Origin of the sequence: Bacteroides xylanisolvens (assembly GCF_018289135.1) — a bacterium.
Lineage (GTDB): Bacteria > Bacteroidota > Bacteroidia > Bacteroidales > Bacteroidaceae > Bacteroides > Bacteroides xylanisolvens.
This window is the reverse complement of sequence record NZ_CP072216.1, coordinates 4,671,387-4,902,072: the sequence shown is the minus strand read 5'-3', so window position 1 is coordinate 4,902,072 and position 230,686 is coordinate 4,671,387. Positions and strand designations below refer to the sequence as shown.

Below are 230,686 nucleotides of genomic sequence, written 5' to 3'. Positions count from 1 at the left end.
ATTTTTTAATGGAATAGAGATTATAACAGAAACAATTAATGTGGTACAAGATACAGAAGGAAAATACATTAGATGTTCAAATGAGAAACTAACAGAAAATAACAAAATGAAAGCTATTAAAGTTGGTATTATTCCATATGATTGGGTTATAGATATTAACTTAAAAGGAGATGATACAAATGGTTCTGCTCTAATATATTGCTATTTCAGGAAGAAATCCAACTGGAAATTTGAAAGAAGAGTGAAATTAAATAAAGAAGGGAATATGTATCGTACTAAATTATGCCTCTTATCACGAGAATGGCTACCTTTTAAAACTTATGAATATTATTTACTAAATCCTAACTTTCAAGAAAATATCAATTATCCCTGGGAAATATATTTATATCCAATAAAAGTCTATGATAAAAATAGGTAGGTTTATAAGATATTAGATAACAATTTCAGACATTAATAGGGCGTATCTAATATTCGCACATACCCTCACCATGACATTTAAAACATATCCCACCCATAAAATAACGATATTGAGGTAAATAACCAGTTCCATCACAACGGTCACATACAGGTAAGGCGGAACAAATCAGTTGTCTGTCTGATGTATATAATGGAATCTTTGTTTGTTGATGTCTTTTTTGATGGCAACGTGAACATAAGGTTACTAAAGCTCCATTATCATAATCCCAAGGTTTTCTACCAAATATATAGTAATTATGGTGGGTATTTAATGGAGTAAAATGAAATAACATTGATTCATTAAGAGATGGGAAATGAGCAAAATAAAAATAATAATATTTGTTTTTAAAAAGAATCTTTAATTCCAGCTTCTCTCTATTTTCACCAGAAGAATAGCTTATTGCAGCATAATTTGTCTGTCCTATATCTTCTTTAAACATGAAAGCTGCTAAATATCCATTTCCATAAATTGCTTTTCCTTTGCATTGCAAACATAAATTTCTATCATTTCGTTGAAAATTCAATTTGGGAAGTAGAGAATCTGCTGCAAATTCAAACTGGAATTCAGCATTCCAAATACCTTCCTTTATTGCTATCATTTGGTAAATATAAAAATGTTCTTTTAAAGCTCTAGCTGTTAAAGAATTGGGGCACATGAGTTGACCGTTCCATTTTATATGGTTACAAAAAGAACGCAAATCCTCACCATCAAACAGACAGTCAGGTAAAAGTATATCTAAATCACTTATACTAGAAATAGGGAAAAATATATCATTGTTAATACCTCTGCATCCACAATCCTGACAGGTGTAATTATCTCTAGCCAATATCTCATAGCGTTTAACTTCCCATTCGTCTTTTTCTAATAAATCTTCATATTTCATTTTAGTGTGCAGATATATTAATTAAAAATTCCAAAAACGTTCATCTTGTTGGTCCATATCCAAACCATCATTATAATATTCCCAATTATACGAGTCCGTCGAATCATTGGACATACTTTCTTTTATTTCTTCATAATGTTCATCCTCATAAAGCCATCTAAAATCCTGACAATCTGAATACCAAAAAGTGCCATTGTCATTATGAGGTATACCTCTCCAATACTGTGCTATCAATGCTAAATGTTCTTCACTTAACTCAAAAGTTCTCCAATTTGAAAATTCACAATATAGCAACTCATATAGCTGTGAACCTGTCATTTTCACAATATCCTCTTGATGAATAGAATCTTCGTTGAACTTTAATAAAGAACATTGGCATTGATATATTTCCTCTTCTTTTATATATGTTATTTTAAATCCTATAGCTATATTATTATGTGGATTAGTAATTAAGTTAAATTGTGGTTTTAGCAATTCTTTTGAAATATTCCTTATACCAACTAAACCATTTTTATTTAAAATGAAAAGCAACTCACTATTTTTTATTGATTTCACATCTATATATGTTGGAGCAATGACTTTTAGCTTATTACAAAAAATAATTCCTTTCAGTTTCACTGTTGAACCATCATACATTGTAATTTCCTTACTTGACTTATATATTACAATGGTGTCATTTATAGAAGAAGCTGAATAAACACTAATTCTTTTTATTATCCAATCATTTTCACTATATTTTTTCCCAAACTGCAACCTAGGACATTCATCTATAAGCAAACCTTCTCCTTGAGGTAAATTATTACATAAAAAATCATACTCATTTTCAATTTCTTCACGAGTTTCTTCTACTAAATGTCTAGGGATATATGAGACAAGTTCCTTATTGACAACAATAGAACACATTTTATCACACTTCAATTCTTTTACTAATTCGTCACCATATTCAATTTCAGTATTTCCCCAATAAGTTGTTTTCCAATAAGATTCAACAACTATTCCAAAATTAAGAATAAAATAATTAGTTCCAATTTGACAATTATTAAACCCGCCTATAATCATACTACCTTGCAAATCATACAAATCATATATCCCATAATATTTATCTTCCCAATCATTACCTAGGTGCTTATATTCATCATCTCCTGCAATAAAATAACCATTAATATAATGAATGGCATGATACTTTACGGGAATAACCTCCTTTCCCTGCCAATTATAACATCCCCAAATACCATTCCATGTGCAATTAGGTTCAGGTTCTTCTATAGCTCCCCAATTAACAAAAACATAGTCCCAATTTCCACTTCGTTCTATTTTAGAATATATTGTAGGAATGACTTCTTGACCATTAAAATTAACTAATCCTTGACGGTGAGTATCTGCATCCTCAACAAGTATAGTCCCTCTGCATATCATATCATTCGAAACTATTTTGGGAAACTTTAATATTGGAATAGGATTACTATATTTTATTCGAAAGAGCTCCCTTCCTGATGCGTCTATCACTCCCCATCTATTGTCTAATAAAACACTATATCTATCATTTTCAAATTCTTCTCTGTTATCAAATCTGTCATAAACAAAAGGTATAACAGTCCAACCTTCTGCATTTACTACACCATATTTTTCATCACGTTTACAAAGTAATCTGTCATTCTCTAAGAGAATAATTGGTATTTCAGACCATACGTCATAAATTCCACAGTCATAATCATCCACCATTATGTAATCATTATCACCTTCCTTTGCTGAATAAAAATTCATATCATCATGACTTTTAAATAAATGTTTGTATTCTAGTGCATGACAGTATTCTGAAAATAGAGGCTTATCCATAATTATTCTTTAATTCAATACGATGCACAAATATATAAAAAGATAAAAACAAAAACAATAAATAGAATTTATACAGAATAAAGAACAAGGTTATTATAAATCAATGTATTGTAACTCTATTTGATGTAATATTACTATTTTCCATACCGCCTTCCTGATTTAATATCCTCTCAAGTATTAAAATTAGTTTCTTATTAAAAAAAGCCCCAAACCTTATTAATGGTCTGGAGCTTTATTCTTGTCCTGTTCTGTCATATTGGTAGATTCTTATTCAAAGGTAAATACCATCTTGCCAAGTTCATACCCACTAACAGTTTTTCCATCTATCTTCCTGCTTGCCTTCTCCACATTGTAAAGAGTACAATTCTCTATCAGGGTAGCTTTGGGGGATAACTTGATTCCCAATCTGCCAAACTCATCCTTCAATTTGCTTTTCAAATCCTTATTGCTGATAAAGCCAGGCTGATATATAGCCAAGAAAACTTTATCAACTTGTTTCTTGTCCTCTACAGCTTTTAGCATCTTCTCCCTGTTCCATCTAAGAGTATTCATTTCAGATTCCTTCAAATATCTTTTGATTAGTGGAAATTCTGGATATTCCTGTTCATAAGATTCAGAAGGGGAATCCAGATAATCTTTTAGTAATTGCTCATAACTGACAGTCATAGCCTTTGCCAGTTTTATGTTGAAATCTTTCCATTTATTCTGGTTGGTAAGCTCAAATTTCTCTGATTGCATAAAACTGTCCCTGATGCTGATTCCATCCTTGTATGTCTTCCTTAGTTCCTGCTTATAAATGAAGGATTGCTTTTTCAGATTGTTATACACCATCTTGCCATTAATGATGGAGACTAGTTCAGTGTCTAGGTTCATCCTCTTAATATAGGTCTGTCTCTCTTCCTTATCCAACTTACTCCATCCGCTTAACAACTTGTCAGCTTCCTTCTCCTTATCCTGCATCATCATTTCAAACTCTTCATCGCTCATAACATTCTTATTGGTGGAGAACAGATGGACTATCACATTCCTAAAGATGTTCTGGTATTCATCATTGATTCTGATTCTGCCTGCTATCTGTTCCATAGTAGTACTTATATCCACCAAAGTCTGTGTTCTGTATGCGTCACTGGCTACTATTATCAGCCCGTTATTGGTGAAAAGGTTGCATCCCTGAAAGCATTTCTTTGTAAAGAAATTAATCTTCTTATTGGGACTACTGACTGATTCAATCTGGTATTCGCCCAACAGTTTGTTATTTCTAATCCTGTCAGCACAACATATCTTCACATCATCTGGATTCAGTTTCAACGTATCTGCTATCTGCTTGATACTGGTCACAGAATTGATAAAAATATATAGTTCTTCCACTTTGCTGACATTGCCGTTTATGTCTGGGAGTGATATGCCTTCATCCAAAAATATCTGTATGAATCTAGCCAGTCCTTTGGTTAATTGCGTGACCTTGTATCTGATAGGGGTTATTTTCGTCACTCCATTCCATTGGACTTTGTAATGTGGAAGCTGTTTCAGGAAATCTATCTCAAAGTCAAGGTCAATTGGAGTGGCAGACAGAAAAGAATAATGCCTGAACTTCTGTATTTCTTCCATCAAGCCGTTAATTGCATCATATCTGAAATCCATGTCTTCCAAGATTAAATGGTATTCATCTACCAAGACTTTCCACCCTTCTGTACTGCTCAACCATCCAATTAATTTGGGCAGGCTGTCATAGGTCACGGCTATCTTATATGTGGTATTGTTTTTGATATATTTCCTGAACTGGTATTCTCTTACACCACCATAACATTTGAATACCTCATACCTGTTATTCTTATCTGCTGCTATGCTATCCACCAAATCCTTGAATGGGCATACGATAATATAGTTACTACTGCAATTTGCAGCCACATAAGTGCCACCTACATCTGTCTTTGTCTTGTTTACGATGCCAAAAGGAATACCATCTTTAAATCTTTCTAATTCGCCCAAATATCGGGCATTGCCACCATTAATGATTTCTTGTTTCATTGTGTTTAGATTAACTTAGATTTATAAAATTGTAATCTGTGTATTTGAAATATCTGACTTTAGATTAAGTTTAAGTAGGGTTATTTTTTTCTTCCTATATAGGGACGATTTGAAGAAAAACTCGTCCATAAGAATTATGGCATAAGCGTATCATTATGTCTGTAATTTTAGTGTCTGACTGGCACATTCATTGATTTAGGAGATGGCAGCGTTGGAGTGAATGTATATCAGGGAGAGTTGGAGTAGAACAGGTAAATCCATGACTTGGTTTGTATCTGTATTAGTAAATGACAAAAATGAGCCATACCCCCTATTTGAACGTTGGAATATTACCGCTTCAAATGCCAATAAGTTTTCAATTCCCATTACAGGCTTACATGGCAATAGGTAATTGGACTTGGTTGCATATCCATTTGGGAATATATGCCAGTCTGATATGTATGAACACGAAAAGGGAGAACCGTTTGCACAGTCCTCCCTTCATTAGAAGTTATTCATATATCATCTTCATAAACTATACCATATCCATGCTCATATTCAATCTTCCAATAAAGTTAAGCTTGTGCACTATTGTATGAAAGTTGAACTAATCCTCTTCCCATTCTATACATTGCTCCATGATAAGTCGCTCTGCATCTTTCGTCATTTCACAGTGTTTATTATTATAAATAAATAAACTGCCATACGCCTTCTGAATCTCTGGCAGAATCTTAAGAAATTCTATTTGCCTCTTCATAGTCCGGTCTATTTCACCTAAGTAATCGATATAACAAGAGAGGATGGTTGTATCACATTCAAAATCTATTGAATATGGATACTGCAAATCATTTGCCATATATATAGGGTTTAGGTGCTTTCTGATTTCAGCAAAAGGAAGGTTTAGTAAACTTTCAAACCATTCTTTCGACATCTTTGTCTCATCTCCCCACGCTACAAAAAGATAGGTGAAATCATCAACCGTCTTTATTATCATATTCAATTTATTTATCTCGTCATTGTATTTCTCTACATTAAAGCCCTTCATAATTTTAGTTGTTCTCATAATCATTGTTCGTATTAAATTTGTCATTGCTCATCTTGATGTAAACGGTGTAAACCTTGTTATCTCTTTGCTTGCGTTTCTTGGAATATCCATTGAGCTTAGCCCATATTCCAATCACAGTTTTGCTGTCCTTTACTTGGTGAGCCAATGCAAGCCTGCGTAGTTCTTCAAAACTAAATTCTTGTTTGGTGTTCATAATTGGAAATTCATAAAATTGTTGATTCAATCATGCTCAAAGCATAAAACGATATGCACTATGCCATTCACGTTATTGGCGACAAGTCTTGGGTTGTAGATTGTCGTATTGGCGATGGATAGTATGAGATGCGGGAACAGCAAGTGCGATGCAAGTGCGTCCAGTTGCTCTGATACATATTCATCTGTCATGTAGTCTGGTAGTATAAAACTGTAGAGGTAAACCTTTACGTCCTTGTACCGCTGCATTTTGAGTTTGATAATCTCTCTCTTGTTTAAAATTGCTACTGGAATGTTTCTTAGGAAGTAGCTTGAACTTACAAATAGCATGTTCATTGCCATAAATTCATAAAATTAGATACATAAAGAATGAATCTGTGTGCGGTGAGTGGCGTAAATTCAAATAGTGGTTTTCAGATATACTTCAAGTGGGGTAATTCAGTAGTTTCAGTGATACCACCCTTATCTCATGTTGGTAGTGCAAAGATACTGCACTTCGGTGAGGTGTCCAAACGCTTCGTAAACATTCTTTAAACTTAGTGTTGAGAGCTTTATGAAGTGAAGATATACCCTCTTCCGCTAGCTTGGTGGCAGGTTTGTAACTCGAAAATTATTCCTGTTCCTGTTTATGATGCGGTAGGTAGACTGTATACGTCTTGCCTTGTATCATTTTGCGTCTTTTGATGTATCGGTCAGTAGCCCAAAGCCCGATGTGAAGCCTTGTGTCCTTAATACCGTGCTCCAGTGCCATTTTACGAATGTCTGCGTAGGTCAGTTCTTTCATTTGAAGTAGATTTAGGTTTGTAGTGGTGAATCTGGGTGATGAGAAACTCGGTCATTTCTGACTTTCAATCACATTGCAAAGGTATAAAGTCCCGACCGCATCACCAAACAACAAGTCGAAATTGTGGAATATTCGAGTAGAGGATGCGATAAAGCAAAAATTCTCCCCATAGTCGTAACTGTTCGGGGAGAATATGATGTTCAGGCTTACCAGAAGCCTTGATTTCCTCGAAAACTTGTCAGCCCTGATTCCTTTTATCCAATAAGGCTGTAGTGATTTCTTTTATATGAGTGAATCTTTCATTATCCAACAAGCCTATTTCCAAAGCCTTATTGATAAACTGCATAATTGCATCCTTACTGATACCAATCTTAACGCACTTGATAATCATTTCTCTAAAACTGTCATACAAATCTGACTGCTTCCCAACAGATAACTGTTTCACATATTGTTTTGCCACATCAGAATCAGAAGTGGAAGATTGGGAGAATTTTTCTATCTCGCTTATAAGGGACGTGATTTCATTGTCATAACTACACAGTTTCCCATTTTTCAAATGCCCTACCTGTGATTGTAGTTCAACAGCCTTATTGATTTTAGATGCAAAAAATTGAGTATCTAACAGAGTATCGAAGGTGATATTATTAGTTGCATCGTTCGTAGGCTTTGCTTCATTGAGAGAATTTGTCTCCATCTTGCCCATATTAAAAATGCCATTATTTAAACTTTTGAAAGCATTAGAGACTTTCTTTGCTTTATCTTTACTGTTTAAATGAGAATAAACTTTGTCTATCATTTTTGTATCTTCATGTCCTGTCGCTATAATAACAGTTTCCTTGGGGATGCCTTTTCTACACAATATTGTGATAAAAGTATGCCTTGCTGTATGTGTATGCAGTAATTTATAAAGAGGTTGGGTTTGTTTAATCCCGTTTTCTTCATAAGTGATAGGCTCGTCTAATCCTGCTTGTTCTGCTACTTCTTTTAAGGCTTCATTGACAATGGACTTTCTTTCTTTATAATATAATAATTCTTTATTCTCATATTTAGATATAATTTCTTTGGCTAATGGCAATAGTGGAATTATAGCTCTGGCTTTTGTCTTTTGTTGTATAATAGAGATGGTTCCTGCTTCTTCATCCATTTCATTATCTCCATTAAAGAATTTTTGCATATCTCCAATTCGTTGCCCAACTAAACATTGTAGTATGAATAAGTCTCTGATTTCTGTATATTTCTTTATTTGTCTTTCTGTTCCCGTGATGATATGCTTGTAGAATTTATTCAGTTGCTCTTCTGTTAATGAAACTTTTTTGTTATCTGCTAATTCTTTGTTGGATTTATCTTTCACGAACTCAAAACTGTTTAAATTGCTGTCAGACCATTTGAAAGGAATATCCAGTCTTTTATCTGCTATCCCTAGTAAATTAAATATAGTTCCTTTAATTATGTTACGCAAAGTGTTATGAGGATGCAATGGGTTTTCTTTTATGATTTGCTTTTGGTAGCGATTGATAGTATCTAAATTCATGCTCTCCCATGTATTGGGGATTTCATTCTCTTTGAGAAAACGCTCGAATTTGTCTATGTTAGAACGATATTGTTTCTTACTGCTTTCTGCACAAGTCTTTGCTTCTATAATTTGTTTCATTATAAAAGTTGCGGGTTTCTGTAATTCTTTCTTCATCCTATCTTTATATATGTGTTGTTTTAATAGTTTCATACTTTCTCCAATCTCGTCTGGATGCATACAAAGATAATGCTTAAATTCGATGAAATATTCTTTTAGTTTTGTGATTTTCTTGTTCACTATAGTGTTATTTATATTATCTAACTCTGATAGGCGTACGCTGATATATGCTTCTTGTCTTTTTTCATTCCAGTGGTCTGGATATATCTTTACCCCTGTAGATAGTTTAACTTGTTTGTTGTTTATTCTGCATACTAAATAGAGATTGGTTGGCTTCTCGCTACGTGGTTTTCTTAAATTGAAACGAGCTTGCATCTCATTAATAAAAATCTGCCTTTCCATAATCTTGTTCTTTAAAGTTGTTCTTTAATTCGGTTCTTTGAATGTGTTCTTTTAAGGCAATTCTTTCTGATAAGTATTAATTAGCCCCCTCATTAAATATTCTGGCGTGCAGGTATGTGGTTTCGAATAAAAACAATATATTTGCATAGATGTAAACACCTTAAAAAATAAATTAGTGAGAAAAGTAATTCTTTTATTTCTGCTATTTTTAAGCGTAGCTGGAGTCCGCACACAAGGTCAAAACATCACTTTTAGCCACTTGACCACGGACGACGGACTCTCCCAATTTTCTGTCAATAGCCTTTATATTGATGAACGGGGGATTATATGGATTGGCACGCGTGAAGGACTGAACCGGTATAACGGTAACGATATCAAAAGTTTCAAACTTAATAAAAACGATCCGAACAGTTTGTTCAGCAATACAGTGCTGCGTATCACCGGAAACAAAAACGGGAAGGTATACCTGCTCTGTACGGACGGGGTAGCAGAGTTCGATCTGACCACACAAAGATTCAAAACGTTGCTGCAAGGCAATGTGGATGCTATTTATTTCAACGAGAAATTATATATCGGGAAAAGAGAAGAAGTGTTTGTATATAATGAAAGTACCGGAAACTTCGATCTCTACTATCATCTTGCCGGAAAAGATATCACCCTCTCCTGCCTCCACCTGGACGAAAAGAAAAATCTGTGGATGGGAACTACCAGTAACGGACTTTACTGTTTATCGGGAGACAAAAAGATTTCCCAACCTGTCACAAGAGGTAATATTGCGAGTATTTACGAAGATTCGTCTAAAGAATTATGGATCTGTACTTGGGAAGAAGGACTCTACCGGATAAAAACAGACGGTACCATCGAGAACTTCCGTCATGATCCCAAAAATCCAAACAGTATTTGCGCCGACTTCGTAAGGAGTTGCTGTGAAGATAATGCAGGAAATCTGTGGATAGGAACCTTTCACGGGTTAAATCGCTATGAAAAGAGCACAGGTAAATTCCAACTTTACACTGCCAACGCGAACAAACCAGACGGACTTACCCACTCCTCCATCTGGTGCATCGTCAAAGATGAACAAGGAACAATTTGGCTGGGTACTTATTTCGGAGGTGTCAACTATTTCAATCCGGAATATGAAATCTATACCCGCTACAAGACGGGAGATACAGAAAAAGAAGGTTTAAGTAGCCCGATTGTCGGCAGAATGACTGAAGATAAAGACGGAAACTTATGGATCTGTACTGAAGGCGGTGGCGTGAATGTGTACGACCGGAAAAACAACACCTATCGGTGGTATCGCCACGAAGAGGGCAAAAATAGCATTTCCCATAACAATGTCAAAGCAATCTACTACGACCGGACTAATGAAATCATGTGGATAGGTACACACTTGGGAGGATTGAACAAACTCGACCTGCGTACCAACCGTTTCACTGTCTACCGGATGAAAGCCGGAGATCCAACCTCGCTACCTTCGGATATCGTCCGAGACATTGTACCTTATAAAGACAAGCTGGTTGTCGCCACACAAAACGGTGTTTGTCTTTTCAATCCGGCAACAGGTGCTTGCCAACAACTCTTCAAAGAGACGAAAGAAGGAAGAGGTATTGGCATGGTAGCCAGTCTTTGCATTGATAAAGACGGTACATTGTGGATTGCGGCTACCGGCGAGGGTGTTTATTCTTACCGGTTCGACAGTGGTAAACTTACTAATTATCCACACAATCCCGCTAATCCGAACAGTCTTAGCAACAATAACATCAACAGTATCATGCAGGACAGTAACGGTAATCTGTGGTTCTGCACCTCCGGAAGCGGTCTCGACCGTTACCGTAAGGCAAGTGATGACTTTGAAAACTTCGATGTACAGACAGATGGTTTATCCAGCGACTGTATCTACGAAGTATGCGAATCGTCCATACAGAAAGGAGACTTATTGCTGATTACCAATCAGGGATTCTCACAGTTCAACTATCCAAGCAAGAAATTCTATAATTACGGTACGGAGAATGGATTCCCGTTGACTGCCGTCAATGAAAACGCACTATTTGTGACACATGACGGAGAAGTATTCCTTGGCGGTATTCAGGGAATGATTTCTTTCTGGGAGAAAAAATTACATTTCACTCCCAAATCATATAATATCATTCTTTCCCGCCTGTTTGTCAACGGAAAAGAAGTAGTTCCGGGAGATGAAAGCGGCATCCTGGAACAGTCGATCTGTCATACTCCGGAAATCAGTCTGAAAGCGAATCAATCGATGTTTAGTATCGAATATGCCACTTCCAACTTCATCCCTGCCAACAGAGATGAAATTCTCTATCGCCTGGAGGGTTTCTCAGACGAATGGAACCATACTTACCGGAAGCAAACGCTGATTACTTATACAAACCTGAATCCGGGTAAATATACCCTTGTCATCAAATCACAGAGGGAAGGAATAAAAGAGGCCAGACTGCTGATTATCGTACTCCCTTCATGGTATGAGACATGGTGGGCTTACCTGATTTATACCATTGTCACTATCAGCCTGTTATGGTATCTTATTCAGAACTATAATTCGCGCATCAAACTCCGTGAGTCTTTGAAGTACGAAAAGAAGCATATTGAAGACCTCGAAGCATTGAACCAGTCGAAACTCCGTTTCTTCACTAACATCTCGCACGAATTCCGCACACCGTTAACGCTGATCGTGGGACAAGTGGAAACTTTGTTGCAGGTGCAGACATTTACGCCTAACATATATAATAAGGTATTGGGAATCTACAAGAACAGTCTCCAATTACGGGAACTGATTACGGAACTACTTGATTTCCGTAAACAGGAACAGGGTCACATGAAGATCAAAGTTAGCCAGCACAATCTGGTTAACTTCCTGTATGAGAATTATCTGCTCTTCCTCGAATATGCGAGCAGTAAACAAATCAACTTCAAGTTCAACAAACAGAAGGATGACATTGAAGTATGGTATGACCAAAAGCAGATGCAGAAAGTAATAAACAACCTGCTGTCTAATGCAGTGAAGCATACCAAGGCCGAAGATACAATTTCGATTAATGTATCGCAGGAGAAAGACCATGTCATCATTGAAATAAAAGATACCGGGACAGGTATCGCCGCTGCCGAAATTGATAAGATATTCGACCGTTTCTATCAGACCGAACATCTCAACTCGCTGAATACCGGAGCCGGTACAGGCATCGGACTGGCACTGACAAAAGGTATTGTGGAACTTCATCACGGCACAATCCGGGTAGAAAGCGAACCGGGCAAAGGAAGCAGTTTCATTATCACCCTCAAACTAGGCAAGGAACACTTCACAGAAGAGCAAATAGCGAAAGATGATACGGAAACCATCCAGCAAACAGAGACTATTGTTCCTTCAGTAGAAATAATCCCTGATTCGGAATGGAAAGAAGAAGATAACAAGCGCATCGAAGACGCCAAAATGCTGATAGTGGAAGACAATGAATCTATCAAACAGATGTTAGTCGGTATTTTCGAAACATTCTATCAAGTCAGTACGGCTTCCGACGGAGTAGAAGCATTAGAGATGATACAGAAGGATATGCCGAGCATCATTTTAAGTGATGTCGTAATGCCACGCATGTCGGGTACGGAACTTTGCAAACAGATCAAGACGGACTTTAACACTTGCCATATTCCGGTGGTATTATTAACCGCACGTACTGCTATAGAGCACAATATCGAAGGTTTGAAGATTGGTGCGGATGATTATATCACGAAACCGTTTAATACCAATCTTCTGATTTCCCGCTGCAATAACCTGGTTAATTCCCGCCGGCTATTGCAAGAGAAGTTCAGCAAACAACCACAGGCTTTTGCCCAAATGTTGGCTACCAACCCGATGGATAAGGAGATGCTCGACCGCGCGATGGCCATTATCGAACGTCATCTGGACAATACGGATTTCAACGTTAATATCTTCGCCCGCGAAATGGGTATGGCACGTACGAACCTATTCACTAAACTGAAAGCAGTTACAGGCCAGACCCCGAATGATTTCATCCTAAGCATACGTCTCAAAAAAGGCGCTGTCATGTTAAGGAATAACCCGGAGCTGAATATCACGGAGATCTCTGACCGGATTGGGTTCTCCTCCTCCCGCTATTTCAGTAAATGTTTCAAGGAGATTTATCACGTCAGTCCGCTGGCTTATCGTAAAGGAGAAGAGAGCGAAGAAGAAGGGGACGGAGAAGAAACAGATTAGCAGGCAACTATACAAGCACTCTTGCAAAATAATCTTATATTATTAGGCACGGATCACACGGATTTCACGGATTAAAAAACGATGAGTATGAAAACAACAGCGTTAATCCGTGTAATCCGTGCCTAAATTTATGATATAAACGGTTTCTTAGTCCGGACATCTTCGCCCGAATAAAGAAGGTAACCTCTTAAGTGTACTATTTTGTACTTCACTTGTACATTCCTACTCATTCTTTTTCTTCCATTCGCTTATCTTTGTGTTCATTACATTATTTCCTAAAACATTCAGCATTATGAAAAACGTTTCGCGTCTACTTCCCCTATTGTCCGGCATCGTCACGCTGTCAGGATGCAATCATGCACCCCAAAAGAGCAATGGGCAGAATAGCCAAAAGCCTAACATTATTTATATATTTGCAGATGATCTCGGCATTGGTGATTTAAGTTGTTATGGAGCAACAAAAGTGAGCACTCCCAACATCGACCGGTTGGCAGGACAAGGAGTACAATTCACCAATGCTTATGCAACTTCTGCCACCAGCACCCCTTCCCGTTTCGGACTCCTGACAGGTATGTATCCTTGGAGACAGGAAAACACAGGAATCGCTCCCGGCAACTCTGAACTCATTATCGACACTACCTGCATCACCATGGCAGATATGCTGAAAGATGCAGGATACGCAACCGGTGCAGTAGGCAAATGGCATCTGGGACTCGGTCCGAAAGGTGGAACCGACTTTAACAACCGGATTACCCCTAACGCACAAAGCATCGGGTTCGACTACGAATTTATTATTCCGGCTACCGTAGACCGTGTACCTTGTGTATTTGTAGAAAACGGACATGTCGTAGGACTTGACCCCAATGATCCTATCACCGTAAACTACGACCACAAAGTAGGCGACTGGCCTACGGGAGAAGAGAACCCAGAGCTCGTCACTTTAAAACCCAGCCAGGGACACAACAATACAATTATCAACGGCATTCCCCGTATCGGCTGGATGACCGGAGGAAAATCCGCCCTTTGGAAAGATGAAGACATAGCCGATATCATCACCAACAAGGCCAAGAATTTCATTGCATCCCATCAGGAAGAACCCTTCTTTTTATATATGGGTACGCAAGACGTACATGTACCGCGCATCCCCCACCCACGTTTCGCAGGCAAAAGCGGACTCGGCACTCGTGGCGACGTCATCCTGCAACTGGACTGGACCATCGGTGAAATCATGCACACACTGGACAGCCTCCACATCGCAGACAACACCATCCTGATCTTTACCAGCGATAACGGTCCTGTTATCGACGACGGCTATCAAGACCAAGCTTACGAACTTCTCAACGGGCATACTCCGATGGGGATCTACCGTGGTGGGAAATACAGTGCTTACGAAGCGGGGACACGCGTTCCATTTATCGTCCGCTGGCCTGCCCGAGTAAAGCCGAACAAGCAACAAGCTCTTTTCTCTCAAATAGATGTGTATGCATCGCTCGCCTCCCTTTTGGACCAACCTTTACGTAAAGGAGCTGCTCCCGATAGTCAAGAACATCTGAACGTACTCCTCGGCAAAAATAATACAAACCGTGAGTATGTCGTTCAACAGAATCTCAATAACACACTTGCCATCATAAAAGGTCAATGGAAATACATCGAACCGAGCGACGGCCCCGCTATCGAGTATTGGACGAAAATGGAGTTAGGCAACGACAAACAGCCTCAACTTTACGATTTATCCTCCGATCCATCGGAGAAAACGAATGTATCAAAACAATACCCCGACATAGTGAAAGAATTATCTGAATTACTAGAATCCGTAAAAGAAAAATAGTTTATGAGAACAGGAAAATTGTATGATTTTGCACCAATCTTGAATAATTCTATCCATATTAGAATATTCAATCCATCTATCTTTGCAAGCGTAGATTCAATAAAATCACTTAATTTTTAATATATGAAAAAACATTTATCCACTCAAACTAGAAAAAGGATGCTCTCCTCCATCGGACTGATCCTGTTTTCTGTTTCTTTTGTACTTGCACAGGTACTTGTTAAAGGTACAGTGAAGGATAACTTAGGAGAAGGAGTGCCGGGAGCCAGTGTCCAGGTAAAAGGTACTTCGCAAGGAACAATCACTGACCTTGACGGTAAATTTGCTTTTAACGTGCCCAATAAAAATTCGATATTGGTTATTTCTTTCATTGGTTATGTCACAGTAGAAATGAAGGTGGACACTCAAAAGCCAATGGTTATCACATTAAAGGAAGACACAAAGACATTGGACGAAGTGGTAGTAGTCGGCTATCAGGAGATACGCAAGAAGGATCTGACTGGCTCTGTTGCCAAAGCCAGTATGGCGGAACTACTTAGCACTCCGACTGCTTCTTTCGGCGAGACATTGGGCGGACGTATTGCCGGTGTCAACGTAAGTTCGGGCGAAGGTATGCCGGGCGGACAGATGAACATCGTCATCCGTGGTAACAACTCTTTGACACAGGACAACTCTCCTCTTTATGTCATTGACGGTTTCCCGGTGGAAGACCCCTCCATAGCCGCAGCCATTAATCAGAACGATATCGAGTCACTCGACTTCCTGAAGGATGCCTCTGCTACCGCTATCTACGGTGCCCGTGGTGCCAACGGTGTCGTGATGATTACAACCAAGAAAGGAACAATCGGCCAACCTAAAATTAAATACGACGGAAGTTTCGGTATTCAGCATATCACCAAAACGATCCCGATGATGGATGCCTATGAATTCGTCAAACTACAGGCAGAACGTAGTCCCAAAGATATGGAAACTACCTACTTCATGAATTATGACGGTAAGAAATGGGGACTGGAAGATTATAGAAATATCCCGCAATATAACTGGCAGGATGAAATCTTCCGCAGCGCATGGATGCAAAGCCACAATGTCAGCCTGACCGGTGGTTCGGAAGGAGTTCGCTACAATGCTTCTTTATCTTATTATGACCAGGACGGTATCTTGTTGGAATCAAACTACAAACGTGTACAAGGCCGTATGGGTACTACCATCCAAAAGAAGAAACTGAAAATCTATCTGACGACCAACTATTCCAGTACTACAACTACCGGTGGTTCTCCTTCCCAGAACTCATACAGTGGTATGAATAACCTGTTCTATAGTGTATGGGGATATCGCCCTGTGACCGAACCGGACAGACCATTAAACTCGTTGATGGATAACATCATGGACGACGCGATAAACAATACCAACGACTATCGTTTCAACCCTATCATGTCTTTGAAAAATGAATATCGCAAGACGTACGCGAACTATATCCAGTTCAACGGATTTGCAGAATATGAATTTATCAAAGGATTGAAGTTGAAAGTTTCCGGCGGTTACACATTCGATACCCGCAAAGGGGAAACATTCAACAACTCGAAAACTCGTTATGGTAATCCGAAATCATCCGATAAGGTGAATGCAGAAATCTACCATTCTCAACGTGCAACGTGGTTGAACGAAAATATTCTAACCTATCAGACCAATATCAAACGGAAGCATTTCTTTAATAGTATGGTAGGTGTAACTCTGCAAAATTCTGACTATGAATACTATTCATACAAGACAGTGCAAATTCCAAACGAAGCACTCGGGATGGCAGGAATGAGTGAAGGAACTCCCAGTACGACCAAATCATTAAAGAGTTCCTGGTCTATGCTCTCTTTCCTGGGACGTTTGAACTATAACTACAAATCATTGTATTATGCAACGGTTTCTTTCCGTTCCGACGGTTCTTCCAAATTCCGTGGTGATAACCGTTTCGGCTATTTCCCTTCCGGTTCATTGGCATGGGGATTCATGGAGGAAGATTTTATGAAACCATTGAAGTCCGTTGTTTCTTCCGGTAAATTAAGAGCAAGCTGGGGATTGACCGGTAACAACCGTGTAGGCGAGTATGATACGTATGCTTTATATCAGATATTAAAAGATAAAGTTGGAGATTTTATTTCGATCGGTAGCCTACCGAGTGGTGTATATCCGTTCGAAAACAGCCTGACAAGTGTAGGTACAGTGCCCACTTCCTTAAGAAACAGAAAACTGAAATGGGAGACTACCGAACAGTGGAACCTAGGCCTGGACTTAGGCTTCCTGGACGAACGCATCGGATTAACCGTAGACTGGTATCGTAAAACGACTCGTGATTTGTTGCTGAATACTGCACTTCCCACCTCTTCCGGTTATTTCAGTGCCATGAAGAATGTAGGAAAGGTACGCAACCAAGGTATCGAGCTCACATTGAACACAACCAATATCAAGAACCGTCATTTCTCATGGACTACTAACTTTAATATCGCATTCAACAAGAACAAAGTATTAGAATTGGCCGAAAACCAATCTTCTCTGTTGAGTGCAGCCAAATTTGACCAGAACTATAACTCTCAATACAGCTACATTGCCAAAGTGGGTTATCCGATGGGAATGATGTACGGATTCATCTACGAAGGTACATACAAATACGAAGATTTCGACAAAGTAGGTGATACATATACACTGAAACGCAATGTTCCGTATTTCTCTTCCGAAAGTAATACACAACCGGGTATGCCGAAATACGCAGACCTGAATGGTGACGGTATCATCGACGATAACGACCGCACTATGATCGGTAACGGTATGCCGAAACATACGGGCGGATTTACCAACAATTTCGAATACAAAGGATTTGACTTGAGCATCTTCTTCCAATGGTCGTATGGAAACGATGTATTGAATGCCAACCGCCTGTTCTTCGAGAACAGCAATAAAACACGTGACTTGAACCAATACGCAAGTTACGCAGACCGCTGGACACCGGAAAATCCGGAAAGTAATATTCCGAGAGCTACCGACTCCGGTTCTAACAAAGTGTTCTCTACACGTATTATCGAAGATGGTTCGTTCCTTCGTCTGAAGACCGTGTCTTTAGGATATACACTGCCGAAACAACTGACCAAGAAATGGAAGATAGACAATGCACGCGTATTCGTTGCCGGTCAGAATCTATGGACATGTACAGGGTATTCCGGTTACGACCCGGAAGTATCTATCCGTGAAGGCGCACTGACTCCGGGACTGGACTTCTCCGCTTATCCGAGAGCCTACTCTATCAGTTTTGGTATAAACTTAGGTTTCTAATCAATCATCCTTCAAACAATTACGTATATGAAAACAATAAAAATAATCATCATATCACTTCTTGTCGGACTTAACCTGACTTCCTGCGATTTCTTGGAAAAAGACCCGACATACACCACTCCTGAAAACTTCTTCAAAAATGAAGCGGACGCTACCTCTTGGCTGACAGGAACCTATGCCATTCTGGGACAAAGTTCCTTCTACGGAAATGAGTTCTTATACCTTGTAGGAGGTGACGATCTGGGACACTATGGTGGTGCCAACCGCGGACCTAACAAAAGTGGGTTGATCTGTAACAATGCCAACACAAGTGATCCGGCCGTTGCAGCATTGTGGTACACATTATACTCCGGCATCAACAGAGCCAATATTTTCCTGGAAAATATTGATGCAGTGCCCGATATGAACGACGATACCCGCAAGCAGTACAAAGCCGAAGCCCGTTTCTTACGCGCATTCTATTATTTTACTTTGGTAGAATGTTGGGGAGATGTACCTTTCAAGACTACTTCTACAGAAGATGCCTATAACCTCTCCATTCCACGTACGGACAAACAGACGATTTATGATTTTATCATCAAAGAGATGTATGGTTCTGCCGAGGATCTCAAATCTGCTCAAGATTTGAACTATTTACCGGGACGTGTTTCCAAATCGGCTGCTTGGGGAATGTTGGCGCGTGTATATATGTTCCGGGCCGGTGAACCTAAACGTGACAAGGAAGTGGGTTTGGCTAACAACACGACTAGTGCCGAGATTACAGAATATTTCAAAAAAGCAAGTTACTATGCACAGTTAGTCAAGAATGAGGGTCATTCACTAACTGCCAAATATTGGGACTTCTTTATCGACATTTGTTCTGATAAGTATAACACTGCTCTCAATAAGGATGGTGCCAAGGCTAATGAAAGTATTTGGGAAGTAGAATTTGCAGGTAACCGTTCGACGGATGTACGTGCAGAAGGTAGAATCGGTAATATTATCGGCATTCAGGGTAAGGACCTTTCTTCCAAAGCATCCATTACTGGTAAAGGTGATCCGGGCTATGCATACGCTTTTATCTGGAATACTCCTAAACTGCTGGAATTGTATGAAGCAAACGATGACATTGACCGTTGCAACTGGAATATTGCTCCATTCACTTACACCCAGTCAGCAGGAGAAGGTACTCCGGTGGACGGTCGTGAATTTGTAAAGGGAAAAAGAGATGAAGTGGAACAACAATACTGGGATAAATCCTTCAGCTATGGTAAAACAGAGCCGGGGTCTACTTACGGTGATCGTGAATCGAAGAACGATGCCAATAAGAACCGCAACAGGGCTGCCGCCAAATATCGTAGAGAATATGAAGCAGACAAGAAGAGTAAAAACGATACTTCCATCAACTTCCCTCTTCTCCGTTACTCTGACATTCTGCTAATGATTGCAGAGGCAGAAAATGAAGTCAACCATGGCCCTAATGATTTGGCGTATGAATGTATCAATGCAGTAAGAGAACGTGCAGGAATCAAAAAACTTGCAGCAAATCTGGATGAAGAGAGCTTCCGCAAAGCTATCAAAGACGAACGTGCAATGGAACTCTGTTTCGAGTACACACGCCGTTTCGACCTGATCCGTTGGGGAGACTATTACAAACTGATGCAGGAACAAGTGGACAAGGCACAGGCTGACGAATCCTGGAAGTTCGGAATCAATGTATATACTTACTTCAATATTCCGAAGTCTTACAACTATTTCCCGATTCCTGCCAATGAAATTGGCTCGAACGGTGCTATCAAAACAAATAATCCGGGTTGGTAAATCACTTATTAACTTTAAAAAGAAAAGGATATGAAGACAATATATATGAAGACAATATATAAAAGTTTGATGACTATCGCTTTTGCCGGACTGTGTCTCGCTTCATGCGACAAGGAATTAAAAGAAGAAACAGCAATGGAAGTGGGTGTGGTGACAGACAACAATGTCAGCTTTAACGGTAACACTGTAACTGTCAAAAAAGGCAGTCCGGTAACGTTCAGCTTTAATGGAGACCCTGACTTTATCACTTTCTTCAGTGGAGAAATAGGTCATGAATACAAACATCGAAACCGTACAGAAATGAAAGTAGAGGATATTGAAAAGTGTGAACTTAGTTTCCGCATTTGGTATAGATATGGAAACGCAAGCACAATTAAAGGCTCTACTCATGTACTCGTTTCCGACCAATTTAATGGCATAAACGGCAGTAATGTAGATCAAGATAAACAAACTGTAGAAAACTGTGAATGGACAGAGGTATTTGCACAGGAAGAACTTCCAACCAAACCGAACAGCACTAGCGAGACAGCAGAATCCAGCAAAACTTTTACATTCGAATTATCTTCTTATCTTGCTAAAGAAATAACAATAGCGGTTCACTATAACCCCATTGATAACTCAAATACAATGCCACAGCTCAACATCATGGATATGAATATTGACTTGATGTTCACAAACGGCAAAGGGAATACGGTTAATGCAAAAGATTTCGGTTTCTCACCGCTAAATCTCGTATATGATTTAACGAAGCTAAATGACAGTCACAAAAAAGTTCTTAAGAAGGCATTGGGAAATGAGAAAATGCCGGATGAGGACCTAAACAGTGAAGAGAACATAAAAAAATATCCATATTTGCTTGTTGACGGACAAATCCCTGACTTCTGGAGTACCACCACACCTACCAGAATACAAATCGCAGGAGGAAGTAAAGGAACAACAAAAGCAGACACTTGGCTTATCTCGGCTCCCGTCTTGCTGGGTACTTGCTATCCGGATGCAGGACAAAGCATCAAGAATATCTCGCAATCATTAGAGATATACTCACATACCTACGAGGAGGCCGGAACATACACCGCTACCTTCGTAGCCAACAATGCAAACTACGTCCATCAAGGTGGTCAAGTAGTACGTGAACTGACTATAAACGTTGTAGAATAATAGTATATCCCCCAATTTTTCTAACCTTCAATCATAGAAAACGTTTATAAAAATCAGACTTTAATCAATTTAACATTAAAAAGAGAGGGTCCGCGAGGTTCCTCTCTTTTACTTTTACCATATCTTTTCACCCTCTTCCCTTTCTTCTCTTCCGAAAAAACATTTTTCTTTACTCAACTAGCGTATAAATCAACATTTATATATAAGTTTGCACAAAAATAAAAACAATGCAAAAGACTCTTCCTATTCATTTTGCCCCATTACAAGGTTATACCGACGTGTTTTACCGTAATGCTCATGCTGCCTGCTTCGGAGGTATAGATACTTATTATACCCCATTTGTACGACTCGAAAAAGGCGGATTTCGTCATAGAGATGTCCGAGGAATCGAGCCCGGAAATAATCAAGTACCCCATCTGATTCCGCAACTGATAGCTCCCTCTTTTGACAAAGCAGACAAAATCTTATCCCTATTCATTGAAAAGGGATATAAGGAAGTCGATATCAATATGGGATGCCCTTTTCCCATGCTGGCTAAACGCCACAATGGTTCCGGTATTCTTCCTTATCCCGAAGAAGTGCAAGCGTTACTTAGCCTGCTGATTACGGAATATCCGCAAATAAGTTTTTCTATCAAAATGAGGTTGGGTTGGGAAGATCCGAAAGAATGTCTGAAACTGGCTCCGATTATCAATGAGCTCCCCCTACGACAAGTGGTTATGCATCCCCGCTTAGGAAAACAGCAATATAAAGGAGAAGTCGACCTTAAAGCGTTTGAAGCCTTTCAGGGAGTCTGCAAACATCCGCTCATCTATAATGGGGATATCAATAGTGTGGAAGATATTCACCACATTCAGGAACAGTTTCCCGGATTAGCCGGAATGATGATAGGACGAGGATTACTTGCCAACCCGGCATTGGCATTGGAATATAGACAAAACCGTACACTTGAGCTTGATGAAATAAGAGAAAAATTGCAATCGATGCATAGATGTGTATACAATCAATATGCAGAACAGTTAGAAGGAGGAGACGAACAGCTTCTGAACAAAATGAAAACTTTCTGGGAATATTTAATGCCGCAAGCGGACAGAAAATTACTGAAAGCAATTCATAAAAGCACAAGCCTCAACAAATACAATCAGGCAATCCTTGCCTTTTTTAATCAACGATAAACTAATAACCAGTAATTTTACGTAATTTTGCACCCGTTTACAAATATGCACATTATGAAAAAGTACATTCTCTTATTTCTTTGCCTGATAATCGTATCGGGCAGTTTCGCACAAATGCAGGATTTCAAGTTCAAATTCTACGGACAGATTCGTACTGACTTATATTATAATAGTCGTGCTAATGAAGAAACCGTAGACGGATTGTTCTATATGTATCCGAAAGATAAGGTACGTGATCCGGATGGGAATGATTTGAACTCAACGCCCAACAGCAATTTCTATACCTTGTATTCACGTCTCGGAGTAGACGTTGCCGGTCCGAAGCTGGGGACGGCCAAGACATCTGCCAAAGTAGAGGTTGACTTCCGTGGTACAGGTACCTCTTATTCGGTCATTCGACTTCGCCATGCTTATTTGAATCTGGATTGGGGAAAATCGGCTGTATTGCTCGGGCAGACTTGGCATCCGTTATTTGGAGATGTGTCTCCACAGATTCTTAATCTCTCCGTAGGAGCACCGTTCCAACCATTTAGTCGTGCACCTCAAATTCGTTATCGCTATACAAACAAGAATTTCCAACTTACCGGAGCAGCAGTATGGCAATCACAATACACTTCACAAGGTATCAATCCTGACAAACCGAAAGAGAGTAAAAAAAGTCATGAATACTTAAAGAATGGTTGCATCCCGGAGATATATGTAGGAGCTGACTACAAGAAAGACGGCTTATTGGCAGGTGTCGGCATTGAATTATTATCATTAAAGCCACGCATACATGCTTGGGGAGCGAACGGAGATCAATATAAAATAGACGAACGCATAACTACCCTTTCTTACGAGGCCCATGCGAAATATACCCATAAAGCCTGGTTCATTGCTGCAAAAAGTGTATTGGGTTCCAATCTCACGCAGGCCTCCGGGTTAGGCGGATTCGGCATAAAGTCAGTTGACGGGCACACCGGAAAACAAAAATATACTCCGATACGTTTCTCCAGCTCTTGGTTGAATGTTGTCTACGGACAGAAATGGAAACCTGGTATTTTTGTAGGTTATGCCAAAAATTTGGGAACAAGCGATGCACTATATGCTCCAGATGGAACTGACGCTCAAGTGTATGGAACGGGAACAAACCTCGATCAGTTAGTAACAGCAGGGGCAGAACTGACCTACAATGTTCCCCACTGGAAATTCGGTTTGGAATATACCTTAAGCTCTGCATGGTATGGTTCACTCAATGCCTCCAATGGAAAAATCAGAGATACTCATGCCGTATGCAACAACCGCATTGTTGCTGTTGCCATGTTCATGTTCTAATCTCTCTCTACACAATTCTTTTGATTATATATCTGTCACCTGTCACCGATTACTACCTAATGATTTGATTATAAACGATTAGCATTGTGACAGCAATCGGTGACAGCATTGTGATGACAATATTGCTGTCACCGAAAACAGCAAACTACATTTCATTAATCGGAGACATTCATTACGGGAGCCCCAACAGTCATATTTACTTCACTTATATACAACCTTTGTTTCATTACGGGAAACGATTAGTTTCACACCGAGAAACCAATCGTTTCGCTATTTGAAACTTTTGGTTTCCTTACTTGAAACTAGAGTTTCATACGCTTGAAACCAAAGTTTCTGCAGCTAGATGTACTGTACTGGATTTAGTTGACAACTTCGTTTGTTATACCTAAGTTAGTTAACTCAATATATTTTAAAACCTAAATAAGTTTACTTGTCCCTTTGTAATTCCTTAATAAGTTGTCATATTAAAGATGTTGCAAACATATGTATCTTTTCTTATAAATGCAAGACTTCGGGCTGTAAACTTCATTAAACAACAAAAACTCTTCGCTCGGGGATCGCCCTCGCGGCAAGGGGCGGGAGCACCCGTCCCGACGAGCGGGACTTCAACTACCTTTTTCCGCGTACTTACGAATATGTTCCATCGGTGTTTTCATTTGTATACCTTGATGGGGTCGAACATAATTGTATGCATATATGGCGTCGCTTATACGTTTATCCAACTGTTCAAAGCTGTCATCTTCGCAGTCAAACAACCACCCATTCTTGATCGTGTTATTCATCCGTTCAGCCAGGGCATTATGTAGCGGATCTCCACACTGCGTCATACTAATATTGATATGATGTTTCTTGAGCATATCCACATACAGGTTTGAGCAGTATTGCACTCCCCGGTCAGAATGGTGTATGAGACTACTCAAATCAACATTGTATCTGTTGTAAAAGTCTATAGCCATCCTCAGTGCCTTTAAGGGACCTTCCGCTTCAAGTGTTTTGCACAGGGCATATCCAACTATCGCCCGACTGCCCGCATCGGTAAGAAGAGACAGGTAAGCCCATCCCTGGTACGTGGCAACATAGGTTATGTCCGCTACAACCATTGAACCGAATGTGTCAGCTACAAATTTAGGAGTAACATTTAGCAAGTCCGGATAAATGTAATAATTATGATTAGAATTTGTTGTCTTTGGTCTCACATGTCTGACACGTTGACACAGGCCATTAGCACGAAAAATATTATAGCATTGATCACGCCCAATGACCATCCTGACACCAAACTTGCGGAGACAGCATGCATAGAGTTCACGTATACCAGCCTTAGGCATAAGTTTACGTAACTCATTACAATACAACACAATGCTTGATGTGAGGATGTCTATTTCCTTTTTTCTGTTGACATGCTTATAATAACCTTGTCTGGTTATGCCGAAGTAATCACAGAGGAACTGTAGCCTACCGCGCATATGACGGGCAGAGTTCCCCTGTGACAAGGTATCGATTACTTGGCATCGGAGTTTTTTCGAACCTTGATGTGATAGGTTGACTCAGCAAGATTTATTAATTCCTCACAAGCTTCATGACGAAGACTTTCCTCCTGAAGAGCACGCTGAAGTTTGCGATTTTCGGCACGCAATGCAGCGAGTTCTTTCTCCAGTTCATTGAGAGACTCAGCAGAGTATTTGTTGAAAGAGGGGTGGTCTGTACTCATAACTTTATCATTTATATGATACTTATCAAGCCAAAGAATCAGCAGACGACGGCAAATACCGGTACGTTTGGCAAACTGATACTTCGTTTCCGAAGTAGATAAATACTCACGAATATAAGACATTCGTTCGGATTCTGTGTAAGGAGTGTACTTCTTTTTTAATTCTTTCATGGGAATTTCGCATTTAAGAAGTGTCAACTTATTTAGTACACTACAAGAAACAATAGTTTCAAAGCTTTGGAAACCACGCTTGTACAAAGGGAAACAAAACATTTTCTGGTTGCCAGACTTCTTACCTCTTCAGTTCCGCTTCAAAGCTAGCGCCATCTTTGCAACTGAACCGCAAGATTGTTTGCTTTTCATTGGAAGAGACTACCGTACAATAGGGAGTTTCTTCCACATTCCATCGGCCTTTTATGGTCACAGTCACTGGTATTTCACTACTTCCATTATTAATCCACGGACGAGAGTAGATACTACGTTCAATCCGCTTCCCGTCTTTATCAAACGCTTCGTCACTTGGACCGCGATACAAAGCCAAATCAGGTTGTGCTACCGTCAGTTTAATCTTATCAGCAGATTCTTTATGAGTCATAACCAGGCAGGAAGTATCCACACGTTGCAACAGACCACCCGGCAACGTTGTTTCAGGAGTTTCAAACAATACATAAGAAACAATCTGCTCGGAAGCGGACTCTACAATATGCGCCTTCCGATCTTGCTGCAAAACTTTATAAGTTGGCTTTTTCGCAAACTTCTTCATCGCGATTTCATTCGTTTGAGGCAAAACAGCGTATTCATACCTTCCGTTTTTCGGTGCCTTTCCATGATCTACTACCAAAGAAACCCAATCACCCTTTGTTTCCTTTCCCGTATTCTGCATTCGCGAATATTGAGGGAAGTTTTTCTCAAATCGAATGGCTGTCGGAACATAATAACCTGTTCCCAAATGATCTACCCATACTTTCTTATCTTCCTGATAATTTTTCCAATAGTCATGTCCCGCCTTATCTGTGACTGCCAATTGGAAGATAGTCGTTTCAGTGGAGAATTCCGTATTTGTATTTTCAATATCCGATCCAAGGCAGACAATCATTCCATCGATGAAATGGTAAGATTTACGTGCCCGGTGCGATCCGTTATACTTGTCGTGCTCGTGCAACTTCATTCCGAAGTTACCATTCATCTTCTGTTGAGACAATCCGCCTGCAAAAGCTTCATCAGAATAAAGCATCTCTTCCATTCCTGAATAACGATCTACATTGAGTACTTTAGCCTGCAATTGTTCCAACGGCAAATGAATAGATGTGACTCCCGGGATACGGTTCCAGTCAAAACCTTCCTGCTGCCAACCACTAGTGGCCGGAGTCACTGTCTGCCCCGGTGCAGCAGTCAATATCTGCAAACTGCCGTGTGCCAGATAGCGACCATATAAATTCGCTCCCAAATAATGTTCAGCCGCCCATAAATAACGGGAATGTCCACGGGCCACGGCAGACCAGTTACTGCGACGTTGAACAGAGACACAACCATAGCCCATTGCTATATTCCCCTGTGGATCCGGTTCCGGACGGAAACCTTTCTCTATCAGAAGCTTTGCCGCTTTGCGTTCTTCAGCATTTGAAACTTTGGGCATATATTCGGGAGCATCATTCTCAACGCCCGAATTTGAAATCAAACGAAGATAAGAAGAAGCCATTTCACTATCATATTCCGCCTTTCCATCGGGAGAACCGGCTAAAGCCATCATGGCAAAATGCATAGGAACCAGTTTACCTTTTCCATCCGGATGACGACCGGACATAGAAAGAGGGAAATTCAGTTTATTGCAATAAAAGCGCATGGTCAGCAATACATTCTTCACCGTTTCATGAGCCAACTTGGAAACTGCAAATTCCGTCTGGCTAAGAAGATAAATCATGTTTGTTGCCCCATCCAGTCCGCCTACGGCATAAGCCGGATAGTTATTGTGATGATGGAAAGCACCTCCGTCCACTTTAAATGAACCGGACAGCCCCAGTGCAGGACGGCAACCATAATCAATCCAACGAGAGAAAGACCGTAAGTATTGCAGTTTCTCCGGTGTATCTTCCATCATTAGAATACTGGCAATACGCCCTGTGGTCTGTGTATTGAAAGAGTCCATATCAATTCCGTCAACTTCCGGTTTGGGATACACTTCGTTAGTAATCGCATACCAGCGTAATGTCCGTTCGGCTTCTTGGAGTTTGCCTGCTTCCCTAAGCACATCTTTCATCAAGAAATATGCCAGGTACAGGCCGCGAACACTATACCCGTAATGATGGATATTTCCCCAACAACTACCATAAGCCACGCCCTGATCGGTTATGTGATCGTACATTGCCAAGAACTTCTTCTTCATTTCTTCCCGAATCACCGGTTTCGCCGTACTATTATTATATGCAACAGCTATTTTTTTCATCAGATCGAAATAAGCACGCATTTCCACACCCATCTTAGTGAGCATATCCTTGTTCCAATCCGGAATGATTCGTTCATAAGCTTCGGCGGCACGTACCATATAGATAGGTACTCCCGAAACCTGACCGTTTTTGTAAGTGATCTGATAGAAATCATATTTCTTGCGAATATTCTCAACCTCTTTATCTGTGATCTTGCCTTTCGTGTAGATCATATCACGAAAACGCTTCTCTAACAGTTGCATCTCTTCCCGTTGCTTGTTGCCTACAGGAGTTAGTTCAATATCCGGCTTTAAAAGAGAATGTTTATAAATCACCAGCCAATGACTGGTCGTTCCTTTATTCACAAAAGGCACCTGCAAATCGGCTGTTTGTTGACGTGCGTCTACTTTAGTGGATGTAATTAAATGGTCGATGAAAAGACGACCTTTTGAATTTGGAGCTACAATACGAAGTTCATTCATCCCTTCCTCCGGTATGCCTTGCATATCCCTCTCATAGCAGACCCATGCGGCACGCCAGCCAGTGAAATTGATACCAAAAGGAAAAGAAGTACATTTTTTACCGTCTTTCAGAAACTCAAATTCGATGGTTGCATCTTGGGGTTCTTCATTGTAAACCCACACAATAAAAGCCGAAAGATATAAATCCTTGCCAGTCGGATCTTTCTTTTCAAACTTCAAGTCTTTTTTAAGCTCCAATACACCACCTGGTTCAAATGTCCATTCCAACGAATGTTTTCCGTCTTTATAATGCACATCGGATACTGACAGTTGAGAACGAGTGCCGGATATACAATCCGGGATTTGTGGTTCTTCAAAAGAAAACATCCGCTCATCTGTTACGACTTGCGCATGAAGGAATGTTGAACACAAAAGAGAAAATAGAGTTGTCACTCCAAATTTAATAAAAGGTTGTTTCATCATGGATATATCGTCTTATTAGGTTTTTCAGTATATAAGTCAGAGAGTAGTCACTTTAAAATCTGTAAACAGTACATGATTCTGCAAGAGACGAAGACCGAAGTGTCCGTCACCTTCGCCGCCTGTAAGAACATAGCGGAACAGTTCTTCACCATTCACAGAATAAGTCGTGATTCCTTTTTCCACTTTAATGCGAATCTGATACCACTGATTGGGAACAAGCAAGTGAGAGGCATCAGTATATTCTTTCAATAAGGGTTTCACCTTGTCATCTGCTACTCCATAATATTCTCCTCTGTAACGACGGAAACGAGTCGTCGAGTTATCATTTCCCCCGTATCCAACGTAGAAAAGGTTTAATGTGTTGTAGTTTTTAAAGATGCCGTCGCGCCACTGACTACGAGTGAAAAGATCATCTGGGTATTTAGGGTCATTGGCAGCCCAAAAACAATTCAAGTCACTCAAGCGATCGTACTTCCCTCCTTGCATCACCATACAAGTGCGGTAACTAACCTCATAATTCCCCGCCAATCGCTGCTGATACCACATAGTCAATCCATCCGGCACGATCAATTCTAATGTATCTGTACGTTCTATCACCTGCAAGGCATGGGATGCATCTTCTATCTTCCATTGTTGTGCAAACGCATTTTCGCATTGTGCAAACAGCACTACACTATCCAAGAGAAATAAAGTAATCAAACTGTAGCTAATAAAAAATCGCTTCGTCATTACGGTATTAGTTTAAAGATAATTCTTCCGGATACAAAGAAACCCCTCTTTTCGAAAAAAGAGGGGCTCAAATTGTACAAAATATCTCAAATAATGTATTGACCGGGATTTTGTATTACCAAGCTTCTACCACTTTTTCAGCAGCCGGATGCAAATACCAATCCTTGTTATCAGCTCCATTGCTAGTCACCCAAGCACGGAATTCAGGATAAGCGTTATCAAAAAGCACCTTTTCATAAGCATGTTTTACGCCAACAGGAACTTTAATTCCCCAAACAAAACCATTCTTATTACAATATGGAACACCTTCCATCATTTCACCGGCTGAATCAGCTTCGTAATTAGTATAAAGATAAGAAGGTCTATAGCCTTTCATGTGAATCTCTTTATTCGTATTTGTCACAATAAAGAAATTCTGATTATGAGTATCAGTAATAAGAGCACGATAAGCTTTCAATTGATCCAAATCTTCAGTAAGACTAGTACGAACCTTAGCTCCCAAAATAATTTCTGCACGCAACATGCCTTGTCCCGGATTTATAAAACCTTTTGTAGTCTGGAAGAAATTAGTATTATCACCCAAAGCACTCAAACCATCCATTATGATAACCGGACTACCGTGTTCCGTGTCTACCGTAACTTTACAAAATTGCGATTTTCCAAAGAGTTGCTGTTGAGGCATTTCTGCTTTCATTTCCCCAGTAGCAAGTTCGGTTTCTTTTCCTTGTCCTTCTTTCAAAAGAATACGGGTTGCAACAGTCTCTATATACTTTTTATCCAAGCCACCTAATACTACACCTAATTTAATAGGATATCTACCGCCTTTAGCACGAATATCCAAAGTCAACTTCAATCCTTCTTTATATCCCTGACCAGCTTCGAACCATTTTTCAGCCTGACATTCGGTTACTTTCAAATCGTACTCAAAAACAACATCGTTCAAATCATTGTCTTGACCTGGTTCAATCGGCCAATTGTCTTCAAACATAGCAACGCCTGTATTATGATAGAAAAACCATCCATCATCTTCCTCACTAGTTACCGCCACCGCATCTTCAGGTACAGTTATTGCTACAGTCTCGCCACTCCGAGTCACGCTATTTATCGGAAATGATGCTGTTTTATCTGTTCCATCAGAATACTTCAAATAAATATTGGCACAGTGAATAGGCACATTCAATTCCAAGTCTTTCTCTCCATCAACAAGCAGGCCACTCACCAACAAACTTCTTTCCTGATTTTCTGAATCCCAATACAAATCAACCGCTACAGGCTTACTTGAATAAACTTTAGCAGAGACAGTACGACTAGTTGCAAAATCAAACCCTGCCGGAATAACATACTGCGGGGAATCATCTCCTCCTCCATTATCCACTATTCCTTCTTCATTGTTACTGTCTGTACAAGCAACAACCAACATCGTCCCCATAAGGACATACATCAAACTTTTAATCTTCATTTTAATCTAATTTTTAAATTTATTGTTTGTTTCAGTTTCCTATGAAAGCTCTACCTTATCGCACCCATATCCGAGCCCTATATGTTAACTTATCAAAAATATAATTAACGCTTAATGGCATTTTACCTGCCTTTATTTGTAATTTCAATCCTTTCCATCGAAAATAATCACAAGAGCTCAAATATGGCTCAAAAGCCCTGTTCATAAACAATGGATAATATATACAAGTTATTTAGTATATTTGCATTAGACAGAACATTCAATACAACAAATATAGAACTTTTGTTTTGAATATACAAGTTTTATAGATTAAATATCAAGGGAAATGGATCAAGTACTGTATGGTATAGATTACATAGAATATTATTTCTATTGGATATATTACAAGTTTATTGGCTATCCTTTAATCATAAGAATATGCTCAATTGCAGTAATGTTTTGTATTATTGCGTACTTGTTTCTCCTATTCCATATTATATATGGTATATTCAAAAGGCGGAAAGAGAAGCGAAGATACAACAAAGCTTTCGACAAATATTACGAGGAAATGAAATCTATCTCGCTAGATTCTAACACATTAAGTGAAGAGGAAATCGCAGACAGATTACAGTATGATACGAAAAAACGTCCCAAGCCTAATGAATTACGTATTATCACTCAACTATTAACAGAAATCAAGAGTGTACATGAAGATGACATCCATGAACTAAACTATCAAACGATTCAAACCGTATTCCAGATCACGCGTTTCCTTGAACGCGAACTTCAATTCGGCTCCAAAAGAGCAAAGATACAAGCGCTGAAACTTATTCAATCCATCAACGGATATGCCTCTGAAGCGGTATTGGTACGCTTCCTCTATCATCGTGAAATAGAATTGAGGAACTCTGCACGCTACACTTATATGTGGCTAAGCCAGGGAGATCCGTTCCGTTTCTTCGACGAAGACATCGGCATGAAGTTGAGACAATGGGATATGATGGAATTGCATGCCATCTTGGAACACCGCAAGAAGGTGGGATATAACACACCGAGCTTTATAAAATGGGTGAATACTTCGGCCGAAGAGAATGTTAAGATATTCTTTATCAACGAAATCCGGTTATATAATGAAACCGATAGTGCTCCCATCCTGGCTAAACAAATCAACGCACGCTCTACCGAAATCCGGGGCGAAGCGATCAGAACTTTAGGAAAACTAAAATATAAAGAGATCGAGCCCAAGCTGATTGAAATGTATCATGTGCAACCGGAAGAAGTCAAGCGACAAATCATTTCGGCTGTTGCAGACCTGAAAACAGATAAAGCATTAGGATTTCTTTACAATGCTTATGATGAAGCAGACAACTGGGGGACAAAACGTATCATCCTGAAAGCCCTCTATGAATACAGTGCAATGGGAAGAAAAACATTCGATCAATTGGAGAGAAAAGCAGATTCCCACACAGCTATATTGTTTGCCCATACCAAGCATCCGTTAATCAACCAGTTAATTTAGAGAATATGAGAGATATAATATTTACATTCTTCAATTATTTCGTATTCTTTTATACGAGTATGCTGGCGATATTCTTCGTCACATTCGCCTTCCTCTCTTTCATTTCTCTGAAACGGAGAAAAGATTACTATGTGGAAAGCTATATGCGGAAAACAATTAAGGAATCCCCCTATACACCGGGTATTTCGGTAATTGCCCCTGCTTTCAATGAAGAAAAGACAATCATTGATAACGTGAACTCTATGCTCGCATTGGAATACCCGCTTTTCGAGGTGGTGATCGTTAATGACGGAAGCACGGACAGTACGTTGAAGAAGATGATTGAACATTACGAACTGATAGAAGTGCCCTATGCCTATATTGAGCGAATCAAAACCAAACCGTTCAGAAGACTCTTCAAATCTACCAGTCCGAAATACAGTCGACTTATCGTTGTAGACAAAGAGAATGGAGGAACCAAGGCGGATGCATCCAATGCAGGTATCAATGTTTCTTCATATCCTTATTTCATCTGTACGGACGTAGACTGTATCTTAGAGAAATATGCTCTTTACCGCTGTATATCGCCCATCATATCCTCCGATAAACAGGTAATCGCAGTCAGCGGAACGATGTTGATGGCAAACGGATGCGTAGTGAAAGACGGGCAGATAGTAGACGTGAGAACTCCGCGTACTCCGATTCCGCTTTTCCAGAACCTCGAATACATGCGTTCCTACCTGATTGGTAAGATGGGATGGTCTGCAATCAATGGTATGCCGAATGTTTCCGGTGGATTCGGTCTTTTCGACCGTTCCGTAGCCATTGCAGCCGGAGGATACGACGGTACTTCCTTTGCAGAAGATATGGACCTCATTACCCGCATGGTAGGATATATGTGCGACTTCTCCCGTCCTTATAAGATTATTCAGATTCCTGATACTTGCTGTTGGACAGAAGGACCTCCCAACTTGGCGATGCTTTACCGTCAACGTACCCGTTGGGCACGAGGATTGTTCCAGACACTTAGTATCCACCATAAGATGATCTTCAAGAAAACATATAAACAGATGGGATTGCTGACTCTGCCTTATATGTTCGTATTTGAGTTTCTGGCACCCATCATCGAGCTTACCGGTTTGATCGTATTTATCTATCTGGCCTTTACAGGAGCGGTCAACTGGAATACGGCGTGGATGATTTACCTGACGATCTATACGTTCTGCCAGTTCCTTTCCATCGTCGTTATTACCTACGACTATTACGTCGGGATGCTTTATAAAAGAGGATACGAATATCTGTGGATTATCATAGCGTCCATATTGGAGCCCATCTTCTATCATCCCATCATCACTTTCTGTTCATTGAGAGGATACCTTAGCTATCTGACCAATAGAGACTTCAAGTGGAAGAATATGGAACGTAAAGGATTCAAGCAGAAAGAAGAAAATACGGATGATGCTGAAACAGCGGCTATGAAGCCTGAACCGGCTACGATTTAAACAAGAAAGAAAGATTAAAGACAAGATAGAATGAACAGAGAATTTCTCCATAAGATCACCTTATTAGGTTGTCTGTTTTTGCTGATAACCTCTTCCTCCGGAACCGATAATGGATTCCAGACGCCGGAGCAATATGCCCAAATTGTGCAGGAGCATTTTGCAAACGAGGAATGGGAAGCAGGAAAAGAGCTGTTGGAGGAGGGCCTTCAGAAATACCCGAATGTTTCTGACCTTGAATGGCTCATGGGCAAATACTGGTTTCACGAAAAGAATTATGACCAGTCGCGTTATCATCTTGTTAAAGCAATAGACGACAATTATAACAACGTCAATGCCAAACACCTGCTGGTAGACGTGGAAGATATTACCGAAAACTACTCCAGTGCCATTTGCTACGTTAATGAGTTGCTGGAAGTGAATCCGTATTGGAGAGGCTTATGGCGAAGGAAGATTGAACTATACCGCAAGCAGAACAACGATGTGGAAGCGGATCGCCTGTTGAAACGAATCAATCAGATTTACCCGAACGATACCATTCTAAGGAAAGACTACATCTACAGCATGGAAGTAGGCTACCAGCAAATGAAAAAAGGCGGTAACCGGAAAGAAGCGATCGAGAAACTGACGGAGCTAATCAAAGTATCTCCGCAAAACGAAGAATATTACCTGGACATCATCAACCTGCATTTACAGGAAGGAAACCGGGAAGCAGCTCTAGGCTGGTCATCCAACGGTTTGGCTGCCATACCGGGAAGTGGTGCGCTTATCGTCAAAAGGGCAAGTATCCTCAGTGAATTGGCGCGTTATCCGGAAGCACTGGCATTTATACGCGAGCAAATGAAGAGAAACAATAGTCCTGCCATACGGCGTATGTACAACGACTTATTGATGGAAGCTGCCCGTGCAGAGAAACAGCGGGACCCGTATGTATTATATGGCATGGCCTACGAAGGAGGCAACAAGAACAAGGAAGCATTAGACTACTTATTGAATACTTCCGTCACCCGCGGATATACCAACGACGCCCTCTTCTATATCAGAGAAGCTAAAAAACAATATGGCAACAATGATAAAGGAATTCTCTATAAAGAATATATGCTTTATCGCCAGATGAATGAGGATGATCTTGCCTATTCAACGCTGAAAAAGATGTACGAGATGTATCCTGATGATTATGACATTACGCTTGCCATGAGCGCGCAGCACATGAAGAAAGCTGAAAAACTGATGGAACTCGGTCTGTATGCGGAAGCATTGCCGCACGTATTGTTTGTATCTCAAAAACATATAGACAACGACGTGAACGGTGCCGCATGGGAAAAAGCCTTGAGTTGCTATATCAATATGAAACGTTACAATGAAGCACTTGCCACATTGGATACCATCACCCTTCACTTCCCGGATTACGAGAATGGTACGTTGAAAAGGGCCTTTATTCTCGATAAAATGGACAAAACCGAGGAGGCTTTGCAACTATATTTGTCTGCCATCGAGCAGAGCGACGAGGATATGCGTATCTTCTACGTCATCGGATACGAGGAACTGGCAGTGCCCTACATCAAAAAGTGCATGGAAGCCGGAGCTACGAAGAAAGCATACGAAGAAGCCATCAAACTGGTCAGCCTGAATCCATCGAGCGATCTTGGATTACGGTATGCCATTAACTCGTCCGGTTTACTCGGAAAATACGATGAATTCGAGAAATATACAGCGCAAGGAATCAATTACTATCCTGAAGAACCGTTCTATCAGGCAAAGAGGGCTACTGTTCTTGAACGCGACAAGAGATACGAAGCTTCTTTGGAATTCCTGAAACCGATACTCAATAAATATCCGAGCAACAAAGAGATTATAGGTGCATTCTCACAAAGCAGCGAATATCGTGCCCTGCAACTGACAAAGGCGAAAGAACCCGAAAAAGCTCTCGCTGTTCTTGATACAGCTTTGCTTTACGACAGCCAGAACAAGTCGTTGAAATACACCAAAGGCGTGGTATATGAAGCCAACAGACAAGCGGATTCAGCCTATTATTATCAAAAGTATTACGAGCCTTCCATCATGGAATACCGTTCTTTCCAACGGCACTTATCGGGCCTTAGAAGCATGATGCTCAAGAATGAGATCGCTTTGACCTACCTACGTGCACGCTACGGAGAAGAAGACATCATTACCTCCGTTGCCACCGCCGAATACACCCGAAAAGGCCAGAAGAACAGCTACACGGGACGTCTCAACTATGCAGGACGAAGCGGCTCGGCAAGCGACAGCATGGAGGCTGAAGAACAGACACCGGGAGGGGTCGGCATCCAGGTACAGGGAGAATGGACGCACCACTTCTCACCGAAGTGGAGCACTACGGTCAATGCCGCCTTTGCTACCAAATACTTCCCGGATATTACCGTCGATGTTGCCGTACGGCATTATCTCAAGAATGACTGGGAAATAGGAGCACATGTGGGATACAGACGTGTAGCTGCCTATACGAAACGTTATGAATGGAACGACGAATTCTTTGCAGGAGGCACCGGAGATAACGGTTATCTATTTACCGGCTGGAATGAGTCAAAGACCAACCTGCTCACCGTAGGCGGAGAATTAGCCAAAACTATCGAAGTCGTTCGCCTCAACACGAAGATAGATATGCATTTCTTCAATTCCAACTTCTACTACAATGCACAGATTGGTGCCAAATACTTCCCGGCTAATGACGGAAAGACGAATATCAACGCCATGGCAAGTATCGGATCGGCCCCGGAAACGGCTGTATTGGATTACGCGCTGCCCGGCTCTTTCTCACACACCAATACAATGGTAGGACTGGGAGGCCAATACATGGTCAGTCCTAATATTACCATAGGTCTGATGGGTACCTGGAATACCTATTATAACCAGACCAATACCGTGCGAGGGAGCAGTCCGCTCAACCCGATAGAATCCATATCGACACGCTATAAAAACTTATATAACATCTATGCACAAGTCTATATTTCATTCTGACACGCTTTGCCCCATATTGGCAGGAATGATATGTATTTGCTGCCTTTTATCCGGCTGCCGCATGCAGGCACGCACGGAGATGTTCCCATCTAAAGAAGGATACCTCATCACAATCGGCGAAGATCCGACGGACAGAGATACCCGATGGGCCAAATACCTGTACGAGCACCTCAAGAAACGTGCAAACGACGATGAAATGGTCGCTTTCGGTGTCTCCGAGATGGATATGTGGCGTATCATCATACAGATAGACCCGACATTGCAAAGAGGATTCAAAGTAGCCTGCAAAGGTTCGGATATCAGACTGACCGCAAGTGACGGCAAACAAATGTTATGGCTGCAATACCAACTGATAAAGAAGATCAGCAAAGAAGACCCGCGCATAGACGGTTCGGATCTTCCTCCCGCCCTTATCAATCTTAATGATACTTGCGGAGCTTTTGCATTTGACTATCAAAGTATTTATTCTCCATACGGCCTGAACGCCGATCATACAGGCGTTATCGGCCTGAACAACTTTGACGACAGCTGGGGAATATGGGGACACAACCTGCGAAAAGTACTGGGAAAAGATGCAGAGAAAGTATATGCCACCATTCACGGGAAGACAGATGACTCACAACTGTGTTTCTCTTCCGAGGACATGTATCGCCAAATAGAAAATTACATCGTAGATAACTTCGGTGAAAAGGGGAATTTCCGTTTTGTAATCTCACCGGATGATACTCCGTACGCCTGTACGTGTGCCACCTGCACCGCATTGGGAAATACAGAGAAGAACGCAACTCCCGCCGTTACGGAACTAATCCTCCGCCTGTCGCAGCGTTTTCCCAAACACACGTTCTTTACGACTTCCTACCTGACCACGCAACAAGTCACAGACAAGCAGCTCCCGTCCAACGTCGGGGTAATTGTCAGCGCTATCGACTACCCGCTCCGCCGGACAGACGGCAAGGACGAGCAAGACAAGAAATTTGCGGAACAACTCGACAACTGGAAGAAAGTAACGAACAACATCTATATATGGGACTATATCAACAACTTCGACGACTACCTCACTCCTTTCCCCATATTAAAGATAGCCCAGCAAAGACTCCAACTTTTCAAACAACACGGAGCCAGCGGCATATTCTTCAACGGAAGCGGTTACAGCTATTCTTCTTTCGATGAAATGAGGACTTTTGTATTATCAGCCCTTCTTATCAATCCGGAACTTCCGGTTGATGAGTTAACTAAAAGCTATTTCAATCAGGAATACCCGGTATCCAAAAAATGGCTGTACGATTACTACACAGAGCTAGAAAACAACGCCCAATCCGGAAAGCGGCTCGGACTTTACGCCGGTATCAGAGAATCGGAAAAAGGATTCCTCTATCCGGAGAAGTTTATCAAATTCTATGATGAAATGGGAGATTTTGTATCCGAAGCAAAAGGGAAAGAGCGCAAAAAGCTGTACGAGCTTCAAACCGCTTTATCTTTCACGCGCATGGAATTAGCACGTGACCACGGTTTCGACGCTTACGGATATGCCAAGCGGAATGGAAAGGATATTCAACCGCTTCCCCAAGCTCGTAAATGGATCACCCAGCTCAAAGAGCATCAAGCATTTGCCGGAATGGAATATTATAACGAGTCAGCCTATGAGATTGACTATTATATAAAGGAATGGGAACAATATATACTTGCTTCCGACATAAAGAAAAGTTTGTTTCTGGGAATGAATCCTTCCGCAACCCCTAAACTAAATAAAAATGATTCAAAGAAACTGACCGACGGCACTCACGGTTTACCCGGAGACTATCATTGCGGTTGGGTTATCATTCCGGGAGAAGAATGTACCATCGACCTGCCGGTTAAAGGACTCAATGCATCAGGAACATTCTATATCAGTTTTCTGAATCTTCCCCGCCACCGTATCTATGCTCCACAGCAAGTTCAACTGTTGAAAGACGGAGTAGCCTATAAAACAATAGACTTGAAACCGGAAGACTCCCCAGAAAAAGGAGAAATGATGAAAGCCACTATTCCGGCAGACCTGAACGGAACAGAACAATTAAGCATAAAAATCAGTTGTTTAAAGAAACCGGGAACGCAAATGGGTATCGATGAAATTGCATTCATCCCTTAGATGCTGAAAAAGTGATATAACAAAAATAAATGGCAACAATGAATAAATCTATATTCTATATTTTACTACTGACGGCACTTCCGCTCTGCTTTACAGGGTGCAGGAAGGAAGTACGTCCCACCAGCATGACGATAAAAGATTCCGTCAGGCACTATTACCCTATCAAGCAAGGTCAGCAACTCGATATCATGTTTACCATCACCAACACGGGAGACGCTCCGTTAATCATTTCAGAAATGCAACCTTCCTGTGGCTGTATCATTCTGGATAAAAGTTCGCATATCATCATTCCCGAAGACGGTATCAGGCAATTCAAGGCAACCTACAACAGCATCAAGAATGTAGGCGAAGTGGTTCACCGCATCCGGATTTTCGGCAATATGCTCCCAAATGGAAAAGCAGAACTGAAATTTGATGTTAACGTAGTCCCCGACGCAGATTATACACGTGATTATGAAGAACTCTATCAGGATTTCAACACTAAAAACGGCATTGTCAGGGAGATGGTGGACGGAAAAGAATCGGAGTTAGGATATTATGTAGGAGAACCCTAATAATAAGTATCAAGTATTAAGTATTAGCCAGTCATTTAATACTGAATACTTGATACTTAATACTTATCTCTACGGATGTATTTCTTTGAATGTGGTATTTTCTTCTTTCACATTCTGGATGGTTTGTTTTAACTCTCCAATCGGCAAGTCATATCCATACCAGCCTGTATAGCAATCCACCACATACCATTTCCCGTCAGCCTGCAATTCGAACTCGACACGCAAATCCACTTCGGACTCTTCATAGCCCGCTTCAAAGATTTTGTGTTTCGGTTCATTCAGCGTAAACTTGGAGACATAAATTCCCCCTTCTTCCTGGGTGATACGTTCTTCCTTCATAGTTTCGCTATCCAGCAACGGCCATTTTTCCTTGGTGAAAGGGAACGTTTTTTCGGTTTCGCCGTCATCTGCCAACAAAGTAATCGGGGTCTTTAATGGGAACTTGATACGAGTATACTGGAAGGCTGCACTAGAAGTAAATTTATCCAGAAACGATTTGAAATCTTCACCGTCTTGCGTAGTCAGTTCACTATCGGCTTTTGCCTTGGAACTATTACCGCAGGAGATAAACGAAACACCGGCGAGCAGCAGCATAGCCAGCAAGCAGCATACAAACTTTTTAGCTCTCATAACACTATACAAATTAAGAGTTTAATTGACGGCGCAAAGATAATGACAAGTTTGGCATCTTGGTTATTTTAAGAACTAAATATTTGCGCCTATATAATCAATTTCCCGAATCTATGTATGTTTCAGATATTCATAACCGAAGCGACAGTACAGACACTTTCGCTTATCACAATACTCTTTTTGCAACTGTATCAACGCCTGACTATCCGCCGCACTGACAACCGGAAGCCCAGCATCGCTCCACGAACGGATAATATGATTGCTCTCCGCCTTCAATTCTTCCAGAAAACGTCCGGCACGTTCACACATTCGTTCATCTGCCTTATGCAAGCCGTATGTATAAAGAAAAGGAACCACTGTATTTATGATTATCAAATCCTTGGAACGCTCTCCCATCGCCTTCTCCTTTTGTGAAGAAAGTCGTCCGAATAAATAATGATTTTCCCAATAGGGAGACGTACGGGCATCCAGCAAGGTTCTCACATCTGCCAGAGTTTCCGCTTCCAGCAAACGTGAAAACAACTTATCCCCTTTCTGATAGAGATAAGCCAACTGCGCCAGGCGAATATGCGGAAAATTTTCCGGACGAAGCCGTAGAAAACGCCATAACGTAGCATCCATCCCCTGCCCGATTTCAAACTTCCGCTGCAAATAACGAAACTCCTTGCAAAGACGGAGACTATACTCGTCTTCCTGTTCCTTTTTCAGAAACGTTTCTTCCAACAATCCCGCCAAGCCATAGAAAAAAGCCTCTATCTGAAACAAATCATTCCGGTGCTTATCCATCGCACGAAACGGTAATAATCCCGCCCACGTTTCAAAAGCATCTCCATTCAAGCCAAAACCGAAATTACGGGCAAGGGTGATAAAGAAAGCATCTTCCCAATTACTGTTACAATGTTTGAGACGCTGTGTGATTAATTGCGCTTTCTGCTCCAAACGTTCCGTTTGCAAAGCGGTCAGCCAGGAATGAATCGTCAGTTTGGGAAGAGAGACAAGGATGGGATAACAAGCCGGATAATGATCCGCGACACAAAGTTCGTGGTAATGTAATTGCACATTTTCCGGACAGGTAAGTAACAGTTGCGGTATCTGTTCACCGTTAGAACGGGTTATTTCCGTATCTGCTTCGCTCACTACATGAAGAATCACAGAGTCGTATGTTTTGTCAGAATGATGTCCGTGGCGGAACCAGTCGGAAGAATGTGTATGTATTTCGATGTTTCCCACCCATAAGGCGCCGTCAATCTTTAGTTTCGCGTTGAAAAAGTCGGGACCGGCGTTGGGGTTTTGCAGACCGGGGTCAATCACTTCTACCGGTAAGCCGTTGGTGGTTTGCAGTACTTTCAGGGGAAATAATTTATGCTTCCACACGTAGTGGAGAAGATGTTCCATGTTAACAAGACGTTAATGTGCGCTGCAAATGTAATAAAAATCTTATCTTTGCGACTATTATTTTGAATATAAGTCAGAAAACAATGAAAATAGCACTGATCGGTTACGGAAAGATGGGCAAAGAGATAGAAAAGGTTGCCCGTAGTCGCGGACATGAAATCGTCTGCATCATTGACATCAATAATCAGGATGACTTCGAATCGGAAGCATTCAAATCGGCCGATGTGGCCATTGAGTTTACCAATCCGATGGTAGCTTACAGCAATTATATGAAAGCGTTCAAAGCCGGTGTGAAACTGGTATCGGGCAGTACCGGATGGATGACCGAGCACGGCGAAGAAATCAAGAAGCTCTGTACGGAAGGAGGCCAAACACTCTTCTGGTCGTCCAACTTCAGCCTGGGAGTCAGCATCTTCTCCGCTCTCAACAAGTATCTGGCTAAAATCATGAATCAGTTCCCTGCATACGATGTCACCATGAGCGAGACACATCATATCCACAAGCTGGATGCCCCCAGCGGAACAGCTATTACACTGGCGGAAGGTATTCTGGAAAAGATAGACCGTAAGGACAAATGGGTGAAAGGGACTTTCCTTGCGCCGGACGGAGCCATTAGCGGAACCAACGATTGTGCTCCTAACGAACTTCCTATCAGCTCGATCCGTGAGGGCGAAGTTTTCGGACTTCATACCATCCGTTATGAGTCCGATGTAGACACCATTTCTATCACCCACGATGCCAAGAGCCGCGGCGGGTTTGTATTGGGAGCCGTATTGGCAGCCGAATATACTGCCACACACGAAGGTTTTTTGGGTATGAGTGATTTATTCCCGTTCTTAAATGACTAAAATATCAGAAGCTAGTTCTAAACAAATATAACATTATGAGACAAGCCACACGCGCACAATGGATCAAATGTGCCACTGCTATTCTACTTTACCTCATCTTCCTAATCTGGGTACGGAGTTGGTGGGGATTAATTGTTGTTCCTTTCATTTTCGATATTTATATCACAAAGAAAATTCCCTGGTCTTTTTGGAAGAAGTCGAAGAATCCGGCTGTCCGCAGTATCATGAGCTGGGTAGACGCCATCGTGTTTGCGTTGGTTGCTGTCTACTTCGTCAATATCTACATCTTCCAGAATTATCAGATTCCTTCTTCTTCATTGGAAAAATCATTGCTGGTGGGCGACTTCCTGTATGTGAGCAAGATGAGTTACGGTCCCCGCGTACCGAACACTCCCCTTTCCATGCCGTTGGCGCAGCATACATTACCTGTCTTCAATACTAAATCATATATCGAGTGGCCACAATGGAAGTACAAACGGGTACCGGGCTTCGGCAAAGTGAAACTGAATGACATTGTTGTCTTCAATTTCCCCGCAGGAGATACGGTAGCAGTGAACTACCAACAGACAACGGACTTCTATACGCTGGCTTACGGCGAGGGACAACGTATCTATTCCAAACAGATTGAAATGGATAGTCTGACACGCGCCCAGCAACGTGCCATCTATGATTTGTACTATGCTGCCGGACGTAAACAGATAATGAACAACCCGCGCACTTACGGTGAAGTCCTCTGGCGTCCGGTAGACCGTCGCGAGAATTATGTGAAGCGTTGTGTCGGCCTGCCCGGTGACACCCTTCAAATTGTAGACGGACAGGTGATGATTGACGGTAAAGCAATTGAGAACCCCGAAAACCTGCAATTCAACTATTTCGTACAGACCACCGGTCCGTACATTCCCGAAGATATGCTTCGTGAACTGGGTATCAGCAAGGACGACACCATGCTGATAGAAGACTCCGGCTGGGAAAGCGGACTGCTGGAAATGGGACTGGACAGCCGGAATGCACAGGGCAAACTGAATCCGGTATATCATTTCCCGCTAACCAAGAAGATGTATGAAACGCTTTTGGGCAACAAAAAGCTAATCAGCAAAATAGTAATGGAACCCGAAGATTATGCCGGACAGATGTATCCGCTCAATCTTTATACCAAATGGAACCGCAACAATTACGGTCCGATCTGGATTCCTGCCAAAGGAGCTACCATTACCCTCACAGAAGACAACCTGCCTATCTATGAGCGTTGCATCGTAGCCTACGAAGGCAATAAGCTGGAAGTGAAACCGGACGGTATCTACATCAACGGTGAAAAGACCAACGAGTATACCTTCAAAATGGATTATTACTGGATGATGGGTGACAACCGTCACAACTCCGCCGACTCCCGTTATTGGGGTTTTGTACCCGAAGATCACGTAGTGGGCAAACCGATTGTTGTATGGCTATCGCTTGACAAAGACCGTGGATGGTTCGACGGCAAGATTCGCTGGAACCGCCTCTTCAAGTGGGTAGACTGATAAGTGTACGGATAGAATAGAGTGATAAGGTGATAAAAGTTGATGAACATTCGTAAATTCAAATGGATACTAGCATTTGCCGGAGCAGTAGTCGTAGTGCTTCTGCTCCGGGGATTTGCTTTCACGTCCTGCCTTATCCCTTCCACCGGCATGGAGAATTCCATTTTTCAGGGTGAACGTATCCTGGTCAACAAATGGAGTTACGGGCTGCGGGTTCCTTTCATGTCGCTTTTTTCTTATCACCGCTGGTGCGAGAGTCCCGTGCGTCGGCAAGACATCGTAGTATTCAATAACCCTGCCGGAATCCGGCAACCTGTCATCGACCGTCGGGAAATCTATATCAGCCGTTGTCTCGGAGTTCCGGGAGATACGTTGTTGGTCGATTCTCTTTTCTCCGTTATTTCTCCGGAGGCACAGTTTAATCCGGATAAGAAAAGACTTTATTCATATCCCGCTTCAAAAGAAAATCTGATTACGTCACTCATGCATACTCTTTCCATCACCAACGACGGATTGATGGGAAGTAATGACAGCACCCATGTGCGCAGTTTCAGCCGTTACGAATATTATCTGCTGGAACAGGCCATGAATGGGAAAGAGAGTTTCGTTCAACCTTTGTCAAACAAAGAAGATGCCGAACCAAATCCGCTGATTGTCCCCGGAAAAGGGAAATTTATCCGGGTCTATCCCTGGAACATGACCTTGCTGCGGAATACCCTCGTGATGCACGAAGGCAAACAGGCAGAAATAAAGAACGACACTCTCTACGTGGACGGAAAACCCACACAACACTGTTATTTCACCAAAGATTACTATTGGATGGGGTCTAACAATACCGTCAACTTCTCCGACTCACGGCTCTTCGGATTTGTCCCGCAAGACCATATCATCGGAAAAGCCTCCATCATTTGGTTCTCTAAAGAAAAAGAAACAGGTTTGTTTGACGGATATCGATGGAGGCGTTTCTTCAGAACAGTAAAATAATCTTCCGGATCATCAAAGAAACAACCCCTTCATAATATCTCATAATATCCTTAATAACAGAGCCTCCTAAACGAATTAAAATGAAAGAAATGAACATCGCTTATTTATCTTCAGCCTATCTCGCTCCCGTTGAATATTATACCAAACTACTGGCTTATGACAAGGTATTTGTAGAACAATACGACCACTATATAAAACAAACCTACCGCAACCGGTGCACCATTGCCGGTCCATCGGGTGAGTTAGCTCTTTCCATCCCAACCGTAAAGCCCGATACATTGAAGTGCCCAATGAAGGATATCCGCATCTCCGACCACGGCAACTGGAGACATCTACATTGGAACGCCATCGAATCAGCCTACAACAGTACTCCTTTCTTTGAATATTACAAGGACGACTTCCGTCCTTTCTACGAAAAGAAATACGAATTTTTAATCGATTTCAACGAAGAACTATGCCGGATGGTCTGTGAATTGATAGATATTCACCCCACTATGGAGCGTACTAGCGAATATAAGATGGAGTTTGCTCCCGGAGAATTCGATTTTCGGGAAGTCATCCATCCCAAAAAGAATTTCCGGGAAGTAGATACAGAGTTTGTTCCACAACCTTACTATCAGGTTTTCGAGTCTAAACTGGGTTTTCTACCTAATTTGAGTATCATAGACCTGTTGTTCAATATGGGACCGGAAAGCCTGTTGGTACTGGGTAAACAATGACCGCTTCAATCTATCATTATCCATACATCAACTTTCTGATACAAGGAATGTATATGTTCTACGGAAATAGGTACATGCATTAAATGTCAAATTCTCTACAACTAATAAATAAATGCTCGAATGTAATTGATTATCAGTGAGAATTTGTTATTTTTGCAGAAAGCAAAGAAAGTATATGATGAAAGCAAAGAAAACAAGAGAAGAAGTCCTCACCAAATTTCAGACTGCAAAGGAGAAGAAAAAGGAATGTCTTGTCCAATTGGAAAAGTCGATGAAAGAGGAATACAAGAAACGTACAGGCAAGGAGGTTGAAAACTTTTTTGCACTATAATGCAATCTCTTTCACTCGAACATATTAACGAGAAATCGTCTTATCAGGTAGAACCGACCGACAAAGATGGATTCTACCAGTTCTTTACCGATGGAGGTGTACATTATTTCATTGGTTTCATGGAAGATGATGTTCTGTTCGTGAAAAATTCATATCAATTAATTATTGCCAATCTTAATAATCACAAATCCCCCCGTGATAGCAAAGTACGTGATACCATTGTTTCCATCGTTGACGAATTCTTCAATCGCAACAATTCTACATTGCTTTATATCTGTGAAACAGGTGATGACAAACAACGTATGCGTAGTCGCCTATTTGAATATTGGTTCTCGACTTACAACCGTAAAGCCCTTTTCACAATGATGTCATCTTCTATTGTGGATGCAGATGGCATTGTGAACTTCGCAACAATCATTCTTCGTAATGACAATCCGCATCTGTCTGAAGTCATCACGGAATTTACAGAATCGATTCAGTTGCTTAGTCAAAAGCCCCAATAGAGCAGATGACTAAGTGATCAAGGTTTAGCGATAGCATCATACATCATAGTGCTATAATCCCGTATCATACTCTCAACTAAACCATAATCACTAAATGAGCTCTATAAAACTGTTTATATCACTACTTCTTCACGATTCTTCTCTTCATTAGATTCTGCCGCATCCAACCGATTCAATAAGTATCGTACATTCTGAAGATGTATATTGTTATTCCGATCCATTTTTTTAAATTGCCAACTGTTTTTAGTGGTATTCAGTATACAATTCATTAACGTTCCCACTGCATCGGCACTCTGGAAACGATTGGTATTGGAGATTTGCGTATTCATCATGTGCGTGCCGAATCCTCTAATCACCTCTTTCACACTTATCGACTTATAAGTACGGATGGCTTCAAAGGCCGCCACATTACTATAAAGCGTATTAGCTAAATCCTCCAGTCTCTTTCGATCTGTTCGTTCCACTAGATAGCTTTCAGGATTCATAAAACAATTGAGGGTCAGATAAAAAGACATCATTTCATCATCGGATGAAAAGATAGCGTGCATGAGTTGCGTCGCGTCCCCCGGACGGGCCTCCTGGTTGCTTAAAACTTCTTCCATAAGAATTTTAATTAAATGGTGAATAAATTAAGTTTAATGGGGCGATACAGAAAGGTAGTTTTAAGGAATAAAAGAAGCGGTTCCGCCTGTCCCATTGCATTCCACTATCCACGACAGCAGTAGGTGCACTAACATCCTACATGGGGGTGCGAAACCGCCATATAGGATTAATGAGACGGACATAAAAAAGCCCGCCACACTGATACGGCAGGTTCTCTGCCGTGGTTTAAAATGGAATGCACTACAAAGATAGAATATAAAATCAGAAAAGAGAAAAGAAAATCAGTATTAATTGAAGTTTACAGCAATAAGCTTAAGACAGAACCTTCTAAAGACTACTTGCAACTATAAGATTCATTTTGAAGGTTCACCGGTTTCACCGTTAGCTGAATGACTATAAATCAAAACCTTATGGTGAAAGAGGATGCAAAATACAGAAAGAACCATCCTTCACCTCCTTCACAATGGCAAATAAAACAATACGGCATCGCGGAGATGCTTACAAAGATAAAAAGCCGAGGGATAAATGACAAGATAGCACTGTGGAGATGCTTACATCATATAAATTAATGAGTGTATACATCCAATTTGTTGGGTATATATCTCCAATGTATTGGGCATATATATCCTGCACGTTGGATATATATATCCTGCGTCTTGGGTATATATGTCCAACAACTCAAGTATTAATAGCCTAAATACAAAGTATTAATAGCCTATAACTCAAGTGTTAATACTTAAAACAACACAATATACAACGGGCGGAAGTCTTATCAAAAGAAGCCCTACAAGATTAAAACATAAAGCTAAATCCTTTATCGTGAAAGTCTTTATATTTTTGAATCTCCAGAGACAGTGATTTTTTCAATTGCACCGCCATGAAATCCAAAAAAGGCTGGCTGGTTTCATCATCTTGTGCTTGTTGTAAAGAAAGGATATAATCTGCCCTATCCTCCTTAAAAATCTTAGCGGGAAAAAGATGATAGCAGAATTGAATGTAGTTCATCAATAAACGAGCTGCTCTCCCGTTGCCATCCACCCAAGGATGAATAGTCACTAAATTGAGGTGAGCATTAAAACTTAGTTCGTATTGTTCACGGAACGTTTCCACATTCTTTTGCCGTTCCTGCAACAGGAGGCAAAGTTCCTCTACTTTAGCAGATACTTTTTGATAACCCATATAAGAACGCCCACCTACACCAGCCGTAACACCACACAAACGAAACTCTCCTCTGGAAGAATCAAAAGAGCCGCCTATTGTATTATGTATCCCCCCTGTTGTCCGCATCAAAGTAGCATTTAACTTCTGCAAGAAAGCAGGAGTTATAGCAGTATTACATTGCGCTTCCTCTTTGGCAAGCTCGTATGCTTTCTTCAGGTCCTCATTCATCAGATGATATACCAACGGCTTTCCTTTAGCTGTTACACCTTCATCAAAAAGAAGCTGTGCATCCATTTCGGTTAGTGTAGAACCTTCAATGGCTGTAGAATGGGTAATAAGAGAATAGAGGTAGTACTTCTCATAGTCCACCGACTGACTGATACCGAGTTGCTGAAACTCCATATACAGTTCCTCTATTTCCTGCCAAATACCCTTTTCCATCATAAGTTACCTTGATTGTTATTTTTCCCAAAATTACTTATGATACAACACTTTACCAAGCGAAACGACTATTTTCTTACTATTTTTTGCAAACACAGAGAAAATGTTGGTAATAAAAAAACGCTAAGTCGATTTGTTACAACCACTTAGCATTTTGCGAATACCCAAACTCGCCGCCATCTCCTTAAAAGAATCTCTAACCAAACATTAACCTATTTCAATTCAAACGGCACAGTACCTTTCACATCTCTGGATGAACTACCGATGATTGTCTCAAACTGGTACACCATTGAGCAATATTAATAAAGCTATTTCGCAATTAGTTTCAACCCTATTTGAAACTAAAAGTTTCAAGCCTTGAAACAAAGTGTTTCAAGCAGGGAAACAAAGTGTTTCACACCGAGAAACGGATTGTTTCAAGCCTTGAAACAATTCTTGAAACTAATCGCTACTGGTGAAGAGATGGTGAAATTGTTGCCCTTCACCCATAAACTCCTTATTCATCGAGGAAACAGAGAAAAGGTGAAAGGGGAGTTGAAAAGGTGGGAAATAAATATCCAGTGGGAAAAATTATTCGATTCTATACGAAACTGGCAAATCGTCCACAGTTTGTGGACAAATTCGATTTTATCCTTTTCTCATCGAACTTAAAGCTACTTGTAAGCGTCTCCGCGATTCTATATAGTGTATTAAAATAAAAAGGCTAATGATCCCTTTTTAGTCATTAGCCTTTTCCCATCTGTCAGGAAGCAGTTCCCTGTATTTTTCAATTGGTGTGTTCGGTTGCCATTCGGCTGTTCTGTTTATCACATCCGTGAGATACTCAAATAGATTCACTTTATGCATCCTACAAGTGAGTGCTATCGTATAGAGTATGGCGCCTCGTTCGGCCCCCTTATGGCTGCCGAAGAACAATGAGTTTTTTCTTGATAAGGATATGTACCGGTTCATCCGTTCAACCATATTGTTGTCCAGATAAGTGTCACCATAATTAAAGATGTCCACCACTGCATTCCACTCATTGCGAAGATAGGTAATGGCTTCCTGCAGTTCGCTCTTAGGTAATAAATCCCCCCGTTCTTCTATTTCATCAAACACATCTTTTATTTCTCCGAGTATGTCCGGCGCATATTTTTTTCGATGCATAAGATTCTGTTCTACCGTCCATCCCTCAACCCCAACTTTATGCTTATGCTCGTTTTGATAAAGTGCGTTTATCAGCTCCACGATCCTTTTTGCATCCGGGTCCTTCTCACCGCAATCTATAAATTTCCGTTTTATATGTTGCAAGCACGGGATGCGTGTGATATTGGGATAAGCATCGCTTTCGAGCTTCCGGTAAGGTGAGTAACCATCACTTTGTATGATACCTTTGCAACTGCCTAATTCGTTAAGAATAACTCTTTCAGACCGGGAGCCGTCATCATAGAGCAAGTATATCATCCTGGTGTTTATGCCGACAACCACCCAAAGGTATCCCTTCCTGACTCCTTTTCCCTTGCTGTTCTTTTCCGGGACGAGTATTTTGTAATAGGTTTCATCGGCTGCCTTATAAGGATCACTCAAAGCTGTCTGCCGGATGCACTTATAAAGATTTTCGAAGAGGTTTGAGGCTTTCTCTATCAACTTATGAGCCGTAGGTTTCTTCAGCGTAAAGCCATGACTCTCGAAGTAGTTGATGATTCTTTCAACAGGTAGCGATTGTATATAACGTAATTCCATCAATCCGGCAATAAATGAACCGTCATAGCTGGAATTCAAGAAGGCCGAGGCCGGTGTTTTTCCCTCAAACAGGCGACCTTCTTGTGTATAGGTGTGTATCTTGTAGACATGCTTGATGAAGCGCATGGGTACACATTCATAGCGGACGCATATTCTGGGAACAGTGGTAAACAACCGGGCCTTATTGATGTCAAAATCGGGATCATCGGGATAAACGACATGTTCTTCTTCCTCCATCTCATAATGCATGTCACGTTTGGCCCCATTGTTCTTTCTTGCTTTACGCTTATCTGCTTTTTCCGCTTCTATCTTCTGCCGCTCTTCTTCGGATATGGCAGATTGGGGAGCCTGTTGCTGTTCGGATGTGTTGGATACAAGTTTGGCGAGTCCCTTAGTAAGGCGCTGTTGCTTGCTAAGAGATTCGCCTTTTTGAAGGAGTGCCTCTTTAAGGGAAGAAACCTCCTTTATCAAAGCATCTATTTGGTCCAAGAGTCTGTTGTTGTCATCTCGTAATCCCTTGATTTGTTCCTTCAATAACTCTATGATCTCATCCTTTTTCATGGCATAAAGATATAAAAAATCAACGAATTAGCCAAATAAACCGGATGATGTCTTTAGTGCAAATGTCTAATAATCAGAATGTTGAATTAGATCCTAAAACGTTTTCTCAACCGTACAGACTTTAATGACACTCCATTTAAGATAAAAGACAAAACCTGATAAGAAATCTCGTAATTGCCTGTATTGGGGTTAAATGTCGGTAACTCAAAACTTCCACCTTCGAGGCGCTTGTAGTACAGAAGAAAGCCATCGCCATCCCAACGCAGTATTTTTACACTTTGTCGGTTTTTACCAAAGAATAAAAAGATATCTCCGGAAACGGGAGACAAGTCCTTCATTTCCGATCGTATAATTTTGAATAAACCGTCAATGCCAAGGTTCATACGAACAAAGCCCTGGTACAGATAGTATCGATTGGCTGATGTTAGAGAATACATGGATCTCCCTCCTTTCTTTCGTAATCGCGCAACATTTTAATAACACCACCGGGTGTGGCCCGTTTGACTGAAATGGTGGTTCCACTGTTAAAGGTGATTGTGATCCCGGCAAGACTAAACTCTTCTTCCGACAACATGGCGGGTGCTATTTGAGTGAATGAAGGAGAGGAAGTTGTCGGTTGGGAGGGTTCAACGCCGCCATAATAATCACGGACCACATCTGCCTTGGCTTGTTTAACGCTATAGCCCCGTCTGGACATCCAGGAACTCATACCACCAAAAGTGGTATGCTGATCGCGGCAAACATCGGCTAAAGAACAATTGTAGTCTACTTTCAATACTTCAAGGAAATGTTTCCAAGTTTTTCCAAATCGATTTTCTGCTAAATCCATAATGCTTCATTTTTATACATCGCAAAAATATAAGAATGAAAAAAGGGCGACAAGATAGAATCGCGGAGACGCTTACAGCTACTTTTTCCTATATGGGAAGATAATACAAATTAAGGGTGAATGGTAGTAAGTTCTATCCTGACTATAAACAAAGAAGGCGGCTCCTGTACCCGGAACCGCCTTCATCTCCTAAAAAAAGATCTCTAACCAAACATCTACCTATTTCAACTCAAATGGTACAATACCTTTAATATCTCTGGATGAACTACCGATGATCGCCTCAAACTTGCCCGGTTCGGCCACCCATTCGTGTTTGGCATCATCAAAGAAGCTCAATGCTTTCTTATCAATCGTCAGCGTTACTGCTTTCTCTTCGCCCGGAGCCAGTTTCACTTTTTGGAAACCTTTCAACTCTTTTACCGGACGAGGGAGCGAGGATTTCTTATCACTGATATAAAGCTGAACAACCTCCTGACCTTCACGAGTGCCTGTATTCTTCACATTGACTGTGAAAGAAATGGTATCATCTGCTGTCATTGTTTTCTTGTCGGCCGAGGGTTTTCCATAGGCGAAAGTAGTGTAGCTCAATCCGTGTCCGAACGGGAACAACGGTTTGATTTTCTCTTTATCCGCCCAGCGATAACCTACGAAAATATCTTCCCGATAGATTTCATTAATGGTGTCCCCTCTATGTTTAGACTGTGCCAGTTCTTCTTTATTACCCGGATATTCGCCCAGTTTATGAGCACCTACATCTTCCAGTTTTGCAGGGAAAGTGAAAGGAAGTTTTCCTGAAGGATTGGCGTCTCCCACCAATACGGAAGCAAGAGCTGTTCCGGCTTCCGAACCCAGGAACCAACCTTGAACAATAGCAGGCACTTCATTCACCCAAGGCATAGCCACTGCATTGCCGGAGATATTGACAACAATCAGGTTTTTATTCACCTTTGCCAGTTCGCTTATCACTCTATCCTGCGCGTATGGCAAACCCAAAGAGGCACGGTCCGAATCTTCACAGTCCTGATGATTACTCTTGTTCAAGCCACCGAAGAAGATAACATAGTCGGCATCTTTAGCCACTTGCAAAGCCTCAGCGAGCAGTTCATCTTCCGAACGGTTGTCCTTCAAATCCTGACCGGTTTTCACACCGTTATACTCTCCTGTCGGATCGCCTACATACCCACGGGCATATACCACTTCCGCTTTTGAGCCCACACGGCTTTTCAGTCCATCCAACGGAGAAATCTCATATTTCACTTTCAAAGAAGAACTACCACCGCCCACAGTCATCATCTTTATCGCATTTTCACCGATCACTGCGATTTTCTTCGTTTTATTCAAATCGATAGGCAATACGTTACCGTTGTTCTGCAACAATACAATGCCTTCTTCTCCAATCTGACGTCCGGCTTGTCCGTGCTCGGGAGAACCTAAAGAGCCGAACGGTTTGTGCGGATCCATTGAAGTACGGAATATCAGACGAAGGACATTGCTAACCTTTTCGTCCAGTTCCTTTGTTCCTACTTTACCCTCTTTTATCAGTTTCAGGTAAGGGAAAGCAAGGTAATAATTATCATACGCATTTCTCGTTCCGGCAGACAGTCCGTTCGTCCAGGAACCAAATTCCAAGTCCATACCATTGTGAATAGCCTGTTCGGTGTTGTGCACACCTCCCCAGTCGGACACTACAACGCCATCAAAACCCCATTCATCACGAAGAATATCTTTAAGCAGACGTTTGTTGTGACAAGCGTGCTGTCCCTGATAAAGATTATAAGAGCCCATAATCGACCATGTTCCACCTTCCTGAACAGCCGCTTTAAAAGCAGGCAGGTATATTTCATAAAGAGCACGATCACTCAATTGCACATTAGTGGTATGACGGTTGAACTCCTGATTGTTCAATGCATAATGCTTCACACAGGCAGCTACCCCGTTCTCTTGTACACCTTTGATGTAAGGAACCACCATAGTGGCGGATAGATACGGGTCTTCTCCCATATACTCGAAGTTACGTCCGTTCAAGGGAGTACGGTAGATATTCACACCGGGACCCAACAAGATGTCTTTCTTGCGATAACGCGCCTCTTCACCGATACTTTTCCCATAAAGATGCGACATTTCGGGGTTCCATGTAGCAGAAAGACACGTCAGTGCCGGATAGGCAATACAGGAGTCGTTTGTCCATCCTGCCTGATCCCATTCATCCCACAACACTTCCGGACGGATACCGTGAGGACCGTCGGTAGCCCATACTTCGGGGATTCCGAGGCGGGGAACGCCTGCCGAACTAAATTTAGACTGTGCATGAATCATCTTCACCTTTTCTTCAAGGGTCATCCGGTTCAATGCATCTTTCACTCGCTCTTCGATAGGCTTACCAGTATCCAGATACACGGGCTTCTGCGCAAAGGCAGACAACGCAGTCATCACAGACAAGCCAAGTAACATTGCTTTGAGTTTCATGTTTATTGATGATATAAGAAATGAGTTAATACTTTATTTATATAGACTCCCAAACAGGGGATATTTCCTAGTTGCGGACGGGTTTATTAATGTTTTTTACATTATTCCGACCAAAGATGAATCCTGAAAGGGTACAATTCATCATACCCTTTCAGGATAGGTTCAATAAAAATCCGGCATCAATCTTCAGATCAATTTATTTTCTCAACCTTCAGATCAGCATTTGCATTGCCATTCGTTACATCAATGGTAAATCGATAGACAGCTCCTTCTTCAAATGCTTTATTATCCTGCATTTCCAAATTTCCGGAATCTGCAAGTTTAAGCTGTTCCACTAAAATAGAGCTTGCATAATTGCCGAATTCTCCTCCCCAATCATTTTGATGGAAGAACTTAAAACTAATCACTTCCGGGTCACCACTAGTCTTCAACGTTTCCCCGGCTTTCAAGGTTAGCTGATACTTTTTAGAAGCAACTTGCGCCAGACAGAGCGCTTTACTTGGCTCCCAACCTACTTCGGAAGACGTAACAGAAGGCTTACCGATTCCTTTTCCGATAGCCCAGATTGCACCCGTTCCGTCATCTTGCAATTTGGCCGGTTTACCATCTTTCAAAGCCATTACAGAAAAATACTTCAAAACAGCATTAGCTGTCACCCGATAATCTCCGTTAATCGGCAGGAACTTCAATGCACCATCACTTTGTTTCTCAAAGAAATCAGGATCGATCCACCATTCATTCAAATTATCAATGCCTGTAACAGTTATCATTTGTCCTTGTGTAAACGCCTGATCCGACTTATATATATCAGTATCTGTCACCTCCATCTTATCATTACCAAAGAAAATATCCGGTGCAGGTAAATCTACCTTCCCTACTTTCTCCACTGTCAACACAGCCTTGGTATTGCCTTTCGTCACATCAACTGTAAACCTGTAAATACCTCCTCTTTCGAACTTCTGACCTTCTTCCAGTCCCAAGTTTCCGTCCGATGAGATTTTAACCAATTCACTCGTTGTAGAAATAGCATCACCCTTAAACTCGCCGTTGTCCCATTTATTGATATGGAAGAACTTAAAGTTAATATCATCCACTTTCATGGTAACGCCAGCTATAAATGTCAGTTGATACTTCTTCGCAGTAAGCTGTGGCATACACAGACCGTTTTCCGGAGTCCACCCTACTTCAGAAAGTGCCACCGACGGTTTACCGATTCCTGTTCCAATAGCCCAGATAGCACCTGTTCCATCATCCTGCAACTTGGCAGCCTCACCATTCTTCAAAGCAATGACAGAGAAATACTTCATTTTACCATTGGCTGTTATTTGGTAACTTCCGTCAATCGGCAGGAATTTCAATGTTCCATCTTCCTGCTTTTCAAAATAATCCTGGTCTATCCACCAATTATCATAATCAGGCACCCCTTCAAACGCTAGAATGTCATTCTTCTTCAAAGTCAACTTGATTGCATAGATATCATTCTCTACCAATTCCATATCTTCACCGTTCACCTTTAACTTGGCAAATGGTTCTGCCTCGTAAGTCAACGTATTAAACTTGATAGCATAATTTCCCGGTTCCGTATTAGAAAATGAGATAGCATTAGTAGAACCGGCTTCAATCGTTCCATTCTCCCAGCCGAAGGTCAATTCGTTCCCATTCTCTCCCACTTTCGGAGTCTTGATATACGCTTTCATCTTTTGCGAGAAGTCTCCTGTCACACTATACTTGTACATGGCTTGCCGTTCCATCCGGTACTCTTTTCCTTCCTCATCCACTAATGTCAGATAGGGGAAGTCCGGTCGTGCCAGAGCGAGTTCTTTCGTCATTTCTGTGGTAGTAAAATGAATGTTCTGAAGAATATATTTCAAAGTTGCCTTTCCATTAGGAATATTAGCATAATAAGGAACAAAGATTTTACCAGTATAGTCATTTCCGCTTGTCTTTGTACGGATGACCGTTTCAGACACTTGTTCTTCTCCATAAAAAAGCTGTGCTTTCAACGTAGAAAGAGGCACATCCACATCCGAGGCTTTAATCGTAAACGGAAGACTGTCACCAAAAAGAGCATCTGCATTCTCTGCTTTGATTTCCATACTCGGATTACCGGGCAAGAATTCGTCATCATTACAGGAATTCATGGATAACATTCCTGCCAAAGCCAATATAATATAACTGTTTTTTTTCATTGTCTTGATCGTTTTAAAGTTCTTATTCCGACTTTGCCCAACGATAGGAAGTCACAGATTTGCCCGGAACATCATAAGCAAAATGACGCTTACCATCACTTAAGGTTATCTTTTTAGTCTTTTCATTATTATTCATCAGTACAAAAGCGTATGTTCCATCCGGATTCTCGAAAGCAGAATACATGATATTGCTATCAGCATAGCCGGATGCACCGATACGTACCGCTCCCGGTTTCACCACACTTGAGAGATGGGCGATGATATAATAATGTGAGTTGCGGATAATTGTCTTATAGTCGCTATTACTGATATCCACCGCTCCGTAGCAAGTCTGGCAACCGCCTTCACGGTTAGGAGCACGGTCATTATCAAGCATCAGGTTCCACACTATAACTCCCCTACACCAGTTGTTGATCGTACCCAATGCTACTTCTTTCATATCTTCCAGCAATCGTTTCGACAAATCACGTCCGCTATTCCATGTTCCGATAGAAGTCTCCGTGAAAAGAAGTTCCTTTTCAGGATAGGCTTTATGTATATTTAAAAGCTCTTCGCGATTCCCGCCATAGTTGTGATAAGCAGCTCCGGCCAGGTATTGGGAAGCAGCTGCGTCCTCATACATCTTACCGGGGTAGTTCTTTTCCGTTGCAATATCACTATAATCATAGTTATGATCGTATGCATAAATTTTCGTAGCCAGTCCGGCTGTTTTGAATTTAGGTCCGAGTGCTGTTTTCACAAAGTCCCTCTGTTCTTCCCAACTCATATAAAGTGAAGCGGAATTACCACGGTTCAACGGTTCGTTCTGGGGAGTTACAGCATAAATATCAATGCCTTCGGCGTTGAAGGCTTGTACCCATTTCACAAAATAAGTGGCATAGTCCTGATAATAGGCTGGATTCAGCTGACCGTTTGTCCATGAATCCAGCGGAGTAAGATCTGTGAGACTCTTTACTTTCATCCATTTTGGACAAGTCCAAGGGGCGGCAATGACTTTAATAGAAGGATTGATGCTCAAAATCTCTTTCAGAATCGGAAGGATATAGTCTTTCTCTTCACTTTGCAAAGCAAAATGCTCAATACCTTTCGTATCACAGCAGGTATATTCGCTCAATGAAAAGTCCGAGCAGCCGATAGAGATACGGATATAGCTAAATCCGAAGCCTTTGTCGTCAGAGAATGTTTCCGTAAGGAAGGCGTGACGATCTTCCGGTTTCATTTGCAGAAGATTAAAACAAGTGGCGCCTGTGATAGCAGCTCCGAAGCCATCCATTGTCTGATATTGTTCAGTCGGATTCAATGTGATTGAAGTAGGTGCCAAATTATCTTTCGAGCTGAAATTAACGGCATCACGGGTCAAATCGCGAGTCAGGCTGCTAGTGGTCGCATAAATAGTCACATCTCCGGTCGGAACAGGTGTAACCGGTTTCTCCGCATCGTCACTGTTGCTGCATGCAGCTAATATGGTGAAGCATCCTAAAAAGGTCAATGCTATATTTCTCATGTCTATCATAATCTTAAGTTTTCTATGTTTTTAGTTGAATTAATAACCCGGATTCTGGTGAATCTTATCATTCGCGTCGATTACCGACTGCGGAATTGGCAAACGATAAGAGTTCTTATCAAAAGTGTAAATCTGCGCTTTGCGACCTGAATCCTTGGAATACACTGCATTCATCACCTCTTCTACCTTGTCCAGACGGACCAGATCAAACCATCGTTGTCCCTCAAAAGCCAGTTCTAACCGACGTTCTTTAAGTAAGGCATTCAGCAGGACGTTTTTGTTTGAACGGACAGAGGTGGGAAGTGCTCCCAATTTGGCACGGTCGCGCACTTCATCTATTATATCGGCGGCTCCTTCCAAATCCGGCGTATCCTGCATAATCAGTGCTTCTGCTTTCAGCAACAGGACATCGGCATAACGGTACTTGATAATACTGCTGTTGGCAGAGCGGCATTTATACATGAACGGATAATTATCAGACGGATAATAGTTGCTCCAATTACAATCGTAATAGACTATTGATTCTTTGAAACGGACTTCATCCCCTTCCTGTTTGAAAGCACTAATCAGGTCACGGGACGGAGTCACCCATTTCGCCCACGTGAAATTGTTATTCCAGTTCACGAGATCACGCCCGAACATCCATGTACACCAGTTACCTGCTCCGGATGTAAATTGTGCTTCAAGAATCGATTCTTTTGTATTACGCATCTTTGCATCTGTTCCCGCAGCATTCATTCCAAACAAATCACTGAAATCATCTACCAGATCAAAACCGTCTGCTTTCACCTCATCACAATATTGGATAACTTTCGTATAATCACGCAAAGGTTTCTCGGCATATATTTTAGCCAATAAGGTACGAGCTACAGATTTGGAAAACAACGTCTTATTCCCCGGCGTATTGTCCGGAGCATACAATACTGCATCCAATAAATCCTTTTCAATCTGCTGATAAGCTTCAAGTTCCGTATTTTGTTTGGGGAAATATTGTGGATATACCTCATCAATGTTTTCAGAAGTAATATCATCAGCCACCGTTGTAATCACAGGGAAATCACCCCACAGACGTACCATGTCGAACATTACCATGGCACGGAATATCTTCGCTTCTGCTTTGTATTGCGCCCGTTCGGCAGTAGTCAACGAATTATCTGTCACCAGGTCAATGTTACAAATGAGTTTATTGGCACGGGCCACATCCTCCAAATAACGGTTCCAGTCACGTTCCAACACAGAATTGGAACCTTCAATCGAGTTATTCTCAAACGGGACAACTTCCGCTCCGGTAGTACCGGCATAAGCGTTATCCGCATGAGAGTCTGAAATCAAAAGTAAATCCACATACCAATGTTCCTGACGGTCGCGCATTTGATTATAAAGCGTTATCAGATGACTTTCAACTGCAGCTTTATCCTTGAATACGATTTTTGTACCATCACTTGTCACTCCTTCCGTCACATCCGAATAGGTGTCTAATGGCTCATAATTCAGCGAGCAGGAAGAAAGTCCCAATAGCAAGCCGGAGGTTAATCCGTAAAATATAGTTCTTAGTTTCATAATCTTTCCTTTCATTAGAATTCAACATTAATACCAAACACGTATGATCTGCAATGAGGGTAAGTACCCCAATCGATACCTTGTACCGTACCGCTGTTACCCCATTGGTTTACTTCCGGGTCCATTCCCGAATAGCTGGTCCATGTCAGCAGGTTAGTAGCCGTGAAGTAAGGCTGCAAACGGGTAATTCCCCATTTCTTCAATAGTTTACCTTTAACGTTGTAGGACAAGGAAACATCCTTCAATCTTAGATAACTGCCATCTTCTACAAAATAGGTAGAATTGAGTAATTTGAAATTAGCCTTAGGCACGTCTGTTATCTGTCCGGGTATTTTCCAACGACTCAGTACACGGGCCGACTGATTCTTACCATCATACATACCTTCCGTTTCAATACGTGAAGCATTATAAATATCGTTTCCATAAGAACCTTGGATAAAGATACTCAAATTAAAGCCTTTCCATGAAAAGGTATTAGTCATACCATAGGTGAAATCCGGATTCGGATCACCGATATAGGTACGGTCGGAAGATGATATTTTACCGTCATTGTTCAAATCACGATACATCAATTCACCGGTTTCAGGATCTACCCCATCACTTATATAACCGTAGAAACCTCCCAAAGCACGGCCCGGCTCATTACGTACCACATAGTCATTCACCACATCCGCAGTTTTAGCATCGTAATAAACTTTCTGTAATTCCAGTTTTGTCAATTTATTCCGGTTAAAAGAGATATTGAAGTCTGTATCCCATGTAAATGCTCCTCCACGAAGATTTTTCGAACTAATAGAAAGCTCAAAACCCTTATTTACCATTTCACCCTCGTTACGGGCAATAGACGTAGCGGCTGCGGCACCGGCAGGTAATGATACATTCATCAACATGTTTTTGGTCTTCTTATAATAATAGTCGGCATTAAACGTCAACCGTCCATTCAATATGGTCAGATCCAGACCTATATTGGTCTGTGTCGTGGTTTCCCATGTTAAATCAGATGTACGCAAGTTGGCCTGGCTAATGGTAGGAACAGCATTTGCATAATCAGTAGAATCACCTTCGCCGCCTTTCTTAAACCATTCGATACGACCGATATTGTAACGCTGCAAATATGCATAGTCACCAATACCCGACTGGTTACCGGTTTGTCCCCAGCCACCGCGCAATTTTAAATCGTCAATCCATGTAAGGTTCTCCATGAACTTTTCCGAAGAAATACGCCAGGCTGCAGAGAATGAAGGAAATACGCCCCAACGATGATCGGGATGCAATTTAGAAGAACCATCGGCACGAAGATTAGCTGTTATCAGGTATTTACTGTCGAAGTTATAAGCTACACGTCCGAAGAATGACATAATTCCCCATTGAGATGCACCCGTACCTGTATTATCCCAAGATATTTTATTGGCAGCATTCAATGTTTGAATCTGATCGCTACGATAGTGGGAGCCATTGATCCAGCTATTTGAATAGTCTGAATCCGTCCATGACGAACCGGCCATTACTTCCAAGCCATGTTTCTTGAAGTTTTTATTATAAGTCAATACATTATCAAATGTCAGCACTGTGTTCATATTCCGATTGTCCGAAGCCTCACCATACTGATTGCGGCCCCAAGCAGTAGAAATCGGATCAAGAAAAGTGGTATTAACGGCGTTGCGACGGTCAAGAGTAAGAGTAGACTTAAACTTCAGTTCCGGAAATGGAGTCAGCAATATATTACCCGATGCCAACAAGCGGTTTTCTTTGTCTTTGTTATTTTTCGCACGGGCCATATTTTCTAATGGATTGGTGATATTACCCACTCCATAGAAGTTATTGTAATACTGATTAGGGTTCAAAGCGTCCCACACCGGCGCATAAGTCGGTGTATTGATAACAGCCAGAATAACACCACCCCGATTCGAGCCTGTTCCCATTGCTCCGCCTCCATTGCTTGTATAATCTGAATAAGAGATATTAGCACTTACTGTCAGCCATTTACGAACCTGATTTTCCAGATTTACCCGGAAATTGTAACGCTTGTAATAAGAGATGTCCAACACTCCCTGTTCTTTGAGGTAACCCGCAGAAAGGTAATATTTCATTTTCTCATTACCATTGGATACAGCTACCTGATAATTTTGAGTCTTTCCGGTCGTATACGTTTCATCAAACCAGTCGGTGCGATCGGGTAATCCGTCCGGCAAAGACACTAGTCCGATTTCATCCTGCAATTCTTTATATTGTGCTGCATTCAGGGATTCTACTTTATCGGCTACTTTGTTCAAACCGAACTGGGCTGTCAAAGAAACTTTGGCATTACCGGCTGCACCGGCCTTCGTAGTAATCCTCAAATCCGCAACTAAGCCCTTGAACGTCCTTATTGCGTTTACACGTCCTCTCATTACTGAATTTGCAGATAATTTGAACTTGAAGCACCCACTTCTGCCTACAATATCCCCTTACCCCACAATGTGACTTGAGGCAATACACAATATCATTCCCATAAGTTGTAGGCATTATCCAAAATCAGTCTGGAAAACATCTGCGTAAGCATTATTACAGGTATAGATGTTCAGCACATACCGCCTTGATGTCCTGATCCACTTGGCTGGTACAGAGATAAACCTGAAGACAAACGCTTTTATGCGACTTGTTGCATTGAGCCCGAACTTCTTTACGTCAAGTCTTTGAATAATGGCCTTGTAAAAGTTACGGATAAGTGCTGTAAGAAGAAGGAACACTGTGTTCTCTGCCATGAAGGATTTGGGCAATCTGTCCCACCCGAAACCATTGTTCATATCATCGAAGATACGTTCCTTTCCTCCACGAAGGTTATAGAACTCGACAATTTCTCTTACGGAAGAATCATAGTCGTTAGTCAGGATACAACGGTATGTGTATTCTCCTTCCCAAAAATCCTGCACACCATCCATCCGTTTCTGTCTTTGAATCACAAGTCGATATGCCTTACCTTTCCACTTCTCAACAAGGATAGAGTTCAATTCAAACTCAATGCCATTGATTTCCTCAGTTTTCCAGCCTTTGAGAGCAAAGGTGTCATTGTAGATCGAACTGCAGCGGTTAGCACGGATATAGAAGGACTTGCAGTGTTTTTCTATTTCCTCCACGATTTCCTCGGAACATGATCCACAATCAGCTCTGAAGCGATTGATAGTGAGCCCATTCTGTTCAAATCTCGCAAAGAACCTCTTCAGCGTGTCCTTCTGATGGAAACGAACATTTGTGTTACCATCGCTATTCTCTATACCGACTATCAAATCGCCAATAACCGCCACGCCAGGGCGATAACCAAGGAACTTCTTGTATGTAGGCTTTGCATCATACTTCTCTGTCTCTATGAACTGATGGTCGAAATCAACATCATACATCTCACCCTCTTTCAGTTGGCCAGATGCAAATATACAATTGAGCAATAAAGTATTGAGAGTGTCAGCCGTATTGAAATCGTAGGTCTTGCCCATATCTGATGTGTATGAAATGTTTTCTTGCGTCAACTCCTTTATCGCCCTGAGGATAGTATCAGAGCTACAAGTGCGAAGTGTCGGATGAAGCGAGAGGTGGTTCATCAAATGAGTAGTGACATCCTCAATACATGAACCGCTACAGAAGTAGATACTCATGAGAGAACGGATGATTTCGCTGTACTGATAACCGAACGATCTACACCTTAGACCGAGGGTTGAGTCGATTACAGATGATAATGTGGAGTCAAATTGCTCCATGATTGAAAATAATCCCCCAAAAGGAGTGAGTCTCTCAGATTTAATTTGTATCTTCGCCATGTCTATCGTCGGATTCTCTTGTTTTTTTTGCAACACTAAGATAAGTGAAAATTCTGACATGGCAAAATCCTGAGCAACTTTTTGTTGCTCAGGTACTTAAAAAGTTTAATTTATAATAGTGTTGCGGAATTAAGGGTAATTAGAATGACTCCGTTAGCGGCACGCGAACCGTAGATAGATGCCGATGAAGCATCTTTCAATATCTGCATACTCTCAATATCATTCGGAGAAAGGAACTTGATATTGTCTACAGGCACTCCATCTACTACATACAGCGGATCATTACTACCATTCATTGAAGTAGTACCACGAACACGGATAGACATTTCACCGCCCGGCGTACCGTTAGGCTGAATCACCGAGACACCGGCTGCCTTACCTTGAATGGCCTGTCCTGCCGAAACGATAGGCCGCATATCCAAATCCTTGGTAGATACGGAAGAGATAGCGGTAGTCACATCTTTCCGTTTCACCGAACCATAACCGATGACCACCACTTCATCAAGCACTTCATTATCTTCCTGAAGTGTGATCTTCATCTGTTGGGCTGCCTTTACCTCCTGCGACTTATAACCCACATAAGAGAATATCAAAATGGCGTTTTGCTTAACGTTTAATGTGAAGTTGCCATCTAAATCGGTAATTGCTCCGTTAGACGTACCTTTCTCTTGTACACTAACACCGATTAGCGGTTCTTTTTGAGCATCCAGGACCTGACCGGATGCAGTAATTTGCTGTGCGGATGCACTCAAAGATAAAAACATTGCCAAGATAGCAAAGAAAATCTTGCGACTCCCCGAAAGGATTTTTCGCCTGTTTTTTTTCATGCGTACTAAGTTTTAAAGTTAATAATAAGACGCTCGTCAGCAATGGGCTATTCTCATTACTTTCGAAGCACAGGTCAAAAGTATAAAGAAATTAAAGTGAGCTAACAAGGAGGGGGCAATAAGTGGATCACACAAAACGACAATCCACTCATTTTCACCTATTTACATTCAGAACATATACCTAAAAAAGTGGTTGATTTACAGTCCGAATTAGCGAATTTTTCGCACTAAATCGTCAAAATCCTCTCTCGATCCACGGGCTTTATTCCTTACTTTCGCCCGATAATTATAAATTGTATTCACTGAATAACGAAGAAACTCCGCAATTTGTGAACTATCTTCAATACCCAGACGTATCAAAGCAAAGATGCGCAGTTCAGTATTCAATAACTCGCCTTTCTTCGGTAAAATCTGTTCATTTTCCTGTAATAAGTCATTGAATTTTCCCACAAAGTTAGGGAAGAGATGCAAAAAAGCTGTATCAAAGTTAGCATACAATTCTTCCAGTTCTTCGTCAAGAGCATCTTGGGAACGCGTTATCTTTAATAACTCCGCAATTTGTCCGGCAGACACTTTCTTATTCACCATCCGCCGGTAAGCGTCTAAACGGTTGATATAAGTAGAACACAACTTGATGAAACGGGCAATATACTCTTCCTTGATCTGATTGGACTCCGAGAGTTCGATATTGGTAGAAGACAAGCAACTATTCATTTGCCTCAACTCCTCATTCAATCCGTTTAACTGCTTATTAGCTACCTGAAGATGATTTCTTGCATCTGCCAGCTTTTTCATCTGACGGTAGATATATCCCAAAGCTACAATCAACAACACCAATAGTGCAGTGATAAGCAGCAGGTTCTGTTGAAGACGGTCGTTCTGCTTTTCAATCATTGCCTGATAGGTTTTATCAATCAATGAAAGCACGTCAGCACTCTGCCAACTACGCAGACGGGCATTGTAGAACTTGGTCGCATTCCACGAAAAGCGCATATATTGGTACGCACGTTCCATATCACCATCTTCGTAAAGTAGCTGGGCAAGCATCCACAACGAAGCATGGTCCTTAATGGCAGAACGAATATCCGATATAGCAGAAAGACAAAGATTCCGTTTCTCTCCCAGACTATCATTACTGTACTTGTAAATCAAAGAACGATGATAAGTAGCCATCGCATATTGGGGAGTATATGGTTCTATTTTCGTCAACCGAAGATCATTCACTTTCAGGGCTTCCTCATACTGGCGTTGATCGCGAAATGATGCTTCACGCATCAGCAGGTATTCTTCCGATTCCGGAGGCAATATAGCATATAATGAATCTCTATATGCCTGCGAGATACTCCAATAACGTCCCGAAAGGGTTTTATCCTGTGTATAAACGCCCAACTCGCCATACACATGGTCAAAGCAGGTATAATAATCGGCTATTAAACGAGGAATGATTTTCCGACGGTCTACCGATTCCAGCACATCAAGAGACTCTTTATACATTCCAGTTGATGATAATAATAGCGAAAGCTGCAACTGACTTTCTATCTGCCGGTCTGCATCACGCAAGCGCTCTGCAATCCGGATATTTTCATTCAAATAGTGGATGGCAGAGTCGCAAATAAAGGCTTTATATTCTTTGTATATCTGACTGTTCAGATTGTACTGTTCCGCGGAATTAGGTTCTATTCCGTGTGTCAGTTCTTTAAGGTGCTTGATACGTGATTCTCGTTGAACCACATAAATTTCATGTTCCTGAATCGTCAAATCAAGCACATTCAACAGTGAGTCCAAGGTCTTATCGGCCCGGGTATATAGTGGAAAAGAGAGAAGTAAAAGAAATATCAGGTACTTTTTTTTCATCGGAGTATTAAACTTTAATAGAAGATTACAAGACTAATAAAGACAAATGTAGAGAAAATCTTCGTAATCTGATTACAAATGGCTCATAAATTAAAGGAACAAACAGCCTATCTTAAAAGCTATATAAAGTATATGTTATATTATCATCAATAAAAACCAGCTTTACTCTATCAGACAAATCCATTCCCAGATACAGACCTGATGAAAATAAATACCATATTACCAATCCAAGCTCTTACCAATAAAAGTATTATCTTTGTTGCATGAAAAAATTAGTCATTGTAGGATGTGGACGACTTGCAGGAATCGTTGCGGATGCAGTTGTCAAAGGCTTATTACCAGATTATGACTTGGTAGGTGTCTATTCGCGTACGGCTTCAAAAGCAGCGCACATCGTTCATAAAATGCAGCAACATGGCAAGCCTTGCATTGCTTGCGCCACATTGGAAGAGTTATTAGCATTAAAACCAGATTATCTGGTGGAATCGGCCTCTCCTGCCGCTATGCGGGAATTGGCTTTGCCAGCATTGAGAAACGGAACCTCTGTCATTACCTTGTCTATCGGTGCTTTGGCAGACGAGACATTCTATCGGGAAGTGGCAGAAACCGCCAAGGCAAATGGCACACGAATCTATATCGCATCCGGAGCTACCGGTGGATTCGATGTTTTAAGAACTGCCTCTCTGATGGGAAATACGACGGCCCGCTTCTTCAATGAAAAAGGTCCTAACGGACTCAAAGGAACTCCCGTTTATGATGATTCCTTGCAAACGGAGCAACGTACTGTTTTCTCCGGAAGTGCTGCGGAAGCTATTCGCCTCTTTCCAACCAAAGTGAATGTTACAGTTGCCGCCTCACGAGCTTCTGTCGGTCCGGAGAACATGCAGGTATCCATACAATCTACCCCCGGATTTGTGGGAGATACGCAAAGGGTAGAAATCAAAAATGACCAGGTGCATGCCGTAGTAGACATTTATAGTGCTACATCGGATATTGCAGGGTGGTCAGTAGTGAGCACCCTGATTAATATCACATCACCCATTGTATTCTGACAGATTGGCCAATACTTTTGCGCTCAGGCGGTCAAACGCCTGACGCGTGCGGCCAGTAGACACCTGCATACAACGTACATGCGGATGATTGAGCAGTTGCTCACTCCCCAACGCGCCTATCGTGTCACAAAAACAAAGGTTGTCACCTTCCAGCCATTCAGCGAAAGCTGCCTCATCCCATGCCGGCGACAAACCGGTATTGAATAAGATTTTCCGATTACCCATCTGCCTGAATTCCTCTTCATGCAGCAGAACCGTATTTTTATTAAGGCAACAGCAAATGACTTCACTCTCTGCAAGGAGTTTCTCCAACGGCAAAAAGCAATATCCTTTGGCAGTAGCCGCTTCTTTCTCACTGCGGGCATAATATGAAATATCAGCACCAAAGAACTTCAAAGCGTCCGCTATCATGCCGCCCGACTTACCCAATCCGACTATTCCGACTTTTAAGCCGGTGATCTCACGAGGTAACTCCTCCCACGATTCCTGCCCGAAGCCATGCAAACAGCGCACCAACTCACTGACGACATATTCTACCACTCCCTCATCACCATAATCCCGGATACCTGTTACCGTGATACCCCGTTCATTGGCATAGCGAATATCGACATTCGCACTTTCGGGAGAATAGAGCGAGCAACACATTCCAATGTATTTCACATTCAGACAACATTCAAGTACATACCGGTTGATACGGGAGGTATAACTCAAAAGCACCGCATCGGCATCTCCGATACGGGCAATGATTTCATCATCACTCGCGGGTACATCAGGATACATCACCACCTGACCGGCAAATGAATACAACGCTTTTTCGGCCGACGGAACCAGACTGACCGGCTCTATAGCTACAAGTTTCTGAAACATCGTTTTTTTATTTTAGAAGTATTATAAAAACAAACATACACGGTTACCGGATTAGCAACCCAACATGGGCGCTAAGATACAAATTTCTAGCCATAATATCATTTAATGATGGACGATAACAGTATGTTTTAGACACACGAACGCAAGTTAAACATATCCAATCAGAGTTCACTACTCGCCATCCGGTTCCTTTCGTGGCAGTGCTATAAAATGCATCTGATTACCCCGTCCCTCCCGCTTGATAATGCCTTCGGCCGCAAAAGATTTAAGATCGTCCAATGCAGTATTCTTCAAACGCCCGGTAAGTTCTGTATAAGTGGTTCTTGTGATGAAGCCATGCTCCCCGATATATTGCAGGACGAGTTTCTTCAGGTTCTCCCTGTCCCACTTACATGAAGTATTGAAATCGACACACTTTCTGCGCTCCAAATCTCCGCGAATACCTACACGCATACTCTTGGAAGCACGGAAATTCACCCCGTTGAAAGCTACGGATTCAGAACGAATATCATTCTTATTTGCTACCAATCGGGAAGCTTTCACTTTGGCTGAAAAGAAACCGAACTCTCCCAATTCGACGCGGTATCCTTCACCCAGATATATGATTGTAATATGATTGCAAAATAAAATTCATCTGCCAACTACCGGACATCGGTTTCTCTTTATTTATTCACATAGATTTGTTTATTTCTAAATTATTTCAGTACATTTGCCTGACCTACTTCTATTACAGAAAGGATGAAAATAGACGAAATACAGTGCATAAAAGAACTACGCAACGGCTCTTACCAGGCTTTTACCCAGATTTATGAAGCCTACGCCGACCGACTTTACAGCTTTGTTCTTAAACAACTAAAAAATCGTTCCCTGGCACAAGATATTGTTCAGGATACCTTTTTACGCCTATGGGACAACCGTAGCCAACTGAATAGCTTTGGCAACCTGCAAGCCTTTATTTTCACTATTGCCAAACATCAGGTAATCGATTATTTCCGCAAACAAGTCAACGAACTACAATTCGAAGACTTTATGGAGTATTGCGAGAACCAAGAGAGCGATGTATCTCCAGAAGACCTATTATTGTATGATGAATTCCTGCAACAACTGAAGAAATCAAAGAATATTCTGTCACAACGGGAACGAGAGATTTATGAACTAAGCAGAGAAAAACATATTCCAGTCAAACAGATTGCCGAGCAACTGGAGCTTTCCGAGCAAACAGTAAAGAACTATCTGACTTCCGCTCTGAAGATCCTTCGCAGCGAAATAATGAAATATAATATTCTCTTTATTTTCTTCTTATAATATCGTCACTGCAACACATCACAAGGGGAAGGCAATAATATCTTCTCCCACAAAAAAGATCTCTATCTGATTTTTATGTTATAAAACACAAAGAAATCATAGTACTCTCTTATTCCATTCACGTATAACCAATAGAAACACCTATAATATGGCTACACATTTTAAAGATTTATACCGCCGATATATGGAGAAGGGACTACCTTCTTCTGACTTGAGAGAGTTCAAAAAAGAACTTGACCACATACCGGATGAAGAACTTTGGAATACCATGATAAACATGGAAAAAGATTCTGCACCGGAAATCGGGATGCCCCCCATGATGAAAAAGCAGATACGTAAGGAACTTCATCAAATCATCTGGAGAAGACGCTGGTATCAATTTGCGAAATATGCCGCTGTCATCGCTCTACTCGTCACCTCTTCCTTCGGCATATATTCCTTATTCGATACTCCAAGTTCGCAACAAATGATAACTGCCAATGTAAAACCCGGCAGCAAATCAGAGATCATATTGCCGGACGGAACAAAAGTGCAACTGAATGGTGCCACTACCATCAGATATGACGTCAATGATACAGAACAACGACTCGTACATCTATCAGGAGAAGCTTTCTTCGATGTAGCCAAAAGCCCGGACTGTCCTTTCAGAGTCATGGTAAATGACTTCCAGATCGAAGTATTGGGAACTTCTTTCAATGTGAATACATATAAGAAAGATGTTATCGAAACCTCTCTGCTTACCGGAAAAATTAAAATATCCGGCGGCTCTCTCCCGCACGAATATACGCTTACTCCCGGTGAAAAAGCAACCTACTCCAGTGTAGACAAAGCCCTCAAAATTACAAAAGCTGATGTGCATGTAGAAACAGGCTGGTGTAATGATTATCTAATTTTCGACTCCGAGCCTTTAATTGATGTTATAGAGCAAATAGAACGGTGGTATGGAGTAGAAATAGAACTAAAATATCCACAGATTGCACAAGATTTACTGTCCGGTTCTTTCCGCCATGAAAATATACAGAATGTTATCCATTCATTGAGCCTTCAGTATAAATTCAAATATGAGATACATAAAGATAAAATCATTATTTATTAACCTCAAAAGAAAGGAGCCTATGAAAGATATAATATAAGCTATTTAAAGAAAAACAACCAAAGAATCGCCCAATCCTTTGGTTGTATGAAAGTCGATAAAATTAATCCATTAAAACATGAAAAAATAGTATCAACTATGAATTACACAAAGTTAATTTTTTCCTTTAAAAAGAGGAGACATAATCTCCTTATTTTTAGAAACTTTACCATTTTGCTCACTGGAATGATTTTACTATCCACAACAGAAGCATTGGCACAAAAAGGAAATGTGTCGGTAAACATCAATAATGGTACGGTGAAAACATTCATAAAGGAGATCGAGAAACAAACCCGGTATACATTCGTTTATCGGAACAATGTCCTCAACGACCAATCGAAAGTGACCGTCAACTGTAAAAATAAGCCTCTTGATCAAGTACTGTCACAAGTATTCACTCCATTAAATGTTTCTTATTCGCTTAATAACAATACCATAGTATTAGTGAAGCAAGAAGTGCAACAACAGAAAAAAAACGAAAAGAAAACCATCAAAGGTACTGTGACAGATGGAAAAGGCGAACCGATTATCGGAGCCAATGTAATACAGGAAGGTGGCATCGGAACAATTACAGATGTTGAAGGAAATTTCACCGTCACAGCAGACCTATCCAAGCCGTTGGAAATATCCTACATCGGATACAAAAAGAAATCTATCCGCATCGGTGCTTCACCAACAATCAACATAGCGCTGGAAGAAGATGCACACGTCATGGATGAAGTTATCGTCATCGGATATGGCTCCAAAACCAAGCGGGATGTTACCTCTTCCATTGGAACTTATAAACCGGGAGAAGTCAATGTCCGCCAGGTATTAGGTGTTGACGAACTGTTGCAGGGACGCGTATCCGGAGTGAATATAACGTCAGCATCCGGTGTACCGGGAAGTAAAAATCGGGTCAGTATCCGTGGAATCGGTTCAATTACCGCAGGTAACGAACCACTATATGTAATTGACGGAGTACCTATCAACAATACGTCAGGAGATACTGGTGCTTGGGGAGCACAATCAATGAACGGTCTGAATGATTTCAATCCCTCCGACGTAGAATCTATACAGATTTTGAAGGATGCAGCTTCCGCTGCTATTTATGGCTCACGTGCAACAAATGGTGTTATCCTGATAACAACTAAAAAAGGAAGCAAGGGACAGGCCAAAGTAAACATTGACACGAATGTTAGTTTCTCCAACCTGACCAGAACAGACAAACTGGATATGACCGACACTGATCTGTTTCTGGAAGTTCTGAACGAAGCTATCGACAACTATAATCTGCAAACCAACAGTACGCAGGCACGTATTGATAACCCTGCACCGGGAAAAGCACAGACAAACTGGCTCGATCTGGTACTTCGTACGGCTGTTACCTACACGACTACCGCGTCTGTGTCAGGCGGAACAGATAAAACGAATTATTACTTGTCCGCCAATTACAAACACAACGAAGGTGTAATTATCAACAATCAGCTCAAACGTTACAATTTGAAGGTTAATCTGGACACGGAAATCAAAAAGTGGCTCAAGGTAGGAACCGCCCTGAATTTAAGTTACTCGCGTAATAACCGCGTTCCCACCGGCTATAATATAGGAACCAGTGTCATTACCCGCGCCATCGAACAACGTCCATGGGATTCCCCTTATCGTCCCGACGGAGAATATGCTGTCGGAGGACAGGAGTTGGCCAACCATAACCCGATACAGGCTCTTAACGAAGAAGATGTATATATCGATAATTACCGTGCCCTCGGTTCACTCTATATGCTGTTTAACATAACGAAAGACTTGAACTTCAAAACTACACTCGGAGAGGATTTCAACTATACGGAAGAACACATTTATTACACAGCCGATCACCCCTATGGCAATAAAGTAGGAAAGCTTATTGACGGACGAAAATCTTATGCGAGTACTTTATGGGAAAACGTGCTCACTTATAAACACTCCTTTGAAGAAGATTTCTCTCTGGACGTCATGCTGGGGCATTCTATACAAAAGGATGTAACTTCCTCAGCCGCACAAACGGGTATCGGATTCCCCTCTCCTTCTTTTGACGTCAACTCTGTTGCTGCCGAATACTCGGATATAAGTACAGGACTTTCTTCATTCCTGCTCCAATCATTCTTCGGCCGTTTAAGTCTGAACTACAAGAACCGCTATTTACTAACGGGAACCATGCGTGCTGACGGTTCTTCCAAATTCATATCCAGCAATCGCTACGGATATTTCCCGTCTGTCAGCGCCGGTTGGAATTTGGGAGAAGAATCTTGGTGGAAATATCCACAAACCGATGTAAAGTTCCGCGCAAGCTGGGGTTGCACCGGTAATCAGGGAGGTATCGGCTCTTATGCTTATCAAGCATTAGCCGGTGGAGGGTACAACTATAACGGTGAGAACGGTTTAGGACTGACTACTGCAGGCAACCGCGATCTTAAATGGGAAAAAGCCCAACAAGCTGACGTCGGAGTAGACCTTTCTTTTTTCAGAGGTGCGATCACATTCACAGCAGATGCATTTATCAAAGATACCAAGGACTTGCTTTACCAAAAGCCAACTCCTGCTACATCGGGTTATACCAGCCAGGTATGTAATATCGGATCAATGCGTAATAAAGGACTCGAATTTACCTTAGGAGCCAACCTTAGCAAAGGTTCATTCTCATGGCATTCAGATTTCAATATCTCCTTTATCAGAAATAAACTGACTGCGCTTCTCGACAATAATGAGATATTGACAACCAGCTCGATGCACGCCCTTAAAGTCGGCGAACCGATAGGGTCCTTCTATATGATTAAGTGGAAAGGTATTTACCAGTCGGATGATGAAATTCCTGCCAAGATTTACGATCAGGGCGTAAGAGCAGGAGACTGTATTTACGAAGATGTGGATGGTAACGATGTCATAGACGAAAACGACAAACAGTTTGTCGGCTCGGCTAATCCAAAGTTCACCGGTGGTTTCAATAACACATTCAAGTACAAAGGCGTTGACTTGAGCCTGTTCTTTACATTTTCGTCAGGCAACAAGCTCTATGAACTGTGGACCGGAGGTTTACGAATGGGTAACGGTACATGGCCGATACTGAAATCATCTGCAGAATCCCGTTGGACGGGACCAGGCAGTACTAACGAAAATCCGCGTGCCATTTATGGTTATACGTGGAACTCAACCAAGTTTGTCAATACCCGAATGTTACACGATGCATCTTATATCCGTTGCCGTACAGCTTCTATTGGATATACCCTCCCAAAAAGTTGGATTAACCGGATACATATCGATAATCTACGCATATATTTCCAGGCAGATAACCTCTTCATATTAACGAAGTGGCCGTATCTGGATCCGGAAGTAAATGTAAGCCTCTCTGCAACCAATATGGGATATGATTATCTCTACCCATCCCAACCGCGTACGTTTACAATAGGTGTCAATCTTAAATTCTAACAGATATGAAGAATTTTATTATATCGTTATTAACAGTATTATTGGTGTTTGCCACTAGTTGCAACGAAATGGACCAATATCCGCATAATGCCGTATCCAGTGATAACCTCACCGAGGAGGATGCTCAATTACTGCTTACCGGACTCTACTTTTATATACAAAACAAACCAACAGTCAATGGTTATCTTACACAAGACATTGTCGGCGGAGATCTTGTCCGCGGCGGAGCGACAGGACTGAAAGATCCGGTATTATTGGTAAAAGACCTGGTTACCCCTGAAAGCGGTTTCGTCAGCGGACCGTGGGATGGATTTTATACTGCTCTCTACCAAGTAAATTCACTGATTGTCGCAGTTGACAAATTAGCAGCCAGCCAGTCACGAAACGAGATACTGGGAGTAGCCAGTTTCTTCCGTGGTCTGATTTATTATCACCTGGTTACCCGCTATGGAGAAGTTCCCATTCTCGAAGCTCCTTTCTCGGGAGACATCGCAGCATCTACCGAAACAGAAGGATGGAGTTTTGTAGAAAAGAATTTTCAGGTAGCAATAGATTATGCTCCTACTTTTTCCGACAAGTATTACGTCTCAAAACAAGCGGCAAAGGCTTTAATGGCAAGAACCAAACTTGCACAAGGCAAAATGACTGAAGCTGCCAAACTTGCTGAAGAAGTGATAGGTGATGCCAATTTCTCACTTGCCGACTTCGACCAGATCTTCCGTGGAAAAGCAAACCGAGAAGAAATATTCTCATTTGTCAATCTGCTCAATGAATCAAGCGTAAACTTGAGTGCTTCCCTCTATTCACGTGCTTCTGCCAATGGAGGTAGCTATACATATGCGCCGACGACAAAAGTGATGAATATGTTCGAACCGGATGATAAACGAACCGCCATATCAATTGATATGCAGGAAACAAATGAAGTCATTAATAAATATCCCGGTGGAGAGGTGACTACCGATCCGATCATTATTACCCGTTTGGGGGAAATGTACCTGATCAGTGCTGAAGCACAAGGACTTTCCAAAGGGCTTACCCGTTTGAATGAGCTTCGGAACTTTCGTGGTCTTCCTTCTGTACACCCTGCCACTGAAGAAGACTTCATAGATGCAATTCTCAATGAGAGACATACGGAACTACTGGCAGAAGGTTTCCGTTGGTTCGACCTTGTCCGCCTCAACCGCCTGGAAAGTGATCTCGGCTTTGAGCGCAAGTATAACAAATTACCTATTCCTGCCAAAGAAAGGTCTCTCAATAAACTTTTAAATCAAAATTCATATTGGGCTAACTAAAACAATGAAAATGATGAACTTATTAAAATACATGCAGATTCTGTCATTTGTATTACCAGTGGCTTTCTTAAGTTGCTCAAACGATACAATTGAAGACGTACATTATACCCCGCAAACAAAAATCGGTCAAAAACTATTAGCGGGTAGTGAAACAGTGGCACGTGTATATACCGATACCAGCTTTGTTGTTGCATTGGGAGTTACGGAAACAGATGTCCATTTTCAAAAGGCAGACAGCCGCTCTACTCATATATTTATAATCGACATTGATTTGAATGAACCAGGGGTTTCATTAGAAGTAGGTATGCCGTATGATGCGGATGTACGCAACAACTTCCAGCGGCAGACACTAACAGAAATGGCAGATTACGCCGACCGTCCGTGGCACCGGGTAGCTGCCATGATTAATGCTGATTTTTGGGATGTCAGTACAATGGATATCAGGGGGCCCATTCATCGCAATGGAGTGATCTTAAAAAACTCATTCATCTTTAAAGAAACACTTCCCCAACAAGCTTTGAGTTTTATCGCGCTGACGAAAGACAACAAAATGGTAATTGCCGACTCTGTGGAGTATCGTGGTATGCAGTACAACCTCAAAGAAGTGACCGGGAGCGGAGTTATCGTGCTACGGGATGGAGAAATATCCGGCGCGACTTATCCAGGTATCGATCCGCGTACTTGTCTTGGATATTCAGATGATGGTCATGTCTACTTCATGGTGGCTGACGGACGTGTAGAGTTCTACTCATACGGACTTACTTATCCGGAAATGGGTTCAATAATGAAAGCATTAGGATGCTCATGGGCTGTGAACCTGGATGGTGGCGGTTCTACCCAAATGCTTATACGACATCCGATAGCGGATATATTCCAAATACGGAACCGGCCTTCTGATGGACAGGAGCGACCTGTCGTAAATACGTGGATGGTAACAGTCAATGAACCTTAAAAAGCAGAAAGTATGAAGAACTCAATATTTATTTTATCTATCCTATTTTGTTGCAACTTGTTCTGTGGATGTTCGGAATCGGACGAATCCGATTCCCGACAATTTCCTCCGAAACTCATTTCCATTATTCCGAAAGCTGGATCGACAGGAGGTACCGCAATTATTTCAGGAGTTCATTTTTCTGAAACAGCAATTGATAATGAGGTATTTATTAACGGAGTACAAGCGGAAATTATCGATGCAACCCAGAATCGTTTAGTGATTGCTCTTCCCAATAATCCGGAAGGTACTTATTCAATCAAAGTTAGTGTGAAAGGGGAAGTTGTAGAAGGACTCAAATTTACTTATGCAACACCTCAAGCTCCACCTGAACTTGCTGTATTACAGGTTATGCCCTCCTCTGCCTATGCAGGAGATTTAGTGACACTGATCGGTCAGTGTTTCAGCACAGTGGTATCAGAAAATCAGGTGACAATCAACGGAGTGACTGCTGAAGTTAAAGAGGCGACTTCCAGCCAACTCAAAATTATCATTCCCGACACCGAGGAAGGCAGTTACCCTATCCGTGTGAGAATTGGTACTAAAGAAGCTGAAAGCCCCCTGTTTACTTACCTTCACACAGTGACATTAACGACCTCTTCTCTAACCCCCGCACGTGGAAAAGCCGGAGAGGAAGTGGTGATTTCAGGAGAAGGATTTGGAACAACGGTCGAAGAGAACATGGTTTCCATAAACGGAAAGCAGGCAACCGTAAAAGTTGTAACCGCAACAACGCTAACCATTATTGCTCCGGAGAATCCTTCCGGTACCTATCCAGTCAAAGTTACTGTCGCAGATAAAACGGTAGAGAATCTAAGTTTCACCTACGAAGATTTATCTTACACAGTTGCAACAGTAGCAGGTAACTCCGCAACTACCTCTACTGACGGTAAGGGAACGGCTGCCTCTTTCAAATTCCCGCAGGGACTAGCTCTCGCACCCAATGGTGACATATGGATTGCCGAAAGAGGAAATAACGTCATCAGAAAAATGGATCAGGAATATAATGTTTCAACTGTTGCCAAAAGTGGCACCGTTACATTTAATGCTCCCTGGCAAGGTGGTTTCGATCTCTCGGGCATATATTATGTAGCCAATAAAGCTTTAAATAATATTATTAAGATTACACAGGAAGGCACTTGCTCTGTGTTCTCCACCGAAACAACCTTTAAAAGTCCGATGAGCGTCACTTTTGATAGTAATGGTAATATGTATATCGCGGACCGCGATAATAAGGCAGTAAAGAAAATAACATCCGGCGGTACTGTAACTAACTACGATATGTCTTCACTCAAAGCCGGTCCCAATTGTATGGCGGTAGATAAGAAGGGAAGAATTTTTGTAGGTACCGGCGGTACTTATCAGCTGCATATGTTCGATACGGACGGTACACTAAAAACTGTATTCGGAACTGGCGTAGTACCCACTGCCGCGACTTATTCTGATGGTGAACAGAACGACCTGTCAAAAGCAACCATGGGGGCAACATTCGGCATTGCATTCGGCCCGGATGAGGTACTTTATATCACCGATTATACAATGCATACCATACGTACGCTAACACCGGATGCAGAAGGCGACTATACGAAAGGAACATTAAAAACAATAGCCGGTATTCCGGGAACGAAAGGTAAAATTGATGGTTCTGCCCTGACAGCTACATTCAATTGCCCTGCAAGCGTACTGGTTTCGGATAAAGTATATATCGCTGATGAGCAAAACCATTTGATTCGTACCATAACAGTAAATAAATAAAAGACTATGAGAAAGATATACATACTACTGCTCGCCTGCCCACTCTTATCATTGTTTGTAGCCTGCAATGATAATGACTACAAAGCGTCAGTGACAGAGCTTAGGCTGGTCCTCGTGAAACCCACCAATGTTTATTCCGGTGAAATAGCTACAATACTGGGACGTAATTTCAGCACGGTGCCGGAAGAAAATGCTGTTTTCATCAACGACCAACAAGCAACCGTTATAGAAGCATTCAAGGACGAACTGAAAATAATATTACCTGAAATGGCTCCGGGAAAATATTCCATCCGCGTCAAATCCCCCTCGGGTGAATTGACAGGCCTCGAGCTCAATTATCTGAAAACACCCGATCAGGAATATATCGTTCAAACAATCGTTGGACAGAAGGGAGTATTCGAAATGACAGACGGAGTCGGTACGGAAGCCACAACCAAGCTTCCCACTGGTATCGCTTTTGCTCCGGATGGCAGTTTATGGTTTACAGAACGAGGATACAACTATATACGACGTATCTCTCCGGACTTCCTGGTCACTTCACTCCTCGATGTGGCAGTAGACGGTAGCAGTGCTATCTGGCAAGGTGGATTCGATTCGAAAGGAAACTATTATTTCATCGACAAAGGAAAAGGAATGTTACGGAAAATAGAAACCGGCAGTATGTCTGTTTCAACCTTAGCATCCGAAATGAAGAGTCCAATGAATGTTACATTCGATGATGAAGATAACATATATGTATCGGCACGCGACAATAAGGCGATTTATAAATTCACACCTTCAGGTACAAAAACAACTTTCGCCACTCTTAACGTATCTCCCAACTATATTGTGTTCGACAAAAACAAGAATATGATTGTTGGTACTTCTAATGGGTATGTGTTGATTCAAATCAGTCCGGATGGCACGCAAAAGACAATTGCAGGAGACGGAGTAAAAGGACAAGAGTATTATGACGGAGAACCCGGTAATCCGCTTAGTGCAAAAGTGGGTGCTACTTTCGGGGTAGCTGCCGGTTCAGATGGATGCCTGTATCTTTCGGATAACACGTACAACTGCATCCGCAAACTAACTCCTGACGCAAATGGAGACTACTCGAAAGGAACGCTAGAAACCATCGCTGGTTCTGGGAAAGCAGGTTTCTCCGACGGAAAAGGACTGAAGGCTACCTTCAACCAACCGTATGAAATCATAATTACGGAGGACTGCAAAACAATGTATGTGGCAGGCGCCGTCAATTACCTGATTCGCCGCATTACTGTCAAATAATAGCGAGCACCCGGGGCGATGCCCCGGGTGACTTTTATCATCATTAATGAATTCTATTAAGTTATGACGAAAAAACTTTTTTTCTTACTACCTATTCTGCTAACCGCATTTTCCATCAGCGCACAAACAAGGACTGATAAACTTTTGAAAAATCTACATGATAATGAATCGAAGTATATCTTTGTTATCGCTCATAGAGGAGACTGGCGCAATGCGCCGGAAAACTCCCTGCAAAGTATCGAAAAAGCAATTGCAATGAAAGTTGATATGATAGAACTTGACATACAACCGACTAAAGATGGCAACTTTATTTGTATGCACGACGAAACTCTCGACCGTACTTCTACGGGAAAGGGACCGATAAAAGATTATACGACCGAGGAACTGAAAAAGTTCGTCCTACGCAGCGGCAACGGAATCAAAACCCGCCAACCAATCCCCACACTGAAAGAAGCATTAAATGTCTGTAAAGGCCGTATTCTTGTCAATATAGACAAAGGAGGTACTTACATAAAAGAAATTATGCCTATCATCCAGGAATGTGGAATGGAGAAACAGGTCATCATCAAAGGATACTATCCTGTAGAGAAAGTGAAAAAAGAGTATGGCTCCAATGAAAGCATGCTTTATATGCCTATCGTTAATTTATGGGATAAAGAAGCAGTTGCCACTATACAAACTTTTATCAAAAACTTTACCCCAATTGCTTACGAACTATGCTTCAAAGATGATGCAAATCCGAATCTAAAAATAATAGATGAAATCGCTAAATCAGGTAGTCGGGTATGGATGAATACTTTATGGGATAGTCTATGTGGCGGACATGATGATGAGAATGCTCTATTGGAAAGTAAAGATAAACATTGGGGTTGGATGTTAAAGCATAAAGCAACAATGATACAAACAGACCGTCCACAAGAACTTATTCATTATTTGGAGGAAAAAGGATTGAGAGATTTGGAATGATCTTCTCTATAAGTCATTCGAAACATCTTATTAAAGAAGTAGTGGGCTTCTTGTTTTCAGGAACAACTTAACACATTTGCAAAAGAAAAAAGGTCAGTTCACCCCCATGAATTGACCTTTATTTCTTCTTATTTCTTTCCGTTATTCGTCTCTAAACTTAATTTTCAGAATCTTGCTGATAGCAGGTTTATACTTCTTTAGCATCCGGTCGAATCCCAAATCGTTCGGATGAGTTCCGTCGATGGTTCCCTCGTGATCTGTTCCCAAGAAACGGTCTTCTTTAATGAAATACAGGTTCTTTACGCCTTTTTTACGCAGTACTTCTACTTGCTCGGCGATAGCCTCATTCTGTTGCTTTACATTCTCACGGGCTTTCTGATTAAAGTTTCCCGTTTCGCGTATCAATGTCTGTATGATAATAATAGGTGTATCCGGATGTTTCTCCCGCAAGGTCATTACAAAGCCTACAGCCCGTTCGGTAATCTCTTTTGGAGAAGGATTGGGAATACAATCCAAGATAAAAGCGTCTGCATCAATATTCGCTAACATCCCGGCAACTTCTTTCTCCATTTTTCCATTACCACTCAATCCCAAATTAATGAAATTATATCCACTGCTACGGGATAAGCGGGCCGGATAGGCCATGCCCGGACGGCTGGCAGAAGCTCCCTGCAAAATACTGGATCCGTAGACTACTATTTTCTCTTTGAACGGATTTTCTCCTTTATGTATGTGAGCATCAGAAGAAACGCCTATCTCCAGACTCTTCAACTCATCGTATAAGGGCAGATATAACAAACATTCTTTCTCTTCGGTTCCCATATTATCGACAATCACTCTTTCTGTAGTCACGCCACCCGGCATCCCTACTCCGGCAAATTGCCATTTCCCATCCCGTTTGATATACAAATCCAAGCCTTTCTGGGCTAGTCTGGTCAAGTTTGGCAATTGGTAATTGTCAGGAACAGTCCATTTAGCTTTTATCACCGGGCTGTTCGTTGTGAAGGAAATAGCCAAACCCGCAGAGTTGGTGAATAGCTTCTTTACTGCAGGAGGCATCGTACAATACTTTGCTGTATCTACCCGATGGAAATATTCACCTTCGGTAGTCGCTTTTCCTACCAATAAAAGCTCCTGGGCCGGCACATAGGTAAAATTGCTCTTCTGCTGTCCGAATGTTGTAAGGGGAAACATTATCAGCCCCAGGCAAATCCAAACATTTCGTGTTAAGTTTCTCATGGTTAGTTTAATATTAACAGTTTATTAATTGTCAGTATATCGTAGCAGTATCAAAAAGCTACTTATAAATCAGCGTTGATAAATACTCTTCTGCAAACATTTCATTGGCAACCTCCAGTAGTTGCTCTGCTGTTAACTCTTCAATACGCTTAAAAACAAGCTCGGATGATTCATATTTATGATAATGAAGGTATGTTTTCGCCATTCCCAGTGCATTATTCTCAAAGTTATCAGATGCCACTCCGATTTGTCCGATCAACTGCTTTTTCGCTGCTGCCAATTGGGAGGAAGTCATTTTTACATCACGCATCCGCTTCAGTTCCTTATAGGTCAGTTTCAAACAGGTGTCCATATCATCTACATCCGTCCCGAAATAAATACAGAAAGCCCCTGTATCCGTGTAAGAGGTCAGATTGGATTCGACGTTATAAACCAGCCCTCTACGCTCACGAAGGGACACATTGAGTTTGCTATTCATCCCGGGACCTCCGAGGACATTGTTCAATAAATAGAGAGCCGTACGTTTGTCGTCATACGCATTATAGCCACGGCTACCAATCATTACATGTGCCTGATGTGTGTCTCTGGGAACCGTCAAATGTTCCGGCACATAAAGAGGCGGAGGTGTACGACGATTCTCTACTCTTACATCAGGAATATCCAGGAGGTATTTCTCTACCAGGCGGATGATTCTTCTGAAATCATATTGTCCCTGAACAAAAAACACCATATTTCCCGGTTGGTAAAACCGGCGGGTAAACGATAGAACATCCTCCGTGCGAAAACTCCGCAGAAGTTCCGGTTTACCAAGAATGTTTCTTCCCAATGGATGATTGCGGAAGATCATATCTTCAAAATCATCGAAGATCAGTTCCGACGGAGTATCCTCATACGACTGGATTTCATCAATAATGACCTCCGTTTCTTTTTCTATCTCATGCTGCGGAAAGGTTGAATGAAATACAATATCCCCCAACAGTTCAAGCGCCCGTTCCAGATGTTCTTTCAGGAAAGCGGCATAGACCACCGTTTCTTCCTTATTAGTGTAAGCATTCAGGTCGCCCCCCACATTCTCCATCCGGTTGAGGATATGCCAGGCTTTACGCTTCTCCGTTCCTTTAAAAATCAGGTGTTCTACAAAATGGGCCATTCCCTGCTCATTCTCTGCCTCATCGCGCGTTCCGGCATCGATCGCAAAACCACAATAAGCTACTTTTGAGAGGGTCGGTTCATGGATAATACGTAAGCCATTTGGCAATGTATATTCGTTACCTTGCATTGTTTTATACTTCCTTATTGAATTAATGCCACAAAAATACAATAAAACTTATTGCTGTTTATAGAAAATTGCAGATATTTGTGGACTATAACAGCAACAACGTATATGGAAAAGATAGGAATATTCTGTTCCGCCTCCGAAAACATTGACAAAATGTACTTCGAAAGTGCCCGCCAAATAGGAGAATGGATGGGGCAGAAAGGCAAAACCTTGATATATGGAGGGGCCAGCCTCGGACTGATGGAATGTGTAGCCCGCGCCGTGAAAGAAAACGGAGGCAAGGTCATCGGAGTTGTTCCCGCCAAACTGGAGGAGAACGGCAAAGTAAGCATTCTGTTAGACGAAGAAATTCATACCCGCAATTTGAGTGACCGCAAAGACATCATAACGGAGAAGTCGGAGGTGTTAGTCGCACTACCCGGAGGCGTCGGTACACTCGATGAGATTTTCCATGTAATAGCTGCTGCCTCTATCGGTTATCACCGGAAAAAGGTCATCTTCTACAATGAATATGGTTTCTATGACGAACTATTGAAAGCACTCCACACCTTGGAGGATAAAGGTTTTGCACGGCAACCATTCTCAACCTACTACGAAGTAGCAAACACATTGAACGAATTAAAAGAAAAAATAAACTGATTATATGATAGACTCCATCAAACAACTTTTGCAACAGGAAGCACAAGCTGTGCTCAACATCCCTGTAACAGACGCTTATGAAAAAGCAGTGAAACTGATTGTAGAACAAATACATCAGAAAAAGGGAAAACTGGTAACTTCCGGTATGGGAAAAGCCGGACAGATTGCCATGAACATTGCTACAACTTTTTGTTCCACCGGTATTCCATCTGTCTTTCTGCACCCCAGCGAAGCACAACACGGGGATTTGGGTATTTTACAAAAGAATGATTTACTCCTGTTGATCTCCAACTCGGGCAAGACACGGGAGATTGTGGAATTAACCCGTCTGGCTCATAATCTGGATCCGGATTTGAAGTTTATTGTTATTACCGGCAACCCGGACAGTCCGTTGGCAAAAGAGTCGGATGTTTGTCTTAGTACCGGTAAGCCGGCTGAAGTCTGTGTGTTAGGCATGACTCCTACTACCTCTACCACTGCCATGACAGTGATCGGAGATATATTGGTGGTACAAACCATGAAAGAAACCGGATTTACGATCGCCGAATATTCAAAACGCCATCATGGTGGTTATCTGGGAGAAAAATCAAGATCACTATGCGAAAAGTAATCGGTATCGGAGAGACAATCCTCGATATCATCTTTCGAGGTGACCAGCCTTCCGCAGCTGTACCGGGAGGCTCTGTATTCAACGGCATCGTCTCATTGGGACGAATGGGAATAAACGTCGGCTTCATCAGTGAAACCGGGAATGACCGTGTAGGCAATATTATCCTACAGTTTATGCGTGAGAATAATATCCCCACGGATCATGTCAACGTATTCCCGGACGGTAAATCACCCGTATCACTCGCTTTTCTCAACGAGCAAAGCGATGCTGAATATATATTTTACAAGGATTATCCCAAACAACGCTTGGACGTCCCATTCCCTAAATTAGAGGAAGATGACATTGTGATGGTGAGTTCGTATTATGCATTGAATCCGGTACTGCGGGAAAAGGTTCTCGAATTACTCGATCAGGCACGGGAAAAGAAAGCCATCATCTATTACGACCCGAATTTCCGCTCTTCTCATAAGAATGAAGCCATGAAACTGGCTCCAACCATTATTGAAAATCTTGAATATGCAGATATTGTACGCGGTTCATTAGAGGATTTCCTCTATATGTACAACATGCAGGATATAGACAAGATATACAAGGATAAAATCAAGTTCTATTGCCCACAATTCATCTGTACTGCAGGCGGGCAAAAGGTAGCATTGCGCACCAATCTGGTCAACAAAGATTATCCGGTAGCACCGTTACAGGCAGTCAGCACCATCGGAGCCGGCGACAATTTTAATGCAGGACTCATTTATGGATTACTCAAATATGATGTTCGATACCGCGATCTAAATAACTTGAATGAAGAAATATGGGATAAAATAATCCAATGCGGAAAAGACTTCGCAGCGGAGGTTTGCGGAAGTTTTAGTAATTCGGTATCCGTGGAGTTTGCAAAGAAATACAGGTAAAACTACAGATTAAGATTTATAAGCCAGCAGCCTATCCTACAAAGACTTTATATTATATAATCCATATTAAGCTAATCAGTAAGCCTTAACTTAATATGGATTTTCTTATCTTTGCAAACACCACAATTAATACGCAATCTTACTTAATACACATGAAAAGATTTATTCTGCCTCTATTAATAATAATCCTTATTCTTACCAGTTTGCCAACAAAAGCAAATAATGAGATCGAATCATTATTAAAAACATTAGATAAATCTCTACAAAACAAATCTGTCTATACTAAACAAAAACAGAGGCAGATAGACAGTTTAAAAATAGCATTAAGGCAATCCGACAATATTCAAGAAAAAATAGGAATTGCCCAGTCCCTTTGTTTTGAATATTCATCTTTTCAGAAAGATTCGGCTTTAGTTTATGCCATCCATATGAATAACCTTGCTCAAAAAAGTAATGACAAAGAACTACTAATTGAGGCGAAATTAGATTATTCAAGAATACTATCTTCTATGGGCTTTTTCAAAGAAGCCTTAGCGATTGTCAACTCAACACAACAAGAGCAATTATCTCCGCGGCTGAAAGCTGAATATTTTCTCGGACAAGTCACAATTTATAATCATCAGAAAACTTTTGCCTCAAATGAGAATGATGCACAAGAGAACGATCTGATTGCACAAATTTATCGCGATTCACTTCTTCAATGCAAGGAAGTCCCCTCAAACGTACGAGCATTCATGTCAGCACCGACTCTTCTCTTCCATAAAAAATACGATAATGCTATTCACATATTAGACAGCGTTTACAAAAGTTATGCACCTTATTCACGAGATGCCGGAATAATTGCATATTCTTTAGCTTCTGCCTATCAAGGCAAAAATGACTCTGAAAATATGATTAAATATTTCGCGATATCCGCTATCTCCGACGTATTAAATGGAGCCAGAGAGAATTTCTCTCTAAAAATTCTCGCCAAATTGATCTTTGAAAGCGGAGACATAGACCGGGCATATAAATATATGAAAAATGCAATGGAGGATGCTATCTTATGTAATGCGAGAATCAATACTATTGAAGCTTCAGACATGTACCTTTTTATAGATAAGGCATTTCAGGAAAAGGAAAAAAATAAATTTATCACCATAACCATATTGCTTGTAGCATTGTGTTTTGTCTGTATCTTATTGTGTGCTTTGTTCATACAACTAAAAAAACAAAAAAGAAAAGTGGAGCAAGCCAATGAAAGTTTATCCTATCATCTTTACGAGATACAACAAATGAACTCAATATTAGCAGATAATAATAAAATCAAAGAAGAATATGTAGGACTATATATGGAACAACATACCAGTTATATTAACAAAATAGCCAATTTAAAAAAGAGGGCGCTTAAAATAGCCAAAAGCGAAGATATTAAAAAAGTGACGTCATTCCTTCACTCTTCACTCAACACAGAAGAAGATCTGGCTGAATTTTATAATAACTTTGATAAAGCAATTCTAAATCTTTTTCCTAATTTCGTTGAGGATTTTAATGCATTGCTCTTACCAGAAAATGTAATTATTCCAGGTCCGGGTAAACTTTTAACGCCTGAATTACGTATCTTCGCACTAATCCGCCTGGGAATTACAGATAGCGTAAAAATAGCCCACTTCCTGCAATATTCATTGTCGACTATCTATAATTACCGTTCAAAAATGCGAATCAAAGCAAATGGAGATCGGAATGAATTTGAAGAAAAAGTGGCTCGAATCGGGCAATAAATTCAAGAATAATAGTCTATCAGCCACCAATAGCATTTACATTTATGTAATATCCATCAATACGTATACACCTAATTATCAAACAAGTACATCCTACAAGCATTTACAATTCGCTTACTACCCATTTTATAAGTAGTCGGAATAAGGTATTTTTGTAGAGTCACAGTAGCAGTGATACCTGGGACTTGATCTCCAATGATTAATCCCCCAATAAATTGAAAAACAAAATTGGACTATTTTATAAATATCAATTAATGAAAGGAAACTATGAATAGCCTATTGCTCAATGTTATTTGTGCTTTCGCCATTGCGAACACAAGTCCTAACGCAGAAAGAGCCCAACAAACTTTGGACGCCCTTTACAAAAACTATGCAGCACCTAATACTTGTTTGCTGCGCGAAAATTATCCTTCTGACCAGAACAACAAAGCAACTTATCTGGCGTCAGAAGAACAAGCAAAAAGACATAATGAATATTCTTATCTTTGGCCGTACTCGGGTACATTCTCTGCAGTAAACGCACTGTTGGAGAGCACTGGAAACAAAAAATACAAGAAACTTCTGGAAAATAAAGTACTACCCGGATTGGAAGAATACTTCGACACACGAAGAGAACCATTCGCTTACTCATCCTATATCAGTAATCAACCTCTCTCTGATCGCTTTTATGATGACAACGTTTGGTTAGGCATTGATTTTACCGATTCTTATCGTATGACTAAAAAACAAGCCTATCTGGAAAAAGCCGAACTGATATGGGAGTTCATTCTTAGCGGTAAAGACGAAGTGCTCGGAGGAGGAATCTACTGGTGTGAGCAGAAAAAAGAGTCCAAAAACACTTGTTCAAATGCACCGGGAGCCGTTTTTGCTCTCAAGCTATTTCAGGCAACTCAAGACAGCACCTATTTGAAACAAGGGAAAGAGTTATACGAATGGACTAAAAAGAATTTAGAAGATCCAACAGATCATTTATACTTTGACAACATTGCACTCAATAAGAAAATCGGGCGTGCCAAATTTGCCTATAATAGCGGCCAAATGATGCAAGCAGCCGCCCTACTCTACCAAATAACAAAACAGAAAAACTATCTGGAAGATGCTCAAAATATAGCCGAAGCATGTCACAAGCACTTTTTCACTCATTTCACCTCGCCGAACGGACAAACATTTCAATTACTGAAAAAAGGAAATATCTGGTTCACAGCAGTCATGCTAAGAGGATTTATAGAGCTTTATCACACAGATCACAATAAGACCTATCTAGCCGACTTCCAAAAAAGCCTTGATTATGCATGGCAATATGCCAGGGATAAACGGGGACTCTTCCAAACAGATTGGAGCGGAACAGATAAAAATGAGAAAAAATGGCTTTTGACACAAGCAGCTTTTGTAGAAATGTACGGCAGATTAGCCGGAATCAACTTATAATAACCACTTTTAATAATCCTCTCAAAAACACTGTAAAGATGAAGAAAAGAAACATCGGAATATGCATTATTACAACCACCCTATTAATGGGAAGTCATGCGAATGCTACTGAACTTATTCTTGCTAAAGATCATACCAATGTAGTCAATCAGGCAGCTGAAGTGGCCGCTTATAAAAGTAACCGTCCACCTGTAAACAAGCGTCTTTTTACATCAAAAGCTGTGGAAGCAGAAATTATCAGAGTAAAAAAGTTGCTTACTAACCAAAAATTGGCGTGGATGTTCGAGAATTGTTTTCCCAATACCCTTGAAACAACGGTTCATTATCGCACAACAGACGGCAAGCCTGATACTTTTGTTTATACAGGCGATATTCATGCCATGTGGCTACGTGACTCGGGAGCACAGGTTTGGCCTTATGTACAACTGGCCAATAAAGACCCGGAATTAAAGAAAATGCTTGAAGGAGTGATCCGCAGACAATTTAAATGTATCAATATTGATCCATACGCTAATGCTTTTAATGACGGAGCTGTCGGAGGGGAATGGATGTCCGACCTGACCGACATGAAACCTGAATTACATGAAAGAAAATGGGAAATAGATTCTCTATGTTATCCACTACGTCTGGCCTACCAATATTGGAAGGAAACCGGTGATGCCAGTATTTTTGATAGTGAATGGATACAAGCCATCACCAATATCCTGACTACTTTTAAGGAGCAACAACGCAAAGAAGGAGTGGGACCTTATAAATTTCAACGCAAAACAGAACGTGCACTCGATACATTAAACAATAATGGCCTAGGTGCTCCGGTAAATCCTGTCGGACTTATTGTTTCAGCTTTCCGCCCATCTGACGATGCTACAACCCTGCAATTTCTCGTGCCGTCTAACTTCTTCGCTGTTTCTTCGCTAAAGAAAGCTGCCGAAATTCTAAATGCTGTAAATCAAAATGCAGAACTGGCAAAACAATGCACAGATCTGGCAAAAGAAGTAGAAGCTGCACTAAAAAAATATGCGACTTATAATCACCCTAAATATGGTACAATTTATGCCTTTGAGGTAGATGGCTTCGGAAATCATTTCTTAATGGATGATGCTAATGTACCAAGTCTGCTGGCAATGCCTTATCTTGGTGATGTAGAAATCAACGATCCTATCTATCAAAATACACGCCGTTTTGTATGGAGCAAGGATAACCCCTATTTCTTCAAAGGAAAGGCAGGAGAAGGTATTGGCGGGCCTCACATCGGTTATGATATGGTATGGCCGATGAGCATCATGATGAAAGCATTTACCAGTCAGGACGATCAGGAGATCAAAGATTGTGTAAAGATGCTGCTCAATACGGATGCAGGGACAGGCTTTATGCATGAATCTTTCCACAAAGATGACCCCAATAACTTCACCCGTGCTTGGTTTGCATGGCAAAATACCTTATTTGGCGAACTTATTCTAAAGTTAATCAATGAAGGAAAAACGGATTTATTAAACAGTATCCAATAAAGCTGATTCAAGCAACTTCTCATTCAGGGCGCTCTTCCACCGGAAGATGCGCCCTTTTTTAACACGTAAATTACTATTAACTTTGGCTAATTATCGCAAAGGAATTATCACATCTTCGGGTAATTCTTATCTTTGCAGTATACGATTCAAGACAAAGAAACTATGTATAAAAACCTGTTAAGCTGGCTTACTGTTTTATTAGTGCTCCCGTCGTGCTCCGGCACATCACCTGCTATATCTGTGGTGTGTGAGGAAAATAATATAGGAAACTGTATTATCAAATGGGAAACAACACCGATATTAAAAGGACAGGTAAAAGTATACACCTCTACTTCTCCGGAAATTATTCCGGAAGATTCTCCCATTGCAATGGCTAGCATCTCCAGTGGTAAAATGACAATCGTAACCAACGATCCGTCCCAACGTTATTACTACTTGATGGTGTTTAACAACAAATACCATATCAAAGTAGCTACCCGCAACATCAATATCCCCGGTATACAGAACTTCCGCGACTTAGGAGGATACGAATCTGCCAACACCGGAAAATCTCTTCGTTGGGGAATGATATACCGTTCCGCACAAATAGACAGTATCCCTCCTTGTTCCCGCCAAGAGCTTAAGAATATGGGAATACGAACAATCATAGACTTACGTCCTGAAAGTGAACGCCACAACTATCCGCAACTACATGATGACAAGTTTAAAATCGTACATATCCCCATCCTCACAGGGAACATGGAAAAAATTCTGCAAGGTATTCGGGAAGAAAAAATAAAAACTGATACCATCTACCGCCTCGTAGAACGAATGAACCGGGAACTGGTTACAAACTACCAAAAGGAATTCAAAGAGCTGTTCACCGTTCTTCTCGACCGTAGCAATTATCCGGTTGTTATTCATTGCACATCCGGAAAAGGACGTACAGGAGTTGTTTCCGCACTCCTACTCGCCGCTCTAGGCGTCAATGAAGATGTGATAATGGAAGATTATCGTTTGAGTAACGACTATTTCAATATCCCCAAAGCCTCTAAATACGCCTATAAATTGCCGATCAACTCTCAAGAAGCAATCACTACCATCTATTCGGCCAAAGAAGATTTCCTGAATGCCGCAAAGGAACAGATTGAAGCTGAATATGGGAGTGTACAAACCTATCTGAAAAAAGGAATCGGACTTTCTACGGAAGATTTAAAACAGTTGCGCAGCATTTTATTAACAGATAATTGATTGTTGATAAATGATAAATACGATGACGTCTACAATAATTATCCGTTATCAACCATTTATTATCAACTAAATTAACTATCTTTGCAGCCGAAATAAAAGATATACAGAGATTTAATGAAGACATTTGAAGAGCTTGGCGTTTCTCCGGAGATACGTAGAGCAATTGAAGAAATGGGATACGAGAATCCCATGCCGGTACAAGAGGAAGTGATTCCGTACCTTTTAGGAGAAAATAATGATGTAGTAGCTCTTGCACAGACAGGAACAGGTAAAACAGCCGCATTCGGTTTGCCCTTGCTCCAACAGATTGACGTAAAAAACAGAATTCCACAATCGCTTATCCTCTGCCCTACCCGCGAGCTTTGTCTCCAGATAGCAGGAGATCTAAACGACTATTCCAAATACATTGACGGACTGAAAGTGCTGCCTGTATATGGTGGTTCTTCCATTGATAGCCAAATACGCAGCCTGAAACGAGGTGTACATATCATCGTTGCCACACCGGGACGTCTGCTGGACTTGATGGAGCGCAAAACCGTATCTTTATCTACCATCCACAACGTTGTAATGGATGAAGCGGACGAAATGCTTAATATGGGATTCACAGAGAGTATCAATGCCATCCTGGCTGATGTGCCGCAGGAACGTAACACTCTACTGTTTTCTGCAACAATGAGCCCGGAAATCGCACGTATCTCCAAGAACTACTTACGTAACGCGAAAGAAATAACTATTGGCCGTAAGAATGAAAGTACCAACAACGTTAAACACGTTGTTTATACCGTACAGGCTAAAGATAAATATGAAGCTTTAAAACGTATCGTCGATTACTACCCACAAATATACGGTATCATTTTCTGCCGTACCCGTAAAGAGACTCAAGAAATTGCAGACAAATTGATGCAGGAAGGTTACAATGCCGATTCTTTACATGGCGAACTTTCCCAAGCACAACGGGATGCCGTTATGCAGAAATTCCGCATCCGTAATCTGCAACTGCTCGTTGCAACTGACGTGGCTGCCCGTGGACTTGACGTAGACGATCTGACACATGTCATCAATTACGGATTGCCTGACGACACAGAAAGCTATACACATCGTAGCGGACGTACAGGGCGTGCCGGAAAAACCGGAACTTCCATTGCCATCATCAACCTCCGCGAAAAGGGAAAGATGAGAGAAATCGAACGGATTATCAGCAAAAAATTTATTGTCGGAGAAATGCCGACAGCGGCAGGTATCTGTCAAAAACAGCTGATTAAGGTAATTGATGATCTCGAAAAAGTAAAAGTGAACGAAGAAGAGATTGCCGACTTTATGCCGGAAATCTATCGCAAACTGGAATGGCTAAGCAAAGAGGACTTGATTAAACGAATGGTTTCTCACGAATTCAACCGTTTTGCAGAATATTACCGCAACCGTCCTGAAATAGAGCAACCAACCGATATGCGTGCAGAACGCGCCGGACGTGGTGATCGTAAAGAAGGAGGTTTCGAGAAAAGAAGCCGAAAAGCTGCTCCAGGCTTCAACCGCTTATTTATCAATCTGGGTAAAACGGACAGCTTCTTTCCAAGTGATCTTATCGGACTGTTGAACAGCAATACAAGAGGGCGCATTGAATTGGGACGCATTGACCTGATGCAGAACTATTCTTTCTTTGAAGTACCCGAAAAGGAAGCGACCAATGTAATTAAAGCGCTGAACAAAGCTAAATGGAACGGACGTAAGGTCGTTATTGAAATAGCCGGTGAAGAAAGCGGAAAAGGACGCGAAAGCAGTTCTAATGAGCGTAAGGGAGGTAAACGATTCGGCGGCAAAAGTGACGAACGTGCACCACGCTATGAGAATAAGGATAGAAAATCGAAAGATGCTTCTGCAAAAGGTGCTAAATCAGCTAAAAAAGATAAACCTAGTCGTGCAGAACGAGGTTATTCTGATGCCCGTGGTCCAAAAAAGAAAGATGACTGGCAAGAATTTTTCAAAGACAAAGAGCCTGACTTCAGCGAGGAAGGATGGGCACGTAGAAAACCCAAAAAGTAAAAAGGAATTCATTTAAATAAAATAGAAAGGCAACTAACTACCACAGATTAGTTGCCTTTCTATTTAGTAAATATATATCTTTTATCGAAACATTTACTTCATCGAGCTATCTTCAACTCCTGAACAAGATTGCCCGCCTTACCATATTTCTCCATAATAAAGAGCATATACCGCACATCTACTCCGATGCAACGCTGCAAGTCAGGTTCAAATACGATGTCACTGCTCATTGCTTCCCAGTTGCCATCGAAAGCCAGCCCAAGCAATTCTCCTTTGGCATTGAACATGGCACTACCGGAATTACCTCCTGTAATATCATTATTAGAAATAAAGCAAACATTCATGTCTCCCTGTGCATTGGCATATCTTCCGAAATCACCGGAAGAAAGCAAACTCAACAACTCGGGCTGGACGGCAAAGTCAATATCACCTGCATGTTCCTTCACCTTCTCAAAGATGCCTTTCACAGTGGTATAATAATCGTAAGTGGCCCCATCAAAAGGAGTATACCCCCCAACCGTTCCGAAACTAAGCCGCATAGTGGAATTGGCATCCGGATAGAAATTACGATCGGCATACATACGGCGCATGGCAGCGTTGAACAAGCGTTCCCCCTGCTCTATCTGCTCGGAAGCTTCGGAAATACTCTGATTCATCTCATAATACTTCACGATCAGGTCCAGACTCAAGGAAACAGCCGGGTCCTCTATCAGATTATACGTAGTATCCCGCTCCAGAAAACGTTTTAGGCCCTTAGGAGACGTTATATTGGACGTTGCATACAAAGAGTCTACATAAGCCTGAATATTCCCGTTATAGAGTGTATCTATCTTTTCATACATAGCAGGCAGATACTTCTTATCCACTTTCAACTGATACTCTTTGAGCATGGCAGCAAAAACCTCCTTATCAATGGAAAGATCAAGATTATCATACTTCTCCAATAACTTCTTCATGCGGGTAATCACCAGCTTCTCCTCGGCCTCAAAGTCGAAATTGAGAATTTCAAGAGCAAGCTGCACCAATTCGGGACCATTGATAAACGATTCACCGAAATAAGCCAACGCACGATTTGTTTCCCGACGATTACTATAACTCAACTCCAGAGAAGAGAATAAACGAATCAGTTTCTCTCTTTCTTCCGGATGAGACTGAATCCAGTCGCGAAGTGCTGCTTCAGCCGCCCGTTTCTTTTCCAATACCTTCAGATGCTTGATGGCCTTGTTTGTTCCGATGCTATTCTTCCAATAATTGGAACTTTCATCGTATTTTGAAGCATACTTGATACGAATATCCGGACGACGATCCATCTCCCGTTTCCAAACCGTTTGTTTTACTCCCCGCACATCAATCATTGCCTGGTTGATTCCATTCATCATCTCTTCGATACCATACGAAGAAAGATAACGTTCCGTACTTCCCGGATAACCAAGCGTCATGCAGAAAGAACCTTCCTTGTATCCATCCAAAGAGATAGGCGCCACATATTCAGGGTGATAAGGGACGTTGTCAGGAGAATAATCAGCCGGACCATTCTTGGTGTTTGCATAGATACGAAATACGCTGAAATCGCCCGTATGTCGCGGCCACATCCAATTGTCCGTATCCCATCCGAACTTCCCGACAGAAGAAGGAGGTGCAAAGACTAAACGAACATCGTTATAATCACGATAAACGGAAAGCCAGAATTCATTACCTGCATAATAAGCATCGACAATACCGGTCAGCGTAGAATCTTTTTCGGAAACTTCCATACCGATTACATTCATGATCGAATCGACAGCTACACGGCGTTCTGTTTCCGTTTTAGCATAGCGGGCAGCAGATAATACCCGTTTGGTTACGTCTTCCGTACGAAGCAGAAAACGGACATACAACTCCGGATTCGGCAGCTCTTCGTCAAGGCTACGTGCAAAAAAGCCATCTTTCAGATAATCATGTTCTACAGAAGAGTGTTGCTGGATACTGCTGAAACCACAATGATGATTGGTAAACACCAGACCGTCTTCGGAAACCACCACTCCCGAACAGAAACCTCCAAAGCTGACAACAGCATCTGAAAGAGAGGGTTTCTTCGGATTATATATTTTATTCACAGGCATTTGCAAACCAAGTTCTTTCATTACCCGGTCTGTCTGTTTGTTTTTGCGTAGGTTTCCCAGCAGCCACATTCCCTCATCGGCAAATACATTTGACAGACAGAGGGAAAAGACTATCAAGACGGTTAGTCTGAATTTCATATTACTATTTTTAGATTCATTATTCGGTAATCAGCCTCAACTTCTTCGCTCCTACACGGGCTTTCAGCCATTCGCTGATTTTCTGTTTCTCGGCAGCAGACGGATGTCTGTCGAATTTCAAAACAGCCAATGTTACCGTATCGGTCTTCATCGAGTCAACCCGCACTTCGAGCGAATGAGCGATGGAGAGCGTAGTGATGGAAGGGTAAAGCACTTTCAGTTCGGGCACTAATGTACGACTCATTGCATCATACGTTCTGTATTGTTCCAATGTTGTCTCCAGTTGGGAAATCTTCACTGCCTGTTGCTGAAGTCGCTGCTCGCTGTTTTTGTAGAAGTCTTCCATGACCATGGCACGGATAGAAGTCACATCTACCGCTTCATTGTTCATCCCCTGCAATACAACCAGCTTCGTATCTTCCAACTTATATTCTTTCATCTTGCTACGGGCAATAGAAATCGAAGCATCAGGCACTTCAGGACCAATCAAAACAACCCGCACTTCTTTATGTTCATAACTGATCTTTTTATCGAGTACCTGTGTATTCTCAAAGCTTAACTGATCGCTAATAAAACGATTGGCTGCCGCCTCATAGAAAGTGCTTTTTATAATTCCAAATGTCAGATAAACCGCAGGGCACATGGTAAGCACCACAATCAGAACGATGTATTTACGTACGGTCTTCTCACGGGTTTTATCTACAAATTCCTTCCGCTGGAAATGCATCACACGAACTCCGAGGAAAGTGGCCAGACTGATAAAAACAGAGTTGATGAAGTAAAGATAAAAAGCACCCAGGAAATAAATAAGATTACCGGAGGCCAGTCCGTAACCTGCCGTACAAAGCGGTGGCATCAATGCAGTAGCAATGGCAACGCCCGGAATCACATTTCCCTTTTCCTTGGTAGAGAGGGCTACCACACCTGCCAAACCACCAAAAAGCGCGATGAATACATCATAAATAGTGGGCGATGTACGTGCCAGCAACTCCGACTGTGAACCGGCAATAGGGGCAAGAAGGAAGAAGATAGTGGCCGTCGTCACACTGAAAGCGGTCGTTATGAGAAAGCTCTTTAAAGAGCGTTTCATTAATTCGAAGTCGTTCAGTCCGACAGAGAGTCCCACTCCCATAATAGGTCCCATCAACGGAGAAATCAACATGGCACCGATAATTACAGCAGTAGAATTTACATTCAATCCGAGTGATGCCATAAAGATGGCAAAAATCAGGATCCACAAATTGGCACCTTTGAACTCTACACCCTTACGGATAGAATCCACGGTGGCCAGTTCGTTATCCTTGTCTTTTTTCAAGTCCAGATATTCTCCTAGAAAGGACTTGATAGCAAACTTATTACGTTCATCTGTCTTCATAGTTATTTCTTCTTTATAAAGCGATTAATAACAGGAATCTGACTCAATGGTAAATCCTTCTTGATAATATAAGCTATAAATAGCAATAAGAGTACGGTACGGAAAGCGAGACGGAGCACCAGATTAGGGATAGGCACCTGTTCTCCAATAACGTAAAGCACCGCTGCCAGCAGAACATAAAGTCCGAGGCTTTTCAAATCATAACGAATCGGGTATTCTTTCTGCCCTATCCAGTAGGATAACAGCAAGATTACCGCATAGCCTGCAACAGAAGCCCATGCCGAAGCAAGATAGCCGTAAACCGGCACAAATAATATGTTCAATACAACAATAATGACACAGCCGATCACCGAGAAGTAAGCTCCCCAATAGGTCTTATCCGTCAGTTTATACCAAAAGGAAAGATTGAAATAAATCCCTTTACAGATTTCTGCAAGCATCACAATAGCTACCACTCCAAGACCTTCCCAGTAACCTTTTGCTACAAGATAACGCAGCAAATCGAGGTAGAACATTACAGCAAGGAAAGCCAACAATGAGAAGATAAGAAAATATTTCATCGCAGCCGCATACATTTTCCGGTTATCTCCTTCGCGGTCTTTGCCAAATACAAACGGTTCGTAAGCGTAACGGAAAGCTTGCGTAAACATGGCCATCACCATCGCAATCTTGCTGGTTGCCGCATAAATACCCAGTTGTACTAACCCTTCCTGTCGATCTTCAAAGAGAAACGGATAGATCATCTTGTCAACAGTCTGATTCAGAATACCTACCAAACCTAAGATTAATACCGGAAAAGAGTATACTACCATTCGCTTCAGCAACACCCGGTCCAACTTATAAGCAAAACCTGTCAGCTCTGGAATAAAGAAGAACATCTGGACAACCGAGATAATCAGGTTGCTAATGAAAATATATCCCACCAGATAGTCCGGATCATAAAACCAAGAGATGGTTGCCGGACAATGTACATTCAGCCACGGACACACCAACAGGAAAAACAGATTCAAACCGATGCCGCCAATGATAGAGAGCAGTTTGATAGCTGCAAACTTGACAGGGCGTTTCTTGTATCGCAAATAGGCAAAAGGAATGCATTGAAAAGAATCTAAAGCTACCACAACAGCCATCATCGCTATAAATTCCGGATGATCGCCATAATCCAGCAAATTGGAAATAGGTTGCAGGAATAACAGGCAAAGGAGAACGAAAATCAAAGATACGCCTCCTACTGACAATAGGGAGTTGGCATATACTTTCATCGGGTCTTCTCCCGATTTATTGGCGAAACGGAAGAATCCCGTTTCCATACCGAACGTAAGCAGTACGAGCATCAGGGCTGTAAACGCATACACGTTCGATACGACTCCGTAACCTCCGGTGGAAGCCGGTAATACAGCTGTATACAGAGGTACCAGCATGTAGTTAAGGAATCGTCCGACAATACTACTTAACCCATAAATTGCAGTATCTTTAGCTAATGATTTTAGTCCAGCCATGTTTTATTAGTGATTATCATTCAGATTGGTTCAACGTTTCTTCTTTTGTTTGAACAACCAATCCATAAATCCGGGATAATTGAAAGCCGGATTCCAGCTTCCATGATTACAACCGGGAAATTCAATATATTCCACATCTGCACCGGCAGCTTTCAGTGCTTTATATGCTTCGCGAGAACCTTTCACCGGAACTACATCATCCGCATCTCCATGAAAGATACGGAACTTCACATCTTTGGCAGCCGACAACCGGCTTGGACTGACTATACCGCAGATAGGAATTGCAGCAGCAAATATCTCCGGGTAGCGTATTACTAAATCATACGTTCCCATCGCTCCCATTGAAAGGCCGATAATATAAACCCGTTGCGTGTCCACTTCGGGCATCACCAGATAGGAATCAAGCAACTGTTTGAGTGTCTGCAATATAGGACTGATCTCCTGTCCTACCGGCATTTCAGCAGGTATAAAAGACTTCGGACGTTCCGTATAAGCCCAGTAACCGTCTGTCGGACACTGCGGAATCAGCACAAAAGCAGGATACTTTTCTTGATTGACCGGATTAAGAAACATCTGTCCGCCATGAGTCAATTGCTTCTCATTATCATTTCCCCGTTCGCCGGCTCCATGCAAAAACAGCACGATGGGGTACTTCTCACCCGGTTTCACCGATTCGGGGTGAATCATCCGGTAAGGTAAGGAATCTCCTTTAGAAGAAACAAAAATATCTCTTCCATATCCCTGTTGAGCCGATAGAGAAAGGCTCAAAAAGAGAAAAACAAATAAAGTAGTCCATTGCTTCATCATCCAACTATGCTTTATAAAGTTCTTTTATACCGTTAATACCACTTATCACATGACGCTTTATGTCAGTCATTAAACAGTGTTTTCTGACTGTTATAAAGACTTCTTCCCAAATGCTTATAGGCAAGTTCGGTTACCTCGCGTCCGCGGGGAGTACGTTTCATGAATCCTTCTTTTATCAGGAAAGGTTCGTAAACTTCCTCGATGGTTCCCGCATCTTCTCCCAAAGCCGTAGCAATGGTCGTTATACCGACAGGGCCGCCTTTAAACTTGTCTATAATGGTACAAAGTATCTTGTTGTCTATCTCATCCAGTCCGTACTTGTCGATATTCAATGCCTCCAGCGCAAACTGGGCAATCTCCGTATCGATAGAGCCGGTGCCTTTCACCTGTGCGAAGTCACGTACCCGGCGAAGCAAAGCATTGGCAATACGGGGTGTCCCACGACTGCGGGAAGCAATCTCCGAGGCTGCACGTACCGAGCAAGGCACATCCAGTATGGACGCAGAACGACGGATGATATTGCTCAAAATATCATCGTCATAATACTCCAAATGAAGGTTAATACCGAAACGTGCACGAAGCGGAGCCGTCAGCAGACCGCTACGCGTGGTTGCACCAACCAACGTGAAAGGATTCAAATCGATCTGGATACTGCGTGCCGAAGGTCCCTTATCAATCATAATATCGATGCGGTAATCTTCCATGGCCGAATAAAGATATTCTTCCACTACGGGCGACAGACGATGAATTTCATCAATAAAAAGCACGTCGTTCGGTTCGAGGCTGGTCAATACACCTGCCAGGTCACCCGGTTTATCTAGCACCGGACCGGAAGTTACTTTAAAGCCGACTCCCAATTCGTTGGCGATAATATTTGAAAGAGTTGTTTTTCCTAATCCGGGAGGACCATGCAATAGCACATGGTCAAGTGCTTCGCCGCGCAGACGTGCCGCCTTCACAAAAATGCGAAGGTTTTCCACCACCTTGTCCTGGCCGCTAAAGTCTTCAAAACTTAACGGACGGAGTGCATTCTCGAAATCCCGTTCTTTTGAAGTAAGCTGATGTTCGCGTATGTTAAAATCTTCCTGTTCCATTTATTTCTTGAAAAGTAGGAGACAAAGATAGAGATTTACATTCATTTTCAGTATAAGAAAGACGAAGATTTAGTTTATTTGAAACGTAATAACTACTTTTGCACTATCTATATACACGCTATCAACTATGGTTCTAAATTACATTTGGATAGGATTCTTTGTCGTCGCCTTTATCATCGCCCTTGTAAAAGTGATTTTTCTGGGAGATACGGAGATATTTACAGCTATCATGAACGCTACATTCGATTCTTCAAAGACAGCTTTCGAGATATCTCTGGGACTTACAGGCGTACTGGCTCTTTGGTTGGGTATCATGAAAATCGGAGAAAACAGTGGATTGATTAACGCACTGGCTCGCTTTCTTAGTCCGGTGCTTTGCCGACTATTTCCGGATATTCCTAAAGAACATCCGGTGTTAGGGTCCATCTTCATGAATATGTCTGCCAATATGCTTGGTCTCGACAATGCAGCCACCCCATTGGGGCTGAAAGCGATGAAAGAGCTGCAGGAACTGAATCCGAAAAAAGACACTGCTTCCAATCCGATGATTATGTTTTTGGTGATTAATACCTCCGGCCTTATCATCATTCCGATCAGTATCATGGTATATCGTGCACAAATGGGGGCTGCACAGCCTACAGATGTATTTATCCCTATCCTGCTAAGTACTTTCATTTCAACTCTAGTAGGAGTCATAGCAGTCAGCATCGCTCAAAAGATAAACTTAATCAATAAGCCTATTCTCATTTTAATGGGCGTTATCTGCCTTTTCTTTTCCGGCTTGATTTATCTGTTTCTAAGTGTCTCGCGGGAAGATATGGGTACTTATTCTACATTGATAGCGAATATTCTGCTGTTCAGTGTCATCATTCTGTTTATTTTGACGGGAGTCAGAAAGAAAATCAATGTATACGATTCGTTTGTGGAGGGAGCTAAAGAAGGGTTTACGACGGCTGTACGCATCATTCCTTATCTGGTTGCTTTCCTTGTAGGAATTGCAGTGTTCCGCACTTCGGGAGCAATGGATTTTCTGGTGGGAGGCATCGGCTATATAGTAGGCTTATGCGGAGTGGACACGAGCTTTGTAGGAGCGCTGCCTACCGCATTGATGAAATCGCTTAGCGGTAGCGGTGCAAACGGATTGATGATCGATACGATGAAAGAACTGGGACCTGATTCGTTTGTAGGACGTATGAGTTGTGTAGTTCGCGGAGCTTCGGACACCACATTCTACATTCTGGCCGTTTATTTCGGCAGTGTGGGGATCACCAAGACTCGTAATGCGGTGACTTGCGGTCTGATAGCAGACTTCTCGGGTATCATAGCCGCTATCTTAATCAGTTATTTATTTTTCTTTTAAATCATAACATTCAATTATGGCTGTAACTTATCAAACAGAAGGCGTAAAAATGCCTGATATCAAGAAACGTGAGACTACGGAATGGATAAAGGCCGTAGCTGCTTCTTACGGGAAAAGACTCGGTGAAATCGCTTATATCTTCTGCTCGGACGAAAAAATTCTGGAAGTAAACCGTCAGTATCTGCAACATGATTACTACACGGATATTATTACTTTCGATTATTGTGAAGGCGATCGTTTATCAGGTGACTTATTCATCAGTCTAGATACAATACATACGAATGCGGAGCAGTTTGGCACCTCATACGAAGACGAACTACATCGTGTGATTATCCACGGAATTCTTCACTTGTGCGGCATCAACGATAAAGGTCCCGGGGAGCGGGAGATTATGGAAGGTGCTGAAAACAAAGCATTATCTATACGAAAAGTGTAAACAAGCCTCAACAGCAAACGATTTCAATAAACAAACGATTTATTCAAACATACTATACTGTATAAATACTGTAAAACGAAGACGCCTCATCGTAATCACTACGACGAGGCGTTTTCATTAGCAACGTAATGCTAATTTAAACACTAAATTATTTAAGAGAGAGATTTATTACTTCTTATCAGGGGTTACTTCTGGAGTAACCAATTTCTTGATTGATTTCATATTCAGATACAGAAAGGCCAACCGCGGCTGTGCTTCCTGAACAACCAATTCCAATGAATCTGATGTTACATAACCAATACGTTCACGTGTTTTATACACTTCTACTTTTCCGTTATCTTCTTTACTAAATCCTTCTATAATCAAATAGCCGTTGTCGATCTTCCATGTTCTAAGATCTAAAGACGGTACATTGATAGCAGAACATTTACCGCCTTTTTTAAACTCAAACCCTTTGAGTTCCCCTGTAGATTCATAGGTATAAGGATTACACCATTTACCAATAATTTGTTTCTCCACTTTCTGTCCATAGCTGCTGAATGCAAAGCAAGACAGAACCATAACTGTCATTAATAGTTTCTTCATTTTAATTTATTTTTCTAGTAAATCATATTTCTGATCAATTCCACGTTCTCGCAAATGAATACCCTCTTTCATCCAACGCGGCTCTTTTGTTCCTTTCAGGTAATAATCAAAGAACTGTTTCATCCGGATAGTCCAGTCTTTCTGTGCAGCCTGATTACCAAGAAAATGCCCTTCGCCTTTGTAATTAAGATGCCATGCCGGACGTTGTAAACGACGCATAGCTAAATAAAGTGCACGACCTTGTTCGTAGGCAACAGCCTCATCCTTATCATTATGCCAAATTAATAATGGAGTATGTATTTTATCCGCTTCCACGATAGCAGAGCTTGCCAAATACTTATCTTTGGCTTCCCACAAACTCTTTCCCATACGGCTTTGCCATTCTTCATACATGAAATAACGCGGCAAACCGCTTCCACCACGAATACCCAAATAACCGGTTACCATATCAGTAATAGGAGCCCCGATATTAGCACAAGCGAATATATCCGTCTTCGTCACCAGATAACTAGTTTGGAAACCTGACCAACTATGTCCCTGAAGACCTATCTTTCCCGGATGCGCTATCCCCTGCTCTATCAAGTATTTCGTACCGCTTACTACTGCATCATAACTACTCTGTCCCGGTGTTCCTATGGTAAAATGCACATCCGGCATAAATACAATATACCCATTACTAACAAAGTACATCACATCCGCCATTGCACTACTCAACATTGGAGCATGATAAGTGTTCAGCCCTCCGGAATGTGTTTCATAGAACTGTACCAGAACAGGATATTCTTTCTTAGCGTCATAATCTTCCGGCAAGTAAAGTATTCCCTTGTTAGGCTTATTCTCATAATTAGTCCATTCCACTAACTTTGCAGTACCCCATTTGTATTCGCTTTGTTGAGGATTAGCATTCGTTATACGAATCGGATCAGAGAAATCCGATTTACTCCACCACAGATCACGGAATTCTGATATATTCTGACGATTCCAGATACAATACTTCTGATTGTCAGAAAAACGATGAATTGAATAGATATAAGGACCTTCTGCGAGCTTCTTCAAGCGACCTTTCATGTCAAGTGAATAAATACCTTCATCCATTGTATTTTCATCCCATACGCTGACTATAACCGTCTCGTCCGGATTGAATACTTCTTTGTCAATATTGCTGGTCATTTTACGGATAGATCTCTGATTTTTGCGACCATACCCCTTAGTGATGCATTCCGGTTGACGTTCTCCGGTCAAATCGATCTTCCACCAGTCATAAGCATCATAAATCAACACATTATTACCATCAGCAGTCCAACCAGCAATACCACAAGCAGGTGCAGGATTTGGTTTGTCATAAGTTTCCTCGAATATCGGATACCCAATAGCTGTTGAAATATCGGTAACCTCACCCGTTTTTCCGTCAAACTTATTCCATACTTGTGCAATAGGATCATACATCACAGCCCATTTGCCATTCATCGACCACCTCGGTCTTGTCCGGTAGCTACGTCCTACCAATTGCTTTTCTCCCGTATGTACATTCACAGAATAGATGTCAAACGGCATTTCATTAAGCCAGTCTTTCTGCGCACAATAAGGCGTTTCGTCTGTGTAAAGCACATTATGAATCTCTTCCGCACGATCCGGCTCCAACAAATCAGCATGCCCGGGAGCTACTTCCGTCAATTTTCGGGAAGCAATGTCATAGATATATTTCGAATATTGAGGACGGAAATAACGACTGCGTGTCTGCAAAGTAGGTACTTCATATTCATCCCAGGTCCACAACTCCAGCTCAAGACTCTTATCCGGCTTTATTTCCTCTTCTTTCTTATCTTTATTTATTTTTTCCTGATAAGGTCTGAGTTCCATTGTCAGAAACTTCTGGCTACTTGACAGGTTAGCCCGGACAAGTTCCATCCTTGCAGGGAGAACTATCTCTTTTCGGTCAAAGACCAAATCACAGGTGTTCTTCTTTAAGGAAAAGTTGTACCATAGTGAATCTTTAATACTGAACCCTCCTATCATCTGTTTTGCATTCAAGTTGAAAGAAACTGGTTCTTTCTTTACGGAACTCTGATAAATAGTCTGATAGGGTCCGGTTAATGGACCATAACACAATGCGTTACCTTTCGCTTGTTTACGTACAAAGATGATAGATTGTCCTTCGTTGTACAAGGTATAATAACCAATACTGTCAATTTGAAAGGAAGTGCCGTTTTTTAGATGACGAACTATCAAGCGGTCGAAAGATGGAACATGATTGATGGTATCCTTCGGCACATTTGTTACAGAAATTGAGTAAGGAATTCCTTTTGCTGGTCGGAAAGCTTCCTTATAAGTCCACTCGGTCTTTGTGCCTGAAGGCAGTTCTAACAGGATTGTTTTCGCATTCCCAGTAGAATCGGACACTTGATAATATGCAGCTTGATCTGAATTATAAAACTCAATATTTTCTACATCCTCCAACAGAATCTCCTTACGGGTGCGTGAGTCAAACAGGTGCAAGATCTTTCCGTCTTTGTACTCGGGATTATATTCCATAGGAACTATACGATAAGTCACCCATCGCCCTGTCGGAGAAATATCAGGCGACTCTACACGCATCCATGACATACACGCGTCAATATCAATCGGCTTCTTCGGTGTTTGTGCCTTAATATTCTGACCAAATCCGATCAAAAGTCCTACTGCTATTCCGATTCTTATTATTGTCCTGTTCATCTTATCTTCTCCTTTCATCTTCTATCATATATTTATTCAGATCAATATCTGCATCCGCCGAATGATCGTTCAATAGTAAACGTGCGAAATGACGCCACATTTTATGTTCAAAGAATACTTCTGATTCACCAAAGAATCCATGAGTGCATTTCGGTAGTACAAACATATCAAAGTCTTTGTCTGCTTTAATCAATGCATGTACCAGACGTAATGTATTCGCCGGATTTACGGTATTATCGACCGCACCAGTAAATAACAACAAGCCATGCTTGTAATTCTTGGCTAGTTCCTGATTAGGGCGTACACGAACACTATAATCATAAGTCGTATGCTCCACTCCCAAGCTATCTTTCCCTGTTTTCACCTTTTCATCTACGCCAAAGTGAATTTCCACAAAGCCCTTATTATAGATTCTGTTATCATGGTTACCCGCCGAAGAGACAGCAGCTGAATAGAAGTCGGGATAAGTACATATAGCTGCAGCCGACATGAATCCTCCTCCGGAATGACCATAAATACCGACTTTTGTACCATCAATGAAAGGATAACGGGCAGCCAGTTGCTCAATAGCATACTTATCATCTGCCAATGGATAGTCACGCATATTGTTATATCCATATGTATGATATGCTTTTCCACGCATCGGAGTACCACCTCTATGACCTACAGTAATAACAATGAATCCCAGTTGCGCCAGACGGGTATTATATACATCATTCACAGTAAAGCGTGTCGGCACATACTCAAAAAAAGGTCCCGGATAGACGTTCGAAATAATGGGATAAACCTTCGTCGAGTCAAAATCTGCAGGTTTCCACATCACGCCATAAAGATCAGTCACACCATCAGCCGCTTTCACCTTAAAACGCTCCGGAGCTTTCCATCCCATCTCATAAACAGGTTGCAAGTCCGGTTTTTCCAGTTTCATAACCACCTTTCCACGTGAGTTGCGAACGACATTGACAGGTTCTTGTGAAACTGTGGAGTAGGAATCTACAATATAATGGTTAGAGGGAGAAATTCTAGCTTCATGTGATGCGTTTTCGGGTGTCAACAAACGAATAGCATTCAGTTGATCCAGTTTAGCTTCATAAAGGATATAATAATAAGGGTCGATGCTTTTCTCACGACCATAACCATAAAAATAAAATTTTCGACCGACAGTATCAATCTTTGCAATCGGACCAGCCACCCAAGTTCCGTCTGTCACCTGATTTTTCAGGTTTCCGGTAGCAGTATCATACAGATAGTAGTGTCCCCACCCGTTCCGTTCCGAACGAAATAATATTTCTTTTCCATCTTTCAGGAAAGACACGCTACGCATCTGATAATCAAGGTACGGCTTATTCTCTTCATGAATTACGACGCGTACCTGTCCAGTTTCGACATCCACCTCACAAATATCTGATTGATTCCAAGAGCGGTTATAACGTTGAAAATAGAGACGTTTACCATCATTTGTTGTATACAGTACATCGATATACTGATCAGGCCAACGATTGATATCTACTTTCTTCACTTCCCTTTTATCTACGTCGCCAAGTAAAAGTTCATATTGTGTCACGTCTTTATCTCCTGCCAACTCGGCTTTATAAGTCGTTAATTCAGGAAACTTTGACAATGAATTGATTAACCACAGATCGCGCACTTTCCGATTGTCCTCACGAACAGCATAAAAACGATGAGTACCCGGAAGCCAATGAGCTGATTCAGCCCCGAAACGTCCCTCCATCTTTCCTTCATCCTCACGATTGAATGTATAGTCCGGTCCCCCGTCTGTTGTCAACTGTACAGGTATTGTATCCTGTCCCTTTTTCGGATTTCCGACAAAATACAGGTTGTCTTTACTGGCATACAACATATACAAGCTATCCGGAGAATATTTCTTCCAGTATGGATCACCGTCTTTATAAATAGGCTTTTCATCGAGTTTCTTCAACACTTTCGTACGAATGTTATAGGTATATAGCCCACGGTCGAAGTCGAGACGAATTGTCTCATTATCTTTCATGAAAGTGAAAGACAGATGAGGAGCTGCAGCAGAGTAAGCTTTTTTGGTATATACTGCAATCTTACTCAAGAGTTCGGGGGTATCAAACAACAGACGTTTTTCCTTTTTCTTCGGATTCACATAATAGTATTTCTCTCCCTCACGGGTAGTGAAAGAATAGTAGAAGCAGTCCGTATCATTGATGAACGTAGGGTTGACTTCCGTAGAATACTTCATGATAGGATTCTGTGTCAGTAAACGAAACTTCTCCGCCAACTGATAATTTGCTTTTTGCTGTGCGCTGGCCATGCTGCATATTAATGCAACAGCCGCCAAGCACAGATATCTAAAAAGAGAGTTTTTCATAAAATTTTGTCTATGTCTTATTTGGTACAGTTTATATCCCCCCAATAATCTGCCCGGTTATCACCCAGCAAGTGTTTAGCAAAGAAGCGATACATCTTTTTCTCAAAATATTTATCTGCAGAGCCATATCCATGCCCTGCACCGGGTATTACCAACATATCGAAATCTTTGCCAGCTTCAATCAATGCTTGAGCTACACGATAAGTGTGTGCAGGATTAACATTCTTATCCATATCCCCCGTCACAAGCATCAGATGCCCTTTCAGATTCTTGGCAATCTCTGCATTAGACTTCACACTGAATTTGTACTCATATTCTTTCGTTTCGTTGCCCAAGCTGTCTTTCACAACCTTTTCAACTTCTTTCACGCCATTATAGCATTCGCCCCAACCACGATTATAGATACTATTATCGTGATTCCCGGAACAGGAAACGGCAGCCGTATAAAAGTCCGGATAAGTGAATATAGCAGCTGCAGCCATAAATCCGCCACCTGAGTGCCCGTATATACCTACTTTCTTGCCATTGATAAACGAGTGGCGTTGAGCCAACTGTTCGATTGCATATTTATCATCTGCAAGGGGATAATCGCGCATATTGCCATAACCGTAGCGATGATAAGCTTTACCACGCATCGGAGTATCCCCTCTATGTCCTACAGTAATGACAATAAAACCTAGCTGTGCCATACGGGTACAATAGCTGTCATCCAATGTAAAGTTAGTAGGTACAAAGCCGAAATAAGGACCAGGATAAACGACTGAAATAATTGGATATTTCTTTTCAGGATTAAAATCAGACGGCTTCCACATCACTCCATATAAGTCGGTAATATTATCTGCTGCCTTTACAACAAAACGTTCCGGCTTTTTCCAACCCGATGCATAGACTAAGTCCAAGTCAGGTTTTGCCAACTCCATTATCACTTTGCCTTTTCTATCTTTCAGCATGATTTTAGGCTCCATGTCAACTCTTGAATATGTATCGATATAGTAATTATGAGATTTCAAGAAATTCACATTATGCTGCCCATCTTCTGTACTTAATGGAGTAACTCCTTCTTTGTCAATATCAACTTCGAAAAGCATATAATAGAAAGGATTTACTTTCTTATCTTTTCCATATCCATACAGATAAACTTTGCGTTTCAGTGTATCAATAGAATTAATGTAGCCTGTTACCCATTCACCAGAAGTCATCACATTCTTGAGGTTTCCATCGCCATCATAATGATAATAATGTCCCCAGCCAGTACGCTCTGAACGGAACAAAATATCCTTACCATCGTTCAAGATTGCCACATTACGAGCATGAGGATCACGATACGGTTTATCTTCTTCATGAATGATCTCCTTTACTTCCAAAGTTGAGAGATTAACCGAGCATACATCTACTTCATCCCAAGTACGTTTAGTGCGTTCAAAAAACAAATATTTGCTATCTGAGGTAACATGAAGAGGCATTACATACTGGTCTTTCCATTTGTCCACCTTCGCTTTCTTTGCCGTTTTTTCTACAATATCAATAATCGTCAAATCATTTTGAGTAACATATTTATCACCAGGGAACTCATATTTATATTTGACCAATGACGGTGAATCTTCTATTGAATTAATTACCCAAAAATCTCGTAATAAACGGTTATCATCACGCACTGCATATACATGACGATTATCCGGACACCAGCGTGCTAGCGTCGGTACTTCTCCGTCTTCTGCAGGTTCGTAATCATCTTCACGAGCATATGAAAAGTCTTTCATACCATCCGTAGTCAGTTGCACTTCAGTTGTATCTACTCCCAGTGACTTATTTCCTTTCACATACAAATTATGATTCTTTGCATACAAAATATATTTCTTGTCAGGAGAAAAGTTCATCCAAGTATAGCTTGGGTCTGATGATTCTTTCTTCTCTTCTTTCTTCTCAACTATTGTCAGTTTACCCGTCAAACGATTATAACTATACTGCTTACCCTTATAATCGAACTCAAATGAACGTTGATCTTTTGAAAAAGTAATAGATGAAATGTCCAGTTTATTTTTATCCACCACGCCTTTGGTGAATTCACTTAACTGCATAGCCATCTTACTTTTGTCAAAAAGAGGTTCACGTTTTCCTGCAGCAGGCATCACATAATAGTAATCTTTACCAGCTGTCGTTTGAAAATCAAACCAGAAATTATCTGTATCATTGATTTCCCGCGGATAAATCGATAGACTATTATTAGATAATTTACCTCCTAAGGTAAATTCCTGAAACTCCTGTACCAACTCGTAATTGGCTAGTATTGTATCATGCTTGCCAGAGGCTTGTCCCCATCCTTGCAATGCAAAAATAAAAGACAAGCTGCCGACAATAAAAACTCGTTTTAATACCATAATGGCTATTTTATTACTATATGAATCACTTTTAAAGCTATTCTTCTAGAAAGAAAATGACATATAATCATCACCACTTCCCCATTTATAAAGGACATCTACAATTTCTCCAAAGTTCTTATTTTCTTCTGAAGTGGTTTCATTCGGGAATTGCTGTTTAAGAGAAACCGCCGTACACGTACCGTCTTTTAGTCTTGTTTCTACAACACTATATATATAAAAACTTCCGTCTTCCAAAGCAACCCCTAATTGCCCACTGTAAGGATACTTGTATTTACGTAAATTGGTGGTCACATCCATACCTGACAAGGTCTTGACAGCAGCAGGCAACGGCTCACCTAATGGCATCAAACTCCCTCTATATTCCACATCTCCATAAGAATCCCATCCGTATTGATAATAATAAAGCTGGTTTCCGCTGGCAATAACCACATAACGTTTATTTCCAAAATTAGCCATACCACGATAATCATTGATAACTCCTAAAGGAGCCTCATAATACCAACCATCCATACAACTAACGGATCTGCTATCTGCCTCTAACCCGAAATAACGCAATTCATATACTGATGTAGCTTCATCTTTCAGCAAAACCGTCCAAAAAGGATAAGCCATTGTAAAATCATTCCCTCCATCATATGGAGCTGGCAATGCATCTACCACTGTCTTTTTTATATTTGAGAAGTGATCTTCACCACTCGGATCGGCAATATTATACATATTCCCACTTTCAGAACTAGTCATTTCGCCGATAGCTGAACTCTCACTTCCAGCTACATTACCCACATCCAAAATGCCCACTAATGAATTATCTTCTTTTGTCAACGCAAGCATCACATTCGTATAATAGTAATTAAACTTATAGGCTTGGAACAAGCGACTGAATCGGGTTTCATTATTTAATCCTATAGACATATAGGTACCTGCATGAAAATCAGCCGCATCTGCCTTTTTTTCCCAATAAATTAGTCCATTCTTATCCAACAATGCCTTAGCCGTATAAGTCATGGCAGCTTCTATCGGAGAAAAATGAGCAGGAATATCCCCACGGAACTCTTCATCTGTGTACACTTCACGTTCCAGCGTATTGCCATTAAGCTCCACCCAGCGATCTTGTTTCACTACCAATTCATCGTATACGCTAATACCGTACTGAAGATTATAATCTATATAACCAATGTTATTCATCAATCCTTTCGGATTTGATCCCAAATTGGAAACGACATCACGCTTCACTATATGATAAACCAATGAATCACGAGTAAAGGTTTCCCCATTATACGTTACCTGATAATGTTGTGTTGTAGGTACAATGAAATGAAGCACAGAACGTCCGCCTTCATCCGACAGAATAGTCCATCCACGTTGAAACATAGACATCACCTTAATAATCGTAGATTTTCCGAACTGGACCCCCGACTTATTGTCGGTCACTGCAAATGTCACTTGATACGTACCGCTTTTGTCGGCTTTAAATGTATAAGTGGCACCACTTTCACCTGTCTGCAACTGTTTGTCTATGTACCATTCGTAGCTGACGTCGGGCGTAATGCTGTCTATCGTAAACTTAAATGTAGGCGCCAATACCAATTCGTCTCCCTCTATCAAGTTATATCCAGAATTGATATTCTCAATATTGAAATTACCACCTTGTAAGTCATTAATCTGCTTGTAGTTATAATTATTGTCATCATCCAAACAACCGGACATAACTCCGACAAAAACAGTCATCACTGCATATATTCCTAATTTTTTCATACTTTGCAATTTTATAGTTATCCTGCCACTTCCACAGTAATCACATTTCCATGCTCATCTTTCTCCCAATCTTCCTTTTTCTTTCCTTCGTTCATCTGCTTCAGGGTATTCTTCAGTCTTAATGAATATTTACGTAATACTTGCTTGTTCTTTCCATCGAACACCATATCATCTTTTTTCAACTCGTCCAAAAACATCTGATACTTCCTTTCCGAATATTCACCTAGATAAAACCAATCGACTGAATTCCCCGGATTGGATTCTGACCCTGCATCAATCACCGACCACCAGTGAGGTTTAAACAAACGATCGGTAACAGTAATAAAAGCACGAGAATATGAATGGTCACCTTGCTTCACCCCGTTTGCCTCCACTACCTGCAATGCCAATATTTTCGTTTCTTTCTCCAGCATTGGGGCATTCTTCAGTATCACATAAATGGTATCCGTGAGCAATCCCTTTCTAATCCTACAGTCTGTAGGCAGCACATATAAGTCGGCAGGCAAGGTTGTATATTCTGCATCTACACTTACATTAAAATGTAAATCATCTTCCTGTATTTGCCCGTAGACAGAGACTTCTATCGGTATTTCGGCATCCTCACCCTCATTATACATTTTAAAAGATACTGTAGTCGTGTCTTTTGTCATATCATTAGCAAATCTCAAATAGGCTGTATCGTTACTGTTGACCAGCAATCCCTTCTCTTCACACGAAACGAGCATCAGATCTGCAATACAAATCAACGCTCCCCATATAGCATATTTTATCTTCATTTTCATTTCTCTTAAATAGTTATTATGAAAATATTCCTTATATTTAAATATTTGATTCCGAATCAGGTTTCGGCAATACCACATTCTCATCAGTCGGCAAAATATCACTACTATAATAAGAGCTGGCGGGGATCAATCTATTCAACCGTTTATACATATAGAATATCTGCCCTTCACCCAGAAATTCACGACGGGCATCATTTACCAACAAATCTATAAACTCCGATTTATTTGTCACATTATCAAACTTTTTTGATATCCCTCTTCCTTTTTTCACCAATTCCAAATAGCCTCGTGCTTCTTTGGGTTTGGTATCAAAAATCGCTTCAGCAGCAATGTAATACACCTCAGACATACGTATCATAGGGAGCATACGGTTATTTGTTTTCCCTTCATTTGTACTCTCTGTCTGTTTGTTATACTTCAATGTGCGATAATAAAACCCATAATACTTCTCTTCCAATTGATACTTAAACCGCCAGTCGCTATTTATTTCATCCCCATACAGTTCTTTCGCAACATCACCATCAAGACACAAATAATTCTCCTCACTGGCACCATCGGAACCATGATTTATTTCCTGATCCCATTCCACCAACTCCTTTGAAGAATAGAGCCCGAAAATAATATCATTATACATCTTCATATTTCCATTCCTAAAGCCAGACGAATTAGTTGAAGCCTCGAAATAGCCGGTTTTATTTTCTTCATCAATGATTTTCTTGGCTTCTGCATAAGCCTCTGCATTCTTTCCCGCATACAAGAAAACACGAGCCAACTCCGCCGTTACCGCATAATAATTCAGGCGATAGCCTCTGCTTTTTGCAAACAGGCTCTCTGAAACCGTTTCGATATTGAATCTAGCGTTCGCCCCCATACTAGATGTTGCATCCACTTCCTTCAGAATGCGCTGTGCTTCCTTCAAATCAGCAATAATCTGTTCCAAACAATAACTAACAGTTTGATGGTTGTTGACATAGCTAGGATAAACATTAACATAAGGAATGAAAGTACGATCATCTTTCCCGAAACCAACAGATGAAGGAGATGGAGCATAAATACGAAGCAAATCAAATTGTATAAATGCGCGCAATCCGATAGCCTCACCCAAAATCATCTGCCGCTCACCATCAAGTCCACTAAAGAGATTAGGGTCAGCTTTGGCGGCCTGTTGAGCCAATTCATTACAATTGGCAACCACATTCCAAGCAGCATTCCACATGGCATCTGTGACAGGGACTAATTCTGTATTTTTAAACTGAAGCGCTGCCATATTTCTCATAGCTGTTCCACCACCTATACTTGGAGCTTGATCTATATAATAAGACTGCGCCCAGGCATCCATAATGCCCCAAGTAAGGTTACTTCCATACAAATTGAAAGTAGCCATCTTCCGGTAAATACCGTTCGTTGCCGTACGGAAACCATCACCAGAAGAGAACAAATATTCCTCCTTTATCTCATCAGAAGGATAAAGGTCAAGCCAATCTGAACACGAAGAGAGTGTCAAGACTACAAACGCAAAAGAAACAAACGTAGTATATATTTTTCGTATCATAATGGTATACTTAGAATTGTGCTTTAATAGAGAAATCAACCGTCCATGACTTCGGGTAACTTAAACCTCGCTCCTGACGGATAGAATTCCAGTTAATAAAATCGCGTGTACTTGCTTCCAATCGGAGCATATTCATTCCCAAATACTTCTTTATCCATTCCCGATTGAAATCATAGCTTAAAGTTAATGCACTCAAACGCAGATAAGCCTTATCCTGAACGAAGCGTGAAGTCGGCATAGTGGCACAGGGTCGACGCATTATATTTTTTACTATCTTACAACTTGTATTTTATTTTTATATTATTGACTATTAGTGTATTATCTATTGTATATGTCGATTATTTTCCTTATCTTTATAAGATATTATAAAACATAAACTAACATGAAAATTGGCATAATTGACCTTTGTAAACAAATAGAAGATCCTAGGATGAACCGCAAAAAAGTACATAAAATGGAAACTATTATCTATATATCCATTGCTGCTGTAATCTGTGGCGCCCAGTCTTGGAATGAGATTGAGGAATTTGGCAATGCGAAAATTGCTTTTTTCAAAAGTCGCATACCTGACCTGGAGTTCATCCCTAGTCATGATACTTTTAATAGATTCTTCAGTATAATAAAGCCCGAGTATTTTGAGTTGATCTTTCGTAATTGGGTAAAACAAGTTTGTCAGGAGGTGAAAGGCGTTGTAGCTATAGATGGCAAGCTCATGCGTGGTCCAAGCCAATGTGATGGAGAGCATACTACGGGAAAAGAAGGATTCAAATTATGGATGGTTTCCGCCTGGTCTGCCGTTAATGGAATTTCTTTAGGTCAGGTAAAAGTAGATGATAAAAGCAATGAAATCACAGCTATTCCATTGTTGATTAACTCTTTGGAACTAAGTGGTTGTATTGTTACAATTGACGCGATGGGATGCCAGAAAGATATAACCCAGACCATTATTGAGCGTGATGCAAATTATATTATAGCTATAAAGGAGAATAAGAAAAAAAATTATCAACTAGCTAAACAAATTATTGACGATTATCAGGATAGAGATGAAATAATCAATAGAGTCACCAGGCATGTGTCGGAAAATACCGGACATGGAAGAGTTGAGAAAAGAACCTGTACTGTAGTCAGTTATGGTTCTATAATGGAGAAAATGTTTAAGAAGAAACTTGTGGGGTTGAAGTCTATTGTAGGGATAAAGTCGGAGAGAACAATAGTAGCAACAGGAGAATATACTCAAGAGGTCAGATACTATGTAACTTCACTTGATAATACCAAACCGGAGGAGATTGCATCTGCCATCAGACAGCATTGGTCTATTGAGAATAATCTTCATTGGCAATTGGATGTTACCTTTCGAGAAGACTACAGTAAAAAGGTGAAAAATGCAGCCAGAAACTTTTCGGTGGCAACAAAGATGGCACTTACCATACTAAAGAAGGATAAAACAACAAAAGGAAGTATGAATCTGAAAAGACTAAAAGCCGGATGGGATGAAAAATATTTGTCACAACTTTTACAGAACAATAATTTTTAATGCGTCTGCCCTGCATAGTGGCACTATCGGCATTTTTAATATCTTTAAACTGCGCAATATCTCCCGGCTGTTTCCATCTGTCGGTCAACACACGCAAGTCTACGTTTTGATATTGTATTCTGGCATTCTCCACCCGATCTACCAAAGTCTGATTATACTCCTGCCCGCCCCATTCGTATTGGAAAGCAGCAAATAAGCTCCATTGTTTATAAGCAGCATTAAATCCGATAGAGCCATTGAATTTAGGTTCAGTATTACCAACAGCCACTTCTTGAGTGGCATTCCATGTGTCGGACACACTACCATCACGGTTTAAGAATATTTCCTTACCTGTAGTAGGATCAATACCCAAAGATTTCACAGCCCAAATGGAAGTAAGTGACTGTCCTTCCTCATATTGAGAAATTGGTACTCCATATTTAGAATTATAGCGGCCATACTCTTCATTCACTATATTCTCATAGAATTCTTTTACTCGCTGATTGTAGGCACGTTGAGAATCAGAAATTTTTAGAATCTTATTCTTGTTGTGTGCCATATTTCCCCATAACGCCACCAACCAGTCACGATTACGGAATACTTCGCCACGTACCTGCAACTCAAATCCCTGATTCAGTACTTCACCCATATTGTCTTTATAACTAGAGAAGCCGGAAGTTTGAGACAGGCTGACATCGTTCACCAAATCAATTGTTTTATCATGATAATAATCTGCATCCACTGTCAAACGCCGATTCAAAAATTGCATTTCAATACCTACATTAAACTTATCAGTCTTTTCCCAAGTCAAGTTGTTATTTCCCAAAGCTTTCAACACTGCGCCAAAACCTGTTGCATACCATTCATCAAAAAGCGCTTCGTACATAGTCGTAGCAGCATAAGCTGGAAAACTAGCTTTACCAGTCCGGCCATACGATGCACGTACCTTCAATTTGTTAACTATCTCATTTCCTTTTAGAAACTCATAATTATGAATGTTCACCCCCAAACCTCCGGAGAAGAACGGTGCCCAGCGTTGCTTGGAGCCAAAATCAGATGACCCATCAAAACGAACAGAGAAATCAGCCAAATAAATATCATTCCATGTATAGTTTCCGGTAGCCCATGCACTGACCATGCGTGAAGTACCTTCGGTACGTGACGGCTTTTCATATATTTCGGCTGCATAATTCGATGAATGAAATTGTCCACTCGGGAATCCGCGGTAATGAACGTTTGTCGCATCTGATGAACCAGAAGATGCCTCCCATGCCACAGACAGATTTAAATTATGTTTATTGAAAGAACGTGTATAATATAAAGCTGCATTTGCATTCCAATTCAAACTATTTCCATCATCCACATAGAGGTCACCCAAGTTATGTCCACTTTCATTAGGAGCAGCCGTGGTTTTTGAAGACAGCGGGTCGATAAACCGTTCTCCACTAGAATATTTACGGTTCACACTAAATTGACCTCTAACAGTCCAGTAATCGGTCAGATACCAATTCAAACTCAAATTATTGGATACTTCATCATAAGCACTCCAAGTATAATTGCCAAGAGTCGCTTCGTATAGTGGGTTGTTAGCCTCGCGTAAATTGCTATTCTTCGAGAAGCTCAACCTTTTTCGCAATGTCCCGTCATCATTATAAGGTGTATCATAGGGTTGCAAAATGGTATAGTCACTAAACGAACCATAAGGCGACTCTTTCGATTTAGAATGAGTGAACGATACAGTGTTCTTCACTTGCAAAGACTTCATACGATAATCCAGAGAGAAACCAACACTATAGCGATCACGTCCTGACCCCTTCATCACACCATTCGCTGCATTGTAAGAAGCATCTACACCCCAACGCAAGTTTTGCGTACCTCCCTCTATAAAGAGGCTGTGTTTATGGTCGAATGCATTTCGTAGAGGCAGTACCATCCAATCAGTATCCACACCACGTTGAATTTGTGCAAATCTCTTATTATAATCAAGAATTTGATTTTCCATGTTACTATTATCGAAAAGTCCGGCAAGGCGTTCCATCTCCAGTTTTTCTGAAGCATTTGCCAGATTATAGTCGCTCAAGTCGGGCATTTCCACCGTACCTGTAAAGTTGTAAGAGACACGCACTTCACCTGGTTTCGGAGTGACGGTAGTGATAACTACCACACCGTTAGCGGCACGCGAACCGTAAATAGCGGTAGCTGCAGCATCTTTTAGGATGGTCATGCTCTCTATGCGGCTGGGATCTAAGTCGTATACCTTTTCGATGCTAACTTCAAATCCATCCATAATGAATGTAGGCAGATTGGGATTATTTTCCAGATTCGATTTAGACAATTGATTCTTATCCAAATCTCTGGTACCTACCCCTGAACGTCCACGAATATACATTTCAGGCAATGCGTTCGGATCGGAACCAAACTGCGTATTGCTCATCAAACGAAAAGAAGGGTCGAATGACTGCATGGCATCCAGAACATTGGTTTGCGATACCTTACGCAACTCATCACCTGTTATTTGGGTAGAACTACCAGTAAAGCTTGATTTACGAACATTGCTATATCCGGTTACAACTACATCCTCTAATGTCTTCACATCATCCAACATAGTAATCTCAAGCATCTTCTTACGTGTAGCATCTACCTGAAGAGTCTGTTTCTTCATACCAATAAAAGAGATTTCCAAAGTCACCTTATCATCCTTAACATCCAAAGTAAACTCACCTTCAATATTAGTAGAAGTACCCGTACGAGTACCTTTTACGATGATGCTGGCTCCTGGAATCGGTTCCTTATTCGAATCAATAACCGTACCACGGATACGATTATCACGCTTCTCGGCCTGCAATTTACGAACAACAACAATACCGTCTTTCACCACATAATCAAATCCCTGGGGATTTAAAATCAACTTTAGAGCGACTTCCCATTTCTCATTTTTTGCATTAATTGATACGGGAGGAACTCCTTTAAACATTTGTGAATTATACAACATATTCACTCCTGTTTGTTTCTTCACTGCATCCAAAACAGTCTCAATAGAGACATTGTGCAGGTTTAAAGTTACCGTCTTATCCTGTGACGGTAGAGCCCATGTGCTAAATGTGCAACACACTGCCACTAAAAAACATAGTAGCCATCGTTTTTCTCTCATAAATTAATGATTAAACTTTACCTAATATTCTATTTATTCTTACTCTTTCATTCCATCGTATATCAGCACTTTCCGGCCACTGATTTTATAAGTCAGATCGCCTGTCAGTTCCAAAGCATCCAAGAAAGAATTGATCGTTCCGTAACGTTTCAAACTGCCACTGTAAGTTATGTCGCGTAGATCCGGTGTTTCATAATAAATCTGTATATCATACCAGCGTTCGAATGTCTCCATAATCTCCCCTAAAGAACGGTTTTTAAAGTTGTACACACCATTTACCCAACCGATATACTCATCCAGATCGACTGTACGTTTCTCTGTGCCATTGGCAGAAACTACTGCTTGTTCACCCGGCTGAAGAGTTACCGTTCCGACATTCGGTGCAGAAAATTGAACTTTTCCATGTACCAATGTAGTGTAACAAACGGAAGCATCGGTATAAGCATTCACATTAAACGCCGTACCAAGCACCATCACTTCGCCAAGATGAGTTTGTACCACAAACGGATGAGATTCATCCTGCACAACCTCAAAATAAGCCTCACCTTCCAGAGCTACAATCCTGCGTTTACCCGCAAAGCGTACCGGATAAGTCAACTTAGAACCAGCATTCAAATGAACCGTCGTCCCATCAGCAAGGATCACGGTATTTTCTCCTCCACGTGGTATGATAAGTTCATTTGACTTAACCGGCTTCTCTTCGACGTTTTTCTCTTCGTGTTGTGTTGTGACGGTTGGTTTATATGACAGCACTCCTTCCTTATATTTTACCTGGACGCCATCTACTATTACGTTAACTTCTTTCTTCCGCACATCAATAATGCTGCCATCGGGTAAAGTCAATTGTGCCTGTTGAACTCCTGGCTGAATCAATGGTCTGCTTTCCTCTTCAATCGAACCATAATTCGACATATAGAAAGAGAAACCGATTACTAAAACAACAGCTGCTGCAACAGACCACCAAATCCGGAAAGCACGAGACTTCTTTATTACCTCCGGTTCCGTTTGTCCGATTTTCTGAAGGAAAGATTCATAGGCTTTCTTTGATGAATAATTTTTATATTCTTCAAATGCAACTCTTAATGTCTCACCATTCTGCAATTGTTCATACACTTTTTGTAAGTCCGGGCATTCCGCCAATCGCTTTTCAAGCTCTTGCTGTTCCGATTCATTAGCTTCTCCTAAAAGAGCTTTCTTCATTAAAGCGGCATCTTGATATACATTTTCGAACTTCTTCATCTTATTTTTCCTTTTTAAATCAAACAACTGTTTAATTTGCTTTATTATAGATATACATAACTCACAGAAAAGGGTGACAAAAAGATGATATTTTTTTGAGATAAGAATATAAAGGAGAGGAATTTAGAGGCAAAAATATAACATTATGTCACAATACAGAAGGAATCAGTTCGTTTTTAACAAAGAAAACAAATCTTAAGTAATCAATAAAAAGATAAAGATGTATCAAATTGACTTTTTATCTTTTTAGAGAAATAAACAAAGAATAATAGAATGAACAGAGTCGCCCAGCCTCTCACGAAGGAATTTATAGCTGCGTGTCTTTTGAGTTTTAACAGTATTGATACTTATTTCTAAACGTTCCGCTATCTCTTCCCATGTATGTCCTTCGATTCTCATTAAGATAATCCGGCGTTGCTCGGACGGAAGTTCTTCGATATAGCAATAGAGTTGCCGGATAATTTCTTCTTTCACCGTCAATGCATAAATCATATCTTCGTCCTCCACGCTTTCTTCTTCGGCTAAAGAATTCAATATGGTATCATGAATTTGATTATTGCGTATATATAATAAGGTATTATTATAGCAGGCACGATAAAGATAATTGGTAAGCTCTTTAATATCAGAAAAGGTACGCTTCCCTTCCCATACAGAAATAAAAACATCTTGTACCAAATCTTCTACCGCATCGGGGACCGGCAATATCTTTGATACATAAACACATAAGGCAGTATAAAAACGATCGTAGAAATCGCCCCACATCTTTTCATCCTTCCGGTTTACTCCCGCTACTATAGTGTCAATTTTATCGTTCATACTGTCACATTACCTGCGAAAAAAGGAAACAGAATTCATAAAAATCGCCGTAACTACTTACTTTTGCGACATTTACGATTGCAAATATATTGTTTTTTTTCAAAAACGCAGACTTTGCCGGCTTACAAAATAGAAAATAAAAAAGTTCTTTCTCATACATAGAGATTTTTTCACTTTCATCTTTCATCTATCACCAGACTTCTTGAAACAGTTTATTCATAGCACTTTCAAGCATGGTGATAGATTGCCGGTAACCTATCACCTTATCTATCATCTATCACCACCATTTATCGCTCTGATTTCTTGGTTTTTCCCTTCAATTTTACCGGGAATCTTGTCCTATGATAGCCACCAGACTTTATTTTTTTGATTTCAAATATGAGTCAGACAAGAGAAATGCTGACAAAACAATCGTAAGCTATAGGGCAGCGGTTCGTATCCCACAAGACGACAATCTGTTTCATGCTTTGAAACACTCTGTTTCATTACGGGAAACACTTTGTTTCACACCGAGAAACGAATCGTTTCAAACCTTGAAACAAACTGTTTCAAATAGGGTTGAAACTAATTGAATCCAGGCAAATAACAAATTGCCCCAAAAGAAACTCGAACGAGCTTACCATACAGTTCAAATGAGAAGCAAAAGAAAATAATAGTTGGAAATGAAAGGGCACAAAAAAAGAGCGAATCATTCCGCTCCACCTTTAAAGAATCCCCATAAATGGGATTCTTCTTTTTCTTCATCTTTCATTTACTCTTTACCTGAAAACGTCTTTCTCCTAATACCTAATCAAAACAATCTTTTTCCTAAAAACTAATCTTAAAATCTAATACCTTAATTTTATAAACTAACACCTTTTAATTATTACCTTTTTCTAATACCTAAAATATAAGTAGTTTCACAACTACACTGCAAAGGTATAGCTGTTTGCAAAAACAACAAAAGCCATCATGCAAAAAATTACATTCAGATTTATTTTTTTGACTTATGTCAAGACGTAGGGTAGATTTTGAGTGTAAACCTTACGTTTATTCCCACAACAATCCGTCTTTTCAACAAATCTTTCCTTTTACTCTCTAGTTGCATTCATAATTGAGCAAGCGCACAACTAACAAAAAGAAAGCAAAACAGGGAATTTAAAACACAATCTATTACCATTCTATTCAAAAACATACAATCACAAAAAACAATAAGCGGCCTATTTTCGAACAATCTGCATATTTCTAACTCAAAATTACGGCGATTTTTTCAGTCAAACCGGATTCCTCCCCGGATTTTCAGAAGCAAAAACAGCTTGAAGATACAAGTCTCACAACTTTTCCGTAACTTTGCAGCGTTTGATAATAAATAAGATAGGAATGGATTTTAAGTACGACGTAATTGTAATTGGTGCCGGACATGCTGGTTGTGAAGCAGCGGCTGCCGCAGCTAATTTAGGTTCCAAGACTTGTCTCATTACTATGGACATGAACAAGATTGGGCAGATGAGTTGCAACCCGGCTGTAGGAGGAATCGCCAAAGGACAAATTGTACGTGAAATAGATGCACTGGGTGGACAGATGGGATTGGTGACAGATGAAACAGCCATTCAGTTCCGAATTCTAAACCGTTCGAAAGGCCCTGCCATGTGGAGTCCCCGCGCCCAATGCGACCGGGCTAAGTTCATTTGGTCCTGGCGGGAGAAACTAGAAAATACACCCAACCTTCATATCTGGCAAGATACAGTATGCGAACTGCTCGTTGAAAACGGTGAGGCTACCGGATTGGTCACTGCGTGGGGTGTCACCTTCAAAGCGAAATGCATTGTGCTCACCGCAGGCACTTTCCTCAACGGACTGATGCACGTAGGTCGCCATCAATTACCGGGAGGAAGAATGGCCGAACCAGCTTCTTATCAATTGACCGAATCCATCGCCCGTCACGGCATCACCTACGGAAGAATGAAAACCGGTACTCCGGTACGAATCGATGCGCGCAGCGTTCATTTTGACCAAATGGATACACAAGCCGGCGAATGTGACTTCCACAAGTTCTCCTTCATGAATACCAGCACGCACCACTTAAAGCAACTTCAATGCTGGACGTGCTACACCAATGAAGAAGTACACCGGATTCTGCGTGAAGGTTTGCCGGATTCTCCACTGTTCAACGGACAGATACAAAGTATCGGACCACGCTATTGCCCGAGCATAGAAACCAAGATTGTTACTTTCCCCGATAAAGACCAGCACCAGTTATTCCTGGAACCGGAAGGAGAAACAACACAAGAGTTGTATCTTAATGGATTCTCTTCTTCACTTCCGATGGAAATACAAATTGCGGCACTGAAACAAATCCCGGCTTTCAAAGATCTGGTTATCTATCGTCCGGGATATGCTATCGAATATGACTACTTCGATCCGACCCAATTAAAACATACGTTGGAATCGAAGATTATCAAAAACCTGTTCTTTGCCGGACAAGTGAACGGCACTACCGGATATGAGGAAGCAGGAGGACAAGGATTGATAGCCGGCATCAATGCGCATATCAACTGCCACGGTGGAGAAGCCTTTACTCTGGCCCGCGACGAAGCATATATTGGCGTATTAATCGACGATTTGGTTACCAAAGGTGTGGATGAGCCCTACCGTATGTTTACCTCCCGTGCAGAATATCGTATTTTGCTTCGTATGGATGACGCCGATATGCGCCTGACAGAAAAAGCGTTTAAGCTCGGATTGGCAAAGGAAGATCGCTATCAACTGGTAAAAAGCAAGAAAGAAGCCGTGGAACAAATCGTTTCTTTCGCACGCAACTATTCGATGAAACCGGCATTAATTAATGATGCTCTCGAAAAGATAGGAACAACTCCCCTGCGTCAGGGATGCAAGTTGATAGAGATTCTGAATCGTCCGCAAGTGACAATCGAGAATATAACAGAATACGTTCCGGCGTTTCAGCGGGAACTGGAGAAAGCGACAAGTTCGGATCAGGATCGGAAAGAAGAGATTCTCGAAGCTGCTGAAATCTTAATCAAGTATCAAGGATACATTGACAGAGAACGAATGATTGCTGAAAAGCTGGCACGATTGGAGAGCATAAAGATCAAAGGAAAATTTGATTATTCTACCATTCAATCCCTATCCACCGAAGCTCGGCAAAAGTTGGTAAAGATAGATCCGGAAACGATTGCGCAAGCGAGCAGAATTCCAGGAGTCTCCCCAAGCGACATCAACGTACTGCTCGTGCTTTCGGGACGATAGGCGGCAACGTTTCACGTGAAACAAATCATTTAAAGAAACGATATAATTCAATGATTATGAGCAAAGAAACACTAATCAAAAGTATTCGGGAAGTACCCGATTTCCCGATCCCCGGAATCCTGTTCTACGATGTCACCACCCTATTCAAAGATCCATGGTGCCTGCAAGAATTATCAAACATTATGTTTGATATGTATAAGGATAAAGGGATCACCAAAGTAGTAGGAATAGAATCAAGGGGCTTCATCATGGGACCGATTTTAGCCACCCGCCTGAACGCCGGTTTCATTCCTATCCGCAAGCCCGGCAAGCTCCCTGCAGAAACAATTGAAGAAAGCTACGACAAGGAATACGGAAAGGACACCGTGCAAATTCACAAAGACGCACTGGATGAGAATGATGTAGTTCTATTACACGACGACTTGCTGGCAACAGGAGGCACGATGAAAGCGGCTTGTGAATTAGTGAAAAGATTAAAACCTAAAAAGGTATATGTAAACTTCATCATTGAGTTGAAAGAACTGAATGGAAAATCAGTATTCGGAGACGACGTAGAAGTAGAATCGGTATTGACTTTATAAAGGATTTGCATCTATTTGCAGAGAATGTGTCAAAAGTAAGCAGCTAGCGATCTCTCATACCTAACGATTATGAATGTAGAACCGGAAAGCAAAACCAATGAATATTTGAAAGGGATTGTAGCCAACCTTCCCGAGAAACCGGGTATTTACCAATACCTGAATACGGAAGGAACGATTATATACGTTGGAAAGGCAAAAAATCTAAAGAAAAGAGTCTATTCTTATTTCAGCAAAGAGCATGAGCCGGGAAAGACACGAGTATTGGTCAGTAAAATCGCTGATATTCGCTATATCGTAGTCAACACAGAAGAAGATGCGTTATTACTGGAGAATAATCTGATAAAGAAATATAAGCCGCGCTACAACGTTCTGTTAAAGGACGACAAGACCTACCCTTCTATTTGCGTGCAGAATGAGTACTTTCCGAGAATCTTCAAAACAAGAAAGGTTATCAGGAACGGTTCGTCTTATTATGGCCCGTACAGTCACATTCCATCAATGTATGCGGTATTAGACCTGATAAAGCATTTATATCCCTTGCGCACATGCAATTTAAACCTAAGTCCGGAAAACATACGGGCGGGCAAATTTAATGTATGTCTGGAATATCATATAAAAAACTGCGCCGGGCCATGCATCGGGTTGCAATCACAGGAAGAATATCTCAAAAACATAGATGAAATCAAGGAAATCCTGAAAGGGAATACACAAGATATCAGCCGTATGTTGCTGGAAAAGATGCAGACGTTGGCAGCCGAAATGAAGTTTGAAGAGGCGCAGAAAGTGAAAGAGAAATATCTCCTGATAGAGAGTTACCGCTCCAAATCAGAGGTAGTAAGTGCTGTATTGCACAATATCGATGTATTCTCAATCGAAGAGGACGAGTCGAACTCTGCTTTCATCAATTATCTGCACATCACAAACGGCGCCATCAATCAGGCTTTCACGTTCGAATATAAAAAGAAGCTGAACGAATCAAAAGAGGAACTTTTGACGCTTGGTATTATTGAAATGCGGGAACGCTATAAAAGCCAGTCCAGAGAGATTATAGTGCCTTTTGAACTCGATTTGGAGTTAAACAATATCGTATTTACCGTTCCACAGCGGGGAGATAAGAAGAAATTGCTGGATCTTTCGGTTCTAAACGTGAAACAGTACAAGGCCGACCGCCTAAAACAGACAGAAAAGCTGAATCCGGAACAAAGGAGTATGCGTTTAATGAAAGAAATTCAGCAAGAGTTGCATTTGGAAAGACCGCCGCTACAAATCGAGTGTTTTGATAACTCAAACATACAGGGTTCTGATGCCGTGGCAGCCTGTGTTGTATTTAAGAAGGCCAAGCCATCAAAGAAAGATTACCGGAAATACAATATAAAGACGGTTGTAGGGCCTGATGACTATGCTTCCATGAAAGAGGTCGTCAGAAGGCGTTATCAACGCGCTATCGAAGAGAATTCTCCTCTACCCGACCTGATTATCACTGATGGCGGAAAAGGTCAAATGGAGGTCGTCAGAGAAGTCATTGAAGACGAACTGAATCTGGCTATTCCTATTGCCGGACTGGCAAAGGACAACCGCCACCGCACATCGGAGCTGCTTTTTGGATTTCCTCCGCAGACGATTGGTATCAAACAGCAAAGCCCATTATTCCGTCTGCTGACACAGATTCAGGATGAAGTACACCGTTTTGCTATTAGTTTCCATCGTGATAAACGCAGCAAACGACAAGTTGCGTCCGCACTGGATACCATCAAAGGTATCGGAGAAAAGACAAAAACAGCACTTTTGAAAGAGTTTAAGAGCGTAAAACGAATAAAAGAAACCTCTTTTGAGGAGATTGCCGCTATCATCGGAGAAGCGAAAGCCAAGACCGTAAAAGAGGGATTAAGCAATGAATCATCAAAAAATGAATAAGAAGCCGGCGGAATGGAGTCAGTTATCTTTCTATCATTTTTAGCCGCGGATTACACAGATTGCACGGATTTCACGGTTAAATTACTAAAAACCGCATTATCCTTTCAATCTGTATAATCCATGCCTAAATAATAAACCATTAAAGCTTTCGGCAAAACCTTATAATATTTTCCTGCCAACACACCGTTTTCTCTTTCGAATTTTGTAAATTTGCCTTTCCTAACCACGAAATAGAATAAATAACAATGCGAATAGTTATACAACGGGTAAGCCATGCGTCAGTAACCATTGAAGGACACTGCAAATCGTCCATCGGAAAGGGGATGCTGATATTAGTTGGCATCGAAGAATCAGACGGGCAGGAAGACATCGACTGGCTCTGCAAAAAGATAGTAAATCTACGTATCTTCGACGATGAAAATGGGGTGATGAACAAGTCTATTTTAGAAGATGGAGGCGAAATTTTAGTTATCAGCCAGTTCACGCTACACGCTTCTACCAAAAAGGGAAATCGCCCCTCCTACATCAAAGCTGCCAAACCGGATATCTCTATCCCACTCTACGAGCAATTCTGCAAAGATTTAAGCGGTGCACTGGGAAAAGAAATAGGCACAGGAATCTTCGGAGCAGACATGAAAGTTGAACTTTTAAACGACGGTCCTGTTACTATATGCATGGATACCAAAAACAAAGAATAGATATTCCATACTAATCATTAATCACTAATCATTAAAAAAATGACTCTGGAAGAAGCACAGAAACAAGTGGACCAATGGGTGAAAACATACGGTGTCCGCTACTTCAGCGAGTTGACCAATATGGTAGTCCTGACGGAAGAAGTAGGAGAACTGGCCCGTGTCATGGCCCGCAAATATGGCGACCAATCCTTCAAGGAAGGAGAAAAAGACAACATAGATGAAGAGATAGCAGACGTCTTATGGGTGCTTCTCTGCATCGCCAACCAGACGGGAGTAGACATCACTGACGCTTTCCGGAAAAGCATGGAGAAGAAAACGAAACGAGATAATAAAAGACATATCAACAACCCAAAACTGAAAGATCATGGAAGAGAATAACTCACAGCCCAACAAGTACAAGGCCGCATTGGCAAAGTATAATACCAATCTGAGCGATGCAGATATTCAAGCTCGCGTAGCTGAATTGATTGAGAAAAAAGTGCCGGAGAACAACACGGAAGACGTTAAGAAATTCCTGTTCAACTGCATTGATCTGACCACCCTGAACAGTACGGACAGCGACGAAAGCGTGATGCACTTTACTGAAAAAGTCAATCAGTTTGACGACGAATATCCTGATCTGAAAAACGTAGCAGCCATCTGTGTGTACCCCAACTTTGCAGCCATCGTTAAAAACACGCTGGAAGTAGACGGAGTCAATATCGCCTGTGTATCAGGAGGTTTCCCCTCTTCACAGACATTCATTGAAGTGAAAGTGGCAGAAACAGCACTGGCCATTGCAGACGGTGCAGACGAAATAGATATTGTGATTTCCATCGGCAAGTTCCTTAGCGGAGACTACGAAGGAATGTGCGAAGAAATACAGGAACTAAAAGAAGTTTGCAAGGAACACCATCTTAAAGTAATCCTCGAAACAGGCGCATTAAAGAGTGCTTCCAACATCAAGAAAGCCTCTATCCTATCCATGTATTCGGGCGCAGACTTTATCAAGACGTCTACCGGAAAGCAGCAGCCTGCCGCAACGCCGGAAGCCGCTTACGTGATGTGTGAAGCTATCAAAGAATACTATCAGAAGACAGGAAACAAGATTGGATTCAAACCGGCAGGTGGTATCAACACTGTTAACGATGCGATTATTTACTACACTATTGTAAAAGAACTATTAGGTGAAGAATGGCTTGACAACCAACTGTTCCGCTTGGGAACCAGCCGTTTAGCCAACCTCCTCCTTTCCGACATCAAAGGCGAAGAAATCAAGTTCTTCTAAAAATTAAAGGCTACATTAGCAATCAAATACGCCTTACCGCGCGACTCCCGTATCACGGGAATCGACGCGGTATTTTTTATTTAAGAAAAACTAAAGATAGTTACTGGAGAATTCGGAAAAATAATTATCTTTGTAAAAGGTTTAGCGATGAAAATATAGCTAATTAGTTATATTAGAGAACGTTTCATTTATTACCAGTTCCTGGAATTCGGCAAAATTCAAAGTTATGAATGGTAATAAGCAAACGGGTCTCACGCACCTTCATGTATATAATTTTGTTATATATCGAATGGAGCGTGGGACTGTTGCTTGTATACTCATAACGGCTTGCCGAAGCCTCAGGAAAATACATGGCAACAGTTCTCACGCTTTTCATGAACTTTATGGAGGTATTAAGGATGGACGCTTACACAAGAACCTTACGATTCAATCACAACCCTCTGAATCTCATCCTCGGAACAGAGAAAAAGAAGGGGCTACGCATCGGTTATATGGAAGCTGGACTGCAAGGCTTCTATCTCAACTCCATGGAGACCGGAGTCCATCCGCAAAAGCTATCCAGACTGCTGGCAGAAGAGTTCCACTGCACCGATACCGAGTCCGTCACCGGATTATTCCAGTTCCTGATTAACGAAGGAGACAGAGTCTCCTACCAGATTATGCTCCCCTACTTACTCTCCACAGAGAACATCAACGAGTTCGAAAGTATCATCCAAAAGCGCTTTTTCGGAGTAGAACGCTTCATTCAGCAAGGAAAGAATCTATACAGATTCGTGAAATATACAGAAGAAAGAAGAGACCCGATTATATGGATAAATGACTTAGAAAAAGGGATTATCGGATGGGACATGGGATTGCTTGTCAGCTTGGCGCGCGCCTCCCAAACATGCGGGCACATCAGCAAGGAACAAGCCTGGAAGTACATAGAACAAGCAGCCCAATTATGTTCGTTAGATCTTCATACAGCTGAAGAAATAGACAAGAGTTTCCTTTTAGGAAAAGCGATGAAATCGGGAAAGATAGAAGATTGGGATCGATTATTATCGTGCTATTCACTTCTGGGCAAACACCGGAGGTAATTATTTTTCGCGGTCTACCACGTAATCCAAGTAAGCCCGGAGGGCTACACAAATATCAGATTCCGGCAAAGAAGCCAGTAAATCAAAAGCCTTTTGCTTATAGATATTCATCGTCTGAACGGCATATTCAATGCCCCCATTTTCTTTGATAAACGAGATCAAATGAGCAATTTCATCGAGAGTAGCTGCACCCTCCTTTACCTTGATTGCCAATTCCTGCGCCTCATCGTTTTTTGTCGTGTTCAATACATACAAAGCGGGCAATGTCAGTTTACCTTCAAGCATATCATTACCTGTTGGTTTGCCAATCTCTCTATTATCAAAGTAATCGAAAATATCATCTTTTATCTGAAAGCAGATACCAATATATTCGCCCAACAAACGAGCCAGTTCGGCTTCTCCCTCCCCTACACCTACCGAAAAAGCGGCAGCTTTCGTACAGGCAGCAAAAAGAGCGGCAGTCTTCTTACGGATTACATCAAAGTAAACCTCCTCAGAAAAGCTATGATTACTTACATTTGAAAGCTGAAGCAACTCGCCGTCAGCAAGATCCTGCCCAAGAGTAGACACCAGTTGAATAATGCGGTGGCTGTTCGTCAGTTCGGCATGCACCAAACTGGTTGCCAGCAGATAGTCGCCCGTCAATACGGCTACTTTATTATTAAAGATAGCATTCACCGAGAGTTGTCCACGGCGTTCGGTACTTTCATCCACGACGTCGTCATGCACCAAACTGGCTGTATGAAGGAGTTCCAATGAAACAGCTGCATGAAGAGTGGAAGGACATACAGCACCATAAAGACGTGCCACCAGCAAAACAAGAATAGGACGCATCATCTTACCATTCCTCTGCCGTATGTGAGATACGACACTATCGAGCAATGCATTTGAACTGGAGAGAGAACTATCAAAAAGTTCTTTGAAGTCTCTTAGTTCTGCTTCAATCGGAGTTCTGATGAGTGAGATGCTGTCCATTAATTACACAATTTGAGCACAAAAGTAATAATAAAACGCTGAATACCGTATTTTTTTGTACTTTTACCATGAAAAATTAATTAAATCTATGGATTCAAGTAATAAATTATTTCTTTTAGACGCTTATGCACTGATATACCGGGCATATTACGCCTTTATCAAGAACCCAAGAATCAATTCCAAAGGATTCAACACTTCAGCTATACTGGGTTTTGTAAACACCCTCGAAGAAGTGCTGAAAAAAGAGAATCCCACTCATATAGGAGTAGCCTTCGACCCTGCAGGACCTACCTTCCGCCACGAAGCTTTCGAACAATATAAAGCGCAGCGTGAAGAAACTCCGGAAGCGATCCGCCTTTCCGTGCCTATTATAAAGGATATTATTCGTGCTTACCGCATCCCTATTCTGGAAGTTGCAGGCTACGAAGCCGACGACGTGATAGGTACGCTTGCCACCGAAGCCGGTCGCCAAGGTATCACCACCTATATGATGACTCCCGACAAAGATTACGGGCAGTTGGTAAGCGACAAGGTATTTATGTACCGTCCCAAGCACACAGGAGGTTTCGAAGTGATGGGTGTTGAAGAAGTGAAAGCCAAGTTTGACATTCAGTCTCCGGCACAAGTGATTGACATGCTCGGACTGATGGGCGACTCTTCGGATAATATCCCCGGATGTCCCGGAGTAGGAGAAAAGACTGCCCAAAAACTAATTTCTGAATTCGGAAGCATCGAAAACTTATTAGAGCATACCGACCAACTGAAAGGTGCACTGAAAACAAAAGTGGAAACGAACCGGGAAATGATTACTTTCTCGAAATTCCTCGCCACGATTAAAATCGATGTGCCCATCCAACTTGAAATGGATTCTCTTGTCCGCGAAGAAGCAGACGAAGATTCACTTCGCAGCATTTTCGAAGAACTGGAATTTAGAACGCTCATCGACCGGGTACTAAAAAAAGAGGTTTCCGGAAATGGAATAACCTCCACTCCCAAAAGCAAAGTAGCCACCGGAAAAAGCGCCCCCTCTCCTCTTCCACTTTTTCCCGAAGAAGGAGGCGGAATACAAGGCGATTTGTTTGCGAATTTCACGCCCAATGAGCCGAATGAAGCAAAAAAATCGAATCTAGAGACGTTAGAATCGCAGTCACGTAACTACCAACTCATTGATACAGAGAAGAAAAGAAGAGAAATTATTCAAAAGTTACTTACATCGAAAATTCTCTCATTAGATACGGAAACTACCGGGACCGAACCAATGGATGCCGAATTGGTCGGAATGAGTTTTTCCATTGCCGAAAATGAAGCATTTTATGTTCCTGTTCCATCAGACCGGGACGAAGCGTTAAAAATCGTAAAGGAGTTCCGCCCGGTCTTCGAAAATGAGAATTCGTTAAAAGTCGGACAGAATATCAAGTACGATATGATCGTTCTTCAAAATTATGGTGCAGTAGTAAAAGGTCCGCTTTTCGATACGATGATCGCTCACTATGTTCTTCAACCGGAACTTCGTCATGGCATGGATTACCTGGCAGAAATTTATCTGCATTATCAGACCATCCATATTGACGAACTGATAGGCCCCAAAGGAAAGAATCAGAAGAACATGCGCGACCTCGACCCGAAAGATGTATATCTGTACGCTTGCGAAGATGCGGACATCACTCTGAAACTGAAAAACGTATTGGAGAAAGAGCTGAAAGAGAATGACGCCGAACGTTTATTCTATGATATAGAAATGCCTCTTGTTCCGGTATTAGTCAATATCGAACGGAACGGAGTATTGCTAGACACGGAAGCACTGCAACAATCATCCGCTCATTTCACCGCCCAGATGGAGCAAATCGAAAAAGAAATCTACGAACTGGCCGGTGAGACCTTCAACATCGCTTCACCCAAGCAAGTCGGCGAAGTCTTGTTTGACAAGCTGAAGATTGTAGAAAAAGCGAAAAAGACCAAGACCGGGCAGTATGTCACCTCGGAAGAAGTGCTCGAAAGCCTCCGGCATAAACATCCTGTGGTAGAAAAGATTCTGGAACATCGCGGACTAAAAAAGCTATTGGGCACGTATATCGACGCACTTCCCCTACTTATCAACCCACGCACAGGAAGGGTGCATACCTCTTTCAACCAGACTGTAACCGCTACGGGACGCCTTAGCTCAAGTAACCCGAATTTACAGAATATCCCTATCCGCGACGAGAATGGAAAAGAAATCCGTAAAGCATTCATCCCCGATGAAGGCTGCCTCTTCTTCTCTGCCGACTATTCGCAGATCGAATTGCGTATTATGGCACACCTTAGCGAGGATAAGAATATGATTGATGCTTTCCTTAGCAACCACGATATTCATGCTGCCACCGCTGCCAAAATCTATAAGATTGATCTGAAAGATGTAGATTCCGACATGCGCCGTAAAGCCAAGACTGCCAATTTCGGTATCATCTATGGCATATCCGTATTTGGTCTTGCCGAACGGATGAATGTAGACCGCAAAGAAGCCAAAGAACTAATCGACGGTTACTTTGAAACTTATCCGGGAGTGAAAGCCTATATGGACAAAAGTATTCAGGTGGCCCAGGAAAAAGGTTATGTAGAAACAATTTTCCACCGGAAACGCTTCTTGCCGGACATCAACTCCCGCAATGCCGTTGTACGCGGATATGCGGAACGAAATGCCATCAACGCCCCTATCCAGGGAAGTGCGGCAGATATTATAAAAGTAGCAATGGCACGTATCTATCAACGGTTCCAGGCCGAAGGAATACAAGCCAAAATGATCCTACAAGTACATGACGAATTAAACTTCAGCGTTCCTGTCAATGAAAAAGAGCGTGTAGAAGAAATTGTCATCGAAGAAATGGAGAAAGCATACCGCATGCACGTCCCCTTGAAAGCAGATTGCGGATGGGGCAAAAACTGGCTTGAGGCACATTAAACCATCAAGTGGATAAAGGCCACCTCAATAAGGAATTGCTATCTTTTAGATACTAATTGCGCAGGGAGACTCCACCTTATCCGGGGTTTCCGCTTACAAAATAGAAGCAAGTATGGATAATAACATTATTTAACTCATTATCCAGAAAGCTAGAAAAAGGAATCCTTTTTCGACGAAGTGATTCATTCTATATCCGGCAGATTGACTGCCGGATATTTTTTTGTCACCAATCTTGGCAAATAGCAACCCATCTCCGACCCTACATCTTGACATTTTGACAATATTTTATCTTCAAAAATGCATAAATACCAAATTAATATGTAGATTTGCAGCGTAAAACCAATGCATTTGATAGACAAATGAAAGTATAACTCAAAAACTTAAATAGCCATGAAAGCAAAAGTATCTTTAAAAATGTTCGTTTTATCTACAGCTCTTCTTGTTGTGTCGCTTGCTACTTCTGCACGTAGCTACGATAATCAATTGATTTATAATCCAATCGAAGAGAATGGTATGACAGTGGGACAGACCGTTTACAAAATGGACGGAAACACACTTGCCAACTACATGAAGTACAACTACAAGTACGATGACAATAAACGTATGATTGAAAGCGAAGCCTTAAAGTGGAATAGCAACAAGGACGAATGGGAAAAAGACCTACGCATCAACTATACGTATGAAGGCAAGACCGTTACCACCAATTATTATAAATGGAACGCTAAAAAACAAGCCTATATACTGGTACCCGAAATGACTGTTACGATGGATAATACAAATATGTAACATAAACTCTCTCTCATTCTAATATTCTAACAAAAAAGATACGCCGCTTCTGCTGAAGAAGTGGCGTATTGCAATTTATAAGGTCTACATTACAAAACAAAGAAACGTTCTTGCAGTTCTTTCAGATAACTTCGAGAAATCATCAAATCGTTTTTATCGTGAAAAGGTGGATAGAGTTGGCAACACTTACCATCAATCATTGCCAAATAATTAACATTTACAATAGCCGATTGGCTAATCTGCACAAAAGCTTGTGAATAACTGATAATATCTTCTGCTTTTGTATTCCGCTTCAAATTCAGGCGAGTCTGATTAAACAAGACTACCTGCCATTGACGTTTGTCTTTCAGATACTCAAAAAAGCCGATTTCTTCCAGGCGTAAAAGCTTGAAACCCGTCACTGTGCTAATCATAAACATGCCTTGTTGTGGCATTAATGCACTGATAGAAGAGGCAAAAGAAGGCAAAAGAGGAAGCGCAGCAGAGGTCATTGCCTTCCGGTAACGCTCCATAATCACTTTCAGGTCTTCCGCCTCAAAAGGCTTTAACAGGAAGTCGAAAGCCGACTCACGCAATGCCTGAAGCAAGTATTTATCATAAGAGGTGTAAAACACCACCTTCATATCCCACAAAATATCCTCTCTAATTTCACTTAGCAGGTTAAGCCCCAATGTATCCGGAAGCTCCACATCGAGAAACAATAAATCCGGATGCAACTCCATAATCATCTTTTTACCCTTTGCACCATTCCCTGCAATTCCTTTTACTTCAAATTCACGATAGGGCTCTAACTCGCGGCGCAAAGCATCAATCGCTGTACGTTCATCGTCAACGATGACTACCTTATACTTTTCTTCTGTCTCCATCATAAATCATAAGAAAAACGAAACGGGATATATACCGACACTTCCGTACCGGTTTGTCCATCGCTTCTGTTGGTTATATTAAAACGTATTTTATCACTCTTGTTCTTTGTATTCAGTAATTGAATGGTCTGATACAACACTTTCAATCCTGTACCAGTACCCCGTGTGGCGGAAACTACCTGCGGGAGATACCCGCGTCCGTTGTCGGTAACCGTTATGCGAATCCCATTTGTTTCACGGGAAACATATACCATCAGCTCCTTTTTTCCGTCCTTTCCCGCCAGTCCATGTTTAATAGCATTCTCCACCGGAATTTGCACAATCATAGATGGAATCATGATGCGGGTTGCATCTAAACCGTCCTCCACCGTGATTGTTGCGACAAAATCTTCTCCGACACGTCCACGTTCCAGTTCGATGTATGTACGGACGAAATCCAGTTCGTCTTGCAAAGATACGCTCAATTTCTCGGTAAGTTCGAGGCTACGACGGAGATATTTCACCAGTTCCATCAGATTATGTTTCACCTCTTCCGAGCCGTTAAACTGATTGATCTCACGTCCCAGTACATTAAAAGTAAAATGAGGAGAAATCCGGCTTCTCAAATTCTCCATGCGGACACGGTTGATTTGCTGGAAGAAACGCTGGCGAAGAAACTCCCTCTTTTTACGCATATACCAGACAACTACCACTACCCCTGCCACAAGCAACACGCAGACAAGTACCCAGATAGATACGCTCAACTTGAGCACTCTCATCTCTGCCGCCTGTCGCTGAATCTGCATTTCTTTACGAAGCACGATTGTATCTTGCCGGTAGCGCATATCCAGTTCGGCAACACGCATCTGTACTCGTTCGCTACGAATGGAATCATCCAGATGACAATCGCGTTTCAGATACTCATAGGCATGGCGGTAATCACCAATCTGCTCAAAATAATGTTGTAGATACTGATTGCGTATAGTCAGCATATTAGCGTCAAGATGCCCGACAGGAGCAGTCCGGGCAATCATTGTTTTCGCTTGAGCTATATTTCCTTTCTTCAATACCAGTTCAATCATCTGGGTTTCGATGTAATGTACGGCCGAGTTATGCTGTATATCGGAGAAGAATCGATAACTCTCGTCCAGACAGACCTGTGCGGAGTCCAGTTTGTCAGTCAGCAGGTACAATTCTCCCAGGTTTACTTTAATAAAATTCTGTTCAAACACCATCTGCGGATAAGAAGAGACAAGCACATTGGCCCTGCGCATATACTTCAAAGCTTCCTGATAGTCTTTCCGGTAATAATAATGATTACCGCGATTGTTGAGATAAGTCCATCGTTCGCTCACGTTCATCTCATCGAAATACTGTCCGGCCAATTCATAGTAATGATTGGATAAATCGAAATCCCGCAGTTCCATATAGGTTTGCCCTAATCCGTAGTAGACAGGGAATTTCGCGTGCTCGGACAAGTTTAGCGAATCACAGAGAAACAGGGCACGACGATAATACGAAGCAGTGTGTGCCAAGTCACTGCGATGCAGGTAGGCATCAGCAGTATTGATACAAATATCCGGGAGCAGGTGCAGTTTTTTTCCTTTCAGACGATATTCGTAAGCTTTCTTATAGTCGGTAATTGCAGAATCAGGGCGGTTCAGTTGCATCCACACGTTGCCTTCGATATTATAAACATCGGATAATACATCATTCCATTGTGGAGATTGGAGAGATTCAGAAGATTGGGAAGCATTGCGGAAAAATTCCTTTACCCGGCGATTGTAATAGAGTATAGAATCAAAATCGGAAGAGACAAAGAATGTTTTCCCATAAAGGGCAAGCAAACGATAGTAAACCTGGGAATCTTGCGCCTGTGTCAGTGCGTCAAGCACCTGTGAGCGGGAATAATGCACATTGGAAAACAAAGAATCCTGTACACGAACTTCCAGAGAATCAACCAACACCTGTTCGCACGAAGAGTTATTGCGGTGTCTATCAGCATATCCGCAACTCAACAACATCAACAACCCCAACAGTCCAAATAGTTTCATAGCAGTCTTCCGATTCATCAGTCCCCTTATTCATGTCATGTTTTGAATGTGACAAAAATACATTATTTATCCTGAATCCCAGCGAATTTTATTATTTTTTTTAATACCTTTGTGCCCATATAAATATGAGTAACTGACCTAATGAGTCCACTGAACTTCACCCACATTTTGACACAGGCAGTCGATGAGCTATCGGAAAGCGAATCTTATAAAGGACTGTTTCATCAGCACAAAGATGGCGAACCACTGCCCTCTGCTAAAGTCTTGTATGAAATTATTGAGCTTTCACGCTCCATTCTCTTCCCCGGATATTACGGAAATTCTACTATTAACAGCCGGACAATTAATTATCACATCGGCGTCAACATTGAAAAATTGTTTGACTTACTTTGTGAGCAAATCCTGGCCGGATTGTGTTTTAGCACTTCCATAGAGGGGAAATGCAACGTCTGCTCCGACTCGAAACGGGAAGAGGCAGCACGTCTTGCTGCTAAATTTATCAGTAAGTTACCCGCCATGAGAAGAATACTGGCAACCGATGTGGAAGCCGCCTATAACGGTGACCCGGCTGCCGAAAGCTATGGGGAGGTAATTTTCTGCTATCCGGCTATTAAAGCGATCAGCAATTACCGTATCGCGCATGAACTGCTGGAACTGGGCGTTCCTTTGATTCCCCGCATCATCACGGAGATGGCGCATAGCGAAACGGGAATTGATATCCATCCGGCCGCAAAGATTGGCACTCACTTCACTATCGACCACGGTACGGGTGTCGTTATCGGTGCCACGAGTATTATCGGAAATAACGTCAAGCTATATCAGGGCGTCACTCTGGGAGCCAAGAGTTTCCCGCTGGATGCCGACGGAAAACCAATCAAGGGAATCCCCCGCCATCCGATCCTGGAAGACAATGTGATTGTTTATTCCAACGCCACTATTTTGGGAAGAATCACCATCGGACGTGACGCAACCGTAGGCGGTAATATCTGGGTAACGGAGAATGTTCCTGCAGGAGCAAGAATCGTACAAACTAAAGCAAAAAAATAAAATCAAAAGAATCTATATGAGCGAACAATTCGAGATGATAGCCAAGACTTTCCAGGGACTGGAAGAGATACTTGCAGAAGAACTGACAGCATTAGGAGCCAACGACATTCAAATAGGACGCCGCATGGTTTCATTCACAGGAGATAAACGTATGATGTATAAGGCGAATTTTTGCCTTCGCACCGCCATCCGTATCCTGAAACCAATTAAAAACTTTACAGCCAAAGATGCCGATGAGGTTTATAATCAAATACAGGCTATTCCATGGGAAGAATATCTCGATGTGAACAAGACGTTCGCTATCGATGCAGTAGTATTCAGCGATGAGTTCCGCCATTCGAAATTCGTTTCGTATAAGGTGAAAGATGCGATTGTGGATTATTTCCGTGATAAAACAGGAAAACGTCCGTCGGTACGTATCAACAATCCGGATGTACTTCTGAATATTCATATTGCACAGACTACCTGTACGTTGTCTTTGGACTCGTCTGGAGAATCACTTCACCGTCGCGGTTATCGCCAGGAAGCAGTAGAAGCCCCGTTAAATGAGGTATTGGCTGCCGGCATGATTCTAATGACCGGATGGCGCGGAGAATGTGATTTGATCGACCCGATGTGTGGTTCGGGTACTATCCCTGTTGAAGCGGCACTGATTGCTAAGAATATTGCTCCGGGAGTATTCCGTAAAGGGTTTGCTTTTGAGAAATGGGTAGATTTCGATGCGGATATGTTCGATGAGATTTACAATGATGACAGTCAGGAGCGCGAATTTGCTCATAAGATTTACGGATACGATAACAATCCGAAAGCTAATGAGATTGCGACTCACAATATAAAAGCTGCTGGCGTATCGAAAGACATCGTGTTGAAGCTACAACCGTTCCAGCAGTTTGAACAGCCACAGGAGAAGTCGATTATCATCACTAACCCGCCATACGGTGAACGTATTTCCACTAATGATTTGCTTGGACTTTATCAGATGATCGGTGAACGTCTGAAACATGCGTTTGTAGGAAACGAGGCATGGGTGCTTTCTTATCGGGAAGAGTGTTTCGACCAGATTGGTTTGAAAGCAAGTCAGAAAGTTCCTTTGTTCAATGGACCGTTGGAGTGTGAGTTCCGCAAATATGAGATTTTTGACGGAAAATACAAAGAGTTCAAGAGCCAGGAAGAGGGAGAAGAAAAGAAAGAGGCTGAAGGAGAACAGGCTCCAAGATTTAGAGAAAGAAAAGAATTTAAGCCACGCCGCGAAGGTGAGTTCAAACCGCGTCGGGATGGTGAATCCAGACCTCGCAGAGAGGGAGAATACAAGCCGCGCAGAGAAGGTGGTGAGTTCAAAGGTGGTGATGGAAGAGATAGAAAGCCACGGGGAGAATTCCTCGGAGGAAGAGATTCGAGAGGCCCGAGAGAGTTTAAAGGAAATCGGGAGCCGAGGATTCCGAAGAAGGAAGAGGAATAAACCATTCAATAGTTAATGACACATTATAACATCACACACTCATTAACACCCTGATAACCAACTTGAGGTCACAAATTGCAACCTCAAGTTCAAATAACATTTTCGCCAATAAGCTATCTATGATAGCAACCAATTAAAGAAAAAATGAACGACATTGTTATCATTGAAAATAAAATTTATGAGATCAGAGGTCAAAAAGTTATGTTGGACTTTGATTTGGCGGAGATGTATGAAGTTACCACAGGTAACTTCAATAAAGCCATTAAACGAAACATCGAACGATTTCCTGCAAGATTCATGTTTCAATTAAATAAAGACGAGTTCAACTTGATATTCCAAAATGGAATATCAAGTTGGGGTGGTACTCGCAAAATGCCTTACGCTTTTACAGAACAAGGTGTAGCAATGTTATCTGGAGTTCTGAAAAGTCCCCGTGCTATTGAAGTCAGTATTAATATTATGGATGCCTTCGTCCACATGCGTCAATACCTACTCTCCCATGCTCCGAAACAGGAATTGGAAGAATTGAGGAAAAGGATTGAATACTTGGAAGAGGACATATCCTCCGACAGAGAAAGCTACGAGAAGCAATTTGACGACCTATTCACCGCTTTCGCCAAGTTGAGTGCTGCCATTCAAATAAAGCAGACTCCCTTGGACAGAGTAAAAATAGAAGGATTTAAAAACAAATAATAAAGAAAAGAGCAATGAGTAAAATTGGAAAAAGAGCCATGCTTTTATTGTTGGCACTACCAATCGGATTCAATGTTATGGCACAAGAAACCAAAAAGCCGACACTGGAAGAATTGATTCCGGGTGGCGAGAGTTACCGCTATGCAGACAACCTGTACGGACTGCAATGGTGGGGTGACGAATGTATCAAGCCGGGCGTAGATACCCTTTATTCTATCCAACCCAAAACGGGGAAAGAAACAATGGTTATCACTCGTGAACAGATCAACAAAGTGCTTGAAGAGAACAAGGCAGGAAAGTTATCACACCTGTATTCCGTCAGTTTCCCATGGGCCGATAAGCCACAAATGCTATTCAAGATAGCAGGAAAGTTCATTGTATATGATTTCAAGAGCAATCAAGTTGTCAGCACTCTCAAACCCAAAGACGGAGCAGATAATGAAGACTATTGCGCAGCCAGTGGAAACGTGGCATACACGATAGGTAACAATCTGTATGTAAACGAGAAAGCGGTAACCAATGAACCCGAAGGCATCGTTTGCGGACAGACTGTACACCGGAATGAATTTGGTATCAACAAAGGCACTTTCTGGAGCCCGAAAGGTAACCTGCTCGCTTTCTACCGTATGGACGAGAGCATGGTGACACAATACCCGCTTGTAGACATCACTGCACGCGTAGGCGAAGTGAACAATGTACGTTATCCGATGGCAGGCATGACGAGCCATCAGGTAAAAGTAGGCATTTACAACCCTGCCACAGGCAAAAGCATTTATCTGAACGCAGGTGATCCCACAGACCGTTATTTCACCAATATCAGCTGGTCACCGGATGAAAAAAGCCTCTACCTGATTGAAGTAAACCGTGACCAGAACCACGCCAAACTTTGCCGGTACAACGCAGAAACAGGAGAGCCGATGGGTGTTCTCTACGAAGAAATGCATCCTAAATACGTGGAGCCACAAAACGCAATCATATTTTTGCCGTGGGACCCTACCAAATTCATCTATCAAAGTCAGCGTGACGGCTACAACCATCTTTATCTCTTTGATGCCGATGCAGCCAACATGAAAGGTGAAACTTATAACAGTGCCAACGGTGGTACTTATTTCCAGGCCGGCAAAGTCAAACAACTGACCAAAGGCAACTGGCTGGTCAGCGACGTCCTAGGATTCAACACAAAGCGTAAAGAAATCATCTTCACAGCCGTAGAAGGCTTGAGAAGCGGACATTTCGCTGTAAACGTGAGCAATGGAAAAATAAGCCAACCGTTCGAGAACTGCAAAGAAAGCGAACATAGCGGCATGCTTAGCGCTTCCGGCACTTATCTTATCGACCGTTATTCAACAAAAGACCAGCCTCGCATCATCAACCTGGTAGACACCAAAAACTTCAAAGAAACAGCCAATCTGCTGACTGCTGAAAGCCCTTACGAAGGCTACCAAATGCCAAGCATCGAAACCGGAACAATCAAAGCGGCAGACGGCACCACCGACCTGCATTATCGCCTGATGAAACCGGCCAACTTTGACCCGGCCAAAAAATATCCTGTCATCGTATACGTCTACGGAGGTCCTCACGCGCAATGCGTCACCGGAGGATGGCAAAACGGCGCACGCGGATGGGACACATACATGGCAGGTAAAGGCTATATCATGTTCACCATCGATAACCGTGGCAGCAGCAACCGTGGACTGGCATTTGAAAATGCTACCTTCCGCCGTCTTGGCATCGAAGAAGGTAAAGACCAGGTAAAAGGCGTTGAATTCCTGAAATCCCTCCCCTACGTAGACAGCGAACGCATCGGCGTACACGGATGGAGCTTCGGAGGACACATGACTACCGCCCTGATGCTCCGTTACCCGGAAATATTCAAAGTAGGCGTTGCCGGAGGCCCGGTAATCGACTGGGGGTATTATGAAGTAATGTACGGCGAACGCTATATGGATACACCGGAAAGCAACCCGGAAGGCTACAAAGAATGTAATCTGAAAAACCTTGCCGGCCAACTGAAAGGTCACCTATTGATTATTCACGACGACCATGACGACACCTGCGTGCCACAGCACACCCTGTCGTTCATGAAAGCCTGTGTAGATGCCCGCACTTATCCCGACCTGTTTATCTACCCGTGCCACAAGCACAACGTAGCAGGACGTGACCGTGTACATCTGCATGAGAAAATCACCCGGTACTTTGAGCAGAACTTATAAAACTGACAAAGACACCACCGTATCCATACGAATCATAGATAACAGTATAAATCCATAACAATACAAAGATGAAGATATTATTACTAGGCTCGGGCGGCCGCGAACATGCACTGGCATGGAAAATTGCCCAAAGTCCGAAAGTTGAAAAACTATACATTGCTCCGGGAAATGCCGGAACAACTGCCGTAGGCGAGAATGTCAACATCAAAGCAACCGATTTTGAAGCAATCAGTGCTTTTGCTCTAAAAGAGAACATCCAAATGATAGTAGTAGGCCCCGAAGATCCGTTGGTAAAAGGAATCTACGATTACTTCCAAAACCGTCCGGAGCTAAAGCATATTGCCGTGATCGGTCCTTCGGCTCAAGGAGCGCAACTGGAAGGCAGCAAGGAGTTTGCCAAAGGCTTCATGATGCGCCACAACATCCCGACAGCCCGCTACAAAAGCATTACTTCCGAAAACCTCGAAGAGGGCCTCGCTTTCCTCGAAACGTTGGAAGCTCCCTATGTATTGAAGGCTGATGGCCTTTGTGCCGGGAAAGGAGTTCTCATCCTTCCTACGCTGGATGAAGCGAAGAAAGAACTGAAAGAAATGCTCGGCGGCATGTTCGGTTCCGCATCGGCAACCGTTGTGATTGAAGAATTCTTGAGCGGTATCGAGTGCTCTGTATTCGTACTGACAGACGGAGACAACTACAAAGTCCTCCCTGTAGCAAAAGACTACAAACGTATCGGTGAAGGCGACAAAGGATTGAATACAGGCGGTATGGGTAGCGTAACTCCGGTTCCGTTTGCTGACGAAGTATATATGGAGAAAGTACGCACACGCATCATCGAACCGACCATCAATGGTCTGAAAGAAGAAAAGATCACCTACAAAGGTTTCATCTTCCTCGGTCTTATCAAGGTGAAAGGTGAACCGATGGTTATCGAATACAACGTCCGCATGGGCGACCCGGAAACAGAAAGCGTGATGTTGCGCATTCAAAGCGACCTCGTAGAGTTGCTTGAAGGCACAGCGGCAGGCAACCTGAACGAGAAAACACTGGTGATGGACCCACGTTCGGCCGGCTGCGTCATTCTTGTCAGCGGCGGTTACCCAGAAGCCTACGAAAAAGAATTCCCTATCAGCGGACTGGAACAAGCTGCCGCCACCGACAGCATCATCTTCCATGCCGGAACAGCCATGAAAGACGGACAAGTGGTGACGAACGGAGGACGTGTGATTGCCGTTTGCTCTTACGGTGCAACGAAAGAAGAAGCACTGGCACAGAGCTACAAAGTGGCAGACATGATCGACTTCGACAAGAAGTATTTCCGCCGCGACATCGGATTCGATTTGTAAGAACCAACCTGTAATGATACGCCACGGCAGGCATAAATCCCCTATTTGTACGGCATATAGATCCTACAAAGCGATGATATATGCCCGCCGGACGGCAAAAGAACTGACAGACCAATGAGAAATAAAAGACTACAAAGTCAAGTGACGGCAGGACGGTGGACCCTGCCTGCCGTTATCTTTATCTGCGCCCTATGCTGGGTGTTGACTTACTTTTTATTTCCCGACTCCATAGCCTCAACAACACCCAAAGACAGCTCTTCTTTCTTGCAATCCACCCGCGATTTACTGCTTCCGGGATGGGCAGAACGAATTGTCAGCTTTCTGGTTTACGCAATCATCGGCTATTTTCTGATAGAGCTGAACAACCAGTTCAGCATTATCCGCATGAGGGCTTCCATGCAGACAGCTATTTATTTCCTGCTAGTCACCGTTTGTCCGGGAATGCATTTACTATACATAGGAGACATTGTCGCCCTCGGTTCTCTTATTTCCATTTATTTTCTGTTTAAAAGCTATCAGCAAGCTCAAGCTGCGGGCTATCTATTCTATTCCTTCTTCTTTATCGGAGCGGGAAGTATTCTTTTCCCACAGCTCACCATCCTCTCGGTGCTTTGGTTGCTCGAAGCCTACCGTTTCCAGTCGCTCACTCCGCGTAGTTTCTGCGGCGCGCTGCTCGGATGGATGCTGCCCTACTGGATGCTGTTCGGACACGCCTTCTTCTATAACGAGATGGAGTTGTTCTACCGCCCTTTCAACCAGCTATTAGCTTTCGGAGAAGTCTTTAACTTACAAATCCTTCAACCCTGGGAATTGGCTATACTGGGCTATCTGCTCGTGATGTTTATCGTCAGTGCTGTCCATTGCATCGCTGCCGGATTTGAGGATAAGATACGCACACGTGCCTATCTCCAGTTTTTGATAGACCTGACGCTCTTCCTGTTCCTGCTGATTGCCTTGCAACCGATATATTGCAGTGCCCTGCTGCCTTTGCTTATCATAAGCAACAGCATCCTGATCGGACATTTCTTTGTACTGACCAATAGTAAAAGTTCGAATGTGTTCTTTATCATTTCATTGGTCGGCCTCATCCTCTTATTTACTTTTAATATATGGACGCTTTTGTAGATTCAATGATACAACTCCTCATAGAATGGGGACTTCCGGGATTATTCATCTCGGCTTTATTGGCTGGGAGCATCGTGCCTTTCAGTTCCGAACTGGTATTGGTGGCATTGGTGAAACTCGGCCTGCCCCCGATAGCCTGTCTGATATCCGCCACTCTGGGCAATACAGTGGGCGGAATGACCTGTTACTACATGGGGCGCCTGGGCAAAATTAGCTGGATTGAGAAATATTTCAAGGTAAAGAAAGAAAAGGTAGACAAAATGGTGAAATTCCTGCAAGGGAAAGGGGCATTGATGGCATTCTTCACCTTTCTTCCTGCCATTGGCGAAGTGATCGCCATTGCACTAGGATTTATGCGAAGTAACACATGGCTTACTATTGTTTCCATGTTTGTCGGCAAACTGATACGTTATATCCTTCTCCTGTATGTGCTCGAAAGTGCCTGGGATGCTATGGCGGGGTAGAGGCCTTTTTTAAGTATTAAGTATTAGGTATTAAGTATTAAAGATTGAGTGATGGAAAGAATAATTGAGAGAACCGATGACGGGAGCGCTACTCTGTTTGTTCCGGAATTGAATGAACATTATCATTCAACGAAAGGGGCACGCACGGAGTCTCAATATATTTTCATCGATATGGGGCTGAAAGCCTCTCCTGCCGCTACTCCACGTGTTCTTGAAATCGGCTTCGGGACAGGATTAAACGCTTGGCTCACCCTTGAAGAAGCGGAAAGAAGCAGACGAAATATACACTATACAGGACTGGAACTCTATCCACTAGACTGGCAGACAGTAGAACAGCTAGGGTATATCTCCAGCGATGAGCAGCTTACCATACATCGGAAGCAGACAGCAACCGATGAGCAATTTACCCCGAATGATGAAGAACAACAACCGGCTATCGAATTGTTTAAGCAGCTTCATACATCGCCCTGGGAGAAAGACGTGCAGCTTACGCCACACTTCACCTTACGAAAAATAGAAACGGACGTCAATCAATGGATAACGGGAAAGAAGGAAGAGTCAAAAATGAACAGCACCAACAACAATGCAGTCATTTCTCAATACTCAACTTCCAATACTCCGTTTAATACCATCTATTTCGACGCCTTCGCCCCGGAAAAGCAACCGGAAATGTGGTCGCAAGAACTATTCAACCGCCTCTATGTTTTATTAGATAGAGACGGAATTCTGACTACCTACTGTGCCAAAGGTGTAGTACGCCGAATGTTGCAGACAGCCGGATTCACAGTAGAACGCCTCCCCGGACCTCCGGGTGGTAAACGGGAAATATTACGGGCCCGGAAACAAGAGTAGAAACAAGATAAGATTGAAACCCCGAAACAGAAAAAATCATGAAACAACAACTAAAAGATATGAGAACACTTTTCCTTCTTGGTACCTGCCTCCTGATAGCAGCCTGCACAGGACGTTCCTCCCAGGCAAGTAACGATGACGAGACAAAGCCGGTGATAACCGTCACACTGGAACCGCAACGTTATTTCACCGAGGCTATTGCCGGAGATAAATTCAAAGTAGTCAGCATGGTGCCCAAAGGTTCCAGTCCGGAGACATACGATCCTATCCCCCAGCAACTTGTTTCTTTAGGAGACAGCAAAGCCTATTTCCGCATCGGGTACATCGGTTTCGAACAAACCTGGATGGACCGCCTAATGAACAATACTCCCCATATCCAAGTGTTCGACACCTCGAAAGGAATCGACCTCATACTCAATAATGATGACCATGGCCATGCCCACGGCCACAACAGTCACGACGGCCATATCCACGCCGTAGAGCCACACGTATGGAATTCTACCGGTAATGCTTTAATCATCGCCGGAAACACCTACAAGGCCCTTAGTCAACTGGATAAAGCAAACGAACCATATTATAGAAACCGTTACGATTCTCTCTGTCAGCGCATCCAGCACACCGACAGCCTGATTCGCCGGCAACTCTCCACCCCCGAAGCAGCCAAAGCCTTCATGATTTATCATCCGGCCCTCTCCTACTTCGCCCGCGACTACGGATTGCATCAGATTTCGATCGAAGAAGGAGGCAAAGAACCCTCTCCCGCTCATCTGAAAGACCTGATAGACGTCTGTCAGGCGGAAAATGTAGGCGTTATCTTCGTTCAACCGGAGTTTGACAAACGCAATGCGGAAACCATCGCGCAGCAAACCGGAACGAAAGTGGTCCCTATCAACCCGTTAAGTTATGACTGGGAGGAAGAGATGCTGAATGTAGCCAAAGCCCTTGCGCCGCAAGCTGCCACTAAATAAACGTATAAAGAAAGAACCAATCAAGCCCTTTCCAATGATGAAACCAATAATCGAAATAAAGAATCTTTCTGCCGGATATGACGGTCACACTGTTCTCCACGATGTTAATCTAAGCATCTACGAACGGGATTTTCTAGGTATTATAGGTCCGAACGGAGGCGGCAAAACAACGCTTATAAAGTGCATCCTCGGTTTGTTAAAACCAACCGGAGGGGAAATTATATTCCATACTCCCGAGAAGGCTCCCATAAGAACATCTACGGAAGGGACTTCGACAGAAACATCTGCCAAAAACTCCCACCAAAGTTCTTCCGCGAAATCCCAGCTTTTCCTCGGTTACCTACCGCAATATAGCACCATAGACCGAAAGTTCCCTATTTCCGTGGAAGAAGTGATCCTGTCCGGATTGAGCATACAGAAGTCGCTCACCTCCCGGTTCACTCCCGAACAGAGAGAGAAAGGCAAACAGATTATCGCCCGCATGGGATTAGAAGGGCTCGAAAGCCGCTCTATCGGACAATTAAGCGGTGGACAACTGCAACGTGCCCTGTTAGGACGTGCCATCATCTCGGATCCTGCAGTGTTGATTCTTGATGAACCCAGCACGTATATCGACAAGCGTTTCGAAGCACGCCTTTATGAGTTATTAGCTGAAATCAATAAAGAATGTGCCATTATCCTTGTCAGTCACGACATCGGCACTGTATTGCAACAGGTAAAATCCATCGCCTGTGTCAATGAAACGCTGGATTACCATCCGGACACGGGCGTCACTACCGAATGGCTGGAAAGAAACTTCAACTGCCCCATCGAACTATTGGGACACGGCACACTGCCTCATCGGGTTTTAGGGGAACATCATCACCATCATTAAAGGATACACATATTCAATATCCCAAACATATATATACAGCAACCCAAGTATTAATACCTGAAATCTCAACCATTAACAGCTGATATTACAAGTGTTAACACCTAACGTCCAAGCTATTAATAGTAAACTTCCGTTGTATTAATAGTAAACTTGTTCTTCTCTAACAGGAAAGTTATGATTGACTAAGGATAATCTATAAACGCAAGTTACGTTTATAAAATTGAAAGCTTTGTTTTTATAATTGCAAGTTTCATTTATAAAAACAAAACTTGCAATTATAGTTTATGACTAATGAAAAGGAAGTTTGTTATTAAGGCAAAAGAAGTTCACTAACAGGATAAAGGAAGTTTATCTCTAATACACCAGAGCTTATTTATTAAAGGACTAAAAATAATTTCCTTACTTGCCAACACACAAGTTCCCGCCTTCCGGAAGAGTGAAAGAGATAGTAAATCAGCCCTCCGTTACTTAATATTTCTTACTTTCTTCCTCATTATCCTTACAAATCACTATCTTTGCGACCTCATAATTTGTTTTTAACGAATAAACTACGATAGTGCTAATGAAACAGTACAGAACCGTAAACAACCTTATGGGTTGGCTTACATTCATCATTGCGGCAACCGTCTACTGCCTGACAATAGAACCGACCGCAAGTTTCTGGGATTGCCCGGAGTTCATAACCACCGGCTATAAACTGGAAGTCGGACACCCGCCCGGCGCGCCTTTCTTCATGCTAGTGGCGAATCTGTTTTCTCAATTTGCTTCCGACGTAACAACTGTTGCTAAAATGGTGAATTACATGAGTGCCCTCATGAGTGGCGCCTGTATCCTGTTCCTTTTCTGGAGCATCACCCACCTGGTACGCAAACTGGTTATCACTGACGAAAACAATATCACCAAAGGACAGCTTATCACAGTGATGGGTAGCGGACTGATCGGTGCACTGGTTTATACATTCAGTGACACATTCTGGTTCTCGGCCGTGGAAGGTGAAGTATATGCCTTCTCCTCCCTCTTTACCGCTGTTGTTTTCTGGTTGATTCTGAAATGGGAAGACGTAGCCGACCAGCCGCACAGCGACCGTTGGATTATCCTCATCGCCTATCTGACCGGATTGAGTATCGGTGTGCACTTATTGAACTTGCTTTGTCTGCCTGCCATCGTATTGGTATACTACTACAAAAAAACGCCGAATGCTACCGCCAAAGGTTCGTTAATAGCGCTATTAGGTTCAATGGTGCTCGTTGCAGCCGTGCTTTACGGCATCGTACCGGGTATCGTGAAAGTAGGCGGCTGGTTTGAACTGTTGTTCGTCAACGGACTCGGAATGTCATTCAATTCGGGCGTAGTGGTTTATATCATTCTGCTTGCAGCCGCTCTGATTTGGGGTGTATACGAAAGTTACACCGAAAAGAACAAAGCGCGCATGGCTATCTCCTTTATCCTGACGATCGCTTTGCTGGGTATCCCCTTCTACGGACACGGAGCCAGCAGTATCATCATCGGTATTTTGGTTATTGCCGCACTGGGACTTTATCTTGCTCCGAATGTACAGGCTAAAATCAAAGAGAGATGGCGTATCACCGCCCGCACCATGAACACAGCATTGCTGTGCACCATGATGATCGTAATCGGGTATTCTTCTTACGCACTGATCGTTATCCGTTCTACTGCCAACACTCCGATGGACCAAAACTCACCGGAGGATATATTCACCCTGGGCGAATACCTCGGCCGTGAACAATACGGAACCCGTCCGCTCTTCTACGGCCCTGCTTTCTCTTCGAAAGTGGCACTCGACGTAAAAGACGGCTATTGTATTCCGCGCCAGTCGGAAGCAGGAAGCAAGTTTGTCCGCAAGGAAAAGACTTCTCCCGACGAAAAAGACTCTTATATCGAACTTCCCGGACGTGTGGAATACGAATATGCACAGAATATGTTTTTCCCGCGTATGTACAGCTCGTCACACGCACCACTCTACAAGCAATGGGTAGACATCAAAGGGCATGACGTTCCTTACGACCAATGCGGAGAAATGGTAATGGTGAACATGCCTAACCAATGGGAAAATATCAAATTCTTCTTCTCCTACCAGTTGAACTTCATGTACTGGCGTTATTTCATGTGGAACTTTGCCGGACGGCAGAACGACATACAGGGTAGCGGAGAAATTGAACACGGCAACTGGATCACCGGTATTCCGTTTATCGACAACTTGCTGGTAGGTAATCAGGAACTGCTTCCGCAGGATCTCAAAAACAATAAAGGACACAATGTATTCTACTGTCTGCCGCTGATTCTCGGCTTAATCGGACTCTTCTGGCAGGCTTATCATAGCCAGCGGGGTATCCAGCAATTCTGGGTGGTCTTCTTCCTGTTCTTCATGACAGGTATCGCCATCGTGCTCTACCTCAACCAAACCCCTGCACAGCCCCGTGAACGAGATTACGCGTATGCCGGTTCGTTCTACGCCTTTGCCATCTGGGTAGGTATGGGAGTGGCAGGTATCATCCGTATGCTGCGAGAATACTGTAAGATGCAGGAACTTCCGGCAGCCGCACTGGCTTCAGTGCTCTGTTTGTTCGTCCCCATCCAGATGGCGGGACAGACCTGGGATGACCACGACCGTAGCGGACGCTTCGTTGCCCGCGACTTCGGACAGAACTACCTGATGACCTTACAGGAAAAAGGAAATCCGATTATCTATACCAATGGTGATAATGATACTTTCCCATTGTGGTACAACCAGGAAACAGAAGGCTTCCGTACAGATGCCCGCACCTGTAACCTAAGTTACTTGCAAACAGACTGGTATATCGACCAAATGAAACGCCCAGCCTACGATTCCCCTTCGCTTCCTATCACTTGGGACCGTGTGGAATATGTAGAAGGACAAAATGAATATATTCCTATCCGTACGGAAATGAAGGCTTTCATCGACAGCTATTTCAAACAGGCAAACGAACTGGCTGCACAGGGAGACACTACCATATTATCACTCGTTCACTCCATTTTTGGTGAGAATCCATACGAATTGAAGGAAATCATCAACCGTTGGATGCTCGGTAAGAACGACCAGTTGAAAGAGCTTCTCAAAAAGACTGGAAAAGATATCCAACTGCCGCTTATCCCTACGGACAGCATCGTAATGAAGGTGGACAAAGAAGCCGTACGCCGCTCCGGCATGAAGATACCGGAAGCTCTGGGCGACTCTATCCCCGAATACATGACAATCACCCTTAGAGACGCCAACGGCAACCCGAAACGCGCCCTCTACAAGAGTGAACTGATGATGCTCGAAATGCTTGCCAATGCCAACTGGGAACGTCCTATCTATATGGCAATCACCGTAGGAAGCGAAAACCATCTGGGCATGGGCAACCACTTTATGCAGGAAGGTCTTGCCTACCGTTTCACACCATTCGATACGGACAAACTGGACAGCAAGATAGACAGCGAAAAGATGTATGACAACCTGATGAACAAGTTCAAGTTCGGCGGTATCGACAAACCGGGTATCTATATCGACGAGAACGTGATGCGTATGTGCTACACGCACCGCCGTATCTTCACGCAACTTGTAGGCCAGCTTATCAAAGAAGGCAAGAAGGATAAGGCACTCGCCGCACTCGACTACGCCGAAAAGATGATTCCGTCATACAACGTACCGTACGACTGGGCAAACGGCGCCTTCCAAATGGCAGAATCTTATTACCAGCTGGGACAGAACGAGAAAGCCAACAAGATCATCGACGAGCTTGCCAACAAATCGCTCGAATACATGATCTGGTATCTTAGCCTGAACGATAACCAGCTTGCCATCGCCGGCGAAAACTTCGTGTACAACGCCAGCTTGCTTGACGCCGAAGTCCGCTTAATGGAAAAATACAAATCAGAAGAACTCGCGAAACATTACTCCACGCAACTCGACCAACTTTATAACGAGTACGTGACAAGAATGAAAGGGAAATAAATAGTAAGTATTAAGTATCAGGTATTAAGTATTACCATAGGCTTCCGACATGTTTTCCGCATGGATAATACTTAATACTTATTACTTAATACTTGTTTAACACAGACTCTCATGTTTATAGAACAACCACCTTGGCTTTTCCGGGCGTTGTATCCACAAGCTATCTTCCGGATGGATCCGAATGAACGGGCAGTCTATCTGACTTTTGACGACGGCCCCATCCCTGAAGTAACTCCCTGGGTACTGGAAGTATTGGAAAAGCATCATGTTAAAGCTACCTTCTTTATGGTAGGCGACAATATACGCAAGCACCCGGATGAATACCGGATGGTGGTAGAACACGGACACCGCATCGGTAACCATACCTTCAACCACATCCGTGGATTTGAATATTCTAATCCTGATTACCTCGCAAACGCCAGAAAGGTAGACGAAATTATTCATTCCGATCTCTTCCGTCCGCCACACGGACACATGGGGTTCCGGCAGTATTATACCTTGCGCTATCATTACCGCATTATCATGTGGGATCTCGTAACTCGTGATTATAGTAAACGGATGCGCCCGGAACAGGTATTGAACAATGTGAAGCGCTATGCACGCAACGGTTCCATCATCACTTTCCATGATTCACTGAAGTCTTGGAATAACGGTAACCTGCAATATGCACTTCCTCGTGCCATTGAATTCCTGAAAGAGGAAGGGTATGAGTTCAAGATGTTATAGAAACAACCTTTGAGAAAACAGGAACTTCGAAAAGAACAGAGATTTTTGAAAAAAGTCTCCAATGAGCCCAAAAGCTCCCTGATAAGAAGATAAAAATATAAGCCGAGGTCTTACGCCCCGGCTTTTGTAGTTTAAGGCCTGTTTCGTGCCCGAAATTGGGAGATCACTCCTCTTTCTTATAAGATGTCAGTACAAGCGCATTTCGCCCGGCAAAGGGAAAAAAGAGGGCAAAATAACCGGTATTCAAAAAGTTTCTGATTCACATTACCCTTTCCATCCGTATTTTTTTATACATTTGCAACGGTCTCTTCCGCAGAAAGCCTCCGGGTGGCGAGGGAGAGATGTTTATATTGAGAAGACGTTTACAAGCGTTTGTCATTTATGTTCAAAACTTCGCAAACTTTGACCTATCGGAATGACTAACAGCAACAAAGACGTCCTCCTGATGTGTATTTATATACATCCGTGCCTCACTTTGATAAACAAAGGGGGGCTACGGGTGTTGTACATATCGGCGTGGGCTTTCTGCGTTGTTCGTTCCCGATAATTGGCATTGCGAAGGCCTTGAACATGGAACGGACGAAGGTGAGAGATTCCCACGTATTCTATGCTAATATCCTAATCTCTTATTCCGTTTAACAATAAATTAACTTCTCGTTCTTTTTCCTTTCTATAACTTCTCGTTCTTCATAATATTTGTATGTATTTTGATCATATGGTACTTTCTTCCTGACTAATGCCACTATGATTCTTATGAGTTTGTTCTTGACATTATTTAAAGCCACTTGAGGCTTCTTTCCCTTACTAATCAGTCTTTGATAGTAATCTCTAATTTCGGGATTATATATTTTGGCTATATGAGCTGCTTGTCCTAATAATGATTTAATAAGTTTATTGGCGAAATGGCTTGTATGAGCAGGTGTATTTACACTCGTTCCGGATTGTTTACCAAAGGGGGCAACTCCATAATAGCATGCAATCTTTCTTGGGTCATATCCGAATTTTTTGAAGTTGTTTGTGTAGACCAACATACAGGTTGCGTTTTGCCTGGCTACGCCTTTTATTGAGGTTATAATAGCATAATTTTCTTTCAGTTCCTCATCCGCCTCTATTATGCTATCAATGGCCTTATCGCATTCGGCAATTGTTTTGTTTATCTCCGCAATAAGGTGTTTGCTCTTGCGGTTGATGAAGGATATTGCTTTTGACTTGTTTGATTGTGATTTGTCCTCTTTTCGTAATTCCATTGCCACTCTTTGCCCAACTAGCTTATGCCTATAGAGGAAAATCTCCCTTAGTTGCGCAAGGGATTCATTCAATGGTTCAAAGGGTACAACCTTGTCCTGTTGCCTCCATGCGTATTCAGCAATGATTGCTGAGTCCGCCTTATCGTTTTTCACACGCTGGATACCACTGCTATGTTTTATGGCGTAAGCGTTCTCAATCCATATGTCATAGCCTTTTCTGTAAAGCCATTTGCTCAGTCCTATACTACATGAACCTGTGTCTTCTCCACAGAATAGCCATTCCTCAGCAATTGTATTCCAAGCGTTTGTTTTAACCCAATTACATAACTTGCGGTAGCCCGTAGTGTTATTTGGGAAACACCCATACTCACGGGAGCCTATTTCGTTCATTCCACATGCGAGAATTATCGTCGCGTCAAGTTTCTCCTTTGAAAAATCAATTCCAATAAATAATTTTTTCATATTTTTGCTGTACTTTTCTAAGACTGGTAAAAGCTGTTTGAACTCTAAACTCTAAATAGGCTCGCAACCTTGATATTCTATCGGAGCTTTGCAGCTTGGCGGAGAGAGGCCGTTACGTGGGCTAGCCTCAAGTGCTTTCTCTTTTATGGTGTCCTCTTCCCGCCTATCAGTCTTTATCTTAATACAACAAAGATAATAAGACTGATATTTTCCTGATAAGATGCGGAGGTAATTATTCGTCTCGCTTGACTTTTTTAAAATAAATTTCCGACCTCTTATCTATTAACTGCAAACTTAGAGCCTTTTCTATATATTCCTGTCAACAATAGATTGAATTGTCCGCCCAACGGGAATCCGGGGGACACACATAAGCAGAATAGGCACATGATTCATGCGGGACAACTTATTGAACGCACGCTTCACGAACAGGGACGCACCGTCACCTGGTTCGCTACCCAACTATGCTGCACACGCCCCAATGTTTACAAGATATTCCGGAAAGAGAATATCGACATCCACCTGCTCTGGCGCATCTCCTACATCCTCGGCCACGATTTCTTCCGTGATCTGTCCGACAGCATCAACACCGGAAGCTTCCCCAGTGTATCCAAATAGGATACAATTTCGTATCGTTCTTGGAACTATGTTTTCACCCGGTAGTATACTCCTTTCGCATACCTTTGCAGGCATATTAACATATAATCACAAAAGGACATGAAAACGAAAAAACTATTTCTGATTATTACTCTGGTTGTCGGTTGTGCCGTCGGAGCCCATGCGCAAAAGACGGTCTTCAAGTTTCGCGACGCACAGGCACGTGCAGGTGATGCAGTTACTGAAGTTTGTGTCAAACCTACAGTTGTCGAGGTGAAAATACTGGAAGATAAGGGACGGATCAAGGATGAATGGACACTAAGCAAAGAGGAAGTGGAAATCGCCATGAAAGGAGAACTTGACAACATCCGTGCATGGGGGACGTATCTGTCCACCATCAAATACAACTGCGATGTCATCATGGGAGCCACTTTCAAAGTGGAAGATAATGAAAAAACAGGGGGATACACGGTTACAGTAGTAGGTTATCCCGGCATCTTCGTCAACTGGCATCCGGCCACAAAAGAAGATTATGAATGGATACGTCTGCAAAAGTTATCACCCACAGATGGAAAAAGCCAGATAGCGCCCGTCGTTAAGAATAAGAATTAATCACTAAAATATCAATAACAATGAAAAAAGTACTATCAATGGTTGCCGCACTCTTATTGTGCGTAGGAACTCAAGCGCAAATCGTATCATCCAGAAGCGCAATCGTCAAAACAGAGAAGCAAGCCAGCAGCACACAATGGTTCTTGCGTGCAGGTTTGAATATCATGAATTTCTCCGGTGACGGGGCCGAAGGAGCTGATTCAAACATCGGATATAACGCAACATTTGGTTATCAGAAGCCTTTAGGCAGTACAGGAGGATACTGGGGGATGGAGTTTGGACTTGGCTCCCGTGGTTTCAAAGTGGACGACACGAAATGTATGGCTCACAACATACAATATTCTCCGTTCACATTCGGATGGAAATTTGCTGTGGCGGACAACGTCCGTATCGACCCGCATGTAGGAGTCTTCGCTAGTTACGATTACACAAGCAAAATGAAAGAAGATGGAGAAAGCATCAGTTGGGGTGATTATGCAGATTATATGGAGGTTGACTACAATCATTTTGATGCCGGTATGAATATCGGCGTAGGAGTCTGGTATGACCGTTTCAATCTGGATCTCACCTACCAACGCGGATTTATAGATGCATTCAGCGATGCCGACGGATTCAAAACCAGTAACTTTATGATTCGTCTGGGTATTGCCTTCTAAGGACAACCAAACCTCAATAAACCATATTATTTATTCAGCGTCCACGATCTTTTCTTTTCACAAAAAGGGCCGTGGATGCTGTTTTCTTAAAAAGAACGGAATATGATGACCAAACGACAATTTCTGGTAATCTTGTATCTACTGCTAGGAATTATCCCACTAACAGCACAGACTTTCACCGAACAGAAAAAGAGCTATCCTGTCAGTGCAGACGGCAATAAATATGTGGTCAGCGGATTTACCCCTTTCAGCGATATGCAAGACGAAAACATCTACGCTAATGCACTGCTATGGATCGTCAAGAATGTCTGCCCACAGTTACGGGAAGGAATAGCGGAGGTCAACGTACCGGCTAAAAACTTCAGTTGCGATCTGATACTTGCCTCGCAGGCAGACTCAAGCCAAAAGAATACTTACTATTGCAAAGCCCTGTTTCAAGTAAAGGACGGTAAACTGGTCTATTATCTTTCCAATATACGGATAGAGTCATCAGCAGTGATAATGAAAAAAATCACTCCTATGGAGAAGCTACAACCGGACAAGAAAGCATCTCACAAAGAAATCATGGATGATTTCGTACAGGTTGAATCGCAAGTATTGAACAAAATGTTCGACTTCATCATAACGAACCAGCTTTCACCGATTACTCACTGGAATGAAATCAACATCAACAAGCCGGTGAAAGGCATGACGGAAGATGAATGTCTACTGGCTTTCGGCAAACCGCAGACTATTCAAGAATCAAATGGAGAAGTACAATGGATGTATTCCAGCTCGTTCTACCTGTTCTTCAAGGACGGACATGTGGAAACTATTATCAAATAGAGTCTAAAAAACGAATCATCTCAAAATCAAACAATTAAAACAATTTATTATGAAAACAATCTGGAAAGCAACTGTTTGCATAGTTGCAGTATTACTGTCGTTCAGCATTTATTCCTGTGGCGACGACGATGACGACGCTGTCGGTTCACGCGATTTATTGTTAGGAACATGGAATGGAGTGTATTATCTTTCACAAGAATGGGAAGATGGTGAAAAGGTAAGTGACTCTAAAGAAGATTTTGTAAATGGAACCAACCGTTATTCCATAGAGTTCAAGGAAGACGGTACGTATGTAGAAAAAGATGTCTACAACTCCTCCGGAAGTACTAATTATTATCATGGTACATGGAGCTACTCCGGTAATAAGCTGACTCTCATCGACACTGAAGAGGATAATTACACAGAAGTGTGGATAGTGACCACAATGACAGAAAATGAATTAGTCTATGAACTTCGTGAAAAAGAGAAAGAAGACGGAACAACATACGAATATTACGAACAACACGCTTTTACGAGATAATTCAAAGGCGTTATAACATAAAAACTTTCTTTCTTTTTCAGGAAGATAAAATTAAGCAAAGGTTTCTTTGGTGAAAAGAAACCTTTGCTTAATCTATTGGAAAAGCAATTCAACACATCAATATGCCACTGTCAGCGGTGTGCGCAACTTCTGCGCATATTCAGCCATATATTTATTCCAGGCATCCGGAGTCTTAATAGCAGCCTTATCCCAGGCAGAACCCCAATAATAAGTATATTCAGAACCCGGCTCATATTCGCTGATAGCCAAAACGTGACCGTCGGCCCCGCCACGTTCTTTCTTTTCCTTTTCAGAAAGAAAAACCACTTTCGCTTCTTTCACCTGTGCAGGAAATGCAGCACCGACAAATATCTTGCCGTTTGCACCGCTACGATCTGTTGTAGGATCCACGTAAGTGATATAGCCATTGGCAGCATCTGCCACAGTCGCACCGTCCGGTTCACGCAACACAAGTCCGGTAGTCACCGGCATTGCTTCTTTCAGATTGGTATATGAAACAATCGTTTTGTTGAGATAAGAACCTGCATCCAGTGAGATTACACGAGTCTCCACTACATTAGAGTCTCCACGAACTACCAGCGGATTAAATTCCAGCTTCACCGTGAAACGCAGCGGACCATTATCAAGGATTTCCTGTGTACGATAGCAGTAAGGATAGATAATAGTGTCACCCGCCATCAGAGCAGCAACACCGGCACCCAACGTAGGTCCTACGGCATAGCAATCCATGCCATATCCATGATCGATATGGTAAGAGATAGCTTTTTGTAGTTCGGAGGCAGCTTTAGGATCTGTCTTTTTCAATTCAGCTATCTTGGCACGCTTTTCAGGATTCAGTTCTTCCGCATAGAGAGATTCCAGAATCGGCTCCGTTGTGTTGTACTTCGTGAAAAGGTCGTAGCCGAAACCACGCTCTCCGCGGGCTTGCAAAGCAGGGCCATACGCACGGAATCCGCCAAGATCATTCTCCCAGGCAACGTCGTCCAGACGTTCGGGGTAGTACTTACCGCAAGCAACGACATCGAAAGGTGCCGGTGTACCCGGTTGAATAGTGTAAACAGCCGTTCCGTTCGCTTCTACCGTAGCGGGGAAAACAACCTTTTCGTCATACGTCACCTGATAAGGCACTTGCTGACCGTCAACATCAAGCACTACAATCTGCGCTGTATCTGCCAGTTTCAACTTGGCAACAACATCGCTCATCGGCACTTCAACCATCTCCCCCACCCGTTCAAGAGCCAGCGGATTGGTCACTGTGATTGTCATTGACTGTTTACTGTCGGCACAAGAAGCAAACCCTATCAAGACTACAGCAAACAGAATTAATATCTTTTTCATAATTAGTCTACATTGAATGAATAATATATACTTTGCAAATAGAGGCTATTATATCCGCATCTGTTGGATATATAGATCCAACGCATCAGCTATATATATCCAACGTGTTGGATATATATGTTCAACACGTTGGGCATATATGTCCAATAAGTCGGTCCTATAGCTCCTGCAAAGGGAATGATAAAAAATAAGGTGACAGATGAAAAGAGGATGCTCTTTGCCATTCTATCACCTTATCGGAATCTCTTCTATCTTACATTATTTCGGCTGTTTTCCGATATAAGCAAGGATACCACCATCTACATAAAGAACGTGGCCGTTGACAGCGTTAGAAGCTTCAGAAGCAAGGAATACAGCAGGACCTGTCAGTTCTTCAGGATCCAACCAACGACCGGCAGGAGTCTTGGCGCAGATGAATGAATCGAATGGGTGACGGCTTCCGTCTGCTTGTTTCTCACGAAGAGGAGCAGTTTGCGGAGTAGCGATGTAACCCGGGCCGATACCGTTACACTGAATGTTGTATTCACCATATTCAGAGCAGATATTGCGAGTCAGCATCTTCAGTCCACCCTTAGCGGCAGCGTAAGCAGATACAGTTTCACGACCCAGTTCGGACATCATTGAGCAGATGTTGATGATTTTACCAGCACGTTTTTCCATCATAGCAGGAAGAACAGCCTTAGCAACGATGAACGGAGCATTCAAGTCGATGTCGATTACACGACGGAAATCAGCAGCATCCATCTCGTGCATAGGAACACGACGGATAATACCTGCATTATTTACAAGGATATCAATTGTACCTACTTCTTTGGCAATTGTAGCAACCATAGCCTGAACAGCCGGTTCGTCTGTCACGTCGCATACATAACCGTGAGCTTTGATACCTTTTGCAGCGTATGCAGCCATTCCTTTGTCTACCAACTCTTGATTGATGTCGTTAAAACAAACTTTAGCGCCTTGTTCTGCGAATGCAGAAGCAATAGCAAAACCGATACCATAAGAAGCACCTGTAACGAGCGCTACTTTACCTTCCAAAGAAAAATTCAAATACTGATTCATAATTCTTTTTATTATTAAATTAGGAAAACTATTGGATTTGTTATTTCAAATCTGTAATCAACGAGAAGTCCTGATCGCCATAGTCGAGGTTCTCACCACCCATTCCCCAGATAAAGGTATAGTTGTGGGTAGCAGCAGCCGAGTGGATAGACCATTCGGGCGAAAGAACAGCCTGATCGCCTTTCATCCATACGTGACGTGTTTCGCCTACCTCACCCATAAAGTGGCAGATAGCATGATCTTCGGGAATCTCGAAATAGAAGTAGGCTTCCATACGACGGCTGTGTACGTGGGCCGGCATCGTATTCCAGACACTTCCCGGAGCCAGTTCCGTCATACCCATCTGCAACTGGCAGGTGGGCAACACCTGATTCACCAGCATCTTATTGATATTACGGTGGTTGGAGCCTTCCAAAGAACCCATTTCAGCTACTACGGCATCGGCTTTCGTCACCTTACGGTCGGGATAATTGCGATGTGCAGTCAGTGAGTTGAAGTAGAATTTGGCAGGATGAGCAGCGTCTTTGCTTTCGAAAGTCACTTCACGGTCGCCCGAACCCAGATAAAGAGCTTCTTTATAGTCCAGTTCGAACTCCGCGTCGCCTGCTTTCACAATACCGGGACCACCAACATTGTAGATACCCATTTCGCGACGGGTAAGGAAGAACGGAGCTTTCAGCGGATCGATTGCTTCGAGCGTCAGCACCTCTCCTACCGGCAGCGCACCACCTACCACCATACGGTCGTACATGGAATATACCATATTTACTTCATTGGGGACAAATATCTTTTCAATTAAGAAATCTCTGCGGATTCTTGTAGTATCATAACTTTTTGCATCTTCAGGATGCGCAGCATAGCGAATTTCATAGTTCGTTTTCATACCTTATTTATTTATAGTTATTGAATAAGTTCTCTTTCTACGTACACTTCGTTTACGTACACGATGCAAAAATAGCAAAAGAAAACGGGTTTACCTTGCAATTTTGTTCCAATTATCCACCAAAAATGTCCAGAATCTGTGCAATGTACACTTTTTTAACGAACTATAATACGATTTGGGAGAGATTTCTACCTAATACAGTTTGAACCTTCTATAATAAAATACAAGCTATTCAACGACCAACACGATAAGCATTAAAATAGTCAATATAACGAATAAAATAAGATTAATGAATTCTATATACGCTGATCCCCTATATACTTCAATTTTATAAGGATATACAAAAACGGGCTCAGTTGTAATTCTTGGGGGATTAAGTTTAGTCAATTCCCTTCATGCATATACCTTTGCTAGCCTAAAAAGGAAGAAGCTCATATCCACTACTCCTCTAAATGATGCCCTAAATGCTTTGATTTTAGCATTAAATGCTTCCGCTGCTGCATTTGTACTCCTGTTCACAAAGAAGTTCAGAATCCTTTCATAATGATTCTCAATAGAGTTTGCTACTGTTGTGAATGTATCGTATCCATATTCTTCAATCTTATTATACCATAGTGCCAGCTTTGCTCTTGCTACATCCTTGTCATAGTTTGTGGAAAAGATCTTTCCCAACTCCAATGAGTAGTAATATACGTGCTTAATATCTTCAAACTGCTTGAAAAGTAATTCTGCCCTGATTTTCTGACTCTTGGTCCATTTATCAGGTGATTTAAATAATAAATATCTGCTTCTGGCCAATAATTGCCTGAGTGTATCTCCGTTTTCGAGTTCTTCTGCTTTATATACTTCCCCCTTCTCTTTTGCCGCTTTCATAGCTTTATTCTCCTCTTTTATCACTTGCCATCTATATGTAATGCGCAACTCTTGTACAGCTTCGTATACAAGTTTTTGTACATGAAACCTATCAATCACCTGCATGGCACGTGGAAAGCACGTTTTGGCAATCTTTTGCATGCTCCCGGCCATATCCAGTGTAATTTCTTTGACCTGATTACGCAGCTCCTGTGGCATCTTTGTAAGTACCGCAATGATATCATCGGTTTTAGTGCCCTGAATTACAGCTATAATAGAACCTTTCCTACCTCGCTTATCTCTATTTATTAAGATGGTATAAAGATCTCCCTTACTTAAAGCCGTTTCGTCAATACATAGGTGATAACCCATATTCTTTGGATAAAGGATATACTCTTGGGCATGTGCTCTCTGATCCCAATTCTGGAAGTCACTCAGGTGGTCTTTATATTGGCTTTGAAGCTGTTTGCCATCCATACAGTAATGCTCAGCTACACTTTGGCAGCTAACGGCGTGATTATCTAAGTAATTCTTTTAAAAAAGCACCGAACTCAGCGGTTATGCGAGTACCGGTGGCTACCAAACTCCAGTCACGACTATATGTCTGCCCAGTGGATGGATCTTCCCAGCGACGACGCTTGATACGTAAATAAACGGCTTTACCACGGATAGGGAAGTCCTGAACTTCAATCTCAGGGAGGAAACCTTTTGAGTGAAGATGGAGATCAGAGTACTCAGCAGGAATAGTGGCTTTCTCCTCTAGATAAAGAATAAAGCAAGTATCCTGAGAAACATGATTGACTAGGGTAAAGTAATCAAGGATTCCTGAAGGCAAGAACAAGCTTAAAGAAGCAACAGGATCAATCGTTTGGGAAGAGGATGTTTTCATGATGCAAAAATAAGAATTTTAACGCAATCCCCCAAGGTTTCAGACTGAGCCCAAAAACGACGACTTCAGAGTCACGAAAGAAAAACCCCGAAAGATGTCTCTTTCGGGGCTTTTCTTCGTTGGACTACCAAGATTCGAACTTGGACAAACAGAACCAAAACCTGTTGTGCTACCATTACACCATAGTCCAAACTTATGTGCTTTCTGTTAAAAAGCGGTGCAAAGATAGAGGTTTGCAAGCAAACCTCCAAATATTTCGTTCACTTTTTTACATTCTATCGAGTGAATCGTGCATTATTACTTTGCAATCAGCAAAAAATAGTTCTTTTTACCGCGCTGAACAAGCAGATATTTTTCATCGAGCAAGTCAGCAGTTGTGATTACCTGATCAAAGGCCGTTAGTTTCTCTTTGTTCAATGAAACGCCACCGCCTTGAACCAACTTACGCATCTCACCTTTCGAAGCAAATACAGCCGCATTATCGACGAACAAATCTACTGCCTTCACTCCTTCTGCCAACGCATCACGGGAAATCTCAAATTGGGGTACTCCTTCAAATACAGCCAGCAATGTATCCTCGTCCAATTTGCGCAAAGCGTCGGAAGTAGCATTACCAAACAAAATATTGGATGCGTCAACCGCTGCGTTATAATCTTCTTCCGAGTGAACCATCACAGTTACTTCTTTAGCCAGACGTTTCTGAAGGAGACGCAAGTGCGGAGCAGCCTGATGTTCGGCAATCAGTGCTTCAATTTCTTCTTTTTCGATAGAAGTGAAGATTTTGATATAACGCTCGGCATCGGAGTCGCTTACATTCAGCCAGAATTGATAGAACTTGTAAGGTGAAGTATAGCGAGGGTCCAGCCAGATATTTCCGGATTCTGTTTTACCAAACTTACCGCCGTCAGCTTTTGTAATCAGCGGGCAAGTCAGTGCGAACACCTCTCCCCCATTGGTACGGCGGATCAATTCGGCACCGGTAGTAATGTTTCCCCATTGGTCAGAACCACCCATCTGAAGCTTACAGCCCTTTGTTTCATACAAATGAAGGAAGTCATATCCTTGAAGCAACTGATAAGTGAACTCGGTAAATGACAATCCATCACGCGCTTCACCATTCAGACGGCGTTTTACAGAGTCTTTTGCCATCATATAGTTCACAGTAATGTGCTTACCTACTTCGCGAGCAAAATCGAGGAAAGTGAAATCTTTCATCCAGTCATAATTGTTCACCAGTTCGGCACGGTTAGGCACATCCGACTCGAAGTCGAGGAACTTGGCAAGCTGTTTCTTGATACATGCCTGATTGTGACGCAATGTTTCCTCGTTCAGCAGGTTACGTTCTGCTGATTTTCCGGAAGGGTCTCCAATCATACCTGTAGCGCCACCGATCAGTGCCAACGGCTTATGACCGCAGCGTTGGAAATGACGAAGGATCATCACTCCACAAAGGTGACCAATGTGTAGCGAATCAGCAGTCGGGTCGATACCCAAATAGGCAGTCACCTGCTCTTTGCTTAACAACTCTTCTGTTCCCGGCATGATGTCCTGCAACATGCCACGCCATCTCAATTCTTCTACAAAATTCATCGTATTACTCTATTAATTAGTTGTTTTTTATTGTATTTCAATCCCATGTGCGACAAAAGTACGACTCTTTCTCGGAAGATACAACTCTTATGCCCTAAAAAAGACATTTTGGATATTTCGGCGGATCGTCTCACGCAACACTTCCACTTCTACCCCACGCACTTTGGCTGCCCGACACAGGATATCTTCAATATCAAGCGAACTGTTGTCCGTTTCCAGAAACAACCGTTCGTCGGGTACTGTCTGCATCGTTTCATCAGAATAATACTCTCCCAAAGAAAGATAAAAGCCCTTCTTTAGCAACTGCACCGCCTGCTCCGTTTTTCCACGGAAACCATGCCATATCCAAGCTTGTTGGGGACGAAATTCTTTTTTCACTGCTAACAGCTCGTCCATTGCTTTCACGCAGTGGATAATCAACGGCAAACCATACTCTTCCGACAGCCTCACCTGCGCTTTAAACACCGTTAACTGAAGTTCCATTGAAGCTACTGCCAATTTATCCAATCCCGCTTCTCCTACGGCGACAAACTGCTTTTTCCGCAACTGCTGCTTAAGATAATCCAAAAGCTGTCCGGCATTATGCTCTGTCAACTCCCAGGGATGAATGCCGACAGAATAATAATATCCCCTATCCACTTCCACATCTCCTGCGAAAGGCATATACAATGGAGAGTCCGCCAACAGCGGATAATTCACGATAGATTTTCCCAGAGAATCGGCCTCCAGTTTATGAGTATGAATATCCAAAATGTCAGTCACATTCTTTTTCATCTTCTATTTCTCATTTTAGTTGCTTCAAGGTACGGGATCATAGCCGGAGCCACCCCAGGGATGGCATCGCAAAATGCGCCGCACAGCGAGATAAAGCCCCTTTACGGGACCGTGTTTCTTAATTGCTTCGACGGCATAAGCCGAACAAGTTGGCGTGAATCGACAAGAGGGAGGAGTAAGAGGCGAAATACAAACCCGGTAAAAGTAGATGGGAACAAGCAACAAGAAAGAGAATACTTTCCTCAAAATTCCCGTTACGAATACCCACAGGGCAGATATCCGGGAGTTACGAGGTTTCATGAGGATAGTTTTTCAGAGATGCGCGCAAGCGCTATTTTCATCTTTTCTTCCAATTCGGAAGTTGCAATAAGCTCGTCCGACAGATAGATAAAGGCAACGGCTAACCGCTGCTCCCGGCGTTGCAATTCGTCCACCAGGAGAGATTTGTTCTTCCGGTAGGCTTCGCGTATCTGACGTTTCACACGGTTGCGTTTCACCGCTCGTTTAAAACGACGTTTCGATACACTGATTAATATAGAAGCAGGAGCCTCGCCCTGCTCAACAGGCATATATACAACGCGTATCGGAAAGATGGAAAACGACTTCGAAACGCCGCCTTCAAACATCTTTCCGATCAAAATTTTACTATTCAGCCTTTCGGCTTTACACAAAGTATATATACCCACTCTGTTTATTTATTGTTTTCTCTGATAAACATATCAAGTGCGGCAGTCATTGACGGAGCCTGCACCGTAGGAGCTTCAAGGTCCAGACGGAGACCTGCGTCACGTACAGCCTGTGCGGTAGTAGAGCCGAAAGTGCCGATCTTAATCTCTCTCTGATTAAAATCAGGGAAGTTCTTCTTCAATGAAGTCACTCCGGCAGGGCTGAAGAACACTAACATGTCATAATCAAACTCCTCGTCCGGTGTAAAGTCGTTGCTCACTGTACGGTACATCACAGCTTCTGTATGCTGAATGTTATTCTTGTCGAGCAAGTTTTTCACATCGTCATTGTGTACGTCTGACATCGGAACGAGATATTTCTCCGTTTTATGCTTCACAATGGAAGGTATCAGGTCCTCAATCTTTCCGGTAGCTCCGAAGAAGATCTTACGCTTGCGGTATTGCACATATTTCTGAATATACAATGCAACAGCTTCCGTCACGCAGAAATACTTCATCGTTTCGGGAATTGTCACGCGCAATTCAGTACACAAAGTGAAAAAATGGTCAATAGCATGGCGCGAAGTGAATATTACGGCAGTGTGGTCGAGAATCGAAATTTTCTGTTGCCGAAATTCTTTCGCCGAAAGACTTTCAACCTTAATAAATGGTCGGAAATCTATTTTAACGCCATACTTTTCAGCTATGTCGTAATAGGGAGATTTCTCTGACGCAGGCTTAGGCTGCGACACTAGTACTTTTTTAATTTTCAACGTCCTAAAATTTTATTAGCAAAATATTGTTCATTTGAATCATACCTTGATAGAGTAGCAAACAAGGTACTATTTCAAGAGCGCAAAAGTACAAAATTAATAGGAAAAGCCCGCTAAATTGATGAAAAAAAAGCTTTATCCACTTATAAAACATCAATATTTTAGTGAAAATTAAAATAATAGCCCCAATTATGACCAAATTTGTGAGACTTAAATCAAAATAAACTAGAAAAAGAACGAATGGAAAGAGGGCAAATCCGACATAATATATGAGCGCAGAATAGGATTCCAGCCATATATTTGTCTTATTTTTATCAAAAAACGTCCACCCAAGAAACATGTAAATCAGCCATTTTAGTAAGAAATAAGCAAGGCAGAATCCAACGTAGATACCCAGCAAAAGGAGGGGGGATACCCGGTTCATCAAAGCAGGGCATGTATCATGAAAATAATTGAGAAATGTGATACCCGACAAGACACAAGTCTGCAACACAAGCACAAGGAGATAACGCACATCGGCTGCCGTAGAACTATCAAAAATACTCGTTCGTTCACGGTGCAATACAAAGTCTTTCACCTGTTGGGAGAGAAATTTCTTTCCGCGCGCCAAGGCTATGGAGGAAAGAAAGAAGCAAGCCAGCAAGGTCAACGCAATGGCATCGTCCGTGCGGGGAGAGTAGGAGATAGGTGTCCCCTCAAAGCCGGAATCAACTTCTTGCACAGCATGAAGATCAACCAACTGCAGACTATCAGTGTCCGCCTTTGCCGGACTAGTCTGGTTCTGCCGAAGAAGGGACAGCGTATCCGCACTTCGGGAACTTAGTGTGTCGCCTATCATATCGCTGCAAATTTACGAATGGAAATGTCCCATACAGGAGTTTCATAAAGCAATTGAACCGCTTCTTCCGGCGTCTGCGCCACTTTCCATATATCGCCATGCTGCCGGCGCATAAAGTTCTCATCAATAGCTTTTTCAAGCATTTCGAGGAGTGGATCGAAGAATCCGTTTATATTGAGGATTACAATCGGATTGAGATATAATCCCAATTGTTTCCAGGTAATAATCTCCAGCAGTTCTTCAAGGGTACCGCATCCACCGGGCAAAGCAATAATACCATCGCTCAAATCTGCCATCTTCCGCTTGCGTTCGTGCATGGATTCTACTTCAATCAGTTCTGTCAATCCCGTATGATGCCAGTTTTGCTCCACCATAAAACGAGGAATCACACCTGTCACCTCACCACCATTTTTCAATACAGCATCTGCCACAGAACGCATCAGGCCAATACTTCCGGCTCCATTTATCAAACGAATACGGTGTTCGGCAAGCAAACGCCCGAGAGTATCGGCTGCTTGGAAATAAACAGCGTCTATCTTGGTACTGGAAGCGCTATATACACATACGGAATTTATCTGATTCATCTTCATCACTATCCATTATTATATCGAGAAGGCAAAATTACGAAAAAATTCCGTTATTCACATTCAACTTAATCAGAGATCATTTTTATCTCTACATTTATCTATCCCTATAAAAAAAATCTTGGACTCCTTATCCAGAAGTCCAAGAACCTTTCTCACAAAGAATACATCTATCACAGATATCTCATCTACTAACAGGTGTATCAAATTGTTGCTGAATGAACTTTATTATTCGAATCATAAAATCATTCGAACACCCTACCAGTAGTATTCAGCATACAATTTAAAAAAGTGATTTTAATTCTACGTTTCAATATACCTTTATGCGCCTTTCACAAGGTTTATTAAGCCCACGGATAGAATTTACCGATCTTTCCCCTTTCGGTCATCTAATCGCCATTTCAGCAATGCGCCATATATTTCAACAGCGGGGCTTCATCAGTTAATGATTTAGGTATATCATCATTATGTTAGTTGCAAATAATATATATTTCAAAGATTTATTCTAATTCAAAATCTCCGGTAAAGGCCTCCTCCGAAAGCTGTATTTCCAAGATATATTTACCTTTTTCCTCACCAGCAAGATCGACATAAACCTTATTTACATTTAAATCAGTAGAAGTATAAACAACTTCTTCTGTTTCTGCATCTTTTATAATAACAGTCACAACAGGAACAGTAGAAAGAAGATCAATAGACAATAATGAGTTTTCAATAAAAGCTTCAGGAGTAACAGGAATAGACCGATGTTGTACCTTAGTTTTATTTTTCAATCTGATTTCACGCGCAGATATCATTTCATCTGCAAAGGAAAACGTACTCACTTGAAGTAAAACAGCCAACAATAAAAAAGGTAAGAATTTAGCTTTCATAATAAATGGGTTTAAAATTTCGCTTCAAAAATACACAGATGAAGCAAAAGAAACGATTATTATGTGGTAACAATGGTAACAGACATTCATTAAAAAATAAAACAAGCAAAAAGTTCGTATCACATCTCACTGATTATCAACACCAAACACACGCTCAAAAATTTGTGCATCCATTTTATTCTTTATGCGATTTTTACGTGTTTTAAGAGCATCTGATGTGGCATCCATTAACTCCATTACAACAGTTTTTGAGCAACAAAGTAATGAAAGAACACAAAAAAACACATCATCACCAGTTAAAGCAGGATAACGTTCTTTTAAGTTCATCATCACATCAACAAATGCATTAGAAATATCAGAACGTATTTCCTTCCTCAAGCTACGCATCACCAATAACTGTTTAGGAGTTGCTCTCTCCAACGCTTCCAATTGATCGTAGCAATCAGTTGTTTTAAGTACTGATATACATAATTGAATCTGTTGTTCGGTCAATTCCGATCTTTTCTTATCTATATGTTCCTTATTAGATTCAGAAAGCTCTTCTTCTTTTAACAGCATAGTATCCACTCGTTTTTGGGTCAATTCATGCTGTAGAGCTATATAATGCTTTTTCCTTTTTCTGTCGTTCCACATAAAACAGAAAACACATATAATCATTAAAGAAGAAAATGCAGTAATCAAACTAAAAATTAGCGTTCTAGTATGCTCTGACAATAATCTTTTATGCTCTTCCAGTTGATGTTTATCCATAAGGCGGTTTAGCTCCTCATTATCAGTCATAATCTGCATAGAATCATAAAGTATCTTATAAGCATCCATATTCTCTGTTGCAGTTTTCCACTCTCCCTTTCTCTTCGCTATCTGATACATACCATCATAACAAACGGCCTTTCCATAAATATCAAGCTCATCCATGTTCTTACTAAAAAAATAACTGGCAGAATCTAGTTTATTCAGATTCAACATAATTTGAGCCTTTGACAAACAAGTATTAATAGCATCCTGCCCCTGTAATAGAATTGCTTTCGACACAAATTTATCTGCTTGAATATAATCCTTTTTCTCACTATAAACCATAGCTAAATCGTGATAAAGAGCTCCTATCAAACTAGAATCTTGATCTGCCAATGCACAATCAAGAGCTTGTTGATAATAATATAATGCACTATCCTTTTCATTTTGCAATAAAAACACACGCGCAATCCCTCTCATCGGATATGTCTGTTCATCTTTGCCTTTCAATATCTGATAAGCCGCACGATAGTTTTCTATTGCTACATTGTACAAACGATCCTCTTCATAACATTCTGCAAGATTATCATAAATCATTGCTAAGAATTCATTCCTAACAGGCATCAATCGAATTGCCGTCAGATATTCTTCGACGGCAAATGAGGCATATCCTTTCTCGCTATAAATAGCTCCCCAGTAATAATGAGCCTTTGCAGCACGCAGACTTTTCTTCTTATCGCCATAATAGTCAACAGCCGTTTTTATCAACGAATCATCCTCTAAAGCAATATAGTTTTTATGCCGTGCCTGTGTGAGCAGTAGCGCATAAAGCGTCCGGTCAGCACGTGGCATCTTCTGTGGATAAGTAATTGATTCCAAAATAGACAAAGCACTATCTGGATATGTCTCCATTAATGAATCAGCGCATAATAACAATTGATTCTTCACTGAAGGAGAGGAACAGGAAGAAAGAGAGACAGACATAAAAATGCTACCTACGCTGACAAGTAAAATAGAGAACACCAATAAATAGCGTTTAGAACAACAACATCTTGTTTTCATTTAGCAGTCTGTTTTATTTTACGATACAAAAGTAGCAATTTCCGATAAAACATACTTAGTAGCCAAAAAACATTTATTTAAATATAACTTATTTAAAATCAAGAGCCACAACCTCATATCCTACTAGAAGGAGTTGAGATTGTGGCTCTTATCGAATGAGCCAAGCTCGCTTTCAGACTGTTTTACAGACCAAAAGCAGCTTTAATTTTATCTACGTAGTCGAGTTTCTCCCATGTAAAGAGTTCCACTTCCACTGTTTTATCTCCTTCGTAACGAGAAGAAAACTTCTTCGTTATCACTTGCGGTTCACGTCCCATGTGACCATAAGCGGCTGTTTCCTGATAAATAGGATTACGAAGTTTCAGACGTTCTTCGATTGCTTTCGGGCGAAGATCGAACAACTGATCGATAACGCGGGCAATCTCACCATCCGTCATGTTGACGTGGGAACGGCCATAAGTATCTACAAAAATATTGATCGGACGAGCCACACCGATAGCATAGCTCACCTGTACAAGCATTTCATCTGCTACACCTGCCGCAACCATATTCTTTGCGATATGGCGTGCTGCATAAGCTGCACTACGGTCTACCTTGCTAGGATCTTTTCCGGAGAAAGCACCACCACCGTGAGCACCTTTACCACCATAAGTATCAACGATAATCTTACGACCTGTCAAACCGGTATCTCCGTGAGGACCACCAATTACGAACTTGCCCGTAGGATTCACATGATAAATGATTTTATCATTAAACAGTGCCAACACTTTATCGTGATGGATAGAAGCAATGACACGAGGCATCAGAATTTCAATCACATCACGGCGGATGATAGACAGCATTTCTTCGTCAGCTTTCAGCTGGGCGGCTTGAGAATCATCTTCCGGTTGGATAAAGTCATCATGTTGCGTAGAAACAACGATTGTATCGATGCGAACAGGAGTTCCGTTGTCATCATATTCGATAGTAACCTGGCTTTTGGCATCGGGGCGGAGGTAAGTCATCACCTTTCCTTCACGACGAATGTCGGCCAGCACTTGCAGAATGCGGTGTGCCAGATCAAGAGAAAGCGGCATATAGTTTTCCGTTTCATTGGTAGCGTAGCCAAACATCATACCCTGGTCGCCTGCACCCTGTTCCATCGGGTCCTGACGCTCTACACCACGGTTGATATCGGGACTTTGCTCATGAATAGCGGAAAGTACGCCACAAGAGTTACTTTCGAACATGTACTCTCCTTTGGTATAACCGATTTTCTTAATCACTTCGCGCGCGATGAGCTGGAGGTCAACGTACGCTTTTGTTTTCACTTCACCCGCTAGCACCACTTGTCCGGTAGTCACTAGTGTTTCGCAAGCTACTTTCGAACTGGGGTCGTAAGCCAACAGTTTGTCAAGCACGGCATCCGATATTTGATCGGCCACCTTGTCGGGGTGTCCTTCTGACACCGATTCGGATGTAAATAAGTATCCCATCTTTTTAAATTAAGAATTAAAAATTGAAAATTAAAAAATGAGAGAGAGTAGGAGAGGCGAGTGCTGCAAAGGATAAACCGAAAGGCGTCAATCAGACGTGTTTTAGCATTTTTTTCCGTGGTTGCAAGCTACTCAAATCTGTCCACACTTTCATTTCGGTTGCAAAGATAAAGAGATTTCGGAGATAATGAGTATCTTTGCCACGTATTTAACACATAAATAGATTTATAATGATTCTAAATAAGAAATTAAAAACGCTTTTGGTGCTGGCTCTTTATATAGGCTTCACGATTGCCATCTATGCCATTGTCTGCCATTTCATCGATAAGCCGTTTCAGGAGATTCATTTGCTGTATGCAGTATTGATAGGATGCATTGCCTATTTACCGGTATTTATTGCGGAGAAAAAGAAGAAGTAAGCTCCTTCATCGTTTTTCCAAGTACCGGATGCACTAATCCGGGAGCAATTTCCGCCAGTGGTTTCATGACGAAGTCACGTTCTGCCATCAACGGATGGGGGAGGATCAACTTTGCTCCTGAAGGAGAAGTGGTGGAAAGTATCAAATCACCATAAAGCAACAGATCAATATCAATCAGGCGGTCGCTATATATGCCGTTGACGGATTTCTTCGTACGTCCCAATTCCTGTTCAATCGCCTGCGTTCTCTGTAAAACGTCTATGGGAGCCAATTCGGTATCTACACAAACCGCCGCATTCAGGAAACTGTTATCGGAAGAAAATCCCCAAGGAGCAGTAACGTAAAAAGCAGACAGGGAAACTATTTTCCCTACCTGCTCTTCTATTTTTTGCACGGCATCCCGAAGATTTTGTTCTTTATCCCCAAGATTAGTGCCGAGTCCCAGATAAACTTTTGCCATTATTTGTCCAAAATCAGCATTGCATCTCCATACGTGCCGAAACGGTAACCTTCTTTCAATGCTACATGATAAGCATCCATCACCTGGTCATAACCACCAAAAGCAGCTACAATCATCAGTAAGGTAGAAAGTGGCATGTGGAAATTGGAAATCATTGAATTGGCTACGGTAAATTCATACGGAGGGAAGATAAACTTGTTAGTCCATCCTTCAAATTCCTTGAGATGTCCGTCAGTGCTGACTGCACTTTCAATAGCACGCATCACTGTCGTACCTACCGCACATACATTTCTACCGTTATCTTTGGCACGATTCACGGTTTTCACCGCCATTTCGTTTACAAACATTTGTTCCGAATCCATCTTATGCTTCGTCAAGTCCTCTACGTCGATGTCGCGGAAGTTACCCAGACCAGCGTGCAAAGTGATATATGCAAAGTCCACACCTTTGATTTCCAGACGTTTCATCAACTCACGGCTGAAGTGCAAACTAGCAGTCGGAGCAGTCACCGCACCCTCGTTCTTTGCAAAAATAGACTGGAAGCGTTCAGCATCTTCCGGTTCTACGGGACGGTTGATAATAGAATGGGGGAGTGGAGTTTCACCCAGAGAATACAGTGCCTTTTTGAACTCGTCATGAGGTCCGTCATAAAGAAAACGGAGCGTACGTCCGCGAGAAGTGGTGTTATCAATCACTTCAGCCACCATTGAATCGTCCGGCCCGAAATACAGCTTGTTACCGATACGTATCTTACGTGCCGGATCGACCAATACGTCCCACAAACGAAGCTCTTCATTCAACTCACGCAACAAGAATACTTCGATACGAGCACCTGTCTTTTCCTTGTTACCATACAAGCGGGCAGGGAATACCTTCGTATCGTTGAATATAAACACATCTTTATCATCAAAGTAGTCCAACACATCTTTGAACATCTTGTGCTCAATCTTACCTGTATTACGATGCAATACCATCAAACGAGACTCATCCCTATATTTCATAGGATGTAGAGCGATCTTATCCTCGGGTAACTTAAATTTGAATTGTGATAATTTCATATCTATTCCTTATTACGTTAATTATTTTCTTCCTCATTTTCTATCTCCTGTCCGTCGATCCACTCTTTAAAGTGTTCGGGATTCAGACAGTCTTCCAACCGGACATCACCTACACGGGTACGGATCAATCCTGTCAGGTGAGCTCCGCTATGGAGTGCTTCGCCGATGTCGCGGGCCAAGGCGCGGATATAAGTCCCTTTGCTGCATACGACACGGATTTGAATCATCGGTTCCGGATCATCCAGGCGACATTCCAGCAATTCAATCTCGTCGATAACAAGCTGTTTTGCTTTTAGTTCGACTTCTTCTCCTTTCCGGGCCAGTTCATAAGCACGCTTGCCGTCTACCATACAGGCAGAGAAGGCAGGGGGGACCTGATCGATGGCACCGATAAAGTGCGTCAGCACTTCTTCCACCAGTTCCCTTGTGATATGCTCGGTAGGGTAGGTGGCATCTATTTCATGTTCCAAATCGTATGACGGGGTAGTAGCGCCCAAGCGCAACGTTGCTACGTACTCCTTCGTATGATATTGAAACTCTTCTATTCGTTTGGTTGCCTTGCCTGTACATACAATCATCACCCCTGTTGCAAGAGGGTCCAGTGTTCCGGCATGCCCGACTTTTAGTTTTTTCACTCCGATCCGACGGCAAATATGATAGCGGGCGTGCCCTACTACTTTAAATGAAGTCCATCCGAAAGGTTTATTGAAAAACAGTACTTCTCCCTTTTTAAAATTCATCAGCCAATTTCTAAGTTGTATCCAAGCAGCAGCATTACCAGAATGGTTCCGCCAACAATAATTCTATACCAGCCAAACGCCTTAAAGCCATATTTCGTAACAAAGCTAATAAAGAACTTGATAGCCAGCAAAGCAACGACAAAAGCCACCACATTACCGATAATAAGTGCCGGCATGTTGTTGACAAGAATCTCGGTGCCACCATCCAGGAAGAGTTTCAACACCTTGTAACCGGTTGCCGCAAACATAGTTGGCACGGCAAGAAAGAATGAAAATTCGGCAGCATCCTTACGAGTCAGCTTCTGGGCCATACCTCCGACAATGGTAGCCATCGAACGGGATACTCCCGGTATCATAGCAATACACTGAAACAAACCGATATTGAATGCCTTTTTTTCAGTCAGCACGGTATCTTCACTTCCCTTCGAAAAAATCTTATCGCAAAACAGCATGAATATACCACCGATTACCAGCATCACTGCCACTATCGCTACACTTTCCAGCATCTCGTCTATCTTATCGCTAAACAGGAAACCCAAAATTGCAGCAGGAATAAAAGCAACCAGCAGTTTCCAGTAAAAATCGAATTTATGCAGAAAACACTTCAAAGCGGAAGCGCCTGCAGGAGCCGGTGTATGGTTCAACCGGAAAAAGCGTTTCCAGTAAAGGCAGACAACTGAAAGAATTGCGCCAAACTGAATAATTACAGTAAATGCTTTTACAAATTCTGTACTTTCTACTCCTAATATGTTTTGTGTAATAATCATGTGTCCTGTAGAAGAAACCGGTAGAAACTCTGTCAACCCTTCTACAATAGCAATAATAATCGTCTCAAATGTTGTTAAATCCCCCATCTTTATTCTTCTGTTTTTTGTGTTTTAGGTTTGCGTAATACAGCGTAAATCATAGACAAGAAGCCAAACAGGCAAACGACTGGCGCTACCTTGATTCTGCGTACACTGAAAATATCGGGTTCAAAAGAGGTTTCGGACGATGTAGGTCCCGTCATCAATAGAAAGCCGATAATAACAATCGCCATCCCTATCGCGAGCAAGATAAAGTTCACTTTATCAAAGGCAAATTTCTGCTTGTCAGACATAGTTTATTTAATTACAAATTACTAATTTCAATCATTCCCTTAATCTATCAGTCGGTTGTTACGGATGCTAATCACACGCAAACACAGGTTTGCCGTCAGCCATTCGCCATCCGCTAAATATAGTACAGGCTGTTTGCTTTCATTCTCAAGTATTTATTCATGGAGAAATAGGCGCATAGCCACGTTATTACAATTCCAAACGCCAATACGCTTGCACAGACTATCAACATGACTTCAGGCGTGATGACCTGAAGCAATTCCTGTTCGTACGTCACGGCACAATAAGCGGTCCCCATCAATATGGAATCGGCAACGATGGCTGCCAATATCCCGCTCCATACATTCTTTCGAAGGAATGGCCCCCGGATGAATCCCCAACTCGCTCCTACCAACTTCATGGTGTGAATGAGGAAGCGTTTGGAGTAAATAGCCAGTCTTATGGTATTGTTTATCAGGGCAAAAGAGATAAAAGTAAGCACTACCGCCAAGGCAAGCAGTACCAGACTGATATTTCGTATGTTATCATTCACGGCGTCAATTAACTCCTTTCGATAGAGCACATCTTGTATGTTGGTGTTCTTTTTAATCATTTTCTCTATCTTCGCAATGCTGTCGGAGTTTGCATAGTCGGAATGGAGTTTGATTTCAATGGAAGCGGTAAAAGGGTTATAGCCCAAGAATTCTTCCGGATCGGTTCCCATTGCTTCCGTCTGTTCTTTCAGTGCTTGTTTTTTAGAGATATATTCGGATTGTTTCACGAAAGGTTCCTGATTCAGCTTCTTCTGAAGTTTCAGTATATCCGCTTCTTTCATGTCGTCACTGATAAGAACGGAGAAACTGATATTCTCGCGGACATATACGGAAAGATTGTGTGCTGTCAATACGAAGAAGACAACCAGTCCCAGCAACAGCAACACTAATGTCGTACTGATACTCGACGTGATGAACTGCATGTCGAAAATCGAACCTGACTTATATTTGTTTTGATTTCCCATGCGTTATCTTTTTTTTCGGAATACATAAATCATTGAACTGCTGCGTTCTTTCCTTCCCAAAGCATTGAACCAGGCCAACGTCCCGGCAAACATCCCTTTCAGGAAACTGCATGAACTGCCACGATGTTTCTCGCTCAACATAGATACGTAAAACGCATCGAACGGCATCGGATGACGTGCCGCCATAATAAAGCCATGACGGGAAGCCAGCTGCTGTATAGTGCCCGGAGTGAAATGCCAGAGATGACGGGGAACGTCATAAGCCGCCCAATATTCACCGTAGCGCTTGGCATCATAAGAAGAGCAGTTGGGTACTGCCACAATCAATACTCCTTTTTCTGTCAGCAATTCGCGAAGCGTTTCCCAAGTCTCATTCAAAGATTCGAGATGCTCCATCACATGCCAGAGAGTGATAACATCAAAACTAGCAGGAGCAAACTCTTTCAGAGCCGATTCAGGCTTTACATCCAGTTCGAAATGCGTTTTTGCAAACTCACGTGCCTGCGGGCTTTTCTCCACTGCCTCTACCTTCCATCCCCGGCGAACCATTGTATCGGAAAAGTAACCGGTTCCCGTACCTATATCGAGCAAACGCCCCGTTTTACGATGCGCCTCTTTAGCTACCAAGCGCGCTTTGCGGCCCAGCATATAAGAACGTACGTAATGGTAGATATTATTCATCGCCCCCTTGCGCGTATCAGTGTGAGAAATATAGTCGGGAGTCTCATAATACTTGCCTATCTCTGCTTCCACGGGAACTCCTTGTGTGAATGTAAATCCACAGTCCTCACACGAATACAGTTCAAACTGTTCGCCCGAAGCATAAAAATCCGTACAAGTCATGACGCGTTTCAAGTGCGTACCGCCACACACCGGACAAGCATTTATACTGAGTTTCTCCATTAACTATCTAAGCAAAATTAAGTGCTGCCTCGAATGACAAGACAACACTATACCCGAATTTGGTGCAAAGAAACAAATAAAAAGTGATGTAATGGGCTTTCGTTAAGGACTTTTAATAGAAGAGTTGCCCCGATACAAGATGAGAGTAGTTTTGACAGCTCATATCGGGACAAAATATCTTTTTGAAGGAAGATTAAAAAGTCAGATTAACGGAAAAGCCCATGTTTCTGTAGCTGGGTTGACGGAAGTTGTCTATGCCCTGCCCCCAGGTTCCGGTGCTTGCCGTAGATTCCGGTTCAAATGGAGCTTTATTATACAACATAAGCAAGTTACGTCCTACTAATACCACCTATACATCTTGTATGCACTTCACCCATCAACTATTATGTATATTGTTCGGAACGTTGCTCCTTTGGCATCATAATAAAGAATATAAAATACCCTGATACAAATTGGTTGTTTTCTAATCAACTTATACCAGGGTAAAACACGAGAATGGTAAGAAATATTAATCCTCCTCTATGATTCTTACTGTACCATCATCTCTATCAAAGGCATTGATGTATATCAATTCCAGATGTGTTATATGCTCAAAGCCATCAAGAACTAGATCCTCATCAAGTCTATCTAACTCATTGCCTTCGATTAGATCATAAGTTGTCTCATTTTTCTCTCTCAAATAAGTTAAATAATGAATCATATCATCAATACCTTCATTGTCGAGATACACTCTACTTTCCATTCCACTTGTTATTACGCTAATCATAATATTAATAGTTTACAAATAATTTTTTCTTTTCAATATTCTTAGGCTTAGGTTTTGGATAGTTCACATCAATATGAGGCGGCTCTATCATTTTCTTTCTACCAATTCTTGTAGGACCTCCTTCATCCAAATTATAAGAATATCCAGATTTATTATTAGAATAAGTTTTATTAAGTCCTGTTTCACGATCAACAACAACTACTTTCAGTTTTCCTGCACCTACATGCTTATCCATCGATGTCCTGACCTAGTCAAGTGTCATATTCTTGAATGGATTACCTAACCCTTTCACCTTTTCTACACCCGAACTCGCTTTTCCTAACGTTCCGGTAACTTTTCCTACTCCTGCTCCTGTTGTTACGGCATCAAATGCGATATCTCCCCACTGATTCCCAATAACCTCTGCGAATATAAAATACCCTGATACAAATTACCCATTTTCTAAGCAAATTATATCAGGGCAAATTAAACAAACTATTAAATATAGGGTAAATTTAACGTTACTAAAATAGGCTCAATTTGATTATTCGATAACTCCACCCTTTTTAAGATGGATATAACAGCTTCGATATCTTTTTTTCTCAACTGCTTTATAAAATTCATCTATTAAGCCACTAACATAAAGACATTCATTGACAGTCATACCTTCATATTTATTCATATTATTATGGTTTTAATACGATAAAATCCGCAATATTTACATGATCTAGATTAATAATAGAGTTAATGTAAATTAGATTTGCTATATATCGCGTATGCGTGTACTTTTGTAGCATAAATTATAACGACCATAAAGACAATATTAAATTTTATATTTATTTTTAGCCTCAAGCTGTGATATATTCTTAAGTGATGGTGGTCCTCCTCCTTCCCAATCTGAATGTGGATATGACAACTCCCAATATCGTCCGTCATTAGGGTCTTGATATAGCCGTTGCCACCCATCATCAGTCATTGCTATTTCTGATAAATAATTAACGATTAAATCTTTAATACGCATAGATACATTATCATCTTTTACATTCCCATTTTCTAATAACCAGGAACCTGCAAATTCAGTTTCATTTGAATATATCATTATTTTACAATTTTAATTATGGCATCTTTAGGTATTTGTTGATTTGGTATAGTAAATTCTCTAGCTCCCCCTAAAGTTCTTCCTTTTCCTACAAATCCAGGATTTGTTCTATTTATTGGAGAAGCAAGACCATTCATCGGAGTTCTAAATTCAATCACCTTAAATCCAGAACTACTTTGAGGTATTGTCAATTTATTAGCTATCTGCATTGCATTTAATCCCTTTATGTCTTTAGCTGCGGTAACAAATACATCAGATTGATTAGGAGCTCCAAGCATAGAAGTTTTTATTCCATCAGGGATGACACGAGCAACCTTTTGAGGTATACTATTGGTTACAAGGGTCTGCCCTTTGTAAAGTCCAGTACCTCTTCCTACTCCTGCACCTACCGCTGTTGTTACGGCATCAAACGCGATATCTCCCCACTGATTCCCAATAACTTCTGCTGAAGTCATGGTACCATTGGCCTTATCATATGCGATGGCTTGTGCCACATCCAGTTGATTAAACGTACTGCCTAACGGACTCATTGGACTTCTTAGCACTTGCTCACCAACACCAAACCCTGCTTCGGTAGGAGTTACGCTCTTTATAGAATTCACTACATTCGTAACGGTTTCCACCGGATGAGTAACGGCATTCCAAAAACTAACAAACGGTTGAGAGAAGCCTTTGCCAAAAGATGCCCAGAAACCCGGAGGAATTTCCGTAACCATCCCTGTTGGATCAATAAACCTCACCGGATTTCCCAGGCAATACGCATACGGAGACCACAAATAATATTTCTCCGCCATCGGATCTACAACATGCCATCTCCCTAACGCCACATCATAATGTCTCGCCCCATAATCATACCAGTCAAGACCACCTTGTCTATCCAGTTCCTTACCGTTGTACTTGTAAGGCTGGACAGATGAAGTCGAAGCAAATGTACCACCAAAAGGATAATAATGATTCACCTCCTCCACACTGCCATTCTGTCCCACAACCACACGATTATTACCCTGGTGATCTTTCAAGTAATAATGATACTTGCCATCAACAAGGGAGATATATCCCAACTCCGTCAACAAAGTAGTGAGCACACCATTTTCATAGATCGCATCGTCAAAGTAATCAGTAGTTGTGGTCTTTCCGGCTATTACGTGCGTTGTTCGGAACTTTGTTCCTTTGGCATCATAAAGATAGGAAATAACACCTCCATCCTCAAACTCTATACGGCTGAGTAAATTTAAACAATTATACTGAATTTCAGAAATCTTTTTGTTTAAATCTTGTATTAAATTTCCGTTTGAGTCATAATAGTATTCGACCGGCAGATCTGCTCCATCTTTAAATTCAAAACTATCAGCATGGGCAGAACCTGTTACACTATCAGATACAGCCTTCAATTGATTTCCATTATAACTCATGACAAGGTTATCTATTAAGCCATATTCATCCTCTGATCTCTTTCCGCATCTTTTAATACCAAGGATATTCCCATTTTTATCATACCCGGTTATCTCTTCATTAAAACGATCCTGATTGACATTCAAGCCTTCACCTTCACCATATACAGCACGAAGCAGGCGGCTTCTGCCATCATACATAAATTTATAACCTCTTTTCATACCATCAACCTCCCATGTCATACTACTAATATTTCCATTATAACAGGGAATCCCCAATCCGTCCACATAATGCAATTGCTCTACAAACCCTGCATTACTATCAATACCGGTCAGCCAGCTACGTATATTATAGGCATTTTCTGTAATTACCGAATCTTTTCCATGAATACGTTCCAGTCTTTTTAGCCTTCCTAACTTGTCATAACCATACAACAGATCAACAGTATCCTTACTTACGACACAATGTCTTTCGTGAATCAGCCTTCCTGCACGATCATAACTATACAATTTATTTAAAACTCCTCCTTCGTATTCCGAGCGGACACTCACAGGCTGCTTGAGAATATTAAAAAGCGATTTATTTACTTTCTTATTTCCACCCGATGTCGTCTTACGTTCCTGAATCAGATTATGATAATAATCATAATAATAACTGGCATATTGGTATTCTTCCGTTCCCAATATTCGAACGATACTTCCTGTTAGCTGTTCTTTGCAATGAGGTGAACTCTGGCTATTCTCATAGCGTTCCCCGTAATTATTATCAAATACATACCATAGTGAAGACAAAGAATCCGGCAATAAGTTCTGATATTCATAAGTATCATAAAAATAAACCTGTTGTATGTCCAAATAATGATTCTGCAATCCATAAATAGTATATCCATAGTAAGGCGAATCTGTATTTGAAGTAAATTCAGCATAAATATCCTCTGAAGCACAATTCTGAAAATCAGGCGTACCGAGGTAAACACCGGTCAACACAGACCGCCCTGACAAATCTTCCAAATGAAAAGCCCATTCATTATTTGCCCGTTCTTTTCCATTTTGAGTAAAAATCAACCGGTCGCAACGATCATACACTAATTCCACCCACTCGCAACCAGGCTGTTTTTTCCCAATACAACGGTTACGGGTATCGTATTTATACAAGAAAGCATAATCGGATAAAACAGAAGCACTATCCGTAAGAGAACCTGAATAAAAATTGGCAGAACACATCGGAGGAAGAACAACCCGTAAATTTCCGAATATATCATATATATAGTATGTGTCATCCATTCCTTCATTACCATTTATACTGCGAGTCAGCACGATCCTTCCTTCTTTATCCGTAAATTCATACCTTACATGATTGTCTTCATCAACCTCTTTTACGACATATAGTTCCCCGGAAGCATAGGTTCCTGCACAACTAACAAAAAGTCGTGTTCTATCAGTCGGCACGGTATAACGCAAGCACACCAATGAATCGCACAAGTCCAGCAAGGTAGTATCTTTAGACACATTTGTTAAATATCTGCTATTAATCCCTTTTCCCCGATTATGCCATTCCATACCCGGACCATATCGGCTCTCCACTTTCCCTATAGCCGAATTTTCATATAACGTTTTTGTATAAGGCATAACATCGTTTCCATTAGACAAGACGGAACTATTCTTCAACTCTTCCGCTTCGACAAATGCACCACAATTGCCGGATTCCGATACCCCAGGCAGCCATTCTCTAAATAAACGTCCCATTTTATCATACTCTGTAATTGACAACAGATCCGTATCATCAACACTATGCTTCACTTTGACATTTTCAATGGAACGTCCCAAACCGTCAAAATATTCAACATCATCCCTGAATTCCATCCCATCCGGAGTAGTATAAGTACGCGTATGTATGTAATTCTTTGACGAAAGGTTCAATTTCTCACGCACCTTTATAGACACAATATTCGAAGTATATACATCGACCCCGTCATTAGCCATCATTCTGAAATAAGTGGTTTGATACAACGGACCCGGCTGATATACTGTTCTCAAATCCGGTACATCAAAGACATCTACCCAATGTATCTGGTCATGACTGTATTGCCACCATCTGAACAAATCATCCCTCATCCCATCATTATCCACCCAAACACCATAAGAAGTTTCACCCGGATTAATAGGTTCCTCCTGTGTAGGTAAAAGCAACAAGAAAACATCATCGGTAAAATTCCAGCTCTGTTCAACTTTTACGGTAACTTTATACTTCTGGTAGTTACTCATGTCTACAGAAAAATTGCTATTACGTGAAAATCCACGATACAGAAGTTCAATCTGCCCGCTACGGTGATCTCCAAAATTTCTCATAACTTCTATTTTTACAGTAGCAGGATGATCAGTATTTTCCCATCCGGTATACAGGAAACTACACCAATCAGATGTATTTTCTCCAAGCCATAACTCTGTACAGATAAAATCACCGGGCAGCGAAGGACAATGCTTGGTAAGATCAATATAAGCCTCCCCGCCTCTATTGGTAAAAGACAAAGGTTCTGTGAGCCTTTTCACTCTAATATCCGAAGAATATGCAACCAAGGTACCACTTACAACCTTTCTTCTGATATATACTCCTTCCGCTCTGTATGTATTGAAAAGTTGGGATGAAACCAAGCATCCCCCCTCATAGTCAGATTGAGCAAGCCGGGTAATCTCACTCCATTCATTTGAATCAGTATACCGGTATTCCCACGATATAGAATAAGTCCCGTTCCCCCCTGAAGGAGAAACTACGTCTTTAAGTAGAATATCATTCCCAAAATATTGATGATAGCCGATTTTTCCCGCAAATAAAGGAGTGACAGTATTATTTTGTGCTGTTAGACAAGTGCCTGTACCCAACAATATGAATAATATTATGATCCGAAGTTGTTTTATCATAGCTTATAATTGTATTTAAATTCCTGAATTAATTGTTTTCTTCCGTTTCTTTCCAAATAAGATTCTTTAAGGTACCCAAACTGATCATAGCCATATTTAGTAGTAAAGCCATCAGAAGTAGTAATTGAAGTAACCCCGACGTACGGTTTATACAGAAACGTTTTAATAAAGACCGGATGGTTATCTCTAAAAGCCATCCGTAGTTTATTTAGCTCACGCTCTAATTGATATTCTCCATATCCTTGCAGATAGGATAAATCATTATTTTCATGACCTAAAACGCTTTTTACAGAGTCGTATGTCGCCCCTTGTATTTCCGCTATAGGATATTTATAATTATATCCCCATATATAGCAGGTATGATTATTATTTTTATCAACATATTCTAATATATTTCCTTTTTTATCATACGAAACATAAGTCATTTCTCTTTTCAGCCCAAGGAGTCCATCGTGAGATATATCAACATAAGCAGGTAATAGCAGATTTTGATACAGTCCATATTTTATCTGTTCACGATAAACTTCCTCACCATTATATTCGGTTATAGTTTCAACCGGATAATCGAGCATATTCCTTTCTACCATAAGATTACTTATGGCATCTGTATAGTTATAGGGGTACTTTATATTCTTTATCCTACAATCACCACCACCATTTTGAGAGGTACGAATAACTTTTATCAACTGGTTCTTATCATCATAGACATAACCTTCTTCTGACACAACTGTTCCCCCGGCAAAATATTCACTGACGACTTTCTTACTCAACAAATCCCTTCCGGACATGACCGAGTAAGTCATATATTTGAAAAGAGATGGCCTGGAAAGCTCGATCGTATGAGCAAAATCATACGTATCCTGATAAACAGGAATAACAACTTGCTCCATCTTAATTCCTCCGTCCATAACCAAACCAGCGCTTCTACAATAGGTATAATCTTCCTTTTTAACTAAACGTCCGTCCGAATTAAAGTACCGGCATGATGCAATGTTAGTCTTTATTCCATATTGATATCTGTGTATATAAGATTTCCATCCCCTGTTATTCAGTAAATCAGGGCTTCCTACATATTTCTCATTAGTATTTTCAGGCATCACATCTATGTAAAGAGGTTGAAGCAGGTTAAAAAGATACGAAATCTTATTTTCACCCTTTTCCTGTTTATTATATACATGTACTTGCGGATATTCTACAAAAAAATTACTACTAATGTTAGCATCTCCAAAAGCCACCGGAGAATAAATACGTGAGCAAAATGAGACATAATCATAAAGCCCTGGAGATGTACTATATTGTATTCTGTTCTGTTTCACATCTGCAAAGGTTTCACAACTCAAATGAAAACTAGGAACACCAATCCCATCCTCATTTTCTCCATATTTATACCTTTGCTCATGTAAATTGCCATTATCATCATAAGTTTTAACATTACTCAATCTGATACCGGCCCCCTTCACACGAGCGGAATTCAATAAATACTCATTGGGTTCATATATGAATTCTTGTGACCCACCGGTAGGAAAATATATCTTCTTCAGAGAAAAAAGATGTGCTTTTGTGTTATCCGAATCATTTTTGAAATTCACATTTGGAATAATCCGGGATAATTTCTTGATGACATCATCGTACAAGCTTGCTCCAGGAACGGGTTTAAAAAACACAAAACTATCATCTACAAATTCACGGCTTATTACAGGCAGATCCACTTTATCCAACGATGTGGAAGAATACAAATAATATCCCCATAAATCAGATGTATAATGCGTATTATCATATTCACCCAATCCTAAGTCAGAAGGTGTATAATATGACAAATAATATTTTTGGCCATCCATTTCCAGCCTGTCTAAAAAGAAATGCGGTCGTTTGTTCATCCCGGAATATGAGAGGTTGATTTGTTTTATAATATCACCAGACTGTTTATCGACAACGGTTATACTATCTACTGCGTTGGAGTAAATGCCATCTGCCGACGCACGAAAGAAATTCACTTTTATTCCATTCGCCTCAATCCCTGACAATAAGAAAGTTGTATAGTTGGGTAAAGTTATATTAAAGTTCAGCGCAATGCTTAATTCATATTCTTGTTGTACTTGGACATCTCCTTCATCTTGTACGTACATACGGTAAGCATAAGAATCATTTACAGACAACGTCTTATATTCCGGCTCTGTAATAGAACGGTCCGTATATCCGACATAGTCAAAACGAACCGTATCATTTTTCGTCGTTACAATACTTTTCAGAGCCCATCCTGTAGTTCCCGACGAAATATCCGTTCGATAGGCATCCTCATGAACATGTTCGCTGGCATTACCACCATAATTATAAGTAATACCATGCCCATCAACAATTTGAAACCCGGTCAGCAATCCTCCTGTTAAGATAGGAGTAATTTGGCAATTTATCTTTTCCAGGATTTCAACCTTATCCAATGTAGACGGATCCGGAAAAACAAAATGACCACTCTCGCTTAATGTACTAAATGTAAAAATATCACATCCCTGGTCCCGCGATGCGACAGAGAAATAGGAGACATTACCCATTATTCCGGACGAAAAAGCAGACAGATATTTGTCTACATCAATATGATTATTCAATTTATTTAAATCATCAAATAATGTAGGAACTCTTTTCATTGCTTCGTCCGGATAGCCAATAATCGTCCTAGATATTCTGGCGGCAGGGGATAATGTCCAGCCCACTCCGACATCACCAGACGATTGTTTATATTTGACTCCACAAGTATTATATGAGATATTAATGGGAATATTGAGGCCTTTCACTTCAATATCATATAAATTGATATCAATAGTCTTTTCTCCACGAGCTGAAATATCATTATTGAAATATTTCTCATAAAAATTTTCTATTAACTGACTTTGGGGAGAAGACGGTATCACATCCGGCGACTTAAACTGCTGCGCCATAGCAATTGAGTAACTGAAAGTCACTACAATGAGTAAAAAAATCTTCTGTATATATATTGTTTTCTGCATTTTAATAAATATTTTTATATTTCTAATTATCTATCGTTCAATTAATTATCTAACCATCAAAATTGTGGGACGGCGCGCACGTCCCACAATTCAACTAATTACAGATTCATCGCGTTAGCGCCCAAAACGCCAGCCAAAGCTGAAGCCACTGCGATAACCACCTTCAGGATCATATCCCATACTGATTTCTTCATTGCCATCATTTACCTCCTTTCTGTTCTTTAATGTGTTGTGTTACTCTGTGTTCTTCCGTGTTTTCTGTTTTGACAGCAAACTCCTCAAGTTCCTTGAATTCCTTTGCCACCTCAAAACACGGGCACGATTTAATCCACTCTTCCGGTTCTATCTCACCGTTTCTGTTCAAGTCCGGTGAAAGACCCCGGTGTCCGCATACCCGGCAGCCGGGGAATTTCTCCTGTAGTTACCCGACGAGTTGCCGGAGCGTGGCCCGCTGTGCCGGAGTCCGGATATCTGCCGGGCGTCCCCGGCAGTCCAGACTACCCTCATAGCAGATACCTATTGAATGAGCATTGAAACCTTTTGCGTGCGCTCCGACACGTTCGATGGGGCGGGTGAGGTGCACTGTTCCATCCTTGCAGATGTAGTAGTGATAGCCTGTTCCGTTAAATCCCCGACGTCGGTGCAGCCGGTCCAAATCTTCCGGAGAGGGCGTACAATCCCCCCGCGTGGCGCTGCAGTGCACCACGATTAAATTAATAATTCGCATGTTAGTGGATAATTAGTTTACTAGTCCAGTTAAAAAGTTCCGTTTAGTCAGCCATTCGTGTTTGTGTTGCGTCATACAGACAGGCTATGCTGCCGGATCCGGTGCTTCTCCACTGCCGCCGGAACCACCACCGTCATCGGGTTCACCGCTATTTCCGCCACCCGAAGCCGAAGTATCGGCAAGGTCGAAACGGACACACTTGACACCTGTCACCAAAGAGCGGGTAGCGGTGGTACGGTCAGGATTCTTGGTATAGTTGGGCAAGAAGCGGACGGTAAGGGAAGCCTGGGCAGCCGATACTTTTTCCGGCAGTTCCACACCTTTGCCGTTGGACTTCATCACCATACGGAAAGTCCCGAAGCCGTCGAGCGTTACACTTTCCGATGCTTGCAGATGCTGGGCAGCCACTGTCACCAGATTATCGAGTGTATTCTTCACATCACCGGTGGAAAGAGACGAGTAAGCGGCTATCTCTTTGGCGAGTTGGGTGGTTGACACATTGGCCGTGTATATCACACGGGGATGAAATAATTTCTTTTTGTTCTTGTCTTCCAGAACGGACTGGAAGGGTTTGTACAATACTGGCATAATTGTAATAGTTTTTACGTGTTAATAAATTAGTTTAGTGTTGTCCTTAAGCTTAATGACACTGTAAAGATACGGGTATTATTCAGACTGACCCAATCATTTTTTCAAAGTGCGTTCATAAATTAATTAATTACGCTCAAAAGATAATGCCCCGGCAATTTGATTTTTCCATTACTCCCGCGAATGTTGCTGAATCCCTTCCACACAGAGTTTCCGATAGCTCCGAAGTTGCTTTTCAGGATAATGGCATATTGCTCGGAAGGCGGAATCTTGTAAGAGTGAAGGTTCTCCAGCAGTCCCTCGAAGTTACGCGGCGTGCCGTCGGACGGTGGTTGCAGGTTGTCGATGTCGTCCTGTGTCATCGCCTTCCTTCTTTTCAAGATTTTTCCTCCTCCGTTCTCTCCTTGAGGAGAGTCAGAGAGGTGGTTTAATTTGTTTTGGTTTGTTTTAATTTGTTTTTCTTTGTTTTGTGTACCCAATGTCGACATTTCGGCTTCCGATGTTGCAGAATCGGTGTTTGATGTTACAGAATCAGCAGTTGATGTTACAGCATCGACTGTTTCGTTATCAGCATCATCCGCACAGCTTTTGCTACTTTGAGAAGAATGGTACGATGCAAGTTCCTCCGCTTCCAACAGGCAGTAGTCCGGCTTTATCAACGAACTGCTACGCCGCTTGGTGATAAAGAGATACTGCCGTTGGATATCGGCGGAAGTCAGGATGCCGTATTGGCGGAAAAGCCCGGCATCAAACAGACCACATTCCACGGACAGGGCGATGATACGTTTCACATCATCCATATCCGTATTGTAAAGGCTGTCCGTCAGTTCATCGTAAAACTCATCACTGGCAGAGATATAATATCCTTTTCCGGCATAGATGTACGACAGCGTTTCTACCAATGTGGCAAAAGCAGCATCACCTTCCCGCTTCATGACACGACGCACCACGCGGTCGTGCATGAAACTGGTGCTCATGGGGAAATAATCCAACCCCTGTTTTATTCTTCCCATAGTGCGTGTAGTTTTTCCTTTTCCTGCTTCCGGCGAATACTGTCCGCCACCACCTGACGGGCATGGCGGATAAGGAGCATCCGCAAAGCGTAGTCCTTTACCTCGGTTATTACCGGATAAGAAAGAGGTTTGTTTTCAAATGATATATTTTTATCCTGATTGCGATGTCTGCGCGTGTTTGCCTTACGGCATTCCTTGCAGTAATTATCTGAAGCCCGGGTACGCTGATTCATATAAAAGGCTTCCTGTGGGAGCTTACGCTTGCAACATCCGCAGATGTGTAGAGATTGATTCATAATGGTTTCCATACTGCTTTCCGTTTTTACAATTTTCATATTTAAACATTCGTGTGTATATTAGAGATATATCGCTTGCACGCAGGACATATAGTTGCTGTATATTGGAGATATATCGGCTGCACATTGGGTATATAGACGCTACACGCAAGATATATAGATGGTGTAAGCGGGCTCAATATTACTTCCGCCCGTCCGGCACGGCTTCCTTAAAAAGGGGGTGAATGAGGTATTTTGCAACCTTTCGTAAACTTTTTGCGGTTTCTCATGGTTTTTCTATTTAAAATTTATAATTTTGAAACATCTTTGTGATTTCATTGTTACAAAGATAAAACAGTTTTCGCAAAGAAAACAAACGATTTTGAGAATTAACTTTAAAAAAGTAGATAACAAATTATCAATGAGCAATTAACGAGTTTATGAATTTTTACATCAAAAATAAACGATAATAGAATGGATACATTTTTGGATGTTACAGGAATAGTGAAGCGTGCCAAACAGGTGCTAAACTTCAAGAACGACAGCGAATTAGCTGAATATTTAGGCGTCTCACGCGCCACAGTATCCAATTGGGGTGCACGAAATAGTATTGACTTCCGCCTGTTACTCGATAAATTCGGGGACAAGGTGGACTACAATTGGCTATTATTGGGAAAGGGAAATCCGAAACACCAGCCAAGATATTGCGAAAGCGAACTGGTGCAGGGAGAAGTCGAGATTATACACAATCCGAAAACACCCGAACCAATAGACGACCGTAGCGTGACATTATACGATATTACGGCAGCTGCGAACCTGAAAACATTGTTCACCAACAAAAAGCAGTATGCACTGGGAAAGATATTAATTCCGAATATTTCCGTCTGCGACGGAGCAGTCTACGTCAACGGAGACAGCATGTATCCTATATTGAAATCGGGAGACATTATCGGATATAAAGAAATCAGCAGCTTCGATAATGTCATTTACGGGGAAATATATCTGGTGTCGTTTATGATTGACGGAGACGAGTATCTGGCAGTGAAATACGTGAACCGTTCCGATAAGGAGGGATATCTCAAACTAGTGAGCTACAATACACACCACGAACCGATGGACATTCCATTTGCGTCCATCAATGCAATGGCGATTGTGAAGTTCTCCATTAGGAGGCACATGATGATGTGAATCTCATCGTAAAAGAGAGCCAAGAACACGGAAAAAACACAGAGGACACAAAAGACACAGAGATTAAAAAAAATAATACCTCTGCGTTTTTTACGTCCTCTGCAATGAGAAATATAGTAAGCCGTAAGAAGCACATTAAATGAAATAATCTGCTAATTCGTGCAATATTTGTTTGATCTTAAAATTCTCTTGCAAACTAATTTGAAACGACCTCTTCCCCTTTCAGCGTAGCCGAACTGGCTTCCGTGACACGCACGTTGACAAAATCACCTACACGGTGCGTACCTCTGTCGAACACCACCACACGGTTCTGCTCCGTACGGCCGAACAGCTGGTCGCGCGAACGCTTGGAAACTCCTTCTACAAGCACTTCATACGTTTTACCGATGCAACGCTGGTTGGATTCGGCAGACAGACGGTTCTGCAAAGCGATAATCTCGTTCAGGCGACGGACTTTCACCTCTTCGGGCACATTATCTTCAAGATGCTTCGATGCATACGTTCCCGGACGTTCGGAGTATTTAAACATGAAAGCGGCATCATATCCACATTCTTCCATCAGCGAAAGTGACAAGGCATGATCCTCTTCCGTTTCAGAATGAAAACCGGAGAAAATATCGGTAGTCAGTCCGCAATCGGGGATGATACGTTTGATAGCTGCCACCCGGTCCAGATACCACTCACGGGTATACTTACGGTTCATCAGTTTCAGAATACGCGAACTGCCGCTCTGCACAGGCAGATGGATATGTTTACACACATTCGGAACTTGCGCAATCACTTCCAGCGTTTCATCGCTCATATCTTTCGGATGGGAAGTCGTGAAACGAATACGCACTCCCGGAGCAGCCTCGGCCACTGTTCGGAGCAACATCGGGAAAGTAACCACTTCGCCTGTCGGTCTTTCAAAACGGTAAGAGTTGACGTTCTGCCCCAACAGGGTGACTTCCTTATAGCCTTTCGCCACGAGGTCTGCCACTTCATTCAGGATGCTTTCTACGTCACGGCTGCGCTCGCGTCCACGAGTATAGGGCACGATACAATAGGTGCAGAAGTTATTGCAGCCACGCATGATGGATACAAAACCCGAAATATGATTGCCGCAGATACGCGACGGAATCACATCCCGATAAGTCTCGGTAGTAGAAAGTTCCACATTGATTGCTTTTTCACCGGTTTCTACGGCCGCAATCAGGTCGGGCAACGTCAGGTAAGCATCCGGCCCCACAACGAGGTCTACATGATGATTCGTTATCAGATCATCCTTTACCCGTTCGGCCATACAGCCCAGTACACCTACAATCAGATGCTTTTTCTTTTTCTTCAGCGAGTGGAAAAACTCCAGGCGATTCAGAATCTTCTGCTCCGCATTGTCGCGGATGGAACAGGTATTCATAAACACGGCATCGGCTTCCTCCAGCGTTTCGGCTACGGAATAACCCGCCATTTGCATCACCGAGGCAATCACCTCACTGTCGGCTACGTTCATCTGGCAGCCATAGGTTTCGATAAACAACTTTTTGTTGTCATCCTTCATTTCAGTTGCGGATTTAAAGTCCGCTCCCGTTAATTCGTTCATACTCAAATCTTAGTTTAAAAATTCGGATGCAAAGATACGGCTTCGCTTTCAATAAGTAGTGAATTGATATCAAAATAACGCAAAAACTTATGATTTGGCAAGCAAATTTGTAATTTATGTTAAGATAATAAACATTTTTAGGCGATATGCTTGGCAAATTTAAATTTATTTTTCACATTTGTGCAATGAAAGAAACATTAGATTTTTTCATAGTTAAGGTTTAGGTTAAAAAAATTAAGGGGAGCTGTGAAGCTGCCCTTTTTTCATAATAAAATGTTAGCCTGAACCAGATAAAATACGTAACTTTGGCAGATAACTAATTAGCAGTGAAACACAATGGAAGATTTTTTGAAATTTCTCTTGATAGCAGGTGTCATTCTTGTGGGAATATTCAAAGAGGTGAATAAGAATAGTAAATCGAAAAAAGCTAAGAATAAACGCCCCGTTTCCCCGATGCCATCCCCCGTTGAAGTAGCTCCGGATGCAGTTCCTATGCCCGAGGCATGGGGTGGCCCCAAGTCGCTGGAAGAATTATTCCAGCCTAAACCCCTGAAACAGACGCCACCGCAACAGTCTCCCAAACAGACGGCGAAACCAGCGGCGCAGCAGAAAAGAAAAAAAGAAGAAATATCCGTTTCCGCATCCCTGGCAAACAGTGCCGCGCAAGATAAACGAAATTCCCAACAAGGTTCTCATTATAACTCTCACACCGAATCAACTGATAACGAACATGATTTCACGATTCACTCCGCAGAAGAAGCCCGCCGCGCTATTATCTGGGGAGAGATACTTCAACGGAAGTATTGAGAGAGCCCGTAAACTCATTGAGTTTCGAATCATTATGTGACGAGTCATTGCCAAGCATTGGTACAAGGCCGTACAAACAGAGAATTAATTATCAATAAAAATATCAACTGTATTTAACACGAAATTTACTATTTATGTCACTCAATCGTATTTCGGCAGCGGAAGCTGCAAGCCTAATCAAACATGGCTACAACATCGGCCTAAGCGGATTTACTCCCGCCGGAACGGCCAAGGCTGTAACAGCCGAACTCGCAAAAATTGCTGAAGCAGAACATGCGAAAGGAAACCCGTTTCAAGTAGGAATTTTCACAGGCGCATCGACAGGGGAATCCTGTGACGGCGTACTGTCACGCGCCAAAGCCATCCGCTACCGCGCTCCTTATACTACCAACGCCGACTTCCGCAAAGCTGTGAACAACGGAGAGATTGCCTACAACGACATACACCTCTCACAAATGGCACAGGAAGTGCGCTACGGGTTCATGGGCAAAGTGAACGTAGCCATCATCGAAGCCTGCGAAGTAACTCCAGACGGAAAAATTTATCTGACTGCCGCCGGCGGCATCGCCCCGACCATCTGCCGTCTTGCCGACCAGATCATCGTGGAGTTGAACAGCGCACACAGCAAATCCGGTATGGGTATGCACGACGTATACGAACCGCTCGACCCGCCTTACCGCCGCGAAATACCGATCTATAAACCGAGTGACCGTATCGGACTGCCTTACGTTCAGATAGACCCGAAAAAGATTATAGGCGTAGTGGAAACCAACTGGCCGGACGAAGCGCGTTCTTTCGCTGCCGCTGATCCGTTGACCGACAAAATCGGCCAGAATGTTGCCGACTTCCTTGCAGCCGACATGAAACGCGGTATTATCCCGTCCAGTTTCTTGCCTTTGCAATCGGGTGTAGGAAATATCGCCAACGCCGTACTCGGTGCATTGGGACGTGATAAAACGATTCCTGCATTCGAAATGTACACAGAGGTAATCCAGAATTCCGTGATCGGATTGATTCGCGAAGGACGTATCAAATTCGGTAGCGCCTGTTCACTGACTGTTACAAATGATTGTCTGGAAGGCATCTACAACGATATGGATTTCTTCCGCGACAAACTGGTTCTCCGTCCGTCGGAAATCTCAAACAGCCCGGAAATAGTACGCCGCCTCGGTATCATTTCTATCAATACAGCCATCGAAGTTGACCTGTACGGCAACGTAAACTCTACCCATATCGGCGGAACAAAAATGATGAACGGTATCGGTGGTTCGGGAGACTTTACCCGCAACGCTTACATCTCTATCTTCACTTGTCCGTCTGTGGCCAAAGAAGGGAAGATTAGCGCGATCGTACCGATGGTATCCCACCACGACCACACGGAGCACGATGTCAACATCGTTATCACCGAGCAAGGTGTTGCCGATCTTCGTGGCAAGAGCCCGAAAGAACGCGCACAAGCCATCATCGAAAACTGTGCACATCCTGACTACAAAGAGCTTCTTTGGGATTACCTCAAACTGGCCGGTAACCGGGCACAGACTCCACACGCTATTCAGGCTGCACTTGGTATGCACGCAGAGTTGGCTAAGAGTGGCGATATGAAGAATACTAATTGGGCTGAATACTCAAAGTAAATATAATATATAGTATAGAATTTACAGTATTCGATTCAAAACAAGTATAATTGTATTCTCTGGTAAACAAAATCCTACGATTTTTGCTTATTAGAGAATACAATTGTCTTTTTATAGAAGAATCAATAAAGAGCCCTCCATGGAAAATAGTACCTGCCCCTTGACAACATAGAAATCGGATTCAACAACGGAATTCCACTTTGGTTGTACGGGCTAATGTATTCATATCAGCCTATTTCCCAATAATCACCTCACACATTTTATCCTGAAATGCTCTCGCTTTAGCCGCCGAAAGTACATTCTGGTTCATAATGGCAAATGCCACTTCATGTCCGTTCTTCATCTTCAGATAGCCTGCAAGCGCATTTATTGCCGTAAACGAGCCTGTTTTGGCATGAACATTCCGAAAAGCAGGAGTACCTTTCATCCGGAACTTCAAAGTTCCGTCCACCCCGCCAACAGGAAGTGATTTATACAACATCTGAAACACTTCTGTTTGCGAGTACGCATATTTTAGAAAATCCACCAGCAGGGCAGGAGAGAGGTAATTATAATTGGACAGTCCGCAACCGTCGGCAATCTTATAATCTTTCGGGTCATGCCCCAGGCGGCGGATCAGCTTCATTATTTCGACAATACCATCTTCGGCAGCTACTTGCTTCTTTCCCGTAGCCTGCGCTCCCAGGCGACAGAGAAATGCTTCCGCATTGAGGTTATCACTCTCTTTCATCAGTTGGTTCAGCACTTTCTGCACAGAAGTGTTCCAGCAAGCCATACGCTCTACTCTCACACTGTCGCGAGGTAATTCGGCAAAGCCATACGACTGGGGAGTCGTGATTCCTTTCCCACGAAGGCGTTCCAGGAAAGTGTGCATAAAGAAACGGGGAGAATCATAGATGTTGACATCATCTTTTCGAATCGAAGTGACATTGCCCGAAATAAGGAGATTGTTTCCATTCGTCAGCCAGTCTCTTGTGAAAGAGAATTTCCCGGCAGAAGAGGTACGTGTTTTCGTCTGATTCGTCACTGTATAATAGGAAGACAGAGGCTGGCAGGAAACACTTGCCGTATCGCCCTGCACCGTGGATGGAACTACGGAAACCTGTACAGTCCCCTTGCAGAACATCAGCGGAGAGAGATAAGGCTGATAACCCGCAGGTGTATCGTCCCACGCCCATCCGCTGCCCCAATAAAGGGAGTCTTTCATTGAAACGTCACCATAGACCTGCCCGTTAATAACCGAAAAAGGGAAAGTGATTACCTCTTCTATCAATGAATCCATCGACTGGCTGTCAAATTCCGGATCGAATCCGCCTACCACATACAGGTTGCCTTGCAAGGTATCATGCTCTATCACGCCATCGTGCCATACTTCGGTGCGGAAAGGCTCGTTGGCTCCGGGGCGGGAAAGTGCGGTAATAGCCGTCAACAGCTTCATGGTAGAGGCAGGACGTGAAAGTTTCTCCGCACGATAGTTATAAAGTGATTTCTTAGCCGTCAGATCGTAGACGGATATGCCGACTTCGGATGCTTCGGGGAGCATCTTCTTGATAAGCGAATCTATCCGGGAGAAATTCTGTTGTCCCCAAAGTGGCAACAAACAAACTGAAAGGGCGACTAACAAAAGACTTTTTTTCATATAACACTGTTTATGACATCAACAAATGATCGTATCTTACCTCTATCTATTTCAAGTTTTTCTCTACCTGTCCAAGAAGCGAACCGGCGCCATATCCGGACCATACATCCTGGATTTTTCCATCAGGAGCAATCAAGACATAATGAGGGATTCCCCGTACCTGATAGTTTAGGGCAAGACCGGTACGTCCTTTACGAAGTTCGTTCCACTGGTTACCGCCTATTCCTTTCGTCTTGATATACTCTTTCCAACGTGCTTTCGGGTCCTCACTAATACTAATCACAGTCATTTTATCCTTGTACAGATCCATCACCTTCTCCATTTCGGGTATCGACTCCACGCAAGGACCACACCCGCTACTCCAGAAATCGAGTAAGATGAATTTTCCTTTGAACTCGGAAATATGACGGAGAGAATCATTCGCATCATATAGGTCTCCATCCACCATCATATCTCCAACTCCTACGGTAGCGGGAGGATAAACATAGGCTGTAATCTCCTGTCCGTCACCTGTTTGTTTATCAGCTTCGGACATTCGGGCATAGAGTTTTTTCACCTCTTCTTCATAAGGCATGATGGTTTTATATTTCATCATGGAAGCAAAAAACAGTAACCTGTCCATCCACACCGGGGAGACGGGAGCTTCTTCCATGTATTCCATTTCCTTTTTCCAGATTTCCTGCTGCAACGGCATTGACAGTTTCCGGATAGAATCTATCTTGGCCCACGCCTGACTTTCAAACTCCCGGTCGCCCGGATGGTCAATGAACATCATCCGTTGCCAGTCATATTCCGCTGCCATGTATTGCATCAGTTCTTTCTGTTGAGCCATCGCGCAAGCCATAAAGCGGTTTTCTTCCTGCTGTTCCGGCACATCACTTACTACTTCCCATGTTTTCACTAGTTTGTCCTGTCCCTTGATTTCGATGTATTCCCCCGGTGCGATCCACACTTCCAGCCATGTACCCGGGAAGCCCCGGTTATCAGACATAATCAGCATTTTCCGTGTGGTAGAAACCGTGTCGCGGAAAGAGAACTGTCCATTCATAAGCGTATCTCTCAAGACACAGTTGAGAATATTTCCGTCTTCTTCATACAGGCCGATCACAATGCTGTCGGGAAGATTGGCCAATTCGCCCTGAATCAAATATTCATTGGCGGCAACTGACGCTTTACGATTAAATGTACAATGACACATCACCATACAAACTATTGCCAATAAGGCCGGAGTGATTATATATTTTCTCATCATATATTCGATTTATCAGTGAGATACCCCCTCATCAATGAATCAGATAGGTATCTTCATCAATGAACGATGTCAGATATCGGAATCCGTTTATAGAGCTTCCCGGAAGATTTCTCCTACCGTAGGATGCGGGAAAACAATCTTTTTCCATTGCGCTGCCGTCAATCCGAGCTCAATGGCAGTGCCCGCAAGAGTGATAATCTCCGAAGCCGGATTTCCCAACACATGAGCGCCAATCACCCGCTGCTGTTCATCCAGCAATACTTTGCAGACTCCGTTCACGCCTTCATTCTCCGCCACAAAACGGCCGGAGTAAGCCATCGGAAGTTTGATAACCTGATAATTGATTCCTTTCGTTGAGGCCGACTCCTCCGTTTCACCCACTCCAGCAATCTCCGGATTGGTATAGACTACGCCCGGAATAGCCCGATAACTCATGGCATCTTCCTTTCCCAAGATGGAATGTACGGCAACTTCCGCTTCACGAACAGCCGTATGGGCGAGCAAAGAGAATCCTGTCAGGTCACCACAAACATACACGTCCGGCACAGAAGTCTGCATCTTTTCATTAACTCTGATAGCACCACGCTCCGTCTGCTCCAAATTCAGGTTTTCGAGCCCGAAACCTTTCGTCACCGGGCGACGGCCGACACTCATCAACAGCTTCTCTGCAATGACACTGCCGTTTCCCTCCGCGTTCTCATAAGAAACAACAGCCCCTTCTTCCGTTTGCGACAAGCCGACCACTCTCGTACTAAGCAGGAATTTAATACCTCGTTTTGTATATTCTGCACGGAGCAAAGCGGAAAGCTCCTTATCCATTCCACCCAGGATTTCGTCCATCATCTCAACCACCGTCACCTGTACTCCCAAACTATTGAAGAACGACGCAAACTCCATACCGATTACCCCGCCACCAACAATAGCCAAAGAAGCCGGCAATTCTTTACTGTCCAAAGCATCTCTGTGCGTCCAGTAGTTCACCGCGTCCACTCCCGGAATAGGAGGAATAAAGGTTTCCGAACCCGTACATAATATCAGATTCTCTCCTTCGTAAGTCTCTTCCCCGCAGCGAACCGTATTTTTATCAATGATCTGCGCTTCTCCCGATACGATTGTAACATTGTTGGCAGTCAGCTTCGCTTTCACTCCCAGCACCAGTTTACGCACTACCTTACTTTTACGCGCTATTATCTTAGGCAAATCGAAAGAGACTTCCGGGATATTGACTGCATACTTTGATGCATGTTTTGCACTGTCATAAGTCTTTGCCGAATACAACAATGTTTTCGTAGGAATACAGCCTTCGTTCAGACAGACGCCACCCAGACTATTCTTTTCGATAAGCAATACGCTCAAACCACCTTTACCGGCAGCTTCGGCAGCCGTATATCCCGCAGGACCGCCACCGATGATAATCACTTGATATTTCATAGTATATAATCAGTTACTCTTTTATCTTCTTTTCAAACATTCTCTTTTCGAGTAGTTCTGCAAATTCCTGTTCCTTGACAGGCATCACCGAAACAAACTTCCCTTTTCCGTATTCTATCAAGATATAATCCGTCACCGAGAAACTACCGAACTTCATGGAATGGTATTTCCTGACTGTGGTGATTTCGGAAAGCGGAATAACCTTCTTACGAATAAAACGGCCGCGTGAAACCTCCAGGTTACCGTCTGTAGTCAACGTATAAGTAGTATGTATAATCTGTTCGATCACTACAATCAGCATCAGCATAAACAGTACCGCTACCAAGATATATTTGCACCACAATGCGCCAACAGCATTTACAGTAAGCACCACCAACAGGAAATATTGGTACCAGGCGATGCGAGCATGAAAAATTCGATTCATTTTGTCAGATTTTTGCCTGCAAGGTAGCAATTTTATGAATTAGTGACAACGAAAAGTACAACGAAGTAACTTATTTTGTAGCTTTGCGGTGAGAAATAACAAGATTATGGTAAGAAAATTCGATTTCCTCGTTATCGGTTCCGGAATTGCCGGTATGAGTTTTGCGCTGAAAGTGGCGCACAAAGGTAAAGTTGCTCTTATCTGTAAAAGTGGGCTGGAAGAAGCCAATACGTACTTCGCCCAGGGAGGTGTAGCCTCCGTCACCAACCTTCTGGTGGATAATTTCGACAAGCACATTGAAGACACAATGATTGCCGGCGATTGGATCAGTAACCGTGCCGCAGTAGAAAAGGTAGTGCGCGAAGCTCCCGCACAAATTGAAGAACTGATTAAGTGGGGAGTGGATTTTGACAAAAACGAGAAAGGCGAATTTGACTTGCACCGCGAAGGCGGACACTCGGAGTTCCGTATTCTTCACCATAAAGACAATACAGGAGCAGAAATTCAAGACAGCCTGATTAAAGCCGTACAACGCCATCCGAATATCACGGTCATCGAAAACCAGTTTGCCATTGAAATCCTGACACAGCATCACCTGGGAGTGACTGTAACCCGCCAGACACCGGACATCAAATGTTATGGTGCTTATATCCTCGATCCGAAAACGGGAAAAGTAGATACCTATCTTGCTAAAGTGACGCTAATGGCTACCGGTGGAGTAGGAGCCGTTTATAAAACAACCACTAACCCGCTAGTCGCTACCGGAGACGGTATCGCCATGGTTTACCGTGCCAAAGGTACGGTGAAGGATATGGAGTTTGTACAATTCCACCCTACCGCCCTGTATCATCCGGGAGACCGCCCTTCTTTCCTGATAACGGAAGCAATGCGTGGTTACGGAGGCGTACTGCGCACCATGGACGGAAAAGAGTTCATGCAGAAATATGATCCCCGTCTTTCGCTCGCTCCCCGTGACATCGTGGCACGCGCCATCGACAACGAGATGAAGAACCGTGGAGACGACCATGTATATCTGGACGTCACCCACAAAGATCCCGAAGAAACAAAGAAACACTTCCCCAATATCTACGAGAAATGTCTTAGCCTGGGCATCGACATCACTAAAGATTATATCCCGGTAGCCCCGGCCGCCCACTATCTCTGCGGAGGTATTCTTGTCGACCTGGACGGACAATCTTCCATCGAACGCCTTTATGCCGTGGGAGAATGTTCGTGCACCGGATTGCATGGTGGAAACCGTCTGGCTTCCAACTCATTGATAGAAGCAGTGGTATATGCCGACGCTGCCGCCAAGCACAGTCTGCAAGCGGTTGATCAGTATTCTTATAATGAAGATATTCCCGAATGGAATGACGAAGGAACCCGCTCTCCGGAAGAAATGGTGCTCATTACGCAAAGTATGAAGGAAGTGAATCAAATTATGAGTACATACGTAGGCATCGTCCGCAGTGACCTCCGTCTGAAACGTGCCTGGGACAGACTCGATATTATCTACGAAGAGACTGAAAGCCTGTTCAAACGTAGCGTAGCGTCCAGAGAAATCTGCGAATTGCGTAATATGGTGAATGTGGGTTATCTGATTATGCGCCAAGCAATGGAGCGTAAGGAAAGCCGCGGATTACATTATACGATAGATTATCCACACGTGAAGAAATGATTATGAAAACATTGATTCGGACCTTTATTCTTTTCTTCTGCATAACGGGACTAGCTTCCTGCTATGCAGGTATTCCACTGAAAAGCGGAAAATCAGAAAATAACCAGACTTATGAAGTCAGTTATCTGTTCGAGCACGACGGAGTGAAAGTATACCGTTTTCTCGATCTGGGAAACTATGTGTATTTCACGACCCGGGGAGATGTAACCAGTATCAAGAATGATTCAACAAGAAAAAGGACAATTACTATTTATAAAGACAGTATACCAAACCGATAACGAAAAGAAGCTGTCTAACAATTTTTTTTTAACGGCTTCACCTCTATCAAACAAACTCTGACAGATTATATACGATAGATTATCCATACGTGAAGAAATAGGATTTACAGTATCATTTTTATTAAAAAGAAAAAACAAGAGGCTTCCTCAAATTATATTTTTGAGTTTGGCCTCTTATTTTTTTATCTTTATATGTTTCTTTTGCACTCCTCAAAGAAACTATACTATACACTTATGAGAATATAATACACTTCAACGAAGTGCACATCCATCTATAAATCAAGCTTTTAAATAGTACAGCATATAAATACGAATATCCCTGCCTCTTCTAAAATCATTCCCCAATATCATCCTCTTAAAAACATGTTCTTGAGCATGTGTACACCTCTTTGAGAATATAGTAAACGCTTTCCTGTCTTTCATCTCATACTTTTGTTCACAGAAATAATCACTAATCGAAATATTATGGATATAGCTAAAAGATGTGAGCAGAACCCCCTACTGGCTCCAAAAGATTTAAAAGCGGGAATCAACGGAATGGAAATTACATGTTTGTTAAATCCCGGAGTTTTCAAATATCAAGGCAAAATTTGGTTACTTTTGCGCGTCGCAGAAAGACCTATACAGAAAGAAGGAATTATCAGTTTTCCTATATATAATGAAAAAGGAAAAATAGAAGTGGTTTCGTTTTTAAAGAATGATCCCGATTTAGATGCTTCAGACCCACGCGTTATCGGTTACAAAGGAAAGAATTATCTGACCACGATGTCTTACTTACGATTGGTTTCAAGTACCGACGGTATTCACTTCAAAGATGAACCGGAATTTCCACCTATTTTCGGAAAAGGAGAGCTGGAAGCATTCGGTATTGAGGATTGCCGTGTTGCAACAACCAAAGATGGTTTTTACCTTACTTTCACAGAAGTATCGTCGGTAGCTGTAGGGGTTGGACTGATTCACACCAATGATTGGAAAAACTATACACGGCATGGAATGATATTCCCACCGCATAACAAAGATTGTGCATTATTCGAACAGAAGATAGGTGACAAGTATTTCGCTCTTCATCGCCCGAGCAGTCCCGAACTTGGCGGCAATTATATATGGTTGGCAGAATCGCCCGACCGCTTGCATTGGGGAAACCACAAATGTGTGGCAACCACTCGTGACGGAATGTGGGATTGCGCACGTGTAGGGGCAGGGGCAGCTCCAATAAAGACAGAAGAAGGCTGGCTGGAGATTTATCATGGAGCCGATTTTAATCACCGTTATTGCTTGGGGGCTTTATTACTCGATTTAAATGCCCCTTCAAAAGTGATTGCAAGAAGCGAAGAACCGATCATGGAACCTATCGCCGCTTATGAGCAAACAGGTTTCTTCGGAAATGTAGTTTTCACTAATGGGCATTTGGTGGACGGCGATACGATAACCATGTATTATGGAGCAAGCGATGAAGTGATTTGTAAGGCAGAGCTTTCCATTTCAGAGATATTAAACGTATTAAAACAGACACAAAAGAAGTAATGAATAAACTGAAAAAAGAATATCTGTTCTTTAAGCAACAGGAACCTAACATGAGAACACTGTTGGTTACCAATATGCTTTATGCATTGGTACTACCGATAGTAGAAATCTTTGTGGGAGCCTATATCATGAGGAACACGAGCGATCCGGTGATGGTTGCTTTTTATCAGCTGGCAATGTATATAGGCATCATTACTACCTCTCTTGTTAACGGTTATCTGCTAAAGAAATACAGTGTGAAGACGCTTTATTCGGTAGGAATCCTGGTAAGTGGCATTTCCATGTTCGGTATGATGACCATCAAGTCACTTGGCTTCATCGAACTTGGTCTAGCCGGCTTTTTAATGGGAGCAGCTTCTGGTTTCTTCTGGACCAACCGATACCTGCTGGCTCTCTATAATACCAACGACAACAGCCGTAACTATTTCTTCGGACTAGAGTCTTTCTTCTTTTCTATTACCTCCATCGGTGTTCCTTTAATTATAGGCGCATTTATCAGCCAGATAGATGGAAAAGAAGTTTTCGGATTCCTCTTCAATATCAATACCTCTTACTGTGTAGTTACGATGGCAGCAGTAGTCATTACCGTTATCGCCTGCATGACACTGTGGAAAGGTAAATTCGAGAACCCCAAAGAAACAAACTTCCTCTATTTCCGCTTCAACATACTTTGGAAAAAGATGCTGTGGCTAGCCGGATTGAAAGGAATGGTTCAAGGTTTTTTAGTAACAGCACCAGCTATATTGGTATTGAAGCTGGTAGGAGATGAAGGAGCGTTAGGATTGATTCAGGGAGTTAGCGGGGCACTGACCGCTGTCCTGGTGTATGTATTAGGACGTATGGCCCGCCCGCAAGACCGTTTGAAAATCTTTGTAGGAGGATTAATCGTATTCTTTGTCGGTACACTATTCAACGGTATTCTCTTCTCTGCTACAGGAGTGATCCTTTTCGTCCTTTGCAAAGTGATATTCCAGCCTTTGTTCGACCTGGCTTACTTCCCCATTATGATGAGAACAATTGATGCAGTTGCAAAGATTGAGAATAGAAACGAATATGCATATATCCTAAGCCATGAGTTCGGCCTTTTCCTTGGAAGAGCTTTCGGTTTACTACTGTTTATCTTCCTTGCTTATTGTGTATCGCAGGATTTTGCATTGAAATATGCGCTGGTGATTGTTGCCGGATTACAATTAGCGGCATATCCTTTAGCTAAGAATATTACTAATCAAACTGATACTATTGAACATGAAAATGACAAGTAAAGGTGTTTTTGTACTTATGACCGTTTGTCTCCTGGCATCTTGCTCGGGCAACGGAAATAACTTTGGTGAAAAGGTAAAGCAGGTTTCCATCCATAGGGTAGACTCTATGCCTGATATGCCTGAAACTTATAAAATGCTGGACTGGAAACAAAAAGCCCAAAAGTATGACCAGTTTATCTTTGACTGGAATAATAAAAGCGAAGTCGGACCATTAATCTGGTTAGATGACGCCCGCAGAAATATGGACCAGACTACATTTGGCTTATATACTGCCATTAAAGATATTCGTCAGGGAAAGAATGCCAATAACGGAGAGTTCCATGAAAGTCTGAACTCATTGGCAGCTATTCTTGGTGCCGGCCTTGTAGGGATTGACAAGACGAATCAAGATGGATATAACTATGTAAAAATGGTGCAGAATTATTTCAATTCTGATAACGGCTGGAATATAGTCATGAACAATACGACTCCGTCAGTAGCCCTTTTAGGAGGAGGCTATGGCCGCGACTGGTGGTATGATGTATTACCCAATGCCTTATATTATGCTATTTGCGATGTTTTCCCCAATGTAGACGGGGCAGAGAAGATACAAAAAAGTATTGCAGAGCAGTTTGTTAAAGCAGATTCTGTATTGAATGGAAATTACGACTATTCTTATTTTGACTATGCACAAATGAAAGGAATGGTTAATAATATTCCATTGCAACAAGACGCCGCCGGTGGGCATGCTTATGTATTGTTGTGTGCTTATCATAAGTTTGGTGATCCACGTTATCTGCAACATAGTAAAAGTGCCATCGAAGCCCTGCTTGCCCAGAAAGAAAGCCGTTTTTACGAGGCTCTTTTACCACTCGGAGTGTATACGGCAGCCTATTTGAATGCAATAGAGGGGGCTAACTATGATGTAGCCAAACTTCTTGATTGGGTATTTGACGGATGTAAAAGCCCTGCAGGAAGAACCGGTTGGGGAATTATTGTAGGAAAATGGGGTGATTATGATGTAAGTGGTCTGCAAGGAAGTATCACAGACGGCGGAGGATATGCATTCCTTATGAACAGTATCAAACCCGCCTGGCCTTTCATTCCGATGGTGAAATATCAGCCTCAATATGCAAAGGCTATCGGCAAGTGGATGTTGAACAATGCAAGTGCATGTCGTTTGTTCTATCCGGGGGAAATAGATGAAGCACATCAATGGGCTCCGGAATTGAAGGACATTACTTATGATAATGTTTCTTATGAAGGTTTACGAAAAACGGATGACTATGGAAAAGCATCATTAAAAGGGGTTAATCCGGTTGCAATCGGCGATGGTCCCAAATGGATAAAAGGTAATCCGACGGAGAGCATGTTCAGCGTTTACAGTTCTTCTCCTGTTGGTATTTTAGGGGCCATTGTTTGTCAAACGAATGTGGAGGGTATCCTCCGGCTGGATTGTAATGTCACAGACTTCTATACAGAGAAACCTTATCCGGTCTATCTCTATTATAACCCTCATAAAGAGACCAAAACCATTACTTATCAAGCTACCCAACCATGCGATTTGTTTGATATTGTTGCCAAAGAATATATAGCAAAAAATATAAAGACAAATGGCTCCGTTGAGATCCCGGCCAATGACGCAAGAGTAATTGTGGAACTTCCCGCCGGAACAGAATTAGAACTGAAAGATGGTAAGATTATTGCGAATAAACAAAATATCATTTCATATAATTAAATCTAAGTGTATAAACTATGAGTAAGCATTTATTATTCATTCTTATTCTTGCTGTTTGCACAAATGTCTTTGCACAGCAAACCAAGAGTATTTCGGGTGTGGTATACGACAGTAATACCGGAGAGGCTTTAATTGGAGTTTCTGTTCTTGAAGTGGGAACGACCAATGGTACTATCACTGATTTTGACGGTAAATATACATTAAAAGTATCGTCAAATAAAGTTTCATTCTCGTATGTCGGTTTTAAAACTGAAATTGTAAACGTAACAAATAGCGGAACGTACAATGTAAATCTAGTGTCCGATAATGAATTGGATGAGGTTGTGGTTATTGGTTACGGTACTCAAAGAAAGAGTGACCTTACCGGTGCTTTGGCTTCTATAAGTAGTAAGGATATTAAGAACTATGCAGTATCTAATGCATCCGAACTACTAACAGGTAAGGCAGCCGGCGTATTTGTTGCCGCCAGTTCCGGCCAGCCGGGATCGGATGCAGTGATCCGCGTGAGAGGTTTAGGGACCGTCAATGACAACAATCCATTGTATGTAGTTGATGGACAGTTCATGGATAACATCAGCAGCCTGAATCCATCTGATATTGAACGTATGGAAGTATTAAAAGATGCTTCAGCCTGCGCTATCTATGGTTCGAGAGGTTCTAATGGAGTAATCCTCATTACTACCAAGGGAGGGGTGAAAGGTGAAACGACTGTAACATTAGATGCTTATGTAGGTGTAAAAAACAGTTATAAAGCATTGAACATGATGAACAGCGACCAATACTACAACTTCATCATGAAAGCGTATGAAAATGATGCAAGCTTTCAAAACTCAATGAAGGATAAGTTTACCAATCAGTATCAGAAAGGTTATAATACCAACTGGTGGAATGAAGTAACCCGTACAGCTTTCAACCAGAACTATAATCTAAGCATCCGTAAGGGGACAGATAATTCGAGATCTTCTTTAAGTTTAGGATATGTAGACGATCAGGGTGCAATCATCACTACTGAATTCAAGAGACTTTCACTTAAAGCGAATCTTGAATATGATATTAACAAATTTATCACTGTTGGCGCCAATGTCAATCTGGCAAAGATAAGAAAACGTGACGCAGGAGCAATTCCTTCATTCGATTTCATTCAAAAAGCTGATCCTTTTACCCCTGTTATCAGCCCGTTGGTAGATCCGTCTTCTGAAAATTACGAATATAACAAATATGCGCCTACCGAGTGGTCTTACGACCCTAATCCGGTAGCCATGCTCGAACTTCCTAATAGATACAATGACATATTCAATGTATTTGGTAATGTGTTTGCCCAAATCAAATTGTATAAAGGATTGAGCTATCGGGTACAGTATAGTTTCGAAAGATACCATGATACTTTCAAAGACTTCCGTCCTGTCTATTCGTCTACTTTTTCGGAAGATAACTTAGCGAATCAGGAAAGTAAATATAATAAAGAAACTCAATTGAATAATAATAGCGCTGTTACTTCTAATTATCAAGTGGAACAACGCCTTAATTACAACACGACAATAGGCAGGCATAAACTGGATGCAATGGTTGCCATGACTTATGAGAAGAACAGTAGCGAAGGCATTAATGCATTTAAGAGAAAGGCTTTAGGTAACGATGAAATCTATCAGATACTTGATGCACAAACAGCTGGAGATAACACCTCGGGAGGTAAAGAAACATCTTCTATGTTGTCGTACCTGGGACGTATCAACTATGTATATGATGACAGATACCTTGCTACAGTCAATTTCCGTGCCGACGGTTCTTCAAGATTTGCCAAACGTAACCGTTGGGGCTATTTCCCATCAGTTTCATTAGGTTGGAGAGTGAGCAATGAAGAATTCTTCAAGAACCTGAACATTGAAAATACAATTTCCAATTTAAAACTGCGTGTAGGCTGGGGACAGAATGGTAACCAACGAATTGATAGAGACGCGCCTCTTACGTTGATTGGCACCAATAATGAGAATCAGTGGTACTTTGGAAACGGGTACTCACAAGGTTACGTCCCGACTTATGTGGGAAATGCAGATATTAAATGGGAAACCAGCCAGCAAACCAATGTCGGTTTAGATATGTCTTTCTTTAAAAACAGCCTTGATGTAAGTATGGACTTTTATGTAAAGAAAACAAGTGACATGTTGCTCAATATGCCTATTCCTTCTTTTGGCGCCTTCCCTAACAGCCCCTTCTTTAATGCGGGAGACTTGAAGAATACCGGTTTCGAAATAGTAGTCAACTACCGTAACCAGATAGGAAAAGACTTTAATTACAATGTAGGGCTGAACATGTCTACTTATAAGACAGAGGTAACCAAACTTACATCGGAATATTTGAGTGGAAACACTAGCCGTACGTATGTAGGAGGTCCTATCGGACGTTTCTGGGGGTACAAACAAATAGGAATATTCCAGAATCAGGAAGAGATAGACAATTATGTGGATAAGAATGGTACCAAGATTCAACCTAATGCACAACCGGGTGATTTCAAGTTTGCCAAATTAGGAGAATCAGGCGAATTGAACGATGATGATGACCGTACTTTTATCGGTGATCCTAATCCGGACCTCATTTATGGTTTCAACTTAGGATTTAGTTATAAGAACTTTGATGTAAGCATGGCATTCCAAGGAACTATTGGAAATGACATCTGGAACGTTGCTAAAGGAAGCCTTGCTTCAGCAGGACGCCAGAATGCATTGGCGGATGCTTACACAAAAGCATGGACAAAAGACGGGGATTTGGATGCTGTATATCCACGCATAACCAACTCTGACTCTAACAACAATATGAGAGGTTCTTCTTTCTATGTGGAGAATGGTTCTTACCTGCGTTTACAGAATATGCAAATAGGTTATACATTGCCGAGTCACATTTGCCAGAAGAGCAAACTGTTTTCAAGTTGTAGATTCTATGTGAGCGGTCAGAATATATTTACTTTAACCGGTTATTCCGGACTTGATCCGGAACTGGGTATCAATAACCCATTGGATATGGGAGTGGATACTACACGTTATCCGTCTTCACGTACATTCACTTTTGGAGTTAATTTGCAATTTTAAATCTAGCTAAAAAGACATTACATTATGAGAAAAATATTATTTATAATATGCTGGGCTCTTGCCGGAGTGGGGTTGTATAGCTGCTCTCTCGACGAACCAAGTTATGGTAAAACCACAAGCGATAATTATTATCAGAAGGAAAGCGATATTGAACAAGCCTTGACTGGAGCTTATCTTCAATTACGTACAACTTGGAATGAATATGCATTAAATCATTATTTTGTAGGTGATTGCAGTACGGATGATGCTCTAAAAGGAGGAGGAAATGACGGTGACCGTGCCGAAGTACGCGACTTGTCCGACTTTACGATCTACACAACCAATGGTGAAGTAGGACGTCGTTGGGAGATTCTGTACAGATTAATCAATCGTTGTAACGATGTGATTTATTATGCTCCTGATGCAATAGGAAACGAAGAACTATTGAAACGTTATGCAAACGAGGCAAAAGCATTGAGAGCATTCGGGTATTATTGCCTGGTCACTACATTCGGAGAAGTGCCTTTAATCACTACGCCGATGCAACCCGCTGAAATACTGCAGATACCCCGCTCCCCATTGGAGAAGGTATATGAATGTATTGTGAATGATTTAACCGATGCCTCCGCACTTCCTGCAAAAGGAGATTACTCTGAAGATGATGCTTATCGTGCAACACGTGGCTTTGCTAAAACAATGCTTGCTAAAACGTACATGTTCAAAGGTGATTTTACCTCTGCCGAAACGGTACTTCATGATATTATTGAAGTAGACAAAGACTATACATTGTTGAGTGATTACGGCATGAACTGGCGCACTGAATATGAAAACAGTTCGGAATCAGTATTTGAGATTGCCAACAAAGTATATGACAAAAACATAGCCACAGGTACCAATGTCCCTCACTTCTTCACAAGCAGACGCATCTCCGGTTATCAGGGATATGGATTTCACGTACCAACCCAAGACCTCTATGATGCCTTTGATGCAGATGACCCGCGTATTACTTATGTATTCACACAGACTGGTGATAGATATAAAGGTGATACTGAAGCGCAGGACAATGCTGAATCTCCAAGCGGTTATCATGATTACAAGATGACTGTGCCAGCAGTAGAAAAAACTGGTTTCGACGTCTGGATGATTAGTTACAACATTCGCTTGATCCGTTATTCCGATGTTCTCTTGATGTATGCTGAAGTATTAAACGAAAATGGAAAACCAGGGCTTGCACTTCCTTACCTGAATGATGTAAGAGAAAGAGCCCGCAAAACTAATCCGATAGATCCGAGAAGAGATCAACAGGCGTATATTCCTGCTACAACAACTAATACACTGCCCGACATAACAGAAACCGATCAGAAGCGTCTGAAAGAAATCATCTGGAAGGAACGTCGTTGTGAATTGGCAATGGAAGGATGGAGACGGGATGACCTGATGAGACAAAAACGTTTCGGAACCGTTATGCGTGCTTATGCAACCAAATATAATACATCGAAAGGTGCCAATTTTAGGGACGACAGAGATTATCTGTTTCCGATACCGCAAGGTGAAAGGGATAAGAGCAACAATATTCTTTCCCAAAATCCGGGTTTTTAATATGAATAAAATGAGGGGGCGGATTATAAAATCCGCCCTTTTTTAACAACCAACTGACCATGAAAAAGACATTATTATTTCTCATGAATGAATACTGAATCTAGCAAACGCCTATTGATTATTGATTGGTTGTTGACGGTGAAATCATACACCCTTGTTACCGATGAAAATATGCGCGGAATAAAATAAATTCCTTATATTTGCTATTATCCTAACCGTATAAATAACATTCATTTACATGAGAAACATCTTATACGCACAATTATTTTTTATTCTGATTATTGCATTTGTCACTTCCACAAAGTCTTATGCTTTTAATGTGGCAAAACACATATCAAATGTTAACGGGCTGACGAATAATTCAGTAAACTGTATTTTGGAAGATGCAGAACATACGATCTGGATTGGGACATGGGATGGACTGAATGCATATAATGGAAGAGAAATTACGACATTCAGATATAGCAAAAACAATCCGAATTCTATAAGTAATAACGTTATCCGCCAGATTATCGAATGTAAGGGCAGTTTATGGATAGCAACAGATAATGGAATCAATCGGTTAGATAAACGAACCCGTCAGATAACAAGGTATTATTTAAGAACAGATAATAAAGTACCCAATCAGGAAAAGTCTTTTATTTTAGGAAAGAGTGCGGCAGGAGATATTATCTGCCTCATAAAGGGGCTGGGGTTCTTTGTCTACAATGATTCTGAAGATGAGTTTAATCCGATTAACACAGACTTTGCAAGTCATATAAAGGATTATTCCGTGAGTGATTCCGACCGTATGCTTTTCCTTTTAAATAATGGAAATACTGTGTATCTGACCTACAATCTACTCATTAACGGAGGAAAACAGAGTGATTTACGCACAGTCGACATACAGACTCCTGTAGATAAGATATTTCTGTCGAAAGGCAGATTTATCTTAAACAAAGACAACAAACTTTTCCTTTTAAATCCCGACTTTACAGTTTCCCAATGCATTGAGCTGGATAGTAGCAAACCTGTATCGCAGGTTATTTTAGCAGAGAACAAGATGTACGTCAGCTTTATAGAAGGGGGATGTATTCATTATGATTTAAAAAAGAATACTTTTACCTACCTGAACGAACTATCCAGTCAGTTATCAGTCTTCACTCTTTATTCCGGTAGTCAGAACATATTGTGGATAGGAACGGACGGACAAGGATTAATTCAACTTTATCATTACGACTCTTTATTTGAAACCGTTCACACCAGTCACCCTGTGAGATGTTTCTGTGAAGATGAAGATGGTAATATTCTGATAGGCACAAAAGGAAGCGGAATAAAACTGTTGAATCCTGCAACGAAAGAATTGACAGATTATCTGAATGAGAGTAAAGGATTGATTTCCAATTCTGTCTATGCCTTGAGAAGAAATAAAGCGAATGACATTTTTATCGGAACGGAAGGAAACGGAATCAATATATTGAATGTTGCTACAGGGCGACTGGAAAAGCTTGAGATACCTGATAAATATCCGCCTTTCAAGGCTGTGTATAACATTTATTTTACGAACAATGATTCTCTTTTATGGGTGGGGACATCAGGATATGGTTTGATCAAAATAAATATTTCCAGAGAGCAAGGTCGTTATCACGTTAAAGGATTCAGGCAATATAATTCGTCGGATAAGAATATCTCATTGAATAACGATGTTGTTTATGCCATTACATCCGATCCGGAAGACAATATGTTATGGTTTGGCACACGTGGCGGAGGCTTGAACTGTATCAATATGAAAGATAACAGCATAAAATCATTGGAGGATATGGATAGTCGGATTTTGCTGACTAATAATGATGTATTGTGTTTACTGCGTGATGATGCCAATATATGGATAGGAACAAGTTATGGACTGAACGAATTGAAAAAGGAGGAGAATGATTTTCGCCTGATACAATATGCCGACGAAAAATTGAATAATAAAACGATTCATGGAATATTAAAAGACCACGAAGGAAAGATATGGATCAGTACCAACCAGGGATTGTCTAGCCTGAATGTAAAAAACAATAAAATAGATAATTATACCTTGAATGACGGATTGCAGAATGATGAATTCTCTGATGGAGCTTTCTTCAAGGATCATCGTGACTTCTTGTACTTTGGAGGAGTAAGCGGGTTTAGTTATTTCAATCCTCGAAATATACATTTGCGCGAGTTTAATCCTCCACTTATATTAAGTAGTTTGAAGATATATAATACGGTACAGGACATTAATGAACGTATCAGAAAAGGAGTGTTGAAACTTAGCTATGAAGAAAGATTCATGACTTTCAATTTCATAGCCAAAGACTTTATTAACAATGAAAACTGTGAATATGCTTATCGCTTGAAGAACCATTCGGATGATTGGGTGGAGATAGGTAATAATCCGAATATTATCTTTACCCAACTTCCTCCGGGTGAGTACCAGCTTGAAGTGAAGAGCACGAATGGCGACAAAGTATGGGGAGACAACGTTTATCGCTTAACTATAAAGGTAGGTTATCCGTGGTGGCTTAGTGTTCCTGCATTGATTATCTATGCCATATTGTGCATTATTATCTTCTACATCACAAAGTCTGTTATCAAAAATCGCATACGGTTAAGCCGCCAAGTTCTTATAGCCCAGGTAGAGAAACGGCATGAACAGAAGATTTATGAATCCCGGCTCAATTTCTTCACCAATGTGGCACATGAATTCTTTACCCCCCTAACTTTGATTTATACACCTGCACAGCACTTGTTGGAACAGGACGGGTTAGATGGTAGTACAAAGAAATATCTCCAAATAATAAAGAATAATGCCGAAAGGATGCAGAAGCTGATTAGTGAGTTGATGGAGTTTCGTAAAACTAAATCGAGCAATATGGATTTGCATCCTGAAAATGTGGACGTAAAATCATTGATGGAATATGCTTCCAACAATTATGTGGATATCCTGAAAGAGAATAAAATAGACTTCAAGGTAGAGACCCATGATACGTCAGAGATCTATTCCGACCGCAATGCTTTGGAAAAAATTATATTCAATTTACTGTCGAATGCGTTCAAATATACTCCTCGTTATGGATATATTCATGTTGAGATATCACAAAATGAACCTGATAAAACCTTATACTTGCTCGTAAGAAATTCCGGCAAGGGGTTAACCGAGCAACAGATGGCAGAGATATTTGATAAGTATAAGATATTTGATACTCCGAAATTGGGTAACTCTGTAAGCAATGGCATAGGTTTAAATCTAACAAAGAGTCTGGTTGAATTATTAGGCGGGCAGATAAGTGTAAATAGTGAACTGGGAAAAAGTGTTGAATTTTCAGTCGTGATTCCTTCTCTGCCATCCGATCATTCACTTGTTGTAACGGATGAAAAAGATTCGTTGCAGAAAGAAAAGAACGGGCAGGATCACTTATCCCCTCGCAAAGATACTGTCATACTGATAGTGGAAGATGAAAAGAATATCAGAGACCTGCTGAAAGATGTCCTCTTTGATTATGTGATACACGAAGCAAAAGACGGCGTGGAGGCTTTGAAAGAGATAGAACATAATCATCCTGATATTATTATAAGTGATATTGTCATGCCCAATATGGACGGCTTGAGCTTGATTAATAAATTGAAATCCGATTTGAAAACAAGTTATATTCCGATCATAGGAATATCGGCAAAGGCTTCTGTAGAAGACCAGATCAATGCCTTTAACCATGGTGCGGATGCTTATATCGTCAAACCATTTCACCCGAGGCAGGTGATATCCACCATAGAGAATCTGCTGTCGAGACAAATGCTTTTAAAGGACTATTTCAATTCCAGCATGTCTTCTGTGAAAGTAAAAGACGGGATTGTTCTTCATCCGGAAGACGAAGAGTTAATACAGAATGTAACAGACTTCATAAAGAATAATATAGATGATGAGTTATTAAGCCCTTCTTCTATTGCCGAATTTGTAGGAGTGAGCAAAGCTACCTTGTATCGGAAGTTCAAAGAAATAATAGACAAGACTCCGAGTGAATTTGTACGAGGTATTAGACTGGAATATGCAGCCAAGTTGTTAAGGACAACCAAGTTGACCGTATCCGAGATTATGTTCAAATGTGGATTCTCTAATAAATCTTATTTCTATCGGGAATTTTTAAAGCAATACGGTGTATCTCCCAAAGATTACCGGAATCAATAGATAATACAAAAAAGGCTATCCGAAAAATAGGTAGGGATATTCCTAAAATAAGAAAATTTAAGGCAACTAACTCATTGCAAGTCAGTTGCCTTTTTTGTATCTTTAAGCAGGGATATTCAGTAAATGTACCTTTTCCATATAAGAACTATCCATCCTATTTATTTTTCTAATATTGTAAATTCAAGTATTTTACTTCAATTTTATTTATCTTCTAAAGAGATAGCATGAACATTAATGCTGTAAATCCTAGAAAGAAAATCTGCACGAACCTTAGGAAAATCCAAGTCTTTTCTCCGTAGAATACTAAGTTCAAGGTACTTTTGTTCAATATCAATACCAAGAAATCGACGTTTCAAAAGATTAGCCGTGACACCAGTAGTACTACTACCGGCAAAAGGATCTAATATCCATGCCCCAGGCCTAGTACTAGCTGCAATAACCCTAGCTAATAAATTTATCGGTTTTTGAGTAGGATGTTTACCGTGTATCTTTTCCCATCCCTCAATAGCAGACAAATTCCAAACATCTGTCATCTGATGATTAGCATTACTCATTTTCATAAAATCATAATTATAATAATGAGAAACATTATTATTTTTACGAGCCCAAATAATGTATTCTGCCGAGTATGTAAAATAACGACACGAAATATTAGGAGGAGGGTTAGTTTTCACCCACGTAATGCAGTTAAGAATTTTAAACCCAAGTTCAGTTAACTGATTAGCTACAGAAAAAATATTATGATAAGTCCCTGATATCCAAATTGTACCATTATCTTTAAGTTTGTCACGACAATCAGCAATCCATTTATAATTAAAATTATCAATGGATTCTTTGCCAAAACTACGATCCCAATCTCCTTTATCTACACAAACAATTTTACCAGATTGTACAGAAATCCCTCCATTCGAAAGAAAATAAGGAGGATCAGCAAAAATCATATCAAATTGAAAATCAAACTGTGACAAAAGTTGTCGACAATCGCCAAGTAAAAGAGTAAATGCTCCATCCGATGATTTATAATATGATTTTAAGGGCATTATACGAATTTATTCAGTACGTAAATTAAGTACCCAATTTATCCAACTAATCACTGTACTGGAACGGCGATAATATAAATTTTCAGACATGCGGTAAAGTTCGCAATGCCTCATGATATCTATTACCTCCTCTTTAGATGGGATATTAGCATTATCAATATAACTCTTCAATGTCTGTCTAAAAGGACTATGGCTAAGAATCAATTCTGCCACCCGAAGATGTCGGCTTCGCAATGGCAATTTAAAAATTTGTTTCCCTAAATTCGATAGTTTATAATTGTAGATACTCCCTTTTTTATACCGCTGAATTAAACCCAAATAAACACCTGCATTCGCATAATAATCTGACTGGCGCTCATCAAAACTATATATTTTTGCACCGAGAAGTTACGAAAAGAGTGTAATTTATTGGAAATGAGCGTAGGTTAATTGCTCTTGATAGTAATAGGTTACGATTTAGTTAGTTATCTACTGCATTATCCTTCTGCGCGTTGCGTAACCTTCAAAGAACTCTTCGTATGCAAAAGTAGCTATTTAATTCGAGATTTTGATATAAACTCCCGTTTTTTATCCCCTCATTCATAAGAATTTTCCGTAAAAGCGGTATTGTCCGTCGGCACACCATTGCCCAAAACGAGTTTGGAACAAACGTGTGCCGACTACCGCATAGCTGGAGAAAAGGGCATTGCCTCACGCCTAAACGATGTTTAGACAGATGAAGCAATGCCCCTTTCTTTTGCGCCTATGCCAAGAGGTGCTTTTACGGGTTTTCAAATGATTTTTCTTTTTTCGCTGTCTCTTTTGCCGGAAGCGGAAAGTGAATGCAGAGTGTGTCAGCCTGCCCCATGAATGAAACAGGCGCCCACACACAGCCGGACAAACCGGGAAGAATGATTGTTGCCACCCGGCTGAACAAGTTCCGTCGGATCGGAAACAATCATACTTCCTTTGTTGTGGTTTGCCCTTTTCACGCTTCCGGTGATGTCTTTTTCCTTTTGGTGATTCTTTTTTTTACGGATTTTCCCCTGAAGTTTTTTTCTACACAATCTGCCTCTGTTTTCGTTTACCTCCATTTTGCGCCTTTCAGTAAGCCGCATCAGTCAGTCATTTTCGTTCTGGGCGCAAAGGTAATTCCGGGATTGGACGGGAAAGCAAGGTCAAGCCTCCTGTTTTCGGTAAAAATCTCCAGCCCTGCGGGTAGTATTTTGACCGAAAAACCTTGCATTCCCTAATCCCTACCTTTTCAAGCACCCGAAACGAAAACGACCGATGCGACAGAAAGACGCATAAAAAAAATGTCGGATAAACGAGAGGCAGATAAGATAGTTTGAAACTCAACTCCCTCAGCTCTTGAATCCGCATTAAAAACAAAAAAATCAAAAACAGCGAAGATATGACGGCAACGGCAAATTTCAGACAAATGGCGCAACACATCGGGTTGGCGATATGCGGCTTGATGATGCGCACCGCCTTCGGGGTGTTCGGCATCCTTTGGGGCATCATCAGAGAGATTGTAAACGGAGTGTTCCGAGTGGCGATAGGTGTAATCGTGGCTATCCTTTCCACCATTGCCTTCTTTGGCTTCATCCTTTGGTTATTCACCCTTTAACCCTTACCGACATGGCAAAAAGAAACAGCAAGACGGCAGCGCAGCAGTGCAGATATTACGAGGTGGACAACATCTTCGTGTATATGGTGGAAACGTACATCAACGGCAATTTTGAAACTTTCCGAAGATTGTACCACGAACTGAACAAGGACGCACGGAGGGATTTCATGGACTTCCTTCTCAGCGAGGTAGAGCCGACCTATTGGAGAGAGATACTGAAACAGATAATCTAAAAATGACAGCGATATGAAAGGAACAGACCATTTCAAGAGAACGATATATATGTACTTGGAACAGCGTGCGGAGGAAGATGCGCTATTTGCAAAGAAGTACCGCAACCCTGCCAAGAACATGGACGAGTGCGTGACCCACATTCTGAACTATGTGCAGAAAAGCGGTTGCAACGGTTTCACGGACGGAGAGATATTCGGGCAAGCCATCCACTACTATGAGGAAAACGAGATAGAGGTGGGCAAACCGATGGACTGCCAAGTGGTTGTGAACCACGTTGTGAAACTCACGGCAGAGGAAAAGGCGGAGGCACGTCAGAACGCTGTCCGCAAATACCAAGAGGAGGAACTCCGCAAGTTGCAGAACCGCCACAGACCGTCAGCGAGAAAAGAAAACCAACCCCAACCCTCATTATTTGATTTAGGCTTATGAAACCGAAGACCAAGATACAGAAAGAGGTGGCAAGACTTTCCGCCAACCTTCGCCCCATATCAGCGACACAAATAGATTGGGCATACCGCCACTGCGTTGAGCATATCGGCTACCGCACCAAGAAAGGGAACATCACCTGTTCCGACTGCGGTCACGAGTGGCACAGCGACAGCGGACTATGCGACACCCTTGAAGGCTGCACCTGCCCCAAATGCCATGCCGAACTCAAAGTGCAGGACACACGCAGACGCATCTACAAGGAAACGCAGAATTTCAGCGTGATAACCACCTGCAAAGGGTATCAGGTAATCCGCGTGGCGCAGGTCAGATGCGAGAGCAGGAAAGGCGAACCGATGCGTTTCTACTGCCACGAGGTCGTGCAGCGTTGGATTTCACCCGACGGCAAGGTTACGGACATGGCGTTGCTCCGTGGCTTCCTTTTCTGCTATTGCGATGTGTGGGCATTAGGCAGCGATATGGAGGTAAGACCGCACAACAGCCTATACGATGATGTGGTGGCAAGAAGCTGTGCATATCCAAAGATGAGGATATTGCCCCAACTCAGACGTAACGGCTTCAAGGGCGATTTCCACGGCATCTCCCCCGTGCGTCTTTTCAAAGCCTTGCTTTCAGACCCAAGAATTGAAACCCTTATGAAAGGCGGTGAGATTGAGGTCATGAAACACTTTCTTTTCAATACCCGTACTGCCGATGAATGTTGGGCATCATATCTGATTGCCAAGCGTCACAAGTATCAGATAGACAACCTCTCAATGTGGTGCGACTATCTGCGTATGCTCAAAAAACTCGGTCAAGACCTCCGTAACCCGAAGAACATCTGTCCCGAAGATTTCATGGCGGCACACGACAACGCAACCCGAAAAATTGAAGCCATACACGAGAAGGAAAGAGCCGCAGAGCAACGCCGTTGGGAGATTGAAAGGCGTGAGCGTGAGCAACAGCGACAACTCCAACGAAAGAAAGATGCGGAGGATTTCATCGCCAACAAATCCAAATTCTTCGGCTTGGTAATCACGGACGAGGAAATAATCGTCAAGGTGCTTGAAAGCATAGACGAGTATTACAACGAGGGCAAGACGCAGGGCATCTGCGTGTTTGGCAGTGGATACTACAAGAAAGCCGACACCCTCATACTATCGGCAAGGATTGGCGATGAGATTATTGAAACCGTAGAGGTGGACTTGCGAACCCTCGAAGTGGTGCAGTGCCACGGCAAGCACAACCAGGACACCGAATATCACGAGCGCATCATAGACCTTGTGAACAAGAACGCCAACCTTATCCGTGAGCGGATGAAAGCGGCATAGCATAACCCCTAAAACAACATTGATATGGAAGTAAGAATTGAAAGTATGATTTGTGTGTGGGATGATGCAATCCCCACGATGTTCCTTGAATTTGTGAACCTCCTCACTCTCACAACGAGTGAGGGGGAATTGAGAAAGAGCGTAAAGGAGTTTGCCGAGAAGCACGAACTTGACAAGTTTTTCCTTTACGGCTTCGGCTCACACCATTTCTACCTGCACCAACGCTACACAAGCAACCCCGAAATGGTGATGAAGAACAGAGTTCTGTCAGTACATTTTTAACCATCTAAAAAGCAACATTATGACAACACGAATGACCATCAACGGAGTAAGCACCTGCGCGGAAGCAGGTACGGAGAAATACGAGCGTTTCCAATCGGGTATCGGAAGACGCAGGCGGACACTTGTGCAGTACGACTACCGCCACCCCATAGACAGAGAATTGTTCTCTTGTGTCAAACCCACGTTGGACGAGTGCCGAGCCGCACGGGACAAGTGGCTGAACGCAAAGAAGGGAAAGGAGGACAGACTATGAACACGACCTATCAAACGCTGATAGTCAAGTTCAGCGAACCTATCACGGCATTGGACGGTATCTTTGACGATACCGGAGCGTGGGGAACGGACACCCTCAAGGGGTGGATAGATGATTACGAAAGCACACGTTTCACCGCCACCGACAGCCATACGGCAGTCATCACGAGCGAGTACAATATGGAATGTGTGAAAGAGTGGCTACAACGGCAGACCCCCATTTCCGAAATGCGAGAATTTTGAACGGGATGGCGGTGTCCGCACCGCCAATACTTAAAACCCTAAAAACAAAAGATATGATAGCCAAGACGATATTACAGCAGATAGGCGGAAAACGCTTCACCGCCATGACAGGTAGCCGTGATTTCATAGATATGGGCAACGGCTTACGGATGAGCCTTGCAAGGAACAAAACAAGTGCCAACCGCCTTGACATCATCTATGACGAAGGGGCAGACCTCTACAATATGCGCTTCTACCGCAGGACGTTCAGCAAAAAGACCTTTGAGTGCAAGACAAAGGACATTGCCGTACACGAGGGTATCTATTTTGATATGCTGGAGGAAATGTTCACGATGGTGACGGGACTTTACACACGCTTTTGAGTGGCGGGGCGGCGAGAGCCGCCCTACTTTCTTTCAGTGAGCATGATGGCGGACAAAGAAAGTAGCAAAGAAACCTTTGTCCAATCTGCGATAACTAAAAAATCCGCAAGTAAAACTTGCGGAGGCTATATATTGGGTCGTTATTTTTTGGTGGAGGGGAATGATAATCTCGAACCGTTGAACTACACATTTCTGCTTCGTCTCCATTTCCCCCAACGATTTGATACGTTCAATCATTTTTGTTGTTCCTTTCTGAATTTTCCTAAATACTTTCTTCATAATTTCGCTATACTTTTTATGGTTAATAACTATGTTTTGTATTGCTCTCACAACACTTACAACTTGAAGTGTTATTTGGAAACCGATAGGCAAAAATGGCTCAACGATGTCAATTAACGAGAAAATCCTACGATAATCTATCAAGTGATAGAGCAAAAGACGTGCCAAGTTAAATATGGCACGTCTTTTGCCAGTTTTGTCAGTCCTTTTATGGGATATACAACAGCGCAAACTCCGCCTTTCTCCGTTTGAGCAGCATGGCGTGGCGTTTTCCTTTGTAGTTGCAGAAGGCTATATACTCACGGTAGATGTTCCTGTCACCAGCTTCCAGCTTCTTGATTAAGGTGCTTTTGGGGATTGTTTTGCTGCCTAACAGCTTCGCCGGTCCCACATTATGTAAAAGCTTATATAATGTCGGTTATGTAAACGAATATGTTATGTAAAGTTGTCATATATAAATATATGTATATCAATAATATAATTCATAACAGTTGCAATTTTATTTACATAACTATTACATAGAATGAAATCATAAAATAGAATATCCTAAATCATACACAAAGTATTAAACATATTAATAAATGGTACAAAGTCAGTAATTACTCAGCGAATAATTTCATCATCTGAAAGCTTTCTGATACAAAAGTTTTTCAAATAGGTAGAATAATAAGGGATTCGTATGCAAATGGAAAGATTTATGCTCTGTTTCATAAAATTTCTCTACTTTTTCTATTTTATCATTTATGTAAAAGACTGATTCTCAATTATGATTATTCGCTGAGTAGTTACCAAAGTCGAAATATCTTTTTTGACTTGCTTATCATAAACATTTATTGTACATTTGCATAGCATTTCCAAATAGAGAACACAGAGCCTATCTTTATTTATAAGGTTAGATAAATGAAAGGAGGTGTTTGATATGCGGATAATGTGTAATTGCATTTACAAACCAGTGTCTGTGTCCGATTATTATCGGTTTCGCTATGGAAAGTGGGAATACGTTTCACCGTATTGTCGTCGTCGTCCAAGACGATAAATGCACATCTTCGGCAGCGAGATGTAAAAGAGCTGCCAATTTATACTCTCTTATTCATTATAAAAGCTCTCATATCTTCAATTGACTGGCGAATTTCGGTTTCTGTATAAGGAGTATTATGGCAATTCTCTGGATGATGAATTTGATGACGAATTTTTTCTGTTAAAGTCTTTTGCTCTGTCCTAGTTGTACCATTTGACAACTCCTTAATATAGTTGACTGTTGGTTTACCATTTTTATATTCTTCAATCCATTTTACTTCACCAGTTTTGTTCGAATAAAGATAACTATATAATTCATCATGGTACTCTTCTGTTACTTCTCCAAAAGATGTGAAATTTATTTCATTTAAAGATGGATATGGCAACTGGGATAATTCAATATTCTGAACAACCCTTTCTTCTTCTATTTCTTTTACTAATCGAATGTTATCAAACTTTAGTTGTTTTACAACATAAGAACTATGGGTTGTCAATACAACTTGTACATTCTCATTGTTGGCTAAATCTATTAAAGCTTTCATCAGGATCTTTTGGTGTGCAACATGCTGAGAAGTCTCAGGTTCTTCAATAGCGTATATTAGACCATCTGATTCTGTATTACTTTGCATTCTTTCGGCTTCAGCTCTAAAAAAGTTCAAAAGTATCAAACGCTTTACACCACTACCACGTTTATTGATAGGAATGTCATTATCTCCAGCAATAGATACATTTTTGAATAAATCAGACCATTTTAAATCAGTGAAAGATGGTATATTAGGGCTAAGACTATTTGCTAGCTCTGGATTCATTTCTCGTATTTTATCTAACGTATGATTTGAGACTTCTTGTAGTTTAGTTGTAACATGTTCTGCTATTTGCTGACACATTTGGGCTACATTTTCCTCTTTTAGTATTGATTTTACAGCCTCTTTTAAAGGATCTTGTATTTCTTTATCATGGTCATTATTACTACGATCAGCTTGAAAGAGTGAATATACAGGAAGAAACTTCTTCAAACTTTCCCAAATCGTCTTTCCGTCTTCTTTTGTTACATCAATTTCCTTTTCTTCTAAATTAAGATTATCAGCAAAATGATTCCATATTGCTGCGCGTATTACAGCCTTTCTAGTCTGATCTTCACATTCAATGTTCTCTCGATTTAATATTGCTTTAAGATCACTAATTTTTTTGCTTAACAAATCGCAACAAACTGCATTGGTCGGATGTTTAGCTCGAATATAAACTTTTTCCCTTCCAGCTTTTGGATACCTTTTCACTATTTTTAGAGTATTAGATTCTGTTAAAAGATATTCAGCTGCAAGTGTAGTTCTATTGCTTTCATCTATAACTAAACTATCTGGTAATTTGAAAAATTCTACAGCAATTATTACTTCATCGTCACCCTCATTAGAAGCACGTTTATTTATATCTTCCTTATCTAGGGAAATACATCCTTTTCCTTCGTTAAAGAAAATGTCTAAGGCTTCCAGAATTGTAGATTTTCCAATATCGTTACGACCAACAAAAGTTGTTAGATTGGAGAAAAGAACTGTAGTCTCACTTCTATAGCCACGAAAGTTTTTAAGTGTTACTGATTTTATTAACATATCAATATTTTTATATAAATTTATCACATCAATGTCGTTCGATTAAAATTTGTAGCCTACTAATATAAAAATATGAGTGGGAAAATATTTTGCTGCAAACTTAACCGAAAGCAAAATTACTGAATTTTATTTTTCAAAATGCTCTTTTCCCAATAAATTGTAGCCTTAAATATCTGTATTTAGTCATCAATATGACAAAATACACTTATGGTGATTAGACATCTCTATTATTATAAAGTTGAACTAATATAAACATGTATAAAAAATGGATTATCAAAAGTCGGAAATATCTGCATCCTTAGTGATGATACTTGTAGATATTTAAAAGAGAATTTATCCTATTTTCCTGCAACCATCAACGTATGCTGGGAATCATGAAGTCGATTGCCCGTTTTATGGAACAGTTTGATTACATAGAATACGACAGGCTCATTGATAAAATGTTCTTGGAGTTTGTTTTAAGTGAAAAGAACCTATTGTAGGATAGACGTTATCGGAAAGATCTAGTTAGAAGTATGAAATTTATGACTGGTTTTATATTGATAAAAAATAACAACTGTGCCTGAACCAGAAGGTCTCAGTAGCAATTTGGATTAAGCACAGAATAATTTCAAAATATCATATAATAAAAGAAAGATTATGTAAATCTACATAAAAATGGTTATGCAAACAAACTTACATAGAAGATATTGCTATACAGCTGATTACTATGTAATTGCAAATAAGAATGTTTACATTGTATTCAAATGAGTGAAGAGTGGTCCTTCTATTTACTACTCTTCACTCTACTTACTATTTTATTTATATTTTACTTGCAGAGCTTTTAAGAATTCCATTAAATCTCCATCTTTTTGCCATGTAGTTTTACTTTCCTGAATAATACCAGGAGTTAGTTTTTCCAATGCCTGTTCTTTTAATTTTTCACTTGCCCTGGCATATATTTCCGTTGTTGTTGTAGAAGCATGTCCAAGAAAGTCACGAATATAGACGAGATTTATACCCGCTTCCAACATATGCATGGCTTTGGAGTGCCGAAATGTATGACAGGATATATTACTTGGTATCAATCCCCAATATTGTTTCCTCGCATTTTTAGCATGTCTTTTCACAATATCTAATATGGCCATTCTCGTCAACCTTTCTCCTTTTGGATTAGGGAATAATGGATGGCATCTATATTGTGAAGCAAAAAGATTGTTCTCTTCCATATACAACCTTAAATTTTTCACTTGATTAGTAGAAAGAGGAACTACTCTAATTTTATTGCCTTTCCCATGTAATTTTACAGTAGTAGTTTCTCCTAATCTTATATTTTCTGGGGTTAGGTTTATAATCTCTTGAACTCTTGCACCGCTATCATACAATAGCCCCATAAGAATAAAGTCTCTACGCCCTTTACGAGTTGATAAATCCGGTTGTTCAAGTAATGCCTGTACTCCTTCTGTAGTCAGATAAGACATTTCCTTAAAAGGTGTTCTTTTCTGTTTGATACTCAATATAGCTTGCCAATAAGCCATGCCCTTAACTTCCCGATATTGAAGATATTTGAAAAAAGACCGTAGGGCGCTTAAACGATTATTTCTTGTTGATATTGAGCATTTTCTCGTTTCTTCCAGCCAATGCAAAAATCCTAAAACTCTTTCTTTTGTAATTTCTTTGAGGAATAGTTTTTCCGGTGCTATTAATTCAATCTTATACATGTATTGTATAAAAAGCATGAATGTTGCACTATACTGTTTTACCGTTTGATAGGAACAACCACATTCCATTGTGAGGTAACGGTTTAAATAATCTGTGAGATATTTTCCAAAATCTGTCATACATTAAATTTTTAATACATAATTAATCTGTCATTTCATCCATGTTTGGAAAAATATGATTGTGAGCCATATCTACTTGTCTTACAATTTCAGGAAACATGGTCTCCACTATTCTGACATATTTATTGGTAGCGGCAATGGATTGATGTCCCATATACGTCATTAGTATCAGCATCACATTATGTATATCTTTCCCTGATTCACATAATTGCACAAATGAATTTACACAGAATGTATGTCGAAGGTCATGCAGACGAGGTCCTTTTCGATTTTCATTTCGTACGATGCCGGCACGTTCTAAAATATGATTGAAAATGTTTGAAATAGTTTTTGATGAAATTGAAGTATCGTTACATTTTACAAAAAAATAGTTCTCTGGATTAATACTAAGCCCAAATTTCTGTTTTTTAGTTACATAATCACGGCATATTAGTGCTAAGGAAGGAGAAAGAGGGACATATCTGTCTTTCCCATTCTTACATTCTCTAAGTAATAAGCATTCATTTTTGAAATCAATATCACAGTGTTTCAATTTTATAGCCTCACCTATACGGATTCCTGTACCGTACAGCAGACGGATTAGGCATGGTATGGAAAATCGAGCTGAATTGATTACGTGGTGATAAGCATTTATTCTGTCGCACTCCTTGAAGATTCTTTCCATTTCGTCAGGTGTGTAAATGTAGGGGACAAAATTTGATTGATGTTTGGGTAATATTGGAATATATGAATCATATCCAATTGTTTGCAGGAAAGAAGAGAATCCTCGAAGAATGATAATCCTATAATAGCGATTATCTTCAGATTCTCCAGGGAATTTACAGCACCAAGCATCAGCCAAATCTTTGGAAATCCCAAGGACCTTCTCGTTTCTATCATTGGCAAACTTGTCAAAGCGCTTTAACAAACATTCCATTACAGTCGTTTTGCAACCTATATTTTTCTTGTATTCTATATATTGGGTAATTAACCCAGAGAATACACTATATAATTTACCAGTTCTCTTTCTCATATATTTCTAAGTAAAATATTTCAGGAATTTGAGGTACTTCAAGTGCGCATTGCCTTAGATGCTTCAAATCAACTTTTACATAACTCATGGTGGTTAATAAATTGGAATGTCCGAGAATTTCAGAAATAACGCTTGGGGATTCACCATTCTCAAACAAATTAATAGCAAGACTATGACGTAAAGAATGAGGACCATGTTTACGTGTTGATATATCTATCTTGGCTGCTAACATCCACTCTGAGACAATCCTGCTCAATGCCTGGGGTGAAATCCTTTGATATGGAGCCATATGTTCCAAAAAAACATGCGGACTGTCAATATCAGGTCTTCCGAACTTGATATAATCAATAATGGCACTTCCTATTTCCTCTGATAATGGAAATAAAACAGGCTTCCCCGTCTTTGCCTGCACAAGGGACAAACGGTTGAACTCCCATTCAAAATTGGCATATGTAATTCCTACTATATCCGAAGCGCGGAGTCCATAACGTGCTGCAAGTAAAAGCATTGCATAGTCGCGTTTTCCTTTAGGACAAGATCTGTCTATTGCGTCCAGCATTTTTTTTATTTCCTCCCTACTATAATATGATGGTAATTGAGGATTTTTGGGACGATGAAGGCGTAAAATCCTATTCCAGCGGGAAAAATTGCAATCTGCTAATAAATTACGCTCACAAGAGTATCTGACAAAGGCTCTTACAGAAGAGACGACGTGAGGCCAAGGACGTTTCTTTCGCTTCAATTCACGTAAAAATAACAAGCAACCGGGAATATCAAACTCTTTAACCAGTTTGTTGTTTTCTTTTAGAAAATCATACAAGTCTCTCAAATACAAGTGATGTTTGCTCACTGTTAGAGGGCTTTTAATTCTCCTTTCATGACAAATAAATTCATTGAATTGTATGCCTAAATCTCCTTTGAATTCAAACATAGGACTTCGCGGAGTTGGTTTTCCAATGATAATTCCTGTATGCAGAACTTCATTCATTATTTTTATATGTCTAACCATGTTCTTCTCAAAATCAGACAGTTGGGCGTATGCCATACTCTTGTGACGAGTTTTCAAAAAATCTTCTCCTACACGAGCAGAATAGATTTCAATTTTATTTTCCAGCATATAACATTCCAGTTTATTATAACTACTCTTAAATGCACAAATAGTTAAAGGTGCATAATGCCTTTCACGCAGTTGTTGGACAACTTGTTTCCTTAAATCATAAAAATTACTTTCTTCCATAAAACATTATTTATTGTTAGATATAAATTGAAGCTCCATCAAATCAAGTAGATGGAGCTTCAATATATCTCTTATTAGGGAATAATGCTATGATTTTAACTACTAAATTAGGAATATTATGTAAAAAGTAATCCTGTAAAAAATAAATATACCATCTGTTAGTCAATGATTTATATTTCCTTTATTTACATAATATACTCGCTTACATAACCCACATTGTAAGCTAACGTGCCAAGCAAAATCGAATCAACCCCGAATTTACGGAACATGGCGACAAATTTGCGCAGGTCTTTCCGCAAAAGTTCATCCGCATCCCGTTTTGTCATGGTTCGTGCCGAATACTTCTCGTTTGGCAAAAGTTTGTGACCCCAACCGACGTATGGGTAGTGTTTTTCTGAGTGCCAGCCTTCAAAGTAGCGGCAGCATAAAAAAGCACGTTCCATAAGCGGCAGTCGGTAGATTGCCGCCTGCCCGTCCGTTCCCTCTTGGCGGCTGATCTGCGCGGACACAGAACAGACCGTCAGAAGTGAACAGAGCATTGTCATGAATACACGCATCATTTCAACAAGGGGCTGAAGTTGCCGATGGGAACGATGGTAAGATCGTCGTCCTTTACATTCCTGTTGTTGAAGTCAAATTCCAGTTCGTAGGAGTTGCTAAAGTTATCCTCCACCACCACGATGAAATTATGCGCCTCATCACCCGCCGCCGTGTAGTACAGGCGGAATTTTTCGTTCTCCAGCAGGTAGCGGTCGTTAGGCAGGAAGGTGATGCCGTTATCCATTTTGAGCGAGCCTTCCCCCTCGAACTGGAAATAGCGGATGGTATAGAGCGTACCCGAAAAGTCGCCCTCCTTTTTCAGTTCACAGCGGATTTCCACTGTCTGCCCCTTTACTACCTTGTTCGGCACGGGCATGACCTCCACCGTGAAGGGATAGGACTGCTGGATGTCCATGTCATCGTCACATGACACGAGGGTGAATGACATGGCGGCTATCAGGCATAACGCCACTGCCTTGAATATTGATGTTCTCTTGTTTCTGTTGTTCAGTATGTTCATTGTTCTTCGATTTTTAGATGGTTGTTTTTCTGTTTTTTCGTTGTCAGTTGCAGGTACTCGTTCAAGTCCTTGCAACCGTCATAGAGGGAGGAACGGTCGGTGACACGTTCCCCGTATCGCATGGTAAGTGCGGCAAGCGTCCGCCGTCCGGCTTCGTCACGGTCGAGGAAGCAGCCGATGCGCCCGTATCCGTCCAGCAATCCCGCCGCCTTCTCCACGTTGGCGACTGAGTTCAGCACAAGACAGTCAGCGTTACCGGTTACACCAAGCGTCACGGCAGAGAGAAAGTCCATGAAGCCCTCGAACACGAGGCACTCGTCAGCCGGGATGTCATTCGCCTTTACCAGTGATACAGACTTCGGAGGTATGCAACCCTTGAAATATCGGCTTCTGACTTCATAGCCACCTGCCATGTTCGGAAAGCCAACGGCAAAATACCGTTTCCCACGCACACCGTAGTTCAAGCGGCAGCAGTGACGGGATGCGATGGCGTAAGGGATGCCCCGTTCCTCTAAATACTCCGTCAGCAGTGAGCGGAGCAGCGGAGCGACCTCCACATCCTCAAAAACGGATTCGGTCGGCTTCGAGAGATAGACGGGCTTTTCCCATCCGGCAACCGTCATATTGGCGGCTTCCGCTATGAACTTCGCTTGCTTCATGAAGTCATCGCTTTGCAGAAACTCCCCGGCAAGCGTGAAGATGTCGCCGCCCTTGCCCAAACCGAAGTCGTACCAGAGCTGTTTCGCCACGTTCACACGGAAAGAGGATGTGCGCTCGCCCCTGTACGGGGCAAGATACCACAGCTCGTTACCGCTCCTTCTGACAGGCTCATGCCCCAGCCGTGCGAGAAAATCCGCAAGCGGCATCCTTCTGACAGCATCTATTTCCGTCCTTTCCATGCCCGTGTCAGTTGATGATGAACTTGATACCATATGTTAGCTTTCAATTTATGTTGTATAATAATTGTATTTAACTTGCGAACGGTTAGTTGTGTGTTTTTTGGACAACATATTTCTGGATGTCTACCTATGCTTTATTACTAATTAAAAAAACTGTGCTTATGATAATAACAGAACTTATCAAAGACAAGAGTCGTCATCAAGAGTATCTTGAAGCTCCGATGCTATCTGAAAGGGAGTCATATATTGAATACCTCAGAAGCAAGGGAGGCAAAGACGATTATCTAAAGAAAACATCACTATTCCTGTTAAGAATAGTTCGTATTCTCCCAATTGACAACAAACCTCTCGTATTTGAGACCGTTTCTGTATCCATTAAATGTTTCTGCCAGCAGAATCAACTTGGAATCACTTCTGAAAAACATATGATCAGAACGGCAATGAAATGGATACGCTTTATTGGCTTGTCTAATCTTGACGGACTTATGGAAGCCCCTGTTTTAAACAGCTTGTTTCCTCGACGTCAGTCACGTGTAAAAATGGCGTCTGCTCCAATGCTTGTAGAAAGGGAAGCTTTTCTAAAGCATAGTCGCAACTTGGGATATTCTGACAATTATCTCAGACTGATAGCGTATATCCAACTTCATGTCGTTCAAAATTTATCCATATGCACTCGGATTTCATTTTCAACAAAAGAAATCATTTCAAGCGCAGAAAAATACGCATGTGGAGGTAAACAAACAGATTCTAATGTAATATACCGAAAAGGGGTATTTACAAGAGTTGCTATGGGCTGGCTTGATTTTTTAGGCATACAAGTCACCAAGAGCACTTCTTTTTGTTTTAATGAATATGCAGAAGAATATTTACGTTTTCTTTCTGACGAGAAAAACTATTCAAAACATACCATTAAAGGTAAACGTAAGGTTCTATGTTGTATGTTACCCGTCCTTGGTCAAATACATCCAGAGTTGTTCTCTATGCAACCCAAACATATTGATATGTTCTTTACAAGAATCCATAA

The 230,686-nt window shown here is 41.7% G+C and carries 180 protein-coding genes, 1 tRNA gene and 8 pseudogenes (2 of these 189 only partly in view); 86 read left to right on the top strand and 103 right to left on the bottom strand.

All coding sequences use genetic code 11. The features are described from left to right. Positions 1-418, top strand: partial view of a hypothetical protein gene (locus tag INE92_RS20400; protein ID WP_141408708.1) — the 3' portion only. 188 nt of this gene lie to the left of the window's left edge; the window shows 418 of its 606 coding nt (coding positions 189-606); the start codon falls outside the window, past its left edge; its stop codon occupies positions 416-418. Positions 419-464: 46 nt separating this feature from the next. Here the strand turns inward: INE92_RS20400 and INE92_RS20395 are convergent, their stop codons facing one another. The 8 genes from INE92_RS20395 to INE92_RS20360 form a co-directional block, all read right to left on the bottom strand. Continuing rightward, entirely contained in the window at positions 465-1,340 is an 876-nt protein-coding gene (locus INE92_RS20395) for a DnaJ-like cysteine-rich domain-containing protein (protein ID WP_060451320.1), read from the bottom strand. Positions 1,341-1,361: 21 nt separating this feature from the next. Next, positions 1,362-3,176, bottom strand: a complete 1,815-nt coding sequence (locus INE92_RS20390; RefSeq protein ID WP_060451319.1) for a WG repeat-containing protein — start codon at positions 3,174-3,176, stop codon at positions 1,362-1,364. A gap of 267 nt (positions 3,177-3,443) precedes the next feature. Then, positions 3,444-5,204, bottom strand: a complete 1,761-nt coding sequence (locus INE92_RS20385; protein WP_211421241.1) for a DEAD/DEAH box helicase family protein — start codon at positions 5,202-5,204, stop codon at positions 3,444-3,446. A 586-nt stretch (positions 5,205-5,790) separates the two neighbouring features. Continuing rightward, positions 5,791-6,246, bottom strand: coding sequence for a hypothetical protein (locus INE92_RS20380; RefSeq protein WP_195354295.1), 456 nt, complete (start codon positions 6,244-6,246; stop codon positions 5,791-5,793). Beyond that, entirely contained in the window at positions 6,233-6,442 is a 210-nt protein-coding gene (locus INE92_RS20375; protein WP_195354297.1) for a hypothetical protein, read from the bottom strand. Before INE92_RS20375 ends, INE92_RS20380 begins: the two co-directional genes overlap by 14 nt. Positions 6,443-6,468: 26 nt before the next feature. Beyond that, positions 6,469-6,690 (bottom strand): hypothetical protein, encoded by a 222-nt coding sequence (locus INE92_RS20370; protein ID WP_117684122.1) that lies wholly within the window; start codon positions 6,688-6,690, stop codon positions 6,469-6,471. A 361-nt stretch (positions 6,691-7,051) separates the two neighbouring features. Then, a complete protein-coding gene (locus INE92_RS20365) occupies positions 7,052-7,225 on the bottom strand; it encodes a hypothetical protein (protein ID WP_211421240.1) in 174 nt (57 codons plus the stop codon). A 238-nt stretch (positions 7,226-7,463) separates the two neighbouring features. Beyond that, positions 7,464-9,257, bottom strand: a complete 1,794-nt coding sequence (locus INE92_RS20360; RefSeq protein ID WP_118313787.1) for a site-specific integrase — start codon at positions 9,255-9,257, stop codon at positions 7,464-7,466. Between the two features lie 175 nt (positions 9,258-9,432). Here INE92_RS20360 and INE92_RS20355 point away from each other — a divergent pair, with 175 nt between their 5' ends. The 7 genes from INE92_RS20355 to INE92_RS20325 all read left to right on the top strand — a co-directional run bounded on the left by INE92_RS20355 (position 9,433) and on the right by INE92_RS20325 (position 24,084). Further along, positions 9,433-13,491 carry a hybrid sensor histidine kinase/response regulator transcription factor gene (locus INE92_RS20355; protein WP_151927005.1) on the top strand — a complete coding sequence of 1,353 codons (4,059 nt, stop codon included), beginning with the start codon at positions 9,433-9,435 and terminating at the stop codon, positions 13,489-13,491. Positions 13,492-13,783: 292 nt separating this feature from the next. Further along, a complete protein-coding gene (locus INE92_RS20350) occupies positions 13,784-15,319 on the top strand; it encodes a sulfatase-like hydrolase/transferase (protein ID WP_004310357.1) in 1,536 nt (511 codons plus the stop codon). A 159-nt stretch (positions 15,320-15,478) separates the two neighbouring features. Further along, entirely contained in the window at positions 15,479-18,637 is a 3,159-nt protein-coding gene (locus tag INE92_RS20345; protein WP_008023920.1) for a SusC/RagA family TonB-linked outer membrane protein, read from the top strand. A 27-nt stretch (positions 18,638-18,664) separates the two neighbouring features. After that, positions 18,665-20,437: a RagB/SusD family nutrient uptake outer membrane protein gene (locus INE92_RS20340; RefSeq protein ID WP_004324280.1), complete on the top strand. Its 1,773-nt coding sequence runs from the start codon at positions 18,665-18,667 to the stop codon at positions 20,435-20,437. 45 nt (positions 20,438-20,482) lie between these two features. Beyond that, complete coding sequence (locus INE92_RS20335) at positions 20,483-21,595, top strand: DUF5017 domain-containing protein (RefSeq protein WP_008641730.1); 1,113 nt, start codon at positions 20,483-20,485, stop codon at positions 21,593-21,595. 227 nt (positions 21,596-21,822) lie between these two features. Next, positions 21,823-22,770: a tRNA-dihydrouridine synthase family protein gene (locus INE92_RS20330; RefSeq protein ID WP_008641729.1), complete on the top strand. Its 948-nt coding sequence runs from the start codon at positions 21,823-21,825 to the stop codon at positions 22,768-22,770. 54 nt (positions 22,771-22,824) lie between these two features. Continuing rightward, a complete protein-coding gene (locus INE92_RS20325) occupies positions 22,825-24,084 on the top strand; it encodes a DcaP family trimeric outer membrane transporter (protein ID WP_032841932.1) in 1,260 nt (419 codons plus the stop codon). A 605-nt stretch (positions 24,085-24,689) separates the two neighbouring features. Here the strand turns inward: INE92_RS20325 and INE92_RS20320 are convergent. The 5 genes from INE92_RS20320 to INE92_RS20300 form a co-directional block, all read right to left on the bottom strand. Next, positions 24,690-25,547 (bottom strand): IS3 family transposase, encoded by an 858-nt coding sequence (locus INE92_RS20320; RefSeq protein WP_015533000.1) that lies wholly within the window; start codon positions 25,545-25,547, stop codon positions 24,690-24,692. 35 nt (positions 25,548-25,582) lie between these two features. Further along, positions 25,583-25,963 (bottom strand): hypothetical protein, encoded by a 381-nt coding sequence (locus INE92_RS20315; protein WP_015532999.1) that lies wholly within the window; start codon positions 25,961-25,963, stop codon positions 25,583-25,585. Between the two features lie 121 nt (positions 25,964-26,084). After that, on the bottom strand, positions 26,085-29,159 hold the full coding sequence (locus INE92_RS20310; RefSeq protein WP_195436538.1) for a chondroitinase family polysaccharide lyase: 3,075 nt from the start codon (positions 29,157-29,159) through the stop codon (positions 26,085-26,087). Positions 29,160-29,195: 36 nt separating this feature from the next. After that, positions 29,196-29,888 carry a DUF6250 domain-containing protein gene (locus INE92_RS20305; protein ID WP_008641726.1) on the bottom strand — a complete coding sequence of 231 codons (693 nt, stop codon included), beginning with the start codon at positions 29,886-29,888 and terminating at the stop codon, positions 29,196-29,198. 115 nt (positions 29,889-30,003) lie between these two features. Further along, positions 30,004-31,347, bottom strand: coding sequence for an LruC domain-containing protein (locus tag INE92_RS20300; RefSeq protein WP_008641725.1), 1,344 nt, complete (start codon positions 31,345-31,347; stop codon positions 30,004-30,006). 325 nt (positions 31,348-31,672) lie between these two features. On the opposite strand from INE92_RS20300, the gene INE92_RS20295 reads away from it, so the two are divergent. From INE92_RS20295 to INE92_RS20275, 5 genes are read left to right on the top strand one after another with little or no spacing between them, the layout of a single operon-like run. Then, positions 31,673-32,845, top strand: a complete 1,173-nt coding sequence (locus tag INE92_RS20295) for a HEAT repeat domain-containing protein (protein ID WP_008023907.1) — start codon at positions 31,673-31,675, stop codon at positions 32,843-32,845. Positions 32,846-32,850: 5 nt separating this feature from the next. Further along, positions 32,851-34,326 (top strand): glycosyltransferase family 2 protein, encoded by a 1,476-nt coding sequence (locus INE92_RS20290; protein ID WP_004324274.1) that lies wholly within the window; start codon positions 32,851-32,853, stop codon positions 34,324-34,326. A gap of 30 nt (positions 34,327-34,356) precedes the next feature. Next, positions 34,357-37,323: a hypothetical protein gene (locus tag INE92_RS20285; protein ID WP_211421239.1), complete on the top strand. Its 2,967-nt coding sequence runs from the start codon at positions 34,357-34,359 to the stop codon at positions 37,321-37,323. After that, positions 37,298-39,451, top strand: a complete 2,154-nt coding sequence (locus INE92_RS20280) for a DUF4838 domain-containing protein (RefSeq protein ID WP_151927001.1) — start codon at positions 37,298-37,300, stop codon at positions 39,449-39,451. Before INE92_RS20285 ends, INE92_RS20280 begins: the two co-directional genes overlap by 26 nt. A 38-nt stretch (positions 39,452-39,489) precedes the next feature. Then, the gene (locus INE92_RS20275) at positions 39,490-40,005 is read left to right on the top strand and encodes a DUF1573 domain-containing protein (RefSeq protein WP_004324271.1); all 516 of its coding nucleotides are present in this window, start codon (positions 39,490-39,492) and stop codon (positions 40,003-40,005) included. A 69-nt stretch (positions 40,006-40,074) separates the two neighbouring features. Here INE92_RS20275 and INE92_RS20270 read toward each other — a convergent pair whose 3' ends face one another. Together INE92_RS20270 and INE92_RS20265 are read right to left on the bottom strand one after the other, a co-directional pair. Then, entirely contained in the window at positions 40,075-40,635 is a 561-nt protein-coding gene (locus tag INE92_RS20270; RefSeq protein WP_015532079.1) for a hypothetical protein, read from the bottom strand. 111 nt (positions 40,636-40,746) lie between these two features. After that, positions 40,747-42,030, bottom strand: coding sequence for a DUF2851 family protein (locus INE92_RS20265; protein WP_015532078.1), 1,284 nt, complete (start codon positions 42,028-42,030; stop codon positions 40,747-40,749). A gap of 83 nt (positions 42,031-42,113) precedes the next feature. On the opposite strand from INE92_RS20265, the gene dapB reads away from it, so the two are divergent. From dapB to INE92_RS20235, 6 genes are all read left to right on the top strand, one after another. Beyond that, positions 42,114-42,878, top strand: a complete 765-nt coding sequence (gene dapB / locus INE92_RS20260) for a 4-hydroxy-tetrahydrodipicolinate reductase (protein WP_015532077.1) — start codon at positions 42,114-42,116, stop codon at positions 42,876-42,878. 35 nt (positions 42,879-42,913) lie between these two features. Next, positions 42,914-44,398 (top strand): signal peptidase I, encoded by a 1,485-nt coding sequence (lepB, locus tag INE92_RS20255; protein WP_004324267.1) that lies wholly within the window; start codon positions 42,914-42,916, stop codon positions 44,396-44,398. 42 nt (positions 44,399-44,440) lie between these two features. Further along, on the top strand, positions 44,441-45,382 hold the full coding sequence (gene lepB / locus INE92_RS20250; protein ID WP_151927000.1) for a signal peptidase I: 942 nt from the start codon (positions 44,441-44,443) through the stop codon (positions 45,380-45,382). Between the two features lie 80 nt (positions 45,383-45,462). Continuing rightward, positions 45,463-46,101, top strand: coding sequence for a WbqC family protein (locus INE92_RS20245; protein ID WP_015532075.1), 639 nt, complete (start codon positions 45,463-45,465; stop codon positions 46,099-46,101). Positions 46,102-46,276: 175 nt separating this feature from the next. Continuing rightward, positions 46,277-46,432 carry a hypothetical protein gene (locus tag INE92_RS20240; protein ID WP_015532074.1) on the top strand — a complete coding sequence of 52 codons (156 nt, stop codon included), beginning with the start codon at positions 46,277-46,279 and terminating at the stop codon, positions 46,430-46,432. Continuing rightward, positions 46,432-46,935: a DUF6169 family protein gene (locus INE92_RS20235; protein ID WP_015532073.1), complete on the top strand. Its 504-nt coding sequence runs from the start codon at positions 46,432-46,434 to the stop codon at positions 46,933-46,935. Before INE92_RS20240 ends, INE92_RS20235 begins: the two co-directional genes overlap by 1 nt. Before the next feature lie 113 nt (positions 46,936-47,048). On the opposite strand, the gene INE92_RS20230 is transcribed toward INE92_RS20235, so the two are convergent. The 13 genes and pseudogenes from INE92_RS20230 to INE92_RS20170 all read right to left on the bottom strand — a co-directional run bounded on the left by INE92_RS20230 (position 47,049) and on the right by INE92_RS20170 (position 66,443). After that, on the bottom strand, positions 47,049-47,537 hold the full coding sequence (locus tag INE92_RS20230) for a hypothetical protein (protein ID WP_015532072.1): 489 nt from the start codon (positions 47,535-47,537) through the stop codon (positions 47,049-47,051). A 793-nt stretch (positions 47,538-48,330) separates the two neighbouring features. Next, positions 48,331-49,140 (bottom strand): Fic family protein, encoded by an 810-nt coding sequence (locus tag INE92_RS20225; protein ID WP_134993487.1) that lies wholly within the window; start codon positions 49,138-49,140, stop codon positions 48,331-48,333. Positions 49,141-49,857: 717 nt separating this feature from the next. Beyond that, positions 49,858-51,423, bottom strand: coding sequence for an IS66 family transposase (tnpC, locus tag INE92_RS20220; protein WP_151927231.1), 1,566 nt, complete (start codon positions 51,421-51,423; stop codon positions 49,858-49,860). Positions 51,424-51,509: 86 nt separating this feature from the next. Further along, a complete protein-coding gene (tnpB, locus tag INE92_RS20215) occupies positions 51,510-51,860 on the bottom strand; it encodes an IS66 family insertion sequence element accessory protein TnpB (protein WP_004296723.1) in 351 nt (116 codons plus the stop codon). Next, positions 51,848-52,252, bottom strand: a complete 405-nt coding sequence (locus tag INE92_RS20210) for a hypothetical protein (RefSeq protein WP_004307670.1) — start codon at positions 52,250-52,252, stop codon at positions 51,848-51,850. Before INE92_RS20210 ends, tnpB begins: the two co-directional genes overlap by 13 nt. A gap of 219 nt (positions 52,253-52,471) precedes the next feature. Next, the gene (locus INE92_RS20205; protein ID WP_015532069.1) at positions 52,472-54,718 is read right to left on the bottom strand and encodes a glycoside hydrolase family 3 C-terminal domain-containing protein; all 2,247 of its coding nucleotides are present in this window, start codon (positions 54,716-54,718) and stop codon (positions 52,472-52,474) included. A gap of 191 nt (positions 54,719-54,909) precedes the next feature. After that, positions 54,910-56,907 (bottom strand): DUF5125 domain-containing protein, encoded by a 1,998-nt coding sequence (locus INE92_RS20200; protein ID WP_004309891.1) that lies wholly within the window; start codon positions 56,905-56,907, stop codon positions 54,910-54,912. Between the two features lie 22 nt (positions 56,908-56,929). Further along, positions 56,930-58,420, bottom strand: a complete 1,491-nt coding sequence (locus INE92_RS20195) for a glycoside hydrolase family 30 protein (RefSeq protein ID WP_004309890.1) — start codon at positions 58,418-58,420, stop codon at positions 56,930-56,932. A 30-nt stretch (positions 58,421-58,450) separates the two neighbouring features. Further along, positions 58,451-59,986: a RagB/SusD family nutrient uptake outer membrane protein gene (locus tag INE92_RS20190; RefSeq protein ID WP_004309889.1), complete on the bottom strand. Its 1,536-nt coding sequence runs from the start codon at positions 59,984-59,986 to the stop codon at positions 58,451-58,453. After that, a pseudogene (locus INE92_RS20185) lies at positions 59,986-62,304 on the bottom strand (SusC/RagA family TonB-linked outer membrane protein); the annotation flags it as partial. The pseudogene INE92_RS20185 and the gene INE92_RS20190, both read right to left, overlap by 1 nt. 171 nt (positions 62,305-62,475) lie before the next feature. Next, positions 62,476-63,762, bottom strand: a complete 1,287-nt coding sequence (locus INE92_RS20180; protein WP_009040242.1) for an IS1380-like element ISBf12 family transposase — start codon at positions 63,760-63,762, stop codon at positions 62,476-62,478. 134 nt (positions 63,763-63,896) lie between these two features. Further along, positions 63,897-64,589 (bottom strand): annotated as a pseudogene (locus INE92_RS20175) (TonB-dependent receptor plug domain-containing protein); the annotation flags it as partial. 210 nt (positions 64,590-64,799) lie between these two features. Further along, on the bottom strand, positions 64,800-66,443 hold the full coding sequence (locus tag INE92_RS20170; RefSeq protein ID WP_004313825.1) for a DUF6377 domain-containing protein: 1,644 nt from the start codon (positions 66,441-66,443) through the stop codon (positions 64,800-64,802). 263 nt (positions 66,444-66,706) lie between these two features. Between INE92_RS20170 and INE92_RS20165 the strand changes: the two genes are divergently transcribed. Further along, the gene (locus tag INE92_RS20165; RefSeq protein WP_004309886.1) at positions 66,707-67,495 is read left to right on the top strand and encodes an aspartate dehydrogenase domain-containing protein; all 789 of its coding nucleotides are present in this window, start codon (positions 66,707-66,709) and stop codon (positions 67,493-67,495) included. Here INE92_RS20165 and INE92_RS20160 read toward each other — a convergent pair. Further along, positions 67,478-68,362 carry an NAD(P)-dependent oxidoreductase gene (locus tag INE92_RS20160; RefSeq protein WP_004309884.1) on the bottom strand — a complete coding sequence of 295 codons (885 nt, stop codon included), beginning with the start codon at positions 68,360-68,362 and terminating at the stop codon, positions 67,478-67,480. The genes INE92_RS20165 and INE92_RS20160 overlap by 18 nt on opposite strands. Before the next feature lie 171 nt (positions 68,363-68,533). Beyond that, a pseudogene (locus INE92_RS20155) lies at positions 68,534-68,962 on the bottom strand (HU family DNA-binding protein); the annotation flags it as partial. 138 nt (positions 68,963-69,100) lie between these two features. Here INE92_RS20155 and INE92_RS20150 point away from each other — a divergent pair. The 8 genes from INE92_RS20150 (at position 69,101) to INE92_RS20115 (ending at position 80,510) form a co-directional block, all read left to right on the top strand. Next, positions 69,101-69,667 carry an RNA polymerase sigma factor gene (locus INE92_RS20150; RefSeq protein WP_008023858.1) on the top strand — a complete coding sequence of 189 codons (567 nt, stop codon included), beginning with the start codon at positions 69,101-69,103 and terminating at the stop codon, positions 69,665-69,667. 148 nt (positions 69,668-69,815) lie between these two features. Beyond that, positions 69,816-70,763, top strand: coding sequence for a FecR family protein (locus INE92_RS20145; RefSeq protein WP_008023857.1), 948 nt, complete (start codon positions 69,816-69,818; stop codon positions 70,761-70,763). A 222-nt stretch (positions 70,764-70,985) separates the two neighbouring features. Beyond that, the gene (locus INE92_RS20140) at positions 70,986-74,240 is read left to right on the top strand and encodes a TonB-dependent receptor (protein ID WP_009040956.1); all 3,255 of its coding nucleotides are present in this window, start codon (positions 70,986-70,988) and stop codon (positions 74,238-74,240) included. A 5-nt stretch (positions 74,241-74,245) separates the two neighbouring features. Beyond that, entirely contained in the window at positions 74,246-75,532 is a 1,287-nt protein-coding gene (locus tag INE92_RS20135; protein WP_004313820.1) for a RagB/SusD family nutrient uptake outer membrane protein, read from the top strand. A gap of 10 nt (positions 75,533-75,542) precedes the next feature. Then, positions 75,543-76,484, top strand: coding sequence for a phosphodiester glycosidase family protein (locus tag INE92_RS20130; protein WP_225473428.1), 942 nt, complete (start codon positions 75,543-75,545; stop codon positions 76,482-76,484). A 12-nt stretch (positions 76,485-76,496) separates the two neighbouring features. Beyond that, positions 76,497-78,278, top strand: coding sequence for an IPT/TIG domain-containing protein (locus tag INE92_RS20125; protein ID WP_004313818.1), 1,782 nt, complete (start codon positions 76,497-76,499; stop codon positions 78,276-78,278). A gap of 6 nt (positions 78,279-78,284) precedes the next feature. Further along, positions 78,285-79,544: an IPT/TIG domain-containing protein gene (locus INE92_RS20120; protein ID WP_008641678.1), complete on the top strand. Its 1,260-nt coding sequence runs from the start codon at positions 78,285-78,287 to the stop codon at positions 79,542-79,544. Positions 79,545-79,607: 63 nt separating this feature from the next. Beyond that, the gene (locus INE92_RS20115; protein WP_008641676.1) at positions 79,608-80,510 is read left to right on the top strand and encodes a glycerophosphodiester phosphodiesterase family protein; all 903 of its coding nucleotides are present in this window, start codon (positions 79,608-79,610) and stop codon (positions 80,508-80,510) included. A 141-nt stretch (positions 80,511-80,651) separates the two neighbouring features. Here INE92_RS20115 and INE92_RS20110 read toward each other — a convergent pair whose 3' ends face one another. Next, the gene (locus INE92_RS20110) at positions 80,652-81,749 is read right to left on the bottom strand and encodes an SGNH/GDSL hydrolase family protein (RefSeq protein ID WP_008641673.1); all 1,098 of its coding nucleotides are present in this window, start codon (positions 81,747-81,749) and stop codon (positions 80,652-80,654) included. Positions 81,750-81,807: 58 nt separating this feature from the next. After that, entirely contained in the window at positions 81,808-83,028 is a 1,221-nt protein-coding gene (locus tag INE92_RS20105) for a M16 family metallopeptidase (protein ID WP_008641672.1), read from the bottom strand. A gap of 105 nt (positions 83,029-83,133) precedes the next feature. Between INE92_RS20105 and INE92_RS20100 the strand changes: the two genes are divergently transcribed. The 8 genes from INE92_RS20100 to INE92_RS20065 all read left to right on the top strand — a co-directional run bounded on the left by INE92_RS20100 (position 83,134) and on the right by INE92_RS20065 (position 93,151). Beyond that, entirely contained in the window at positions 83,134-83,667 is a 534-nt protein-coding gene (locus INE92_RS20100) for an LOG family protein (protein ID WP_008023845.1), read from the top strand. 4 nt (positions 83,668-83,671) lie between these two features. Continuing rightward, on the top strand, positions 83,672-84,277 hold the full coding sequence (locus INE92_RS20095; RefSeq protein WP_004298060.1) for an SIS domain-containing protein: 606 nt from the start codon (positions 83,672-83,674) through the stop codon (positions 84,275-84,277). After that, positions 84,265-85,185, top strand: coding sequence for a carbohydrate kinase family protein (locus INE92_RS20090; protein ID WP_015532059.1), 921 nt, complete (start codon positions 84,265-84,267; stop codon positions 85,183-85,185). Before INE92_RS20095 ends, INE92_RS20090 begins: the two co-directional genes overlap by 13 nt. A gap of 152 nt (positions 85,186-85,337) precedes the next feature. Then, positions 85,338-86,945: a DUF6377 domain-containing protein gene (locus INE92_RS20085; protein ID WP_151926738.1), complete on the top strand. Its 1,608-nt coding sequence runs from the start codon at positions 85,338-85,340 to the stop codon at positions 86,943-86,945. A gap of 267 nt (positions 86,946-87,212) precedes the next feature. Next, positions 87,213-88,373, top strand: coding sequence for a glycoside hydrolase family 76 protein (locus INE92_RS20080; protein WP_015532057.1), 1,161 nt, complete (start codon positions 87,213-87,215; stop codon positions 88,371-88,373). A gap of 38 nt (positions 88,374-88,411) precedes the next feature. Next, on the top strand, positions 88,412-89,881 hold the full coding sequence (locus INE92_RS20075) for a glycoside hydrolase family 125 protein (RefSeq protein WP_055235639.1): 1,470 nt from the start codon (positions 88,412-88,414) through the stop codon (positions 89,879-89,881). A gap of 162 nt (positions 89,882-90,043) precedes the next feature. Beyond that, entirely contained in the window at positions 90,044-91,111 is a 1,068-nt protein-coding gene (locus INE92_RS20070) for a tyrosine-protein phosphatase (protein WP_015532055.1), read from the top strand. 114 nt (positions 91,112-91,225) lie between these two features. Beyond that, positions 91,226-93,151, top strand: a complete 1,926-nt coding sequence (locus INE92_RS20065; protein ID WP_008023826.1) for a DEAD/DEAH box helicase — start codon at positions 91,226-91,228, stop codon at positions 93,149-93,151. A gap of 98 nt (positions 93,152-93,249) precedes the next feature. On the opposite strand, the gene INE92_RS20060 is transcribed toward INE92_RS20065, so the two are convergent. The 5 genes from INE92_RS20060 to ruvB form a co-directional block, all read right to left on the bottom strand. After that, complete coding sequence (locus tag INE92_RS20060; protein ID WP_055235637.1) at positions 93,250-95,391, bottom strand: S46 family peptidase; 2,142 nt, start codon at positions 95,389-95,391, stop codon at positions 93,250-93,252. Positions 95,392-95,410: 19 nt separating this feature from the next. Beyond that, the gene (locus tag INE92_RS20055) at positions 95,411-96,766 is read right to left on the bottom strand and encodes a TIGR00341 family protein (RefSeq protein WP_004313751.1); all 1,356 of its coding nucleotides are present in this window, start codon (positions 96,764-96,766) and stop codon (positions 95,411-95,413) included. Between the two features lie 2 nt (positions 96,767-96,768). Next, complete coding sequence (locus INE92_RS20050; RefSeq protein WP_004313750.1) at positions 96,769-98,265, bottom strand: oligosaccharide flippase family protein; 1,497 nt, start codon at positions 98,263-98,265, stop codon at positions 96,769-96,771. 30 nt (positions 98,266-98,295) lie between these two features. Continuing rightward, complete coding sequence (locus tag INE92_RS20045; RefSeq protein ID WP_015532052.1) at positions 98,296-99,072, bottom strand: carboxylesterase family protein; 777 nt, start codon at positions 99,070-99,072, stop codon at positions 98,296-98,298. 62 nt (positions 99,073-99,134) lie between these two features. Next, positions 99,135-100,166 (bottom strand): Holliday junction branch migration DNA helicase RuvB, encoded by a 1,032-nt coding sequence (ruvB, locus tag INE92_RS20040; protein ID WP_004313748.1) that lies wholly within the window; start codon positions 100,164-100,166, stop codon positions 99,135-99,137. Between the two features lie 127 nt (positions 100,167-100,293). Here ruvB and INE92_RS20035 point away from each other — a divergent pair, with 127 nt between their 5' ends. Beyond that, positions 100,294-101,526: a nucleoside recognition domain-containing protein gene (locus INE92_RS20035; protein ID WP_015532051.1), complete on the top strand. Its 1,233-nt coding sequence runs from the start codon at positions 100,294-100,296 to the stop codon at positions 101,524-101,526. Between the two features lie 16 nt (positions 101,527-101,542). Continuing rightward, positions 101,543-101,962 (top strand): rRNA maturation RNase YbeY, encoded by a 420-nt coding sequence (gene ybeY, locus INE92_RS20030; RefSeq protein ID WP_008770468.1) that lies wholly within the window; start codon positions 101,543-101,545, stop codon positions 101,960-101,962. 168 nt (positions 101,963-102,130) lie between these two features. Here the strand turns inward: ybeY and INE92_RS20025 are convergent, their stop codons facing one another. From INE92_RS20025 to INE92_RS19990, 8 genes and pseudogenes are all read right to left on the bottom strand, one after another. Further along, on the bottom strand, positions 102,131-102,547 hold the full coding sequence (locus INE92_RS20025; protein ID WP_008770469.1) for a lipocalin family protein: 417 nt from the start codon (positions 102,545-102,547) through the stop codon (positions 102,131-102,133). Positions 102,548-102,553: 6 nt separating this feature from the next. After that, the gene (locus INE92_RS20020) at positions 102,554-105,277 is read right to left on the bottom strand and encodes a S9 family peptidase (protein ID WP_211421238.1); all 2,724 of its coding nucleotides are present in this window, start codon (positions 105,275-105,277) and stop codon (positions 102,554-102,556) included. After that, positions 105,261-107,615, bottom strand: coding sequence for a S9 family peptidase (locus INE92_RS20015; protein WP_008770470.1), 2,355 nt, complete (start codon positions 107,613-107,615; stop codon positions 105,261-105,263). Before INE92_RS20015 ends, INE92_RS20020 begins: the two co-directional genes overlap by 17 nt. A 17-nt stretch (positions 107,616-107,632) precedes the next feature. Then, a complete protein-coding gene (locus INE92_RS20010; protein WP_004313743.1) occupies positions 107,633-109,993 on the bottom strand; it encodes a S9 family peptidase in 2,361 nt (786 codons plus the stop codon). A 45-nt stretch (positions 109,994-110,038) separates the two neighbouring features. After that, on the bottom strand, positions 110,039-111,751 hold the full coding sequence (locus INE92_RS20005) for a PKD-like family lipoprotein (protein WP_015531970.1): 1,713 nt from the start codon (positions 111,749-111,751) through the stop codon (positions 110,039-110,041). 17 nt (positions 111,752-111,768) lie between these two features. Further along, a complete protein-coding gene (locus INE92_RS20000; RefSeq protein ID WP_049702247.1) occupies positions 111,769-112,527 on the bottom strand; it encodes a DUF4843 domain-containing protein in 759 nt (252 codons plus the stop codon). A 43-nt stretch (positions 112,528-112,570) separates the two neighbouring features. Next, positions 112,571-114,085 carry a RagB/SusD family nutrient uptake outer membrane protein gene (locus INE92_RS19995; protein ID WP_015531968.1) on the bottom strand — a complete coding sequence of 505 codons (1,515 nt, stop codon included), beginning with the start codon at positions 114,083-114,085 and terminating at the stop codon, positions 112,571-112,573. A 10-nt stretch (positions 114,086-114,095) separates the two neighbouring features. Then, positions 114,096-114,329: pseudogene (locus INE92_RS19990) on the bottom strand (hypothetical protein); the annotation flags it as partial. A 138-nt stretch (positions 114,330-114,467) separates the two neighbouring features. Here INE92_RS19990 and INE92_RS19985 point away from each other — a divergent pair. Continuing rightward, the gene (locus INE92_RS19985) at positions 114,468-115,619 is read left to right on the top strand and encodes an ISAs1 family transposase (RefSeq protein WP_008018700.1); all 1,152 of its coding nucleotides are present in this window, start codon (positions 114,468-114,470) and stop codon (positions 115,617-115,619) included. Position 115,620: 1 nt separating this feature from the next. Here the strand turns inward: INE92_RS19985 and INE92_RS19980 are convergent. The 3 genes and pseudogenes from INE92_RS19980 to INE92_RS19970 form a co-directional block, all read right to left on the bottom strand. Next, positions 115,621-118,749 (bottom strand): annotated as a pseudogene (locus INE92_RS19980) (SusC/RagA family TonB-linked outer membrane protein); the annotation flags it as partial. 39 nt (positions 118,750-118,788) lie between these two features. Then, the gene (locus INE92_RS19975; protein ID WP_015531967.1) at positions 118,789-119,988 is read right to left on the bottom strand and encodes a FecR domain-containing protein; all 1,200 of its coding nucleotides are present in this window, start codon (positions 119,986-119,988) and stop codon (positions 118,789-118,791) included. Positions 119,989-120,234: 246 nt separating this feature from the next. Next, the gene (locus INE92_RS19970; RefSeq protein ID WP_004307824.1) at positions 120,235-120,804 is read right to left on the bottom strand and encodes an RNA polymerase sigma-70 factor; all 570 of its coding nucleotides are present in this window, start codon (positions 120,802-120,804) and stop codon (positions 120,235-120,237) included. A gap of 1,359 nt (positions 120,805-122,163) precedes the next feature. On the opposite strand from INE92_RS19970, the gene mnmG reads away from it, so the two are divergent. The 7 genes from mnmG to INE92_RS19935 all read left to right on the top strand — a co-directional run bounded on the left by mnmG (position 122,164) and on the right by INE92_RS19935 (position 129,589). Further along, positions 122,164-124,050 (top strand): tRNA uridine-5-carboxymethylaminomethyl(34) synthesis enzyme MnmG, encoded by a 1,887-nt coding sequence (mnmG, locus tag INE92_RS19965; protein WP_004313736.1) that lies wholly within the window; start codon positions 122,164-122,166, stop codon positions 124,048-124,050. Between the two features lie 50 nt (positions 124,051-124,100). Further along, positions 124,101-124,631, top strand: a complete 531-nt coding sequence (locus tag INE92_RS19960; protein ID WP_004313735.1) for an adenine phosphoribosyltransferase — start codon at positions 124,101-124,103, stop codon at positions 124,629-124,631. Between the two features lie 69 nt (positions 124,632-124,700). Further along, positions 124,701-126,545: an excinuclease ABC subunit UvrC gene (uvrC, locus tag INE92_RS19955; protein WP_015531965.1), complete on the top strand. Its 1,845-nt coding sequence runs from the start codon at positions 124,701-124,703 to the stop codon at positions 126,543-126,545. 245 nt (positions 126,546-126,790) lie between these two features. After that, entirely contained in the window at positions 126,791-127,243 is a 453-nt protein-coding gene (gene dtd / locus INE92_RS19950; RefSeq protein ID WP_004313732.1) for a D-aminoacyl-tRNA deacylase, read from the top strand. Between the two features lie 39 nt (positions 127,244-127,282). Then, positions 127,283-127,621, top strand: a complete 339-nt coding sequence (locus INE92_RS19945) for a nucleotide pyrophosphohydrolase (protein ID WP_004313731.1) — start codon at positions 127,283-127,285, stop codon at positions 127,619-127,621. Further along, the gene (deoC, locus tag INE92_RS19940) at positions 127,608-128,510 is read left to right on the top strand and encodes a deoxyribose-phosphate aldolase (protein WP_004313730.1); all 903 of its coding nucleotides are present in this window, start codon (positions 127,608-127,610) and stop codon (positions 128,508-128,510) included. Before INE92_RS19945 ends, deoC begins: the two co-directional genes overlap by 14 nt. Before the next feature lie 398 nt (positions 128,511-128,908). Next, the gene (locus tag INE92_RS19935; protein WP_008020027.1) at positions 128,909-129,589 is read left to right on the top strand and encodes a DUF1266 domain-containing protein; all 681 of its coding nucleotides are present in this window, start codon (positions 128,909-128,911) and stop codon (positions 129,587-129,589) included. On the opposite strand, the gene INE92_RS19930 is transcribed toward INE92_RS19935, so the two are convergent. Then, positions 129,590-130,564, bottom strand: coding sequence for a polyprenyl synthetase family protein (locus tag INE92_RS19930; protein ID WP_004313728.1), 975 nt, complete (start codon positions 130,562-130,564; stop codon positions 129,590-129,592). An 88-nt stretch (positions 130,565-130,652) separates the two neighbouring features. Here INE92_RS19930 and polA point away from each other — a divergent pair, with 88 nt between their 5' ends. Both polA and INE92_RS19920 read left to right on the top strand, forming a co-directional pair. Beyond that, positions 130,653-133,502: a DNA polymerase I gene (gene polA / locus INE92_RS19925; protein WP_009041168.1), complete on the top strand. Its 2,850-nt coding sequence runs from the start codon at positions 130,653-130,655 to the stop codon at positions 133,500-133,502. Between the two features lie 390 nt (positions 133,503-133,892). After that, positions 133,893-134,288, top strand: a complete 396-nt coding sequence (locus INE92_RS19920; protein WP_195436269.1) for a DUF3836 domain-containing protein — start codon at positions 133,893-133,895, stop codon at positions 134,286-134,288. An 89-nt stretch (positions 134,289-134,377) separates the two neighbouring features. Here the strand turns inward: INE92_RS19920 and INE92_RS19915 are convergent, their stop codons facing one another. Continuing rightward, complete coding sequence (locus INE92_RS19915; RefSeq protein WP_004313725.1) at positions 134,378-135,157, bottom strand: LytR/AlgR family response regulator transcription factor; 780 nt, start codon at positions 135,155-135,157, stop codon at positions 134,378-134,380. Further along, on the bottom strand, positions 135,154-137,205 hold the full coding sequence (locus tag INE92_RS19910) for a tetratricopeptide repeat-containing sensor histidine kinase (protein WP_015531962.1): 2,052 nt from the start codon (positions 137,203-137,205) through the stop codon (positions 135,154-135,156). Before INE92_RS19910 ends, INE92_RS19915 begins: the two co-directional genes overlap by 4 nt. Before the next feature lie 123 nt (positions 137,206-137,328). Here INE92_RS19910 and INE92_RS19905 point away from each other — a divergent pair, with 123 nt between their 5' ends. The 12 genes from INE92_RS19905 to INE92_RS19850 all read left to right on the top strand — a co-directional run bounded on the left by INE92_RS19905 (position 137,329) and on the right by INE92_RS19850 (position 152,927). Beyond that, positions 137,329-138,234, top strand: a complete 906-nt coding sequence (locus tag INE92_RS19905) for a serine O-acetyltransferase (RefSeq protein ID WP_004296704.1) — start codon at positions 137,329-137,331, stop codon at positions 138,232-138,234. Between the two features lie 16 nt (positions 138,235-138,250). After that, on the top strand, positions 138,251-139,693 hold the full coding sequence (locus INE92_RS19900) for a THUMP domain-containing class I SAM-dependent RNA methyltransferase (protein ID WP_195436270.1): 1,443 nt from the start codon (positions 138,251-138,253) through the stop codon (positions 139,691-139,693). 144 nt (positions 139,694-139,837) lie between these two features. Beyond that, positions 139,838-140,386 carry an ORF6N domain-containing protein gene (locus tag INE92_RS19895; RefSeq protein ID WP_004313721.1) on the top strand — a complete coding sequence of 183 codons (549 nt, stop codon included), beginning with the start codon at positions 139,838-139,840 and terminating at the stop codon, positions 140,384-140,386. A gap of 14 nt (positions 140,387-140,400) precedes the next feature. Continuing rightward, complete coding sequence (locus tag INE92_RS19890) at positions 140,401-142,599, top strand: S9 family peptidase (RefSeq protein ID WP_015531960.1); 2,199 nt, start codon at positions 140,401-140,403, stop codon at positions 142,597-142,599. 68 nt (positions 142,600-142,667) lie between these two features. Next, positions 142,668-143,942 (top strand): phosphoribosylamine--glycine ligase, encoded by a 1,275-nt coding sequence (gene purD, locus INE92_RS19885; RefSeq protein WP_195436271.1) that lies wholly within the window; start codon positions 142,668-142,670, stop codon positions 143,940-143,942. A 114-nt stretch (positions 143,943-144,056) separates the two neighbouring features. Continuing rightward, positions 144,057-145,067: a hypothetical protein gene (locus INE92_RS19880; protein ID WP_195436272.1), complete on the top strand. Its 1,011-nt coding sequence runs from the start codon at positions 144,057-144,059 to the stop codon at positions 145,065-145,067. Next, a complete protein-coding gene (locus INE92_RS19875) occupies positions 145,052-145,531 on the top strand; it encodes a YqaA family protein (protein WP_008023780.1) in 480 nt (159 codons plus the stop codon). Before INE92_RS19880 ends, INE92_RS19875 begins: the two co-directional genes overlap by 16 nt. A gap of 51 nt (positions 145,532-145,582) precedes the next feature. Beyond that, the gene (gene mnmD, locus INE92_RS19870) at positions 145,583-146,383 is read left to right on the top strand and encodes a tRNA (5-methylaminomethyl-2-thiouridine)(34)-methyltransferase MnmD (RefSeq protein WP_195436273.1); all 801 of its coding nucleotides are present in this window, start codon (positions 145,583-145,585) and stop codon (positions 146,381-146,383) included. 38 nt (positions 146,384-146,421) lie between these two features. Beyond that, complete coding sequence (locus tag INE92_RS19865) at positions 146,422-147,351, top strand: metal ABC transporter solute-binding protein, Zn/Mn family (protein ID WP_009041165.1); 930 nt, start codon at positions 146,422-146,424, stop codon at positions 147,349-147,351. Between the two features lie 37 nt (positions 147,352-147,388). Next, positions 147,389-148,225, top strand: coding sequence for a metal ABC transporter ATP-binding protein (locus tag INE92_RS19860; RefSeq protein WP_195436276.1), 837 nt, complete (start codon positions 147,389-147,391; stop codon positions 148,223-148,225). 562 nt (positions 148,226-148,787) lie between these two features. Continuing rightward, entirely contained in the window at positions 148,788-152,201 is a 3,414-nt protein-coding gene (locus INE92_RS19855; protein ID WP_015531956.1) for a DUF2723 domain-containing protein, read from the top strand. Positions 152,202-152,312: 111 nt separating this feature from the next. Next, positions 152,313-152,927 (top strand): polysaccharide deacetylase family protein, encoded by a 615-nt coding sequence (locus INE92_RS19850; protein WP_008641592.1) that lies wholly within the window; start codon positions 152,313-152,315, stop codon positions 152,925-152,927. Positions 152,928-153,562: 635 nt separating this feature from the next. Here INE92_RS19850 and INE92_RS19845 read toward each other — a convergent pair. Continuing rightward, positions 153,563-154,636, bottom strand: a complete 1,074-nt coding sequence (locus INE92_RS19845) for an IS110 family RNA-guided transposase (protein ID WP_211421236.1) — start codon at positions 154,634-154,636, stop codon at positions 153,563-153,565. Between the two features lie 384 nt (positions 154,637-155,020). Here INE92_RS19845 and INE92_RS19840 point away from each other — a divergent pair, with 384 nt between their 5' ends. The 5 genes from INE92_RS19840 (at position 155,021) to INE92_RS19820 (ending at position 157,843) form a co-directional block, all read left to right on the top strand. After that, positions 155,021-155,251, top strand: coding sequence for a hypothetical protein (locus tag INE92_RS19840; protein ID WP_004313711.1), 231 nt, complete (start codon positions 155,021-155,023; stop codon positions 155,249-155,251). Between the two features lie 99 nt (positions 155,252-155,350). Then, on the top strand, positions 155,351-155,842 hold the full coding sequence (locus INE92_RS19835) for a hypothetical protein (RefSeq protein ID WP_008641587.1): 492 nt from the start codon (positions 155,351-155,353) through the stop codon (positions 155,840-155,842). 20 nt (positions 155,843-155,862) lie between these two features. Further along, on the top strand, positions 155,863-156,498 hold the full coding sequence (locus INE92_RS19830; protein ID WP_008641585.1) for an outer membrane beta-barrel protein: 636 nt from the start codon (positions 155,863-155,865) through the stop codon (positions 156,496-156,498). A 105-nt stretch (positions 156,499-156,603) separates the two neighbouring features. Continuing rightward, positions 156,604-157,323, top strand: a complete 720-nt coding sequence (locus INE92_RS19825; RefSeq protein WP_008641583.1) for a hypothetical protein — start codon at positions 156,604-156,606, stop codon at positions 157,321-157,323. A gap of 49 nt (positions 157,324-157,372) precedes the next feature. After that, positions 157,373-157,843 (top strand): lipocalin-like domain-containing protein, encoded by a 471-nt coding sequence (locus INE92_RS19820; RefSeq protein ID WP_008641580.1) that lies wholly within the window; start codon positions 157,373-157,375, stop codon positions 157,841-157,843. Positions 157,844-157,960: 117 nt separating this feature from the next. On the opposite strand, the gene INE92_RS19815 is transcribed toward INE92_RS19820, so the two are convergent. From INE92_RS19815 to metK, 16 genes are all read right to left on the bottom strand, one after another. Further along, the gene (locus INE92_RS19815) at positions 157,961-159,202 is read right to left on the bottom strand and encodes a DUF4861 domain-containing protein (RefSeq protein ID WP_015531954.1); all 1,242 of its coding nucleotides are present in this window, start codon (positions 159,200-159,202) and stop codon (positions 157,961-157,963) included. Between the two features lie 258 nt (positions 159,203-159,460). Further along, positions 159,461-160,264: a gluconate 5-dehydrogenase gene (locus INE92_RS19810; protein WP_004313702.1), complete on the bottom strand. Its 804-nt coding sequence runs from the start codon at positions 160,262-160,264 to the stop codon at positions 159,461-159,463. A gap of 40 nt (positions 160,265-160,304) precedes the next feature. Further along, positions 160,305-161,147, bottom strand: a complete 843-nt coding sequence (gene kduI / locus INE92_RS19805) for a 5-dehydro-4-deoxy-D-glucuronate isomerase (RefSeq protein WP_004307807.1) — start codon at positions 161,145-161,147, stop codon at positions 160,305-160,307. A gap of 393 nt (positions 161,148-161,540) precedes the next feature. Continuing rightward, positions 161,541-162,476 carry an ISAon1 family transposase gene (locus INE92_RS19800; protein ID WP_008025715.1) on the bottom strand — a complete coding sequence of 312 codons (936 nt, stop codon included), beginning with the start codon at positions 162,474-162,476 and terminating at the stop codon, positions 161,541-161,543. A 40-nt stretch (positions 162,477-162,516) separates the two neighbouring features. After that, positions 162,517-162,888: an ISAon1 family transposase N-terminal region protein gene (locus INE92_RS19795; RefSeq protein WP_008640050.1), complete on the bottom strand. Its 372-nt coding sequence runs from the start codon at positions 162,886-162,888 to the stop codon at positions 162,517-162,519. Between the two features lie 119 nt (positions 162,889-163,007). Next, positions 163,008-163,078, bottom strand: a tRNA-Gln gene (locus INE92_RS19790). Between the two features lie 107 nt (positions 163,079-163,185). Beyond that, positions 163,186-164,478, bottom strand: a complete 1,293-nt coding sequence (gene tyrS, locus INE92_RS19785) for a tyrosine--tRNA ligase (RefSeq protein WP_008641576.1) — start codon at positions 164,476-164,478, stop codon at positions 163,186-163,188. Between the two features lie 87 nt (positions 164,479-164,565). Further along, positions 164,566-165,252, bottom strand: coding sequence for a TatD family hydrolase (locus INE92_RS19780; RefSeq protein WP_008641575.1), 687 nt, complete (start codon positions 165,250-165,252; stop codon positions 164,566-164,568). A gap of 24 nt (positions 165,253-165,276) precedes the next feature. Beyond that, on the bottom strand, positions 165,277-165,552 hold the full coding sequence (gene yidD / locus INE92_RS19775) for a membrane protein insertion efficiency factor YidD (RefSeq protein WP_008641574.1): 276 nt from the start codon (positions 165,550-165,552) through the stop codon (positions 165,277-165,279). After that, on the bottom strand, positions 165,549-165,938 hold the full coding sequence (gene rnpA / locus INE92_RS19770) for a ribonuclease P protein component (RefSeq protein WP_009040713.1): 390 nt from the start codon (positions 165,936-165,938) through the stop codon (positions 165,549-165,551). The genes yidD and rnpA overlap by 4 nt, the downstream gene beginning before the upstream one ends. A gap of 5 nt (positions 165,939-165,943) precedes the next feature. Further along, positions 165,944-166,690 (bottom strand): uroporphyrinogen-III synthase, encoded by a 747-nt coding sequence (locus INE92_RS19765; protein WP_008023747.1) that lies wholly within the window; start codon positions 166,688-166,690, stop codon positions 165,944-165,946. 4 nt (positions 166,691-166,694) lie between these two features. Next, positions 166,695-167,528: a DUF4271 domain-containing protein gene (locus INE92_RS19760; RefSeq protein ID WP_008641572.1), complete on the bottom strand. Its 834-nt coding sequence runs from the start codon at positions 167,526-167,528 to the stop codon at positions 166,695-166,697. Then, positions 167,525-168,112 carry an LOG family protein gene (locus INE92_RS19755; protein WP_032841920.1) on the bottom strand — a complete coding sequence of 196 codons (588 nt, stop codon included), beginning with the start codon at positions 168,110-168,112 and terminating at the stop codon, positions 167,525-167,527. The genes INE92_RS19760 and INE92_RS19755 overlap by 4 nt, the downstream gene beginning before the upstream one ends. Positions 168,113-168,612: 500 nt before the next feature. Next, positions 168,613-168,984: a DUF3244 domain-containing protein gene (locus INE92_RS19750; protein ID WP_008641569.1), complete on the bottom strand. Its 372-nt coding sequence runs from the start codon at positions 168,982-168,984 to the stop codon at positions 168,613-168,615. Between the two features lie 126 nt (positions 168,985-169,110). Next, a complete protein-coding gene (locus INE92_RS19745; RefSeq protein WP_211421235.1) occupies positions 169,111-170,778 on the bottom strand; it encodes a tetratricopeptide repeat protein in 1,668 nt (555 codons plus the stop codon). A gap of 182 nt (positions 170,779-170,960) precedes the next feature. Further along, a complete protein-coding gene (gene metK / locus INE92_RS19740) occupies positions 170,961-172,253 on the bottom strand; it encodes a methionine adenosyltransferase (protein WP_004298895.1) in 1,293 nt (430 codons plus the stop codon). Positions 172,254-172,483: 230 nt separating this feature from the next. Between metK and INE92_RS19735 the strand changes: the two genes are divergently transcribed. Continuing rightward, positions 172,484-172,672, top strand: a complete 189-nt coding sequence (locus INE92_RS19735) for a hypothetical protein (protein WP_004302899.1) — start codon at positions 172,484-172,486, stop codon at positions 172,670-172,672. On the opposite strand, the gene folK is transcribed toward INE92_RS19735, so the two are convergent. From folK to INE92_RS19645, 18 genes and pseudogenes are all read right to left on the bottom strand, one after another. Further along, positions 172,647-173,132, bottom strand: coding sequence for a 2-amino-4-hydroxy-6-hydroxymethyldihydropteridine diphosphokinase (folK, locus tag INE92_RS19730; protein ID WP_004307794.1), 486 nt, complete (start codon positions 173,130-173,132; stop codon positions 172,647-172,649). The genes INE92_RS19735 and folK overlap by 26 nt on opposite strands. After that, on the bottom strand, positions 173,132-174,190 hold the full coding sequence (gene queA / locus INE92_RS19725) for a tRNA preQ1(34) S-adenosylmethionine ribosyltransferase-isomerase QueA (protein WP_004298889.1): 1,059 nt from the start codon (positions 174,188-174,190) through the stop codon (positions 173,132-173,134). The genes folK and queA overlap by 1 nt, the downstream gene beginning before the upstream one ends. A gap of 17 nt (positions 174,191-174,207) precedes the next feature. Further along, positions 174,208-174,930: a tRNA pseudouridine(55) synthase TruB gene (gene truB / locus INE92_RS19720; protein ID WP_004298886.1), complete on the bottom strand. Its 723-nt coding sequence runs from the start codon at positions 174,928-174,930 to the stop codon at positions 174,208-174,210. Beyond that, complete coding sequence (locus INE92_RS19715) at positions 174,930-175,784, bottom strand: undecaprenyl-diphosphate phosphatase (protein ID WP_004322592.1); 855 nt, start codon at positions 175,782-175,784, stop codon at positions 174,930-174,932. The genes truB and INE92_RS19715 overlap by 1 nt, the downstream gene beginning before the upstream one ends. Positions 175,785-175,786: 2 nt before the next feature. Further along, positions 175,787-176,029: a DUF3098 domain-containing protein gene (locus tag INE92_RS19710; RefSeq protein WP_004298881.1), complete on the bottom strand. Its 243-nt coding sequence runs from the start codon at positions 176,027-176,029 to the stop codon at positions 175,787-175,789. Positions 176,030-176,142: 113 nt separating this feature from the next. Beyond that, positions 176,143-177,024, bottom strand: coding sequence for a cell division protein FtsX (locus INE92_RS19705; protein ID WP_004322593.1), 882 nt, complete (start codon positions 177,022-177,024; stop codon positions 176,143-176,145). A gap of 3 nt (positions 177,025-177,027) precedes the next feature. Continuing rightward, complete coding sequence (locus INE92_RS19700) at positions 177,028-177,927, bottom strand: methyltransferase domain-containing protein (RefSeq protein ID WP_008641564.1); 900 nt, start codon at positions 177,925-177,927, stop codon at positions 177,028-177,030. A 508-nt stretch (positions 177,928-178,435) separates the two neighbouring features. After that, positions 178,436-178,693 carry a hypothetical protein gene (locus INE92_RS19695; RefSeq protein WP_008641562.1) on the bottom strand — a complete coding sequence of 86 codons (258 nt, stop codon included), beginning with the start codon at positions 178,691-178,693 and terminating at the stop codon, positions 178,436-178,438. A 4-nt stretch (positions 178,694-178,697) separates the two neighbouring features. Further along, complete coding sequence (locus tag INE92_RS19690; protein WP_008641561.1) at positions 178,698-178,928, bottom strand: hypothetical protein; 231 nt, start codon at positions 178,926-178,928, stop codon at positions 178,698-178,700. Between the two features lie 288 nt (positions 178,929-179,216). Further along, entirely contained in the window at positions 179,217-179,354 is a 138-nt protein-coding gene (locus INE92_RS19685; RefSeq protein WP_008641560.1) for a hypothetical protein, read from the bottom strand. 141 nt (positions 179,355-179,495) lie between these two features. Beyond that, positions 179,496-179,771, bottom strand: a complete 276-nt coding sequence (locus INE92_RS19680; protein WP_008641559.1) for an Imm27 family immunity protein — start codon at positions 179,769-179,771, stop codon at positions 179,496-179,498. Next, positions 179,771-184,081: a polymorphic toxin type 10 domain-containing protein gene (locus INE92_RS19675; RefSeq protein ID WP_211421234.1), complete on the bottom strand. Its 4,311-nt coding sequence runs from the start codon at positions 184,079-184,081 to the stop codon at positions 179,771-179,773. Before INE92_RS19675 ends, INE92_RS19680 begins: the two co-directional genes overlap by 1 nt. Continuing rightward, a complete protein-coding gene (locus INE92_RS19670; protein ID WP_008641557.1) occupies positions 184,078-187,083 on the bottom strand; it encodes a hypothetical protein in 3,006 nt (1,001 codons plus the stop codon). Before INE92_RS19670 ends, INE92_RS19675 begins: the two co-directional genes overlap by 4 nt. Before the next feature lie 98 nt (positions 187,084-187,181). Beyond that, positions 187,182-187,277, bottom strand: coding sequence for a smalltalk protein (locus INE92_RS19665; RefSeq protein WP_005681936.1), 96 nt, complete (start codon positions 187,275-187,277; stop codon positions 187,182-187,184). Positions 187,278-187,282: 5 nt separating this feature from the next. Next, positions 187,283-187,810 (bottom strand): annotated as a pseudogene (locus INE92_RS27190) (N-acetylmuramoyl-L-alanine amidase). A gap of 84 nt (positions 187,811-187,894) precedes the next feature. Next, the gene (locus INE92_RS19655; RefSeq protein ID WP_008641545.1) at positions 187,895-188,398 is read right to left on the bottom strand and encodes an HU family DNA-binding protein; all 504 of its coding nucleotides are present in this window, start codon (positions 188,396-188,398) and stop codon (positions 187,895-187,897) included. Positions 188,399-188,520: 122 nt separating this feature from the next. Further along, a complete protein-coding gene (locus tag INE92_RS19650) occupies positions 188,521-189,411 on the bottom strand; it encodes a DUF4373 domain-containing protein (RefSeq protein ID WP_008641544.1) in 891 nt (296 codons plus the stop codon). Next, positions 189,399-189,719 carry a hypothetical protein gene (locus INE92_RS19645; RefSeq protein ID WP_008641543.1) on the bottom strand — a complete coding sequence of 107 codons (321 nt, stop codon included), beginning with the start codon at positions 189,717-189,719 and terminating at the stop codon, positions 189,399-189,401. The genes INE92_RS19650 and INE92_RS19645 overlap by 13 nt, the downstream gene beginning before the upstream one ends. Before the next feature lie 441 nt (positions 189,720-190,160). Between INE92_RS19645 and INE92_RS19640 the strand changes: the two genes are divergently transcribed. Further along, on the top strand, positions 190,161-190,874 hold the full coding sequence (locus INE92_RS19640) for a LexA family transcriptional regulator (RefSeq protein ID WP_008641536.1): 714 nt from the start codon (positions 190,161-190,163) through the stop codon (positions 190,872-190,874). 196 nt (positions 190,875-191,070) lie between these two features. On the opposite strand, the gene miaB is transcribed toward INE92_RS19640, so the two are convergent. Then, positions 191,071-192,453: a tRNA (N6-isopentenyl adenosine(37)-C2)-methylthiotransferase MiaB gene (gene miaB / locus INE92_RS19635; protein WP_008641530.1), complete on the bottom strand. Its 1,383-nt coding sequence runs from the start codon at positions 192,451-192,453 to the stop codon at positions 191,071-191,073. A gap of 336 nt (positions 192,454-192,789) precedes the next feature. Here miaB and INE92_RS19630 point away from each other — a divergent pair, with 336 nt between their 5' ends. Both INE92_RS19630 and INE92_RS19625 read left to right on the top strand, forming a co-directional pair. Further along, positions 192,790-193,260 carry a hypothetical protein gene (locus INE92_RS19630; RefSeq protein WP_004302860.1) on the top strand — a complete coding sequence of 157 codons (471 nt, stop codon included), beginning with the start codon at positions 192,790-192,792 and terminating at the stop codon, positions 193,258-193,260. A 134-nt stretch (positions 193,261-193,394) separates the two neighbouring features. Next, a complete protein-coding gene (locus tag INE92_RS19625; protein WP_008641525.1) occupies positions 193,395-194,894 on the top strand; it encodes an acetyl-CoA hydrolase/transferase family protein in 1,500 nt (499 codons plus the stop codon). Positions 194,895-195,126: 232 nt separating this feature from the next. On the opposite strand, the gene dacB is transcribed toward INE92_RS19625, so the two are convergent. The 4 genes from dacB to INE92_RS19605 form a co-directional block, all read right to left on the bottom strand. Continuing rightward, positions 195,127-196,533 (bottom strand): D-alanyl-D-alanine carboxypeptidase/D-alanyl-D-alanine endopeptidase, encoded by a 1,407-nt coding sequence (gene dacB, locus INE92_RS19620; RefSeq protein WP_015531946.1) that lies wholly within the window; start codon positions 196,531-196,533, stop codon positions 195,127-195,129. Between the two features lie 46 nt (positions 196,534-196,579). Further along, a complete protein-coding gene (locus INE92_RS19615; RefSeq protein WP_008641523.1) occupies positions 196,580-197,782 on the bottom strand; it encodes a TlpA disulfide reductase family protein in 1,203 nt (400 codons plus the stop codon). 90 nt (positions 197,783-197,872) lie between these two features. After that, the gene (lpdA, locus tag INE92_RS19610) at positions 197,873-199,216 is read right to left on the bottom strand and encodes a dihydrolipoyl dehydrogenase (RefSeq protein WP_015531944.1); all 1,344 of its coding nucleotides are present in this window, start codon (positions 199,214-199,216) and stop codon (positions 197,873-197,875) included. A 13-nt stretch (positions 199,217-199,229) separates the two neighbouring features. Further along, the gene (locus INE92_RS19605) at positions 199,230-199,640 is read right to left on the bottom strand and encodes a PH domain-containing protein (RefSeq protein ID WP_004298836.1); all 411 of its coding nucleotides are present in this window, start codon (positions 199,638-199,640) and stop codon (positions 199,230-199,232) included. 106 nt (positions 199,641-199,746) lie between these two features. On the opposite strand from INE92_RS19605, the gene nadB reads away from it, so the two are divergent. The 8 genes from nadB (at position 199,747) to INE92_RS19565 (ending at position 214,952) form a co-directional block, all read left to right on the top strand. Next, positions 199,747-201,318 carry an L-aspartate oxidase gene (gene nadB, locus INE92_RS19600; protein WP_008641519.1) on the top strand — a complete coding sequence of 524 codons (1,572 nt, stop codon included), beginning with the start codon at positions 199,747-199,749 and terminating at the stop codon, positions 201,316-201,318. 2 nt (positions 201,319-201,320) lie between these two features. Continuing rightward, entirely contained in the window at positions 201,321-201,596 is a 276-nt protein-coding gene (locus INE92_RS19595; protein WP_004312856.1) for a DUF4884 domain-containing protein, read from the top strand. Between the two features lie 465 nt (positions 201,597-202,061). Then, positions 202,062-203,120 carry a glycoside hydrolase family 130 protein gene (locus tag INE92_RS19590; protein WP_195436340.1) on the top strand — a complete coding sequence of 353 codons (1,059 nt, stop codon included), beginning with the start codon at positions 202,062-202,064 and terminating at the stop codon, positions 203,118-203,120. Further along, on the top strand, positions 203,120-204,382 hold the full coding sequence (locus INE92_RS19585; RefSeq protein ID WP_015531942.1) for an MFS transporter: 1,263 nt from the start codon (positions 203,120-203,122) through the stop codon (positions 204,380-204,382). Before INE92_RS19590 ends, INE92_RS19585 begins: the two co-directional genes overlap by 1 nt. After that, a complete protein-coding gene (locus INE92_RS19580; RefSeq protein WP_211421233.1) occupies positions 204,366-206,099 on the top strand; it encodes a glycoside hydrolase family protein in 1,734 nt (577 codons plus the stop codon). The genes INE92_RS19585 and INE92_RS19580 overlap by 17 nt, the downstream gene beginning before the upstream one ends. 17 nt (positions 206,100-206,116) lie before the next feature. Next, positions 206,117-209,182 (top strand): SusC/RagA family TonB-linked outer membrane protein, encoded by a 3,066-nt coding sequence (locus INE92_RS19575; RefSeq protein ID WP_004298825.1) that lies wholly within the window; start codon positions 206,117-206,119, stop codon positions 209,180-209,182. Between the two features lie 24 nt (positions 209,183-209,206). Beyond that, entirely contained in the window at positions 209,207-210,760 is a 1,554-nt protein-coding gene (locus tag INE92_RS19570) for a RagB/SusD family nutrient uptake outer membrane protein (RefSeq protein WP_008641513.1), read from the top strand. Positions 210,761-210,998: 238 nt separating this feature from the next. Next, complete coding sequence (locus INE92_RS19565) at positions 210,999-214,952, top strand: hybrid sensor histidine kinase/response regulator transcription factor (protein ID WP_008641511.1); 3,954 nt, start codon at positions 210,999-211,001, stop codon at positions 214,950-214,952. A 200-nt stretch (positions 214,953-215,152) separates the two neighbouring features. On the opposite strand, the gene INE92_RS19560 is transcribed toward INE92_RS19565, so the two are convergent. The 3 genes from INE92_RS19560 to INE92_RS27310 form a co-directional block, all read right to left on the bottom strand. Next, positions 215,153-215,992: a DNA-methyltransferase gene (locus INE92_RS19560; RefSeq protein WP_004298816.1), complete on the bottom strand. Its 840-nt coding sequence runs from the start codon at positions 215,990-215,992 to the stop codon at positions 215,153-215,155. Between the two features lie 9 nt (positions 215,993-216,001). After that, entirely contained in the window at positions 216,002-216,364 is a 363-nt protein-coding gene (locus INE92_RS27315; protein ID WP_457548350.1) for a DUF7226 domain-containing protein, read from the bottom strand. A gap of 461 nt (positions 216,365-216,825) precedes the next feature. Next, positions 216,826-217,038: a hypothetical protein gene (locus INE92_RS27310; RefSeq protein WP_171031146.1), complete on the bottom strand. Its 213-nt coding sequence runs from the start codon at positions 217,036-217,038 to the stop codon at positions 216,826-216,828. Positions 217,039-217,385: 347 nt separating this feature from the next. On the opposite strand from INE92_RS27310, the gene INE92_RS19550 reads away from it, so the two are divergent. From INE92_RS19550 to INE92_RS19515, 8 genes are read left to right on the top strand one after another with little or no spacing between them, the layout of a single operon-like run. Further along, entirely contained in the window at positions 217,386-217,601 is a 216-nt protein-coding gene (locus INE92_RS19550; RefSeq protein WP_004291535.1) for a hypothetical protein, read from the top strand. Positions 217,602-217,612: 11 nt separating this feature from the next. Continuing rightward, positions 217,613-217,834 (top strand): hypothetical protein, encoded by a 222-nt coding sequence (locus INE92_RS19545; RefSeq protein WP_004291534.1) that lies wholly within the window; start codon positions 217,613-217,615, stop codon positions 217,832-217,834. Positions 217,835-217,847: 13 nt separating this feature from the next. After that, the gene (locus INE92_RS19540; RefSeq protein WP_004291533.1) at positions 217,848-218,264 is read left to right on the top strand and encodes a PcfK-like family protein; all 417 of its coding nucleotides are present in this window, start codon (positions 217,848-217,850) and stop codon (positions 218,262-218,264) included. Next, on the top strand, positions 218,261-219,592 hold the full coding sequence (locus INE92_RS19535) for a PcfJ domain-containing protein (protein ID WP_004291532.1): 1,332 nt from the start codon (positions 218,261-218,263) through the stop codon (positions 219,590-219,592). The genes INE92_RS19540 and INE92_RS19535 overlap by 4 nt, the downstream gene beginning before the upstream one ends. A 24-nt stretch (positions 219,593-219,616) precedes the next feature. After that, complete coding sequence (locus INE92_RS19530; protein ID WP_004291531.1) at positions 219,617-219,874, top strand: hypothetical protein; 258 nt, start codon at positions 219,617-219,619, stop codon at positions 219,872-219,874. Positions 219,875-219,893: 19 nt separating this feature from the next. After that, complete coding sequence (locus INE92_RS19525) at positions 219,894-220,127, top strand: DUF3873 domain-containing protein (RefSeq protein WP_004304291.1); 234 nt, start codon at positions 219,894-219,896, stop codon at positions 220,125-220,127. Further along, a complete protein-coding gene (locus tag INE92_RS19520; RefSeq protein ID WP_004291529.1) occupies positions 220,124-220,369 on the top strand; it encodes a DUF6956 domain-containing protein in 246 nt (81 codons plus the stop codon). Before INE92_RS19525 ends, INE92_RS19520 begins: the two co-directional genes overlap by 4 nt. A 53-nt stretch (positions 220,370-220,422) precedes the next feature. Beyond that, positions 220,423-220,731: a hypothetical protein gene (locus tag INE92_RS19515; RefSeq protein WP_004304290.1), complete on the top strand. Its 309-nt coding sequence runs from the start codon at positions 220,423-220,425 to the stop codon at positions 220,729-220,731. A 33-nt stretch (positions 220,732-220,764) separates the two neighbouring features. On the opposite strand, the gene INE92_RS27180 is transcribed toward INE92_RS19515, so the two are convergent. The 9 genes and pseudogenes from INE92_RS27180 to INE92_RS19465 form a co-directional block, all read right to left on the bottom strand. Further along, complete coding sequence (locus INE92_RS27180) at positions 220,765-221,154, bottom strand: hypothetical protein (protein WP_004291527.1); 390 nt, start codon at positions 221,152-221,154, stop codon at positions 220,765-220,767. A gap of 64 nt (positions 221,155-221,218) precedes the next feature. Beyond that, a pseudogene (locus INE92_RS19500) lies at positions 221,219-221,413 on the bottom strand (lysozyme family protein); the annotation flags it as partial. A gap of 673 nt (positions 221,414-222,086) precedes the next feature. Further along, the gene (locus INE92_RS19495; protein ID WP_195335413.1) at positions 222,087-223,634 is read right to left on the bottom strand and encodes an ATP-binding protein; all 1,548 of its coding nucleotides are present in this window, start codon (positions 223,632-223,634) and stop codon (positions 222,087-222,089) included. A 797-nt stretch (positions 223,635-224,431) separates the two neighbouring features. Continuing rightward, on the bottom strand, positions 224,432-225,454 hold the full coding sequence (locus tag INE92_RS19490; protein WP_195335411.1) for a tyrosine-type recombinase/integrase: 1,023 nt from the start codon (positions 225,452-225,454) through the stop codon (positions 224,432-224,434). A gap of 22 nt (positions 225,455-225,476) precedes the next feature. Beyond that, positions 225,477-226,466 carry a tyrosine-type recombinase/integrase gene (locus tag INE92_RS19485; RefSeq protein WP_195335409.1) on the bottom strand — a complete coding sequence of 330 codons (990 nt, stop codon included), beginning with the start codon at positions 226,464-226,466 and terminating at the stop codon, positions 225,477-225,479. Further along, positions 226,447-227,703, bottom strand: a complete 1,257-nt coding sequence (locus INE92_RS19480; RefSeq protein ID WP_195335407.1) for a site-specific integrase — start codon at positions 227,701-227,703, stop codon at positions 226,447-226,449. The genes INE92_RS19485 and INE92_RS19480 overlap by 20 nt, the downstream gene beginning before the upstream one ends. Before the next feature lie 209 nt (positions 227,704-227,912). Then, positions 227,913-228,263: pseudogene (locus INE92_RS19475) on the bottom strand (lysozyme family protein); the annotation flags it as partial. Then, positions 228,260-228,763, bottom strand: coding sequence for a DUF3872 domain-containing protein (locus INE92_RS19470; protein WP_004291525.1), 504 nt, complete (start codon positions 228,761-228,763; stop codon positions 228,260-228,262). The gene INE92_RS19470 and the pseudogene INE92_RS19475, both read right to left, overlap by 4 nt. Next, entirely contained in the window at positions 228,760-229,662 is a 903-nt protein-coding gene (locus tag INE92_RS19465; protein ID WP_004291524.1) for a toprim domain-containing protein, read from the bottom strand. The genes INE92_RS19470 and INE92_RS19465 overlap by 4 nt, the downstream gene beginning before the upstream one ends. Before the next feature lie 161 nt (positions 229,663-229,823). Here INE92_RS19465 and INE92_RS19460 point away from each other — a divergent pair, with 161 nt between their 5' ends. Continuing rightward, positions 229,824-230,686, top strand: partial view of a tyrosine-type recombinase/integrase gene (locus INE92_RS19460; RefSeq protein ID WP_158561365.1) — the 5' portion only. The gene runs 721 nt beyond the window's last position; the window shows 863 of its 1,584 coding nt (coding positions 1-863); the start codon lies at positions 229,824-229,826; its stop codon lies off the right edge, out of view.

Excerpts from the sequence above, each read along its gene's own strand:
- INE92_RS20395 (WP_060451320.1), bottom strand. The coding sequence starts at position 1,340 with ATGAAATATGAAGATTTATTAGAAAAAGACGAATGGGAAGTTAAACGC.
- INE92_RS20390 (WP_060451319.1), bottom strand. The coding sequence starts at position 3,176 with ATGGATAAGCCTCTATTTTCAGAATACTGTCATGCACTAGAATACAAA.
- INE92_RS20385 (WP_211421241.1), bottom strand. The coding sequence starts at position 5,204 with ATGAAACAAGAAATCATTAATGGTGGCAATGCCCGATATTTGGGCGAA.
- INE92_RS20380 (WP_195354295.1), bottom strand. The coding sequence starts at position 6,246 with ATGAGAACAACTAAAATTATGAAGGGCTTTAATGTAGAGAAATACAAT.
- INE92_RS20375 (WP_195354297.1), bottom strand. The coding sequence starts at position 6,442 with ATGAACACCAAACAAGAATTTAGTTTTGAAGAACTACGCAGGCTTGCA.
- INE92_RS20370 (WP_117684122.1), bottom strand. The coding sequence starts at position 6,690 with ATGCAGCGGTACAAGGACGTAAAGGTTTACCTCTACAGTTTTATACTA.
- INE92_RS20365 (WP_211421240.1), bottom strand. The coding sequence starts at position 7,225 with ATGAAAGAACTGACCTACGCAGACATTCGTAAAATGGCACTGGAGCAC.
- INE92_RS20360 (WP_118313787.1), bottom strand. The coding sequence starts at position 9,257 with ATGGAAAGGCAGATTTTTATTAATGAGATGCAAGCTCGTTTCAATTTA.
- INE92_RS20350 (WP_004310357.1), top strand. The coding sequence starts at position 13,784 with ATGAAAAACGTTTCGCGTCTACTTCCCCTATTGTCCGGCATCGTCACG.
- INE92_RS20345 (WP_008023920.1), top strand. The coding sequence starts at position 15,479 with ATGCTCTCCTCCATCGGACTGATCCTGTTTTCTGTTTCTTTTGTACTT.
- INE92_RS20340 (WP_004324280.1), top strand. The coding sequence starts at position 18,665 with ATGAAAACAATAAAAATAATCATCATATCACTTCTTGTCGGACTTAAC.
- INE92_RS20335 (WP_008641730.1), top strand. The coding sequence starts at position 20,483 with ATGAAGACAATATATAAAAGTTTGATGACTATCGCTTTTGCCGGACTG.
- INE92_RS20330 (WP_008641729.1), top strand. The coding sequence starts at position 21,823 with ATGCAAAAGACTCTTCCTATTCATTTTGCCCCATTACAAGGTTATACC.
- INE92_RS20325 (WP_032841932.1), top strand. The coding sequence starts at position 22,825 with ATGAAAAAGTACATTCTCTTATTTCTTTGCCTGATAATCGTATCGGGC.
- INE92_RS20320 (WP_015533000.1), bottom strand. The coding sequence starts at position 25,547 with ATGCGCGGTAGGCTACAGTTCCTCTGTGATTACTTCGGCATAACCAGA.
- INE92_RS20315 (WP_015532999.1), bottom strand. The coding sequence starts at position 25,963 with ATGAAAGAATTAAAAAAGAAGTACACTCCTTACACAGAATCCGAACGA.
- INE92_RS20310 (WP_195436538.1), bottom strand. The coding sequence starts at position 29,159 with ATGATGAAACAACCTTTTATTAAATTTGGAGTGACAACTCTATTTTCT.
- INE92_RS20305 (WP_008641726.1), bottom strand. The coding sequence starts at position 29,888 with ATGACGAAGCGATTTTTTATTAGCTACAGTTTGATTACTTTATTTCTC.
- INE92_RS20300 (WP_008641725.1), bottom strand. The coding sequence starts at position 31,347 with ATGAAGATTAAAAGTTTGATGTATGTCCTTATGGGGACGATGTTGGTT.
- INE92_RS20295 (WP_008023907.1), top strand. The coding sequence starts at position 31,673 with ATGGATCAAGTACTGTATGGTATAGATTACATAGAATATTATTTCTAT.
- INE92_RS20290 (WP_004324274.1), top strand. The coding sequence starts at position 32,851 with ATGAGAGATATAATATTTACATTCTTCAATTATTTCGTATTCTTTTAT.
- INE92_RS20285 (WP_211421239.1), top strand. The coding sequence starts at position 34,357 with ATGAACAGAGAATTTCTCCATAAGATCACCTTATTAGGTTGTCTGTTT.
- INE92_RS20280 (WP_151927001.1), top strand. The coding sequence starts at position 37,298 with ATGCACAAGTCTATATTTCATTCTGACACGCTTTGCCCCATATTGGCA.
- INE92_RS20275 (WP_004324271.1), top strand. The coding sequence starts at position 39,490 with ATGAATAAATCTATATTCTATATTTTACTACTGACGGCACTTCCGCTC.
- INE92_RS20270 (WP_015532079.1), bottom strand. The coding sequence starts at position 40,635 with ATGAGAGCTAAAAAGTTTGTATGCTGCTTGCTGGCTATGCTGCTGCTC.
- INE92_RS20265 (WP_015532078.1), bottom strand. The coding sequence starts at position 42,030 with ATGGAACATCTTCTCCACTACGTGTGGAAGCATAAATTATTTCCCCTG.
- dapB (WP_015532077.1), top strand. The coding sequence starts at position 42,114 with ATGAAAATAGCACTGATCGGTTACGGAAAGATGGGCAAAGAGATAGAA.
- lepB (WP_004324267.1), top strand. The coding sequence starts at position 42,914 with ATGAGACAAGCCACACGCGCACAATGGATCAAATGTGCCACTGCTATT.
- lepB (WP_151927000.1), top strand. The coding sequence starts at position 44,441 with ATGAACATTCGTAAATTCAAATGGATACTAGCATTTGCCGGAGCAGTA.
- INE92_RS20245 (WP_015532075.1), top strand. The coding sequence starts at position 45,463 with ATGAAAGAAATGAACATCGCTTATTTATCTTCAGCCTATCTCGCTCCC.
- INE92_RS20240 (WP_015532074.1), top strand. The coding sequence starts at position 46,277 with ATGATGAAAGCAAAGAAAACAAGAGAAGAAGTCCTCACCAAATTTCAG.
- INE92_RS20235 (WP_015532073.1), top strand. The coding sequence starts at position 46,432 with ATGCAATCTCTTTCACTCGAACATATTAACGAGAAATCGTCTTATCAG.
- INE92_RS20230 (WP_015532072.1), bottom strand. The coding sequence starts at position 47,537 with ATGGAAGAAGTTTTAAGCAACCAGGAGGCCCGTCCGGGGGACGCGACG.
- INE92_RS20225 (WP_134993487.1), bottom strand. The coding sequence starts at position 49,140 with ATGGAAAAGGGTATTTGGCAGGAAATAGAGGAACTGTATATGGAGTTT.
- tnpC (WP_151927231.1), bottom strand. The coding sequence starts at position 51,423 with ATGAAAAAGGATGAGATCATAGAGTTATTGAAGGAACAAATCAAGGGA.
- tnpB (WP_004296723.1), bottom strand. The coding sequence starts at position 51,860 with ATGTATTCTCTAACATCAGCCAATCGATACTATCTGTACCAGGGCTTT.
- INE92_RS20210 (WP_004307670.1), bottom strand. The coding sequence starts at position 52,252 with ATGGATTTAGCAGAAAATCGATTTGGAAAAACTTGGAAACATTTCCTT.
- INE92_RS20205 (WP_015532069.1), bottom strand. The coding sequence starts at position 54,718 with ATGAAACTCAAAGCAATGTTACTTGGCTTGTCTGTGATGACTGCGTTG.
- INE92_RS20200 (WP_004309891.1), bottom strand. The coding sequence starts at position 56,907 with ATGAAAAAAAACAGTTATATTATATTGGCTTTGGCAGGAATGTTATCC.
- INE92_RS20195 (WP_004309890.1), bottom strand. The coding sequence starts at position 58,420 with ATGATAGACATGAGAAATATAGCATTGACCTTTTTAGGATGCTTCACC.
- INE92_RS20190 (WP_004309889.1), bottom strand. The coding sequence starts at position 59,986 with ATGAAAGGAAAGATTATGAAACTAAGAACTATATTTTACGGATTAACC.
- INE92_RS20180 (WP_009040242.1), bottom strand. The coding sequence starts at position 63,762 with ATGGCGAAGATACAAATTAAATCTGAGAGACTCACTCCTTTTGGGGGA.
- INE92_RS20170 (WP_004313825.1), bottom strand. The coding sequence starts at position 66,443 with ATGAAAAAAAAGTACCTGATATTTCTTTTACTTCTCTCTTTTCCACTA.
- INE92_RS20165 (WP_004309886.1), top strand. The coding sequence starts at position 66,707 with ATGAAAAAATTAGTCATTGTAGGATGTGGACGACTTGCAGGAATCGTT.
- INE92_RS20160 (WP_004309884.1), bottom strand. The coding sequence starts at position 68,362 with ATGTTTCAGAAACTTGTAGCTATAGAGCCGGTCAGTCTGGTTCCGTCG.
- INE92_RS20150 (WP_008023858.1), top strand. The coding sequence starts at position 69,101 with ATGAAAATAGACGAAATACAGTGCATAAAAGAACTACGCAACGGCTCT.
- INE92_RS20145 (WP_008023857.1), top strand. The coding sequence starts at position 69,816 with ATGGCTACACATTTTAAAGATTTATACCGCCGATATATGGAGAAGGGA.
- INE92_RS20140 (WP_009040956.1), top strand. The coding sequence starts at position 70,986 with ATGATTTTACTATCCACAACAGAAGCATTGGCACAAAAAGGAAATGTG.
- INE92_RS20135 (WP_004313820.1), top strand. The coding sequence starts at position 74,246 with ATGAAGAATTTTATTATATCGTTATTAACAGTATTATTGGTGTTTGCC.
- INE92_RS20130 (WP_225473428.1), top strand. The coding sequence starts at position 75,543 with ATGATGAACTTATTAAAATACATGCAGATTCTGTCATTTGTATTACCA.
- INE92_RS20125 (WP_004313818.1), top strand. The coding sequence starts at position 76,497 with ATGAAGAACTCAATATTTATTTTATCTATCCTATTTTGTTGCAACTTG.
- INE92_RS20120 (WP_008641678.1), top strand. The coding sequence starts at position 78,285 with ATGAGAAAGATATACATACTACTGCTCGCCTGCCCACTCTTATCATTG.
- INE92_RS20115 (WP_008641676.1), top strand. The coding sequence starts at position 79,608 with ATGACGAAAAAACTTTTTTTCTTACTACCTATTCTGCTAACCGCATTT.
- INE92_RS20110 (WP_008641673.1), bottom strand. The coding sequence starts at position 81,749 with ATGAGAAACTTAACACGAAATGTTTGGATTTGCCTGGGGCTGATAATG.
- INE92_RS20105 (WP_008641672.1), bottom strand. The coding sequence starts at position 83,028 with ATGCAAGGTAACGAATATACATTGCCAAATGGCTTACGTATTATCCAT.
- INE92_RS20100 (WP_008023845.1), top strand. The coding sequence starts at position 83,134 with ATGGAAAAGATAGGAATATTCTGTTCCGCCTCCGAAAACATTGACAAA.
- INE92_RS20095 (WP_004298060.1), top strand. The coding sequence starts at position 83,672 with ATGATAGACTCCATCAAACAACTTTTGCAACAGGAAGCACAAGCTGTG.
- INE92_RS20090 (WP_015532059.1), top strand. The coding sequence starts at position 84,265 with ATGCGAAAAGTAATCGGTATCGGAGAGACAATCCTCGATATCATCTTT.
- INE92_RS20085 (WP_151926738.1), top strand. The coding sequence starts at position 85,338 with ATGAAAAGATTTATTCTGCCTCTATTAATAATAATCCTTATTCTTACC.
- INE92_RS20080 (WP_015532057.1), top strand. The coding sequence starts at position 87,213 with ATGAATAGCCTATTGCTCAATGTTATTTGTGCTTTCGCCATTGCGAAC.
- INE92_RS20075 (WP_055235639.1), top strand. The coding sequence starts at position 88,412 with ATGAAGAAAAGAAACATCGGAATATGCATTATTACAACCACCCTATTA.
- INE92_RS20070 (WP_015532055.1), top strand. The coding sequence starts at position 90,044 with ATGTATAAAAACCTGTTAAGCTGGCTTACTGTTTTATTAGTGCTCCCG.
- INE92_RS20065 (WP_008023826.1), top strand. The coding sequence starts at position 91,226 with ATGAAGACATTTGAAGAGCTTGGCGTTTCTCCGGAGATACGTAGAGCA.
- INE92_RS20060 (WP_055235637.1), bottom strand. The coding sequence starts at position 95,391 with ATGAAATTCAGACTAACCGTCTTGATAGTCTTTTCCCTCTGTCTGTCA.
- INE92_RS20055 (WP_004313751.1), bottom strand. The coding sequence starts at position 96,766 with ATGAAGACAGATGAACGTAATAAGTTTGCTATCAAGTCCTTTCTAGGA.
- INE92_RS20050 (WP_004313750.1), bottom strand. The coding sequence starts at position 98,265 with ATGGCTGGACTAAAATCATTAGCTAAAGATACTGCAATTTATGGGTTA.
- INE92_RS20045 (WP_015532052.1), bottom strand. The coding sequence starts at position 99,072 with ATGATGAAGCAATGGACTACTTTATTTGTTTTTCTCTTTTTGAGCCTT.
- ruvB (WP_004313748.1), bottom strand. The coding sequence starts at position 100,166 with ATGGAACAGGAAGATTTTAACATACGCGAACATCAGCTTACTTCAAAA.
- INE92_RS20035 (WP_015532051.1), top strand. The coding sequence starts at position 100,294 with ATGGTTCTAAATTACATTTGGATAGGATTCTTTGTCGTCGCCTTTATC.
- ybeY (WP_008770468.1), top strand. The coding sequence starts at position 101,543 with ATGGCTGTAACTTATCAAACAGAAGGCGTAAAAATGCCTGATATCAAG.
- INE92_RS20025 (WP_008770469.1), bottom strand. The coding sequence starts at position 102,547 with ATGAAGAAACTATTAATGACAGTTATGGTTCTGTCTTGCTTTGCATTC.
- INE92_RS20020 (WP_211421238.1), bottom strand. The coding sequence starts at position 105,277 with ATGAAAGGAGAAGATAAGATGAACAGGACAATAATAAGAATCGGAATA.
- INE92_RS20015 (WP_008770470.1), bottom strand. The coding sequence starts at position 107,615 with ATGAAAAACTCTCTTTTTAGATATCTGTGCTTGGCGGCTGTTGCATTA.
- INE92_RS20010 (WP_004313743.1), bottom strand. The coding sequence starts at position 109,993 with ATGGTATTAAAACGAGTTTTTATTGTCGGCAGCTTGTCTTTTATTTTT.
- INE92_RS20005 (WP_015531970.1), bottom strand. The coding sequence starts at position 111,751 with ATGAAAAAATTAGGAATATATGCAGTGATGACTGTTTTTGTCGGAGTT.
- INE92_RS20000 (WP_049702247.1), bottom strand. The coding sequence starts at position 112,527 with ATGAAGATAAAATATGCTATATGGGGAGCGTTGATTTGTATTGCAGAT.
- INE92_RS19995 (WP_015531968.1), bottom strand. The coding sequence starts at position 114,085 with ATGATACGAAAAATATATACTACGTTTGTTTCTTTTGCGTTTGTAGTC.
- INE92_RS19985 (WP_008018700.1), top strand. The coding sequence starts at position 114,468 with ATGAAAATTGGCATAATTGACCTTTGTAAACAAATAGAAGATCCTAGG.
- INE92_RS19975 (WP_015531967.1), bottom strand. The coding sequence starts at position 119,988 with ATGAAGAAGTTCGAAAATGTATATCAAGATGCCGCTTTAATGAAGAAA.
- INE92_RS19970 (WP_004307824.1), bottom strand. The coding sequence starts at position 120,804 with ATGAACGATAAAATTGACACTATAGTAGCGGGAGTAAACCGGAAGGAT.
- mnmG (WP_004313736.1), top strand. The coding sequence starts at position 122,164 with ATGGATTTTAAGTACGACGTAATTGTAATTGGTGCCGGACATGCTGGT.
- INE92_RS19960 (WP_004313735.1), top strand. The coding sequence starts at position 124,101 with ATGATTATGAGCAAAGAAACACTAATCAAAAGTATTCGGGAAGTACCC.
- uvrC (WP_015531965.1), top strand. The coding sequence starts at position 124,701 with ATGAATGTAGAACCGGAAAGCAAAACCAATGAATATTTGAAAGGGATT.
- dtd (WP_004313732.1), top strand. The coding sequence starts at position 126,791 with ATGCGAATAGTTATACAACGGGTAAGCCATGCGTCAGTAACCATTGAA.
- INE92_RS19945 (WP_004313731.1), top strand. The coding sequence starts at position 127,283 with ATGACTCTGGAAGAAGCACAGAAACAAGTGGACCAATGGGTGAAAACA.
- deoC (WP_004313730.1), top strand. The coding sequence starts at position 127,608 with ATGGAAGAGAATAACTCACAGCCCAACAAGTACAAGGCCGCATTGGCA.
- INE92_RS19935 (WP_008020027.1), top strand. The coding sequence starts at position 128,909 with ATGGACGCTTACACAAGAACCTTACGATTCAATCACAACCCTCTGAAT.
- INE92_RS19930 (WP_004313728.1), bottom strand. The coding sequence starts at position 130,564 with ATGGACAGCATCTCACTCATCAGAACTCCGATTGAAGCAGAACTAAGA.
- polA (WP_009041168.1), top strand. The coding sequence starts at position 130,653 with ATGGATTCAAGTAATAAATTATTTCTTTTAGACGCTTATGCACTGATA.
- INE92_RS19920 (WP_195436269.1), top strand. The coding sequence starts at position 133,893 with ATGAAAGCAAAAGTATCTTTAAAAATGTTCGTTTTATCTACAGCTCTT.
- INE92_RS19915 (WP_004313725.1), bottom strand. The coding sequence starts at position 135,157 with ATGATGGAGACAGAAGAAAAGTATAAGGTAGTCATCGTTGACGATGAA.
- INE92_RS19910 (WP_015531962.1), bottom strand. The coding sequence starts at position 137,205 with ATGAATCGGAAGACTGCTATGAAACTATTTGGACTGTTGGGGTTGTTG.
- INE92_RS19905 (WP_004296704.1), top strand. The coding sequence starts at position 137,329 with ATGAGTCCACTGAACTTCACCCACATTTTGACACAGGCAGTCGATGAG.
- INE92_RS19900 (WP_195436270.1), top strand. The coding sequence starts at position 138,251 with ATGAGCGAACAATTCGAGATGATAGCCAAGACTTTCCAGGGACTGGAA.
- INE92_RS19895 (WP_004313721.1), top strand. The coding sequence starts at position 139,838 with ATGAACGACATTGTTATCATTGAAAATAAAATTTATGAGATCAGAGGT.
- INE92_RS19890 (WP_015531960.1), top strand. The coding sequence starts at position 140,401 with ATGAGTAAAATTGGAAAAAGAGCCATGCTTTTATTGTTGGCACTACCA.
- purD (WP_195436271.1), top strand. The coding sequence starts at position 142,668 with ATGAAGATATTATTACTAGGCTCGGGCGGCCGCGAACATGCACTGGCA.
- INE92_RS19880 (WP_195436272.1), top strand. The coding sequence starts at position 144,057 with ATGAGAAATAAAAGACTACAAAGTCAAGTGACGGCAGGACGGTGGACC.
- INE92_RS19875 (WP_008023780.1), top strand. The coding sequence starts at position 145,052 with ATGGACGCTTTTGTAGATTCAATGATACAACTCCTCATAGAATGGGGA.
- mnmD (WP_195436273.1), top strand. The coding sequence starts at position 145,583 with ATGGAAAGAATAATTGAGAGAACCGATGACGGGAGCGCTACTCTGTTT.
- INE92_RS19865 (WP_009041165.1), top strand. The coding sequence starts at position 146,422 with ATGAAACAACAACTAAAAGATATGAGAACACTTTTCCTTCTTGGTACC.
- INE92_RS19860 (WP_195436276.1), top strand. The coding sequence starts at position 147,389 with ATGAAACCAATAATCGAAATAAAGAATCTTTCTGCCGGATATGACGGT.
- INE92_RS19855 (WP_015531956.1), top strand. The coding sequence starts at position 148,788 with ATGAAACAGTACAGAACCGTAAACAACCTTATGGGTTGGCTTACATTC.
- INE92_RS19850 (WP_008641592.1), top strand. The coding sequence starts at position 152,313 with ATGTTTATAGAACAACCACCTTGGCTTTTCCGGGCGTTGTATCCACAA.
- INE92_RS19845 (WP_211421236.1), bottom strand. The coding sequence starts at position 154,636 with ATGAAAAAATTATTTATTGGAATTGATTTTTCAAAGGAGAAACTTGAC.
- INE92_RS19840 (WP_004313711.1), top strand. The coding sequence starts at position 155,021 with ATGATTCATGCGGGACAACTTATTGAACGCACGCTTCACGAACAGGGA.
- INE92_RS19835 (WP_008641587.1), top strand. The coding sequence starts at position 155,351 with ATGAAAACGAAAAAACTATTTCTGATTATTACTCTGGTTGTCGGTTGT.
- INE92_RS19830 (WP_008641585.1), top strand. The coding sequence starts at position 155,863 with ATGAAAAAAGTACTATCAATGGTTGCCGCACTCTTATTGTGCGTAGGA.
- INE92_RS19825 (WP_008641583.1), top strand. The coding sequence starts at position 156,604 with ATGACCAAACGACAATTTCTGGTAATCTTGTATCTACTGCTAGGAATT.
- INE92_RS19820 (WP_008641580.1), top strand. The coding sequence starts at position 157,373 with ATGAAAACAATCTGGAAAGCAACTGTTTGCATAGTTGCAGTATTACTG.
- INE92_RS19815 (WP_015531954.1), bottom strand. The coding sequence starts at position 159,202 with ATGAAAAAGATATTAATTCTGTTTGCTGTAGTCTTGATAGGGTTTGCT.
- INE92_RS19810 (WP_004313702.1), bottom strand. The coding sequence starts at position 160,264 with ATGAATCAGTATTTGAATTTTTCTTTGGAAGGTAAAGTAGCGCTCGTT.
- kduI (WP_004307807.1), bottom strand. The coding sequence starts at position 161,147 with ATGAAAACGAACTATGAAATTCGCTATGCTGCGCATCCTGAAGATGCA.
- INE92_RS19800 (WP_008025715.1), bottom strand. The coding sequence starts at position 162,476 with ATGGATGGCAAACAGCTTCAAAGCCAATATAAAGACCACCTGAGTGAC.
- INE92_RS19795 (WP_008640050.1), bottom strand. The coding sequence starts at position 162,888 with ATGAAAACATCCTCTTCCCAAACGATTGATCCTGTTGCTTCTTTAAGC.
- tyrS (WP_008641576.1), bottom strand. The coding sequence starts at position 164,478 with ATGAATTTTGTAGAAGAATTGAGATGGCGTGGCATGTTGCAGGACATC.
- INE92_RS19780 (WP_008641575.1), bottom strand. The coding sequence starts at position 165,252 with ATGAAAAAGAATGTGACTGACATTTTGGATATTCATACTCATAAACTG.
- yidD (WP_008641574.1), bottom strand. The coding sequence starts at position 165,552 with ATGAAACCTCGTAACTCCCGGATATCTGCCCTGTGGGTATTCGTAACG.
- INE92_RS19760 (WP_008641572.1), bottom strand. The coding sequence starts at position 167,528 with ATGATAGGCGACACACTAAGTTCCCGAAGTGCGGATACGCTGTCCCTT.
- INE92_RS19755 (WP_032841920.1), bottom strand. The coding sequence starts at position 168,112 with ATGAATCAGATAAATTCCGTATGTGTATATAGCGCTTCCAGTACCAAG.
- INE92_RS19750 (WP_008641569.1), bottom strand. The coding sequence starts at position 168,984 with ATGAAAGCTAAATTCTTACCTTTTTTATTGTTGGCTGTTTTACTTCAA.
- INE92_RS19745 (WP_211421235.1), bottom strand. The coding sequence starts at position 170,778 with ATGAAAACAAGATGTTGTTGTTCTAAACGCTATTTATTGGTGTTCTCT.
- metK (WP_004298895.1), bottom strand. The coding sequence starts at position 172,253 with ATGGGATACTTATTTACATCCGAATCGGTGTCAGAAGGACACCCCGAC.
- INE92_RS19735 (WP_004302899.1), top strand. The coding sequence starts at position 172,484 with ATGATTCTAAATAAGAAATTAAAAACGCTTTTGGTGCTGGCTCTTTAT.
- folK (WP_004307794.1), bottom strand. The coding sequence starts at position 173,132 with ATGGCAAAAGTTTATCTGGGACTCGGCACTAATCTTGGGGATAAAGAA.
- queA (WP_004298889.1), bottom strand. The coding sequence starts at position 174,190 with ATGAAATTATCACAATTCAAATTTAAGTTACCCGAGGATAAGATCGCT.
- truB (WP_004298886.1), bottom strand. The coding sequence starts at position 174,930 with ATGAATTTTAAAAAGGGAGAAGTACTGTTTTTCAATAAACCTTTCGGA.
- INE92_RS19715 (WP_004322592.1), bottom strand. The coding sequence starts at position 175,784 with ATGGGGGATTTAACAACATTTGAGACGATTATTATTGCTATTGTAGAA.
- INE92_RS19710 (WP_004298881.1), bottom strand. The coding sequence starts at position 176,029 with ATGTCTGACAAGCAGAAATTTGCCTTTGATAAAGTGAACTTTATCTTG.
- INE92_RS19705 (WP_004322593.1), bottom strand. The coding sequence starts at position 177,024 with ATGGGAAATCAAAACAAATATAAGTCAGGTTCGATTTTCGACATGCAG.
- INE92_RS19700 (WP_008641564.1), bottom strand. The coding sequence starts at position 177,927 with ATGGAGAAACTCAGTATAAATGCTTGTCCGGTGTGTGGCGGTACGCAC.
- INE92_RS19695 (WP_008641562.1), bottom strand. The coding sequence starts at position 178,693 with ATGATTAGCGTAATAACAAGTGGAATGGAAAGTAGAGTGTATCTCGAC.
- INE92_RS19690 (WP_008641561.1), bottom strand. The coding sequence starts at position 178,928 with ATGGATAAGCATGTAGGTGCAGGAAAACTGAAAGTAGTTGTTGTTGAT.
- INE92_RS19685 (WP_008641560.1), bottom strand. The coding sequence starts at position 179,354 with ATGAATAAATATGAAGGTATGACTGTCAATGAATGTCTTTATGTTAGT.
- INE92_RS19680 (WP_008641559.1), bottom strand. The coding sequence starts at position 179,771 with ATGATATATTCAAATGAAACTGAATTTGCAGGTTCCTGGTTATTAGAA.
- INE92_RS19675 (WP_211421234.1), bottom strand. The coding sequence starts at position 184,081 with ATGATAAAACAACTTCGGATCATAATATTATTCATATTGTTGGGTACA.
- INE92_RS19670 (WP_008641557.1), bottom strand. The coding sequence starts at position 187,083 with ATGCAGAAAACAATATATATACAGAAGATTTTTTTACTCATTGTAGTG.
- INE92_RS19665 (WP_005681936.1), bottom strand. The coding sequence starts at position 187,277 with ATGAAGAAATCAGTATGGGATATGATCCTGAAGGTGGTTATCGCAGTG.
- INE92_RS19655 (WP_008641545.1), bottom strand. The coding sequence starts at position 188,398 with ATGCCAGTATTGTACAAACCCTTCCAGTCCGTTCTGGAAGACAAGAAC.
- INE92_RS19650 (WP_008641544.1), bottom strand. The coding sequence starts at position 189,411 with ATGGGAAGAATAAAACAGGGGTTGGATTATTTCCCCATGAGCACCAGT.
- INE92_RS19645 (WP_008641543.1), bottom strand. The coding sequence starts at position 189,719 with ATGGAAACCATTATGAATCAATCTCTACACATCTGCGGATGTTGCAAG.
- INE92_RS19640 (WP_008641536.1), top strand. The coding sequence starts at position 190,161 with ATGGATACATTTTTGGATGTTACAGGAATAGTGAAGCGTGCCAAACAG.
- miaB (WP_008641530.1), bottom strand. The coding sequence starts at position 192,453 with ATGAACGAATTAACGGGAGCGGACTTTAAATCCGCAACTGAAATGAAG.
- INE92_RS19630 (WP_004302860.1), top strand. The coding sequence starts at position 192,790 with ATGGAAGATTTTTTGAAATTTCTCTTGATAGCAGGTGTCATTCTTGTG.
- INE92_RS19625 (WP_008641525.1), top strand. The coding sequence starts at position 193,395 with ATGTCACTCAATCGTATTTCGGCAGCGGAAGCTGCAAGCCTAATCAAA.
- dacB (WP_015531946.1), bottom strand. The coding sequence starts at position 196,533 with ATGAAAAAAAGTCTTTTGTTAGTCGCCCTTTCAGTTTGTTTGTTGCCA.
- INE92_RS19615 (WP_008641523.1), bottom strand. The coding sequence starts at position 197,782 with ATGAGAAAATATATAATCACTCCGGCCTTATTGGCAATAGTTTGTATG.
- lpdA (WP_015531944.1), bottom strand. The coding sequence starts at position 199,216 with ATGAAATATCAAGTGATTATCATCGGTGGCGGTCCTGCGGGATATACG.
- INE92_RS19605 (WP_004298836.1), bottom strand. The coding sequence starts at position 199,640 with ATGAATCGAATTTTTCATGCTCGCATCGCCTGGTACCAATATTTCCTG.
- nadB (WP_008641519.1), top strand. The coding sequence starts at position 199,747 with ATGGTAAGAAAATTCGATTTCCTCGTTATCGGTTCCGGAATTGCCGGT.
- INE92_RS19595 (WP_004312856.1), top strand. The coding sequence starts at position 201,321 with ATGAAAACATTGATTCGGACCTTTATTCTTTTCTTCTGCATAACGGGA.
- INE92_RS19590 (WP_195436340.1), top strand. The coding sequence starts at position 202,062 with ATGGATATAGCTAAAAGATGTGAGCAGAACCCCCTACTGGCTCCAAAA.
- INE92_RS19585 (WP_015531942.1), top strand. The coding sequence starts at position 203,120 with ATGAATAAACTGAAAAAAGAATATCTGTTCTTTAAGCAACAGGAACCT.
- INE92_RS19580 (WP_211421233.1), top strand. The coding sequence starts at position 204,366 with ATGAAAATGACAAGTAAAGGTGTTTTTGTACTTATGACCGTTTGTCTC.
- INE92_RS19575 (WP_004298825.1), top strand. The coding sequence starts at position 206,117 with ATGAGTAAGCATTTATTATTCATTCTTATTCTTGCTGTTTGCACAAAT.
- INE92_RS19570 (WP_008641513.1), top strand. The coding sequence starts at position 209,207 with ATGAGAAAAATATTATTTATAATATGCTGGGCTCTTGCCGGAGTGGGG.
- INE92_RS19565 (WP_008641511.1), top strand. The coding sequence starts at position 210,999 with ATGAGAAACATCTTATACGCACAATTATTTTTTATTCTGATTATTGCA.
- INE92_RS19560 (WP_004298816.1), bottom strand. The coding sequence starts at position 215,992 with ATGCCCTTAAAATCATATTATAAATCATCGGATGGAGCATTTACTCTT.
- INE92_RS19550 (WP_004291535.1), top strand. The coding sequence starts at position 217,386 with ATGACGGCAACGGCAAATTTCAGACAAATGGCGCAACACATCGGGTTG.
- INE92_RS19545 (WP_004291534.1), top strand. The coding sequence starts at position 217,613 with ATGGCAAAAAGAAACAGCAAGACGGCAGCGCAGCAGTGCAGATATTAC.
- INE92_RS19540 (WP_004291533.1), top strand. The coding sequence starts at position 217,848 with ATGAAAGGAACAGACCATTTCAAGAGAACGATATATATGTACTTGGAA.
- INE92_RS19535 (WP_004291532.1), top strand. The coding sequence starts at position 218,261 with ATGAAACCGAAGACCAAGATACAGAAAGAGGTGGCAAGACTTTCCGCC.
- INE92_RS19530 (WP_004291531.1), top strand. The coding sequence starts at position 219,617 with ATGGAAGTAAGAATTGAAAGTATGATTTGTGTGTGGGATGATGCAATC.
- INE92_RS19525 (WP_004304291.1), top strand. The coding sequence starts at position 219,894 with ATGACAACACGAATGACCATCAACGGAGTAAGCACCTGCGCGGAAGCA.
- INE92_RS19520 (WP_004291529.1), top strand. The coding sequence starts at position 220,124 with ATGAACACGACCTATCAAACGCTGATAGTCAAGTTCAGCGAACCTATC.
- INE92_RS19515 (WP_004304290.1), top strand. The coding sequence starts at position 220,423 with ATGATAGCCAAGACGATATTACAGCAGATAGGCGGAAAACGCTTCACC.
- INE92_RS19495 (WP_195335413.1), bottom strand. The coding sequence starts at position 223,634 with ATGTTAATAAAATCAGTAACACTTAAAAACTTTCGTGGCTATAGAAGT.
- INE92_RS19490 (WP_195335411.1), bottom strand. The coding sequence starts at position 225,454 with ATGACAGATTTTGGAAAATATCTCACAGATTATTTAAACCGTTACCTC.
- INE92_RS19485 (WP_195335409.1), bottom strand. The coding sequence starts at position 226,466 with ATGAGAAAGAGAACTGGTAAATTATATAGTGTATTCTCTGGGTTAATT.
- INE92_RS19480 (WP_195335407.1), bottom strand. The coding sequence starts at position 227,703 with ATGGAAGAAAGTAATTTTTATGATTTAAGGAAACAAGTTGTCCAACAA.
- INE92_RS19470 (WP_004291525.1), bottom strand. The coding sequence starts at position 228,763 with ATGAACATACTGAACAACAGAAACAAGAGAACATCAATATTCAAGGCA.
- INE92_RS19465 (WP_004291524.1), bottom strand. The coding sequence starts at position 229,662 with ATGGAAAGGACGGAAATAGATGCTGTCAGAAGGATGCCGCTTGCGGAT.